Origin of the sequence: Aeromonas sp. 600276 (assembly GCF_049175815.1) — a bacterium.
In the GTDB taxonomy this organism is placed as follows: Bacteria; Pseudomonadota; Gammaproteobacteria; order Enterobacterales; family Aeromonadaceae; genus Aeromonas; species Aeromonas dhakensis.
Window position 1 is genome coordinate 1 of the sequence record NZ_JAAKVU010000002.1, and the last position, 227,876, is coordinate 227,876.

Sequence of the window (227,876 nt, forward strand, 5' to 3'; positions counted from 1 at the left end):
GTTTTGTTATCCGGTTTGAAGCCGTATGACCACTCCCTTTTGTGGGCAACTGTCAGGTGAATACCATCTCCATACACGCTGGATACTCTTACTGCTGCTGTTGCCGTTAGTCACATCCTGCCAAGCCGCCCCCTCCGCGCCCCACGATCTCGATTGGCGACATATGGTGGGCTCCAATGCGGATCAGATCTGGGTGACAGAGGTGCACTTTTATCGTCAGGGGGAGCTGGTAGATGCCTCAACCAATGGCGCAGCCAGCCGAGTGGATAACAAATCGCTGCGTGAAAAAGATTATCGCTGGCTGATCACGGCTGGCCGCCGTGATATTCACCCCGCCCCTGATCGGGTTGAGGTGGAATGGGTGTCGTACCACGACAAGAAACGCTATCGCATCAGCCTTGACTTACCCGCCGCGCAGTTGGAAAGGATGATAGCGCAGCGTTACCGGGTCAAAGTAGGCAAGGAATGGCGCGAAGAGCGCCGCGATAATATTGGGTTGGGCATGGCAACCGGGGGCTATGTCGAGGCGTTTTTGAGAGACCCTCGTGTCACCCCCGATATCTTGCTAGCCCGAGGGATCGCAAAAGAGGTGACGGATGATCCAGATGAAAAACGTTTCCCCCTCTCCAGCCAATATGAGAATCGTTGGGCTGACTTTGATGCAAAGCACAACCAAACCTATCAACAATACCCAGTTCCCAGTGGTATGGCCTGGGCCCCGATCATGGACGCTTACCGTGCCGCACAGCCCAAAACAGATATTGACCCGGTCCAATGATGACATCCATGCGCTGGATACTCTTATTGCTGCTGTTGCCGTTAGTCACATCCTGCCAGGCCGCCCCCACAGGCCCCAAACAACTGGACTGGCGCCATATGGTGGGCACCAATGCTGATGAATTATGGGTGACTGAGGTGCTTTTTTATCGTCAGGGCAAGTTGGTGGATGCCTCAACCAATGGAGCGCTACGCTCAGTTAGCTCCAAATCGTTAGAAGAGAAAGATTACCGCTGGAGCGTAGGTAAGGGCCGCCGTGATATTCACCCCGCTCCTGATAAGGTAGAGGTGGAGTGGATTTCATTCCACGATAAAAAGCGCTATCGCATTAGCCTGGCCTTGCCAGCAGAGCTGGAACGCATGATTGCACAACCTTATCGCATCAAGGTGAGGGATGAGTGGCGTGAAGTACGCCGAGATAACATTGGCTTAGGTATGGCCACCGGCGGCTATGTGGAAGCATTTTTAACCAACGCCAAAGTGAAGCCTGATATCTTGCTGGCCAGGGGGATTGCTAAGGAAATTCAAACCTCGCAAGACAAGGAAAATCCCGTCACCAAAGTTTACAAAGAGTGGTTTGACGATTTTGACAAAGCATACGGTAATGCCTACAAGCAATATCCTACCCCCAGTGGTATGGACTGGGCACCTATCATGGATGCCTATCGTACCGCCCAACCCAAGACGGATACCGACCCAGTAAGGTAATACTATGGAGCTTGAAAGTGTCGGTTAAGGGTGCCAAACCAACATCATCAGATATCTTCCCGCGACAGCTCACGCCAGAGGAAATTGAAGCTCTGCGCCAAGATATGCGCTGCCTGCACATTGATAATATGAAGGTGCTAGAAACCATGGACCTCTCCCATCTCGAGCAGGAAGTACCAACACAGAGATGAAATATATCGTCGCATTGTTGGGGTTCTATCTGTCATTGATGGCCTGTGCGGCACCCCAATCTCTGCCTAAATTTTCTTGGGATTATGGTACAGGCAGCAATATAGATCTTACTAAGAACACCAAGACCGAGTTCTATCTTGGAGGGAAGCAAGTTTATGCCGACCGTTTGGCAGGTGGCGGAGCTGGAGGTCTACTTGCCGATCGAATCAAGGCGCAACGTTACTATTGGGCGGGCGGTAGTGGTCTGCCTACCGACGGTGTTCCCATCCCCGATAAAGCGGTGATTGAGATGGTTTCCTTCCATGATCGCAAGCGCTACCGCATCAAGGTGGACTTACCTGCCAATCTGGAGCAGCAGATGCGTCAAGTCTACTCTGTTGAGGGTCGTTATGACCGCCGTAGCTGGCTCTATTTTGGCCTAGCGCCAGGCGGCTATTTTGAGGTGTTACTTAAGGGAGATAGGCTAAATGTTAAGCCAGATATTCTGCTTGCTCGTGGTATTGCCGAAGTTGTGATCGATGATTGGTATGATCAGAGAGTACCGATAGCGCGCCAATATGGAATGGATGATTTCGACAAGAAATATGGTGAGCTATTCAAGCAATACCCAGTTCCTAATGGGATGGATTGGGCTCCTATCATGGATGCCTACCGTGCAGCGCAGCCCAAAACAGATACCGACCCAGTAAGGTAATACCATGGAGGTTGAAAGTGCCGGCTAAGGGTACCAAGCCAACATCACCAGATATCTTCCCGCGACAGATCACGCCAGAGGAGATTGAAGCGCTTCGCCAAGACATGCGCCGCCGATATATTGACAATATGAAGGCGCTCGAGAGCATGAGTCTCTTCCATCTAGAGCAGGAAGTACCAACAAAAAGATGAAATATATCGTTGCATTGTTGTGGTTCTGCCTGTCATTGATGACCAATGCGGCGCCACAACCTTTGCCTAAATTTGCTTGGCGTTATGGTTCGGGCAGCAATATAGACCTTACTAAGAACACCAAGACCGAGTTCTATCTTGGAGGGAAACTGGTTTATGCCGACAGCTTGGCTGGAGGCGGGGCTGGAGGTTTATTTACCGACAGAATCAAGGGACAGCGTTATTATTGGGCGGGCGGTGGAGGCCTGCCTACCGACGGTGTTCCCATCCCCGATAAAGCTGTGATTGAGTTGGTTTCCTTCCATGATCGCAAGCGCTACCGCATCAAGGTGGATTTACCTACCGATCTAGAGCAAAAAATGCGTCAGGTGTATTTAGTCGAAGGACGTTACGATAGACGAAATCGCCTCTATTTTGGTTTGGCTCCTGGTGGTTATTTCGAAGTCATGTTAACCGGGGGGGGATTACAACTCAGCCCTGATCTACTGCTCGCCCGTGGTATTGCCGAAGTTGTGACCGATGATTGGTATGACCAGAAAGTACCGATAGCACGCCAATATGGTATGGATGATTTCGACAAGAAATATGGTGAGCTATTCAAGCAATACCCAGTTCCTAATGGAATGGATTGGGCTCCCATCATGGATGCCTACCGTGCAGCCCAACCCGTCACCGATGTGAATCCTGTGGCTGAATAACGATTCTGTTTCATCTTGGCCAGCGATAAAGGTGAGTTGAATTACTCAGTGGGCCAATATTTTTACACAGTGCAATACAGCCCTAATGCCCCCATCAGCTTATGCCGATGGGGGTTTTTGTTTGTCTTTCAATGGTGGCCGGGGATCAGCCCAATCAGATGCTGCAGGCTTTTCTGGCGGGGATGTCGGCGGGTGGCGAGGCTGATGCGGGTGGTGAGCGGTTCGGCGGCGATGGGGTGATAGCTGACGCCGTGGGGGTGCAGCTCGCTGACCGAGCGCGGGATGATGGCGACCCCGAAGCCGGCCTGCACCATGCCGACGGTAGAGATCACCTGCGGGCTCTGGCTGCCGAGGCGGGGGCTGAAGCCGGCCCGCTGGCAGCGCTGGGTGATGGCGTCGTGCAGCCCGGGTCCGAGCTCGCGGGGGAACAGGATGAAGGGATCCTGTGCCAGCGCCTCGATGGGGATGGCGCCACTGCCGGCCAGCGGATGGTGCAGGGGGAGGGCGATCAGCATCTCCTCCTCGTCGATGAGGTGGTGGGCCAGTGCCGAGCTGCTGCTGCAGGGCAGGCGCAGGATGGCGGCATCCAGCTCCTCGCTCACTAGGTCGCGCACCAGGTTGGGCATGCTGTTTTCGATGGGGTGCAGGCTGACCTCCGGCCAGGCCTGGCGAAAGTCGTGGATGAGTTGCAGCACGCTCGGGTGCAGCACGGTGGAGCCGGCAAAGCCGAGGCGCAGCGAGCCCAGCTGGCCGCGAGCGATGCGCCTGGCCTTCTGCATGGCCTGCTCGGTCTGCGCCAGTATCCCCTTGGCATCCTGATAGAGGCTCAGCCCCGCCTCGGTCAGCTCCACACTGCGGGTCAGCCGGTGAAACAGCGGCGTGCCCACTTCCTGTTCGAATTTGCGGATTTGCTGGCTGAGCGGCGGCTGGGCCATGCCCAGCGCCTCGGCGGCGCGGGTAAAGCTCTGTTTGTCTGCCACGGCCACCAGGTAGCGCAGGTAACGGAATTCCATATCTGGTACGTCTCGAAGCTGATGGGTTTGGATATTGGTATCAAACTGTGATCTTGGTCACTATTGAATCCTGATTTGCCAACCTAACAGGATTGGAGGTGAAATCCAAATGGAAACCAATTCATCATGTGACTGCGCCATCGAGATCAGCCAGCAGTTTGCTCGCTGGCAGGCTCGCCAGGGCGGCGGCGAGGTCTACCAGAGCTCCCTGATGAGCGCCCTGCTGGCGGGGGTGTACGAGGGGGAGACCACCATGGCCGATCTGCTGCGCCACGGTGACTTTGGCCTCGGGACCTTCAACCGGCTCGACGGCGAGCTGATTGCCTTCGAGCGTCAGATCCACCAGCTCAAGGCTGACGGCTCGGCCCGCCCGGCCCGCGCCGAGCAGAAGACCCCGTTTGCGGTGATGACCCACTTTCGCCCCTGCCTGCAGCGCCGCTTCGATCATCCCCTGAGCCGCGAGGAGATCCACCAGTGGGTGGACAGGTTGGTGGGCACCGACAACGTCTTCGTCGCCTTTCGGCTCGACGGTCTGTTCGAGCAGGCGCAGGTGCGCACCGTTCCCTGCCAGCATCCCCCCTACAAGCCCATGCTGGAGGCCATCGAGGCCCAGCCGCTGTTCTCGTTCAGCCAGCGGCGCGGCACCCTGGTCGGCTTTCGTTGCCCGCCCTTCGTGCAGGGGATCAACGTGGCCGGCTATCACGAGCACTTCATCACCGAGGATCGCCGGGGCGGCGGCCATATCCTCGACTACGCCATGGGCCACGGCCAGTTGCAGCTGTCGGTGGTGCAACACCTCAATATCGAGCTGCCCCGCAATTCGGCCTTTCAGCAGGCCGACCTCAATCCCGCCGATCTGGACCGCGCCATCCGCGCCGCCGAAGGCTGAGCCCTTCGCTTAACAAGGAGTGACATCATGGAAAATCAACACTGGGCCTGTGGGGCCGAACTGGTGGTGCGCCATCTGGAGGCGCAGGGGGTCAAGCAGGTATTCGGCATTCCCGGGGCCAAGATCGACAGGGTATTCGATGCGCTGGAGGACTCCCCCATCGAAACCATAGTGGTGCGTCACGAGGCGAATGCCGCCTTCATGGCCGCCGCCGTCGGCCGGCTGACCGGCAAGGCGGGGGTAGCACTGGTGACCTCGGGTCCGGGTTGCGCCAACCTTATCACTGGCCTTGCCACCGCCACCTCGGAAGGGGATGCCATGGTAGCGCTGGGCGGTGCCGTGCGGCGGGCCGACGGCCTCAAGCTGACCCACCAGAGCCTGGATACCGTCAGCCTGTGCCGGCCGGTCACCAAGTTCAGCGCCCAGGTGGGCACCGGCTCCGCCCTCTCCGAGGTGATGGCCAACGCCTTTCGCAGCGCCGAGCTGGGGCGGCCCGGGGCGGCCTTCGTCAGCCTGCCGATGGACATCATCAACGAGCCGACCGACGGCGCCATTCTGGTGCCGAGCGCCATCCCGGAGCCGGGGGCTGCCGACGAGAGCGGCATCGATCGGGCGCTGAGCCTGCTGGCGCGGGCTCGCAAGCCGGTGGTATTGCTCGGCCTGCTGGCCAGCCGGCCGGAGAACTCCCTCGCGGTGCGCGCCTTCCTCGACAAGAGCCGGTTGCCGGTGACGGGCACCTATCAGGCGGCCGGGGTGGTGGATACCCACCATTTCGATGACTTCGCCGGGCGGGTGGGGCTGTTCAACAACCAGCCGGGGGACAAGCTGCTGCAGGATGCGGATCTGGTGATCTGCATCGGCTACAGCCCCATCGAATACGATCCCGTGCTGTGGAACGGCACCGGTGAGCGCCAGCTGCTGCACATCGATGCGCTGCCGGCGGAGATCGACAGCAGCTACTGCCCGGCGGTGGAGCTGGTGGGCTCCATCAGCGCCAACCTGGCGCGGCTGACCCGGATGCTGCACCAGCCGCTGGCGCGAGATCCAGCCATTACCGCACTGCTCGGCGAGATCCGCGCCCAGCGCCATCAGCTCGCCGAACATGCCGGCCGGTTGGGAGGCACCCCCATCCATCCGCTGCGCATCGTCAAGGAGCTGCAGGACATCATCGGGCAGGACATGACCCTGTGTGTGGACATGGGCAGCTTCCACATCTGGATTGCCCGCTACCTCTACAGCTTCCGGGCCCGCCAGGTGCTCATCTCCAACGGTCAGCAGACCATGGGGGTGGCGCTGCCCTGGGCCATCGGGGCCGCCATGGTGCGCCCGGGGGAGAAGATCATCTCGGTGTCCGGTGACGGCAGCTTCATGCAGTCGAGCATGGAGCTGGAGACCGCGGTGCGGCTCAAGTCCAACATAGTGCACATCATCTGGGTCGATAACGGCTACAACATGGTGGCGATGCAGGAGGAGAAAAAGTACAGCCGCAGCTCAGGGGTGAGTTTCGGCCCCATCAACTTCAAGGCCTATGCCGAATCGTTCGGGGCGGCCGGTTTTGCCGTCACCTGCGCCGAGGATCTGCGGGCGACCCTGCGCGCCGCCATGGCGGTGAGCGGACCAGCGGTGGTGGCCATCCCGGTGGATTACAGCGACAACCACCTGCTGATGGAGCAGCTCAGGCCCGAAATGCTCAGTTGAGGCGGAGCTTAACCGGCAGACTGCTTGCAGTTCGCCTCAAAGCAGAGCGCCCCTTGCCAATTGGCAAGGGGCGCTCTGTCATTGCGAGAGGGCTATTTACTCAGGGCATGGGTGAGGAGGGGGGCAGCACCATGGGGCCGGCCACCGCACCGGCAGCCTCGTCACCGCGCAGCACCCGCACCAGCTCGAGGGCGAACTCGATGGCGGTGCCCGGCCCCTGGCTGGTGATGAGGTGATGAGCCTCATCGGTTACCACCCGCGCCGTACTGAGCTGCGCCGCAGGGAGGCGGGCCTGAAAACCGGGATGGCAGGTGGCGCGGGCTTCCCCCAGCAGATCGTGGTGCTGCAGCACCACGGCGGGGGCGGCGCAGATGGCTGCCCGCCAGCGCTGCGCTGCCGCCTGCGCCTTGAGCAGGGCAATGGCGCGCGGCGTATCGCGGATAACTTCGCTGCCGGGCAGGCCACCTGGCACCACAATGGCCTCGAACTCCTGAGCCGCCAGCTCGTCGAGGTGGCAATCCGCCACCAGTTGTACCCCGCGGGAGGCGCGGATCTGGCGCTGCCCGGCGGGGCAGCAGGAGGCGAGCACCACCTCGATGGCCCCGCGCACCAGGGTATCGACGATGGCGACCGTCTCGATCTCTTCCGACCCGGGGGCCACCAGTACCAGTACGCTCATCCTTTGCTCCTTGCGTTGGCGAGCCCTCGGGCTCACTGCTTCTCTTTGATGGCCTGATAGAGACCCTGATTGACCGGTACCGCAATGCCGTGGCAGGCGGCCCGGGCCAGCAGGAAGCCGGTGATGGCCTCAATCTCGGTCTCGCGCCCCTGCTCCATGTCCTGATACATGGAAGAGTAATTGTCGGCGGTGAGCTCCACCACCGTCATGACCCGGCGCAGCAGCTCGTCGCTGCCGGTGGGCTGGCCTTCGGCCTGCATCACGTCCGCCACTTCCACGCAGATCTGCTGCAGGGCATCGGCAAAGCGCGGACCGGCCAGCTCGCCATTCTTGAGTTTGTAGAGCGCGGTGAGCGGGTTGATGGCGCAGTTGACCGCCAGCTTCTGCCACTGGCGCGCCTGGATCTGCTCATCCCAGCCGGCCTGGCCGAGGGCGGCCGCCAGCTCGTCCGCCAGGGCGGCATGGGCTCTGGCCGCCTCGTTGACCGGGCCGAGCCAGGTTTCGCCCTTGCCGGTGTGGCGGAACACGAAGTGGCCGCTCTGCATGGCGCCGTGGCTGGTGACGCCGGCGATGACCGGATTGTGGGGGAACAGCGCGACCACCTGCTCGGCGATCCCCATGCCGTTGTGCAGCAGCACGATGGGCACGTCGGTTGCCAGCTGGCCCACCAGCGGGGTCAGCGCCTCGATGACCTGACCGGCCTTGGTCATCACCAGCAACCGCTGGATCTGACCCGGCTGGTCGACGAAGCCGCGCTCGATGTTGATGAGCTGGGTGTTGCCCTCCAGCGAGGTGAAGTCGATGCCGGGGTGCAGGGTGGCGCGGTGGCGCTCGCGCAGCAAGACGCGGGTGGACTGGCCGCTTTGAGTCAACAGGGAGGCAAACACACCGCCCAGGGCGCCGCAGCCCAGCAGGGTCCATTGGGGGGAGGGGGTGTGTCGACTGTGTGTCAGGTTGTAATCGCGTGATCCGCTTGGCATGGAGAGACTCAATCAAGGTAGGGGCTGCATTCCAGTCAACCACCTGCCGGGGATAAGTGAAGATGTCGCCTGGCGGACACCTGGAACGGGTTCATGATCTTGCTGCGAGGTCGTGATCAAGGCTTGTACGAGGCTTGCGCATGTGAAGCCGGAAGCCCATGTATTCATATACAAACGGGCTTCTGCGCTGCGCCTCACCTGGCTTTCGACCTCTCGCGACAGATACTGAACAGGTTCTAACGGGTCTCGCCATTCCTGTGCGCAGGGGATTCTAGCAGAGCAGTCCCATCGAAATCAGCAAATTTGCCGTAATTCTGGTAGATTTGCCCCCTTATAGCGCAACATGAGGAGCCCACTATGCCGTCATTCGATATTGTCTCTGAAGTCAAAATGAACGAGGTGTTGAACGCCGTCGACAACGCCAATCGTGAACTGGCGACCCGTTTCGATTTTCGTGGTGTTGAAGCCAGCTTCGAGTTGAACAAGGAAGAGGTCAAACTGGAGGCCGATGCCGATTTCCAGCTCAAGCAGATGGTCGAGATCCTGCGCGGTGCCCTGCTCAAGCGCAACATCGAGAACAGCTCCATGGACGTGGGTGACAGCGTTCACTCCGGCAAGCGCTTCCACCTGACCGTGAAGTTCAAGCAGGGGATCGACAAGGAAGTTGCCAAGAAGCTGGTGAAGCTGATCAAGGATTCCAAGATCAAGGTGCAGGCCGCCATTCAGGGCGACGAGGTGCGGGTCACCGGCAAGAAGCGCGACGATCTGCAGGAGACCATGGCGCTGGTGCGTGGTGCCGAGCTGGGTCAGCCGATGCAGTTCCAGAATTTCCGCGACTGATGGATGGCCGGGGAGGGCGTGGCTCTCCCTTATTAGCCGCCATCGAGCCATAAAAAAACCGGAGCAGCTGCTCCGGTTTTTTGTATCCCTGATACCCGTTCGATTAGAACTTGTAGGTAACGGAGAAGTAGTGGCTGAAGCCAGAGCTCTTCCACGGGGTACCGTCGTAGGCGGTGGAACCGTCTTTGGTGCCGTAGGCATCCATGAAGTACTTCAGGCCGTAACCGACGGCGTAGCGGTCGGAGTGCCAGTAGATACCGTGGAAGGTAGCCAGGTTGTCGCTGGTACGGTCAGCACGGTTGTGGGTGTCCAGGTCGAAAGCGTAGTCCAGGTAACCCTGATAGGAGACGAAGCTGCCGTTGCTGAAGGTGTAGAAAGGCTTGAACCAGTTCATGGCGAACCAGTAACCGTTCCACTCACCCTCTTCTTCGGTGAAGAACTGGTTTTCGGTGGCGTGACGAGCATACAGGTTCATGCCCACTTTGCCGAACCAAGGCACTTGTACATCAGCACCCAGACCGATCATGTTTTCCATCTGGTTGTCGCCGATGTTGTTCAGAGAGGCGATGTAAACCTCTTGCACCGGACCGAAGGAGAGATCTTTACCAGTCAGCGCATCCAGAGACATACGCGGCGCAAACTTCATGAACAGGTTCTGACCTTTGTGCTTGTCGCTGTGACGGGAGTCGAAGATATCGAAGACGTCGACGTAACCGTACAGGTCAAACAGGCCGGAACGACCACCGAATTCCATTTCGAAGTAGGTGTCGTTGTAATCTTCAGCACCTGCAGTGAAAGGACGTTGATCGATGGTGTGCATGACGTTGAACTGCATCCACTTGTAGTCATTCTTGTGGATGTCACCGCTGTAGTCAGCAGCGAAAGCCGGGGTAGCGGCGGCAGCCAGCAGACCGGCACCGATCAGAGTCTTGGTAAATTTGGCCATTTTATTGGTCTCTTGTGCGTTAGTTGAGGTTTTCCGTAGCCTGCCCACAAGGAGCGGAAGGGATTCTAGCCAAATAAATTCACCGGATAAACCAGCACCAGGGAACTTTATTCGGAAGTGTGAATCTAATCACCCCCAATTTTACGCAAACGCTTGCTATTTGTCCGATTGCGGTAACAAGGCACTTCCTCGTTTGGCAACCAACACGATCAGGATCAGCACCGGAATGCCGAGCAGGCTGGTGCTGATGAAGAAGCTGCTGTAGCCGAACTGCTCGACGAAGCGGCCGGAAAAGCCCGCCAGCAGCTTGGGCAGCAGCAGCATCACCGAGCTGAACAGGGCGTACTGGGTGGCGGAGAAGGCCACGTTGGTCAGGCTCGACAAAAAGGTGACGAAGGCTGCCGTGGCGATGCCGGCGCTGAGGTTGTCCAGCGAGATGATCAGGGTCAGCAGCTCGAGGTTGTGGCCCACTTCATTGAGCAGGGCAAACAGCAGGTTGGTGCTGGCGGTGAGCAGGGCGCCGAGGAACAGAATGCGCAAGGTGCCAAAACGCATCACCAGCACGCCGCCGAGGGCGGCCCCCACCAGCGTCATGATGACCCCGTACACCTTGGTGATGGTGGCCACCTCGGTCTTGCTGAACTGCATGTCCACATAGAAGCTGTTGGACATCACCCCCATCACCACGTCCGAGATGCGATAGCAGGCGATGAGCCCGAGGATCAGCAGGGCGGAGCCGCCGTAACGGCGAAAGAAATCGGCGAACGGACACCAGATGGCCTCGTAGCTCCAGGCACCGAGACCGGCCAGCCCCGCCGGCCAGCCGCGGGCGAGCAGCAGGCTCTTGCGGGCCGCCTGCTGCTGATTCTGGGCGGCGAGATCGATGACGGGTTCGTGGCAGAACAGGGTGGTGATGACGCCGAGGGACATCAGCCCCGCCATCAGCAGGTAAGTGAGCTGCCAGCCGCGATAGTTGTAGCCGTCGTTGCTGCCGAGCCAGGCGGCAAGCGCCAGTGCGCCGGCACCGGCCATGATCATCGCCAGCCGGTAACCAGTCATGTAGGAGGCCGCCATGGCCGCCTGCAGCCGCTCGGGGGCCGACTCGATGCGATAGGCATCGATGACGATGTCCTGGGTGGCGGAGGCGAAGGCCACCAGCAGGGCAAACAGGGCCAGCTGGGCGAGCTGGGTCTTGGGATCGCAGAAGGCCATGCCCACCAGCGAGGCGGCGATCAGCAGCTGGGAGAAGAGCATCCAGCTGCGGCGCCGGCCCAGCCAGCGGGAGAGCAGTGGCAGCGGCAGCCGATCCACCAGCGGTGACCACAACCACTTGAAACCATAGGCCAGCGCCACCCAGCTCATGTAGCCGATGTCGGTCAGGCTGACATCCGCTTCGCGCAGCCAGAACGAGAGGGTGCCGAACACCAGCAGCAGCGGCAGGCCGGAAGAGAACCCCATGGCAAACAGGATGAGAACCCGAGTCTCAAGGTAGACGGCGAGCGACGCGCGCCAGCTCGGTGTACGGACAGTGTTCAAATACCTGACTCCTCTGGGAAAATTGCGCCATTTTGTCAGGTTCGGGTTGGATAGCCAAGGCAAGCCGGGCAGGGGAGGGCACTATATTCAGGGGCGCAGGCCGATGCAGTGGCGCGGCAGCGGCCCGTCCGTGGTCAGAAAATTGGCGCACTCCATCAGCTGCAGACGCAGCCAGACGTCGGCGATGATCTGCTGTTCATCCCATTGATGCAGGCTGTGCAGCAGGTGCCAGAACACCCCCTCCAGCTCGGAGGCCGGGGTCTTGTCGGCGGGGACATGGGGCAGATCCTGCCAGTGGGACAACAGCTGCCAGCTCAGATCTTCCAGCTGCTGATAGGGGATCTCTCGTGCCAGAAAGTGACGAACCGTCTGGGCCAGCGGGATGGCGTGCTGGGCGATGTAGTCGTTGCAAGTCACCGGAACCTCCTTCTCCTCTCGTGGGCCTGGCCCCGGATATCGGGGCAAGGCCAGAGTATAGAAAGGGGCACCGGCGACCCGGACTGCGGGGATGACGGATTGTGATCCGCTCCGCGTTATTTGTCCGCCAGCAGGACCACCTTCTTCAGGATGATGGGGCTGGTAGGCACGTCGTTGGCACGCAGGATGGGGCTGTAACCGGTCTGCACCTGGGCCAGCTTGTCCAGCACCTCCATGCCCTGCACCACCTGGCCGAACACGGTGTAACCGGCGCCGGCATTGGCGTTGAGGTTGTTGTTGTCGACCAGGTTGAAGTAGAACTGGCGAGTGGCGCTGTCGACCGCCTGAGTGCGGGCCATGGCGATGCTGCCGCGCTTGTTGGGCAGGCCGCCCTTGGACTCGTTGACCACGGGGTCGAAGGTGGGCAGTTGCTGGAACTGCTGGTTGTAGCCGCCCCCCTGCACCACGAAGTCCTGGATCACCCGGTGGAAGAGGCTGCCGTCATAGCTGCCATCGGCCACGTAGCGCAGGAAGTTCTTTACCGTCTGCGGCGCCTGCTTGGAGGCCAGCTCCACCACTATGTTGCCGTGGTTGGTCTCCATCCTGACCTTGGGGCCGGCGAACGCCAGCGGGGCGATCAGCATGGCCAGTAACCAGAGTTTTTTCATCTATTCGCTCCTTGCTCAGCTCGGCTGACCCTTGAGATAACCGCGCAGGGCGGTGTCAGCCATGATCTGCTGCAGTACGCTGCCCAGCTGCTGGTTCAGGGTGGACTCCAGTTCGGCCATGCTCGGCTCGCCCGGGCCTTCCTTGCTGGAGGACATGTTGAACTGCTTGGTCAGCTTGCTGCCCTGGAAGTCGGCGATCACCTGCAGGCTGACGCGGGACTTGGTGACATAGGTGAAGGTCTTCTCTTCTACCGTGACCGCGGCAGTGGAGATGGCCAGAGTCAGGTTGGTGGTGCCGCTGTTGCCTACTTCCAGGCCCTGGCTGCGCAGCCCTTCGGCGAGCTTTTCCGCCAGCAGGCTGTTGAGGGGCTGGCTGCTGTTGACCAGTACCGCGGCCTTCTCTTTTTTCTTGATGGAGAAGACGTAGGCGGCTTCACGCTTGTCCACCCCTTCCAGGGTGATGCGGTTGCCCGAGTAGTACTGCTGGTTGGAGGGGATCACCTGCGGATTGAGCAGGGCGCTCTCCGGCCAGTGAGTCGCACAACCACCCAGCATCAGGGCGGCCAGCAGCAAGAGTGACTTTTTCATCATGGGTTTCCTTTCGCGTTTGATGGCGTTTAACGTTTGATGGCTTTCAAAATAACGAATTTGCTGTTCGACGCAACGACTTGTGCGTTGGCAAACAGGCGCTTGAGCTTGTTGTGATAGTCCAGATGGCGGTTGCCCACTATCCAGAGTTCCCCCCCTTTGGGCAACACCCGGTGGGCGTCGCTGAACATCTGCCAGGCGATGTGGTCTGTGATGGCCTGCAACTGATGGAACGGCGGGTTGCAGAGGATCCGATCCGCCGAACCGGCAGGCACGCCGTCGAGACAGTTGTTGACCATAAAGTGGGCGCGGGGCAGGGCCGCCGGCAGATTGTGCTCGACGTTGAGCCGGGCCGAGGCGACCGCCATGCGGGACTCGTCGACGAAGGTGACCTCCACCTCGCTGTCACGCGCCAGCAGGGAGAGCCCCAGCACGCCGTTGCCGCAGCCCAGATCGATCACCTTGCGGGCGCTGTGGATGGGCAGATTGTCCAGCATGAAGCGGGCGCCGATATCCAGACTGGTGCGCGAGAACACGTTGGCGTGGTTGTGGATGAGCAGGTCGGTGCCCTCCAGCGGCCAGACCGTGGGGAAGGGGTTGGCCAGCGCGGGACGCTCGGCGGGCGCTGCGGCCGGAGTGCAGTGAATGAGGCGCGCCTTCTTCCAGGCGAGTGACGTGCGGGTCGGCCCCAGGTATTTCTCAAACAGCGCCAGGGTGGAAGTGTGGATGTCCTTGGCCTTGCCGGCGGCGATGACGCGGGTGGCAGGGGTAACGACCCCGCGCAGGGCCAGCAGTTGCTGCTCCAGCAGCGCCTGATACTTGGAGACCTTGATCACCACCAGTGCGGGGGCATCGGGCAGGGGAGCCAGCGCATCCTGCAGGCGGATGGCCGCGGGATCCAGGCCGTTCTCTGCCAGGTTGGCCAGGGTAGCCCGCTCGCTGATGTGGGAGTCGGTGACGCAGACAGGAGCATGAGGGTGCAGACAGGCGGCCAACGCGCCGAAGCCGTCGTTCATGATGATCACGGGGCCATCCTGCTCGAGGGGCTCCTCGGCCAGGGTGTTGATCAGATACTCGTCGGCGGCATCCCAGGCCTGCAAGGGATCCTGCTGCTGACGTGGATAGCGATACAGGGTCAGGCGACAGTGGGCCGTGTCGAGAAGGGTTTGCATAGGCGAATTGTCCAGCTGAGTCACGTAACGGGCCCCGGCGGGGCGCAAAGTGGCGCTATTCTAGCGGGGGCGGAGAATTTCACCAGCCCGGCAGAGCTGCAAGCGGGATTTTCCCGCACCGCCCGATTTCGTCATCCGGCCAACCCTGGCTACAATGGCCGGACATCCATTTTGGGAGTTTTGCTCGTGACCATGCAACAACAGATCGAGGCCAAGCTGGCCGCCGCCTTGTCCCCCAGCCACCTGGAAGTGATCAACGAGAGCTACATGCACAGGGTGGCGCCGGGCTCGGAGAGCCACTTCAAGGTGGTGGTGGTGAGCCAGGCGTTTGAAGGGCAGCGCCTGCTGGGGCGCCATCGTCAGGTCAATGCGGTGCTGGCCGACGAGCTGGCGGGGGCCATTCATGCATTGGCGCTGCATACCTATACCGAGCAGGAGTGGCAACAACGGGAGCAGGCACCGAGCACCCCCAGCTGCGTCAGCAAAAACGGACTCTCTTAAGACTATTGACGAATTGATTACTCAATCTTCGACCAGTTAACAATTTCAAAACCTGTTTCGGCGACGTTTCGTACTCATGAGGGGAACGTCGCCCTCCCACCGCGCCATCAAGATTTCTAATCCTTTTTCGAACATAAAAATTATTACCCATTTTGGGGTAATGATGGCTAACTCGAGGCCCCGCCTGAGGTTTCACGAGAAAAAGCGACGCGATTAAATTGCGATGATTTTGTGATAGAGCGGGGATTTTCCCCATTTTGCATGGCAGGAAACTTGCCATAGGTGGTAAACTCAGGCGCTTTTGAATGACTCTGTATGTTGCTGATTTGTTTATTTCTTCGACATCTTGCCGCAACATCAACGGGCTCATTCAACAACTCGTCGTGATGTATTTCTCGGCGCTAACCAACCTGTCTTCCCTTAACGGTAGTGCAAGTGAGTATGATTACAATTAAAAGAGGACTGGACATCCCCGTGCTGGGTGCTCCGGAGCAAGTAATCTACGATGGCCCGGCCATCACCCGTGTTGCTACACTCGGCGAAGAGTTCGTGGGGATGCGTCCTACTATGTTTGTCAAAGTAGGTGATCGCGTCATTAAAGGTCAGGAGCTCTTCGAAGATAAGAAGAATCCCGGCGTTAAATTCACGGCCCCCGCCACCGGTGTGGTTTCAGAGATCAACCGTGGTGCCAAGCGCATTCTGCAATCCGTTGTCATCGATATCGATGGGTCCGACGAGCAGGTGACCTTCGAGCACTTTGCCTGTGCCGAGCTGCCTAAGCTCGAACGCAGCAAGGTGCAGGAGATCCTGGTCGCGTCCGGCCAATGGACTGCGTTGCGTACCCGCCCGTTCAGCAAGGTGCCGGCCGTGGGTTCCACCCCGCGCGCCATCTTCGTCACCGCCATGGACACCAACCCGCTGGCCGCCGATGCGGAGCTGATCATCAAGGAACAGTCCCAGGCGTTCCTCGACGGTCTGGCCGTGCTGACCCGCCTGACCGATGGTTCCGTCTATGTCTGCAAGGGCGAAGGCAGCCTGCCGCACGCTTCCCTGGCGCAAGTCAAGGAAGAGGTGTTCGTCGGTCCGCACCCTGCCGGCCTGCCCGGTACCCACATCCACTTCCTGGACCCCGTCGGTGCCAAGAAAGTGCAGTGGCACATCAACTATCAGGACGTGATCGCCTACGGCAAGCTGTTCACCACCGGTCAGATCCATACTGACAAGGTGATCGCCCTGGCCGGCCCGAACGTCATCAAGCCGCGTCTGCTGCGTACTCGCATGGGTGCCTGCATCAGCCAGCTCACCAACAACGAGCTGCGTGCGGACGAGAATCGTGTCATCTCCGGTTCCCTGCTGAGCGGTGCCAAGGCTGAAGGGGTCCATGACTACCTGGGTCGCTACCACAATCAGGTCAGCGTGCTGGGTGAAGGTCGCGAGAAAGAGTTCCTGGGTTGGGTCAATCCTAGCGCCAGCAAGTTCTCCATCACCCGTACCACCCTCTCTCACCTGGTGAAGGGCAAGCTCATCAACTTCACTACCACCACCAATGGTAGTGACCGCTCCATGGTGCCTATCGGCAACTATGAGCGCGTGATGCCGCTCGACATCCTGCCGACCCTGCTGCTGCGGGATCTGGTCTCCGGCGATACCGACAATGCGCAAGCGCTCGGCTGCCTGGAGCTGGATGAGGAAGATCTGGCGCTCTGTACCTTCGTCTGCCCCGGCAAGACCGAGTACGGCCCGATCTTGCGTGAGTGCCTGACCAAGATTGAACTGGAAGGTTAAGCGATGAGTTTCAAGCAACTTCTTGAAAATATGGAACATCACTTCGAGCCGGGTGGCAAGTACGCCAAGTACTATGCCCTGTTCGAAGCGGCGTACACTCTGTTTTATACCCCGGGTTCCGTGACCCGCAATGCCGCCCACGTCCGTGATGCGATCGATCTGAAGCGGATGATGATCATGGTGTGGCTGGCCGTGTTCCCGGCCATGTTCTGGGGCATGTACAACGTCGGCAACCAGTCCATCGCCGCGATTGCCCATCTGGGTACGGCCGCCGGTGCCGGCAGCTGGCAATATGCCCTGGCTACCCTGCTGGGTGCCTCCCTGGATCCGGCGGTGGCCGGCGTCGGCAGCAAGATGCTGATCGGTGCGGCCCACTTCTTCCCGATCTACATCACCGTCTTCATCGTCGGTGGTTTCTGGGAAGTGCTGTTCGCCATGGTGCGCAAGCACGAGATCAACGAAGGCTTCTTCGTGACCTCCATCCTGTTCGCGCTGATCGTGCCGCCCGAGCTGCCCCTGTGGCAAGCTGCCCTGGGTATCACCTTCGGTGTGGTGCTGGCCAAGGAAGTGTTCGGTGGTACCGGCAAGAACTTCCTGAACCCGGCGCTGGCGGGTCGTGCTTTCCTGTTCTTCGCCTACCCGGGTCAAATCTCCGGTGATGCGGTCTGGGTTGCCGTCGACGGCTACTCGGGCGCAACCGCGCTGAGCCAGTGGGCCCAGGGCGGCCAGATGGCGCTGATCAACGGTGCCACCGGCCAGAGCATCAGCTGGATGGACGCATTCCTTGGCAACCTGCCCGGTTCCATCGGTGAAGTCTCCACCCTGATGATCCTGCTGGGTGCGACCATGATCGTCTACATGCGTATCGCCTCCTGGCGCATCATCGCCGGCGTGATGATCGGCATGGTAGCTACCTCCCTGCTGTTCAACGTCATCGGTTCCGACACCAACCCCATGTTCAACATGCCGTGGCACTGGCACCTGGTGCTGGGTGGTTTCGCCTTCGGTATGGCCTTCATGGCGACCGACCCCGTCTCTGCTGCCTTTACCAACAAGGGCAAGTGGTGGTACGGCGCCCTGATCGGCGTGATGGTGGTGCTGATCCGGGTCGTGAACCCCGCCTTCCCGGAAGGCATGATGCTGGCCATTCTGTTTGCCAACCTGTTTGCCCCCTTGTTTGACCATTTCGTGGCACAGGCGAACATCAAGCGGAGGATCGCTCGTGGCGTTTAATAAAGACTCTACTACCGGCACTCTCGCCGTAGTGACCGGTCTGTGTCTGGTCTGCTCCATCGTGGTCTCCGTGGCCGCCGTGGGTCTGCGTCCGGCCCAGCTGGAAAACAAGGCGCTGGACAAGCAAAGCAACATCCTGTCCGTCGCCGGCGTCGACATCAGCGCCGTGGCCAAGCGTGACCTGGCCAAGCTGTATGGCGACAAGATTGAAGCGCGTCTGGTGGATCTGGCCACCGGTGAGTTCGTTGACGGCGATGCCGACAACTTCGACACCAAGGTCGCCGCCAAGGATCCTGCCCAGAACATTCGCCTGGCTCCGGCCGACGACAAGGCCGGCCTGCGTCAGATCTCCAAGCTGGTCCCGGTGTTCTTCGCCAAAGATGCCGAAGGCAAGGTCGACAACATCATCCTGCCGATCTACGGCCAGGGTCTGTGGTCTACCATGTATGCGTTCGTAGCGGTCGCGGCCGATGGCCAGACCATCAAGGGCATCACCTACTACGACCACGGTGAAACCCCGGGTCTGGGTGGCGAAGTCGAGAACCCGGCCTGGCGCGAGCTGTTCGTCGGCAAGAAGCTGTTCGACCAGAACGGTCAGCCTGCGCTGCGGGTGATCAAGGGTCATGCTCCGGCTGGTTCCGAGCATGAGATCGACGGCCTGTCCGGCGCAACCCTGACCGGTAACGGCGTACAGCATACCTTCGACTTCTGGATGGGTCCCAAGGGCTTCGGTCCTTTCCTGGCCAAGGTTCGTGCAGGAGAAATCAACAATGGCTGACAAGAGCGAAATGAAAAAGTTGCTGTTGACGCCTGTGCTCGGCAACAACCCCATCGCACTGCAGGTGCTGGGTGTCTGTTCCGCGCTGGCCGTTACCAGCCAGATGAAGACTGCGTTCGTGATGACGCTGGCCGTTACCGCGGTCACCGCCTTCTCCAACCTGTTCATCTCCCTGATCCGCAACCAGATCCCGAACAGCGTGCGGATCATCGCCCAGATGGCGGTGATTGCCTCGCTGGTTATCGTGGTTGACCAGGTGCTCAAGGCGTATGCCTACGACATCTCCAAGCAGCTGTCGGTGTTCGTCGGCCTCATCATCACCAACTGTATCGTGATGGGTCGTGCCGAAGCCTACGCCATGAAGAGTGCCCCGCTGCCCTCCTTCCTGGATGGTATCGGCAACGGTCTGGGTTATGGCGCCGTGCTGCTGACCGTGGCCACCGTGCGTGAAATCCTGGGCTCCGGCACCTGGTTCGGCATCGAACTGCTGCCGCTGGTGAACAATGGTGGCTGGTATGTGCCGAACGGCCTGCTGCTGCTGCCGCCGAGTGCGTTCTTCATCATTGGTCTGATCATCTGGGGCGTACGCACCAAGGATCCCAAGCAGGTGGAGGCGAAGGATTAAGGTATGGAACACTATATCAGTCTGTTGATTCGCTCGATCTTCATCGAGAACCTGGCGCTCTCCTTCTTCCTGGGGATGTGTACCTTCCTGGCGGTGTCCAAGAAGGTCAAGACCGCCATGGGCCTGGGTGTCGCCGTTATCGTGGTTCAGACCGTGGCCGTACCGGCCAACAACCTGATCTACAACTACGTGCTCAAAGACGGTGCCCTGGTGTCCGGTCTGGATCTCAGCTTCCTGAGCTTCATCACCTTCATCGGGGTGATCGCGGCCCTGGTGCAGATCCTGGAGATGGCGCTGGACAAGTACTTCCCGGCCCTCTACAACGCCCTCGGTATCTTCCTGCCGCTCATCACCGTGAACTGCGCCATCTTCGGTGGCGTCTCCTTCATGGTGCAGCGTGACTACAACTTCGTGGAGTCCGTGGTCTATGGCGTGGGTTCGGGTGCAGGCTGGATGCTGGCTATCGTTGCGATGGCAGGGATCCGCGAGAAGATGAAGTACTCCGATGTTCCGGAAGGCCTGCGCGGCCTCGGCATCACCTTCATCACCGCGGGTCTGATGGCGCTGGGCTTCATGTCCTTCTCTGGTATTTCCCTGTAATCGGAAAGGAAATATAGATGGAAATTATTCTGGGTGTGGTCATGTTCACCGTGATCCTGCTGGCCTTGGTGGCAGTCATTCTGTTCGCCAAGTCCAAGCTGGTAACCGCCGGTGACGTGACAATCAGCATCAACGGCGACCCGGCCAAGGCTGTGACCAGCCCGGCGGGTGGCAAGCTGCTCGGCGTGCTGGCCGGCAGCGGTATCTTCGTCTCCTCCGCCTGCGGCGGCGGCGGCTCCTGTGGTCAGTGCAAGGTACGGGTGAAATCCGGCGGCGGCGACATCCTGCCGACCGAGCTGGATCACATCAGCAAGGGCGAAGCCCGTCACGGCGAGCGTCTGGCCTGTCAGGTCACCGTCCGTTCCGACATGGACATCGAGCTGCCGGAAGAGATCTTCGGCGTGAAGAAGTGGGAATGTACCGTCATCTCCAATGACAACAAGGCCACCTTCATCAAGGAGCTCAAGCTGCAGATCCCCGATGGCGAGAGCGTGCCGTTCCGCGCCGGTGGTTATATCCAGATCGAAGCGCCTGCCCACCACGTGCAGTACAAGAACTTCGATATTCCTACCGAATATCGCGGTGACTGGGATCGCTTCAAGATCTTCGAACTGGAGTCCAAGGTCAACGAGCCGATCATCCGTGCCTACTCCATGGCCAACTATCCGGAAGAGTTCGGCATCATCATGCTGAACGTGCGGATCGCGACCCCGCCGCCGAGCAACTGGACTGCCCCTCCCGGCCAGATGTCCTCCTACATCTTCAGCCTGAAGGCGGGGGACAAGGTGACCATCTCCGGTCCGTTCGGCGAGTTCTTCGCCAAGGACACCGACGCGGAAATGGTGTTCATCGGTGGTGGTGCCGGTATGGCACCGATGCGTTCCCACATCTTCGATCAGCTGCGCCGTCTGAAGACCAAGCGCAAGATGAGCTTCTGGTACGGTGCCCGTTCCAAGCGCGAGATGTTCTATGTCGAAGACTTCGACATGCTGCAGGCCGAGAACGACAACTTCCAGTGGCATGTGGCCCTGTCCGATCCGCAACCGGAAGACAACTGGGACGGCTACACCGGCTTCATCCACAACGTGCTGTTCGAGAACTATCTCAAGAACCACGAGGCGCCGGAAGATTGCGAGTTCTACATGTGCGGTCCTCCCGTGATGAACGCTGCCGTCATCAACATGCTGAAAAACCTCGGCGTTGAAGACGAGAACATCCTGCTGGATGACTTTGGTGGTTAATCAATGCACAGTGTTGTAAAGACCTGGCTAGCCTTCGGGCTAGCCTTTTTCTTGACTGGGTGCGGTCAGGAACAAACGGTCCAATCGAAGCCGGAGATCCACATCACCGGCAGCACCATGGGTACCTACTACTCCATCAAGGTGGCGGACAACGTCATCACCGATCCCGCCAAGTTCCAGGCCGAAGTCGATGTACTGCTGGAGCGGGTGAACGATCAGATGTCGACCTACCGGCCGGATTCCGAGCTGTCGCGCTTCAACCAGCACCGCAGCTCGACGCCCGTGGTGGTTTCCCGCGATACCGCGCGGGTGGTGACCGAGGCCATTCACATTGGCCGTGAGAGCCGCGGGGCTCTGGACGTCACTGTCGGCCCCTTGGTCAATCTGTGGGGCTTCGGACCCGATGCGCGCCCGACCAAGACGCCGTCTGACGAGCTGATCACCCAGACCCGCCAGAAGACCGGGCTCGGCAATCTGCACGTGATCACTTCCGCCGATGCCGATACCCTGCAAAAGGACATCCCGGATCTCTACGTGGATCTCTCCGCCATCGCCAAGGGCTTTGGTGTCGACAAGGTGGCCGAGTATCTGGAGTCCCTGGGTTCGCGCAACTATCTGGTTGAGATCGGCGGCGAATTGCGGATCAATGGCGTCAACGGCAAGGGTCATCCCTGGCGCGTTGCCATCGAGAAACCGACTGCCAACGCCGGCTCGGTGCAGGAGGTGATAGTGGCGGGCGACAACGGGGTGGCTACCTCGGGCGAGTACCGCAACTATTACGAGCTGGACGGCAAGCGCTTCTCCCACACCATCGATCCCATGACCGGCAAGCCTATTCAGCACCGGATGGTGTCGGTGACCGTCATTCACCCCTCCTGCATGACCGCAGACGGGCTGGCGACCGTGTTCATGGTGCTCGGACCCGAGAAGAGCCTGGCCTACGCCAAGGAGCGGGGGCTGGCCATTTTCGTGATCACCAAGACGGATGAGGGTTTCGAGGAGTCTTACTCCGATGCCTTCAAACAGTATCTGGTTAGAAAATAAGGGGCGGTAACATGCAGATTTTTTTGATCACCTTCGGGGTGTTTCTGGTGGTGGTGGTGGCCATGGCCATCGGCTACATCTTCCAGAAGAAGACCATCTCCGGCTCCTGTGGCGGACTTGGCAGTATAGGTATCGAAAAAGAGTGTGATTGCCCGGAACCCTGCGACAACCGCAAGAAGAAGATGGCCAAGGAAGAGGCCCGTCGCAAGATGCTGGCCGAGAACCGGATCATCTGAGCGGGCAGGGGCTCTCGCACCCATGTCGAAAGCAAAACGGGCTGACCCTTGGGTCAGCCCGTCTTTTATGGCGAGCGCTCAGTAGTCGTAGCGCTGGCACTCCTTCTTGTTGAATTCGGCCCGCCAGCGTGCCAGCTCCTCCTGCGTACCCAGCTCGTCCCCCTGTTTGATGGCCTTCTCCAGCGCCTCGATGCGCTCGTGCAACCAGCTGCACTCGGCGGTCGGATTGTCCTTGCCATTGCTCTGCTGCAGCAGCAGCAGGCAGAGCCCCAGGGTCAACCCCGGCCAGACTCCCTTCATCTCATTCTCCTTGTGCGATGGATTATAAATGGTGCCTTAAGAGTCTATGTCGGCCCGTCATATCATGCCGATGGCAGAAATGGCAGGGCTGGGTTAGCATAGGCAGGTTACCTGTTTATTCGTACAGTGGTATGCGCAAGATCATTCACATCGATATGGACTGCTTCTATGCCGCGGTAGAGATGCGGGACAACCCGGCCCTGCGTGAGGTGCCGCTGGCCATCGGCGGCTCGGCGGACAGGCGCGGTGTCATTTCGACCTGCAACTATGTGGCGCGTCGCTTCGGGGTGCGCTCCGCCATGCCGAGCGCCCTGGCACGCAAGCTCTGCCCGCCGCTGGTGCTCATTCCCGGCCGGATGGCGGTCTACAAGGAGGTCTCCCGCCAGCTGCGGGCCATCTTTCTGCGCTACACCGAGCAGGTGGAGCCGCTATCCCTCGATGAGGCCTATCTCGACGTGACGATGAGCCCCTGCTGTGGCGGCAGTGCCACCCTGATGGCCCGCGAGATCCGCGCCGCGATCAATGCCGAACTGGGGCTGACCGCCTCGGCCGGGGTGGCGCCGAACAAGTTTCTGGCCAAGCTCGCCTCCGAGCAGCGCAAGCCGGATGGCCTGTTCGTGATCCGCCCGCAGGAGGTGGATGAGTTCGTGCGCCAGCTGCCCCTCGGCAAGCTGCCAGGTATCGGTCGCAAGACCGCGGATCGGCTGGAGTCGCTCGGCCTTTACTCCTGCGAGGATGCCCGCCAGCTCGGCAACGAGGAGCTGATCGCCCGGTTCGGCAAGCTCGGGGAGATGCTGGCCGGGCGGATCTGGGGCCACGACGAGCAGCCGGTGCAGGCCCAGCGGGTGCGCAAGACCATAGGGGTGGAGACCACCCTGGCCAGCGACGTGCTGGATGAGGCCGCCTGTTGGCAGGTGCTGAGCAGGCTCATTCCCGAGCTGGAGCAGCGATTCTCGGCCAGCCACGGCAAGGAGCAGTTGATGGGGCAGGGGATCAAGCTCAAGTTTGCCGATTTCCAGCAGACCACCGTCTACCGGCGCGGGGGTTACCAGCCGGAGCGGTTTCACGATCTGTTGCACGAAGGTTTGCTGCGGGCACAGGGCAAACCCATTCGGCTACTGGGATTGGTGGTCGGCCTGCCCGCGGTCGGCGAAGTGAACCAGCTTGCCCTGGATTTAGCGTGATAAGGTTAAGTTTTTGTTTCTAAAACCGATACACTGATCACATCAGTATGAAGCTAGGAAATGGTGGCATGAGTTCTCTTTCTGTTCAGGGGCGGATCACCCTGATCGCCGGTTGTTGTTTGTTGGCCAGTGCCGGTGCCCTGGTGGCCTCTTCTCTCTTCAGTGCTGCCAACATGCAGGATCAGGTGCTGACTTCTACCACGGCGGAAGCCCAGAGTGCGGCCGAAAACTGGATGAAGGCGATGGGCTCGGAGCAGGCGGCCAAGGTGACCAGTTATCTGGACGAGGCCTACTTCCGGGCAACCCTGCTGGGCCAGGGGATCCTGTTCCAGCGCAAGAATGCGGCCGACAATTTCGGCTCCTCCGAATCACTGCGTACCGCCGTCAACCAGCAACTGCATGACGCGGCCGCCTCCTCCGATCACCTGCTCGGCGTCTATGCGGTGTTCGAGCCGGACCAGCTCGACGGCGAAGACAGCAACTACCACGGCTCCAGCGCGCTGGGCTCCAACGATCAGGGGCGTTTCTCCACCTACTGGGCGCGGGTCGACGGCAAGATTGAACCCGAGGTGCAGGACGAATCCGTGCTGGCGGACGAGAGCCCGACCGCGGCCGGCGGGGTGGAGAACGAGTGGTATCGCTGCAGCATTCGCAGCAAGGCCCTCTGTCTGCTGGAGCCTTATCTGGACGATGTGGGGTCGCAAAAGGTATTGATGACCTCGGTGACAGTGCCTCTGCTGGAGCAAGACAAGCTGCTCGGCATGGTCGGGGTCGATATCTCGCTGACCGCGCTGCAGAGTCTGGTCAAGGAGATGGATCAGGAGCTCTATGAGGGGCAGGGCAAGGTGCTGCTGGTGAGCAGTCAGGGCCGTGTTGCCGGGGTGGACGGCTTCGACGTCACCCTGGGCAGTCCGCTCGGTCAGCAGTATCAGACCCTGACGGCCGCCTTGCAGGGCTGGCTGGGCCAGGGGCAGGTGGCCAGTCGCTGGAGTCCGGACGGCAACCTGCTGCAGACCTTCGTACCGGTCAAGATGCGCGGTACGGAACAGAAATGGGGCATCTACATCGAGCTGCCGCGCAGCGTGGTGCTCGCCTCGGCCCTTCAGCTGCAGGACGATCTCTCCGGCCAGGCCAGCCGCAGCGTGATGACCCAGCTGCTCATCGGTGGCCTCATCTCGGCGGTGGCGCTGATCTGCATCTGGCTGATGGCCCATCAGATAGTGGCCCCCATCCGCGCCGTGGTGGCCCGTCTCAAGGACATTGCCAGCGGCGAGGGGGATCTCACCCAGCGCATCGAGCTGCGCCGTGACGACGAGATTGGCGAGCTGGCCAAGTGGTTCAACAGCTTCTTGAACAAGCTGCAGAGTACCATCAGCCAGGTCATTGATACCGTTGCCGGCACCCGGGCCAGCGCGGAGCAGGCGGCCAGCGTCGCCGAGCGCACCAGTGCCGGCATGCAGGCTCAGTATCAGGAGGTGGACCTAGTGGCGACCGCGTTCGAGGAGTTGAGCGCTACCGCCCTGCAGGTGGCCAGCAACGCCAACTCGGCGGTGGCCGCTGCCAACGAGGCCGACACGGCGGCGCAGGAGGGCAAGTACGTGGTGGCCGACACCCAGGAGGCGATGCGCAAGCTGATGGCTGTGATCAGCGATGCCAAGCCGGTGGTGGAGCACCTGTCAGCCAACAGCGAGAACATCAACGACATCCTGGTGGTGATCCAGGGGATCGCCGAGCAGACCAACCTGCTGGCGCTCAACGCCGCCATCGAGGCGGCGCGGGCCGGCGAGCAGGGGCGCGGTTTTGCGGTGGTGGCGGACGAGGTGCGCAATCTGGCGGGCCGCACCCAGAACGCCATCGTCGAGATCCAGACCCTCATCGGCCAGCTGCAGTCCGGCACCGAGGCGGTGGTGAAGGCGATCATGACAGGCCACGGCCAGGCGGATCTGACGCTGACCAAGGTCGATCTGTCGGTCAGCGTGCTGGAGCAGATCATCCACGCGGTCGGCACCATACATCAGATGAACGAGCAGATCGCGAGGGCGGCGCAGGAGCAGAGCGGGGTGGCGGACGAGATCAATCGCAACGTCAGCAACATTCGCGATGTGAGCCACACCATCCGGGCCGAGGCGGCCAGCTCCGCCGAAAATGGTCGCGAGCTGTCGGCGCTGGCCGACAAGCAGCAGCAACTGGTGGGGCAGTTCAAGGTATAGGTATAAGAAAAAAGGCGCCTTCCAACCGGAGGCGCCAAACACATTCAGATGACAGACTGGGTTAAATCGGTCCGATTTAAGCCCCTCTTCCCGCAGAGGAAGAAACACAACACCACAATCGCACTCCAGAGACTCACAAAAATCACATGTAAACCAACATGGAAGAGAAAAAGTGAGCCATATGGCAACGGATTGCGAAGCGAATTATGTTTATTCACTGGTCGACCCGCAACCGACAAATTATAATGCGGCCCATTAGAAAAACTCATCGTCGGCTGGTCTCATGTCTCGTCGTTTACCCCCGCTCAACGCACTGAAAGCGTTTGAAGCCGCGGCTCGTCATTTAAGCTTCACCCGCGCTGCGGAGGAGCTGTTCGTGACCCAGGCCGCCATCAGTCACCAGATCAAGGCGCTGGAAGAGTACCTCGGTATCAAGCTGTTTCGCCGCAAGAACCGCTCTCTGTTGCTGACCGAGGAGGGGCAGGGCTACTTCCTCGACATCAAGGACATCTTCACCTCCATCTCGGAGGCAACCGACAAGTTGCTGGCCCGCAGCGCCAAGGGCGCGCTCACCGTTTCTCTGCAGCCGAGCTTCGCCATCCAGTGGCTGGTGCCGCGGCTGGTCAAGTTCAGCGAACGTCATCCCGACATCGACGTGCGGATCAAGGCGGTGGACATGGATGAGGGCTCGCTCACCGACGACGTGGACGTGGCCATCTACTACGGACGCGGCAACTGGCCCGGGCTGCGGGCCGACAAGCTGCACACCGAGTATCTGATCCCGGTCTGTTCACCGCTGCTGCTGACTGGTCCCAAGCCGCTGCGCACCCCGGACGATCTGACCCGCCACACCCTGCTGCACGACACCTCGCGTCGCGACTGGAAGGCCTGGTTTCGCCAGCTCGACATCGATGCCCCCAACGTCAACCAGGGGCCCATCTTCAGCCACTCCACCATGGTGATCCAGGCCGCCATTCACGGCCAGGGGGTGGCCCTTGGTCACAGCGTGCTGGCCCAGCCAGAGATAGAGGCAGGCCGCCTCATCTGCCCGTTTGAGCAGGTGCTGGTGAGCAAGAACGCCTTCTATCTGGTGTGCCAGGAGCAGCAGTCCGATCAGGGCAAGATAGTCGCCTTCCGCGACTGGATGCTGGAACTGGTGGAGCAGGAGGAGGCCCGTCGCCGGGCCCGGCTGGCCGATGCATGAGGTGATCCGGGAGGGGGCTGTTGATGCCCCCGTTCGCATTCTGTTGGCCCACGGCGCCGGGGCCGGCATGGAGCACGCCTTTCTGGCCGAGCTGTCACGGCTGCTGGCCGGGCCCGAGATCGAGGTGGTGCGTTTCAATTTTCCCTACATGAGCAAGCGCGCCCTGGATGGCAAGCGTCGTCCGCCGGACCGGCAGCCTGTCCTGCTCGACCACTGGCGCCAGATGATCGAGGCGTTTGCCCATCCCAGACTGTTTCTGGCGGGCAAATCCATGGGTGGGCGGATGGCGGCCGAACTCTATCAGGAGAGTGAGGACGAGATGAATGCTGCAGGATTGCTCATTCTCGGGTATCCTTTCCACCCCCCGGCCAACCCCGACCGCTGGCGGGGCGAGGTGCTCAAGCAGATCAAGACGCCAACCCTGCTGTTGCAAGGGGAGCGCGATACCTTCGGCACCCGTGCCGAACTGGCTGATTTCCCCTTCTCATCCGCCGTATCGGTCCATTGGCTGACCGATGGTGATCATGGTTTCAAGCCGCGCAAGAGCAGCGGTGCGAGCGAGCAGGGCAACCTGCGCCAGGCGGCCGAACGGATCAAGGATTTCATTGCGACCATCCCGGCGCGGGGTTGAGGCTGGCGCGGGACAACAAGGAGGCAAGGGATGCAATTTCATCGACATTGGCTGGTGCTGGCGGGCTTTTTCGGCCTGACGGCGACCATGCTGGGCGCCTATGGTGCCCACGGTCTGGCGGCCACCGGCATCGACCCTTCGCGTCTGGCGGCGTTCAATACCGCCGTGCAGTATCAGTTTTTTCACGCCCTGGCCCTGCTGGTGCTGGGGTGGTGCGGTGTGCGCAGCAAGGTGATCAACCTGGCTGGCTCCGCCTTTGTGCTGGGGATCCTGGGATTCTCCGGCAGTATTTACGCCATGGTGCTGCTTGGCAGCAAGGGCTTGGGGCTCATCACCCCGGCCGGTGGCCTCTGTTTTATGTTGGGATGGGCGGCCCTGATGTGGGCCGGCTGTCGTCTTGGAGGAAAGAATGAATAATCTGCTGCTTTATTGCCGCCCCGGTTTTGAGAAAGAGGCGGCGGCAGAGATCACCGAACGAGCCACTAACATGCAGTGTTATGGCTTTGCCCGGGTCAAGGACGACAGCGGCTACATCATCTTCGAATGCTACGGTGAGGAAGAGGCCGACCTGCTGGCGCGCAAGCTGCCCTTCAAGGAGCTCATCTTCATCCGCCAGATGCTGGTGGTGACCTGCGAGCTCAAGGAGCTGGATCTGGCGGATCGGATCACCCCGATCATCGAGGCGACCCGCGACTACGCCATCTGCGGCGATCTGCGGGTGGAGACGGCCGACACCAACGAGGCGAAGGAGCTCTCCGCCTTCTGCCGCAAATTCACCGTGCCGCTGCGCCAGGCGCTGCGCAGCAACGAGATCCTGACCAAGAAGGAGACCCCGAACCGTCCGGTGTTCCACGCCTTCTTCCTGGCCAACGACCACGTGTTGCTGGGTTACTCCTACTCCTTCAACAACTCCGCCTTCCACATGGGGATCCCGCGTCTGCGCTTCCCGGCCGATGCGCCGAGCCGCTCCAGCCTCAAGCTGGAAGAGGCCTTCTACGTGTTCGTACCGCGGGAAGAGTGGGACGTGCGGCTGCGCTCCGGCATGAAGGCGGTGGATCTCGGTGCCTGCCCGGGCGGCTGGACCTATCAGCTGGTACGTCGCGACATGATGGTGACCGCGGTGGACAACGGCATGATGGCGCAATCCCTGATGGATACCGGCCAGGTCAAGCACATCCGCGATGACGGCTTTGTCTGGCGTCCCAGCAAGAAGAACATCTACTGGCTGGTGTGTGACATGGTCGACAAGCCGGCACGGGTGACCCACATGATCGCCGACTGGTTCCGCGAGGGTGATTGCCAGGAAGCCATGTTCAATCTCAAGCTGCCGATGAAGAAGCGCTACGCCGAGGCGGTGCACAACATTCAGGTGTTGCGTGAACTGCTGGCGGAGATCGACGGCGGCTTCATCATTCAGGCCAAGCAGCTCTACCACGATCGCGAAGAGATCACGGTGCACGTCTTCAACAAGTACTGGGTCTCCAAGCTCTCCCCCCAGGAGTGAAGGCTGGCTGACATGGACTGACAAAAAGGCCGACAACCCCAAGGTTGTCGGCCTTTTTATTCGGCTTGCGTTCAGAAGCGATAGTCAAAACGCAGCGAGGATTCGCCATCGGTAAGCTTGAGCTCGATGTCGAGCGGTATGGTGCGATCGGTCGGGCTGAACTCCAGCTTGACGCCGTTGCTGCGCAGCTTGAGAGAGGTGTTCATGCCGGCTGTCTTGAACTTGATCCTGGGCTTGTGCTGCTCGAAGGAGAGGCTGACGCTCTTCTCGGCGGTCAGGTTGAGCTTCTGATAGGGAGTGACCTGACTGTTGCCATTGCTGTCGGTGACGACATCCATCCCGAAGGAGAGGGGTTTGGGAGCCTTGAGCAGGTCATTGGTATCCAGGGTGGATTGCCAGACCTGGCTGGCCGGCTGGCTGGATGCGGGCAGCTGGGGCCAGGCATTCTCGACCGGTCTGTCCATTGCCATGACATTGCTGCTGATGAGCAACAGGGTAACGATAGCGCGCATAATGGATCTCCTTATCCCTTATCTATTGAACATAGTAGCCAATCGACAAAGGGGGGAGCGCGCCGTGAGATAAAACAAAGGGAGCCGAAGCTCCCTTTTTAAATCAACAAGTTGGCACCAATTACAAACGATCGATGATGGATTGGGTGAACTCGCTGGTGGAGGCGCTGCCCCCCAGATCCCGGGTCACCCGGTCGCCGGATTCGATGGTGGCGCGCACCGCTTCGCGAATGCGCTCGGCCTTGTCCTGCATACCCAGATACTCCAGCATCTGGATGGAGGCGAGGATCACCGAGGTGGGGTTGGCGATGTTCTTGCCGGCAATGTCCGGGGCAGAGCCGTGCACCGCTTCGAAGATGGCGGCGCCATCACCGATGTTGGCGCCCGGCGCCATGCCGAGGCCGCCGACCAGACCGGCACACAGATCCGAGAGAATGTCGCCGAACAGGTTGGTGGTGACCATGACGTCGAAGCGCTCCGGGTACATCACCAGGTTCATGCAGGCGGCATCGACGATCATCTCTTCGCTCTGGATGTCCGGGTAGCGGCTGGCCACCTCACGGGCCACTTCCAGGAACAGACCGGAGGTGGACTTGAGGATGTTGGCCTTGTGGATGATGGTGACCTTTCTGCGCCCTTCCTGACGGGCCAGCTCGAAGGCGAACTTGACGATGCGCTTGGCCCCTTCGCGGGTGATGATGCTCATCGCCTCCGCGCTCTGGTTGTCATCGCTGCGCTTCTGACCGGCACCCGAGTACATGCCTTCGGTGTTTTCACGCACCGTGATGATGTCGATGTTGTCGTAACGGCTGCGGGTGCCCTTGAAGGAGAGCACGGGACGCACGTTGGCGTAGAGGTTGAACTTTTTGCGCAGGGAGACGTTGATGGAGGTGAAACCGCCACCGACCGGGGTGGTGAGGGGGCCCTTCAGGGTGACCTTGTTCTTCTCAATCAGGTCGAGTGTGGCCTGGGGCAGCAGCTCGCCGTGTTTCTCCAGCGCCACCAGACCGGCGTCGGCGTATTCGTATTCGAAGTCACAGCCGGCGTGGGTCAGGATCTGGATGGCGGATTCGATGATGCTGGGGCCGATGCCGTCGCCCGGGATGACGGTAATTTTTCTTTTTGACATGAGACGTATCCACTTCTAGGGAACAGAGGGGGAGGATTCGGCGGTTTTATACCATTTCTCCACCTAACCCTCCATGTTTCTTTACATTCTATCTGTTTTTGTCAACAGCGAGAGTGAGTCCGGTCATGCTTGGCGAGATAGCGTCATCAGGCATCCGGGGCGGGCGGATAACGGATCTCCCGCAGGTTGAAGCCAAGGGGGATGTCCCGCTGCAGCCGTACCAGTCGCTGGGCCAGCAGGGCCTCATCCTGGTGTTGGCGCAGCTTGAGCAAAGGCTTGGCGGCGTCCTCCTGCTGGCAGGCGGTCAGCATGGCAGCGAGATCGCCGTATTGCTGCAGCAGCTGGGTGGCGGTCTTGGGGCCGATGCCGGGCACCCCCTTGATGTTGGAGCCACCGATGCCGGTCAGGGCCCAGAAGTCCACCAGCTGGGCCGGGGTCACCCCGTATTGCTGCTCGACGAAGGCGGCATCCAGCCAGCGCTTGTTGAAGTAGTCGCGGATCCGGATCTGCGGGCAGATGAGCTGGCAGAAGCCCTTGTCGGTGGAGATGATGGTGGCGCTGGCACCGTGCTGGGCAATGCCGCTGGCCAGGGTGGCGATGAGATCGTCCGCTTCGTCGGTCTGGGAGAGCAGGGCATCGACGCCGCACTCCCAGAAGGCATCCTGCAGCTCGTTCAACCCTTCGCGCAGCTCGGCCGGCATGGGCGTGCGCCCCTCCTTGTAGGCGGGATAGACCTCCTTGCGCCAGCTGTGCACCTCGCCATCGAACACCGCGATGACGTGGGTCGGATCGCTGCCGGCCAGCAGTTTGCGGCAGGTATTGATGAGGTTGGCACGGGTGGCGATCAACGCCTGGGCCGGAGTCAGCGCCTGCTGAGCCTGCACTGCGTGCAGCCGGCGGATGAGGTTGAGGGCATCGATGATGAGCAGGTGTGGCCTTGGGTTTGACATGGGGCACTCTTGGCAGTCGGAACGTCCCATTGTAACAAACCAGCGGGCTCAATGGGGGATTGATGGCCGAAGGGCAGGCCGCAACAAAAAAGGGGCGCCATGCGCCCCTCGTTTCATCTGTGCTGCCCGTCAGCGCACGATTTCGTAGCAGGGCACATACTGGCTGCCCGGCAGCTTCATGCGCTGCTGTTTGACGAAGCTCTCCAGCAGCTTGTCCATCAGGTGCATCAGCTCCTTGTCACCATGGATCTTGAAAGGACCCTTCTTCTCGATGGCGCGGATACCCCCTTCCTTGACGTTGCCGGCGACGATGCCGGAGAAGGCACGGCGCAGGTTGGCCGCCAGCAGCTGGGGCGGCTGGTTGCGGTGCAGATCCAGGCTGGCCATGTTGGCGTGATCCGGTTCGAACGGCAGCTGGAATTCCGGCTCGATCTTGAGGGACCAATTGAAGGAGTAGGCATCCCCTACCGATTTGCGGTATTCGCGGATCTTCGGCATCGCCTCCTTCATCACCCGGGCCACCTCGGGGGCATCGCCGATGATGATGCGGTAGAGGCTGGTGGCCGCTTCCCCCAAGGTCGCCTTGACGAAGTCATCGATGGCGCGGAAGTAGTCGGCACTCTCTTTCGGTCCGGTCAGCACGATGGGCATGGGTTGCCGCTCGTTGGCCGGGTGCATCATGATGCCAAGCAGGTAGAGCAGCTCTTCGGCGGTGCCGACCCCGCCCGGGAAGATGATGATGCCGTGGCCGAGGCGCACGAAGGCCTCCAGCCGCTTCTCGATGTCCGGCAGGATCACCAGCTCGTTGACGATGGGGTTGGGCGGCTCTGCGGCGATGATGGAGGGTTCGGTGAGGCCGATGTAGCGGCCGTTGCGCACCCGCTGCTTGGCGTGGCCGACGGCGGCCCCCTTCATCGGGCCCTCCATGGCGCCCGGGCCACAGCCGGTACAGATGTTGAGCTCGCGCAGTCCCAGCTCGCTGCCGACCGCACGGGTGTACTGGTACTCGATCTCGTTGATGGAGTGGCCGCCCCAGCAGACCACCAGATTGGGGTCGGCGCCGGGCAGGATCGCCTTGGCGTTGCGCAGGATGGCGAACACCACGTTGGAGATGTGGGTGGAGCTGGTGAGGTTGACCAGCCGGTTCGACTCCAGCTGGGTCGACACATAGAGGATGTCGCGCAGCACGGAGAAGAGGTGTTCCTGAATGCCGCGAATGATCTCGCCATCGACGAAGGCGTGCTCGGGGGCGTTGAACAGTTCGAGCTTGACCCCGCGCTCGCGCCGGATCACATGAATATCAAAGGATTTGAAGCGCTCCAGTATCTCTTTGGAGCTGTCGGTATGGCTGCCGGAGTTGAGTACCGCCAGCGAGCAGTTGCGAAACAGTTGATAGATATCGCTGGAGGCGGTTTGCTTGAGGCGGTCCACCTCGAGCTGGGACAGCAAGTCCATGCTGCCGACTGGATTGATGTGCGTAATCATATGTTCCCCTTTCACTCTCTTGTTATCGTTGTGCTTTTCCCTGGGGAGAAAACGGGATGCCCTGTGGCATCCCTTGAATTTGATAGTAGTTGCAAGCGGTGGGGCAGGGGAATAGGGGGAAAGTGCGTTTGCTGCTTTTTTAGGCGCTCGTCAGGCCAGATTCACCTGATCCCGACCCGAGTGCTTGGAGCTGTAAAGCGCCTTGTCGGCCCGCTCGAATGCATCCGTGGTGTGGTCCCCCTCCCTGAACAGGGTGGCGCCGATGGAGATGGTGATCTCGACCCTGGCATCCCGAAAGCGGAACGGAATGCTCTTGATGGTCTGGCGCAAGGTTTCCAGCGGTTTCTGATACTTGTCCGGGTTGATGTTCGGCAGCAACACCACGAACTCCTCGCCGCCGAAGCGGGCGATGAAGTCGGTATCGCGCAGGGCCCCCTGCAGCGCCTTGGCCACTACCTTTAACGCCTTGTCGCCGGCCATGTGGCCGTAGTTGTCGTTGATGTTCTTGAAGTGGTCGATGTCGATGATGGCCAGGCACAGCGGGGTGCCGTAGCGCAGCCAGCGCTTGTATTCGAGCTCGAGCCGCTCGTCGAGTGCCGCCCGGTTGTGCACCTGGGTCAGGCTGTCGAGGAACAGCTTGTGTTTCTGGATGGTGAGCCGCTTCTTGTACTCGGCGGTCTCCTCCTTCATCAGTCGCAGCTTGGCCTCCATGGTGGAGAGGCGGGTCAGCAGGTGGCGCTCGCGGGCGGCCATGGCTTCCCTGTCCTGCAGCAGCAGGCTGATGGCGCCCATGTGACCGGAGATGGCCTCCTTGAGGTCGCCCAGGGTGTCATGGCTGGCCAGGGTATGGTCGATGGCTTTGAGCTCCTGGTCGATGGCCTTGCGGGTATCCAGGGTGGCACTTTGCAGGGCCCGCCCCTCGTCGAGGGATTCGGTGAAGCTGAAGTGGACGGCCGAGAGGCTCTCGTTGAGGGTGCTGAGAAACGCCTGGGAGGCTTTGCGCTCCTCGCGGGTGCCCTCGATGATGAGCTCGATCACCTGCAGGCAGATCTCGGCCAGCAGGGGAGGGGTGATGCCATTGAGTAACTGGCGGCGAATGTCCGCCAGGCTCTCGCCCACCGCACCGGCAAAGTCGAGCTCGGTGATGAGCCGCTGCAGCTCGTCGGCGATGTGGGCGTGGATCTTGACGTCAAAGGGGGCATCCGGCTCAGGGGCGGCCAGATCGGTGACCACCTCAGGCTGACTGCTCTGGGCCAGCAGGGGCTGGCTGGGCAGCAGCTGGATCTTGATGGCCTGCTGGTAGAACTCCAGCAGCCGGATCACCTTCTTCTGGTGATCGCCGATGCCATAGCCATCCGGGCTCGCCAGAAACTCCTTGAGGGATTTGCGGGTATCTTCCGGGAAGCCCTTGATGGCCTTGAGTTGCTTGGAGCCGAGTTCGATGGCGGACCTGGTCAGGGAGATGGACTCTTCCAGCGCGTTGCCGTGCTGCTGCAGCAGCTTCTCGATGACCGCGAGATCGGCGTCGAGGGAGGAGAGCGGCGGGTTGCCGTCGAGTTTCTGCTTGAGCTTGGCGAGTTTGTTGTCCAGCTCCCGGTCGTGACCGCGGCAGGCCTGCATCAGCTTGGCGATGAACTGGATGCTGCGGGCGCGCTCGGTATCGGAGAAGGAGACAATGCCGTCCAGCTCCAGCTGTTTTTGCTGAAGGGATTCCCTGAGTCTGGCCAGTTGTCCGGCTACGGCAGCGATATCATTCATTATTCAGGTCGCCCTGTTGTCATTATCGTTGTTGTGTTGGATAGCAACAGCGGTCGAACCCAGTTCCAGACCCAGTTGATTATCTATTCGTCACTGATCAACCGGCACTCTCTTCCGTGAAAGTTGAAGCCAATTAACCCATTGCTTTTCATGAGAAGAATTTACTTTTACCAGTCCCTTGTCAATTGCCATCAAGCAGCATTGCCACACATCCCCATTAAAAAATGCGGCCTGCTGGCAATCGATGGCAGCCAGCTCCAACCAGACGCTTTGCTGGGATTTTTCACTGAGCTGAATGGCTCCTGCCAGCGCCAGATAGCAGAGGTCGAACAGCCCGTGATGATCGAGGGCGGTGGCCGCCTTGGGCAGGAAGGGGTGGCTGACGATGCCGAGGCTGATGTGGCGATCGAGCGGATGCTGGCAAGGGAACTCGGCCAGTGCGGCGAGCAGCTCGCGGGCCAGCCGGTGCAGATCCTCCACATGACGCTGGGGCACCACATAGAGCAGATGACCTTCGCGAAGGTCGTAGATGCGGCCATCCTGCGGGGTGAGGCCGTTGACGTAGGCACCGAAGGCCTGCTCTATCTCGCGGCTCACCTGGTAGCCGTGCTGCTCCAGGCTGTTGACCAGGAAGGGGACCCGAAACAGCAGGTAGTGCAGCTTGTCGTCAAATTCGCTGCTGGGCAGCTCGCTCAGATACCAGCGCTCGGAGCGCTGCTGGCGCTTGGCCATCTCCCGTGGCCAGCGGCTCATCAGTCGCTGCCAGTTGGCCAGCCCGGTGCGCGGCTCGAGCAGCAGCGCCTCGCCCAGCTGCTTGCCCTGCAGGCGGGCGACCCGCAACTTGAGCCAGAGGGTGAAGAAGAGGTAGATGAACAGGGTCAGCAGCAGGCCGGTTATCACGCTCGACCAGAGGTAGCGATCCTGTTGATGCTTGCTGGTGCTGAGCTGCTGCTCCAGCTCCTTGATCTGCTGTTCACGCTCCACCTGGGCGTAGTTGTCGCGGATCGCCTCCTGCTCCAGATCGACCTGCTGCTGGCGGACCTGCTCGCTGCGCTGGTGGAAGTTTTTGTAGCTCTCCAGTGCCTGCTGCAGATAGCCCTTCTGCTCGTAGGCCGCCGAGAGCAGACGGAAGATCTCGAACTGGCGCTGGGTGTCGCCGATCTGGTTGGCCAGCGCCAGCGCGTTCTCCAGCTGCAGGATGGCGATGCCCGCCTCCTTCTGCTTGAGGTGCAGCTCGCCCAGCAGCAGCAGGGTGTCGATCAGCGGCTCCTTGTCATCCCCCAGCTCGTGGGACTGGCGGGCCGCGGTGAGGTAGTTGCGGGCCAGGGTCAGGTTGCCGGTTTCCAGATAGGTTTTGCCTATTTCGTACTTGAGGTTGGCGATGCGGGTGCGGTTGGTGCCCTCGTCCAGCAGATCCAGGGCGTTGAAGAAGTAGACCAGCGCCATGTTCATCTCTCCCTGCTCCCGGTTGAGGCGGGCCAGCACGATGAGGGCGTCGCTCAGCAGGGAGGGGTTGCCGAGGGCGTGGAAGTAGTTGGCGGCCTCATTGGCATACTGCAGCGCCTTCTGCGGCTCCTGCTCCTCTTCATAGAGGTTCACTATCTGGTTCGACAGCAGGCCGAGGAAGAGGGGATCCTGCAGGCCTCTGGCCTGCTGCTGGGCATCGATGTAGTCGCCCAGCGAGAGCTGCGGCTGCTTGAGGGCGTGGTAGAGATCGCCGCTCACCGCGCTGACCCAGGCGCTGGCCAGCGGGTTCTTGGTCTGATCCGCCCAGCGGCGGGCTTCGGCCAGCTGGCGCTTGGCCTCGTCGAACTGGTGCGCCTCTATGCTGGCATTGGTGCGCAGCAGCCGGCTGTAAACCTGCAGCTGGCTCTCTTTCAGGCTGGGGGTGCTGAGCAGGGTCTCCAGCTGACCAAGCAGGCCGCTGCTGGCACCGTGGGAGCGTTCCAGCAGGTTCTGGCTGCGGATCTTGAGGTAGAGGCCGTGGGCCTGCAGCTCCAGCTGCTGCTCCTTGGCCGCCATGGCGATGCCCTGATCGAGGGACTTCTGGGCGGCCTGGAACTGGCCCAGTTGCAGCAGGCACTCCCCCTTGAGCAGGTGGGCGCCGGTGGCCTGGGCGGCGGTGCCATAGCTCAACAGCGGCTCACGGTAGCCGTACTCTTGGCGATTGCTGATGATTTGCTTGGGATTATTGGCCGTGCGCGCAAGGAAGGCGGAGGTGATCTGCACGCATCTGGCAGGATCGGTCAGCACCAGGGTCTGGGCCTGTTGCAGATCGATGGACAACTGCTCCTTGGCCAGATCCAGATCAGGAGCGGACAGGGAGGACATCATCATTGCCAGAAAAAACAGTTGATTCATTGGATTAAGGGCAGCACGGGAGTGAGGGCATGTTATCCAAGCCCGCCCCCGTGCGTCCAGAGTTTACTGACAGATTGCGCGCCAGCCCCGTTATCCGGGCGCTGGCGGCGCAGAGCTGCGGGGGCAGGGCCTGCGAATTATTGCCGGATCAGGCGCAGGTTGGCCGGCACCACTTCCCAGTCGCTGCGAAACGGGTTGATGTCCAGGCCGCCGCGGCGGGTGTAGCGAGCGTAGACGGTCAGCTGGCTCGGTGCGCAGAAGTGCTTGAGATCGGTGAAGATCCGCTCGATGCACTGCTCGTGGAACTCGTTGTGCTGGCGAAACGAGATGAGGTAGCGCAGCAGTTTTTCCCGGTCCAGCTGCGGGCCGCGATAGTGGATCACCACGGAGCCCCAGTCCGGCTGGCTGGTCACCAGGCAGTTGGACTTGAGCAGATGGCTGTGCAGGGTCTCCTCCACCTCCTGGCTGCCGGCCGCACCTTGCAGCAGGTTGGCATCGAACTCGTAGCGGTCCACCTCGATATCCTGCTCGTCGATGCACTCGCCCGGCAGGGCGGCAATGTGGTGCGGAGCCTGGACCAGCGGGAACAGGGTGACGCTCACATCGCTGCCGGCACAGGCGCTCAAATCCTTGACCAGCATGGCCTGCACCGCTTCCAGCGAGTCGCAGCGGGTCTGGTTGAAGGAGTTGAGATAGAGCTTGAACGACTTGGATTCGATGAGGTTCGCGCTGGTGGCAGGCACCGAGACCTCGCCGACGGCGACCATGGGCTTGCCTTTGGCATTGAGCCAGGAGAGCTCGTACAGGGTCCAGACATCGCAGCCCTGGAATGGCAGCTCGCCGCCAAGACCGAGGTCGTCGCGGTTTAGGCTGCGGGGCACCGGCTGCAGCAGGGCCGGGGTGTACTGGCTGATGTAGGCCGATTGCTGGCCCAGGCTCAGCCCCTGCAGGGCGCTGGCGCCGGCGTATCTATCTTGTTTGCTCATCTGTGTGACTCGAACGTTGAATGGGCGATGGCAGAGGCATGGGCCCCGCTTGGGGTGGCAAGGCGGGGAGTGCCGGCTGGCGATCCGCGCTTCACCTTGTCTGCTCATGGCTTTGATGGTGCAATAGCGGACTTTGGCAGCAATTGTGGGGAATTTCGATGTCGGATCAAGTCTTGTCTGCCCTGGAACACTTTTTTTTGCGCTGGCAGCGCGACGGCGAGGCGAGGCGAGGGCTGCCCCTGTGCGAGTGGGAGGCGGACTGGCGCTCCCCCTGCGAGCTGGATGAACCTAAGGAAGGTCGGGTCGCCTGGCGCCCGCATCGGCGCACCGAGCCCGCCGATTTCACGGCGATGAACGAGGCGCTCGAGCTGACCCTGCACCCGGCCGCGCAGGCCCTGTTTGGTGGCTGGTTCAGCCGCCCTGTGCCCTGCCTCTACAAGGGGCTGCGGCTCGAGTTTGTGCTGCCTTGGAACGAGGCGGATCTCGACCTGCTCAAGGAAAACCTCATCGGCCACCTGCTGATGCTGCGCAAGTTGAAGCGCTCACCCTCTTTGTTCATCGCCACCACCCGCAACGAGATGACGCTGGTATCGCTTGACAACGAGAGTGGTCAGGTGTGGCTGGAGTGGCTCGACTCGGGCCGCCGATTGGTGCTGGCGCCTTCTTTGCCCGCGTTCCTGGAGCGGCTGGAGACCCTGCCGCAATAAGCGGCGTTAGCCACAATGAAAAACGCCTTGCCGACCGGCAAGGCGTTTTTGTTTGGTTCACCGCCGGGCTCAGTCCTTGAAATCCCAGGAGAGGTTGGCGACCAGCCGGCAGGGATCGCACTTGAAGTCGAAGATCTCGTGCAAGGGCTCGGCCAGCGCCCACTCGCCACCGCAGCCCGGACAGGGGCGGGCCTTCTCCTCGGCCGCACTGCGGCCACCTACCCGGTAGAGGTAGTAGTAGGTGGGGATGCCGGTCAGGGCTTCCAGCCGCTTGCCGAGATCGCTGCCACGGCGCTGGAGCCGGCTGCCCACCTCACCGATTTCGTGCAGCGCCGCATGTTCGGCGATGGAGCCGTTCATCTGCAGCTGATCGCACGCCTCCCAATCCTCCTGCCACTTGATGATCTGCTTGTGGTCGCCGTTGGCGACGGCCGGCAGCCGATAGAGCGGGATGGGGGCGAAGTGATCGCCGCAGCGCAGCGGCGAGCAGGTGTGCAGGAAGCTGGTATAGAGCAGCATCCAGCTGGGGCGCTCGCCATCATGGCCGCAGGGGTCGGTGCTGTCAGAGAGCAGGTCCGCCCCCTGCAGGTGGAGTTTGGGGGCGAGCAGCCCGGCCTGGTGCAGGCCCTGCTCCGCCAGCTTGACCTGTTCGCTCTGGTTGTCGGGGTGCAGGCTGTCCTGCTCCGGGCAGACCACCCGGCTGACGAAGTAGCCCTCGTGCATGCTGGTGGGGAACTCCCGGCCGAGGATCTGGCCCTGATAGCGCAGCATGTCGAGGTAGTTGACGATGGCTCGCTCGGCCTCGCCCAGCGAGGTGTCACGGTAGCACTCAAAGCAGAGTTCGAGGATGTACATGGTTCACGACTTCCCCTGCTGGAGCAGCAGTTCGGTCAGCCGATCCACTTTGCGTTCGATACGTTCGAGCCGTTCGGCAAGCTGCAGCAGGGTAGGCTCGGCGGCGGGAGCGGGGGCTTCCTGCGCCGGGCTTGCGACTTCCGGGGCGGCTGCGGGTTGCTGCTTCCACTGGCTCAGCACTTTGAGCAGCTCGGCCATGGGAACGGGCTGGCCGAGGCGGGCCTTGACCATGGCGGTGGTGGGGGCGATGCCCTTGGCCGCCAGTTCATTGGCGATGCGGATGATCTCTTGGGCTGACATGAGTGCTCCTGCACGGCATGGGGATATTGGGGCTGGACGGGGCACAGAGCTTAACCAAAGCGCGGGAGACTGAAAAGCGGGAAGCGGGTCAATCGTGCCGGCGCAGCAGTACGTCCAGCTCGTCGATGGTTTCCGACCAGTCCGAATCGTTCCACAGGGCATCGCGCAGAAAATTGGCCTGGGCGCTGGTCCAGAAGGGGGCTTCCGGCAGCAGGGTCTGGTTGTCGAGGCGGTGCTCGTGAATGAAGCGGTGCAGGCTCAGCTCGTCGTTGGCCAGCCCCAGCTGGGCAAACAGGGCGGCCAGATCGTGGGTCAGGAACTCCATCTCATCTCTCCGAAAAGACATTCCAGAACAGTATAGGCTCGCCCCGAGGCGGGAGATTTACAGGCTGGGTACCCGATGTGGCGGGAGGTCAACGCCGACCACCTGCAGCCCCTGCATGCGCAGTTGCCCCAGGTAGTGGCTCTCGCCATCGCTGGAAAATTCGAACTCGTAATAGGTGAGCAGGCGCAGCGGCTGGTGGGCCAGCGCCCGGTGGCTGCGTGCCAGCGACAGCAGTTGCAGGTCGTGATGCTGGCAGTAGCGGCGCATGTATTGCCAGGCGAGTTCGGCCTGGCGCCGCTGGTGCCAGAAGGCACCTGCACCCAGGGTCAGCAGCAAGATGGCGAGCACTTCACCCATCGCGGGCTCCTTTTGCGGTGTGTCCGTGTCGGGTGGCGCCCCGCCAGGGGGCGGGCGCCGCTATCATCAGGCCGAGGCGAACAGGCGGCCGATGGCCTGGCCCAGGGCGTCGCTGCGCTCGGGGTCGCGTAGTCTGGCCAGCATATCATTGCGCAGGGCCGGCAGGGTCACCAGTTCGGCAAATACCTGATTGAAGAACTGGGTCGGCTGCAGGGCCAGCTGCTCCAGGAACAGACTGAGCAGGGTGGCATCCTTCAGATCGGGCCAGAGCCGACCGGCGATGGCCAGCAGCAGGGCCGGGCTCGGCTGGGTTTGCAGCAGGGTCAGCAGCTTGTTGGTGCGCATGCTGCTGCCGTTGCAGGAGGCCAGCGCCCGACACAGGTAGGCCAGGGTCTCGGCGTTGGGCTCGGCGCACTCCTGCTCCTTGCCGATGCGCTCGAACAGGGCGCCCTGTACGGCCGGCGGCAGCGGGGCGTTCTCCAGGCTCTGGCAGAGGGCATAGAGCGGCTCTTGCGGCAGCTTCGGCAGTGCCTTGCACACCAGCGCCAGGTTGCGCTCATCCTGCAGCCGCTCCGCCAGATCGGCAAAGCCCTGTACGCCGAGGGTCTGCCACCCCTCGGGAGAGGGGGCGGACAGGTAGTGGCAGAGCCCGTCGTAATAGGCGGACGGGGCCTGCTCCAGCTGGCGGGCAAGCTTGGCGTGCAGGCTGGCCATCTTGGCTTCGGCCGGGCGGAAGGTGTAGGGATTCTCAGCCAGCCGCTGGGCCTTCTCCTCATCGAGCTCGCCGGTCAGCTTGTAGCCCAGGGTCTCCACCACCTGATCCATGAAGTGTTTGGGGCCGCTCGAGATGAGCAGACCGCGCTCGTCGAGGGCAAACTTGAGGAACCAGAGGTAGTGGCGCGATTCGGCCGGCTGGAAGAAGTGGACGCCGAGCCAGGCGTGCTGCTGCAGGGGCCAGGGATAGGGCTCCTGCTGCTGCTCGATGCGCACGAAGGTGTCGCTCGCCAGCGGCCGCACCTGGCGGCCCATGTCGAACAGCTGAAACTGGGTATCGGCCTGGGTCAGAAAGTCAGTCAGAGTATTGATGGTGGACATGAGGTGATCCGGCTAAGGGTGATGCGGGCCGATTATAAGGCGCTGGCACAAGATAGCCAGCGGGGAGGCGTGTTGCGGCCGGCGGCGACCCGTACGGATGGCCGCCGGGGGCATGGTAGAGAGCGGGGGAGAGGGTGTATAGTAGCGCCCTTTTTTGCAAAGCCCGGTTTGCTGTTGACTGAACCGCGAACCGGGGATGTGGTGATGAGGAAGAGAGCGCAATGAATCAATATCTGCTGGTAGCCGGCCTGCTGGGCGAACTGACCGCTGAACTGCAACGTCTGGAACGTTGGCAAGCGACCCATCCGGGGGAAGAGGCTCTGGCCAGCGAGCTGCCGTTTTGCGTCGATACCCTGAGCTTCGATCAGTGGCTGCAGTTCGTGCTGATCCCGCGCATGGAGCAGTTGGTGCTGCTGCAGGCGCCGCTGCCCAGCAGCGTCTCTCTCTATCCCATGGCCAGTGAAGTCTACAAGGAAGAGCTGGCCGAGGTCGAAGCCCTGCTGCGCCTGATCGCCCGCTTCGATCTGCTGCTCTCCGGCAAAGTGGTCGAACAATGATGAGCGAGCAGACCCAGGGCCATCAGAAGAAAACGCAGACGGGTGACGGCTCCTATGCTTGCACCACTCAAGACGACGGCGAGATGAAGCTGACCCTGCTCTACCAGGATGACTGGCTGGTGGCGGTCAACAAGCCCTCCGGTCTGTTGGTGCACCGCAGCTGGCTCGACAAGGCAGAAACCCGTTTTGCCATGCAGATGACCCGGGATCTCATCGGCGGTCGTCACGTCTATCCGGTACATCGGCTGGACAGACCCACTTCGGGGGTGCTGCTGTTTGCCCTCGATCCTGCCGTGGCCCGTACCCTGACCGAGGCCTTTGCCGCCCGTCAGGTCCACAAGGAGTATCTGGCGCTGGTGCGAGGCTGGGCTCCGGAGCAGGGGGTGATCGACTACCCCCTCAAGGAGCAACTGGACAAGATCGCCGATGCCATGAGCGATCCGGATCGTCCGGCCCAGGAGGCGGTGACCGCGTTTCGTCGCCTGCATCAGGTCGAGCTGCCCCATGCGGTTTCCAAGAAACACCCCACCAGTCGCTACAGCCTGGTTCGGCTGTTCCCCAAGACGGGTCGCAAGCATCAGCTGCGCCGCCATCTCGATCATCTGTTTCACCCCATCGTCGGTGACACCACCCACGGCGATGGCCGCCACAACCGCTTCTTTCGCGAGCACTATGGTTGCGATCGCCTGCTGCTGGTGGCCCGCACCCTCAGCTTTCAGCACCCGGTGCTGAAGGTGCCGATGCGCATCCAGGCCCCGTTGGGGCCACACGTGCTGCAGCTTTTTGCCGCACTGGGCTGGCCTGCCAGCGAGAGCGACTACTGAGGCGTTCGGGGTGTTGCCTGACTCCGCGCTGTGGCATGCTGGGCATCCATGTTGGTCAAAGGGGGTCGTGATGGTGCAGATAGATATAGTGGTGGGAACCGTGTACGGGGCTGCCATGCTGGTGGCCGAGACGCTGGCTGCGCGGCTGGAACAGGCGGGGCACGGCTGCCGGGTGTTCGAGGAGGCCGAGCTGGAAGATCTGGATGCGAGTCGATTCTTGCTGGTCATCACCGCCACCACCGGCCAGGGCGACATTCCGCCCAATCTGCAACCACTGGCTACTGCCCTGGCTGATCGAGCCCCCTATATGAAAGGGTGGCGTTATGCCCTCATCGCCATGGGTGACAGCAGCTATGAGCACTTCTGCGGCGCCGGTCGCCACCTCGATGGACTGCTGCAGGAGCTTGGCGCCAGCCCTCTGCTGCCCCGCCTGGAAATAGATGCCACCGTCGACGATGAGCCGGAAAAAGTGGCGCTGGCCTGGCTCAATGACTGGCTAAATAAACTCTAGCGACCACTCTTTTTCATCACTTATAGATCCCCGTTCAGTCCGTCTGGCGGGGATATTTATTTTGTGGGGCAGGCCAGTCTCAACTGGCCATATTTTCCCGCTATTTCTCCGGTTATTTTTCAAGCCGTTCCTTGTTTGCTCAGTGATTTATTTCGGCGCCAGCTGACATGCCGCAAATTTAAAAGTTCCCCATTGAAAGCGATTTCAGTCATGTTTTTGTCATCAATTTGAATGTTTATCACTTAATCTTCGAAGCGAATTAATTGTTGGTAGCGGTTTCATGGTGGATCTTTTTGCATTTCAACCATAGTGAATAGTGAGTTGTTGCATAAATTTACGGTTATCCATCCCATAAAACCCTCTGCGGCCAATGCTGGGCGATTTGTCGCCATTTTGTGAATCAGCTCATGTTTGTCCCGAAATTGGCTACCTATAATCGGCCTCGGTTATCACCCAAACGTTTTTACGGTGATAAGAACTTGGATATTCAGGATCACACTCCTCACAGCGGGAATAAGGAAAATGAAAATGAAAGCAAAGTGGCTCCCGATCGCTGCAGCAGTAACCGCAGCCCTGGCTTCCCAAGCCGCCTTCGCCGTTGATTTCCACGGCTACATGCGTTCCGGTGTCGGTACTTCCGATAACGGCGGCCTGCAAACCTATTCCAAGGCGAAAGTCGGTCGTCTGGGCAACGAAGCCGAGACCTACGGCGAAGTTCAACTGGGTCAAGAGGCTTACAACAAGGACGGCAAGTCCTTCTACGTAGACTCCATGTTTGCAATGGTGGCAGGTCAGCAGGGTCGTGACTGGGAAAGCACCAGCGGCAGCGATGCCGACTTTGCTCTGCGCCAATTCAACGTCCAGGCCAAGGGCGTGCTGGGCTTCGCACCGGAAGCTACCCTGTGGGCCGGTAAGCGTTACTATCAACGTCACGACATCCACATCTCCGACTTCTACTACTGGGATGTGTCTGGTGCCGGTGCTGGTGTAGAAAACATCCAGGCTGGTCCGGGCAAGCTCTCCTTTGCATGGCTGCGTAACGACCCGTGGGAAGATTACGATCAGTTTGTAGGTGGTGTTGGTGTCGACAAGCGTGTTGATACCGACGTACTGGACCTGCGTTATGCTGGTATCCCGCTGTGGCAAGACGGCTCCCTGGAGCTGGGCTATGACTACGCCCGCGGCAACCTGACCGATGAGCAGAAAGCGGCTCTGGGCAACAAGGATTACGAGAAAAACGGCCACATGCTGACCGCCGAGCTGACCCAATCCATGCTGGGTGGCTTCAACAAGACCGTGGTTCAGTATTTCGCCGACGGTTATGCCTCTCAGGCTGTTGACTACGGTAGCGGTTCTGGCAGCGGCCTGAGCCAATCTGCCGCCAAGGGCGATGGCTGGCGATTCATCAACTGGGGCGTGCTGCCGGTTGGCGACAAGGTCGAGTTTGGTCACCAGCTGGTTTACGGTACTGCCAGTGACCTCGAGAATGACAGCGTTGACAAAGACACCTTCTCCGTTGTCGTTCGCCCGATGTACAAGTGGAATGACACCATGAAGACCATCGCCGAGCTTGGCTATCACCATGACAGCTACAAGCCGAACAATGGCACCGAAACCAGCACCATCGGCAAGAAATACACCCTGGCTCAGGCCTGGTCCGCAGGTTCCAGCTTCTGGGCCCGTCCGGAAATCCGCGTCTATGCTTCTTACCTGGATTCTGACGGCCAGTTCCGCCCGGATGCCAATGGCGTGAAACAGGACGATTCCTGGAACTTCGGTGTTCAAGCTGAAGCTTGGTGGTAATCTGTTGACGTCATGACTGCAAGTGCCCCCGCATGACGGGGGCTCTTTTTTTACAACACGTTTCTTAGGGTCACGCGATGAGATATTCCAGATTAGCCTTGACTGTATTCTGTTCTGTTGTGCTGGGTGGGTGCGCCACGTTGGAAACGACGGTAGCGCCGACTCAGGAGTTCAAGTCCATCATGGGAAATCGCGACGTTGCGATGAGCCAATTGGCTACGGTTAGCAGCTGCTGTCGCGATGTCTCCAGTCTGCCGTTTCAGGACATACAACCGGGCGCAACCAAGCTTATCCCCATTGATGGCAGCTCCCCCGTTTACGCTTTCAGCGAAGGGAAAAGCCACTTCGCAGCCTTCCGCTTGCCGGTCAACTCCGGTGACCTGCGCATCACGGTTGATGGCTTGATCGACAAATCGCTGTTCAACCCGACCGTCTTGATGCTTGATTCCAAATTCAATGTGACCCGCAAGTTGGGCAGCGACGTGTTCAAGTACGAGCCTGCACGCATGCTGCAGGGGGATCGCATGGAAGCCGTGTTTACCGTGGATCGCTCCTATGTCGGTAACCCCAATAACGAAAGTTACATGGTGATCTACACAGACCAGAGTGGTCTGGACAAAACAACCACCATTCTGAGCCCTTCCAAGCTGATGACCAAGTCGCTGGGGGTGGTTGATTATGGCGAAAAAGACCCCGTCATTCCGCACTCCCCCTGGGGCGTGGTCAGCCTCTCTGTGGAGGACTTGAGTGGCGTCAAAACCGAGAGCAACTATTACAAGCCCGTCTATCAGGATGTGATTGATGCCAACACCCCGGTAGTCAACACGGCACCAAACAAGCTTGTCGTGCCCCTGGCGACCGCCGGCGCAGTCAAGAGCAGTGCCCCCATGCTGAGCGAAACCGAGGCCTTCTATCAATCCCAGATCGAGAACGCGGTGAAAGCCGGTGACATCGACAAGGCGATGAGACTGGTCAGCGAAGCGGAACGGGCAGGTTCGACCAAGGCGAAATCGGTCTTTGTGGATGCGGTTAAGCGTTCCCAGAAAGGCTGAATATCGTCCGGTCTTTAAAAGATAATATTTATTTGAGGCCTCCCTTGTTGGAGGCCTTTTTAATCGGTAGACTAAAATAGAAAAAACAGCAAATGGTTACATTAAGTTACATTGCGTTTCATGGTGTATTGTTTTGATTGGCTAAAATACAATGCGAAACAGCACTTTTCATATTTCTGGTTTAGCATGAAGATGCCGAAATATAGCTGTAATTAGCTGAAAATTCCCGCCGAAATTATCTTGTGATCTCCCCTCCAAATTTTTTATTCGCTTACCCCTGATGGAAGATATTTGCGATCTGCTGGGTTATATTCAGCTGGTCAAAATAAACAAACCCGCGTCGAATTCATGCCGATGAGAGATGATGTTCTTGGTCGTCTATAAATTGGACTGAAGCGTCTACGGTAAGACATTCCATTCAGGAGCGCACACATGTTAAAAAATGCTTTCTCTAATCTGCAAAAGGTCGGTAAGGCGCTGATGCTGCCAGTATCGGTCTTGCCCGTTGCAGGTATTCTGCTGGGGGTGGGTGCTGCCCACTTCAGCTGGTTGCCGGAAATTGTCTCCCAGCTGATGGAGCAGGCCGGTGGTTCCGTATTCGGTCAGATGGCCCTGCTGTTCGCCGTGGGCGTGGCACTCGGCTTTACCAATAACGACGGCGTATCCGGCCTGTCTGCCATCGTTGGCTACGGCATCATGAGCGCCACCCTGAAGGTGATGGCTCCCGTGATGGGCGTCGAGACCATCGAGACCGGCGTACTGGGTGGTATCCTCGCCGGTGGCGTGGCCGCCTGGGCGTTCAACCGCTTCTACAAGATCCAGCTGCCCGAGTACCTGGGCTTCTTCGCCGGCAAGCGCGCTGTGCCGATCATCACCGGTTTCGTCTCCATCGGTCTGGGCGTGATCCTGTCCGTGATTTGGCCGCCGGTAGGTGCCGCCATCGGTGCCTTCTCCGACTGGGCTGCCAACCAGAACCCGGTACTGGCCTTCGGTATCTACGGCGTGGTTGAACGCTCCCTGATCCCGTTCGGTCTGCACCACATCTGGAACGTGCCGTTCTTCTATCAGGCTGGTACCTGTGTCAACGCCGCTGGCGAAACCGTACACGGCATCATGACCTGCTTCCTGACTGCTGACGACGCCTCCCGCGCTGCCGGCAACGGCTTCGGTCAGCTGGCTGGTGGCTACCTGTTCAAGATGTTCGGTCTGCCTGCCGCCGCGTTTGCCATCGCGCACTCCGCCAAGCCGGAAAACCGCGCCAAGATCGTAGGTATCATGGCCTCTGCCGCCCTGACCTCTTTCCTGACCGGTATCACCGAGCCTATCGAGTTCTCCTTCCTGTTCATCGCCCCGGTACTGTACGCCATCCACGCCGTGCTGGCCGGTCTGGCCTACGTGCTGACCAACTCCCTGGGCGTGGTACACGGCCACACCTTCTCCAACGGCTTCATCGACTTCGTGGTGCAATCCCCGCGTGCCGATCACATGCTGCTGCTGGTGGGCCTGGGTCTGGTTTATGCCGTCATCTACTACGTGGTCTTCACCGTGGTCATCCGTGCCATGAACCTGAAGACCCCGGGTCGTGAAGACGAAACTGCTGAAGAGAGCGTTGGTCAGAGCAAGGACGAGATGTCTGCCGCACTGGTCACTGCCTTCGGTGGCAAGGAGAACATCGCTTCTCTGGACGCTTGCATCACCCGTCTGCGTGTCGGCGTGAAGGATGTGGCCAAGGTTGACCAGGCCGGGCTGAAGAAACTGGGCGCCGCCGGTGTGGTGGTTGCAGGTTCTGGCGTACAAGCCATCTTCGGTACCAAGTCCGACAACCTGAAAACCGACATGGACATCTGGATGAAGAGCAACTAATCCCTGCTTTCATTCCGAGTTCCGAAAAGGGAGGCGCAAGCCTCCCTTTTTGCTGGGCCGCGTTTGGGCGGCGGGGCATGTGCGGGGCTAGCCTGATGGCGCCTGTCTGGTGTGACCCAATGAAAAAGGCGCCCGTGGGCGCCTTTGCTGCATCAGACCGGTTTAGAGCTTTTCCAGATCCCGCTCGATTTCGCTGATCTTGTTCTGCACCACTTTTTCCAGGTGACGCAGGTCGCGCAAGATCTTCTGCTTGATGTCCGGGTCGGCCTGCACGTGCACGCCCTGGGTCAGGTTGTCGAGCTCGTCCACCACGTATTTCAGATTGGCGTTGATCTCGGTGACATCCTTGTACTCATGGGTGCCCGAATCGACCAGCATGGTCTTGCGCTGGCGCGGGTATTTGAACTTGACGCTCTTGGCGAAAAACTCGCCCTTCTGCTTCTTGAAGTAGATCTTGAGGATGTCGTGGTTGGCCTCCTGGCGCAGGGTATAGCTGTCGACGGAGGCGGGATCCTGGATCCCCAGGCTCTTCAGATTCTCGTACATCAGGCTTCCTCGGTTTGAAACGATCCTGTCACGTCTATCTTAACCGAGCCGGTGTGGCTTGCCTGTGACAGGGGCGCCAAAATCAAAAGGGCGCCATCAGGCGCCCTTTTAAATCACAACAAAACCGCTTACTCGTCGATGGAACGCAGCAGGGCGTTGATGCCGACCTTGGCGCGGGTCTTGGCATCCACCTTCTTGACGATGACGGCGGCGTAGAGGCTGTACTTGCCGCACTTGGAGGGCAGGGAGCCGGAGACGACCACCGAGCCAGCCGGCACGCGGCCGTAGTGGATCTCGCCGGTTTCACGGTCATAGATGCGAGTGGACTGGCCGATGAAGACGCCCATGGAGATGACGGAGCCTTCCTCGACGATCACCCCTTCCACCACTTCGGAGCGGGCACCGATGAAGCAGTTGTCCTCGATGATGGTCGGGTTGGCCTGCAGCGGCTCCAGCACGCCGCCGATGCCGACGCCGCCAGAGAGGTGAACGTTCTTGCCGATCTGGGCGCAGGAGCCCACGGTGGCCCAGGTGTCGACCATGGTGCCTTCATCGACGAAGGCGCCGATGTTGACGTAGGAGGGCATCAGCACGGTATTGGGCGCGATGAAGGAGCCTTTGCGGGCGGTAGCTGGCGGTACGACACGCACACCGGCGGCCTTGAACTGCTCGGCGCTGTAGTCGGAGAACTTGAGGGGAACCTTGTCGTAGTACTGGGCATCGTCGCCCTTGATGATGCCGTTGTCATTGATGCGGAAGTAGAGCAGCACCGCCTTCTTCAACCACTGGTGCACCACCCACTCGCCGGCAATCTTCTCGGCGACGCGGGCTTTGCCGGAATCCAGCAGGTCGATGGCTTGCAGGATGGCGGCCTTGGTGGCGGCATCGACGGAGCCGGGAGTGATGGAATCACGGCGCTCGAAGGCCGCTTCGATGATCTGTTGCAACTCGGTCATGACAGGTTTCCTTTAAAAAATTCCGTTTGTTGTATCACACTTTTCCAACTGTTTTTAAGGGCCCTGGCCGATTTCTTCACAAGAACGGCGATTTATTGTACTAGAGTGGCCCAACCACTTGTTCTGACTGAAAAATCAGGCTGATAAACGGGGTCTTGTGAGGCCGGTCCGGGGTGCCATGGGCCTAACGTTCAGCGCTCTCCACAGGGTTGAGCTGATTGACCAGCCGCTCCTCCAGCGCTTGCTGCTCGGTCTGGGTCAGGGGTTCGCCAGCCAGAGTGGTGAGGCTGAAGAAGTCCTCCACCCGCTCGCCGATGGTGGTGATCTTGGCGGCGTGCAGCGACAGGCCGCACTGCTGGAACACGGCGCCGATGCGGGCCAGCAGACCCGGGGTGTCGAGCGCGGTCAGCTCCAGCAGGGTGTGGCGGCTTTCCCCCTTGTGGGGCAGAAACACCACCCGGGTCGGTACGCTGAACTGGCGGTGGCGGCGCGACAGGGGCTTGCTGCGCAGCACCAGCTTGCCCGGCTCCTGCAGCGCCTTCTCCAGCGCCTTCTTGATGGTGGCGGTGCGGTTGGGGCTGATGGGCTCGCCGTTGGGCTCGAGCACCACGAAGGTATCGAGCACGTAGTCGCTGCGCGAATTCATGATCTGGGCGTCGTGGATGTTGAGGTTCTTCTGATCCAGCGCCGAGGCCACGGTGGCGAACAGATTCGGGGTGTCGCGACAGTAGATGAACACCTCGCTGCCGCCGCGGGTCGGGTGCTTGCCGATGATCACCAGCGGCGTCGGGTTGTCGCCGTGCTCGATGATCTTGCGGCAGTGCCAGGCGATCTGCTCCGGGGTGTGGCGCAGGAAATAGTCGGCCTTGAAATCGCTCCAGAGCTGGTTGATGGCCTCTTCCGGCACGTCGCGCTGGGCCAGGAACTGCTTGGCCTGGCGCTGGTTCTCGCGGATCTTGAGGCGCATGTCAGGCGGGTTCTCCAGCCCCTGGCGCAGGGCCTTCTGGGTGGCGAAGTAGAGCTCGCGCAGCAGGGTGCCCTTCCAGTCGTTCCAGAGGGTGTCGTTGGTGGCGCAGATATCTGCCACGGTCAGGCAGTAGAGCAGGTCGAGGTGCTGCTCGTCGCGCACCTTCTGGGCAAAGTCGGTGACCACGTCCGGGTCGTAGATGTCGCGGCGCTGGGCGGTGACCGACATCAGCAGGTGGTGGCGCACCAGCCAGGCGACCAGCCGGCTCTCGTAGCGATCCAGACCGTGCAACTGGCAGAACTCCAGCGCATCGACGGCGCCGAGCTCGGAGTGATCGCCGCGCCGCCCCTTGGCGATGTCGTGAAACAGGGCGGCGATGCTGAGCAGCTCCGGCTTGCGCAGCCGGGTGAACACCTCGTGGCAGAGCGGGTGAGTCTGGCGGCTGGCCGGGTTGGGAAACTGGTGGATGTTCTTGAGCAGCCGGTGGGTGTGCTCGTCCACCGTGTAGGCGTGGAACATGTCGAACTGCATCTGGCCGACGATAAGGTTCCACTGCGGCAGGTAGGCGGCCAGGATCCCGTATTTGTGCATCAGGCTGAGGGGTTGGCCGATGCCGTTGGGGTGGCGCAACAGCGCCATAAACAGGCGGCGGCACTCCGGCAGATCCTGCAGCCAGCAGTTGAGCTTGCGGCGCGCCTCGCGCAGCTGGCGCAAGGTGGCGGAGTGGATGCCGGCAATCTCCGGGTGCTGCGCAATCTGGTAGAAGAGGCGCAGGATGGCGGCGGGATCGCGGCCGAACAGCTCGCTATCCACCGCATCGATGAGGCGCCCGCGCAGCTGGAACTCGTCGGAGAGGCGGCGCACGTCCATGGCGGTGTTGCCGAGGATCGCCTCGTCAAACAGCTGCAGCAGCATCTCGTTGAGCTCGGAGACCCGTCGCACCGTCTGATAGAAGCGCTTCATCATCTGCTCGACCGGGGCGTTGCCTTCCCCCTCGAAGCCCAGCATCTGGGCCACGGTGCGCTGGCGATCGAACAGCAGCCGGTTGTCGCCCTTGTTGATGGCCATGTGCAGGGCGAAACGCACCTTCCAGAGGAAATTCTGGCAGTCGAGCAGTTCACGATACTCGGCCCGGTTGAGAAAACCGTGGCTAGTCATCTCGAACAGGGTGGTGGCGCCGAAGTGGCGGCGGGCCACCCAGGCCAGGGTCTGGATGTCGCGCAGCCCCCCCGGATTGCACTTGAGATCCGGTTCGAGCTTGTAGGCGGTGCCGAGAAACTGCTGGTGGCGCTGGGCCTGCTCTTCGCGCTTGGCCTTGAAGAACTGCTCGCTCGGCCAGAAGTGCTGGGGGCCGGTGGCCTCCTTGAGTTGCTGGAAGCCCGCCTCGCGGCCGGTGATGTAGCGCGCCTCGATGAGGTTGGTGGCGACCGTGATGTCGCCGCGCCCCTGCTCGATGCACTCGCGCACGTTGCGCACCGCCTGGCCCACCTCCAGCTTGAGATCCCACAGCAGGGTGATGAACTCGCCGATGCGCAGCCCCAGCACCTCGTCCAGCTCGTCCCCTTCGTAGAGGACCAGCAGATCGATGTCGGAGTGAGGGTGCAGCTCGCCGCGGCCATAGCCACCCACCGCGATCAGGGTGAGCTCCGTCTTGTCGAAGCCGAATTTCTGCCACAGCCGGGTCAGCAGCTGGTCCATGTATTCGGAGCGGGTGGCCACCAGTTCGATGATGTTGTCACCGGCGTCGAAGCGGGCGTGCAGCCAGCCGAGAAAACGGCTCAGGTACTCCTTGCAGTTCTCGCGGGTGAGCTGATCATCGGGCAGCAGGTGGGGGGAAAGCAGGCTGGCGTCCATGGCGTCTCACACTCTTGTCGCAGACCGCCGTGCGGGGCCTGCGGCTGATAAAAACAAAACCCCGGCGAGGGGCCGGGGTTTGATGTTAACCGTGTTTGATGAGACGGTCGATAGTGTCGTCCGGGCGCAGGGTCAGCACCTCGCAGCCATCCTCGGTCACCAGCAGGGTGTGCTCCCACTGGGCGGAGTCGCCGCCATCCTTGGTGGTCACGGTCCAGCCATCTTTCGGGTTGACCTTGCAGTGGTACTTCTTGCTGTTGACCATGGGCTCGATGGTGAAGCACATGCCAGGTTTGAGCTCCAGCTTGCCGCCGTTGCGGTAGTGCAGGATCTGCGGCTCTTCGTGGAACTCGGCCCCGATACCGTGACCGCAGTAGTCACGTACCACGGAGAAACCGGCCTTCTCGACGATGGGCTGGATCACGGCGCCGATCTCGGTGATGCACATGCCCGGACGCACCTGCTTGATGGCGGCGTAGAGGCTCTCCTGAGCCACCTTGCAGAGCTGGCGGCGCAGCGGGGTGGTCTCGCCCACGATGAACATGGCGGAGGTATCACCGTGGTAGCCATCCTTGATGACGGTGATATCGAGGTTGATGATGTCACCCTCGCGCAGCTTCTTGTGGTTCGGGATACCGTGGCAGATCACATCGTTCACCGAAGTGCAGATGGACTTGGGGAAGCCATGGTAGTTGAGCGGGGCAGGGATGGCCTGCTGCACGTCGACCATGTAGTTGTGGCAGATGGTGTTCAGTTCGTCGGTGGTGACGCCCGCCTTGACGTGGGGGGCGATCATGACCAGCACATCGGCGGCCAGTTGGCCGGCAACGCGCATCTTTTCAATCTCTTCCGGTGTCTTGATTTTAATGGACATGGGATCTCTCTTGGGACCTGACCGCGCATCCTGTGATGTCCGGCAATCAGGTAATGAAAAATAGATGCGTTTGCAATCAGGCCAAAATTTTATCCCCAACCCCCGTTTACTTCCAGTGTGATTGTCATCACAGCGTCAAATCGGTGCCGCAACCTGCTCGGCAGGGATCCATTTTTAGCGGTGCGGCTGGTGGTGTCCTGACCAAAGTTATGGTATAAAGCGCGCCGGAATGGGGAACTTGTCTCCCCGTACCATCACCCTTACTTAAACAACACACACACATCGACACATATGCCGGGGTGCCTTAACGGGTCGGTTATATGGGATGTGTGGAGGCCTAACCCCAATACAGAGGTATAAAATGGCTAAAGTTTCTATGCGCGACATGCTGCAAGCCGGCGTTCACTTCGGTCACCAGACTCGTTACTGGAACCCGAAAATGAAATCCTACATCTTCGGTGCCCGCAGCAAGGTTCACATCATCAACCTGGAAAAAACCGTTCCGATGTTTGACGATGCCATGAACTTCATCAGCTCCGTAGCTGCCAAGAAGGGCAAGGTACTGTTCGTAGGTACCAAGCGTGCCGCGTCTGAAGCCGTAAAAGAAGCCGCTGAGCGTTGCGACCAGTTCTATGTTAACCACCGCTGGCTGGGCGGCATGCTGACCAACTGGAAAACCGTTCGTCAGTCCATCAAGCGCCTGAAAGATCTGGAAACCCAGAGCCAAGACGGTACCTTCGACAAGCTGACCAAGAAAGAGGCGCTGATGCGTACTCGCGAAATGGAAAAGCTGGAGAAGAGCCTGGGTGGTATCAAGAACATGGGCGGCCTGCCTGACGTTCTGTTCGTTGTCGATGCCGACCACGAGCACATCGCTATCAAAGAAGCCAACAACCTGGGTATCCCGGTAGTTTCCATCGTTGATACCAACTCCAACCCGGACGGCGTTGACTATGTCATCCCGGGTAACGACGACGCTATCCGTGCCGTTCAGCTGTACCTGAATGCTGCTGCTGACACCGTACTGGAAGCTCGCGCTCAGGACATCGTTGTTCAAGCCGAACAAGATGGCTTCGTTGAAGCTGAGTAATTGATAAGGACTGCAAAGCCCTTATTAACCAAGCTGATGTAATTGGTTAGCAGGGGCCCTTGTGGCCCCTGTTTCTTGTCAATTCAAGACCGAGGATACTGGACATGGCAAACATTTCTGCCGCCCTGGTAAAAGAACTGCGCGAGCGCACCGCCGCTGGCATGATGGATTGCAAAAAAGCACTGGAAGAAGCCAACGGTGATATCGAACTGGCTATCGAAAACATGCGCAAATCCGGTCAGGCCAAAGCCGCCAAGAAAGCTGGCCGTATCGCCGCTGAAGGTGTGATCTTCGCCCGTACCGAAGGCAACGTTGCCGTCATGATCGAGCTGAACTGCGAGACTGACTTCGTTTCCAAGGATGCCGGCTTCCTGGCCATGGGTCAGAAAATCGTTGAGATCGCCGCTACCCAGAAGATTGCTGACGTTGACGCGCTGAAAGCCGCCGACTTCGGTAACGGTGAGTCCGTAGAGCTGACCATCACCAACCTGATCGCCAAGATCGGTGAGAACATGAACCTGCGTCGCGTGATGCTGGTTGAAGGTGACAACCTGGGCACCTACGTTCACGGTTCCCGCATCGGTGTTATCACCAAGCTGGTTGGCGGTACCGACGAGCTGGCCAAAGATCTGGCCATGCACGTTGCTGCCAACAGCCCGCAATTCGTCAAGCCGGAAGATGTGTCTGCCGACGTCGTTGCCAAAGAGCGCGAAATCCAGATCGACATCGCCATCAACTCCGGCAAGCCGAAAGAGATCGCCGAGAAGATGGTTGAAGGCCGCATGAAGAAGTTCACCGGTGAGGTTTCCCTGACTGGTCAGCCGTTCGTGAAGGATCCTTCCATGACCGTTGCCGAGCTGCTGAAGAAAGAAGGCGCTGACGTTGTTTCCTTCACCCGTTTCGAAGTGGGCGAAGGCATCGAGAAGCAAGAGACCGATTTCGCTGCAGAAGTAGCAGCTCAAATCGCGGCCGCTCAAAAGGCCTAATCGAACCGGTTTTTCCGTTTCCCCAGACCGCGACTTATGTCGCGGTCTTTATATGACCAGGAATCAGTGACATGAGTACCAATCCCAAGCCTGCATACAGACGTGTTCTTCTGAAGTTGAGTGGTGAAGCCCTGCAAGGATCCGAGGGTTTTGGCATTGATCCGGCGGTGCTGGATCGGATGGCCCAAGAGATCAAAGAACTGGTTGAGCTGGGTGTTCAGGTCGGTCTGGTCATCGGTGGCGGCAACCTGTTCCGTGGTGCCGGTCTTGCCAAGGCGGGCATGAACCGCGTGGTGGGCGACCACATGGGTATGCTGGCTACCGTGATGAACGGTCTGGCCATGCGTGATGCCCTGCATCGTGCTTATGTGAATGCCCGTCTGATGTCTGCCATCTCCCTGCAAGGCATCTGTGACTCCTATGTCTGGGCTGAAGCCATCAGCCAGCTGCGCGCCGGCAAGGTGGTGATCTTCTCCGCCGGTACCGGCAACCCCTTCTTTACTACCGATTCTGCGGCCTGTCTGCGCGGGATCGAGATCGAAGCTGACGTCGTGCTCAAGGCCACCAAGGTGGATGGCGTGTTCACGGATGATCCGGTCAAGAACCCGGATGCCGTGCTGTACCATGAACTGAGTTATGATGAAGTTCTTGAAAAAGAACTCAAAGTGATGGATCTTGCTGCTTTTACTCTGGCCCGCGACCACGATCTGCCGATCCGGGTGTTCAATATGAACAAGCCGGGTGCGCTGCGTCGGGTGATCATGGGTGAGCCGGAAGGTACCCTGATCCACCATGTCAACAAGTGAGACAAGCGTGAGCTCCGGCTCGTTTGTCCATGACGCCAGCAAATAAGATAGACACGGGCCGGTAGACGGCTCGTTCGCCAAAAGGAAAACCACTGTGATCAACGAGATTAAAAACGACGCCAAGGACCGCATGGGCAAGAGTGTCGAATCGCTCAAGACCCAGATGTCCAAGATCCGCACCGGCCGCGCTCACCCGAGCCTGCTCGACGGTATCCAGGTGGAGTATTACGGTGCCGCCACTCCTCTGAAACAGTTGGCCAACGTGGTGGCAGAAGATGCCCGCACCCTCTCCATCTCCATCTTCGATCGCTCCATGATCCAGGCGGTGGAAAAGGCCATCCTGACCTCCGATCTGGGCCTGAATCCGTCCAGCAACGGCCAGACCCTGCGCGTGCCGCTGCCGCCGCTGACCGAAGAGCGCCGTCGTGATCTGACCAAGATCGTGCGTGCCGAAGCAGAAGGTGCCCGGGTTGCCATTCGCAACATCCGTCGCGATGCCAACGCCGATCTGAAGGCCCTGCTCAAAGACAAAGAGATCTCCGAAGACGACGACCGTCGTGCCCAGGAAGAGATCCAGAAGTTGACCGATTCCTTCATCAAGCTGGTAGACGATGCGCTGGCCGTGAAGGAAAAGGAGCTAATGGAAATCTAAGCCTCTGACAGGTATATTACGAGCGCCGTGTAGTGCCCCTGCACGGCGCTTTTGTCTTTGTGGGAGAAATGAATGTCGCTTTTGGCAGCCGTAGGTGATTGTGCCAATTCGTCCTTGCCTCGTCACGTGGCCATCATCATGGATGGCAACGGACGCTGGGCCCAGAACCGTGGCAAGATGCGGGTCTATGGCCACAAGGCCGGCGTGAAGTCCGTTCGCGAGGCGGTAACCTTTGCCGCGCGTGCCAAGCTGGATGCGCTCACCCTGTTTGCGTTTTCCAGCGAGAACTGGCGCCGTCCGGAAGGGGAGGTCAGTGCCCTGATGGAGCTGTTCATGACGGTGCTGGGCCGCGAGGTGCAGAAGCTGCACAGCAACGGCATTCGGCTCAAGGTGATCGGTGATACCGCCCGCTTCAGCGAACGGCTGCAGGCCAAAATCGCCAAGGCGGAGGCGCTGACTGCCAACAACAGGGGGCTGACCCTCAACATCGCCGCCAATTACGGTGGCCAGTGGGACATCACCCAGGCGGCCCGCAAGCTGGCCACGGCAGTGGCGGCAGGTGAATTGTCGGCCGACCAGATTGATGAAACCCTGCTTGGTCGCGAGGTGTGCATGGCCGACCTGCCGCCGGTGGATCTGCTGATCCGTACCGGTGGCGATCATCGCATCAGCAACTTCGTGCTGTGGCAGCTCGCCTATGCCGAGCTCTATTTTACCCCGGTGCTGTGGCCCGACTTCGGCGAATCCGAGTTCAGCGAGGCCGTGGCCTCCTTCGTCTCCCGTGAGCGCCGTTTTGGCTGCACCGGTGAACAGATCCGGGAATTGATCGCCGAGCAACAGACCGGCTAACCCCCCTCCCAAGAGAGAGGCTTCTTTTGCTAAAACAACGAATTATTACCGCATTGCTACTGGTTCCCCTGGTGTTGGGAGCTCTCTTTTTTCTGCCGTTGAAATTCTTTGCCCTGTTGGCATCCCTGGTATTTCTGTTGGCCAGCCGCGAGTGGAGCGGTTTTGTCTCCGCCAAACCGCAACAGTGGCTGCCGCTGGTCTATTGCCTGCTGCTCGGCGCCAGCCTGTTCTGGCTGCCGGTGGAGCAGTTGTGGACTCCCCATCTGCATCCGCTGGTGATGGGCGTGCTCTGGACCGCCGTCAGCTGGTGGCTGCTGGGGCTGCTGCTGGTGCTGCGCTACCCCCAGAGCGCCAAGCTGTGGAAGGAGTCCATCTGGCTCAAATCCCTGTTCGGTCTGGTGACCCTGGTGCCCTTCTTCTGGTCCCTGGTGGCCATCCGTGGTTACAACTTCTATCACGACCCCATGATGGGAGCCTGGATCCTGCTGTTTGTGATGGGACTGGTCTGGGCGGCAGATTCTGGCGCGTATTTTTTCGGCAAGGCGTTCGGCAAACACAAGCTGGCGCCGGCCGTGAGCCCCGGTAAAACCATCGAAGGCATGTGTGGCGGCCTGTTTACCGCCAGCCTGCTGGCGGTGGGGGTGACCTGGTTCATGGGCTTCGTGCCCGCCAAGATGGCCATAGTGCTGTTCTGCTCCCTGCTGGCGGTGCTCGCCTCGGTACTCGGCGACCTGACCGAGAGCATGTTCAAGCGCGAGGCCGGCATCAAGGATTCAGGGACCCTGCTGCCCGGTCACGGCGGCATTCTCGACCGTATCGACAGCCTGACCGCCGCCCTGCCGGTGTTCCTGCTCAGCTACCTGCTGCTCAGCCAGGAGTTCTGATGGACTGCCCGATGATCCGGCAGGCCGCAGGTGCCATCCATTCGTCATACAGCGGGAGTTTTGATGCATAACCTGGTGATTCTGGGAGCCTCCGGCTCCATTGGTCAGAGTACGCTCAAGGTACTGCGGCACAATCCTGGGCGCTGGCAGGTGCTGGCGCTGACGGCGGCCCGCAGCGTGGATGCCATGCTGCGCGACTGCCTCGAGTTTTCCCCCCGTTTCGCCGTCATGGTGGACGAGGCGGCTGCCGCCGAGTTGGCCGGTCAACTCAAGACCCACGGCAGCGCCACCCGGGTGCTGTCCGGTCCGGCCGCCCTGTGTGACGTGGCCGCTCACCCCGATGCCCACAGCGTGATGGCGGCCATCGTCGGTGCCGCCGGCCTCGCCCCCACCATGGCCGCCGTGCGGGCCGGCAAGCGCATCCTGCTGGCCAACAAGGAGGCGCTGGTGATGTCCGGTGCCTTCTTCATGGAGGCGGTGCGCGAGCACGGTGCCGAGCTGCTGCCCATCGACAGCGAACACAACGCCATTTTCCAGTGCCTGCCCGAGGCCATTCAGCGCCAGCCGGGCTTTTGCGACCTGGCGGGGGCCGGGATCAGCAAGATCCTGCTGACCGGCTCCGGCGGCCCGTTCCGCTACACCGACATCGGCGAGCTGGTCCATGTCACCCCGGCCCAGGCCATCGCCCATCCCAACTGGTCCATGGGGGCCAAGATCTCGGTTGACTCCGCCACCATGATCAACAAGGGGCTGGAGTATATCGAGGCGCGCTGGCTGTTCAACGCGGCACCCGAGCAGATCCAGGTGGTGATCCATCCCCAGTCGGTCATCCACTCCATGGTGCAGTACAAGGACGGCTCCGTGCTGGCTCAGCTCGGCAACCCGGACATGTGTACCCCCATCGCCCACGCCCTGGCCTATCCGGCTCGGGTAGAGTCCGGTGTGGAACCTTTGGACTTCTTCAGTGTCGGAGAGTTCAGCTTTATCCGTCCCGACTATGAGCGCTATCCCTGCCTGGCGCTGGCCATGAGTGCCTGCCGGCAGGGGCAGGCCGCAACCACGGCCCTCAATGCCGCCAACGAGGAGGCCGTAGCGGCTTTCCTTGCAGAGCGGATCGGTTTTATGGATATTGCCAGAGTCAATGAGGTCACCATGCTCGCCCTGGGCGGCACGGATGTCGGCTCGCTGGACGATTTGATTGCGCTGGATGGGGCGGCCCGTGCCCGTGCTCACAATTTGATTGAGGAGCTTAGCTGATGAGAAGTATTTCGTGGCATTGTGCTGCCTTCACCCTGATTGTCGGAGACAGGACCATGCATGAATGCGAGGTGATGGGCTGATGGGCGGTGTGTTGTGGAACATTGGTGCCTTTATCGTCGCCCTCGGGCTGCTGGTTGCGGTACATGAATTCGGCCACTTCTGGGTGGCCCGCCGCTGCGGCGTCAAGGTCGAGCGCTTCTCCATCGGCTTTGGCAAGGCCATCTGGCGCCGGCTCGGCAAGGATGGCACCGAGTACGTGCTGGCCCTGATCCCCCTTGGCGGTTACGTCAAGATGCTGGATGGCCGGGTCGACGAGCTCAAGCCCGGTGACGAGCAATACGCCTTCAACCACAAGAGCGTCTGGGCGCGGATGGCCATCGTCGCAGCCGGCCCCATGGCCAACTTCGTGTTTGCCCTGTTCGCCCTCTGGCTGATGTTCATGATCGGCGTGCCTGCCGTCAAACCCGTGGTGGGCGAGGTGCGTCCCGCCTCCATCGTGGCGGCGGCCGGGGTGGAGCCCGGCATGGAGATCGTCGGCGTCGGCGGCGAGGAGACAGGTGACTGGGAGAGCGTGACCTATGCCCTCATCAGCCACCTTGGCGATGACTCGGTCCAGCTCAAGCTCAAGGCGGCCAACACCAGCTATGCAGTGGACAAGACCCTGCAGCTGGCCGGCTGGAAGTTTGATCCCGACAAGGAGTCTCCCGTCGGGAGCCTCGGGATAGTGCCGCTGGGCGGCAAGGTGCTGCCGGTGGTCGATGCGGTGGTGGCCGCGAGCGCCAGCGAGAAGGCCGGCCTCCAGGCTGGCGACCGCATCAAGCGGGTAGGGGGTGAGGCGATCACCGAGTGGGCCCAGTTTGTCCACCAGGTGCAGCAGTCACCCAGGCAGCCGCTTGAGGTGACCGTCGAGCGGGCGGGCAGCGAGCTGACCCTGACTCTGACCCCGGATGCCAAGAAGGTGCGGGGCCAGCTGGTCGGTTTCGTCGGCCTGTCGCCGCAACTGGTTCCATTACCGGATGAGTATCGGATTCTGTTACAGTATGGGCCTTTGCAAGCCCTGTGGCAGGGCGCCCAGAAGACCTGGAGCCTGACCACCCTGACCTTCGACATGATCGGCAAGCTGATCGGTGGCATCGTCTCGCTGGACAACCTGAGCGGCCCCATCTCCATTGCCAAGGGGGCGGGCAGCAGTGCCGACTATGGACTGGTCTATTTCCTCGGCTTCCTGGCGCTCATCAGCGTCAACCTGGGGATCATCAACCTGTTCCCCCTGCCGGTGCTGGACGGTGGCCATCTGGTCTACTTCCTCATCGAGGCGGTCACCGGCAAGCCGGTATCGGAAAAAATTCAGGAAGTGGGTTTCCGGATTGGCGCCGCCATTCTGATGTTACTGATGGGTATTGCGCTGTTTAATGATTTCGCTCGCCTCTGAGGCCAGAGCATCAACAAGGACACATAAGAACAAAATGGCTGTTAAAAAAGCATTGGTGTTGAGTTGCCTGCTGGGTGCCAGTTTCCTGGCCCAGGCGGCCCCTGCCTCTTTTGTGGTGCAAGATATTCAGGTTGAAGGTCTGCAGCGGGTGACCCTGGGTGCCGCCCTGTTGAACCTGCCGATCCGGGTTGGCGATTCCGTCGACTCCGTCGCGCTGGCCAACGCCATCAAGAAGCTCTATGCCTCCGGCAACTTCGAGGACGTCAAGGTCTACCGCGACGGCCAGGTACTGCAGGTGATGGTCAAGGAGCGGCCGACCATCTCCAGCATCGAATTCTCCGGCAACAAGGACATCAAGGAGGAGCAACTGACCCAGAGCCTGGAGTCCTCCGGCATCCGGGTGGGTGACCCCCTCGATCGCACCGTGCTGAGCTCCCTCGAGAAGGGGCTGGAAGATTTCTACTACGGCGTGGGCAAGTACTCCGCCAAGGTCAAGGCCATCGTCACCCCGCTGCCGCGCAACCGGGTCGACCTCAAGTTCACCTTCGTGGAAGGGGAAGCGGCCAAGATCCAGCAGATCAACATCGTCGGCAACAACGTCTTCCCGGAAGAGAAGCTGCTGGCCCAGCTCTCCCTCAAGGATGACGTGCCATGGTGGAACTTCACCGGCGACCAGCGCTACCAGAAACAGAAGCTGGCCGGCGACATCGAAACCCTGCGCTCCTACTACATGGACCGCGGCTACATCCGCTTCCAGCAGGAGTCCACCCAGGTCTCCATGACCCCGGACAAGAAGGGGGTCTACGTCACCCTCAACGTCAAGGAAGGGGATCAATACAAGGTCTCCGGCATCCAGCTCAAGGGCGATCTGATCGATCGCGGCGGCGAGATGAAGGGGCTCATCCCCATCGAGACCGGCAGCATCTACTCTGCCAGCCAGGTGACCCATACCGAAGAGGTGCTCTCCAAGTTCCTCGGTCGCTACGGCTACGCCTACCCGAAAGTGGTCACCTTCCCGCAGGTCAACGACCAGACCAAGGAAGTGGAGCTCATCGTCAACATCGAGCCGGGCCCGCGCGTCTACGTGCGCAACATCAACTTCAGCGGCAACGTCACCACCAAGGACGAAGTGCTGCGCCGCGAGATGCGTCAGATGGAGGGCACCTGGCTCTCCTCCGACAGCGTCGAGCAGTCCAAGACCCGTCTCAACCGCCTCGGCTTCTTCGAGAGTGCCGAAGTGGACACCAAGCGGGTGCCGGGCAGCGATGACCAGGTCGATCTGGACTTCAAGGTCAAGGAGCAGCCTGCCGGTTCCATCAACGCCGGCGTGGGCTACGGTACCGAGTCGGGCCTGAGCCTGCAGGCGGGTCTGCAGCAGGACAACTTCATGGGGACTGGCAAGAAGATCGGCATCTCCGCCAGTACCAACAAGTACTCCAAGAGCGTCGATCTCAGCTACAACGATCCCTACTTCACCGTGGACGGGGTCAGCCTGGGCGGTCGTCTCTACTACAACCAGTTCAGTGCGGCCGACGCCAACATCGTGGACTACGAGAACACCACCATCGGCTTCCGCCTCTCCAGTGGTTTCCCGGTCAACGAGAACAACCGTCTCGACTTCAGCCTCGGGGTCGAAAACAACAAACTGTCCCAGCCCAACCCCTATCTGCAGGTGGATGAGTTCTGGAAGGTGTACAGCAAGAACAAGGATGGCGACAACCGCATGGTGTTCAACACCGTCGACGTCACCGCCGGCTGGACCCGTTCCACCCTCAACAAGGGCCAGTTCCCGACCGCCGGCGATCGTCAGCGGGTCAACGCCAAGGTCACAGTACCGGGCATGGATCTGCAGTACTTCAAGCTCAACGCCGAAGACGCGCACTACTTCCCGTTCGATGCGGATCACAAGTGGGTGCTGATGGCCAAGGCGCGTGCCTCCTACGGCAACGGCTACGGCAGCAACGGCAACTATGATCACGTACTGCCGTTCTTCGAGAACTACTTCGCCGGTGGTTTCGACACCCTGCGCGGCTTCAAGAGCAACACGGTCGGTCCGAAGGCGCTCTACTACTACAACCTGAGCGGCAACGACGTCATCCAGGGCACCGACAGCTCGGTGGGCGGCAACGCCCTGGCGGTCGCCTCCCTCGAGATGATAGTGCCGACGCCGTTTGCGTCCGAGACCTATCAGCCGCAACTGCGGACCAGCTTCTTCATCGATGCCGGCTCCGTGTGGGATACCACCTTCGACTATGACCAGTACCGCAACCGTTGCTTCAGCGGCTGCAACTATCTGGCCGACTATTCGGATCCGACCAACTACCGCGCCTCGGCCGGTCTGTCGCTGCAGTGGCTCTCCCCGATGGGCCCGCTGGTGTTCGCGATTGCCCGTCCGCTCAAGCAGTACGAGGGCGACCGGACCGAGTTCTTCTCATTCAACATCGGCCGTACCTTCTAAGGACGGACCTTGCCCCCACCCAATGGTGGGGGTATTCAATGATGGGACGCGCAGCCTGCGTGCCTCACCAGGTAACAAGTCGGTCCGGGTACCACTTGCATAATCAGGTAAATCAGGTAGCCCTCACATGAGGGAACAAGGAGTAAGTGTGAATAAAGCGTTGAAAGTAGCTGGTTTGAGTTTTGCACTGATGGCTGCCGGCATGGGCTCCGCCTTGGCCGAGACCAAGATCGCCGTGGTCGACATGGGCGAAGTCTTCCAGAAGCTGCCCCAGCGTGAAGCCGTTTCCAAGAAGCTGAAAGGCGAATTCGAGCCGCGCATGCGCGAGCTGCAGAAGCTGGAAGCCGATGGTCAGAAACTGGTCGAGAAGTTCAAGAAGGATGAAGCCTTCATGAGCGCCGACCAGAAAAAACAAAGCCAGGAGAAGCTGGCCAAGCTGCAGATGGAGTTCAACCAGAAGCGTCAGGCGTTTGAACAGGACAACGGTCGCCGTCAGTCCGAAGAGCGCAACAAGATCCTGACCAAGGTGCAGGCAGCCATCGACTCCATCGCCAAGAGCAATGGTTACGATCTGGTGCTGGAGCGCAATGCCGCCCCGTACGCCGCCAGCAAGCTGGACATCTCTGCCCAGGTTATTTCTCAGGTAAGCAAGAGCAACTAATTGATGGCATTCACTCTCGCACAGCTGGCCCAGCAACTGGGGGCCCAGGTCCATGGCGACGGAACCCTGGAAATCCGCAAGGTAGCGACACTGGAAAAGGCCGGGGAGGGGGACATCACCTTCCTGTCCAATAAAAAGTACCGGCATTATCTGGAGCAGAGCAAGGCGACCGCCGTGCTCATCACAGAAGCGGATCTGCCATTTTGTCCCACCAATGCCCTGGTGCTCAAAGACCCCTACGTGGGCTTTGCAAGGGTTGCCCAACTGCTGGACACCACCCCGCAGCCGGCCACGGATATTCATCCGAGCGCCGTTATCGCGGCGGACGTGCAACTGGGCGAGAGAGTGGCCATCGGCGCCAATGCGGTGATCGAATCCGGCGTCGTGCTGGGTGACGATGTACGCATTGGCCCGGGCTGTTTCGTTGGCAAGAATACCCGACTGGGAGCTCGCTCCCGGTTGTGGGCCAACGTCACCCTCTATCACAACATCACCATGGGTACCGACTGTCTGGTTCAATCCGGCACAGTGATCGGGGCCGATGGGTTCGGTTATGCCAACGAGCGCGGCGAGTGGATCAAGATCCCCCAGCTCGGCGGCGTGACCATCGGCAACCGGGTCGAGATCGGTGCCTGCACCACCATCGACCGCGGCGCGCTGGAAGATACCCGCATCGCTGACAACGTCATCATCGACAACCAGTGCCAGATCGCCCACAACGTCGAGATCGGCTACGGCACCGCCGTGGCGGGCTCCACCGTGATGGCAGGTAGTCTCAAGGTCGGCAAATACTGTATCATTGGCGGCGCCTCCGTCTTTAACGGGCACATGGAGATCTGCGACCAGGCCACCGTTACCGGCATGGCCATGGTGATGCGACCCATTACCGAGCCCGGTGTCTACTCTTCCGGCATCCCCCTGCAAACCAATAAAGAGTGGCGCAAGACCGCCGCCCGGGTGATGCGTATCGAAGAGATGCACAAGCGGTTGAGCAAGCTTGAGAAGAAGCTGGACCAAGAATAATCACGATTGGTATAGGGTACTGTTTTGACTACTGAAAAGAAGAGCCTGGGTATCCAGGAAATAATGGATCTGCTGCCCCACCGTTATCCGTTCCTGATGGTGGACAAGGTGGAAAACTACGAGATCAGCGATGAGCGCAAGACCCTGCGCGCCATCAAGAACGTCTCCTTCAACGAGCCGATCTTCCAGGGGCACTTCCCGGCCAAGCCGGTGTTCCCCGGTGTGCTGATCCTGGAAGCCATGGCACAGGCCACCGGTATCCTGGCGTTTACCATGGTGGGCAAGCCGTCCCCCAACGAACTCTATTACTTTGCCTCAATCGACAACGCTCGTTTCAAGCGTCCGGTTGGCCCCGGCGATCAGCTGGTGCTCGACGTGGAGTTCCTGAAAGAGCGTCGCGGTATCGCCAAGTTCACCGGTGTGGCCACGGTCAACGGTGAAGTGGTCTGTACCGCCGAGCTGATGTGCGCCAAACGCGAGGTTTAACACACGTGATCGACCAGACTGCCATCATTCACGATACTGCCGTCGTCCATGAGTCTGCCGTCATCGGTAAAGGGGTTGAAATCGGCCCCTTTTCTGTCATCGGTGCCGAGGTGGAAATCGGCGACAACACCTGGGTCAGCTCCCATGTGGTGATCAAGGGCCCGACCAAGATTGGTCGTGGCAACAAGATCTTCCAGCACACCTCCATCGGTGAGGATTGCCAGGACAAGAAGTACGCCGGCGAGCGCACCTTCCTCGAGATCGGCGACAACAACGTCTTTCGCGAGAACTGCACCGTGCACCGCGGCACCATCCAGGATCAGTCCCTGACCCGGATCGGCAGCGGCAACCTGTTCATGGTCAACGTCCACGTTGCCCACGACTGCATCATCGGTGACAACTGCATCTTCGCCAACAACGCGACCCTGGCGGGCCACGTGGTGATCGGCGATTTCGTGATCTTCGGCGGTCTCTCCGCGATCCACCAGTTCGGCCGCGTCGGCTCCCATGCCTTCGTCGGTGGCTGCGCCGCCCTCAACAAGGACGTGCCGCCCTACGTGATGGCCGCCGGCAACTACGCCAAACCGTTCGGGGTCAACTCCGAAGGGCTGCGTCGCCGCGGTTACACGCCTGAGGCCATCTCCGCCGTCAAGCGCGCCTACAAGGAGATCTTCCGCTCCGGCAAGACCGTCGAAGAGGTGCTGCCTGTGCTGATCGAGATGGCGCAAGCCGAGCCGGCCGTCCAGCTCTATGTGGATTTCCTCAAAGACAACGAGCGCGGGATCATCCGTGCCTGATCCGGTTCGCATCGGTATCGTCGCCGGAGAGGTCTCCGGCGACATTCTGGCTGCCGGTCTGGTACGCGAGCTGCAGGCCCGCTACCCGGACGCGCAGTTCGAAGGGATCGCCGGGCCGCGCATGCAGGCCCTCGGCGTGAAGGCCCTGTTCGAGATGGAAGAGCTCTCCGTCATGGGGATCACCGAGGTGCTGGGCCGTCTGCCGCGCATCCTCAAGGTCCGCCGCGAACTGCTGCGCCACTTCATCGCCAATCCGCCCGATATCTTCATCGGGGTGGATGCACCGGATTTCAATATCGGGGTGGAGCTGAAACTGCGCCGCGCCGGTATCAAGACGGTTCACTATGTCAGCCCCTCGGTATGGGCCTGGCGCCAGAACCGCATTCACAAGATCAAGGCCGCCACCGACATGGTGCTCGCCTTCCTGCCGTTCGAGAAAGCCTTCTACGACCGCTTTGATGCCCCTTGCCGCTTCGTCGGCCACACCATGGCGGACGACATCCCGCTGGTGCCGGATCAGGCCGCGGTGCGCAGAACCCTCGGCATCGACGCCAACCGCCGCTGGTTGGCGGTGCTGCCGGGCAGCCGCACGGCGGAAGTGGGCTTCATGTCCCCCCTGTTTCTCGAGGCGTGCAAGCACCTGACGGTGCGCTACCCGGATCTCGGCTTCATCGTGCCGCTGGTCAACCAGAAGCGGCGCGAGCAGTTCATGGCCATCAAGGCCGACGTGGCGCCGGATCTCGACATGGTGCTGCTGGAAGGGCAGGGTCGCGAGGCGATGATCGCCGCCGACGTGGTGATGCTGGCCTCCGGCACCGCCGCCCTCGAAGCCATGCTGGTGAAAAAGCCCATGGTGGTAGGCTACAAGCTCAAGCCCTTCAGCTACTGGCTGGCCCAGCGGCTGGTGAAGACCGAATTCGTCTCCCTGCCCAACCTGTTGGCCGGCCGCATGCTGGTGCCCGAACTCATCCAGCACGAGTGCACCCCGGAGAACCTGGTGGTCGAGGTGAGCAAGTATTTCGAGCACGACAACAGTGCGCTGGTGAACACCTTCACCGAGCTCCATCAGCTCATTCGCTGCAATGCAGACCACCAGGCCGCCGAGGCGGTGGCCGAGCTGCTGGGCCGGTAGAGAACGGGCTGCCAGCGTGGCTGCGCCAACGCGACGCCAGGCCCTGCGGGGCCTGTTTTGATTCAAGGCTACAAGATGATGATCGATATTCCTGACGACAAGCTGGTTGCCGGTGTGGACGAAGTGGGCCGCGGCCCCCTGGTGGGAGACGTGGTCACCGCCGCCGTCATCCTCGACCCGGCCAACCCGATCGCCGGGCTCAACGACTCCAAGAAGCTCTCCGAGAAGAAGCGGCTCGCCCTGTTTGACGAGATCAAAGAGAAGGCGCTGGCCTTCGCCATCGGTCGCGCCAGCCCGGCGGAGATCGACGAGCTCAACATCCTGCACGCCACCATGCTGGCGATGCAGCGCGCCGTGGCGGGGCTCAAGGTCACTCCCGAGCTGGTCTTCATCGATGGCAACCGCTGCCCGGCTCTGCCGATGGAAGCCCGCGCCGTGGTCAAGGGCGACAGCCTAGTGGCCGCCATCAGTGCCGCCTCGATCCTCGCCAAGGTGACCCGCGATGCGGAGATGACCGAGCTGGACAGCCGCCATCCCGAGTACGGCTTTGCCCGCCACAAGGGCTATCCGACTGCGGAGCACCTCGCCATCCTGGCCGAACGCGGCCCGTTGCCGGAATATCGTCAAAGTTTCAAACCGGTGCGCCGCGCACTGGGAGTGGAATAACCCATGCTGATTTGTCTAAGCGATGGCTGCTTGCGTAATGAGAGGGCATGACGATGGCTGACCCCCGTTTCATTCACCTGCGGGTGCATACCGACTTCTCCATGGTGGATGGTCTGCAGAAGATCAACCCCATCGTCGGGGCCGCGGCGGCCGACAACATGCCGGCGCTGGCCCTGACCGACCAGATGAACATGTGCGGCCTAGTGCGCTTCTATGGCGCCGCCCACGGCAAGGGGATCAAGCCCCTGGTCGGTGCCGACTTCTGGGTGCAGAGCAGTGAACTCGGCGACGAGCAGTTTCGCCTCACTCTGCTCGCCATGGACAACGACGGCTACCAGAACATCACATTGCTCATCTCCCGTGGCTATCAGCGCGGTCATGTGCAGGGACGGCCGGTCATCGACAAGGAGTGGCTGGTCGAGCACGCCAAGGGGGTGATCGTGCTCTCCGGCGGGCGCGAGGGGGACGTGGGCAAGTTCCTGCTCAAGGGCAACCGCCAGATGACCGAGCAGTGCGTCGCCTTCTACCAGACCCACTTCCCTGACGCCTACTACCTGGAGCTGCTGCGTACCGGTCGCCCCGACGAGGAGGTCTACCTGCACATGGCGGTGAACCTCGCGAGCGAGTTCGCGCTGCCGGTGGTGGCCACCAACGAGGTGGTGTTCCTCACCGCCGATGACTTTGACGCCCACGAGATCCGGGTCGCCATCCACGACGGCTACACCCTGATGGACAAGCGTCGCCCGCGCCGCTACAGCCCGCAGCAGTACCTGCGCAGCCAGGACGAGATGTGCGAACTGTTCGCCGACATCCCGGAGGCGCTGGAGAACACGGTGGAGATCGCCAAGCGCTGCAACGTGACGGTGCGTCTGGGTGAATACTTCCTGCCCAACTTCCCCACCGGCGACATGACCACCGAAGACTTCCTGGTGGCCAAGTCGAAAGAGGGGCTGGAGGAGCGGCTCGAGTTCCTGTTCCCGGATCCGGCGGTGCGGGCCGAGCGTCGTCCCGAGTACGACGAGCGCCTCGACATCGAGCTCAAGGTGATCAACCAGATGGGCTTCCCGGGTTACTTCCTCATCGTGATGGAGTTTATCCAGTGGTCCAAGGACAACGGCATCCCGGTCGGCCCGGGCCGGGGTTCGGGTGCGGGTTCGCTGGTGGCCTACGCCCTCAAGATCACCGACCTGGATCCACTCGAATTTGACCTGCTGTTCGAACGTTTCCTGAACCCCGAGCGGGTCTCCATGCCCGACTTCGACGTCGACTTCTGCATGGACCGACGGGACGAGGTGATCGAGCACGTCTCCGAGATGTACGGCCGGGATGCGGTGTCCCAGATCATCACCTTCGGCAGCATGGCGGCCAAGGCGGTGGTGCGAGACGTGGGCCGGGTGTTGGGCCACGCCTACGGCTTCGTCGATCGCATCTCCAAGCTGATCCCGCCGGATCCCGGCATGACCCTGGCCAAGGCGTTCGAGGCCGAGCCCAAGCTGCCCGAGCTCTACGAGCAGGACGAAGAGGTCAAGGATCTCATCGACATGGCGCGCCGGCTGGAAGGGGTAGTGCGCAACGCCGGCAAACACGCCGGTGGCGTGGTGATCGCGCCCACCAAGATCACCGACTTTGCGCCGCTCTACTGCGATGACGAGGGCCATCACCCGGTCACCCAGTTCGACAAGAACGACGTGGAGTACGCCGGCCTGGTGAAGTTCGACTTCCTGGGTCTGCGCACGCTCACCATCATCGACTGGGCGCTCGGCATGATAAACCCGCGCCTTGCCAAAGAGGGCAAGCCGCCGGTCGACATCGCCGCCATCCCCATCGACGACAAGCGCTCGTTCGACCTGCTGCAACGCTACGAGACTACCGCGGTATTCCAGCTCGAATCCCGCGGCATGAAGGATCTCATCAAGCGGCTGCAGCCGGACTGTTTCGAAGACATGATCGCTCTGGTGGCCCTGTTCCGGCCGGGCCCGCTCCAGTCGGGCATGGTGGACAACTTCATCGACCGCAAACACGGCAATGAAGCCATCTCCTATCCGGACGAGAAGTGGCAGCACGAGAGTCTGCAACCGATCCTGGAGCCCACCTACGGCATCATCCTCTACCAGGAACAGGTGATGCAGATCGCCCAGACCCTGGCCGGGTACACGCTCGGTGGCGCGGATATGCTGCGCCGGGCCATGGGCAAGAAAAAACCCGAGGAGATGGCCAAGCAGCGGGCCGGTTTTGAAGAGGGCGCCATCAAGAACGGCGTCGACGGCGAGCTGGCGATGAAGATCTTCGACCTGGTGGAGAAGTTCGCGGGCTACGGCTTCAACAAGTCGCACTCCGCCGCCTATGCCCTGGTCTCCTACCAGACCCTCTGGCTCAAGACCCACTTCCCGGCCGAGTTCATGGCGGCGGTGATGACCGCCGACATGGACAACACCGACAAGATAGTGACGCTAGTGGACGAGTGTCAGCGGATGGGGCTGACGGTGATCCCGCCGGATGTGAACACCGGTCGCTACCGCTTCAGCGTCAACGAGGACGGTCATATCGTCTACGGCATCGGCGCGGTGAAGGGGGTGGGGGAAGGTCCCATCGATGCGATCCTGGAAGCACGGGATCGGGATGGCCCGTTCCGCGACCTGTTCGACTTCTGCAACCGGGTCGACATCAAGAAGCTCAACAAGCGGGTGATGGAGAAGCTTATCCTCTCCGGTGCCATGGACCGGCTCGGCCCTCACCGCGCCGCCCTGATGGCGACCCTGGAGGAGGCGATGCGTGCCGCCGAGCAGCACGCCAAGGCCCAGGCGGTGGGGCAGGTCGACATGTTCGGCGTGCTCACCGAGGAGATCGATGACGTCAAGAAGGCGTTCGCCAACGTGCCGCACTGGCCCGACAAGGTGTGGCTGGAAGGGGAGCGCGAGACCCTCGGGCTCTACCTGACCGGTCACCCCATCAACCAGTACAGCGGCGAGCTGCGTCGCTATACCTCGGGCCGGCTGTGCGATCTGCATCCCACCTCCCGCGATACCGTGACCACGGCGGCGGGGCTGGTGATCGCGGCGCGCAGCATGGTGACCAAGCGTGGCAACAAGATGGGGATCTTCACCCTGGACGACCGTTCCGGTCGCCTCGATGTGACCCTGTTCAGTGAAGCGCTGGAAAAATATGAAGAGTTGATGCAAAAAGACCGTATTTTGGTGGTTTCTGGACAGGTCAGCTTTGATGACTTCTCCGGTGGCCTTAAAATGTCGGCCCGTGAATTACTGGATATCAACGATGCGAGAGAGCGTTTTGCCAGGGCAATCCGCATCTCTCTCGATGAACAGCGAATCGATGATCGCTTTTTCCCGCGTTTGTGCGAGATTTTGGAGCCCGCCCGTGCCGGAGTCTGTCCGGTTCAGGTAAACTATCGTCGCCCCGGCTCCCGGGTGCGATTGACGCTCGGCACCGAGTGGCGGGTGACGCCCACCGATCAACTGATAGATGACTTGCGCGTCCTGCTGGGACGAGAGCGGGTTGAATTGGTTTTTGATTAGAGGATCTATAGTCCCTATGAGTCTTTTTCTGGATTTTGAACAGCCGATCGCCGAGTTGCAGGCACAGATCGATGAACTGCGCCATGTGAGCGAGCACAACAGTGCCGTGGATCTGAGCGAAGATATCCGTCGGCTGGAGAAGAAAAACGAAGAGCTGACCAAGAAGATCTTCGGCGATCTGGGCGCCTGGCAGGTGTCCCAGATGGCGCGTCATCCACAGCGCCCCTATACCCTCGACTACATCGAGCACATCTTCACCGATTTCGATGAGCTGGCCGGCGATCGCGCCTATGCCGATGACAAGGCCATCGTCGGCGGCATCGCCCGTCTGGACGGCGAGCCTGTGATGGTCATCGGCCACCAGAAGGGGCGCGAGACCAAGGAGAAGATCAAGCGCAACTTCGGCATGCCGCGCCCGGAAGGGTACCGCAAGGCCCTGCGCCTGATGGAGATGGCCGAGCGCTTCAAGATGCCGATCATCACCTTCATCGACACCCCGGGCGCCTACCCGGGCGTCGGTGCCGAGGAGCGTGGCCAGTCCGAAGCGATTGCCCGCAACCTGAAAGTGATGGCCGGTCTGACCGTGCCGGTGGTCTGCACCGTGATCGGTGAAGGCGGCTCGGGCGGCGCCCTGGCCATCGGTGTCGGCGATCGCGTCAACATGCTGCAGTACTCCACCTACTCCGTCATCTCGCCGGAAGGGTGCGCTTCCATCCTGTGGAAGAGCGCCGACAAGGCACCGGTGGCTGCCGATGCCATGGGCATCACGGCCCAGCGTCTGAAAGAGCTCAAGCTCATCGACAACATCGTTGAGGAGCCGCTCGGCGGCGCCCACCGCAATGTGGAGAAGATGGCCAAGCACCTGAAAGACCGCATCCAGCAGGATCTCAACGCCCTGCGTCCGCTCGACAACGAGCAGCTGCTGGAGCAGCGCTACCAGCGTCTGCTGGGCTACGGCTACTGCTGAGCCCGGTCGGGAACAAATGGATGATGAAAGGCCCTCGCACTGCGGGGGCCTTCTTTTTTATGGCGGCAGGGCTCCTGTCGGCAGGGAAAAATCCTGTCCATATGGATACCTGTTGGCATGATGTTTGCCAAAACCCCCTTGTTGGATCAATTCAGCGGCGATTTGTGGCCAAAAAAAGTGGGATCCCACTCCCGTTTTGCTTAAAGTGGCCCTTTCCGATCGACCCGATCGGCATGCCCGCAAGGACGCTCTGCGGACGTAAACAGGCCAGCCCGGCCTGACTCACAGGAATGTTCACCCTGCCGGCGGCACTGCCTTTTGCAGCGCCCTGCTGCCCGTTCAGCCGCCCGGTGTTACGTCACTCTCATCTTGCATCGTCTCCATCTGCAGCGAGTGAATCATGAGCGAATCGGTTTTTGAGATCCACGACTGGACCCTGAGCGTCGACGACAACATGCTCTGTCGCCCCGACCGCGAGGTCTACCTCGAGCCCCGGCTGGTCAATCTGTTGCGCTTCCTGGCGAGCAACGCCGGTACCGTGTTCGGGCGTGACTGCCTGATCAACGAGGTGTGGGACGGCGCCGAGGTGACCGATCAGGTGGTCACCCAATCCATCTTCGAGCTGCGCAAGATCCTCAAGGATGGCCGCAACGACGCCGCCGACTACATCGTCACCGTGCCCAAGCGCGGCTACAAGCTGGTGGCGCCGGTGCGGCCGCAGCAGGTGGTCTCGGTGGTGATGGCAGGCGAGCAGGAGAGCGTCAATGCCCTCCGGCCGCCGCTCGCGGTGCCAGCCATCGATGAAGAAGAGGAGCAGGCCAACGTCACCCCCTTCCCGGCCGGCCCGCTGACCCGCGCCGTCACCACCCATGCCAGGGAGGGGGGCAGCCGCTGGAAGCTGGTGGGGTTCGACATCTTCGTGGTGGCGATCCTGGTCACCCTGGTCAGCCTGCTCAGTTATCAGCACGCCAGCCCTCAGGTGCACTCCATGCTGGATCCCGAGCTGCTGGTGTTTCGCTTTCACTCCGGCATGGATGGCAGCAACGAGAACGTGCGCCTCGCCGACGGCATCACCCGCGCCCTGATGGGGGAGGTGGCCGCTGCCACGCCGCTGCGGGTGCAGTACGGCGCCAACACCCTGATGGGGGGCATCCTGCCCGGCAAGGAGTTGAGCGTGCGGGTCTCCCGCCAGCCGGGGGGTACCTATCTCGATCTGGAGTACCGCAACATCAACACCAACCGGGTGCTGTTCAGCCACCAGTACCAGCTCAGCCGCCACAACGTGCACGGGGTGCTGCAGGCGAGCAGCCGGGATCTGCTGAGCGCCCTCAATCAGCCGGACGCGCAGCCTGGCATGGGATGGCCCACCGATGACGGCGCCTTGATGGCCATGATGGAGGCGCACTACTACATCAACAGCCAGGATCCGGTGGCCCTCAAGCGTGGCGTCGAGCTGCTCGACAAGTCGCTGACCAGCCAGCCGGATCAGCCGCTGCTACTGGCGGAGCGCTATCTGGCCGGGGAGGCGCTGGCAACCCTGACGGGCACCCCCCAGAGCGACCGGTTGCAGCAGATCGGTGCTCACCTGGCCCGGGTGGTTCAGAGCCAGCCGTTGCAGCCGGCCCGGGTGTGGGAGGCGCTGACCCTGCAGGCCATTCTGGGCGGCCAGCAGCAGGAGGCCAACCGTCTGCTGGGTGAGGCTGGCAGCCGGGGTCGTTCTGTGCTCTATCACATATTGCGCGGCAAGCTGGCGGAGCTGGATGGCCACCCGGAAGCGGCGGGGGATGCCTACAGCCAGGCCTTCCTGATGGAGGCGACCGAGCAGACCTACCTGCTCTGCCAGCAGCTCGGTTTTTACAGCAATATGGAAACCCTCACCCCGGCCCTGTTCAATGCCCTTGGCCAGAGCAAGGTGAAGCTGTTCTGACTTCTTTCGGGGCCATCCTGGCCCTGTCGCCAAGGCGGCGCTCACCGCCGGTTGCCTGAGGGCCACCGGCGGGTGCGCCGTCTGACCTTCTCTCAGCCATATCCATCCCCATCCTAGGTAGGCATGAGCCATGGTTGCCGCCATCCTTGGCGCCAGCATCGAACTGTCTCTCTGTCTCCCCGCCGAACCAGCCGAGCTGGTGCCGGTGTGTACCGTGCTGCAGGCACTCAAGGTGCCCGATCTCAGCCTTGATATTGTCTTGAGTTGTCTTGAGCCAGGAGCGAGGCGCAGTTGTGGTCGCCAGCCGGTGCCAGTTGTGGCGGCCCAGCACTACCGGCCGAAGGCGAGAGCGTACCCACGGCCGAGGGAAGAGCAAAAACATCCAGCAAAAGGGGCCGTGCGAACCCGTCTGCCGGGCATGGCCAGACACTATGGGTCATGAATGACGCGCTTTATGCCGCTGCGCCCCTCAGAAAAATATCAAGGCGTGCCGACTGGCACTCATCGGCCGTATCAAGGAGGGCGGCGGATATCAAGGTTTTATCAAGGCGCTCGATGACGCATCAGTCAGCTGATTGTTTTTAAAGTGTTTTTATCGATTTTGTCCGTCCGGTCGAAAAAGTTCACTCATGTTTTTATCCCTTAGCTGGTCTTTATGTTTTCCGGGGCCGAGGAGCCTAGTCTGTGGCCATTGGTTGGCGGGAGGCTCCGCCAAGCGTGTGTTTGATGCCTTAATATCGACCCGGAGATTTTATGTCCCTAGATACGAGCAAGAAGATCGGCCTTGTCGCCTGTACAGGTGTGGTGGCCGGCAACATGATGGGGAGCGGTATTGCACTGCTGCCCTCGGCCTTGGCCACCATAGGTTCCATCTCTGTGTTCAGCTGGGCCATCTGCCTGGTCGGCGCCATGGGGCTGGCCTTCGTGTTCGCCCGCCTCGCCACCAAGAACCCGCAGGAGGGCGGCCCCATCGCCTACGCCGGCGAGATCTCTCCGGTGTTCGGCTTCCAGACCGGTGTGCTCTACTACCATGCCAACTGGATCGGCAACCTGGCCATCGCCATCACCGGCGTCTCCTACCTCTCCGTCTTCTTCCCGATCCTCAACAGCCCGATCCCGGCCGCCGCGGCCACCATCGCCGCCGTCTGGATCTTTACCCTGGTCAACCTGCTGGGCGGCAGTTGGGTGAGCCGGCTCTGTACCCTGGGGCTGGTGCTGATCCTGCTGCCGGTGGTGGGCACCGCCCTGGTGGGTTGGGGCCATTTTGATGCCGCCGTCTACAGCCAGAACTGGAACACCACCAGCGGCAGCGACCTGCATGCGGTCATCAGTGCCGTGCTGATCTGCCTCTGGTCCTTCGTGGGGGTAGAGTCTGCTGCCGTCTCCTCCGGCATGGTGAAGAATCCCAAGCGCACCGTACCGCTCGCCACCATGCTGGGCACAGGTATCGCTGGGGTCATCTACATCCTCTCCACCCAGGTGATCAGCGGCATGTTCCCGGCCGGTGAAGTGGCTGCCTCCGGCGCACCGTTTGCCATGGCCTCCTCCGTCATCTTCGGCAACTGGTCCGCACCGTTCGTCTCCGCCTTTACCGCCCTGGCCTGCTTCACCTCGCTGGGCTCCTGGATGATGCTGGTGGGCGAGGCGGGCAAGCGCGCCGCCCACGACGGCAACTTCCCGAAAATCTACGGTGAAGTGGACAAGAACGGCGTGGCCAAGAAGGGTCTGATCCTGGGCTCCCTCAAGATGACTGCGCTGATGATCGGCCTGACTGCCTTCACCTCCCAGTCCGCCCACGCGGCCGATCTCTTCAACGTGCTGACCACAGATGCGGTGCTGCTGACCATGCTGCCCTACTTCTACTCCAGCATTAACCTCATTCGCTTCGAGGGCATGACCTCCCGCAGCATCGGCGCCATGATCTTCTCCGGTGTGGCCTGCGTCTTCTGCCTGATTGCCCTGATGGGGGCCAAGGGTTCCAACCTCACAGCAACCTTCGTGGTGTCGCTCATCATCCTGATGTTCTACGCCAAAAAACTGGGCCTGCGTCAGCACGATGCCCTGCTGAGCGAACAGCCCAGCAACTGATTTCCCCTTTTATCTTCCGAGCGCTCTTCACTCACCATCCCTGATGGAGAGCGCCCTCTTACGTGTGGAGCATCAAGATGAACATCATTGCCATCCTCAACCACCTCGGCGTTTTCTTCAAAGAAGAACCCATTCGCCAGCTGCAAGCCTCCCTCGAGCGCAAGGGTTTCGAGGTCGTCTATCCGGTCGATGTGGCCGACTTGCTGAAACTCATCGAGAAGAACCCCCGCGTCTGCGGCGCCATCTTTGACTGGGACAAATATTCCCTGGGTCTGTGCAAGGAGATCCACGATCGCAACGAGAAGCTGCCGATCTTCGCCTTCGCCAACGACCAGTCCACCCTGGACATTCACCTGACCGACCTGCGCCTGAACGTGCACTTCTTCGAGTACCGTCTCGGCATGGCCGACGATATCGCCCTCAAGATGGGTCAGGCCACCCAGGAGTATCAGGACGCCATCCTGCCGCCGTTCACCAAGGCGCTGTTCAAGTACGTGGAAGAGGGCAAGTACACCTTCTGTACCCCGGGTCACATGGGCGGTACCGCCTTCCAGATGAGCCCGGCCGGCAGCATCTTCTATGATTTCTACGGCCCCAACGCCTTCAAGGCCGACGTCTCCATCTCCATGCCGGAGCTGGGTTCCCTGCTGGATCACTCCGGTCCGCACAAGGAAGCCGAGGAGTACATCGCCCGTACCTTCAACGCCGATCGCTCCTACATCGTCACCAACGGCACCTCCACCGCCAACAAGATCGTCGGCATGTACTCGGCGCCGGCTGGCAGCACCGTGCTGGTGGATCGCAACTGCCACAAGTCGCTCACTCACCTGATGATGATGAACGACGTGACTCCGATCTACTTCCGTCCGACCCGCAACGCCTACGGCATTCTGGGTGGCATCCCGCAGAGCGAATTCAGCCGCGACACCATCGCCGCCAAGGTGGCCGCCACCCCGGGTGCCCAGGCGCCGCGCTATGCCGTGATCACCAACTCCACCTATGACGGCCTGCTCTACAACACCGGCTTCATCAAGGAGGCGCTGGACACCCCCTACATCCACTTCGACAGTGCCTGGGTGCCCTACACCAACTTCAGCCCGATCTACGAAGGCAAGTGCGGCATGAGCGGCGAAGCCATGCCGGGCAAGGTGTTCTACGAAACCCAGTCCACCCACAAGCTGCTGGCGGCCTTCTCCCAGGCCTCGATGATCCACATCAAGGGTGACGTGGAGGAAGAGACCTTCAACGAAGCCTTCATGATGCACACCTCCACCTCGCCGCAGTACGGCATCGTGGCCTCCACCGAGATCTCCGCTGCCATGATGCGTGGCAACACCGGCAAGCGGCTGATCAAGGACTCCATCGATCGCGCCATCTCCTTCCGCAAAGAGATCAAGCGCCTGCGTGAGCAGAGCGAAGGCTGGTTCTTCGACGTATGGCAGCCGGACGACATCGACACCGTCGAGTGCTGGAAGCTGGATCCGAAGGATGACTGGCACGGCTTCAAGGACATCGATGACAACCACATGTACCTGGATCCCATCAAGGTGACCCTGCTGACCCCGGGCATGGGTCGCGATGGTCAGCTGCTGGAGAGCGGTATCCCGGCTTCCCTGGTCTCCAAGTTCCTGGACGAACGCGGCATCGTGGTAGAGAAGACCGGTCCCTACAACATGCTGTTCCTCTTCTCCATCGGTATCGACAAGTCCAAGGCGATGCAGTTGCTGCGCGCCCTGACCGAGTTCAAGCGCGGCTATGATCTGAATCTCACCATCAAGAGCATTCTGCCGAGCCTCTATCGTGAAGATCCGGCCTTCTATGAAGGTATGCGCATCCAGGATCTGGCCCAGCGTATCCACGATCTGACCCGCAAGTACCGTCTGCCGGAGCTGATGTTCAAGGCGTTCGACGTGCTGCCTGAGATGAAGATGACCCCGCACGCCGCCTGGCAGCAGGAGCTGGCCGGCAACGTGGAGGAAGTGCCCCTGCGTGACATGGTTGACCGTATCAGCGCCAACATGATCCTGCCCTACCCGCCGGGAGTGCCCCTGGTACTGCCGGGTGAGATGGTGACTACCGACTCCCTGCCGGTGCTCGAGTTCCTCGAGATGCTGTGCGAGATCGGTGCCCACTATCCGGGCTTTGAGACCGACATCCACGGCCTCTATCGCCAGGTCGACGGCAGCTACACCGTCAAGGTGCTGCGCTAATCACAGTGACAACAACGGGCCGCAAGGCCCGTTTTTCCCATTTTGATTCATCCATTTTTTGCGAGTCAGCATGAAGCGAGTTCTCTCCATCCAGTCCCACGTGGTGTTCGGCTGCGCCGGCAACAGCGCCGCCGTATTTCCTATGCGCCGCATGGGGCTGGAGGTGTGGCCCGTCAACACGGTGCAATTTTCCAACCATACCCAGTACAGCGCCGGCTGGCAGGGGATGGTGATGCCAAACGGCCATATCCGCCAGCTGATGGCGGGGCTGGCCGACATCGGCGTGCTGGGGCAGTGCGATGCGATCCTGAGCGGCTATCTCGGCTCGGCTGAGCAGGGGGAGGAGATCCTGGCGGCGGTGGCTCACCTCAAGGCGCTCAATCCGCATGCCCGCTATTTTTGCGACCCCGTGATGGGGCATCCCGACAAGGGGTGTATCGTCGCGCCCGGCGTCGCCGATTTTCTGAAAAACCGCGCGCTGGCCTGCGCCGACCTGCTGGCCCCCAATCTGCTGGAGCTGGAGCAGCTCACCGGCCGCGAGATCCACAACCTGAGCGAGGCACTGGCCGCCTGCCAGCAACTGCGTGAGGGGGGCGTCGAGCTGGTGATGGTCAAGCATCTGGGCCGCGCCGGCTTGAGCCTGGATCGGTTCGAAATGCTGCTGGTGTGCGAAGAGGGGGCGTTTCATATCTCGCGCCCCCTCTATGAGTTTCAGCGTCAGCCCATCGGAGTGGGGGATCTGCTGAGCGCGACCATGCTGGCCAACCTGCTGGCGGGCTTCACGCCGGTGGCGGCGTTCGAGCGCACCAATGCCAGCGTGGATGCGGTGCTGGCCCAGACCTGGCTGGCGGGCGCCTACGAGCTGCAGCTGGTGGCTGCCCAGCAGGCGCTGGTCGAGCCCGAGATCCGCACCTGCGCCAGCCGGCTGGGTTAGCCGCGCATCAGCCTGCGCGCCGTGCCAGCGTGACCTGCTGGCGGGCAAGCGCCTTGGGCGAGCGCCTGGTGTGCGGGGCGCAGGCCAGCTTGAGCAGGTGCCACTCGCGCCACAGCAACCAGCACAGTGGCAGGGTCAGCAGCAGCACAGTGGTGGGCTGGGCCAGCAGCACGCCGTCGCGGCCCCACCAGAGCGGCAGCATGAAGATCAGCGGCAGCAGCAGCAGGGTCTTGGCGATGGAGATGAACAGCGCCTGACGGGTGCGCGCCATGGATTGCAGCAACACGATGCCGAACATAATGATCCCCTCCAGCGGAATGGCGCCGAGATTGAGGGTCAGGCTGCTGATGGCGGCCGCGAGCAGCTCGCCATCCTGATCGCCGGTGTAGAGCATGGCTACCTGGCGCGGCAGCAGCTGGATCAGCAGCCAGACCGCCAGACCGTAGACGAGCGTGATCTTGAGCCCCATCTCCATCAGGAACTTCAGATCGCGATGGCGCTTGGCGCCGGCCGCCTGACTGACCAGCGGCTGGATGCCAAAGGCCAGCCCCTGCAGGATGACGATGAACACCGCCTCTGTGTAGCCGGCTACGGTGAAGCCCGCCAGATCCTTGACCGAGCCGTGCACCATCAGCTGGCTGTTGTGCAGCATCAGCAGCAGGCCAAGGTTGAATTGGGCGATAAGGCTCGGCAGGCCGGTGAACAGCAGGTTGGGCATGGCCGGCAAGCTGGGCAGCAGCTGGCGCCATTCCAGCCGCAATCTGGCGTGACGGGTAAAGAAGTAACCCAGGCCCAGCAGGCTGACCACCCCTTCCGAGATGAGGGTGGCCTGAGCCGTACCGATGAGTCCCAGCCCCAGCCGGCCCACCATGATGTAGTTGAGGATGATGTTGAGGATGGCGCCGCCGCTGACCAGCAGCATGGCGAGCCGCGGTCGGCCATCGTTGCGCAGCAGATAGGGCACCGCCAGGTTGCAGGCTAGCAGCAGGGTACCGCCGCCGATCCAGTAGAGGTAGTCGCTGGCCTGTTGCCAGGTGTCGGTGCCCTGCTCGATGCCCAGTGCCAGCAGGATGTCGATGTGCCAGTAGTGCAGCAGCAGCGGTGCCACCGTGCCCAGCCCCGCCAGCAGCCAGAGCGCATTGACCAGCGCCTGGCGGGCCAGCCCAGTGTTCCTGGCGCCCTGCTGGAAGGAGATGGCGGTGGCCGCCCCCATGCTGATCATGGCGGCAAGGCCGATCAGCACCATGATGACCGGGTAGACCAGGTTGATACCGGCGAGGCCGGCGGCCCCCACGTAGTGGCCGACGAAGATGCCATCGACCAGGTAGTAGGCGCCGGATACCAGCATGGCCATGACGGAGGGGAGGGCATAGCCCCAGAAACGGCGGGTCATCGCCCGCTGGCGCAGAGTGAAATAGGCAGACATATCTGTTCTCTTGGGGAGTTCGATTATCGAGCAGACAGTCTAGATTAATATTATTTTTGCGATAATCCGGGTTCTACTTGAAGGATTGATGAGTAATATTCAGTAATTGGTAGGTTGATAGTGGGCTTTCAGCATGTCGATGAGCGCTCGCAAACCGCTGCCCAGCTGATGCCGGCTGGGATAGAAGAGATAAAAACCGGCAAAGGTGGGGCACCAGGGCTCCAGCACGGTGAGCAGTTTCCCCTGGGCCACTTTTTGGCTCACCTCCTCTTCCAGACAGTAGGCCAGCCCCAGCCCCGCCTCGGCCGCCCCCAGATAGAGGGCCGGCGTGCTGGTGGTGAGCGGACCCGTCACCTCTATCTCCAGCAGGGATCCCTCCTCCCCGGCGAAGGCCCAGCGGTAGTGATGAGAGGGGGTGAGCCGGTAGCCGATGCAGGCGTGGCGCGACAGCTCGCGAGGGTGTTGCGGGGTGCCGTGTTCGGCCAGATAGGCGGGCGCCGCCACCACCAGATAGCGCTGGGGCGGCCCAAGCGGTACCCCGATCATCTCCTTGGGCAGCAGATCGCCGTAAAAGATAGCGGCGTCATAACCATCCTCGATGAGGCGCGGCATCAGCTCCTGTTCCACCACCTCCACCTGCATGCGTGGGTAGCGCACCAGGTAATCGATCAACACCGGGGCCAGCAGGTCGTCGATGGCCCCGCGCGGTGCGCAGATCTTCAGCCGTCCCACCGGCTCGTCGCTGTGACGGGTCAGCTCGCCCAGTGCGCTCTCCAGATGGTTCAGGGTCGGCAGCAGCTGGGTCAGCAGCCGCTGGCCCGCCTCGGTGGGCACCACGGCGCGGGTGCTGCGGTTGAGCAGCCGTACCCCCAGCCGGGTCTCCAGCCCTTTCAGGCTGTGGCTCAGGGCGGATGCCGAGACCCCAAGTTCGAGGGCGGCCTTGCTGAAGCTCTGGTGACGGGCGACGGCGGCAAACACCGCCAGTTCGGCGAGGTCGGTACGGGTGATGGCCATATTAATTCAGCGGAAAAATGTTGAACAACAGGGTACGCCAGGGCGGGGCAAGGCACAACGTGGCCAACAAACAGACACATGTAGCGAAATTGTTGTACCCATAAGGATATAGATACGGGTGAAACTACCGTTATTTGTTAACAGCTGTTCACAAAATTGGGCTCGAAACGTGATCTCTGACGCCAGAAAGGCGATTCCAATCAAACTTTGGTTGATTAATTCAAAAAAACACTGTGATCGCTAAGGGGATTTAATTAGAGTCAGCTCATCGAAACAAAGGCGTGTTAGTGAGTTGTAAAAACTGACGCGTTTGCGGCCCTCGGGCCCACTCCCCACCGGTCTGTTTGTTGCAATTTGGTTGTTACATGGAGTGATGACCAGTTTGCCGGAGCGATGGGAATGAGAATAAAACAGGGATGAACTGCAGGCGTTCCAGGGAAATGGGACAGGGCATTGCGCCCGGTTGACTAGATATTTTCTATTTTCCTTGATGACAGGAACACCCCTATGTCTGACATGAACATTGCAGTAGAAGGCAACTTAGCCAGTAATGCATCTTCCCGTGGCATCAACAAGGCCGATGTGGTCTGGATGCTGGGTCTGTACGGTACCGCCATCGGTGCCGGTGTGCTCTTCCTGCCGATCAACGCCGGTGTAGGTGGCCTGTGGCCGCTGGTTGCCATGCTGATCCTGGCCCTGCCGCTGACCTTCTTCGCCCACCGTGGCCTGACCCGCTTCGTGCTGTCCGGCTCCACCCGTGACGGCGACATCACCGAAGTAGTAGAAGAGCACTTCGGCAAGACCGCAGGCAAGTTCATCACCCTGCTCTACTTCTTTGCCATCTACCCGATCGTGCTGATGTACTCGGTCGCCATCACCAACACAGTCGAGAGCCTGATTGTTCACCAGCTGGGCATGACTGCACCTCCCCGTGCCGTCCTGTCACTGGCGCTGATCCTGGGTCTGATGGCGGTTGTTCGTCTGGGCGGCCAGGTCATCGTCAAGGCGATGAGCGTGCTGGTATTCCCGTTCGTGATCACCCTGATGGGCCTGGCGCTCTACCTGATCCCGCACTGGAATGGTGCCATCATCACCGAAGCCCCGGCGCTGGGTGATGCCTTCAACGGCGATTTCATCAAGACCCTGTGGCTGGCCATCCCGGTCATGGTGTTCTCCTTCAACCACTCCCCGATCATCTCCTCCTTCGCGGTGGACAACAAGGGTCGTTACGGTGAAGGTGCCGAGAAGAAGTGCAGCAACATCCTGCTGGGTGCCCACGTCATGATGGTGATGACCGTTATGTTCTTCGTGTTCAGCTGCGTACTGAGCCTCTCTCCGGCTGACCTGGCTGCTGCCAAGGAACAGAACATCTCCATCCTGTCCTACTTGGCCAACCACTTCGACAACCCGGTTATCGCCACCGTGGCTCCGCTGATCGCCATGGTTGCCATCAGCAAATCCTTCCTGGGTCACTACCTGGGTGCGCAAGAGGGCATGAACGGCCTGATGGCCAAGGCGCTGCGCGAGAAGGGCAAGAACGTTGACACCAAGCAACTGAACAAAGTCACTGCCGTGTTCATGATCCTGACCACTTGGGCCATCGCCACCATCAACCCGAGCATCCTCGGCATGATTGAAGACCTGGGCGGCCCCATCATTGCCATGCTGCTGTTCCTGATGCCGATGTACGCCATCACCAAGGTGCCGGCCATGCGCAAATACGCTGGCAACATCAGCAACGGCTTCGTGACCATCATCGGCCTGATCGCCATGTCCGGTATCATCTACAAGCTGATTGCCTGATAACACCGGTCACCCGCTTGAATGAAGACGCCGCCTCGCAAGAGGCGGCTTTTTTTATGGCCGCTGTCCTGGGCTACGGCCTTGCATAAAACCGGGCATATTCTCGCCGCCGCCCTTAACAAAGGGGCGGGGCAGGCCTAACATGGCGGGATGTTTTTCTAGACAGGACAAAAGGATATGTCTGGGTTGAAAAAGGATCTCGGGCTCTGGCAGGGGATGGGGCTGCTCGCCACCTCGCTGCTCGGCACCGGGATCTTCGTGGTACCGGCGACCGCTGCCTCGCTGGCGGGCGGGGCTTCGCTGTGGGCCTGGTTGCTGCTGATTGCGCTGGTGCTGCCCATCGCTTTTACCTTTGCCCGCCTCGGCCGCCGCTACCCCCACGCCGGCGGCGCGCCGCACCTCATTGGCCTCGCCTTTGGCAATGGCGCCGAACGCTTCTCCGCCTTCCTGTTTCTGGCTGTGCTGCCGGTGGGTCTGCCCGCCGCCCTGATGATCGCCGCCGGCTTCTGGCACGCCCTGTTCGATCTGGGGGAGTGGACCCTGTGGGGCATCCAGCTGCTCACCCTGCTGGGGGTATTTTTGCTGGGGGTGCGGGGGGCGCGCTCCTCCGGCAACCTGCAGCTGCTGATCGCGCTCGCCATTTTGGGGCTCACCCTGCTCATCTGGTTCAAGGGGGATATCAGCTGGCGCGATGCCGCCCGGCCGCTGCCGACGACAGACGAGTGGCCTGCCATGGCCACCGCGCTGGCGGTGATGTTCTGGTGTTTCGTCGGGCTCGAGGCCTTCGCCCACATGGGGGAGGAGTTCAAGCGACCGGAGCGGGATTACCCTATCGCCCTGCTCGGCGGGGTGCTGCTGGCGGGGCTCATCTACTGGGTGCACTCGCTGGTGGTGCTCAAATATGGCCTCTACGGCGATGAGGCGACCAACGCCACCGCCATTCCGGCCCTGCTCTCCCTGCTGTTCGGCCCCACCGCCAAGTGGCTGGTGGCGGTGCTTGGCTACCTCTCCTGCTTTGCCAGCATCAACATCTACATTCAGGGCTTTGCCCGGCTTATCTGGAGCATGGCGCGCGAAGGCAAGCTGCCCCCCTCGCTGGCGGTGCTTACCGCTCGCGGCGCGCCGCTGCGGGCGCTCGGTCTGGTACTGCTCATCTGCCTGCTCTGCATCACCCTCATCATCTGGTTGCGACTGCCCCTCGATGAGCTGATCCGCTACGCCAACGGCAACTTCGTGCTGGTCTACCTGCTCTGCATGGCGGCGGGCTGGCGTCTGCTCGGCGGGGTCGGCAAGGGGCTGGCGGGGATAAGCGTACTGCTCTGCGCCTTGGTGCTGGTGGCGCTCGCCTCCCAGGTGCTCTATGCCGTCGTGCTGAGTCTGGGGTATGGCTGCTTCTCGTGGTGGCGGCGCAGAGGTCGCCGCTCGGCGCCAGATGATCGTGTCTGCGCCATCAAGTAACCCGAAAAAAGCCCCGCAGTGCGGGGCTTTTTGCTTCCGTTCAGCGGCTGGCGGGCAGGTCGCTGCGCAAGATGGCGTAGTGGCGCAGGGAGATGAAACCGTCCCCCTTGCGTTCGCACTCCCGCGCCGTGCCCTCGTAGTGAAAGCCGGCCCGCTCCAGCAGGCGGGCGGAGGGGAGGTTGGGCTCCTCCACCACCGCCAGCAGCCGGTGCAGCTCGGTGCTGCGATAAGTGAGCGGCAGCCACAGTTGCAGCGCCGCGCTCATCACCCCCTTGCCCCAATGTTCGGGATAGAGCCAGTAGCCCAGCTCGGCCCGCCGGTGCTCAGGGTCTGCATCGTTGTAGCCAATGGCGCCGAGCGGCTCGCTGGTGCGCCGGTCGCGTACCAGGTGCCAGGCACCGCGACCGGTGCGGGTCAGCTCGGTATACCAGGCCATCTGGGCCTGGCACGCCGTCAGGCTGTCGTAGCTGACGCCGTAGTAGGCGACAACCCGCGGATCGGACAGGCCTCGGTAGATGTGGGGCAGGTCGGCGTCGCTGACGGGATCGAGCCGGATGTGGGGTTGTTGCGTTGATGTCATGGTGGCTCCTTGCGGCCAACCTGAGTTGGCCGCGTGAGTTGAGTGATAAAGGATGGATGATGCTGGCTGGCGTCAGGCAAAGCCGAGCAGGTCGGCAAGGCGCGCCAGCTCGTCACGCCACTGCTGTTGCAGGCGCGGGGTCTGGTGCCTGGGCTTGCGGGCCAGATCGGCGGCGAGCAGGGCATCGAGCTCATACCAGCGTGCCAGCAGTGCCTCTTCGTCATCCGTCGGGCCAGCCTGGGTCTGCGTGGTGGCGAGAAGTGTCAGGTTTGCACTGTCTGCTGCCGACAAGGGCGGGTTGCCCAGCAGCTCGGCATAGGCCCGCTCGGCGCTGTGAGCCTCCTGGATGCGCCCGTCCCTGATCAGCCAGAAGCGGTTGCAGCTGCGCTCGATCAGCTCCCGATCGTGGGAGACCAGCAGCACGCCCCCCGGGAAGGCGGCAATGGCGTCAGCCAGCTCCTCCTTGCCCGCCAGATCCAGGTGGTTGGTGGGCTCGTCGAGCCAGAGCATGTGGTGGCTGCCGAGGGACAAGGCGAGAAACAGCAGCCGTGCCCGCTCCCCCCCGCTCAGGGTGCGCACCTGCTGGCCATGGCGGACATAGGGGAAGCCCGCCCGGATCAGCGCCTGACGCCGAGCCCCTTCAGGAAGGGGGGCCAGCGGGTAGAGGGCATCGCTCAGGGTGGCGTCGTCAGCCAGCTGCTGCAGGGACTGATCGTAATAGGCGATGCTGGCGCCGGGGTGGCAGTACCAGCCCGCCTGCGGGCTCTGCGCGGCCAGTTCGCGCCAGCACTGGCGCAGCAGGGAGGACTTGCCGGTGCCGTTGGCACCGAGCAGGGCGATCCTGTCCCCCGCCCGCAGCCAGAGCCCTTCGGCGCGCAGCAGCGGCGGCAGTGTCGGCGCTGGCGCCACGTCGAGGGCCTCCAGCCGCAGCAGGGTGTCGGCGGGCAGGCTCAGCCCGCGCAGCTCGAGCCGCCAGGGGGCCGGCGCCGCGACCTGGCTTTGCTCCTCCTGCAGGCGGGCGATGCGTTTTTCCATGGACTTGGCCTGGCGTACCAGCTTCTCGTTGTCATGCTCCCGCCCCCAGATGGCGAGGCGCTTGCTACTGGCGCTCAGGCGGTCTATCTCTTTTTGCTCGTCGGCCCGGCGCAGGCGGGCCTGCTCATCCTCGGCGGCCAGCGCCGCCCGGGCCTGGCTGCAGGGCAGGGCGAAGCGGTGCAGCTGGCCACCCTGCAGGAGCAGGGTCTGATCCGTGACGCTGTCCAGCAGGCGAGCGTCGTGGGAGACCAGCACGAAGGCGCCGCGCCAGCCCAGCAGAAACTGCTCGAGCCAGAGCAGGGCGGGCAAGTCCAGGTGGTTGCTGGGCTCATCGAGCAGCAGCAGGTTGGGTTGACGCAGCAGGGCGCGCCCTATCTGCAGCCGGCTGTGCTGGCCACCACTCAGTGCACTGACCGGCAGCGCAGCCTGGGCTTCCAGCTGCAGTTCGGCCAGCAGCTTGTCTGCCTGCCACTCGGCGCTCGGGTCGTTGCCCAGTGCATCCAGCAGCACGGCGCGGGTGCTGAGGGTTGAAAGCCCGGCGGGCAGTTGCTGGGCCACGAACTCGCAGCGGCAGGCTGCGGCCTGCACGACCCGGCCAGCCTGGGGCGTGCGCTCGCCCGCCAGCAGCGCGAGCAATGTGCTCTTGCCGCAGCCGTTGGCGCCAATCAGGCCGAGTCGGTCGCCTGCGCGAATGCCGAGTTCGAGATGGTCAAATAACGGAAGGTGCCCCGCACTCATCTGCAGGGAATGGGTACTCATCAGGGTTGTCATGCTCTTGCTCTCTTAAATGGCGGGATCGGAAATCCCTGTCATCAGGAGCGCTGGCGACAACGGCAGAGTCGAGAAAGGTCTCGGTATGGAAGGGAGTCGGCTTTGCTCGAACCCGCTATCGCAGCGCGATGGTATGCAGGCAAGAGCAGGCGAATGTGCCGAACAGGCGAGCCGAGAACATCGGACACGCTTGGATAACCATTTTTTACCTCCTTGTGTTTCGTTATGGCACGGTGCGGCGATTATAAGCGCAGAAAAAATAACCGTCTATCCATGGCGGTGCCCTGTGGATGAGGCGGGAAGGCGCTTTGTCAGCGGCAGGGCAAAAAAACGCCCCGCTGGGCGGGGCGTGGTGATGGGGATGTCAGTCGCGGGGGGTCTTGAGCGCCTCAATCACATCGTCATTGGGGGCCAGCCCCTCCACGTGGTTGAAGCTCTCCACCCCCTCCTGCGGGTTGAGGGTGAAGGCGTCGGCGCTCAGGTAGCTGCCGCTGCCGGCACTCTCCACCACGACGATGAGCTCGGGCTGCTTGTCGCCGTTGAGATCCAGCAGCTTGAGCCCCTTGATGCTGCCATCGCGCGGCAGCACCTTGCCGTCGATGAACTGATCCAGCGGGAACTGGGGGTTGGCGCCGGAGTAGAGGCGCACGTCGTAGCTGCCGGTGGAGGCCGGTTCGCCGCGCCCTTCGCTGACGGTCACTACCTGGCCTGAGGGGAGCGTCAGCTGTTTGAAGAACCCGTCCGCCGCCTGGCTGGCGATGGGCAGGGTGAGCAGGCCGAGTGTCATGAGCAAGGCTTTCATCGGTTTGACCCTTGTTACTGCGGCGGCGGTTGCCCGCCACCTGTGTCACTGTGCGAACCGGTCGGGCAGTCCCCGCCGGTCCGCGTCATCCACCCCTCAGCGGGGTCGTCATTACCAGATCTTGACCCGTTTGGCCGGGTCCAGATAGAGCTTGTCACCCGGCTGGATGTTGAACGCCTCGTAGAAGGCGGGGATGTTCGGCACCACGCCGTTGACCCTGTATTCCGGTGGCGAATGGGGATCCGAGGCGAGCAGCATCTGCATCAGCTCGGGGCGATACATGCCTTTCCATACCTGAGCCCAGCCGAGGAAGAAGCGCTGCTCGCCGGTGAAGCCGTCCAGCACCGGGGCCTCCTTGCCATCTAGTGACAGCAGATAGGCCTTGTGGGCTATGGTGAGGCCGCCCAGATCGCCGATGTTCTCCCCCAGGGTGAACTGGCCGTTGACGAACTGCCCCGCGATGGGCTCGAAGCGGTTGTACTGGGCCACTAGCCGGCTGGTGCGGAAGCGAAACTCCTTGAGATCGGTCGGCGTCCACCAGTCGCGCATCACGCCGTCACCGTCGGATTTGGCCCCCTGATCATCAAAACCGTGACCCATCTCGTGACCGATCACCCCGCCGATGGCGCCGTAGTTGACCGCGTCATCCGCTTGCATGTCGAAGAAGGGGGGCTGCAGGATGGCGGCCGGGAAGACGATCTCGTTGTTGCTCGGGTTGTAGTAGGCGTTCACCGTCTGCGGTGACATGTGCCACTCGTCTCTGTCCACCGGCTTGCCGAGGCGCGCCAGGTTGTCGGCGTATTCGAAGGCGCGGGCGCGCTGCAGGTTGCCTACCAGATCGTCGGCGCGGATCGCGATGGCGCTGTAATCCTTCCACTTGTCCGGGTAGCCGATCTTTGGGCGGAACTTGGCGAGTTTCTCTTTGGCCTGGGCCTTGGTGGCTGGCGACATCCAGTCCAGCTCCTCGATGCTCTGGCCGTAGGCGGTGCGCAGGTTCTCCACCAGCTGCTCCATGCGGGCCTTGGCCTGGGGCGGGAAGTAGCGCTCCACGTAGAGCTTGCCCACCGCCTCGCCCAGATGATCGTCTAGCACGCCGAGCGCCCGCTCCCAGGGGGCCCGCTGCTTGGGCGTGCCGCTCAGGGTGGTGCCGAAGAAGGCGAAGTTCTGGGCATCGGTCTGGCTGTCGAGGTAGGGGGCGTAATCGGTGATGAGCTGCCACTTGAGGTAGGCTTGCCAGTCGCCGATCGGGGTCTGCTTCATCACCTCGTTCAGGGCCGCGAGATAGCTCGGCTGGCCGATGACCAGGCTCTGCTGGCCGGCGAGGCCGGCCTGGCTCAGGTAGGTGTCCCAGTCGATGGCGGGGGCGAGGCGTTTGAGCTCGCTCTGGGGCCCCTTGTTGTAGTTCTTCTCCCGATCCCGCAGGTTGACGTTGTCCCACTGGATCTTGGCGAGTTTGCTCTCGAGGGCCAGCACCCGCTTGGCCTTGGCGGCGGCATCCGGCTCGCCGAAGCGACCCAGCATGGTGGCGATGTGCTGCTCGTATTTCTTGAGCAGCGCCTGGCTGGCGGCATCCGTCTTGAGGTAGTAGTCCCGATCCGGCAGGCTGAGGCCGGCCTGGTAGAGGTAGACGGCATAGCTGTCCGGGGCCTTGGCGTCGGCGTCTATCCAGAAGCCGAAGGGGGCGCCGCCGCCGTTGCGACCGCTCTGGGCGAAGGCGCGGGCGAGATCCTGGCTGCTCTTGATCTGCTCGATCTCGCTCAGCATCGGCAGCAGGGGAGCAGTACCCTTGGCATCCCTGGTCGTCTGATCCAGATAGCTGTGGTAGAGATCGCGGATCTGCTGGGCCTGGGTGCCGGCGGCAGCCTTGCCATCCAGCCCTTCCACCAGCACCCGCACGTCCGCCAGGGACTTGTCCCGCAGCAGGTAGAAGGCGCCGTCGGCGGGCCTGTCGTCCGGGATCTTGGCGGTGGTCAGCCAGTGGCCGTTCACGTAGCGGAAGAAGTCATCGCCGGGTTTGACGCTGGTGTCCATGTTGGCCAGCGCGAGGCCGGAGTGCTTGTTGCTGGTATCCGGCGCCTGACTGCAGCCTGCCAGCAGGGCCAGCCCGATGAGGCCGGCCAGTATGCTTTTCTTATTGTTCATTTTTTGATTCCAATTCGGGTTATACGGCTTCCTTGCCCACGCAGGGAGCGATTCACTCTAGCAGTCGGGTTAGCGCTTGATAAGCCCGACTCTGCTAAGATCGGCCTGGTCGTATTGGGGAAGCCTATGATTTCTCGTATTTATTCTCGCTTTTGTCAGACTCTGCCTGCGCCCGAAGGTTCCCGCGGCCTGCTGGTGGCCTTCAGCGGCGGGCTCGACTCCACCGTGCTGCTGGTGCTGGCGGCCCGCTTCGCTCACGCCCACGGCCTTGCCCTGCGCGCCCTGCACGTCCATCACGGCCTGAGCCCACATGCCGACGAGTGGGTGGCCCACTGTGAAGGGGTGTGTCAGCAACTGGCGGTGCCGCTGCTGGTCGAGCGGGTGCAGTTGCAACGGGGCAGCGGCGACAGCCTGGAGGCGCAGGCGCGGGAGGCCCGCTATCAGGCCCTCGCCGCCCAGCTGGGGGAGGGGGAGTGGCTGCTCACCGCCCACCATCAGGACGATCAGCTGGAGACCCTGCTGCTGGCGCTCAAGCGCGGCGCCGGTCTGCGCGGGCTGGCGGGCATGGTGCCAAGCCAGCCCTTTGCGGGCGGCCTGCTGCTGCGCCCGCTGCTCGAGGTGAGTCGGGCCGAGCTGGCCGAGGTGGCGGCCGGCCTCCCCTATGGCTGGGTGGAGGATGAGAGCAACCTAGATGTGAGTTATGACCGCAACTTCCTGCGCCAGCAGCTCATTCCCCAGCTCAAGGCCCGCTGGCCCGCCATGGCCCAGACCGCGGCGCGCAGCATGGCGCTGTGCGCCGAACAGGAGGCGCTGCTGGAGGAGCTGGCCGAGGCCGACTGGCGGCTGGCGGCGGCAGGAGAGGCGCTGCAGATCACGCCGCTGCTAGCCCTGTCAGGCACCCGGCGCAACAACCTGCTGCGTTACTGGATCCGCCGCCAGGGAGGCGAGATGCCCTCCCGCGAGCAGCTCGGTCTGCTCTGGCAGGAGGTGGCGCTGGCGCGGGAAGACGCCAATCCCCAGCTCAACTGGGGGGAGCAGAGCTGCCGCCGCTTTCAGGGGCGTCTTCACCTGGTGAGACCCGGGTTGCAACCTCGTCACGAGCAGCTGGCGTTGAGGGTGGGGGAGACGCTGATCCTGCCGGACGGGCTCGGCGAGGTGCGACTGTTATCGCGGATGGAGGGCGAGGGGCTGCGGCTGCCACGGGCGGACGAGCCGCTGTCGGTACGCTTCGGGGTGGCCGCCGGCAGCATGCTCAAACCGGTGGGGCGCGGTGGTAGCCGGCGTCTCAAGAAGTTGCTGCAGGAGTATGGGGTGCCCTCCTGGCAGCGCGGCCGCATTCCCATCCTCTATTACGGAGAACAGGTGGTGGCGGTGGGCGAGCTGTTCCTCTGTGACGGATTCATGACGCAGGAGCCTGGCCTGGCCTGGCACTGGCTGCCGGCGGCGGCCTGTCAGCCCCCGTTGTAATCCGCTCTGCAGCAAACGGACAAGGCCGGCATATGCCGGCCTTGTCGTATTCAGCGGCTGGCCGGTTCAGTCCAGCAGGCCGGCCTTGCCCGCCTTCTTGCGGGCGTAGAGGTGGGCATCGGCCGCCTCGTACAGGCTGTGCACGTCCACTCCGGACTGCCAGCTGGCGGCTCCCAGGCTGCAGCCGACCGAGAAGGTACTGAGCTCCTTGTGAGTCAGCAACATGTGCTGCAGACGCAGCCAGACCGGGCGCCAGGCCTCGGGCTCGGCGGGTTGCAGCAGCAGGGCGAACTCGTCGCCACCGAGGCGAAACGCCTGATCCGTGCTGCGGATGCAGTGGGTCAGCAGCTGGGCGAAGCGGCTTAGCACCAGATCGCCCACCGGGTGGCCCCAGGTGTCATTGATCTGCTTGAAGCTGTCGAGATCCAGCAGCACCAGCACCAACCCGTGGGACTCCCGGCTGTGCTGCTCCACCGCGCGGCCGATGGCCTCGTCGAAGTAGGAGCGGTTGCCGAGCCCGGTCAGGTGATCGAGTCGCACCTGCAGCTCCAGCTGTGACAGGCGCAGATAGAGGGGCAGCGGCAGGCTGAGCAGCTGGTGATACTGCTGCAGTACCCGTTGTTGACTGCCGCTCAGGGCGTGTTCGAGGGTGTAGTGCAGCTGGCCCAGCAACTGGCCGTGTTGACCGCGCAGCTCGAACGGGTAGCTGTGCAGGGTCAGGCTGGCCTGGGGCGGATGTTGGATCAGGGTGTGCGGTTGGCCACAGTCGAAGTGCAGGCTGTGGATCCGGACAATTCTTGCCGCACGATCGGCAAAAGTTGCCAGCAGGCTGCCCAGATCGGTCTGCACCAGCAACTGCTCGAGCAGCTGGTTGCGATCCTGGCTTGCCAGCGGCGTGAGCCGCTCCATCTGGCGAACCCACTGCTCGATGCCATGTCCCAAACCGCTCAATGATGATGTGTTTTCCACGGTACAGCCCTCAAACAACCAACTTCCTGCTGCTTACCTGCAATACCTGTGCCCAAAATATGTTCGATGCGAACAAGGGCGGCTGGCTAGGCTTAAGTAGATAAAAAAGGAGGAAATATTGTACGCAGACGTATTGATCCTGCTGCTTGCCGCCGTCCTGCTGGTGGCGATTTTCCGGCGCCTGGGCCAGCCGGTGATCCTCGCCTACCTGCTCGCCGGGGTCGTGCTCGGCCCCCATGGCGCTGCCGTGATCACCGGCCAGTCGATCATGCAGACCATCGCCGAGCTCGGCATCGTCTTTCTGATGTTTTCGCTGGGGCTGGAGTTCTCGCTGCCCCGGCTCATCGCCATGCGCCGGCTGGTGATCGGGGTCGGTGGCCTGCAGGTGCTGCTCACCTCCCTGCTGTTCTTTGCCATCGCCTGGTGGTGGGGCCTGAGCCTGCCTCAGGCGCTGGTGGTGTCGGGCACTCTGGCGCTCTCCTCCACCGCCGTGGTGATCAAGCAGCTGGGGGATCAGAAGCAGCTGCATACCCGCCGTGCCCAGCTCGGGGTGAGCGTGCTGCTGTTTCAGGATCTGGCGGTGGTGCCGTTGTTGGTGATGATCCCCATTCTGGCCCGGCCGGAGATCCAGGGCAGCGCCCTGCTGGCGGAGATCGCCTGGGCCACCCTCAAGGGGCTGTTTGCCTTGCTGAGCCTGCTGGCGGTGGGCAAGTGGCTGCTGCCGCTGCTGTTTCACGAGGTAGCGCGGGCTCGCTCCGACGAACTGTTCGTGCTGAGCACCCTGCTGGTGGCGCTGCTGGCCGCCTCGCTGACCCAGTGGATGGGGCTCTCCATGGCGTTGGGGGCCTTTTTGGCAGGCATGATGCTGGGGGAATCCCACTACCGTCACCAGCTGGAGGTGGACATCCGGCCGTTTCGAGACGTGCTGATGGGGCTCTTCTTCATCACCATCGGCATGACCATGGACTGGCAGCGGGTGGCGCTGGACTGGTGGCTGGTGACGCTGAGCGTACCGGCCCTTATTCTGTTCAAGTCCCTGCTGGTGCTGCTGGCCGGCCGGCTGATGGGGGAGCGCAAGCGCGACGCCATGGCGGCGGGGATCATGCTGAGCCAGGTGGGGGAGTTCGGCTTCGTGCTGCTGGCACTGGCCAATCACCACGGTCTGCTCGATCACCGGCTGGTCTCTTTGCTCATCGGGAGCGGGGTCACCTCCATCGCCATGACCCCCTGGCTGGTGCAACAGGCTCACCAGCTGGCCCGCTCCCTCACCGATCCGGCCCTGCTCACCCGCTCCGAAGTGGCCCAGTCGGGCCTGAGCAAGAGCCAGCACGTGATCATCGCGGGCTTTGGCCGGGCCGGCCAGACCTGCGCCCGCTTTCTCAAGCAGGAGGAGATCCCCTTCCTGGCGCTGGATCTCGACCCAGAGCGGGTGAGCGAGGCCAAGTCGGCGGGGGAACAGGTGGCATTTGGCGATGCCAGCCGGCGCGACATCCTGCTGGCCGCAGGCCTGCTGCGGGCCCGGCTGGTGATCATCACCTTTGACGATCCCAAGCGGGTGGAGGCCATGCTGGCGCTGATCAGGGAGCTGGCGGGGGAGGTGAAGGTGCTGGTGCGGACCCGGGACGACAGCTTCCTGGAGGCGTTCAAGCGGGCGGGGGCCTTCGAGGTGATCCCCGAGTCCCAGGAGGGGGCCCTGATGCTGGTCTCCCACCTGCTGCTCAATTGCGACATCCCCATCGGCCGGGTGATCCGGCGTATGGAGCACGAGCGCAGCAACCAGTATCGCTTCCTGCACGGTTTCTACTGGGGAGATCAAAGCGCCGGCAACCTGGAGACGGATCAGCTGCTCGAGCGGCTGCACCCCGTGCTGCTGCACGAGCAGGCCTGGGCGGTGGGGCGCAGCGTGCAGGCGCTGGGGCTCGATGCAGTACGGATCAGGGAGGTGCAGCGGGGCGCACAGCGGCTGGAGCCCAAGCCTGAACTGGTGCTGGCGACAGGGGATAAGTTGGTGCTGTTCGGCAATGCGGTGGCGGTGGAGCAGGCGGAACAGCGCCTGCTGGAAGGGCATTGATCCCTGAGCCCATGTTGCACCAGCCCTGCTGCCAATGCCGTCCCCGCTTCCCTTGAATGCTCCGGCTCAGGCTTCGACCCGTACCGCCTCCTCTATCCCCAGAAACTGTTCGACCCGCTGGCGCTCGTTCAGAGTATCCAGGTAGCCCAGCTTGATCAGCTGCTGGCAGTAGCCGGGATAGAACATCAGGAAACTGGCCAGGCTGCTGGTCTCGTCCCCCGTCACCCCCAGCACCCGCAGCAGGCGGCGCAGATGCACCGGCAGCTTGCGCAGATAGGCCAGCGCCAGCAGGTCGAGATCCTGGCTTGGTTTGAGCACGCAGGTCTCCACCCGTTTGAGTTTCAACCGGTTGCGCTCCCGCTCCGGGATGAGATCCAGGGTCTGGTTGATGCGCCAAAGCCGCTCCAGATCCGAGTTGAGGGTGTCGGTGAAGACGGTGTCCAGCAGGTGGCTGGCGATGTTGGAGCTGGTCAGGTGGCCATGGTGGAAGGTAGGCGCCGTATGCGCCGGCGGATCCAGGGTGATCAGCAGGATCCGCTCCGCCCCCAGGTGGATGGCGGGACTGAGCGGGCTCAGCTGATGGATGGAGCCGTCGCCGTAGAACTTCTCGCCGATGTGGGTGGCCGGGAAGACGAACGGCAGCGCCGAGGAGGCGAGCAGGTGATCCGAGGTGAGCAGGGTGCGCAGCCCGCGCCGTCTGGCCCGCTCCCACGGCAGGTGCTCCGCTCGTCCCTGAAAGAAGGTGGTGGAGAGGCCATCGTCGTAGTCGGAGGCGGTGATGGCCAGCGCTTCCAGGCTGCCGTAGAGGATGTTGTCGTCGATGCGGTGATAGTCGATGAGCTGATCCAGCAGGCGGCGCAACGGCGCGTTGTCGAACAGGTGAAAGGCGTGGTTGGTGTGGGGATTGACGAGCCCCGCCGAGCCCTCATACATCAGTCGCCACAACAGGCGCCCCGGGTGAAAGTCGAAGATGTGGTGGGTCTCGAAGCGGCGCCAGACCCACTCCAGCTTGCGCACTCCCAGATGAAAGCAGGAGGCGTAGCAGGCCAGCGCGGTGACATTGATGGCGCCGGCCGAGGTGCCGCACAGGATGGGAAACGGTATGCCGAGATTGCGGGGATAGAACTCGGCGATCGCCTTGAGGGCGCCGACCTGGTAGGCGGCGCGGGCACCACCACCGGTCAACAGAAGAGCTGTGTTGGGTCTGGCCATGATACTGCGCCTTATGCATGCCACTGGGGGTGTTGCCACCGAGCAATTTAACTATAAGACGCTGTATCAAATATAAAAACAGGCCTGCCAACCATTTTTTGCAGGCCCTTTTTGAGGCTGTTCAGTGGTTGCTGCGGGCGGTACTCAGCTGATCGAAGGCGGCGAAGGCCGGGGCACTGGCGAGAATGCGGCCGTGGCCCAGACCGCGGGTGCTCACCAGCCGGGTGCGACCATCCTGGGTGGCGCGCAGGGAGTCGCCGTGCGGAGCGAAGCGATCCTCCTCGTCGTGCACTATGATGGCAGGCCCGCTGCGGCCGGCGAGCCGCCCCAGCGGATCGACCGTGCTCAAGGGGTGCTGGTACTCCTGCTCAATCTCCTTGACCACCGCATCGAACAGCCGGATGGAGTAGCCGGAGCGCGCCACCATGCCGTAGAGCTGGGGCACGTAGTCGAGCACCGGCGAGATGAGCAGCAGCGGCAGGGCATCCAGCTCGCGTCGGCGGCTGGAGAGGGTGACGGCGCCCCCCATGCTGTGGGCGATGACGCCCTGCAGCGGGCCGCACTCCGCCGTCATTTTCTCCACCAGTTCGTCGAAGGCGCGCACGAAGCGGGGCAGGTGGCCGGTATGGCCGGCGCTGTGGCCGTGGGCCGGGTGATCGTAGGCAATGGCCGTGAAGCCCTGGGCGGCGATGTGGCTCATCAGCGGGTAGAACTGGCTGGCGCTGCCTGACCAGCCGTGCATCAGCAGCCAGACCGGCCCCTGGCCGAGCCGGTAGCTCATCAGGGTGCCTTCGCTGGTGTGCAAGGCCTGTTTGACCAGTCCGGCTGGGACCTTGTCATCCCGCTGGTTGCGCTGGGGGGTGAGCAGCAGCTTGCTGGCGGTACGCTTGGCATGAGCGGGGGCCAGGGTGTGATGCAAGCGGGTGCCAAGGCCAAGCAACCATTTGCTCGGGCTGAAGCGGCGGGTGTTGAAGTAGATCTTGCTGCTCATGGTGATCCTGTGGTTTTTATGTGCGAACGGTCGTGCTTTTTTGTCGGTTTTAAAAAAGAGAGGTCAATCCATCAGCGCCAGCCATCCAGCAGTGTCTCCACTTCGGGCCAGAAGTGGCGGGCCGGATCCTGACACAGATCGAGGGCATTGAACACCTGATCCGCCAGATAGAGGCCGTAGAGGCGGTAGACGGCGCGCCAGGGATCCATGTCGCTGCGCCACTCGCCCTCGCTCTGTCCCTGCACCACCTGGCGGGCCAGGTAGTCGAGCCAGAAGCGCACCAGCTGGCGGGCGGCCTGCTGTACCTCACCCTCCTGGGCCGAGGTCCAGGCGTCGAGGAACATGCAGCGACCGGCGAAACACTGGTTCCAGGCCAGCCAGGCCTGCAGCAGGGCCGTCAGCTTCTCTCGCTGGCTGCCGTATTGCTGCTGGCGCACCGGCTGGATCACCCGCTCCCGGAACACCTCGGCGGCGTACTCCAGCACGGCGATCTGCAGGTTGTCGCGGGACTGGAAGTGGGCGAACAGGCCGCTTTTCGACATCTCGCAGGCGCTGGCAAGGGAGCCTATGGTGAGGCTCTCCAGCCCCTGCTGGCTCGCCTGCTCGAACGCAGTCTGCAAAATGTTGTCGCGGGTCAGCCGGCCCTTGCTCATCGCACTCTCCTTCATTGACCGGGGCAGCATAAAGTACGACCGTGCTATTTGTCGAGCGGCAGATGATATGCAGGCCTGCAGGGAGGGTTCAGCTCTCCTTGATATCCATCTGCTGTAGGGCGATAACCGCCTGGGTGCGGTTCTTGACGCCGGTTTTTCTGAAAGATGGGAATGAGGTGGATCTTGATGGTGGCAAGAGGCTCAGTCGTCCTTGATATCCATCTGCTGCAGGGCGATAACCGCCTGGGTACGGTTCTTGACGCCGAGCTTTCTGAAAATGGCGGTGATGTGGGCCTTGATGGTGGCCTCGGAGACGTTGAGCTCCCAGGCGATCTGCTTGTTGAGGCTGCCGTCGCGCAGCATCACCAGCACCTTGTACTGCTGGGGGGTGAGGCTGGCCAGCTTGCTGGCAAAATCGGCGCCCTCACAAGGCTCGGGATGGAGCGAAATGCCGGCCGGCACCCAGTTGTCACCCCCGATCACCGTATTGAGGGCGTTGACCAGCTCCTTCATCGGCGCCGACTTGGGGATGAAGCCGAGCGCGCCGAGCCGCAGCACCTGCTGGATGATGGCAGGCTCTTCCGAAGCCGACACCACCACGATGGGCAGGTCGGGATACTGGCCGCGCAGGTGGGCGAGACCGGAGAAACCGTTGGCCCCCGGCATCTTGAGATCGAGCAGCAGCAGGTCGACTTCCGGGTGTTCCCCCAGCAGGTGGGCCAGGCTGTCGATGGAGTCCGCTTCCAGCAGCTGGGCATCGTCGATGGCCATGTGCACCGCTTGATAGAGGGCGCCCCGAAACAGGGGGTGGTCATCTGCGATGACGATGGTAAATTGGCTGTCCATTGCTCACATTGTTGCTAACTGATTGTTTTGGAAAATCAAACTAGCACCGCTCCCGGAGAGGGTCAAACCTGCCGGCGCGCAAATGTGAAGCGACCGTCGGATGTCGTGCCATTGGGGCAGATGGGATGGTCATGAACAACCCATGCAGGAGGCAATAGATGGGATCTCTGGTATTGACGGTGGGCACTGGCTCCACCTGGGCGATGCGGGCTGCGCTGGTGCTGGCCATGAGCGGGCTGGAGTGGCAGGAGCAGGTGTTCGATCTGGAGGATGCCAAGGATCTGCAGCGGCTCAAACGGCTGGCCCCCGCCGGCCTGGTGCCCTGGCTCGATCACGATGGCGTGCGGGTACACGACTCGCTGGCCATCGCCGAGTACCTGCACGAGCTCTGCCCCGATCGCTGGCTCTACCCCGAAGCGCAAGCCGAGCGGGCGCTGGCCCGCAGCCTCTGCGCCGAGCTGCACGCCGGTTTTCGCCAGATCCGTACCCTGCTACCCTTCTTCCTCGGCGCCCCGACCCGCAGCGAACCGCCGGTGGAGGCCATCGGCGAGCTGGCCCGGCTGCAGACCATCTGGTCCCAGGCGCGGGGCCCCTTCTATTTTGGCGAGGCGGGGATCCTCGATGCCTTCTATGCGGTGATGGCCTACCGGCTGGCGAGCTATGGCATCCAGCTGCCCGGCCAGGCGGGCGCCTATCAGCAAGCGCTGCTGGCCTGGCCGCTGTGGCAGCAGACCCTGGTCAAGGCGCGTCTGCAGTGGCCGGCGGCAGCCCGTCAGCCGCAGTGAACCCGCGGACACAACCGTTGTAAACAGCTTGTCTGAACGACTGGTGTAAACAGAGAGGGGAGCCACTGGCTCCCCTCTCTGTTTGGGTTTGATTCCTTGGGCTGGATTACGGCTGGCGGCCGGCGAACACCACCACCACCTTGTCATCTCCCTTCTCCCGCACGAAGGCATAGGGGCTGTCGGCCAGTTTCTGGTGGCTGCCCGCCGCCACCGCCGGGTGGGCGGCGCGGAACTGGCCGAGCCGCTGCCAGTGCTTGACCAGCTCGGCCTTCTCGCCGCCGGCCAGCTCCTGCCAGTTCATGTCCGAGCGCAGCGCCTGATCGAACACGCCACCATCCTTGGCGAGCCCGCGGCCGGACTCATCGCCGTAGTAGATCTGGATGCCGCCCGGCAGCAGCATGAAGCTGCTGGCGACCCGGCGTTGCAACGGCACGTCCTGATAGTCGCCGAAGAACAGCTTGGTGTCGTGGGAGCTGATGTAGCTCAGCACGTTGAACTCGGGATCCTGATTGATGCGGCTGGCGTAGCCGGCATAGGTGGGCTCGGCGCTGGCCAGGCACTGGGCTTGGGGCAGGGCGAACTCGCGCTGATAGTCGAAGTTGATCAGCGAATCGAAGCCGTTTTGATACCAGAAATCCTTGGCCACCCCGTGATCCCACACCTCGCCCACCATGTAGAAGGGCAGCTCGTCGAGCTTCTTGGTCGGGTTGGCGGCTTTCCACTCCTTGAGGGCGGCGGTGCCAGCCTGCTTGAGGCGGGCCCAGACGGCGGGCTCCAGGTGTTTGACGGTGTCGGCTCTGAAGCCGTCGATGCCGAAGCGGCGCACCCAGTCGGTGTGCCAGGCAATCAGATAGTCGCTCACGGTGGCGTTGGGCAGCACCTTGGCCCTGGTGTCCTGTTTGGCTGCCAGCAGCGGCGGCAGCCCCACCGGCTTGGTTGATTCGGTGAGGAAGTCCGGCAGCCCCGCCACCGAGCCGGTGACGTCGTCGGTGCCAGGCTGCGGGTAGCCGGGCAGGCCGGCTCGCACCCAGTCACCGCTCCACCACTGGTCCCACTTCGGCGACTGGTAGTCGATGAATTGGTTGTAGCCATGCCAGTTGAGGCCGCCGCTCGGGCGCCACTGGTTCCAGCGGGCCGGCAGTTTACCGGTGTTCTGGGTGAGGTCGGTGAGCCCCAGATCTTGCAGGTCGGCGAGGGTGGCGTAGCCGGCGTGGTTCATCACCACGTCGAGGATGATGCGCATACCGCGCTTGTGCGCCTCGTCCACCAGGGTCTTGAGGCTCTCCTCGTCGCCGTAGTTGGGATCTATCTTGGTGAAGTCGAGTGCCCAGTAGCCGTGATAGGCGTAGAAGGGGAAGTTGCCCTGCTCGCCGCCGCCGATGAAGCCGTGTACCTGCTCCACCATGGGAGTGATCCAGATGGCGTTGATGCCAAGCTGCTTGATGTAGTCGAGCTTGGCAGTCAACCCCTTGAAGTCACCGCCGTGCCAGGTGGCCACTTCATCCTGACCGTCCTTTTGGCGCCCGAAGCTGTGGTCGTTGGCGGGATCGCCGTTGTTGAAGCGGTCGGTCAGCAGGAAATAGACGCTCGCCTGATCCCAGCTGAAGGGAACCGCTGTGGCCGCCTTGACCGGCTCGAGCAGCAGCAGGCCACCGCTCTCTTTACTGGGCGTCAGGGTCAGCTTGCCGCCCTTGACCACCCCTTGCTGGCCGGAGTAGGCGTCCCGCAGCTGGGTGCCGTCGGGCCAGACCCCTTTCAGGGATACCGTGACCGGGCCACCATCCCAGCTGATGCAGGGCTCCGCTGGCGGCTGGCGTTTGAACTCGCTCTTCTTGGTGGCTCGCAGCACTTTGAGGCTGGGGGTATCCGGGTTGAAGGTGAACTGATAATCCCCCGCCAGCATCACCCGCAGGTTGAAGTGCTGCCCCTTGCTGCACTTGTCCATGGGCTGGGCTGTGCCGAAGGGGAGCGGTTTGGCCTCGCTCGGGCCGAAGCTGGTGCCGCAGCTGTTGCCTGCGTCGCTGATACGGATCTGGTGGCTCCCCTTGGTGAGCGGATGGGTCATCTGCACCGCCCCCTTGTCCAGCGCCAGCGGCGCGCCGACCGGCTGGTCATCCACGTAGAGGCGCACCTCGGCGGCCATGGCCTGATGGAGGAAGAGGGGGCTGGCCAGCAGGGCGAGCCAGAGGGAAGAAACCGAGGGAGTGCGACGCATAAGCCATTCCTTGCTGGGGTTAAGCGGACCAGATTGCCGTCAATGGGGCTCATTCTAGGAGGCATGAGGGCGGGCTTGGACAGGCAAACCGTCGATTTGTGACATCAGTTCAAATGGTTACGTTTTCAAGAATGGAAAAGTGTGAGCGGGGTGTCGCGCCCATAAAAAAAGCCGGTCGATAGACCGGCTTGTTGCATTGTCACCTTCGTCACACGGTGAAGAACTTGAAGTTGACGAAGGCCACCGCGATGAAGGAGGCCACCATGCCGCTCAGGCAGAGCACGGCCGGGCGAATGGCCGGCCAGCGATGAGTCAACAGCACGATCGCCAGCATGGTCGGATAGAGGCCGAACATGTAGCGCGGCATGGCATTGAGCCCTGTCATCAGCGGAATGGTGCAGCAGATGAACATCAGGGTCGCCTCGGCCCAGCGCTTCTGGCTGAACAGATAGAGGTTCAGCGCCCAGCCGAACATCACCATGATGGAGAGGTAGGATTTGCGTCCGCCCAGCTCGAAGCCGCTCAGCCACCAGTCCAGCGGGCTGTCCATGTAACGGCCCCAGGCCACCTGGATGTGCTTGAACGCCAGCGCGTCACCGGTGAGGTGATAGAGATAGAACATGTAGGCGAACAGGCCGAGCGGGATCATCCAGAGGGTGAACACCACCTTGAAGGCGCGCTCGGTGAAGCGGAAGAACTCGCGCCAGCCGTAGGCCTGCAGCGCCAGGATCAGCACCGGGAACACCATCATCACCCCCAGGTTGCGGGTGGCGGAGATGAAGACGCCGAGCAGGGCCACCATCAGCCACTGCTGGCGATAGGCGAACAGGAACATGCTCAGCATCAGCGCCATGAACATCGACTCGGTATAGCCGGAGACGAAGTAGGCGGAGAAGGGGGAGAAGGCCAGCAGCCAGACACCGAAGCGGGCGGTGTCATCACCCAGCTTGAGTTGGCGCAGCACCAGCAGCATCAGCGGCAGGCTGATGAAGAACGCCAGGTTGGCCACCAGCATCAGGCCGATCAGGCTCTCGACGTTGAGCAGGTTGGAGAGGGTGCCGGAGATCATCGGGTAGAGCGGCATGAAGGCCCAGTTGGCTGCATTGCCCTTGCTCAGCCAGCGCGGATAAAGGTCGTAGCCGTTCTCAATGATGCGCTGGAACCAGACGCAGTCGAACTGGCAATAGGCCTGCAGCGGACCTATGTCGGTGGCGCCGTAGAGCTGGACGCCGAAGTAACCCATGCCGTACAGGGCGACCCGGCTCAGCACGAAGGCGGCGATGATCATCAGCCAGTCGCGACCGCTGATGCGAAGTGACGGGCGATAGGGAGCCACCTGGTCGGGGGCAATGGTGGTAGTCATGTCATTCATCAGGCAAATACCCAGATCCTGGAGAGGAGGTAGGTGAGCACGGTGACCGTCAGGGTGGCGATCACCACCGGCAACAGACCGGAAAGACCCGCAAACAGCAGACCGCTCAATATCAGGTTACGCACCGCCAGCGAGAAAAGGGCGACCAGCAGGAACTTGCTGGCGGCACCCTGCTTCTGGAAGGTGATGTAACGGTGACCGAAGAAGGAGAACCAGAACGCGATGGCAAAGGCCAGCGTCGTCACTAGGTGCTCCGAGATGGTGGGCCAGGTGTGAAACAGGGCGATGGAGGTGCCCAGATCGACGAGGGTGGCCCCCCCGCCGACAAACCCGAAACGTACCAGCCGCCAGAATTCCTCGCGGGAGATCATTGAGAAGCCTGCTCCTGCTGGTCATCAGCGGCTTTCGCGGCAGCAGCCTTCTTGCCGGCGCTCTTCTTGCTGCCGCTGGCGGCGTCTTGCTTGGGCTCTTCATCCTGCTTGGCATACTGGCCGTAGACCCCTTCGATGAGGTAGACGGGGCGCTGCTTCACTTCCACGAACATGCGGCCGATGTACTCGCCGATGATGCCGAGCGACAGCAGCTGGATGCCGCCGAGGAACAGCACCACCGACATAAGGGAGGCGTAACCCGGCACGTCGATGCCGAAGAAGACCACCTGGGTGACGATCTTGAGGATGTAGAGGAAGGCGACGAAGGAGACGCCGACGCCGACGTAGCTCCATACCCGCAGCGGCCAGCTGGAGAAGCTCATCAGACCGTCGAGGGCGAAGTTCCACAGCTTCCAGTAGTTGAACTTGGTCTCGCCGGCATGGCGGGCGGGGCGCTCGTAGGGCACACCGACGGCGCGGAAACCTGCCCAGGCGAACAGCCCCTTCATGAAGCGGTTGCGCTCCGGCAGCTGCTTGATCGCCTCGACCACCTTGCGGTCGATCAGGCGGAAGTCGCCGGCGTTCTCCGGCAGCTTGGTGCTGGTGGAGAGGGCGTTGAAGAAGCGGTAGAAGCCACCAGCGGTGAGGCGTTTCATCGGGGTGTCGGCGCTGCGATCCACCCGGATGCCGTAGACGGTGTCGTAGTCGCCGGTCTGCCACAACTTGACGAATTCGAGAATGAGCGCGGGCGGATCCTGCAGATCCACGTCCATCGGCACCACGGCATCACCCTTGGCGTGATGCAGGCCGGCGGTCATGGCTGCCTCCTTGCCGAAGTTGCGGGCCAGGTTGACCAGGGTGACGCGCGGGTCGCGGGCGATGGCCTGCTCGACCACCTCACGGGTGCGGTCGCGGCTGCCGTCGTTGACGAATACTATTTCCAGCTGATCCTTGAGCGGCGCCAGTTCGTTATCTATCGCGTTGATGAAGGCATCTATGCTCTCTTCCTCGTTGTAAACGGGAACGATCAGAGAGAGTCGAAAATCGGCATGCGACATGAAAACTTCCTTATTTGGAAAATTATTTTATAAAACAGCGTATTGGAGAATACGTCTTACTGGGCGACGGTCAAGCGCACCGACTGGACATTGAGCGGTGTCGGGGCGGAGAGCGCCAGAAAGTTGGGACGCTTGGGATCCGAGGTCAGCGACTCGCCCGGCAGGCTGAGACGGATCTCGTTGATGCCGGCCTTGGCCAGCTTGACGGTGGTGGTGAAATCGTGACCCAGCGCCACCTTGAGCAGAGCACCGGCCTGCGGGCTGTTGACCCGGGCCTGGATGGTCAGCTGTTCCGGCTGCGCCTGCTGCTTTGGCAGCACGAAATAGAGGCCACCCTGGCCGCTCAGTTCGGTGCCATCCGCGCTCGGTTTCTTGGCCCAGCCTTCGCTGGAGAGGAAGCGGCTCGGCTTGGTCAGATTGAGCTCGTTGCCGGGCTGATAGGTCATGCTGGAGTTGTGCTCCCAGAAGCGGGTCTTGCCTTCCAGGTAATAGAGCTTGTAGGCCAGGCTCACGTTGGGGTGGGCGGCCAGATAGAGGGTGTAGAGATAGAAACTACTCAGCGCCATGATGGCGGTCAGAAAACCAAACTTTTTGTACGTCATATCACTCTCTGCGCCTCACGGTTTGTAGGCTGATTTCGCGCATATGCTAATCCAATTGCAAAAAAAGCATAGTGGATCACAAAAATATATTTGGTCACATATTAACCCCTTTCTGATTGGTGTTCCAAATGTCGCTTCTCCCTCTTTTTAGCTAGCCCCCAGGCCCTGTTGTGGCGGGCTGGCCGGGCCCCTTTTCTGCTCGGGCGATGCCGCTTTTTCGGTGCCCCGATCATGGTCTGCATCCCTGTGGCAGGATCTGTCGCCATTTTGCCGAGGCCGATTTATGATGAGCTGATACGCCGTCAAGGATGACCCATGAAGCTGAAACTCTGCTGCTGGATGCTCTGGTTGCTGACACCGCTGGTATCGGCAAATGCGCTGTGCCCTGCTCCCTTGCGGATCGGTTATGACAACTGGCCGCCCTATCACTATTACCTCGAGGCCGCGGCCGGCAAGAAAGAGCTGCAGGGCTTTGCCATCGAGGCGCTCAACGCCATGCTCAAACGGCTGGATTGCAAGGCCAGCTACGTGGAGATGCCCTGGAAACGGGTGTTGCACGGTCTGGCGCTGGGGTCTGTCGACATTGCCATGGAGGCCTACTTCAACGAGGATCGTGCCCGTTATGCCTGGTTTTCCGATGCCTACAATCCGGGCCGCAGCGTGCTCTGGATCCGCAAGTCAGACTCCTATTCCGATACCGATCTGGCGAGCTGGTTGGCCGACGGGCATACCCTGGGGGTCACCAAGGACTACTACTACGGCGCCGAGATCAGCGAGCTGCTACGCCGTTATGCCGCCCAGGTGAGCGTCGTCAACGACGAGCAGAACTACGGCAAGCTGGTGTTGGGACGCATCGACGGTTTCCTCGGCGATGTGCTGGCCACCCCCTGGGGCTTGAAGAAGGAGGGGCTGAGCGATCTGATCGTCCCCCATGCCATGGCCGTATATGAAGCACCGACCTTTTTCATGTTCAGCAAGAAACGGCTGTCCCCCGAATTCGTGCGGGAGTTCAATCGCGAGCTGGCCAAGTTTAAAGCAACAAATGAGTATGACATTATCTGGCGGCGCTATGCGCCCGCCGGCTAGCAAAGTCGCGGGCATTCACGCATGATGAGCGCCTTGACCGCCGGGTCTGACGGATTGAAGTGAACCTATCTTGAGGTAAGCATGGGGAAGAAGTATTGGCTGGCATTGGCAAACCTGATCTGGCTGGGCTGCTGGCCAGCGGCCATGGCACAGGCCAGCGAAGGCCAGGTGGTGGTGAGCAATGCGGCGGAGCAGCATGACTGGTATCAGAACCGGACGGCGGAGCAGGCCAGGCAAGAGCTGGAGCAGCAACTGCAGGAGGCCGTGCTGGCCCAGCTGCACCCGGATTTCTATACGCTCTGGAAGAAGCTGCAGGCCAAGCCGGCGGATCAGCGTGGCGCCCTCTATGACGAGGCGTTCGGCAAGCTGGCCCGGTTCCAGCAGGCATGGCGCGCCATGGATCTGGTCTCCCGCGAGCAGATGCAGACCCTCAAACTCAATCTGAACAAGCCGCTGGCTCACGAGCCGGCCGGCGACAACCTGCTGGAACAGGTCAAGCAGCTCAGACCCCAGGTCGCGGAATACGAGGCGGTGCGCGAGGAAGTGCGCAAGCTGCTGGCGCTGCCCATGGCCAAGAAGTGGCCGACCCTGACCATGCCGACCCTGCGGGCCGGCGAGGTTTCCCCGGAGCTGGGCCAGATCCGCTCCATCCTCAACGAGCTGGGCGACACGGCCCCTCGCCATGACGACGCCACCTACGACGCCGACACCCTGCAGGCGGTCAAGCAGTTCCAGCGCCGCCACGGCCTGACCGCCGACGGCATCATAGGCCGGCAGACCCGCAGCTGGCTCAACACCGGGCCCGAGGTGCGTGCCAGCCTGCTGCTGCGCAACCTGTGGCGACGTGACCTGGTGGATCAGCTCTCCGGTGCCCGCTACGTGCTGGTCAACATCCCCGACTATCGGCTGAGCGTGGTGGAGTCCGGCAACGAGGTATTCACCAGCCGGGTGATCGTGGGCAAGGAGCAGCGGGCTACCCCGATCCTCGCCAGCGAGATCCGCTCCATCGTGCTCAACCCGGCCTGGCACGTACCGCGCTCCATCCTGAGCAAGGACATTCTGCCCAAGCTGGGGCGTGACCCCGCCTACCTCAATCGCGAGCAGTTCGAGGTGATCGACGGCGAAGGCAATCCGGTGCAGTTCACCGAAGAGGGCTGGCAGCAGGCACTGGCGTCCGGTTTCCCCTATCGTCTGCGGCAAAAGCCGGGCGATCACAATGCGCTGGGTCGCTACAAGTTCTATCTTCCCAACAACGAGGCGATCTACCTGCACTCCACCCCGCGCAAGGCGCTGTTCGAGCAGGGCGCGCGCGCCTTCAGTTCGGGTTGCATCCGGGTGGAACACGCCGACGATCTGGCCGAACTGCTGCTGGCGGACTCCCGCTACCAGCCCGACAAGGTGGCCAGCATTCTGAAGGAGAGCCAGACCAAGTGGCTGCCGCTGACCACTCCGATCCCGGTGTTCACCGTCTACTGGAGCAGCTGGATCGACGAGGAGGGTCGTCAGCAACTGCGCAACGACATCTATGGATTTGATCGAGTCAGCTACCAGAGTCGCCTGCTGTGATCCTCGCCACAGAGTGAAAAGCCCGGCCTGCGCCGGGCTTTTTCATGGCCCCTTGCGGTTTGACAGCGGCCGGCTCGGCGGGTAGTTTCAAGCGCCTGTATCAAATTCATTCAACGGTTTCACCTCAACATTGCGATGGACGGACAAGGGATGCTTGATCAAGAGATAAGCCGACGTCGCCTGCTGCTGGGTGCTGGTTGCCTGCTGGGGGGCTCGCTGTTGTCCTTCCCCGCCATGGCGAGTCGCAGTACGGCGGGACGTGAACTCAGCTTCTTCAATCTCAATACCGGCGAGCGGGTGCGCACCAGCTACTGGGAAGATGGCCGCTATCTGAAAGACGGGCTGGCCGAGCTCAACCACATCTTTCGCGACTACCGTCGCAACGAAGTGTTCAACATCGACAGGAAGCTGTTCGACCAGCTCTACCTGCTGCAGCACAAGCTGGGTCGCCACGGCGAAATCCAGCTCATCTCGGGCTATCGCTCCCCTGTGACCAATCGCCAGAAGCGCAGTCGCAGCCGCGGGGTAGCCAAGCACAGCTACCACACCCTGGGGCAGGCGGTGGACGTGCGGATCCCCGGGGTACAGCTGGCGCACCTGCGCAAGGCGGCGCTCCATCTCAAGGTGGGCGGCGTCGGTTACTACCCGAGCGACAACTTCGTGCATCTCGACACCGGGCCCGTGCGCAGCTGGTAACGGCGGTTTGCTGGCCGCATCGGCCCGGCGGGTGACTGGTCAGCGGGGTGGCCGAGCTGGTAGGCTCTGGACACCATGCAGAGGAGAACCAGATGAAACATATTTTGCTTGGCGGGCTGATTGCCCTGCTGCTGACCGGCTGTGGCAAGCTCAACCGCGAAAACTACGACAGGCTCAAGATGGGGATCAGCTACGCCGAGGCGAGCAGCATCCTCGGCAAGGCCGAGCGTTGTGACGATGCGCTGGGCACCACCAGCTGCATCTGGGGCGACGAGGGCAAGAACATCAAGATCCGTTTCATCGCCGATAAGGCGACATTCTTCAGCTCGGAAGGGATCAACTGAGGCAGTTGCAGCCCCCCTGCCCAACAAAAAAGCGCCTGACCGGCGCTTTTTTGTTGGCTGTGATCCGTACCGGCTCGCCAGAAGCTGGCGCGCTCAGTGCGCGGCGTACTGATAGTGAAAGGTGGGCAGCCCCCACTTGAAGCGCACCGCCAGCAGGCGCAGCACGAAGCCGATGCCGATGGCACCGAAGGCGGCCCAGTCGTTGGGCAGGCCCTGATCCAGCGCCAGGCAGTAGAGGGCGGCGGTCACCAGCGAGATGGCGGCATAGAGCTCGCGGCGAAACACCAGCGGAATGCGCTGGCAGAGCAGATCCCTGAGCACGCCGCCGAAGGCCCCCGTCACCACCGCCATGATGCAGGCGATGCCGGCGCCGTGACCCATCTCCAGCGCCCTGGCCGCACCGAAGATGGAGAAGACCACCAGCCCCAGGGCATCGAGTGCCATGAACAGCTTGCCGAGATAGCGCATCAGCGGTGCCGAGATGACGCCGGCCATGGCCGCGCCGGCGACCAGTAGCACATACTCCGGGTGTTCGACCCAAAGCAGGGGGTAATGGCCCAGCAGCACGTCGCGGATGGTGCCACCACCGATGGCCGTCGCCGAGGCGATGATCACCACGCCGAACAAGTCCATCCGTCGCCGGCCCGCGGCCAGCGCGCCTGTCATCCCTTCGGCCACCAGGCCCAGCAAGAAGAGTGCATGTAACATGAGATATCCCAGGGTGCGAGAAAGGCCCGCATCCTAACAATCTAGCGCTGGCGGGACAAGCAAACTCATATATGCATTAGATTAAGTAATGAAAAGGGGGCTTTCGCCCCCATTTTTCATCATGCTTGTCCGGGTCAGCGCTTGAGCTGTTCGCTGCGGTAGTGATCGACCCACATGGCGGTGGCGCCGCAGATGGCGACCGGCATCACGAACAGGTTCACCACCGGGATGGCGGAGAAGAGGGTGACCAGGGCGCCGAAGCTCAGGCACTTGCCGCGGCGCTGCTTGAGGGCGTCGCGCATGGTGATGAAGTCGATCTTGTGATTGTCGAACGGATAGTCGACATACTGGATTGCCATCATCCAGGCGCTGAACAGGAACCAGAGCACAGGCGCCAGGGTCTGGCCCACCACCGGAATGAGGAACAGGATCAGGCAGCCGATGGCCTTGGGCAGGTAGTATTTGAGCTTGATCCACTCGCGACCGAAGGTGCGTGGCACATCCTTGACGATGTCCAGCATGCCGGTGTCGTTGGCCGCCTCGCCGGTGAGCGTCTGCTCCACCTTCTCCGCCAGCAGGCCGTTGAAGGGGGCGGCTATCCAGTTGGCCACCGAGCTGAACAGGAAGGAGAAGACCACCAGTATGGTAATGAGGGCGATGGGCCAGAGTAGGTAGTCCAGCCAGTCGAGCCAGCTCGGGATCTGTTGGTGCAGCCAGGCGAACAGGCCATCCAGCTGCAGCAGCAGGGCGTAGAAGGCCCCGGCAAACAGCACGAAGTTGACCAGCAGGGGGATCAGCACGAAGGTGCGGATGCCGGGCTGGCGAATGAGGGAGAAGCCGCGCAGAAAGTAGTCTGCACCGCTGATCGAGTCTTTTACCATACGGGGGGAGTGGCTCATCGGAGCTCCATCTGTTCATGGGAAACTGCCAGCATATTACAAACAAGCTTTTGATTTGGTAAAGTCGCCTGCCCGCCTCCTCTTTATTTCGTTACCGACATAGGCCGCCATGCGTCTGAAATTGATCAAACTCGCCGGCTTCAAGTCGTTTGTCGAGCCGACCCGCATCGAACTCAACGCCGACATGACTGCCGTGGTGGGGCCCAATGGCTGCGGCAAATCCAACGTCATCGACGCCGTGCGCTGGGTGCTGGGGGAGAGCTCCGCCCGCCATCTGCGTGGCGAGAACATGACCGACGTCATCTTCAACGGCTCCATCAACCGCAGCGCCCACGGCCGCGCCTCGGTGGAGCTGGTGTTCGACAACCCCCACAACCGGGTACCCGGTGAGTTCGGCCGCTTTACCGAGATCTCGGTGCGCCGCGAAGTGCTGCGTGACGGTTCCAACCACTACCAGATCAATGGCCAGAAGTGCCGCCGCAAGGACGTGACCGACCTCTTCCTTGGCACCGGCCTTGGGCCGCGCAGCTACGCCATCATCGAACAGGGCACCGTCAGCCGGCTGGTGGAGTCTCGCCCCGCCGATCTCAAGCTGTTCATGGAAGAGGCCGCCGGGGTCTCCCGCTACAAGGAGCGGCGCCGCGAGACCGAGCAGCGTATCCGTCATACCCAGGAAAACCTGGAGCGCCTCGGCGACATCCGCGGCGAACTGGGGTCGCGCCTCGACCATCTTAAGGCCCAGGCTGAGACCGCCGAGCGCTACAAGCAGCTCAAGAGCCGCAGTCGCGCTGCCCGCGCCGAGCTGATCGGTTCTGAACTGTGGGCGTTGGAGACGCGTCTGGGCGAGGCCAAGACCGAACTTGCCCAGACCGAGCAGGCGCTGGCGGCCCTCGATGCCAAGCGCACCACCGATGAGGGGCGCCACGTCACCCTGTCGGTCGCCCGCCAGGAGGCGCAGGCCGAACAGGCAAGCCGTCAGCAACAGATTTTTCTCGGCGGCCAGGCCATCGCCCGCCTCGAGCAGCAGCAACTGCACCAAACCGAACTCGGTCGTGACTGGCAGGCGAGGCGGCAGGCCCTTGGCGAACGCATCGAGGGGCTCAAGACCCAGCTGGCCGACCAGCTGGAACAACTGGGCGAAAGCACTCTGCAGGGGGAGGTAGCGTCAGCGCGCCTCGAGCAGTGTGAGCAGTTGCTTACCGACCAGCAGAGTGTGCGTGCGGCGGCGGGCGAGCGGCTCGAGCAGGCGCGCCAGCGCCAGCAGCAGTGGCAGCAGCAGCTTGGCCAGTTGCAGGGGCGGCTCAACCAGACCCGCGCCGAGGTGAACGGCCTGCAGGAGCTGCAGGCCAAGACCCGGCTGGCCCGTCTCAAGCTGGAAGATGAACAGGCCGGCCCCCTCGGCGGGGAGGGGGAGAACCTGCAACCGGCGCTCGATGCGCTGGCGGCGACGCTCTCGCTCTCCCGCGCCCGCCATGAGGAAGCCGAAGCGGCCTGGCAGGCCGGCGTGGCCCGTCACGAAGAGCTCAAGGCAGCGCAGGGGCGCCAGCAGGGCTTGCTGCGCGAACTGGAGGCGCGCCTCGCTACCCTGGATCAGATCCTGGGGGAGCAGATGGCGGGCGCCACCCTGGCGGATCGGCTGCAGGTCCCCCCCGAGTGGGCCCGGGGGCTGGACAAGGTGCTCGGTCGCTGGTTAACCGCCACCCCGGCGGACGAGTGCAATCTGGCGCAATCCGGGCTCTGGATTGGTCCGGCCCGGCCGGCGGTCGCCGGCACCCTGGCGGCGCAACTGGGCGGTGAGCACATACCCGCCTTCCTCAACGCCATCTGGCTGGCAGAGAGCCGGGAGGAGGCGCAGGCCCGCCTGCACAGCCTCTCTGCCGGTGAGTCGCTGCTCACTCCAGCCGGCGACTGGTTCGGCCCCAACTGGGCGGATCTGGGGGAGGGCATGGCCCTCGGCACCCTGGCGCTGCTCGGCGAACGTGAGCGGTTGCACAGCGAGTTGGTCGCGGGCCGGGAGGCGCTGCGCCGACTCGATGAGCAGCTTGCCGCCGCCGATGAGGCGCGGGCCCAGCTGCACAGCGCCCATGAACTGGCCCAGCGAACCCTGCGCGAGCAGGAGCAGCAGTGGCAGCAACTGCGTGAGGCCTGGAGCCTGCGCGAAGGGCAGCGCCAGGCGCGGTTGCAGCGCCTCGGCCAGCTGGGAGAGGAGTTGATCTGGCTGGATAAGGAGCAGGCTGAGGAGGCGCAGCGGCTGGTGTCGGCTGGGGAGCGGCTTGAGCAGGATGAAGCGGCCCTTGGCGAGCTGCAGGAGCAGGGGGAGGCGCTGGCCGAGGCGCTGCTGCTCGCCCAGGAGCAGGCGAGCACGGCGGATCGCGCTGTGGAAGAGGCCCGCCTGCGTCGTGAGCAGCAGCAAGCCGCCTGCCAGCGGCTGCAACTGGAGCAGCAGAACCAGCGCCAGCTCATCACCCTGCGCGAGCAGGAGCTGGCCCGCCTCGGGCTGGAGCTGGCCGAACTCAAGGAGCCGGGGGCCACTTCGAGTCAGGATCTGTCGCCCCTGCTGGCCGAGCAGCGCAGCCTCGAGGAACAGCAACTTGCCTGTCATCAGCGGCTTGCAGAATTGGAGCGCCAGTTGACCGAGCTGGAGCAGGCCAGAAGCGCCGATCACAAGCAACTGGTGCAGATACAGGAGAAGCTGGCGACCCTGCGGCTCGAGCGCGAACGCAACCTCACCCGCCGGCAGGGGTTGCACGAGCAGTTCGAAGAGCTGGGGGTACGGCTGGTGGATCTCGATCAGGCGGTGCTGATAGCGGCTGATCGCGGCAAGCTGCGCCAGGAGATCCAGACCCTGGAGGCGCAAGTGGAGGCGCTTGGCGCCATCAACCTGGCGGCGCTGGAGGAGTATGAAGAGGCGAAAACCCGCGCAAGCTACCTGGAAAACCAGTGCCAGGATCTGGAACAGGCGCTGGAAACCTTGAGCCAAGCCATTAAAAGAATTGATAAAGAGACACAAATACGCTTCCGTGACACTTTCGATAAGGTCAACGAAGATTTAAAATCCCTGTTTCCAAAAGTGTTCGGTGGGGGCAGTGCCTGGCTTGAGCTCACCTCCGATGATCTTTTGGAGGCTGGAGTGAGCATCATGGCGAGACCTCCGGGTAAGAAGAATGCTACCATTGCCCTGCTTTCCGGGGGGGAGAAGGCGTTAACCGCTCTTGCGCTGGTTTTTGCCATCTTCAGACTCAATCCGGCACCTTTCTGTCTGCTGGATGAGGTGGATGCACCGCTCGATGAAGTGAACGTCGGTCGCTTCTGTTCTCTTGTCAAAGAGATGTCGAGCACAGTACAGTTCGTTTACATCAGTCATAATAAGGTCTCCATGGAGATGGCTGAGCAGCTGGTTGGCGTCACGATGCAAGAGCCCGGGGTTTCGCGCATAGTGTCGGTCGATATCGGTGAAGCCGTCGCTTTGGCTGAGCAAAACTAGAAAGAGAAGCAGCTAATGCAGGAATTGCGTTACATCTTGGTTGCCCTGGGCGGTATTGCCATCGCGGCATTGCTCATTCACGGGTTGTGGAGCAACAGAAAGAATCGTCAGGCACCGATCAAAGAGAAACCTCTGGGTCGGATGGAATCCAAATCACGGGATCGTGACAACGACGCCTTCGACAGCGATGGCATCGGTCAGGTGCGAGTGGTCAGCGGTGGCCGTCGTGCCGAGCCCAAGCTCCACCATGATGAACCCCGCCAGCCGGACGTCAGCCGTCGCGCCCCCGCGTCCGCCTTCGACGATGAAGAAGATGATGACGCCGATCTGCCGCCGCCCGTGGTACGCAAGCCTGCCGCTCGCCCCGTGCCCCCGCCTCCCGTCTATGAAGAGGAGGAGTATGAGGAGCCGGCCGCCGAGCCTGTGGAGGAAGTGCCTGCCGCGCCGGTGCGCAAGCCTGCCCAGGTGATCCGTCGTACCCCGGTCCACCGTTCCCGTCCCCAGCGTGAGCCGCTGCTGCAGCCGCTGGACGAAGAACTGCTGGTGGAGCCAGCCTACGCCACCGCACCCACCTTCGGTGCCCGTGAACAGGTCCAGGCCGCTGCGCCCGAATACAAGGCGCAGCCCCGTTACGCAGCCCCCGAGCCTGCCTACGAGGAGCCCGCCTATGAAGAGCCGGTGCAGGAGCCGCAGATTGAACGTCAGCCGGTCGAGAAGATCTGGCAGGATGTCTATGTCATCAACCTGATGGCGCGCCCCGGCCACGACCTGCAGGGGGCGACCCTGATCTCTTCCCTGCTGGCGCTGGGCTTCAAGTTTGGCGAGATGGACATCTTCCATCGCCACGAGGATCTCAACGGCAAGGGCGAAGTGCTCTTCTCCATGATCAACATGGTCAAGCCGGGTACCTTCAACCCGTACCGGATGGAGCAGTTCACCACTCCGGGTGTGTCGCTCTTCATGCAACTGCCGCTGCGCAGCAACGCAGCCTTTGCCTTCGAGCACATGCTGCAGTCTGCCGACCAGCTGGCCAGCGATCTCGATGCCATGCTGACTGACGTGGATCGCAGCCCGCTGAGTGACGAGACCATCGCCCGTTACCGGCACGAGCTGGCCGCCTACGAGGCCAGTCGCGACTAATACGCCAGGCGGGTCGAATGAATCAAAAGTGCGGTACCCAGGTGCCGCATTTTTATTGCTCCGCTGGCCGGTTTTTTCATCACACTTCGAGACTTTTTCATGAGCGATATCCTCTCCCGCCACCGTCAACTGTGTGAGCTGCTTACCGAATATGGGCATCAGTACTATGTGCTGGACAACCCCACAGTGCCGGATGCCGAATACGACCGCCTGATGCGCGAGCTGATCGCGCTGGAGGCCGACCATCCCGAGCTGAAAACCCCGGCCTCGCCGAGCGTGCGGGTGGGCGGTCAGCCGCTCACCGCCTTCAAGCAGGTGCGCCACGAGATCCCCATGCTGAGCCTGGACAACGTGTTCAGCAGCGAAGAGCTGCAGGCGTTTGAACAGCGCATGAGCGATCGCCTCAAGCGGGAGGTCAATTTCACCTTCTGCTGCGAGCCCAAGCTGGATGGCCTGGCGGTGAGCCTGCTCTATGTGGACGGCCAGCTGGTGCAGGCCGCCACCCGGGGCGATGGCACCACGGGTGAGGAGATCACCGAGAACGTGCGCACCATCAAGGCCATTCCCCTGACCCTGCGTGGCGAGGGGTGGCCGGCTCGGCTGGAAGTGCGCGGCGAGGTGTTCATGCCCAAGGCGGGGTTCGAGGCGATGAACGCCAGGGCGCTGGCCGCCGGCGAGAAGGTGTTCGTCAATCCGCGCAACGCCGCCGCCGGCAGCCTGCGCCAGCTCGATTCACGCATCACCGCCAGCCGTCCGCTCAGCTTCTACGCCTATGGGGTGGGGGTCGGTGGCGAGCTGCTGGGGGATTCCCACTACGGCCGCCTCACCCGGCTCAATGCCTGGGGGCTGCCGCTCAGCCCGGAGGTGAAACTCAAAGAGGGGGCTGCCGGTTGTCAGGCGTTCCATGACGACATCCTGACCCGTCGCGGTGCACTGCCCTACGAGATCGACGGCGTGGTCTACAAGGTGGATGCCATTCCCCTGCAAGAGGAGCTCGGCTTCGTGGCCCGTGCGCCGCGCTGGGCCACCGCCCACAAGTTCCCGGCCCAGGAGGAGATGACCCTGCTCGAAAACGTCGAGTTCCAGGTCGGTCGCACCGGCGCCGTGACCCCGGTGGCCAAGCTCAAACCCGTGTTCGTCGGCGGTGTCACCGTCTCCAACGCCACCTTGCACAATGCCGACGAGATCGAGCGCCTCGGCGTCATGATCGGCGACACCGTGATCGTGCGCCGGGCCGGGGATGTGATCCCGCAGATCGTGGCGGTGGTGGAGGCGCAGCGCCCAAGCGATGCCCGTGAAATCCTCTTCCCGACCGAGTGCCCGGTGTGCGGCTCGGCGGTAGAGCGGCTGGAAGGAGAGGCAGTGACCCGCTGCTCCGGCGGTCTGTTCTGCGAGGCGCAGCGCAAGGAGGCGATCAAGCACTTCGCCGCCCGCCGAGCCATGGACGTGGACGGCCTCGGCGACAAGATAGTCGAGCAGCTGGTGGACAAGGGGCTGGTGAAGACCCCGGCCGATCTGTTTGGCCTCAATGCCATCCAGCTGGCCGGGCTCGAGCGGATGGGGCAAAAGTCCGCCCTCAATCTGGTGGCGGCCATCGACGCGGCCCGCAGCACCACGCTGCCGCGCTTCCTGTTTGCGCTGGGGATCCGCGAAGTGGGGGAGGCGACCGCGCTGAACCTCGCCAATCACTTCCTCACCCTGGACGCCCTGCGTGCCGCCTCGGTGGAGCAGCTGCTGGAAGTGGCCGACGTGGGGGACGTGGTGGCCAAGCATGTCTACTACTTCCTGCGCCAGCCCCACAACATCGAGGTGCTGGAGGCGCTGCTGGCCGCCGGTATCCACTGGCCGGCCATCGAGAAGAAGGAGGCTGCACAGCAGCCCTTTGCCGGCAAGACCTTCGTGCTGACCGGCACCCTCACCACCTTGTCGCGCAACGACGCCAAGGCGGCGCTGCAGGCGCTCGGCGCCAAGGTGGCGGGCTCGGTGTCGGCCAAGACCGACGTGCTGGTGGCGGGGGAGGCGGCAGGCTCCAAGCTGGCCAAGGCCCAGGAGCTCGGCATCACCGTCTGGACCGAAGAGGAGTTGCAGCAGGCGCTGCAGGGCTGAGTCGCTGGCTCAACCAGATAAACGAAGAACCCGGCCATGCCGGGTTCTTTTTTCTAGAGGTTTAGGTGCTCAATCACGCCAGAGGATCTTGTAGCGCCACTTGTCGGGCAGGGTGAGCTGCCAGCGGGCCAGCTCGCTCTTGCTGAACACATACTCGCCGCGCAGGGCAGCCCGCGGCGCCAGGGTCTTGGGCTGGGCTCCCTCCAGAATGGCATTGACCAGCTCGGCCGCCTTGGCCCCCTGATCGTGCCCATCCAGCACCAGGCCGCCGATGGCCTTGCCCTTGCCCACCGTAAACTCCCAGAAGCAGAACAGCGGCACCGGACTGTGGGCACTGGTCCACTCCAGCACCTGGCGTTCATCCACGTGGCGGCCCTGCTCATCGATGAGGGTGTGGTAGAGGCCGATAAAGATCGCCTGATAGCCGTTTTGCCTGGCGTTGAGCACGGCCTCCTGCCACAGGTCGTAGTCGCCGAGCAGCTGGCTGTTGACCCGGGTCTGGCCGACCCGCAACTCGGTCTGGGTCTTGAACTCATCCTCGATGGCGGTCAGGGCCACGTTGCTCGAATCAAACAGCACCAGTGCCTTCTTGATCCCCCCCATCAGCTGGCTCATCTCGCTGATGTTGCGCTTGAGCAGGGGGCGCTCCAGCACGCCGGTGATCTTGGGGTGGCCGACCAGCCCCTTGTGGCGCGGGTTCTCGTTCATGCCGAGAAACGCGACCGGGGTGCCGAGGGAGGCGATGCTGGTGGCCAGGTAGTTGATGGCGTTGTCATCGCCAAGCACCACCAGATCCGGTTTCACCTGGTGGTAGTAGGCGAGCGCCCGTTCAGCGATCTGGTCGAACTCTTCGGCGGGGCGGCGCTTGGTATCCATGTAGAAGTGGCTGATGTGGTGCTCGCCCTTGAGGTTGGCCACCAGGCTGGCGTTGTAGCTCTGATCCCACAGGTACTCGGGATGGTAGCTGCTGATCACCAGGATCTCGGCCGCCCACAGCCGCAGCGACAGGGGGCACAGCAACAGTAGCAGCAACAAAGGCTTGGTCATATGGCTTCCCATCGGCACAGAGGTGTTGTCATTCATTATGTTCACTCCTGGGCCAGCCGGTGCCGGTCAATTACTGTCGGAGGGGAAATCTTTTTCTCGCTGGCCGGCATCGGGCGCTAGCCCGCACCAGGCTTGAAGGTGGTCTCGTGTGGTACCTTTTATGGCTGGTCGGGAACTGCGCCACTCGCCTCAAAACCTGTTCTGGATCAAGAAATACGACCCCGCTTTGGTGCCTAATAGACACCACATATAGGGCTGCATTCGTTTTTAATCCCTATATGTTGTGTTATTAAGCTGTGTAAAAGCTGTTCCCTTCTCATCGTCAGCCCAGGCTTGTCAAGCCTCGGCTGAATTTATTTGCGCCCAGGACGAGGCGTGGAGAAGGGGGCCAAACAAGGGTAAGCCGAGGGCGAGAGCCTGGCCTTTTTAACGGGGAAACTCCATGAAACCGGTTGTGATCAAACGTGATGGATGTCGCGCACCATTCAATGCCCAGCTGATTGCCGAGGCGGTGGGCCGAGCGGCGGAGGCGGTCAATCAGGCCAGTCCGGCGCTGGCAGAGCGCATTGCCGCCGCCGTCAGCCAGGAGCTGGAAGGGCGGGGAGAAGTGGACATCCACGAGATCCAGAACCGGGTCGAAAACCACCTGATGGCCTCCGACGACAAGGCCATCGCCCGTGCCTACATCGAATACCGTCACGACCGGGATCAGGCTCGCGAGGCCCGCGGCCGGCTGGCCCAGGAGATCCGCGGCCTGGTAGAGCAGACCAACGCAGCCCTGCTCAACGAGAACGCCAACAAGGATTCCAAGGTGATCCCGACCCAGCGCGACCTGCTGGCGGGCATCGTCGCCAAGCATTACGCCACCAGCCACATGCTGCCCCGCGATGTGGTGCAGGCTCACGAGAGCGGCGATCTGCACTTCCACGATCTCGACTACTCCCCCTTCTTCCCCATGTTCAACTGCATGTTGATCGACCTGAAGGGGATGCTGACCCACGGCTTCAAGATGGGTAACGCGGAGATCGACACTCCCAAGTCCATCAGCACCGCCACCGCGGTTACCGCCCAGATCATCGCCCAGGTGGCGAGCCACATCTATGGCGGCACCACCATCAACCGCATCGACGAAGTGCTGGCTCCCTACGTGACCATCAGCTGGGAGAAGCACCGGGAAGTGGCGGTGGAGTGGGGCATCGGCGATGTGGATGCCTACGCCATGGCCCGCACCGAGAAGGAGTGCTACGACGCCTTCCAGTCGCTGGAATATGAGGTGAACACCCTGCACACCGCCAACGGTCAGACCCCGTTCGTCACCTTCGGTTTTGGCCTCGGCGACAGCTGGCAGTCACGCCTGATCCAGCGCGCCATCTTGAGCAACCGTATCGCCGGCCTTGGCAAGAACAAGAAGACCGCCGTGTTCCCTAAACTGGTGTTCGCCATCAAGGATGGCCTCAACCATCGGCCGGGCGATCCCAACTACGACATCAAGCAGCTGGCGCTGGAGTGCGCCTCCAAACGGATGTACCCGGACATCCTCAACTACGACCAGGTGGTGAAGGTGACCGGCTCCTTCAAGACCCCCATGGGCTGCCGCTCCTTCCTCGGTGCCTACGAGGAGCAGGGCGAGCTGGTTCATGAAGGGCGCAACAACCTGGGGGTGGTGAGCCTCAACCTGCCGCGCATCGCCCTCAAATCCCGCGATGAAGCGGATTTTTGGGACAAGCTGGATGCCGCCCTGCGGGTGGCCAAGACAGCGCTGATGTACCGCATCAAGCGTCTGGACGGGGTCAAGGCCCGGGTCGCGCCCATCCTCTACATGGAAGGGGCCTGCGGGGTGCGCCTCAAGGCGGACGACAATGTCAGCGAGATCTTCAAGCACGGCCGCGCCTCCATCTCCCTTGGCTATATCGGGGTGCACGAAACCATCAACGCCCTGTTTGGCGAGCAGGTTCACCTGTTTGACAGTGCCGAACTGCAGCAGAAGGCCATCGCCATCGTCGAGCGCCTCAAGGCGGCCACCGACGAGTGGAAGGAGGAGACCGGCTACGGCTTCAGCCTCTACTCCACCCCGAGCGAGAACCTCTGCTCCCGCTTCTGCCGCATCGACGCCAAGGAGTTTGGCGTGGTGGCGGGGGTGACCGACAAGGGCTACTACACCAACAGCTTCCACCTCGATGTGGAAAAGCAGGTCAATCCGTACGACAAGCTGGACTTCGAGGCGCCCTATCCGCCCATCGCCAGCGGCGGTTTCATCTGCTACGGCGAGTACCCCAACATCCAGCACAACCTGGAGGCGCTGGAGAACGTCTGGGACTACAGCTATGACAAGGTGCCCTACTACGGCACCAACACCCCCATCGACGAATGCTACGAGTGCGGCTTCACCGGCGAGTTCGAGTGCACCTCCAAGGGCTTCACCTGCCCGCGCTGCGGCAACCACGATCCGGCCAAGGTGTCGGTGACCCGTCGTGTCTGCGGCTACCTCGGCAGCCCGGATGCGCGCCCCTTCAACGCGGGCAAGCAGGAAGAGGTCAAGCGCCGCGTCAAACATATGTAAGTGCGGTAACGATGAAGCGCTGGCCCCTGTTGCAAGGGGCCATTTTCATGGGTTGGCGACCGTTTGCACACCCATGAAAAAGGCAGGAAACAAGCGATGCACTACCACCAATACTACCCGGTCGATGTGATCAACGGCCCCGGTACCCGCGCCACCCTGTTCGTCTCGGGCTGCGAGCACCAGTGCCCCGGCTGCTACAACCAGAGCACCTGGCGGCTCGATGGCGGCAAGCCGTTCGATGAGGCGATGAGCGATCGCGTCATCGCGGATCTCAACGACACGCGCATCAAGCGGCGCGGACTGTCGCTCTCCGGCGGCGATCCGCTCCACCCCGCCAACGTGCCCCACGTGCTGGCGCTGGTGAAACGGGTGCGTGCCGAGTGCCCCGGCAAGGACATCTGGTGCTGGACCGGCTATCTGCTCGGCGAGCTCAGCCCGGCTCAGCGCGAGCTGGTGGCCTTGCTGGACGTGCTGGTGGACGGCAAGTTCGAGCAGGGGCTGGCAGACCCCGGTCTGCTCTGGCGTGGCAGCAGCAATCAGCAGATCCACTACCTCAACGCCTGGCGGGAAGGAGGGGAACGGATCCCCTGTCTGGTTTGCAGTTGAGGCCAGGGATGTTTATGGTTAGCCCATTCCAATCCCTGTGACATCGTTGACGAGGAAATCCGAGATGAACAATCTGCTCAAGATCCTGCTGGCCATCTTCCTGCCGCCGGTCTGCGCCTTTATCCAGGTGGGCTTCAGCCTGCATTTTCTGATCAACATAGTGCTGACCCTGCTCGGCGGTCTGCCCGGCATGGTCCATGCGCTCTGGCTGGTGGTCAGCGACAAGCGCGGCTGACGTTGAGCCTCTTTGCTAAAAGCCAACCCGATGGGGTTGGCTTTTTTTATGCTGCTCAAACGGGTTCCGATTGTTACAGTAATGGGCCGGCAATCCTGCCGGGGAGGGGTGACCCCTCTGATCTGACTCAACAAGGAGTGTTGAATGGGTTTGAAGGTCTTGCTGCTGGGCACTGTGCTCGGCCTGCTGGGGGGCTGTGCCAGCCCCAGTCCCACCGTGAAACTGAACCAGCCGCCGCTGGAGGTGACCATGGCGGAGCTTGGCAAATACTGGGTGCAGGATGGCGAAGTGCCCCCGTTTGAACCGGTGGGCGGCGCGCCAGCCAAGCGGCCCGTCAAGGGCTATGTGGAGATCCGTTATCTCATCGACTCCAATGGCAATCTGTTCAGCCCAGAGATCCTGGCCTCGGAGCCGCCCGGGGTGCTGGATCTGATCGCCCTGTCGGGGCTGGCCAAAACCCGCTATCGAGTGTCGGAGCAGAACCCGCAGGCCATTCCGGTGCGAGTGGTGGGTCGCTACGAGATTGAAGTGGAGTAAACAACAACCCCGGCCTGGCCGGGGTTGTTGTTTACTGCTGCTTGCAGTCGTTGTAGACGCTCTGCCACTCCCCGTCCTTGTCGCGCATCTCGACAAAACCCTCGTTGCCCTTGTTCCACCAGACGGCCTCGTGATCGTCGGTGTAGCGGGCGCCGGAGGCAGAGACGCTCTGCGGCAGGGTGTAGTCCTTGCCGTCCGGCAGCGCCAGCTTGACGAAGTTCAGGCTCTGATCGGAGAGGGCGAAGTAGCGCACCTGTACCCGTTGGCCCTGTTCGCACAGATAGGTGACGGGGTCGCCGCCGGTCACGCTCAGGGGGTCGGCGCCGCGTTCGCAGCCGCTCAGCAGGGTCAGGGCCGTGATGCCCAGCAGCAGAAGGTTGGCGTGCTTCATGTTGATTCTCCATCGGTGTCATCCGGGCGTGATCCTAACAGCTTGCCCAAGGGGCGCAATGCGCCTCGACCCGGCTTGCGTCGATATGCGTCCATGGGCGTCAAAAGAAGCACTAATGAGTATGGGCTCAATGCAGGCCTAGTCTGGCCTCGAAGGCGCGCACCAGCGCCTCGTAGGTGCCGTTGTTCTTGATCTTCTGCAGCCCCTCTTCGAAGCGACTGGCCATCTCCTCACCCCGGGGGTGGACGCGGGAGAAGGCGAGCCAGAAACCGTCGGTGGAGATCTTGCCCACCTTGACCACCTTCCCGCTCAGCTGTTTCTGCTGGATCTTGAGGTAGCCCGGCATCTCGTTCATCAGTATGTAGTCGACCCGGCCGCGCACCAGCATCTCGATGATCTGGGCGTCCGACTTGGCCTGGAAGCGGGTGATCCTGGGGTTTTCCATGAAATCGGTGGGGTAGGTGTAGCCGAGGGTGATGCCCACCGTCTTCTGTTCCAGCGAGGTGAGTTTGAGATCCCGGCGCGGTTCGCTGGCCAGGGCGAAGATGGCGAGATCCTCCTCGAACATGGGGGTCTCGTGCCAGAAGTACTGGTAACGGTTCTCCTCGGTAATGGTGGCATCGAAGCAGCCGAGCACCTTGTCGCTGCGTGCCTCGTACATGCAGCGGGCGAAGGGGATGGTGCGAAACTCCACCTCGACTCCCTCGGCGGCAAAGGCCGCCTTCACCAGCTCGGGGGCCAGCCCCTGCGGCTGGCCGCTCTCTTTGTCGAGGACGCAATAGGGCGCCCAGTCATCTTCCGCGGCGATCAGCACAGACTCGGCCCGGGCGTTTCCCACCATCAGCAGAAGACAGATAGCCAGCCAGTGAATGTGGGTTGCGTGTGTCATGGTCTCTCTCCCGTTGCCAACTGCCCTAGCAAGCATAGTTGCTGGGGCTGGCCGCAGGCGCTGCCAGATACAGGGCAAAAAAACGCCCCGGTAGGCATAGCGGGGCGAAAGGCGCACATCCTTGAGCTAACAACAGGGGGTCAATAACCGAACCGGGTGGCCTCGAAACGGTTAAGCAGTCGGTGGATGAGGTAACAGGCCAGCAGGGTGGCGACGATGGCAAACAAGATGCTGCTGACCCGGTAGAGGGCGCTGAACACCAGATCGTTGCCGGGCGTCAGGTACTGGCCGAACAGGATGCCGAGGGTGGTGAGGGCGCCGAAGCCGACCCCGGAACCGCTCGCCTCCTTCACGTGGGCATGACTGAACAGCATGGAGCCGAGCCAGAGCAGGGGGGCGACCAGGATCAGCAGCCCGGACCAGTCGTAGAGCACCAGTTGGCCGACCAGGCCGAAGCTCACCCCGAGCAGGGTGCCCATGGCCCGCTTGCGGGCATAGCTCAGGGCGCCGTCCCAGTGCATGGGGAAGAGCACCAGCAGCGTCGTGGCCTGGGCCGACATGGAGTCTCGCAGATCGAAGAGCTGGAACACCATGAAGGAGAGGGTGGCGATGCTGGCGCCAAGCAGCGCCTCGTGCCGCATCCGGTGTGGTGCCTTGGGGGAGGGGGCCGGCTTGGGGCGCTCCTCCACGTCAGGGATGAGCGCCGTCATCAGGTAGGCGATGAGCACCGACAGCACGCTGGCCCACAGGTTGCTGAAGATGAGGTCGTTGAGATCGGTCTGCGGGTAGCTGGCAAAGTGCAGCATGATGCTGAGGCTCAGCACCCCGTTGGCACCGAACAGAAACAGGCTGCCCCGCGACATGGCGGCGAAACGGTAGAGAAACAGCAGGAAGGCGATGGGGATCATCAGGCCGGGATGGCCGCCGAACAGCCCCCCCAGCAGCCCCACTTCCAGCCCGCAGACCACGGCGGCGGCGATCAGCTGGCGGGCGGCATGACCGTTCATCACCGGCACCATGCCCAGCAGCAGTACAGGCGTCACCGTGTAGAAGACGCCGTAGTTCCAGCCGAACAGCTTGCAGAGCAGAAAGCCGCTGGTGCTGCCAAAGGCGATGCGCAGGCATTGGCGCAGTTCATTGGCGGTGAGGGGTCTGTGCCACAGGTTCATTGCCGTCACCTCAGTAGATGTAGTGCAGCAGGCTGAGCAGGCGGATCTGGGCGCGGGCCAGCAGCCCGGTCAGGGCGTTGTCGGGCAGCAGCTGCACGGTGGCACGGGCACCGGCCGGCAGATGGGCGGGCAGCTGTTCCAGCGCCAGATGCAGGCGCAGACGCTGAGCGTCGCGCACCCAGCGATCCGACTCGGTGGGGCTGGCCAGCTGGCCGTTGGCATCGAACTGACCGGCGCTGACCCCGGCATCCAGGCTGGTGACCCGGGCGGGATAGAGGCGGCCCGGCTCGCCGTCGAAGGCGACCAGGGCCAGGCTGTCCTGATCAACGTGGCGCAGGCTCTTCTCGCGAAAATCGGCGATCACGTCCACCTGCTCGGAGACCAGCGCCAGCAGAGGGGCGCCCGCCGCGGCGAAGCTGCCGGGCTTGAGCTGCAGGTTGGTGATGATGCCGTCCTGGCTGGCGTGAACCCGGCTGTAGGCGAGGTTGAGCTCGGCCTGGGCGAGGCGGTTGCGAGCCTGGCGCAGCAGCAGGTTGTCGTCGCCGGGCAGGCCGCGGTTGACCCTGGCCTGGGTCATGCGCGCCTTGCTGGCCAGCAGGTTGGCCTGGGCGGTGCGAAACGCGCTGTCGGCGTCATCCTTCTGCTGCTCGGAGACCATGTGGCGGCGATAGAGGGCGTCGATACGCTCCGCTTCCCGCAACTTGAGGGCGGCCTGGGTCTGCAACGAGCTGAAATCGGCGCTGGCGGCGTTGAGGGTGGCATCGAGCTGGCGATTCTGCTGCTCGGCCTGGGCCAGGGCGAGGCGAGCCTGCTCTACCGCCAGCTCGAAGGGGGCCGGGTCGAGGGCAAACAGCAGATCCCCCTGCTTGACGTGCTGGTTGTTGGCGACAGCCACCTCCATCACCTTGCCGCTGACCTGGGGCGCCATCTTGGTGACGACGCGGGTTGCCATGGCTTGCGGGGTGAGCGGCATCTTGAGGTCGGCCAGCAGGAAATAGGCAAAGACCAGCACGAAGGCGCCCATGGCCCATTTGATCCAGCGTTGGAATTGTTGATCCGGGGTCATCTCATTCTCTCTCTTCACTCTGCGCACCTATCTTGCCGAGGGCATTGGCACAGATGCGGTGCACGATATCTTCAAACTGTTCCAGCTCCCGCTGGCTGATGCCGGCGAGCAGCTCCCGGCGTATCTCCATGATGCGATCTTCAATCTGGTCGAGCAGCGCCTTGCCGGCCGGGGTCAGGGTGACGATGCGGGCCCGCTTGTCCTGGCTGCAGCAGTGGCGCTCCACCAGCCCCTGCTCTTCCAGCTGGCCCAGGGTGCGCATCAGGGAGGGGAGTTCGATCTCCAGCGCCTCGGCCAGGGTCTTCTGGCTGAGGTGGCCGCCGAGCCGGCTCAGCTTCCACAGCGCCGTCCAGCGGGGATGAGTCAGGCCGAGGGGGGCCAGTTCGAGATCGGCCACGGTGCGCCACAGCCGATGCAGCCGGCCGACCCGCTCGGCGAGGGAGAGCTCGCGCAGCATTTCCAGATCCTTCATCATGAGATTCTCCTTTTACTTAGCTTGCTAAGCATTGTAGTTGTTTAGCAGGCTAAGTAAATAGTGTGATCGCTATCTTGTTTATAAAATTTGGAGGTGGGTCTCTGGTGGAGCTCAAACTGCATGGGTGAAGGGGTGAGTTGGGAGCAGCGGCACTTTTGAGTGAATCAGAAGGCTGGATATGGTCGGCAGGGCCCGACGAAATAAAGAGAGTCGTTTCTTGGGATGGCATGAAAATAGTCACAGCTTTTTATGTGCACCCTAATTAGACGATGCAAAAAAGTATTATATAAATGCGGCACTCTGTTTTTTATTCACTAATATTGATGAGTCAGCTAAACAGGGAGATGATAGCTGTGGAACGATATGAATCGGGTGACGCCCATCTCGCCATCGAGAGTCTGCTGGTGGACGTGGAATATGTGGTCGACGGCCATTATGGACTCAGCCTGGAAAATGCCGAAACCTGTCATGAATTTGACCCTGCCAATATTCCATTGTTATTAGCCGAATAGTCTTTCGGCTGGTGACATCCGCACGTCATATTGAGAGGGCAGCCTGTCACAGGGCCTGCCCTCGCTGTTTATCCTCTTGCTGCAAGCTGCCATTGCCAGCAGGAGTACCATGCTTGTAACAACCTCGGCGCTCGCTGTCGAGCTGTCATCGTCCTCCTTATTTCTCATCCGGCAGATCCTGGCAGGAGCGTTTTTGGTGATCAGGGGATCACCCTTGCCTTGTACCGGGTGATCATTCACCACTGCCAAACCTGACAGGCCATTATTGTTGGTTGCGACGCTGGTTATTTGATCGTTATTTTACAATGACCGCTTCAAGCGCCGCTTTAAAGTGCAAAAGAGCGCGCGTCGGGGGGATTTAATGACGACGACGGGGACCAAAATACCCCCATGTAAAATGGGTGACAACCTTGCCCGCAGGCCATAGCGTTTAAGAATTTAATGTTTTTATATGCTTTTGTTGGCGGGCTAACCGACAGAGGGAGCGGAGATCTCTAGAGTGGCGCCACACCACACGCTGGAGCATAACAATGAAAAACCTCTCTACCCCACACACCAGAACCGCCCTGTTCGGCGGTCGACAGATTGCCGGCATGCCCATGATGATCTTTCTGGGCCTCGCCACCTGCGTCCTCTTCTCGGGTTGGAACGGCTCGCTGCCGCTCGGCATGGTCGGCGCGCTGGCGCTGATGTTCGTGCTCGGCACCCTGCTGACCGAGCTCGGCGAGCGCATCACCCCCATCCGCGAATACCTGGGTGGTGGCACCATACTCGCCATCTTCGGCGGCGCCGCCCTGTTTGAATACCGGATCCTGCCCGTCGAGGCGGGTCAGGTGATCATCGGCTTCATGAAGGAGGGGGGCTTTCTCAACTTCTTCATCGCCAGCCTGGTGACCGGCTCTGTGTTTGGCATGAGCGGCGCCCTGCTGAAGAACGCCGCCATGCGCTACCTGCCGGTGATCCTGGGGGGCGTCGCACTGGCGCTGCTCAGCGTCGGTCTGGTGGGCGCCCTGATGGGGTATGGCTTCAAGAATGCGGTGCTGCTCATCGGTCTGCCCATCATGGGCGGCGGCATGGGGGCCGGCGCCGTGCCGCTGGTGGAGATCCTCTCCGGGCCGCTGCAGATGTCGAGCGCCGATCTGCTGTCGCGCATGGTGCCGGCAGTAGTGATCGCCAACACCCTGGCCATTCTGGTGGGTACCCTGCTGGCCCGTCTCGGTCGCCGCTACCCCTCCCTGACCGGCAACGGCAAGCTGATGATCAAAGATAGTGCCGATGGCGTGGCCGAGGAGAAGGCGCAAGCACCGACCCTGGAGAGTCTGGGCCTGGGGCTCTTCATCAGCTCCAGCATGTTCGTGCTGGGCTCATTGCTCGGCAACTTCATCCCCATGCACCCCTTTGCCCTGATGATCCTGGCTGTGGCCGTCATCAAGGTGAGCGGCCTGCTGCCCCGTCGCTACGAGCAGGCGGCGGCCGACTGGTACCAGTTCGTGGTCACCAACCTGACCCCCTCCCTGCTGGTGGGGATCGGAGTCGCCTACACCAGCATCCCCGAGCTCATCAGCGCCTTCTCCGTCAGTTATTTCGTGCTGGTGCTGGTGACCGTGCTCGGTGGCGCCCTCGGGGCGGCGCTGGTAGGGCGGATGATCGGCTTCTACCCCATCGAGGCGGCCATCACCGGTGGCCTGTGCATGGCCAACATGGGGGGCACGGGTGATGTGGCCGTGCTCTCGGCGGCCCAGCGCATGACGCTGATGCCATTCGCCCAGATCTCCTCTCGTCTCGGGGGCGCCGTCATGCTGATCCTGGCGACCCTGCTCATCTCGCTGCTGGCATAAGGAACAAGATAATGAACGACATCATGATGGGCACCAGTCTGCCCTATGCCGAACGCAAGCGTCAGGGATTGATGGGGCGCATGCCCCACAAGGAGGAGTCGCTGGCCCAGCAGCGGCGCCGCATCTACCGGCTGGTTTCGGCCATGCAGAGCCCGTTTGATCAGCATCTGCTGCTGCGCCAGTTGCAGGAGGACAACCCGGTGCTGTTCTACGAACTGGTGCGCCACCACCTGCCGGAGCTGTTGCCCATCATCTACACCCCTGTGGTGGGGGAGGCGTGCCAGCGCCACAGCGACCTCTATCTGCGCAGCCACGGCCTCTACCTCTCCTGGCACGACCGGGATGAGCTCGACCACATCTTCGCGGCGGTGGAGCAGGAGGTGGACGTCATCGTCATCTCCGACGGCGAGCGGGTGCTGGGGCTCGGCGATCTCGGCATCGGCGGCATGGGGATCTGCATCGGCAAGCTGGCGCTCTACTCCGCCGCCGGCGGCATCAACCCTTCGCGCACCCTGCCCCTGTGCGTGGACGTGGGCACCAACAACCCCGAGCTGCTGGAAGATGACTCCTACTTGGGCTGGCAGGCCCGGCGGGTGGATGGCGAGCCCTATTACCAGTTCATGGACAAGGTGGTGGCGGCCATTCGCAAACGCTGGCCCCAGGTAGTGCTGCAGTTCGAGGACTTCGCCGGCAAGCATGCCGCGAACCTCCTGGCCCGCTACCGCGACGATCTGTGCATGTTCAACGACGACATCCAGGGCACGGCGGCGGTGGCGTCGGCCTGCGTGCTGGCGGGCTTGCAGCAGGCGGGCAGCGCGCTGGCGGATACTCCGGTGCTGATCGTCGGCGCCGGCTCGGCCGGCTGCGGTATCGCCGCCATGCTGGCCCAGCTGGCGGGCAGCCCGGAGCGAGTGCAGCTGTTCGATCAGGACGGTCTGGTCTGCCTGGATCGGGCCGGGCTCACCCCGGCCCAGCAGCCGTTTGCCCGCCCGGCGGCGGAGGCGTGCAATTCCCTGCCTGCGCTTATCGAGCGGCTGCGCCCCGGGGTGCTGATCGGGGTGAGCGGTCAGGGCGGTCTGTTCGACGAGGCGGTGCTGACGGCCATGGGGGAGGTGTGCGAGCGGCCGGTGATCCTGCCGCTCTCCAACCCCACCCGCAGCGCCGAGGCAACCCCAACCCAGGTGTGGCAGGCCACCGGCGGGCGGGCCCTGCTCGCCACCGGCAGCCCCTTCCCGCCGGTGGAGGTGGACGGCGCGGCGCGGGTGGTCTCCCAGTGCAACAACGTCTATGTGTTCCCCGGCATTGGTTTGGGGGCCTGCGCGGTCAAGGCGCGGCGCATCAGCGACGGCATGCTGCGGGCGGCGGTGCAGGCGGTGGGCGCCTATCCGCTGGCCGAGGGGCGGTTGCTGCCCCCCATCGAGCAGGTGGGGGAGGTGGCCCGCGCCGTGGCGAGGGCGGTGGCACTCTGTGCCCGTGCCGAGGGGCTGGCCGATTTTGCCGGTGATCCCGCACCTTTGATTGACCAGACCTGGTGGCGCCCGCACTATTGGTCCGCGTCCTGATGTTGCAAGGCTAATCGATGAAACTGCGTCACCAACTGGTCACCCTCTCCCTGGGCCTGTCACTGCTCCTGATCGTCATTCTGGGCAGCCTGCTGGCGCTCTTCATCCGCCATTTGCTGGAGAGCAATCTGGAGGAGAAGGGAGGGGATCTGGCGCGGGTATTGGCGGGAGACAGCCGGGTGGTGCAGGCGCTGCAGTGGGGGAGCGATCCGGGCCTGCGCGACTATGTGCAGGGGATCTGCAGCCGCACCGATGCCGCCTACATGGTGGTGACCGACGAGCATGCCCGCCGGCTGAGCCACCCCTCTCCGGAGCTGGTGGGTGGCCTGTTTCGCGGCGAGGATATCTGGCCCTCCCTCAACGAGCGCAGCAGCTACTGCTCCAAGGACGTGGGCACCCTGGGGCCGGCCATCCGCTGCTTCGCCCCGGTGATCGGGCCTGACGGGCGCGCCATCGGTGCCGTGGTGGTGGGGTATCTGATGCAGACGGTGGAGAGCATCTACCTGGATCGGATCGCCCTGCTCATCAGCGCCATCGGCGCCGTGCTGGGCTGCGGTCTGCTGCTGGCGCTCTGGGTCCAGCATCGACTGCGGCGTACCCTGCTGGATCTGGAGCCGGAGACCATAGTCAACCGCTTCGTGCTGCAGGAGCTGGTGCTGGAGCACATCTCGGAGGGGGTGATCGCCCTCGACTCTCGCGGCCACATCCGCATGCTCAACAGCGCCGCGTTTTACCAGCTGCGCCTGCCCGGCACCGGCCGCCACGCCCTGCTCGGCCAGCCGCTCTCGGAGCTGTCGCCGCCGCTCGCTCCCGCCCTGACCCAGGTCGAGACCGAGCTCGGTTTCACCGTGCACGGCGAGTCGTTCGTCGGGCGCTGGCAGGCGGTGGAGGGCAAGATCCCCGGCCGGCTGCTGATCTTCAGCCGCCCCGAGGTGACCGGCAGTCTCGGCATGCAGGTGACCCACTTGCGCCAGTATGCCGAGATGCTGCGGATGCAGACCCACGAGTTCGCCAACAAGCTCAGCAGCCTCTCCGGATTGCTGCAGCTGGGCCACGTGGATCAGGCGGTGGAGCTCATCCAGCAGGAGAGCGAGGCGTGCCAGACCATGCTGCACGATCTGCTGCGGGCCATCGAGGACAAGCCGGTGGCCGGGCTCATCCTCGGCAAGTTCAGCCGGGCCCGCGAGCTCGGGGTGGAGCTGGTGCTGGATCCCGATTCGGCGCTGGGGGAGTACCCGGCGGCGGTGTCGGCGGATCTCATCACCCTCATCGGCAACCTGCTGGACAACGGCATCCGTGCCGCCTGGGCCCGGCGCAAGCAGTGCCCGCCGCGGGTGCTCATCTCCCTCAACGACTTCGGGCGCCGGCTGGTGATTGAGGTGGAGGACAGCGGCGAGGGGGTGGACGAGGCGCTGGCGGACCATCTGTTTGATTACGGCATCAGTCGCCAGACTGGCGATCACGGTGTCGGTCTGTTCCTGGTCAAGGAGACGGTGGCCAGGCGAGGGGGTGTGATAGAATGGCGCCGCACCGCCGAACAGACGACTCTGTTCGGTATCTACTTGAATAAAAACCAATTGGTGTGATCTATGGAGCCCATTTTCACGCTGGTGATCGAGGATGACGAACGGATAGGATCCATTCTGGCCGAGCTGGTCTCCTCCACCCCCGGATTTTCCCTGCTGGGTCGGGCCGAAAGCCTGACCCAGGCCGATCTCATGATGCGTGCGGCCCAGCCGCAACTGCTGCTGGTGGACATCTCGCTGCCCGACGGCTCCGGCCTGGAGTGGGTGAACCGGCTGCGCAGCCACAACCGCGAAGCCTACGTCATCATGGTGACCGCCTCCTGCGACGTGGAGACCATCCAGCAGGCCCTCAACCAGGGGGTGCAGGATTACATCATCAAGCCGCTGCGGCTGTTTCGCATCCAGCAGAGCCTGGACGAGATCCTCACCCTGCACCGGCGCATCTGCGAGCGCGGCTCCCTCGAGCAGAGCGATCTGGACCGGCTGATGGGCAAGGTGAGACCCCAGGGGCGTGACGTGCGCGACACCCCCAAGGGGATCGATGCCATCACCCTGCGCCAGGTGCTGGAGCTGCTGGCGGGGGAGCCGGACAGCGCCTTCTCCACCGATACGGTGGCGCTGCGCTTGTCCCTGAGCCGCACCACGGCGCGCCGCTATCTGGAGTATCTGGAGTCGGAGGACAGGGTGGACGTGGATCTCAACTACGGCCAGCGAGGCCGGCCCGAGCGCCGCTACCACTGGCGGCGGGGCAGCTGAGCCGTTTGCCGCACACAGATCCATACCAGCAAAAAGGGAGCCGAAGCTCCCTTTTTCAGGTCTATACGTTGGCACGAAAACCGGTACGACGGGCCGCTCAGGCCTCTTCCAGCAGGACGCGGCGGGCTCTTGGTTTGAACTGGGAGAGCATGACCCCGCTCAGGATGAGGCCGCCCCCCAGCAGGTGATAGCCGTGGATGGGCTCCCCCAGGCTGATGACGGCGATGAGGGCCGTGCACAGGGGCATCAGGTTCATGAAGACCGAGGTGCGCTCCGCCCCCAGGCTGGCGAGGCCGCGCATCCAGCAGTAGGCGGCGAAGATGGAGGAGGCGAGCCCGGCGAACAGCACCATGCTCCAGCCCTGGGCGGGAATGGCCAGGGAGTCGGCGGAGAGGGCCAGCGGGATGAGCAGCAGCACCGCCAGCAGGATCTGCAGGTAGAGGTTGAGCCAGGGGCCGAACGGCAGTTGCCAGCGGCGGATCAAGAGGCCATAGAGGGCATAGCTGGCCGCCCCCAGCAGCATCATGCCATCGCCTGGGTTGATCCCGCTGTGCAGCAGCGTCTGAGGGTTGCCCTGACCGAGCAGCCAGAGCACCCCGAACAGGGAGAGGCTCATGCCGAGCAGCGCCTGCTTGCCCGGCTTCTGGCCAAAGCAGCAGGCTCCTATCAGCAGGGTGAGCAGCGGCAGCAGGGAGCCGATGACCCCCATGTTGGTGGCCGAGGTGCTGTGGGCGGCATAGTAGGCGAGGCACTGGTAGAGCACCATGCCAAGCAGGGAGAGCACCAGCAGCTTGCCGAGCCAGGGGCGGAGATCGCGCCGGCGGCGCCACAGCTGCGGCAGGCAGAAGGGGGTCAGCGCCAGGGCGGCGATCACCCAGCGGTAAAACGAGATGGCGGCAGGATCCAGCACGCCGGCGGCGGCCTTGGAGACCACGGTATTGGCGGCCCAGATCAGGATGGCGAGCAGGGGAAAGAGAAAAGGCATAGGCACTCCTTGGTATGATGGGGAGAGTCTAGCCTTGTCTTGAACGATGCAAGTAGCGTAAATAAGACATGTCATAACCGCTTTGGGACAATCTGCATGGGCACCCTCACCCTGGCCGAGCAGGATCGCCTGCTGGCCGCCCCCAACCCCCTCTATTTTCGCTACAGCCAGATCCAGGGGGGCAACGCCTGTGCCGAGCATGCCCACCCCTGGGGCCAGCTCAGCCTCATCAGTCTCGGGGTCATGGTGGTGGAGGTCGGGGGGCAGCGGCTGGTGGCGCCGCCGGACTACCTCATCTGGGTGCCGGCGGATCAGCCCCACACCGCCTTCAACGAGCAGACCCTGGACTACACCTCCATCTACGTGAGCCACGCGCTGGCGCCGCGCCTGCCACGGGAACCCCAGTTGCTGGCGCTTACCCCCTTGCTGCGGGCCCTGCTGGAGGATTTCACCCAGCGCCGGGTCGGCCACATGGAGGACGAGTGGGATGCCCGTCAGGGTGAACTCTTCATCGAGAAGCTGGCCCGCACCCGTTGCCAGCCGAGCTACCTGCCCCAGAGCCGGGATCGCCTGCTGGCCCCCCTGCTGGCGGCGTTGCAGGCGGCGCCGGAGGACAACCGCACCCTGGCCCAGTGGGCCAAGGTGCTGCACAGCACGGAGCGCACCCTGGCGCGGCGCTGCCAGAAGGAGCTTGGCATGAGCCTCGGCCAGTGGCGCACCCGGCTGCGGCTGGTGAAGGCGCTGGACTGGCTGCGCGGCGAGATGCCGGTGCAGGAGATCGCCTGGCGCCTCGGTTACACCTCTACCTCGGCCTTTATCGCCATGTTCCAGCGCGAACAGGGTTGTGCCCCCCAGCGCTATCGCCAGCAGCTGGGGATCGGCGCCGGGCAGGCACAGCTCTGACCGCGACCGCACCAGCAATGAAAAGGGCGCCCGCAGGCGCCCTTGTGGATCAAGGGATGGGCTTAGAAGAAGCCGAGCGGGTTGATGTCGTGGCTCACCAGCAGGTTCTTGGTGTTCTGGTAGTGGTCCAGCATCATCTTGTGGGTCTCGCGACCGATCCCTGACTTCTTGTAGCCGCCGAAGGCCGCGTGGGCCGGGTAGGCGTGGTAGCAGTTGACCCAGACCCGGCCGGCCTGGATGCCGCGCCCCATGCGCCAGGCCAGGTTGCTGTCGCGGGTCCACAGGCCCGCCCCCAGGCCGTACTGGGTGTCGTTGGCAATGGCCAGCGCATCCGCCTCGTCCTTGAAGGTGGTGACCCCGAGCGCCGGCCCGAAGATCTCCTCCTGGAACACCCGCATCTTGTTCTGGCCGTGGAAGATGGTGGGCTGGATGTAGAAGCCCCCCTCCAGCCCGCTCACCTTGGCCGGGCCGCCGCCGATCAGCATTTTTGCCCCTTCGCCGCGGCCGATCTCCATGTAGCTCAGGATCTTGTCGAACTGCTCGCGGGACGCCTGGGCGCCGACCTGGGTGGTGGTGTCGAGGGGGTTGCCCTGCACTATGGTGCGGGCGCGGGCCAGCACCCGGTCCATGAAGTCGTCATAGATGCTCTCCTGCACCAGGGCGCGGGAGGGGCAGGTGCACACCTCGCCCTGGTTGAAGAAGGTCATCAGCATCCCTTCCACCGCCTTGTCGATGTAGCTGCTCTCGTGCTGCATCACGTCGGCGAAGTAGATGTTGGGGGACTTGCCACCCAGCTCCACGGTGGAGGGAATGAGCTTGTCGGCGGCGCAGCGCAGGATGTGGGCCCCCACCTCGGTGGAACCGGTGAAGGCGAGCTTCTGGATCCGGTCGCTGGTGGCGAGCGCCTGACCCGCCTCGGCGCCAAAGCCGTTGACCACGTTGACCACCCCGGGGGGCAGGATGTCCTTGATGAGATCCATCATCAGCATGATGGTGACCGGAGTCTGCTCGGCGGGCTTGAGCACGCTGCAGCAGCCGGCCGCCAGCACCGGGGCCAGCTTCCAGGCCGCCATCAGCAGCGGGAAGTTCCACGGGATGATCTGGCCGACCACCCCGATGGGCTCCTTGAAGTGGTAGCTGACGGTGTTCTGATCCAGCTCGGCGGCCGAGCCCTCCTGGGCGCGAATACAGCCGGCGAAGTAGCGGAAGTGATCCACCACCAACGGCAGGTCGGCGGCCAGGGTCTCGCGCACCGCCTTGCCGTTCTCCCAGGTCTCGGCGATGGCGAGCACCTCGATGTTCTGTTCGATGCGATCGGCGATGCGCAGCAGCAGGTTGCTGCGCTCGGTGACGCTGGTCTTGCTCCAGCTGGCGAATGCCTTGTGAGCGGCGTCCAGGGCGAGCTCGATGTCGGCGGCGTCGGAGCGGGCCACTTCGCAGAACACGCGGCCATCCACCGGCGAGATGTTTTCAAAGTAGCGGCCGGCGCGCGGCGCCACCCAGTCACCACCGATGAAGTTGTCGTAACGGGACTTGAAGCTGACCAGGGCACCTGCCTGACCGGGAGCGGTATAAATCATTTCATCATCCTTATGTGTGTGGTCCTGACCGGGCTGGTGAGCAGCCCGGTTGCTGCTGTGTATCGCAAGGGGCGTGCCAGAGGGTCTGACCAGCACCTCAAAAGTTACAAAAACGTTATCAAACGGGGTGCGGCAGCGTATCTTGGTTAACCAATGACCGCGGCGGTGGCGATACAACTGTGCCGTTTCTGGACAGTGGTCGCGACAGTCGTGCCGTTTGTGAACAGGAGGTGTGATGAGCGAGTTCCCTCAATCTGGTGCCAGCCCAATCCAGCGCTCCTGGCAGCGCTGCCTGCACCAGGGGTTGAGCCGTCAGCAGAGCGCCGAGCTGGACTTGCTGCCCCAGGGAGAGCTGTTGGCCCGTCAGGAGCAGCACAGGGTGCTGATCGCCAGCTTCCGGCGCTTCGTGCTGCCGCTATTTGACCAGCTGCTGGCGGGGCGCCCCTGTCGGTTGCTGCTGTGCGATGGCGAGGGTGCCATCCTGGCCGCCAGCGGTGATGACGGCTTCGCCCGCCACGCCGAACGGGTCTTTTTGCGCAGCGGTGCCCGCTGGGGGGAGGCGAGCAAGGGCACCAATGCCATCGGCACGGCGCTGGCCGAGCAGAGCGAGGTACAGGTGCTCGGCAATCAGCACTTCTTCGCCCAGCACAGCTTTCTCAGCTGCAGCGCCTGCCCGCTGCTCGGGCCGGACGGGCAAGTGATCGGGGTGCTCGACATCTCCACCGATGCGGCCCACCACGGCGGCGACATGCTGGGCACGGTACGGCTGCTGGCCATGACCCTCGAAAACGCGCTGCTGGCACGCCAGCCGGGCTGGCTGGTGGATCTCGAGCCCCAGAGTCTCTGGTCCGCCCGCCTGCTGCTGGGGGAGGAGGGCGAACTGCTCGGGGCCAACCGGGCCGGCCGGCTCTGGCTCGGCCAGCACCCCTTCGACGGCAAGCAGCTGCTGCGGGATAGGCGCGGCTTGCGGTTGATGCCGGAGGCCAGCTCAGTTGTGGCCCAGCCCGCCCTGCCGGCCGCGGCCGGTGGCTCGCACGGCCAGCAGGTGCCGCTCAAGATGCTGGAGCGCGGCATCTCGCTGCTTATCGAGGGGGAGACCGGCAGCGGCAAGGAGCATCTGGTGCGCGACCTCCATCGCCAGTCGAGCCGCCACGAGAAGCCCCTGGTGTGCGTCAACTGCGGCGCCCTGCCGGCGGAGCTGGTGGAGGCCGAGTTGTTCGGCTATGTCGGCGGGGCTTTCAGCGGGGCCCGCAGCCAGGGCAGCCAGGGTTATCTGCGCGCCGCCCACGGCGGCATCCTGATGCTGGACGAGATCGGCGAGCTGCCGCTCTTGGCCCAGACCCGCTTGCTGCGGGTATTGCAGGAGCGCGTCGTCACCCCGGTTGGCAGCCACAAGCCCGAAGCGGTGGATTTCTGGCTGGTCAGCGCCAGCCACCGGGATCTGGCGGCCATGGTGGCGGCCGGTACCTTTCGCGAGGATCTCTACTACCGCATCTGCGGCTGGCGCCAGCAACTGGCGCCGCTGCGCGATTGGCCGACCTCCGAGCGGCAGGCACTGGTCCAACGGTTGCTGGCCGAGATGGATCCTGCCCTGCACCTGACCGATGAGGCCGAGCGCCACTTGCTGGCCCACCCGCTGCCCGGCAACGTGCGCCAGCTCAAGCAGGCGCTGGAGGTGGCCTGCGTGCTGGCGGAGGGGCAGGGCTGGATTGAGCCTGCCCACCTGCATCTGCCGACCGTGGTTGTGGCGCCGGTCGTCACCACGGCGCTGGCGGGCAGCACATTGCGCCAGCAGAACCGGCAACGGGTGCAGCAGACCCTGACAGAGTGCGGCGGCAACGTGAGCGAGGCGGCGCGCCGGCTCGGTATCAGCCGCACCACCCTCTATCGGGCGCTGCGGGAGGCTGGCTGAGGTGTTTGTGACCCGAGCTTTTTCGTGGTTAAGATGGGCCCACAAGAGACCCTTTGATGATTCTTTTGCATGGCATGGAGTGCCTTATGACGCGTACCCGATTTGATTGGCAAGATCCCTTCTTTCTCGATGGCCAGCTCGGCGAAGAGGAGCGGCTCATCCGCGACGCCGCCCGCGACTACTGCCAGGCGCGGCTGATGCCGCGGGTGCTGGAGGCGAACCGGCGCGAGCAGTTTGACCGCACCATCATGAACGAGCTGGGGGAGCTGGGGCTGCTCGGCGCCACCCTGCCGGAGCAGTACGGCTGCGCCGGGGTCAATCACGTGGCCTACGGCCTCATCGCCCGGGAGGTAGAGCGGGTCGACAGCGGCTACCGTTCGGCCATGAGCGTGCAGTCGTCCCTGGTGATGCACCCGATCCACGCCTATGGCGACGAGGCCCAGCGCCAGCGCTGGTTGCCGGGGTTGGCCCGGGGCGAGCTGGTAGGCTGCTTTGGCCTCACCGAACCGGACGCGGGTTCGGATCCGGGGTCCATGAAGAGCCGGGCCGAGCGGGTCGAAGGCGGCTATCTGCTGACCGGCAACAAGATGTGGATCACCAACTCCCCCATCGCCGATCTGTTCGTGGTGTGGGCCAAGCTCGATGGCGAGATCACCGGCTTCGTGCTGGAGCAGGGGATGGCCGGGCTCTCTGCCCCCAAGATCGAGGGCAAGTTCTCCCTGCGCGCCTCCATCACCGGCGAGATAGTGATGGAGCGGGTCTTCGTGCCAGAAGCCAACCGGCTGGCCGGGGTGAGCGGCCTCAAGGGGCCGTTCGGCTGCCTCAACAAGGCGCGCTACGGCATCGCCTGGGGAGCGCTCGGCGCCGCCGAGTTCTGCTGGCACGCCGCCCGCCAGTATGGACTGGATCGCCAGCAGTTCGGCCGCCCGCTGGCCGCCACCCAGCTGTTCCAGCTCAAGCTGGCCAACATGCAGACCGAGATTGCCCTCGGCCTGCAGGGCTGTCTGCAGGCCGGGCGCCTGATGGACGAGGGGCGCTGCCCGGTGGAGCTGGTGTCGCTCATCAAGCGCAACAGCTGCGGCAAGGCGCTGGAGATCGCCCGCGTCGCCCGCGACATGCACGGCGGTAACGGCATCAGCGACGAGTTTCACGTCATCCGCCACGTGATGAACCTGGAGGCGGTCAACACCTACGAGGGAACCCACGACATCCACGCCCTGATCCTGGGGCGGGCCCAGACCGACCTGCAGGCGTTTGAGTGATGGGGCCCCTTGCCGGCGTGCGCGTGCTGGATCTCAGTCGTGTGCTGGCCGGCCCCTGGGCCGGCCAGCTGCTTGCCGATCTCGGCGCCGACGTGGTCAAGGTGGAGGCCCCCGGGCGCGGTGACGATACCCGCCACTGGGGCCCGCCCGAGCTGGTGGCGGGGGAGGCGGCCTACTTTCATGCCGCCAACCGGGGCAAGCGCTCCATCGCCCTGGATCTAGCGCGCGACAGAGACACACTGCTGGCCTTGGTGGACTGTGCCGACGTGGTGATCGAGAACTTCAAGGTGGGAGGACTGGCGCGCTTTGGCCTCGATTACCCCAGCCTCAAGGCCCGGCGCCCAGAGCTCATCTACTGCTCCATCACCGGCTTTGGCCAGGACGGGCCCTGGGCCCAGCGACCCGGTTACGATCTGCTGATCCAGGGGCTGGGCGGGTTGATGAGCATCACCGGTCAACCCGATGGGGTGCCCGGTGGCGGGCCGGTCAAGGTGGGGGTGGCGCTCGTCGACATCCTCACCGGCCTCTACGCCACCATCGGCATCCAGGCGGCCCTGCGCCATCGGGAGCGAACCGGGGAGGGGCAGCAGATCGATCTCGCCCTGCTCGACGTGTCGGTGGCGGTGCTGGCCAACCAGGCGATGAACTATCTCGCCACCGGTCAGGCGCCCGGGCGCCTTGGCAACGGTCATCCCAATATCGTCCCCTACGACGTCTATCCCACCAGCGATGGCCACCTCATCCTGGCGGTGGGCAACGATGGCCAGTTTGCCGCCCTGACGGCCCTGCTGGGGGCCCCCGGGTGGGCGCAGGACCCCGACTTTGCCACCAACGCCGCCCGGGTACGCCAGCGTCACCGGCTCAATGCCCTGATTACCGAGCGGCTGCTGGCGCGCAGCAGCGCCGAGTGGAGTGCCATGCTGGAGGCGGCCGGGGTGCCGGGCGGCCCCATCCTCACCCTGGATGCGCTGTTTGCCCTCGAGCAGGGGGCGGTGCGCGGCTGGGTGCAGCAGGTGCAGCGTGGCGAACAATCCTTGCCCACCCTGGCCAACCCGCTCCATCTGTCGGCCACCCCGGTGTGCTACGGGCGTGCCTCGCCGGCGCTGGATGGGGACCGGGATACGGTGCTGCGCGACTGGCTCGGACAGGAGTGAACCGGTTGCTTTAAGCGGGGAGATCGCGCCTGCCCGGCGCCATGCTCCTCTCTTCCATCCTCTGCCATCTCATCTGCCCCGGTGCTGGAGCCCGGGGCCGTCCCCCGTTATGATGCGCCCCGTCCATTCATCTGTTGAGGTACTTCCCATGGCACAACACATTGGCGCCCTGGCCCTGCTGGTGGCCGATTACGACCAGGCCATCACCTTCTTTACCCTGGGACTGGGGTTCGAGCTGCTGGAAGATACCCCCCTCGACGAGCCGGGCAAACCGGGCAAGCGCTGGGTGCGGGTTGCCCCCAAAGGAGCCCCCGGTTCCGCCCTGTTGCTGGCGCGGGCTGCCACCCCTGAGCAGCGGGCCGCCATCGGCCAGCAGGGGGGCGGCCGGGTCTTCCTGTTCCTCGAGACTGACGACTTCTGGGGCGACTACCAGCGCATGCAGGCGTACGGTGTCCATTTTTGTGAACAGCCGCGCACCGAGCCTTACGGCACCGTGGTGGTATTCGAGGACATCAGTGGCAATCGCTGGGATCTGCTGCAACTCACTGCTGCCAACTGAATCTGAAAACGTTTATCATCCCGCCTGTCATAAAGTCATAAAAGTGTCACAGAAAGTTCTAATAATTGGCGCACCCATCTTCACAGAGGAGAGAGAAGGGATATGGCTAAGCGAATTCTGGTGGTCGAGGACGAAGCACCGATCCGCGAAATGCTCTGCTTCGTGCTCGAGCAGAAGGGATATGAAACAGTAGAAGCTGAAGATTTTGCCGACGGATTGGCGAAGGTGCGCGAACCCTACCCCGAACTCATCGTGCTGGACTGGATGATGCCAGGCGGCAGCGGCATCCAGTTCATCAAGCAGCTCAAGCAGGATGAGGTAACCCGCCAGATCCCGGTGGTGATGCTGACCGCTCGCGGCGAGGAAGAGGACAAGGTGCGCGGGCTGGAGGCGGGGGCCGATGATTACATCACCAAGCCGTTCTCCCCCAAGGAGCTGACCGCCCGCCTGCATGCGGTGATGCGCCGCGTCTCTCCCACCTCGGTGGACGAGGTGATCGAGGTACAGGGGCTCAAGCTGGATCCTGTCTCCCACCGGGTCAGCGCCGAGGAGAAGGCCCTCGACATGGGGCCGACCGAATTCAAGCTGCTGCACTTCTTCATGACCCACCCGGAGCGGGTCTACAGCCGCGAACAGCTGCTCAACAACGTCTGGGGTACCAATGTGTACGTCGAGGACAGAACCGTGGATGTGCATATCCGTCGCCTGCGCAAGGCCATTGAAGAGACGGGGCACGATCGCTTGATCCAGACGGTGCGCGGCGCGGGCTATCGCTTCTCAACCCGTCTCTAAGAGGCACTTATGTTGCAACCATACGCCTGGCGGCGCCAGTTGTGGCGAATGGCATTCTTCTATGCGCCCTTCGTCTTGGTCGGCTGGCTGACGGAGAGTCTGGCCCTGTGTCTGTTGCTGGCTACCGTCATGCACCTGGGCTGGCACTACCGTTTCCAGAAGCGGCTGTCGGACTGGCTGTGGCACGATCGCAGCCTGGTGCCTCCCAACGGCAGCGGCAGCTGGGAGTACATCTTCAACGGCATCTACAAGCTGCAGCAGCGCCACCGGGCCCGCCGCCGCGAGCTGGCGGGTCTGATCCGCCGCTTTCGGGAAGGGGCCGAGGCACTGCCCGATGCGGCCGTGGTGTTTCGCACCGACGGCAGCATCCTTTGGTGCAACCGGCTGGCAGAGCAGCTGCTCGGCTTTCGCTGGCCGGAAGACGCCGGTCAGCACATCGGCAACCTGATTCGCAATCCCGCCTTCGGCGCCTACCTCGGCAAGGGGGAGTATGACGAACCGTTCGAGATGACCTCGCCCATCAACGAGGAGAAGTTTCTCGAGTTTCGCATCATGCCCTACGCCGAGGATCAGGCCATGCTGGTGGTGCGGGACGTGACCCGGCTGCGCAGCCTGGAGAAGACCCGCAAGCACTTCGTCTCCAACGTCTCCCACGAGCTGCGCACCCCGCTCACCGTGCTCAAGGGCTATCTGGAGATGACCGAGGAGCCGCCGCCGCCCGCCATGTGGGCCAAGGCGCACAGGGTGATGATGGAGCAGACCATCCGCATGGACAACCTGGTCAATCAGCTGCTCACCCTGTCGCGCATCGAGGCGGCGCCCACCGTGGATCTCTCCCATCTGGTGGACATGCCCGCCATGCTGGGGCTGCTGGAGCAGGAGGCGCGGGCGCTCTCCGGCGAGCGGGCCCACCAGATCGAGTTCATGGTGCAGCCCAATCTGCTGGTGCGCGGCGATCAGGATCAGCTGCGCAGCGCCGTCTCCAACCTGGTCTACAACGCCATCCACTACACCCCGGCGGGGCGCAAGATCACGGTGGAGTGGCGCAAGCAGGGGACGATGGCGCTGTTTGCGGTGCAGGACGAGGGGGAAGGGATCCCGCCCGAGCACCTGGCGCGGCTCACCGAGCGGTTCTACCGGGTCGACAAGGCGCGCTCGCGGCACACCGGCGGCTCCGGGCTCGGCCTTGCCATCGTCAAGCATGCCCTGAGTCACCACGACTGCCAGCTCGACATCGAGAGCAGGGTCGGCCTTGGCAGCCGTTTCAGCTTCCTCATCCCCGCTCGCATGGTGGTGTTGAAATAAGCTTTTCAAGCAATGGGTTAGCAATGAAAAGAGGGCGGCGATGGCGGCCCTTTTTTCATTTGGTCAAAAGCCTCGCCATGTCATTAAAGTGTCACATTAAATCCATAAATTTGTCACTGCCAGGTCAGATACTGGCGCCGTCTTGAGAACGGACCTGTGCCAGTGCGGCGCAGGGAGAGAATGAAACGCGACCGGCCGATCGCCCCACTCGGGATGCCATCACGTTTCGGCCTCAGATTGATGACTGCCTTCCACCGCCCCGGAGTCGGGCCAAAGAGGGCAGGGAATGACACTCAGCGCCCCGGTCGGATGACCAGCACTGAGCCAAGTTAACCCGTGTTTTGATGGACTGCGTTCTGCAACCTTGGAGAGATTGGATGAAACTCAACAAACTGGCTGGTGTAATCGGATTCACCGCAGCAACCCTGTTTTCCGTCAGCGCCCTGGCTGCCGGTGTGGATAAAAATCTGCCGGATTACACTCCGACCAGCGGCATCTCGGGCAACCTGTCCTCTGTCGGCTCGGATACCCTGGCCAACATGATGACCCTGTGGGCCGAAGAATTTAAGCGCATGTACCCCAACGTCAACGTGCAGATCCAGGCCGCCGGTTCTTCTACCGCGCCGACCGCGCTGACCGAAGGTGTCGCCCAGTTTGGCCCCATGAGCCGCGCCATGAAGTCCGGCGAGGAAGAGGCGTTCGAGAAGCGCTACGGTTACAAGCCGACCGCCATCCGCGTCGCGGTCGATGCTCTGGCGGTGTTCGTCAACAAGGACAACCCCATCAAGGGCCTGTCCATGCAGCAACTGGATGCCATCTTCTCCAGCACTCTCAAGTGCGGTGAAGCCAAGGCGGCCACCAAGTGGGCCGACCTGGGTCTGGACGGCTCCTGGTCCGGCAAGGATCTGCAACTGTTCGGTCGCAACTCCGTCTCCGGCACCTATGGCTACTTCAAAGAACACGCCCTGTGCAACGGCGACTTCAAGAGCGGCGTGAACGAGCAGCCGGGCTCTGCCTCCGTGGTGCAGTCGGTCTCCTCCTCCCTGAACGGCATCGGCTACTCCGGCATCGGTTACGTCACCTCCGGCGTGCGCGCAGTACCGCTCTCCAAGGATGGCAAGACCTTCATCGAAGCGACCTCCGACAACGCCATCACCGGCAAGTATCCGCTGTCGCGCTTCCTGTACGTTTACGTGAACAAGCACCCGAACAAGCCGCTCTCCCCGATGGAGCAAGAGTTCCTGAAGATGGTGCTCTCCAAGGCGGGTCAGAACATCGTCGCCAAAGATGGCTACGTACCGGTACCGGCCAAGGTGGTCGAAGCCGACCTGAAGAAACTGGGCATCATGTAAGCCGGTTCTCTCTGCCAGACGGGCCCCGCGGGGCCCGTTTTCTTTTTGGGGCCGGCTGTGACCGCTTTCGCCGGACCGGGTGATTTGTCGACTTGCACCGGACGCCCGCATTTCCGAAAATAGGGCATCTTTATGGTGAAGGACACCTCCATGACATCTCCCCTGTTCAAGCTTGGCCTGGCGGCACTCTGTACGACCCTGCTCGCCAGCTGTGCCCAGTCTCCCACCGGTCGCAGCCAGATGCTGCTCTTCTCGCCCCAGCAGATGAGCAAGCTGGGGGCTGACTCCTTTGAGCAGATGAAGAAGCAGGAGAAGGTGAGCAAGGATGCCAGAGTGAACGCCTATGTCTCCTGCGTCGCCAAGGCGGTGACCGCCCAGGTGCCTGCCAGCTACGGCATCACCAACTGGGAAGTGGTGGTGTTTGACTCCAAGCAAGTGAACGCCTTCGCCCTGCCCGGCGGCAAGATCGGGGTCTACACCGGCCTGCTCAAGGTGGCCAAGAATCAGGATCAGCTCGCCACCGTCATCGGCCATGAGCTGACCCACGTGCTGGCCCAGCACTCCAACGAGCGGCTCTCCCGCAGCCAGCTGACCGGCCTTGGGCTGGCGGCGGCTGATATCGCCATGGGCAGCAGCGAATACCGCGGCGCCACCATGGCGGCGTTGGGGCTCGGGGTCGAGGTCGGCGTCATGCTGCCCTATGGCCGCGAACAGGAGAGCGAGGCGGACCGGCTGGGGCTGGATCTGATGGCCCGCGCCGGTTTCAATCCGGCCGAAGCGATTCCGCTCTGGCAGAACATGAGCGCGGCCGCGGGCGGCAATGCGCCGCCCCAGCTGCTCTCCACCCACCCCAGTAACGAGAGCCGGATCGCCGAGCTGCAGGCCCAGCAGGCTGAGGCCGTGCCGCTCTATCAGCAGGCCCGCGCCTCCGGACTGGTGCCCCAATGCAAGGCATAAGCCTGCGCATGGCGCGGCCCGATGACGCTGCCGCCATGACGGTGATGCAGCGGGCCAGCTGGCTCGCCGCATATGGCGGTGTGCTCGGTACCGACATGCTGGCCCAGCTGGCGGTCACCGAGCACCTGCAGATCTGGCAGCGCCGGCTGGCGGAGACGGGCCCAAGGCCCATGCTGCTGTGCCAGGACGAGGTGGTCATCGGCCTGCTCTACTGGCAGCCGGAGCTGGCGGGGGAGTACCCCACCGCCTGGATCCGTGCCTTTTACCTGCATCCCGACCACTGGCGCCAGGGCCACGGCAAGCGGCTGTGGCAGGCGGTGGCGATGCAGATGCGGCGCGCCGGCTGTGAAGGCGTCAGATTGTGGCTGCTCGATGGCAACCACATCGGCGAGGGGTTCTATCTGCGCCGCGGCTTCGTCTTCGATGGCCAGGAGCGCATCCTGATGAGCCTCGGCCAGCCCTGCCTGCAGCGACAAATGTTTCGTTTGCTTTGATCTCTCTCCCGTTTTTCGCCCTCGGTCACTTTATTTTTTTTGCGAATTAATACAATGTCCCCCTCTGGACAGGCTGAGGTGAGGCGGCTCACCGACAAGGGAGTGTGGCATGTATTACGGCTTTGATATTGGTGGCACCAAGATAGCGTTTGCCGTCTATGACGGCGCCTTGAATCTCTGCCACGAGGAGCGCATGAGCACTCCCGGCAATGACTATCAGGGGCTGCAGCAACTCATTCGCGAGCGGGTCGAACAGGCGGATGCCCGTTTCGGCGCGCGCGGTGCGGTGGGCATCGGTTTTCCCGGCATTCTCAACCGGCACGACCACAGCATAGTGGCGGCCAATCTGCCCTCCATCAATGGTCGCCACCTGGGCGCCGATCTGGCCGAACTGCTGGGCAGACCGGTCAAGGTGGACAACGATGCCAACTGCTTCCTCTGGTCCGAGGTACATCAGGGGGCGGCGGCGGGTGCCGACAGCGCCCTCGGCGTCACCATAGGCACCGGCATCGGCGGCGCCGTCTATCTGGCGGGCAAGCTGATCCAGGGCCGCAACTGGCTGGCGGGGGAGATAGGCCACTACCCGCTGCCGGCCACCATGCTGATGAAGTACCCCGACCTGCCTCGTCCCCGTTGCGGCTGCGGTCGCCTGGTCTGTTTTGAAACCTATGCCTCCGGCACCGGGCTGGAGCGGCTCTATCACCACTTCCACGGCCAGCGTGCCAGCGGCCACCAGATAGTGGGGCGCTTCGAGGCGCACGAGCCCCATGCGGTGGCCGCGGTCGACTGCTGGCTCGAGATCATGGCCGCCGGGCTTGCCACCGCCATCTCGGTGGTCGACCCCGACGTGGTGGTGCTGGGGGGCGGCCTGAGCGGCCTGCCCGCGCTCTATGAGCAGTTGCCGCTGCGCCTGCCCGGTCACCTGCTGCCCGGGGTCGCCCTGCCCGAGATCCGCGAGGCCCGCTTCGGCGGCGCCGGCGGGGTGCGCGGGGCCGCCTTGCTCAATTTATGAGATCAGATCCGGGGTCTGATCTCCCCAATAAAGGAGTCCATCATGACCTCTCTTGAAATCTGTATCGACAACCTGGAATCCCTGTTCACCGCCCAGGCGGCCGGCGCCGATCGCATCGAGCTCTGCTCTGCGCTGGGGCTGGGCGGCCTGACCCCCTCCTATGGCTTCATGCAGCTGGCGGCGCGCCATGCCACCATTCCCGTCTACGCCATGATCCGGCCCCGGGCCGGCGACTTCTGCTTTGGCGAAGGGGAGTTCGAGATGATGCTGCAGGATATCGCGGCGGCCCGTGCCGCCGGCCTGCAAGGGGTGGTGGTCGGTCTGCTGGACGAGGAGGGACGGGTGCCTGCCGCCAGACTCGGCCAGCTGGTGGAGGCGGCGGGGCCCCTTGGCGTCACCTTCCACCGCGCCATCGACCTCTCCTCCGACTGGCGCCTCGACTTGGAGACCATAGTCGCCGCCGGCTGCGAGCGCATTCTGAGCTCGGGCCATGCGCCGACTGCGCTGGCGGGGCTCGAGACCCTGCAGGCGATGCAGCAGGCGCTGGCGGGGCGGGCCAGTCTGATGCCGGGTGCCGGGGTCAATGCCGACAACGTGCGTACCATCATCGAGTTTACCGGGGTAAACGAGGTGCACATGTCCGGCATGGGCTGGCGCGGCGGCATGGTGCCCCATGGCGTCAACATGGGCACCTCGGACGATGGTCGGGTCAATATCACCGACGGCGCCAAGGTCGTGGCGGTGCGGGCTCTGCTGGACAGGGCCTGATACTGGCCGCACGGCGGCATGGTGTCTCTTCATGGGCACCTCGGACGACGGTCGGGTCAATATCACCGACGGCGCCAAGGTAGCGGCGGTGCGGGCCCTGCTGGACAGGGTCTGATACGGCTTGAATGTGAGCAGGGGTGATGGTGCTCTGTTTTGCTCCCTTCTCCCCTGGCGGGAGAAGGGCCGGGGATGAGGGGCTGATGTGAGGCACCTCCCACCTGGGGGCAAAACCGGGGACAGGTCGGCAGCACCCGGCGCAAAAGTCTGATATTATCCCGTCTCTTTTACCCTCAGGACCCGGAGCAACTTCTCAATGTCCCAATACGACTCTATCGAACAGAAGGCCAGCTATGGCATCGGCCGCAACATGGGTGATCAACTGGCGCAGCAAGCCTTCGCCGGTCTGGATATCCCGGCCCTGCAGCAAGGTCTGGCAGATGCCCTGAATGGTCTGGAGTTCGCGGTCAGCCGTGACGATATCAACGATGCCTTCCAGGTCATCACCGCCCGTATGCAGGAAGAGCAGGAAGCCGTTGCCAAGGCTGCCGCCGCCGAAGGCGAAGCCTTCCTGGCCGACAACGCCAAGCGCGCCGAAGTGAAGACCACCGAGTCCGGTCTGCAGTACGAAGTGCTGGTGGAAGGCAACGGTGCCGTACCGGTAGCCGGTCAGTCCGTCCGCGTGCACTACCACGGTACCTTCACCCACGGTGGCGTGTTCGACAGCTCCGTCGCCCGCGGCCAGCCGGCCGAATTCCCGGTAACTGGCGTGATCGCCGGCTGGGTAGAAGCGCTGCAACTGATGCCGGTTGGCTCCAAGTGGAAGCTCTACATTCCGCAGGATCTGGCCTACGGCGCACGCGGTGCCGGTTCCATCCCGCCGTACTCCGCCCTGGTATTCGAAGTGGAGCTGCTGGACATCCTGTGATCCGGCTGGCTTGATTGATACAGACGGCGACCCTCGGGTCGCCGTCTGTTTTTTTGCGCCGCGCACGGCGGGGCATGGGCAGCGCCTGCGCTTTTGGATATAGTCATGGCTCCTGCTGGGAGAGCGCCCATGACTGCCATCATTGAAGTCGTCGATCTCGTCAAGCACTTCCCCGGCGTCAAGGCGGTGGATGGGCTCAGCTTTGCCATTCCCGCCGGCAGCTGTTTCGGCCTGCTCGGCCCGAACGGGGCGGGCAAGACCACCACCATAGAGCTGCTGGAGGGGATCCTTACCCCGGACAGCGGCCAGATCCTGTTTCACGGTGCCCCGCGCGGCCCCGACTACCGCTCCCGCATCGGCATCCAGTTCCAGCACACTGCGCTGCAGGATTTCCTGACGGTGCGCGATACCCTGCGCCTGTTCGCCAGCCTCTACCCGGCCCCCTTGCCCCAGGCCCAGCTCATCGAGCTGTGTGCGCTGGGAGAATTCATCGATCGGGACAGCCGCAAGCTCTCCGGCGGTCAACGGCAACGGCTGCTGCTGGCGTTGGCGCTGCTCGGCGACCCCGAACTGCTGTTTCTGGACGAGCCCACCACGGGGCTCGATCCCCAGGCCCGCCACCACTTCTGGCAGCGCATCGAGGCGATCAAGGCGCAGGGCAAGACGGTGGTGCTCACCACCCACTACATGGACGAGGCCCAGCAGCTGTGCGATCAGATTGCCATCGTCGATCACGGCCATCTGCTCAGCCTGGATACCCCGGTCGCCCTGCTGGCCCAGCATTTTGACGGCGTGCTGGTGCGCCTTGCGGCTCACCCGGCCCTCGCCAGTCTCGGCTATCCCCTGCGCCCGCTGGGCGAGCAGGTGGAGCTGAGCTGCCCCGACGTGGCGGACTTGCTACCACGGCTGCTGAGCCTGGGCGTGCCGCTGACCGGCATGCAGGTGCGCTCCCCCAATCTGGAGGATCTCTTCCTCCATCTGACCGGCCACAGCCTGCGGAGCGGCGCATGAACGCGGCCCCGTGGCACTCCGCAGCGGCGTCTGCCGGCATGCCGTCCCAGCCTGCCAGCTCAAGGAGCACCAGATGACCGGATCCCTCAAGCGCATCGGGGCGCTCTTCTATGCCCGCAACCTGGAGTTTGTGCGGGATCGGGCGGCGCTTGTCTGGAACCTGGCCTTTCCGCTGTTGCTGGTGCTGGGGTTTACCCTCATCTTCTCCGGCCCGCCCAAGCCGCTGGTGCAGATGGGGGTGGTGGGGGAGCTACCCGCGGCCTATGCCCCGCTGCGCGCCGTGCCGCTGCTCAAGATCATCCCCTATGACGAGGAGGAGAGGGGCCGGCTCAAGGTGCGCCACCATCAGCTGGATCTGCTGCTCTCGCCCGGCACGGGCCGTTACTGGATCAACCCGGATGCCCCCCAGGGCGCCATGGCCGAGTACCTGCTGCGCCAGGCCGTGCCGGTGCAGCTGGTGCGGGAGACCCTGAGCGGGCGTGCCATTCGCTACGGTGACTGGCTGCTGCCCGGGGTGATCGGCATGAATCTGATGTTCTCCGGCCTGTTCGGGGTGGGCTTCGTCATCGTCCGCTACCGCAAGAACGGAGTGCTCAAGCGGCTGCGGGCCACCCCGCTCTCGGCCGCCGAGTTTCTCTGCGCCCAGCTGCTGTCGCGCATCCTGATCACCCTGGTGGTGAGCCTGCTGGTGTTTTTGATGGCCTACTTTCTGCTCGGGGTGCCGTTGCTCGGCTCGGGCTGGCTGCTGCTGTTGATCGCCCTGCTGGGCGGGGCGGCCATGGCGTCCCTCGGCCTGCTGGTGGCGGCCCGCATCCAGAACGAGGAGCTGGCGAGCGGGCTGCTCAACGTCATCAGTATGCCGATGATGTTCCTCTCCGGCGTCTGGTTCTCGCTGGAAGGGGCTCCCGCCTGGCTGCAGCAGCTGGCGGCCTGGCTGCCGCTCAGCCAGATCATCGCGGCGGCCCGCGCCGTCATGCTGGAAGGGGCAGGCTGGGCCGAGGTGGCGGCGCCACTGGGCTGGGTCCTGTTGTTTACGCTCTGCTGCATCACCCTGGGCAGCGCCCTGTTCAAATGGAGTTACAGATGAAGCTATCGATGAAGCTATCGATGAAGTCACTGCCGCTGGTTGGCGGAACCCTGCTGGCCCTGCTGCTGAGTCTGCCGGCCAGTGCCGGCGCCATGCGCTGCAAGAATGCGCTGATCACCGAAGGGGACAGCACCGCCGAGATGCTGATCAAGTGCGGCGAGCCCATGTTGCGCGAGGAGCTGACCCGCAACGAGGAGAACCAGTTCGGCAACCTGGTGCAGGTGAAGTATGGGGAGCGCTGGACCTACAACTTCGGCAAGAACGAGTTCATGCGTTTCGTCACCGTGCGCAACGGGGTGGTCACCGACATCGAGAACGGCCCGCGCGGCAATTGATCCTGCCGACCGGATGCTGCGCGCCGAGTGCGGTGGTGTGGCTCCGGTCTCTTTCCAGCGTTTACGCCCCCGTACCCACCTTTCATCCCTCTCTTCCGGTTGCCCGGTATTGGTTCATGCCCCCCAATAACGGGCCCTGTTGTTGGCAAATCGCGCCCGATAAATGCGTTGTCAGCGCGCTTTTCTGCCCCAATCCGGTGCGCCCGATTTTTTGCGAAAAATAATCCTCACGTTATCGGGGGCTTGGAACCGTAGGCCATTTTGCGAATAAGGGTCTATTTTTAATTCTAAGAGTGCATATCGGCCCGTAGACCTATTTTGTGCTGCTGCACCAAGGTTGGGCCGGCTTGCACCGATTGACAGGTTTTTGAGCCGCTCGATAAGCTGTGAAAAAGCAGGGAAACGAAGGCATCTTGCCAGGTTCTGGTGCCTATTTGAATCAAACCACAGGGAAGCGTGAGATGAAGCAGATACACAAGGCAGGTATGGTGATGGTGCTGTCGCTGGTGGCAGCAAATGCATGGGCAGACGGCACCCTGAATGCCGTCAAGAAGAAGGGATTCGTGCAGTGCGGGGTGGGGGATGGCCTGCCGGGTTTCTCCAATCCGGATGCCAAGGGCATCTGGACCGGTCTGGACGTGGATGTGTGCCGCGCCGTGGCCGCGGCCGTGCTGGGGGATGCCGGCAAGGTGAAGTATGTCTCCCTCACCGCCAAGGAGCGTTTCACCGCCCTGCAGTCCGGCGAGGTGGATCTGCTGTCGCGCAACACCACCTGGACCCTGACCCGGGACGGGTCGCTGGGTCTGACCTTTGCCGGGGTGAACTACTACGATGGCCAGGGCTTCCTGGTCAAGCAGTCCCTCGGGGTGAAGAGTGCCAAGGAGCTTGACGGCGCCGCCGTCTGCATCCAGTCCGGCACCACCACAGAGCTCAACCTGGCGGACTATTTCCGCGCCAATGGCGGCATGAAATATACCCCTGTGGTGTTCGACACCTCGGATCAGACCGTCAAGGGCTTTGAGGCGGGCCGCTGTGACGTGCTGACCTCGGATCAATCCCAGCTCTATGCCCTCAAGATCAAGCTCAGCAAGCCGGCGGAGGCCATGGTGCTGCCTGAGGTGATCTCCAAGGAGCCGCTGGGGCCTGCCGTGCGCCAGGGTGACGAACAGTGGTTCAAGGTGGTGCGCTGGAGCCTCAACGCCATGCTCAACGCCGAGGAGGCCGGGGTCACCAGTGCCAACGTGGACGAGATGCTCAAGTCCACCAACCCGGATATCCGTCGTCTGCTGGGGCTGGAAGAGCCCAAGGGGTCGGTGCTGGGGCTGGATGACAAGTGGGCCTACAACATCGTCAAGCAGGTCGGCAACTATGGCGAATCCTTCGACCGCAACGTCGGTGCCGGCTCCCCCCTCAAGATCGAGCGCGGCATCAATGCGCTCTGGAACAAGGGTGGCCTGATGTACGCGCCGCCCATCCGCTGAGTCGACAACCATCGGGGGGCCGAGGCCCCCCATTTCCCCTGGCTTTGTCGGAGCCATCCTCATGGCGTTACACGCATCAAACCATAGGAAAGAACAGGGCCGCTGGTGGTATGACGCCAAGGTGCGGGCATTGATCTTCCAGTGTCTGGCCATCGCGGTCGTGGTCGGGTTCCTGTTCTACATCATCCACAATGCCCTGACCAATCTGGCCACCCGTGGCATCACCACAGGCTTCGATTTTCTGGGCAACACGGCGGGCTTTGGCATCCTGCAGAGCCTGATCCCCTATGACGAGACCTATACCTTCGGTCGTACCTTTCTGGTGGGGCTGCTCAATACCCTGCTGGTCTCCGTGCTCGGCATCCTGTTTGCCACCCTGCTCGGTTTCATGCTCGGGGTGGCGCGCCTGTCGCGCAACTGGCTGGTGGCCAAGATAGCGACCGTCTACATAGAGACGTTTCGCAACATCCCGCTGCTGCTGCAGATCTTCTTCTGGTACTTCTCGGTGCTGCGCACCCTGCCATCTCCGCGCCAGAGCGTGGATCTGGGGGGGCTCGCCTTCCTCAACGTGCGGGGCCTCTATCTGCCCAAGCCCCTGTTCGAAGAGGGATTCGGCTACGTGCTCTTGGCCCTGCTGATTGCCGTGGTGTTGAGCTGGGGGCTGAGCCGCTGGGCACGGCGCCGTCAGGCCCTGACTGGCAGGATATTCCCGTTCTGGCGCAGCGTGGCCGCTCTGGTCATTCTGCTCCCGGCCGCCGCCTTCCTGCTGGCGGGCAGCCCGCTCAGCTGGAGCGTGCCAGCCCTGCAGGGGTTCAACTTCCGGGGCGGGCTGACGGTCTTGCCCGAGCTCGCGGCCCTGCTGCTGGCGCTCACCATCTACACGGCGGCCTTTATCGCGGAGATAGTGCGCTCCGGCATCATGGCCATCAGCAAGGGGCAGACGGAGGCGGCCTCCGCCCTCGGGCTTTCACCCGCCAAGACGCTGCGACTGGTGATCATTCCCCAGGCGATGCGGGTCATCATTCCTCCCTTGACCAGCCAGTATCTGAACCTCACCAAGAACTCCTCGCTGGCCACGGCCATCGGCTATCCGGATCTGGTGTCTGTGTTCATGGGCACCACCCTCAACCAGACCGGGCAGGCCATCGAGGTCATCGCCATGACCATGGGGGTCTATCTCGTCATCAGTATCACCACCTCGCTGCTGATGAACATCTACAACCGCAGGATGACGCTGGTTGAGCGCTAGGGAGCTGTCATGTTCGTGAACGAATTGCAGGAGGCCCTGCCGCCTCCCAACCACCGTCGGGGGCCGCTCGCCTGGCTCAGGCAGAATCTGTTTCCCAACTGGTGGAACGGCCTGCTGACCCTGGTGCTGGCCTATCTGTTGCTGCCACTCATCTGGTCTGCACTGGACTGGGTGCTGTTCTCGGCCACCTGGCAGGGGAGCAGCCGCGAGGCCTGCGGCCAGGGCGGTGCCTGCTGGATCTTCATCGAGAGCCGGCTGGGGCAGTACCTCTATGGCTTCTACCCGGCCGATCAGTACTGGCGCATCAACCTGACCTTCGCCGGCCTGGCGGTGCTGCTGGCCCTGCTCATCTGGCCCAAAACCCCGCGCAAGGGGTGGCTGGCGCTGTTCACCCTGCTGGTGTTCCCTGTCATCGCCTTCTTCCTCATTCATGGCGGGGCGGGGCTGGATGTGGTGGAGACGAACCGCTGGGGCGGGCTGATGCTGACCCTGGTGCTGGCGGTGGTGGGCATAGTGGTGGCCCTGCCGTTCGGCATCCTGCTGGCGCTGGGGCGTCGCTCCCACATGCCGGTCATCTCCAGCCTCTGCACCGTCTACATCGAGTTCTGGCGGGCGGTGCCGCTCATCACCGTGCTCTTCATGGCGTCCGTCATGCTGCCGCTGTTCATGAGTACCGAAGTGGAGCTCGACAAGCTGCTGCGGGCGCTCATCGGCATCATCCTGTTCCAGGCGGCCTATGTGGCCGAGGTGGTGAGAGGCGGGTTGCAGGCGATCCCCAAGGGGCAGTACGAGGCGGGGGAGGCCCTGGGGCTCTCCTACTGGAAGGTGATGGGGCTCATCATCATGCCGCAGGCCCTCAAGATCACCATCCCCTCGCTGGTGAACACCTTTATCTCCCTGTTCAAGGACACCAGCCTGGTGCTGATCATCGGGCTGTTCGATCTGCTGGCCATCTCCAAGGTGGCGCTGGCGGATCCGGCCTGGCTGGGGTATTCCACCGAGGCGTATGTCTTTATCGCCATGATCTTCTGGATGTTCTGTTTTGGCATGTCCCGCTACTCCATCTATCTGGAGCGCAAACTCAACACGGGCCACAAGCATTAGGAGTAGTTTCGAGATGAAAACGGACGCTGTCGTCGAACTGAAAGCAGTCAACAAGTGGTACGGTGAATTTCACGTGCTGCGCAACATCAACCTGCAGGTGGGCAGAGGGGAGAAGATCGTCATCTGCGGGCCATCTGGCTCAGGCAAGTCCACCATGATCCGCTGCATCAACCGGCTGGAAGAGCACCAGAGCGGGGACATCCTGGTCAAGGGCACGGCCCTGACCTCGGATCTCAAGAACATCGAGGCGGTGCGCCGGGAGGTGGGCATGGTGTTCCAGCACTTCAACCTCTTCCCCCACCTGACCGTGCTGGAGAACTGCTGCCTGGCCCCCATCTGGGTCAAGCAGCTGCCGCGCAGGGAGGCCGAAGAGATCGCCATGAACTTCCTGCGCCGGGTGCGGATCCCGGAGCAGGCCCTGAAGTATCCGGGTCAGCTCTCCGGCGGCCAGCAGCAGCGAGTCGCCATCGCCCGCAGTCTCTGCATGAACCCGCAGGTGATGCTGTTTGACGAACCCACCTCGGCGCTGGATCCCGAGATGGTGCGTGAGGTGCTGGACGTCATGGTGGAGCTGGCCCACGAGGGGATGACCATGCTCTGCGTCACCCACGAGATGGGGTTTGCCAAGCAGGTGGCGGATCGGGTGATCTTCATGGACCGGGGGCAGATCATCGAGGAGAACGTGCCGGATCAGTTTTTCGACAACCCCCAGTCGGATCGGACCAAGCTGTTCCTCTCCCAGATCCTGCAACATTGAGCCGCATGGGGGATGTTGTCCATAAAAAAGCCCGCACTCTGGTGAGCGGCGGGCAAGTAGTAAAAGCATGGACGCAGACTACAAAACAGAAAGGACTATGGAAGTTACCCCAACAGCAGGGTGGTGTGGCGCAGGCCGCGAACCTCCAGATTGATCTGCCGGGCCAGACTCAGGGTCTGACGGCAGGTCAGGCTCTCCAGATTGATCTCGCCGCCGCTGAACTCGAATCGCCCGTGGGTCTCCACCATGAAGCTGCCGTGATGGAAGCTCTTGATGTAGCGGGCAATCTGGCGGGGAGACAAGTTCTTGAACACCTTCATCACAAAAACACCTGTTGCGTGGACAGGGCACACTATGGCCTCGCCAGGTGACACGGATGTGACAATTTATGGAGGTTTGTATGAATCCGGTTTGCCGTCGACGGCCGGCCGGGAGGGAATTGAAAAAAGGCTGCCATGACAAGCCGTTGCCCCGATATACTGCGGTCACTTGGATGAATCAGAAGGGTCTGCGTGTGGAGTGGGTGGATGTGGTGGATGGAGAGAACCGGGTGATCGGCGTGGCCGAGCGCGCCAAGGTGCGGCGAGAGAATCTCTGCCACCGCGCCAGCTATATTCTGGTGCTCGACGAGGCTGACCGGATCCTGGTGCAGCGGCGTACCCTCAGCAAGGATTTCTGCCCCGGCATGCTGGACGCCTGCGCCGGCGGTGTGGTCACCACGGGCGAGCAGATGGAACCCTCCGCCCGCCGCGAACTGGCCGAGGAGCTGGGCATCGAAGGGGTGCCGCTGCAGGGCTTTGGCACCTTCTATGCCGAAGGGGAGGGTTACCGGGTCTGGGGTGGCCTCTACAGCTGCCACTATCAGGGGCCGCTGCGGCTGCAGGCCGAAGAGGTGAGCGAGGTGTGCTGGATGAGCCAGGCAGAGATAGCCGCGCGGGCCGCCGAATTCACCCCCGACTCTTTGCTCGCAATCGCCACCTGGCAGGTGCGGCGCTGAGCGGTGTTGCATGCAGAACGGGCAGCCACTGGCTGCCCGTTCTGTTTCTGGATGGATGGAATCTCACACCAGCCTGAGCCGCCGGTTGGTGCGCCCGCAGGGGCTGGCACCGGCGAGCCAGTGGCCCTGCCACTCGGTCACCAGGCGCAGCAGCGGGTACTCCAGATCGAGCCGGGTCACCACCAGCTGGCCGACGGTGTCGCCGATGACCGGCTCGCCGCTGGCCAGATCGATGATTTCGACCAGACAGTTCTCGTTGACGATGAACCCCTGGCCGGGCTGGCTCTCGTAGGCTATCACCCCGGCATCCTGCAGCAGCAGGCAGTTGAGCGCGCGGATGCCGTGCACCGCCTGCAGCGGCCGGGTGTCGGGGTGGGACGATTCGCACAGCAGGGCGCAGCGCAGGCTGTCGCTCGGCACCTCGGCCCGCTCTGCCGCCTCCAGCAGGTCCAGCAGCACTGCCAGCGGTCCGACGAAGCCGGTCGGCTCAAAGCGCTGCAACGCCTCCAGCTGGCGCCGGGTATCGTGGGGGCCGCAGGGTACCACCGGGCTCCCCAGCTGACGGGCGCCGTTGTCGAAGATGAAGGCGGTGGGGCTGATGTGGTAGTCGTGGCCGTTGAGCAGCACCTCCCCGGCCTTGAAACCGGCGGCGAACAGGGCCCGCGCCGCGCCCCACCAGTCGGCCCCGGCATATTCGGGAATGGCCAGCTGGCCGGGGCAGGCAAACACCCGCAGCGCCTGGCTGGCGGGGCGGCCGGTGAGGCCGGCAAAGGGCGGGTGGGCCTGCTGGGCGGCGAACAGCTCGCCGGCATTGAGCAGGGGCAGGCTGGCCAACTCCCCCAGATCCTGCAGGCGGCGCTGGCGATAGGCGCTGGAGTAACCGGTACAATACTGGCCGACATGGGCAAGCAGGTGGTTGAGCTGATCCAGCTGCTGCTGCTCGCGCAGGGGGGAGGGGCGAATTTCCAGTCCATCGTAGTAGTGCTGCATGAGGCCTCCTTGGTCGGCTGATCCTGCTCAAGGTTAGTTCAAATGATCCCGGTAAAGGGGGGTCTGTGTCACAGCGCGGTCGTGGGGTAGACTGGGGCTCCTTCCCTCCACTTAAGGATGAGCACAATGATTGCGACGGGTCAGACCCTGCCTGCGGGCGAATTCACCTTCATCACCCCAGAGGGGAAACAGCAGCGGGATAGCCACAGCCTGTTTGCCGGCAAGCGGGTGGTGCTGTTTGCGGTGCCCGGCGCCTTTACCCCCACCTGTTCCAACGCCCATCTGCCGAGCTATGTGGTGATGGCGGACCAGTTCAAGGCCAAAGGGGTGGATGCCATCTGCTGCCTGTCGGTCAACGACGCCTTCGTGATGAAGGCGTGGCAGGATGCCCAGAACGCCGCTGCCATCACCATGTTGGCGGACGGTGACGGCAGCTGGACCCGGGCCCTGGGGCTGGCCAAGGAGACCGGCGCCTTTGGCGGCGTGCGCGCCCAGCGCTTTGCCCTCATCGCCAATGACGGCGTGGTGGAGCGGCTGTTCGTGGAGGCGCCGGGCAAGTTCGAGGTGTCGGATGCAGAGAGTCTGCTGGCGGCGCTGTGAAAGATTAATCGCCGTTTGATTTCATCTTGAAATAGCAAGGCGGCCCGTTACACTGTTGCCGCGTTTGGATGGAGCCAGGCAAGTTGCCTGGCTCTCGTGTTTGCCGTGGATGAGATAGAAAAATATGACCCTGGCTTTTGTTGCCCTGATTGCCGGACTGGCGTTGCTGGTCTGGAGTGCCGACAAGTTCGTGGACGGTGCCGCCGCCACTGCCCGTTATGCCGGTATGCCGCCGCTGCTCATCGGCATGGTGATCATCGGTTTTGGTACTTCGGCCCCTGAAATGGTGGTCTCCGCGCTGGCGGCCTCCCAGGGCAACCCCGGGCTGGCGCTCGGCAATGCCTATGGCTCCAACATCACCAATATCGCCCTTATTCTCGGCTTGACTGCCCTGATCAGCCCCATCGCCGTGGCTTCCCAGGTGGTGCGCAAGGAGATCCCCATCCTGCTCGGCATCACCCTGCTCTCCGGTGCCCTGTTGCTGGATGGTCGCCTGGATCGCACGGACGCCGCCATCCTCGGCGTGGTGTTCCTGGCGCTGATGGGCTGGTCTATCTGGGCCGGCATGCGCGGCAAGGGGGATGCGCTGGATGCGGAGACCGAGGAGAGCATCGACAGCGAGGGCATGTCCCTCAAGCTGGCCCTGTTCTGGCTGGTGGTCGGGCTGGTGCTGCTCATCGGTGCTTCCCGCCTGCTGGTGTGGGGGGCGGTGACCATAGCCCAGGGCTTTGGCATCAGCGATCTGGTGATTGGTCTCACCATAGTCGCCATCGGCACCTCGCTGCCGGAGCTGGCCTCTTCGCTTATCGCCATTCGCAAGAACGAGCATGATCTGGCCCTTGGCAACGTGCTCGGCTCCAACCTGTTCAACACCCTTGCGGTGGTCGGGATCGCGGCTGGCATCCACCCGCTGGACGTGGCGCCTGAGGTGCTCTCTCGCGACTGGAGCTTGATGATGGGGTTGACCCTGTTGCTGCTGGTGATGTGCCTGGGCAGCAAGGGGCAGGGGCGTATCAACCGGCTGGAGGGCGGCGTGCTGCTCGCCTGCTTCGTCGCCTACACTGGCTGGCTGCTGACCAGCCAGTTTATCTGACGATTCGCCAGACAATAAAAAGAAGGGGGAAGCATCGGCTTCCCCCTTCTGTTTTTTAGCGCAGGCCTGTCAGGCCACGGCAACCATCTTCTGCCCTTTCTGGCTGCTGTCCAGAATGAGGATGTTCGCCTTGGGGAAGAAGTTGAAGGTGGAGGCCGATGCCCAGGTGTAGGCCCCCATCACCCGGCCCACCACCAGCTCGCCGATGGCCAGATCCGGCAGCATGATGCCGTCGCGGATCACGTCCACACTGTCGCAGGTCGGGCCGGAGAGCACAGAGTTGTGCAGCTCGCCGCGAGCCAGCGGGGTGCTCACCGGGTAGGTGACGTGGTCATAGAGCTGGCCGTTGTAGCTGCCGTAGAGACCGTCATCCAGGTAGTACCAGATCTTGTCGCCGCGATGGGCCTTGCCCATCACGCTGGATACCGAGGTCATGGCCGGCGCGCTGATGAAGCGGCCCGGCTCGGCAATCTTCTGCACGGTGGCCGGCAGCTTGGCCAGTGCCTCGCGGATCGGCGCGCAGAAGCCGTCGATGTCGAACTCGCCGCCCTCATAATCCACCGGGAAGCCGCCGCCGATGTCCAGCACCCAGGGCTTGAGGCCGAGCTCCCAGGCCTGCTCCATGATCTCGCGGCAGGCGTCGATGGCCTGCACGTGTCGACGGGCATGGGGCACCTGGGAGCCGACGTGGAACGACAGTCCCATCACCTTGATCCCCTTGGCATGGGCCAGCTGCAGCAGTGGCAGCGCCTGCTCCGGAGTGCAGCCGAACTTCTTGGAAAGGTCGACCTTGGTCTCGGGATTGGGGAAGCTCACCCGCAGCAGCAGCTTCACCTCATCCTTGTAGGGGAGGAACTTCTCCAGCTCCAGCGGGTTGTCGTAGACAAACACGGTGCAGCCGTACTCCAGCGCATAGCGGATATCGCTGTCGCGCTTGATGGGATGGGTATGAATGCAGCGCCCCGGGCGGACACCCTGACTGCGCACCAGATCCACTTCGCCATTGGTGGCCAGATCGAAACAGGCCCCCTCTTCCTTCAAGACAGAGACCACTGCCTCGTGGGGCAGGGGTTTGAGTGCATAGTGCAATCGTACATCGGGCAGGGCGGCGGCCAGGGCCCGATACTGTTTGCGGACGGCTGCCTTGTCGAGCAGCAGCAGGGGGGAGCCGAATTGTTCAACCAGCTGACGGTAATCTTGTGCAACCAGGGTCTCGTTCATTCTCTTTTGGTCATCCTTAGGGGGCGTGATATGCCCAAGCCATATGCGATTGAACCGGCGACGGCCGGCTCAGGCGAGCGGTCCGGGGGGACCAACCAGGCACACTGCATAACTTCCTTGCGAAGTGCTTAGTTATGCGCGGGATTATCGGCTTATTGCGTTTGTGTGCAACCCTTTTGATTGGATATGTCGGCAAGTTTTTCTGGTCGAGACGAAAGATCATCTTGATATGGCCCATGTTTCGACTAGCAAGCGGCAGGCTGTTCAGGCAACCTTGTCTAACGTATTGATAGTTAACGAACAAATAACATTCGGCCCCAGCCTGGTCAGAACCGAAAAAAATCGGCGACGAGGGGGCGCGAGTGGGAGACAGCTCACACTTTTTGGATTACCATGCCCGCTTCCTAATCCAAACTAGTTCGGATGAAGGTAGCAGGAGAGCGATGGGCAACCATCCACCGAAGAAGTGAATCTTTCAGGTACCGGGCAACCGGTGTGGACTGCTACTGGACGATACTCTGGAGAGACCCGTTGAATCGGGCGCCGAAGGAGCAAGGCACCGTGATTGTATCGCAATCTGGCGCCGGAAACTCTCAGGCAAAAGGACAGAGGGGATGGGATGGTTGTACCTGAGCTTGAAACTGTTCACGGTCTGTAACGAGAGGTCGTCAGCAAGGTAAAGAGCAGCGCAGGAACCGGAGTGTATGTGAATACATGAGGCTTTCGAGCAGCGCATGAGCCTTGGTCACGACCTCGCAGCGAGAGTGTGAACACGTTTTTGGCCCGCATCCGATCGCCTCTGGCCGATCGCGACACCTATGGGAAGATCATCCTTCTCCTCCTTAATTTCTGTTTCTTAAGGAGGATGCATGTCATCAATTCAATCGGCGCTCGCCGCCATCGATAGCTTTATCTGGGGGCCACCCCTGCTGATCCTGCTGGTCGGGACCGGCGTCTACCTCACTCTGCGTCTGGGTCTGCTTCAGGTCATGCGTTTGCCGCTCGCCCTGCGACTGGTCTTTGGCCGCGATCAGGGTCAGGGCAAGCAGGGAGATGTCTCCAGCTTCGGCGCGCTCTGTACCGCCCTCTCCGCCACCATAGGCACCGGCAACATCGTCGGGGTCGCCACCGCCATTAAGCTCGGCGGCCCCGGCGCCCTGTTCTGGATGTGGATGGCCGCCCTGTTCGGCATGGCCACCAAGTACGCCGAGTGCCTGTTGGCGGTCAAATATCGCCAGCAGGACGCCAATGGCCAGATGGCGGGCGGCCCCATGTACTACCTGGAGAAGGGGCTCGGCTCCAAGCTGCTCGCCAAACTGTTCGCCCTGTTTGGCATCGGCGTCGCCTTCTTCGGCATCGGCACCTTCCCCCAGGTCAACGCCATCAGTGACGCCATGAGCCTCTCCTTCTCGGTGCCCCGGGAAGTGACCGCCGTGCTGCTGACCCTGATCGTGGCACTGGTGACCCTGGGGGGGATCAAGTCCATCTCCAGCGTGTCGAGCAAGGTGGTGCCCTTCATGGCCATCTTCTACATCGTCGCCTGTCTGGGCGTGCTGGTGAACAATGCCGCTGCCCTGCCGGAGGCGATCGCCCTGGTGATCGGGAGCGCCTTCACCGGCCATGCGGCTACCGGCGGCTTCGTCGGCGCCGGCATCATGCTGGCGATCCAGTCCGGGGTGGCGCGCGGGGTCTTCTCCAACGAGTCGGGACTGGGTTCTGCCCCCATCGCGGCGGCGGCGGCCAAGACCGATTCGTGTGTGGAGCAGGGGCTGGTCTCCATGACCGGCACCTTCATCGACACCATCATCATCTGCACCATGACCGGCCTGACCCTGGTAGTGACCGGGGTGTGGAGCGGCGATGCGAGCGGCGCGGCCATGACCAGTCTGGCCTTCGCCCAGGGGCTCGATGCCCATGTCGGCCAGTATCTGGTGAGCATCGGCCTGCTGTTTTTTGCCTTCACCACCATCCTTGGCTGGAACTACTACGGCGAGCGCTGCACCGAGTACCTGTTCGGGGTGAAGGCGATCAAGCCCTACCGCCTCATCTACCTGGTGCTGGTGGCGTGCGGCGCCTTCCTGCATCTGGACATGATTTGGCTGTTGGCCGACATCGTCAACGGCCTGATGGCGGTGCCCAACCTCATCGGCCTTATCGGCCTGCGCCACGTGGTTATCGCCGAGACCCGCGCCTACTTCAGCCGGGACAGCGATACGGAGTCCGAGCCCGAGCCGCAGACAGCCTGATGCCACGGCCATCCATTCAAAACGAAAAGCCACGACCCGAGTCGTGGCTTTTTCTATGGGCGCTTTTATGAGGGGTGCAGGCTGCTGTGCCCGGCAGCAGGGCGCTGTGCTCACTCCTTGCTCAGCAGCGCGGTGAGCCGGGCTTTCACCCTCTCTACCAGTTCGCCCTCGCGCCCTTGCCAAGCGATGGCTTGCGCGATGGTGGTGGAGGTGGCGGGGAGAAAGCGCAGCTCGCCGCCCGCCAGTTCGTAGAAGCGGCTCGCCATCCGGGTGCCCTCGTCCACGTTGCCGGCCACCAGCAGCATGGCCTGGGCCAGCACGGCGCCTTCATGATCCTGACCCGGCGCCAGCCAGCGCTGGGCGGTGCCGGTCACCTTGCGACCCCCGATCACCAGATTGTACTGGCCGTCGCAAAAGGAGCCGGGCACGAAGTCATAGCTGCCCTCAAGACCGTACTCCCCCAGCAGGGCGAGCAGCGGTGCCCCCAGCAGCCGGTAGTAGTGAGCCAGATCCGTGGTGGTGCGAGGCAGCATGAGCGACAGATTGAGGATGCCGGCGCCGTGGGGCACGGCGGTGCCGCCGCTGTCGCGCACATGCACGGGCCAACCCTCGGCAGCAAGCTGCTCGCAGGCGGCCTGGTAGCGGGGCAGGCGGGTGTCCTTGCGGGTGACGATGAGGCATTGGGGCGCCTGCCAGAGGTGGGCGCGGGGCTGGCGGTCATGGGCACACTCTCGCAGCCAGCGCTGCTCCTCGGCCAGGATCCGATCCGGGGTTTGGTTGCTGGGCAGAGGGGGAAGCAGGGTATAGGGCATGAAAGGCATCCTGAGCAGAGGCTGCCCAGCACACTACCCGTGGCGGCTGGCAAGGTAAAGCCCCGCATGGCGGGGCTTTGGTGCAAGGATGGCGGAGTGTCAGGCCTGTGCGGCGGCGCGCTTGGGCAGCAGCAGGTTCAGGACGATGGCGGTGAGGCCGCCGGTGGCGACGCCGTAGGAGAGCACGCTCTTGGCCAGATCCGGCAGGTGTTGCAGCACTTCCGGCACCTGGGCCACCCCGAGGCCCATCGCCAGCGACACCGCCAGGATCATCAGGGCGCGGCGGTCGAGCTCCTCGCGGGAGATGATGCGCACCCCGGCGGCGGCGATGGTGCCGAACATGACGATGGTGGCGCCCCCCAGCACGGGTTCGGGGATCTGCTGCACCAGGCTCGCCACCGCCGGGAACAGGCCGAGCAGGGCCAGCATGGCGGCGATGAACAGGCCGACGTGGCGGCTGGCCACCCCGGTCAGCTGGATGACGCCGTTGTTCTGGGCGAAGGTGGACATGGGAAAGGTGGAGAACACCGCCGCCAGCATGGAGTTGGCGCCATCGGCCAGCACGCCGCCCTTGATCCGCTCCATGTAGACAGGTCCTTCCAGCGGCTCGCCGGAGATGTCGGAGGTGGCGGTCATGTCGCCGATGGCCTCGAGCGCCGTCACCACGAAGATGATGGCGAGCGGCACGAACAGCTGCCAGTCAAAGCCGAGCCCGTAGTGGAGCGGAACAGGCACCATCAGCAGCGGGCCGTCAAAGGTGGGGGCGTTGACCTTGCCCAGCAGCAGCGCCACCGCATAGCCCACCAGCATGGCGATCATGATGGCGGAGAGGCGCAGCCAGGGGTTGCGGCTGCGCTGCAGCAGCACGATGAGGCCGAGCACCAGCAGGGAGAGGAAGAGGTTGGTGTGGCTGGCGAAGCTGCCGTCCGACAGGGCGCCGTAGCCGCCACCCATGCTGATGAGCCCCACCTTGATGAGGGTCAGGCCGATGAGCAGCACGACGATGCCGGTCACCAGCGGGGTGATGATCCGTTTGACCAGGTGCAGGAAGCGGCTCATCACCACTATGGTGAGGGCGGCCGCCAGCATGGTGCCGAACAGGGTGCCCAGCAGATCCTCGGTGGGCATGGCCGCCTGTTTGAGGGCGAGGCCGGAGGCGATGATGGGGCCGAGGAAGTTGAAGCTGGTGCCCTGCACCGAGAGCAGGCCGGAACCGAGGGGGCCGAAGCGGCGGGTCTGGATGAAGGAGGCGATGCCGGACATGACCAGCGACATGGAGACGATATAGCGGGTGTCGGCGGCAGGGAGGCCGAGGGCATTGGCGATGATGAGGGGCGGGGTGATGATGGCGACAAACATGGCGAGCATATGCTGCAGGGCGGCGAACAGGGTCTGGGGCAGGGGTGGGACATCCTCTATGCCGTAGACCAGTTCGCTGTGGGCTCGTCTGGGTGGATGGGCCTCTCGGGTTGCGCGTACGGCGGCAGCCTGTTCCATAAATACCTCGAATGTGTGGGGGAGGGGGGAGAAAATTGGGCGCTATTTTAGTGATTGAGAACGGGCTGACCAGCGCTAATTCGGCTGGAAACGGGTTTATTTTTCGATGGGTTGAAACGTTTGCGCGCGGCGATTATGATCCGCCGGTTTGTGTGACGGCGCTCGCCCGTAAATGGCCCAGGTTGCATAGGATTTTGCCGCCGCACGGCGTAGAATGAGGCCTCTGTTGCGATTTGGAGGCTCTGGATGCTGAAGCTGTCGGAGTTCTGGAGTGCCCGTGCCCACTCCGAAGATTTTACCCTGACCCGCATGGGCTTTATGACGGTGCGTCTTCGGCTGCTCACCTGTCTGTTGATGGTGGGCCTGCCCGCCTGGGCGGTGGTGGACTGGCTGACCTTGCCCGCCGCTCAGTTCGATGAACTGTTTCAGGCCCGGATCTTCTGCCTGCTCGCCCTCTCCCCGCTCATCCCCTTTTCCTACCTCATCCATTTCAAACGCGAACGCATGAAGCTGGCGCTCGGCTACCTGATGGCGGTGATGATGCTCTTCTCCCTCATCTGCCTGCACAGCTTCGGCGCGGATCAGGAGTTGCAGGCGGGCTACATGGCCTTCCCCTACCTGCTCATCAGCCTGTTCGCCATCTTCCCCATTCCGCTCTCCCTCGGCCTGCAGCTGGCGGGGGGCATTCTGGTCACCATGCTGGCCGGCAACTGGCTGCTGGTGGGGCAGCCGCTCTGGAGTGTGCAGACCCTCAACCAGATCTGGCTGCTGGGGCTGTTTGCCCTGGCCAGCAGCTGGGTGCAGTGCGGCCAGCTCAACATGCTGCTGCAGCTCTATCGGGAGTCCACCACCGACGAGCTGACCGGCATGATGAACCGCCGCCTGCTGATGAAGCAGCTGGAGAAGGCGAGGATGAACATGGTGCGCAAGCAGGTGCCGTTTGCGGTGCTGTTGCTGGATCTGGATCGTTTCAAGCGCATCAACGACACCTTCGGCCATCTGGCGGGGGATGCGGTGCTCAAGGAGGTGGCGGCGACCCTGGCGGAGCAGCTGGAGCCCGGCATGGTGCTGGGCCGCTACGGCGGCGAGGAGTTTGCCATCCTGCTGCCCAACTGCGCCGAGCTGGCCCAAGCCAAACGGGTGGCCGAACGGCTGCGGGTGGCGGTGGAGGCGCGGCTGGTGAAGAGCCCCACCTCCGACGAGCTGCTGGAGGTGACGGTGAGTATCGGCCTGACCCTGGCCCTGCGCGGCGAAGGGGTGGAGGAGCTGCTCAATCGGGCCGACGAGTGCCTCTACATGGCCAAGATGGCCGGGCGCAACTGCGTGGTGGGGGAGCCGGGCGGCAAGCCGGCACAGCCTGCCGCCATACAGACAGATGCCGCCTGAGGGCGGCATCTTGCTTGAGCGGGGTTGGGCGGGCTCAGCCCAGCTGGTACTTGCCGGAGAGCTGCTGGGCCAGCAGCTTGAACATGTTGAACACCGCCATGGTCTTGCCGGTCGGGGTGCCATCTTCGGCCAGGAAGAACTCCCCTTTGAACACCAGGATCTCCCCCTTCTGCTCCACCGAATCGGCACGCATGCCGTGGATGAAGTCTTCGTGTTCCTTGATGATCTTGTTGGCCATCTCCAGCAGGGCAGTCTCGGTGATCAGCTCTTTTTGTGGTTGCATGCTCGTCTCCTTAAACGACTACTGGGCAGGGGGCATAAGGGTCGGCCCTGCCTCTGATTGAAGAGGAGGCCAGCATACTGCAAAGCGGGATTTTCTGTCATTGATATGACCCCGCATTTTCCCGCTTTGCTCTCTTCCCTTATCCCAGCACCAGATTGCGCAGCCAGCGGCGCTGACGGATGCGGCGCTGCACCAGCAACACCTTGCTGAGCTCCTCCAGCAGGATCACCGCCACCACCCAGGAGAGGGGCCAGCCGAGCAGGTTGACCGCTCCCCAGGCGAGCGGCAGGCCGATGCACCACATGCCGACGATGTCGATGAAGATGCTGTAGTTCACATCCCCGCCCGAGCGCAATACCCCGACGATGCCCACCATGTTGAACACCTTGAGCAACATGCCCAGACACAGGATGGCGAGCACCTGGCCAGCCTCCGTCATCAGCTCGCCCGGCAGGTTGCCGACCCACTGCAGCAGGTGGGTCTGCAGCAGCCAGACCGCGATCCCCACCAGCAGGGCACCGATGGGGGCAAGCAGCAGGAAGAGCTGGGAGTGCTGCCAGGCGACCTCGTACTCCTCGGCCCCGAGCCGGTGGCCGAGCAGGGTGGAGCAGGCCACCGCCAACCCGAAGAAGAGGGAGATGAGGATGCTCTCGAGGGTGCCGAGGGTGGTCATGATGGCCAGCGAGTCGGTGCCGAGGTGGGCGTAAAGAAAGCCGTAGAGCAGCATGCCGAAGGCCCAGAGCCCGTCGTGCAGCAGCAGCGGCAGGGCGATCAGGGTGAAGCGCACCACCTCCTTGCGCTTGAAGGCGGCCAGCCAGTCTTGCTTACGCGGGATAAGACGGGGTTCGATGCGCCACACATAGCACAGCAGCAGCGCAGTCTGCAGCAGCCGCGAAATCGTGGTGCCCCAGGCCGAGCCGGCCACCCCCATCGCCTCGAAACCGAAATGGCCGAAGATGAGGGCGTAGTTGAGGATGACGTTGGCGATGATGGCGATGATGCCGATGCGCGTCGGGGCGGCGGCATTGCCGACCGAGCGCAGCGCCGACTCCAGCGGCACCACCACTGCGGTGCAGAGGATGGTGGCACCGGTGATCATCAAAAACTCGTCCGCCAGCTCGCGCAGCGCGGGCTCCTGGCTGGCAAAGCCGAGCACGCTGCCAGGTGAGAGCAGATAGACGAGGGCAAATGGCAGGCTCACCGCCAGGGCCCCCACCAGCGCCAGCGCCAGCGAGCGGCGCACCCCGGCCATCTCGCCGCGGCCGTAATATTGTGCCGCCAACACCGAGACCCCGCCAGAGAGCCCCGCTATCACCAGCAGATTGAAGAAGAAGACCCGGTTACCCAAGCCGACCGCCGCCACAGCCGTGGTGCCAAGCTGGCTCACCATCATGATGTCGATGAGACCGAGCAGGGAGAACATCATGGATTGCAGCGAGACCGGCAGGGCCAGCCGCCACAATCGGGTCATGAACTCGCGATCGGTGGTTTGTTTTAAAATCGCTTGCCAATAATTCATTTATGTTAACCGGGTAGATAAAAAGCAAGGTTTGTCATGGGTATGATAGGGGGAGTAGCGGGTGGCTTCACTGTGAGCCTCTCTCGGCTTTCTTGTGCAAAACTATCCTGTTGAGGTGCTATGCCGTTTGTCAGCGAGTGTCTGGAAATCGCCCCGGCCTGCGAGGAGCGAATGCTGGGGCGCGAAGGGCTGCCACTGCTCGGGGAGGCGGGCATCTTCCTGACCGGGCTGTCGCACATCCGCGATCACTACCTGATCCGCCGCAACCGGCCGGAGTTTCACATCCTGATGGTGAGCCACGACGAGGGGGGCGCCCTGCTCACCGATGACGGCGAGCAGCCCATCCCGGCCGGTTCGCTCATCTTCTTGCCGGCGGCAGTGCCGGGCGGCCTCAAGCTGGTGGGGGCGCAGTGGCGCACCAGCTGGATCCTGCTTGACGACGTGCCGCGCTGGCAGCACCTGCACCGGCTCGGTCACCGCATCTGGCAGGGGGAAGAGGGGGAGCCGCTCTATCATCTGCTCAGCCTGATGCAGGGGGAGGGGGTGCGTTCACCGCTGCAGCCCCAGCTGCTGAGCCTGCTGCTGGCGCTCCTGGAGCGCACCCTGCAGGGGGAGGTGCGCGGCACCCCCGAGATCCGGTTACAGGCGTTGTTTCGGCGGGTGGAGGCACGCCTCGACGAGCCCTGGAGTGTGGCCTTGCTGGCCGATCAGATGGCCTGCTCGGTGCCCCACCTGCACCGGCTCTGTCGGCAGGTGTTCGGCATGAGCCCCATGGCCTGGCTCACCGAGCTTCGTATGAACAAGGCGCGCCAGCTGCTGCTCTATACCAACTGGCCGCTGGGTGAGCTGGCCGGCCGGGTCGGTTACAGCGACGGCGCCAACTTTGCCAACCGCTTTCGCCGGCTCACTGGTCTGACCCCTGGCGCCTTTCGTCGCCTGGGTCGCAAACCTTTTGCAACGGATGTGCAAACTCTTTGAAATTAACGGCGCAAGCCCATAGGATCGGCGGACTCCTTCGTCCAGGTCATCGTTTAGGTACCCGATCCATGTTTGAAGATAATAACCAGAAACGTCCCCTCTATATTCCCTATGCCGGTCCGGCCCTGCTGGAGACCCCGCTGCTCAACAAGGGCAGCGCCTTCACCAGCGAAGAGCGCAGCAACTTCAACCTCGAAGGCCTGCTACCCCAGAATATCGAGACCATCGAAGAGCAGGCCGAGCGGGCCTACCGTCAGTTCATGGCGTTCGGCAACGACATGGACAAGCACATCTACCTGCGCAACATCCAGGACACCAACGAGACGCTGTTCTACCGGCTGCTGACCAACCACCTGACCGAGATGCTGCCGGTCATCTACACCCCGACCGTCGGCAAGGCGTGCGAGGAGTTCTCCAACATCTACCGCCGCGCCCGCGGCCTGTTCATCTCCTATCCGGACAAGGACAGGATCGATGACATGCTGCAAAACGCCACCAAGCAGAACGTCAAGGTGATCGTGGTCACCGACGGTGAGCGGATCCTGGGCCTCGGCGATCAGGGCATCGGCGGCATGGGCATTCCCATCGGCAAGCTGTCGCTCTACACCGCTTGCGGTGGCATCTCGCCGGCTTACTGCCTGCCGGTGGTGCTGGACGTGGGCACCAACAACCAGCAGTTGCTGAATGACCCCTTCTACATGGGCTGGCGCAATCCGCGCATCTCGGGCGAAGAGTATGCCGAGTTCGTCGACGCCTTCATTCAGGCGGTCAAGCGCCGCTGGCCCGACATCCTGCTGCAGTTCGAGGACTTCGCCCAGAACAACGCCATGCCGCTGCTCAATCGCTACAAGAACGAGCTCTGCTGCTTCAACGATGACATTCAGGGCACCGCCGCCGTGACCCTCGGCAGCCTCATCGCCGCCTGCAAGGCCTCCGGCGCCAAGCTCTCCGAGAAGCGGGTTGCCTTCCTCGGCGCGGGCAGCGCCGGTTGCGGCATCGCCGAGCAGATCGTGGCGCAGATGAAAGCCGAGGGGCTGACCGATGCCCAGGCTCGCAGCCGGGTCTTCATGGTGGACAGATTCGGTCTCATCACCGACAAGATCCCCAACCAGCTCGACTTCCAGCGCCGTCTCTCCCAGCCGGTGGAGCGCATCGCCGACTGGCCGGTGGGGGACAACATCTCCCTGCTGGAGGTGATGGAGCACGGTCGTCCTGACATCCTGATCGGGGTTTCCGGCCAGCCGGGGCTGTTCACCGAAGAGGTGGTCAAGACCATGCACAAGCACTGTGCCCGCCCCATCATCTTCCCGCTCTCCAACCCCACCTCCCGGGTGGAAGCCACCCCGGCCGACCTCATCCGCTGGACTGACGGTCAGGCGCTGGTGGCCACCGGCAGCCCGTTTGCACCGGTGGAGTACAAGGGCAAGCGCTACGTCATCGCCCAGTGCAATAACTCCTTCATCTTCCCGGGGATTGGCCTTGGCGTCATCGCCGCCGGCGCCACCCGGGTGACCGACGCCATGCTGATGTCGGCCAGCCGCGCGCTGGCGGAGTGCTCACCGCTGGTGAAGGGGGAGGAGGGCTCCTTGCTGCCGGATCTGGCGGACATTCATGAGGTTTCCCGCTACATCGCCAAGATGGTGGCCAAGACCGCCATGCTGCAGGGCAAGGCGGTGCAGACCCCGGACGAGGTGATCGATCAGGCCATCGAGGCGAACTTCTGGCGCCCAGAGTACCGTCGCTATCGCCGCACCTCCTTCTGACCCTGCGCAAAGGTGCAAAGCAAAAGGGATGCCTCGGCATCCCTTTTTTGTGCATGGCGTGGCGGGCTCGCTGGCCGGCGCGCAGTCATCTGCACCTCGTCACACGTCCGGTCCTCTGCTCGGCCTGGTTCACTGCTCTGCTGGTATCTCAGGTGCGGCGGGCTCGGCGCTCCCCTGGGTACCCGTGACCCGCACTTCCACCCGGCGATCCGGGGCCAGGCAGTCGATGAGGGCGGCTTTGGCCTTGATGGCATCACACTGGCTGCCGGTGACCGGGTTGCTCTCGCCATTGCCCTGGATACTCACCTTGTCGGCGGGCAACCCCTTGCCGATCAGGAAGTTGGCAACCGTGCTGGCGCGGGCCTCCGATAGCCTCTGGTTGTTGGCATCCGTGCCTATGCGGTCGGTGTAACCCATCACCACGGCGCTGCCATCCTTGGGCTGGACGTCGACGATCTGCTGGTAGAGCGAGTCGAGTGCCTGCATCCCCTCCGGCTTGAGATCCGCCTTGCCGAACGCAAACAGCACGTCCGAGCTCAGGTTGAAGGTCTGGTCCACCGGCTCGGGGGCGGGCGGTGGCGGGGGAACGACCATGGGCGCTGGGGCCGGCTCGACCGGTTTGCTGCGATTGGGGTGGATCACCAGCTCCAGGGTGGCGGTGCTGATGTCGCTGACCCAGCGCTGGGTACCGCTGCCAACCTTGTCGTTGTCGGGATCGTCGCCGACCCGGACCAGATAGCGGTAGCGGGCCTGGATGTCGACCCAGTCGTGCAGCTTGGCGGTGAGGCCGAGACCGGCCAGCGGAGCCAGGTTGTTGTCACCGCCGTTGACGGATTTGACGTGGTAGAGGTAACCACCGCCCTCGGCGAACACCGAGAAGATATCCCCCAGCGGCAGCCGCCCAATCACCGACAGGGTGGCGCCCTGGCTGCTGAAGTCATTGCCCTGCACATCCCAGTTGCCGGTCGACAGGTAACCCAGTTCACCTCCCAGGTTCTCGGTGAAGTTGTAGCCGCCGAACAGGGAGAGCGCGGTGGCGTCCTTGCTCGCATCCTTGCCAAAGTCACCCAGGTCGTGAGCGATGGCCCAGCCACCCCCCACCCCGGCGTACCAGTCGTTGTCCGGCGCCGCCTGGGCACCCGTGGCCGCCAATGCCAATGCAATCCAAACCGGTTTTACTTTTATGTTCATCGCGTATCCTCGTCGATGCTGGTGTAGTAGGGCACAAGCCCTGTTGAGTACAACCACCACTATTTATAGGTGATGCAGGGCGTTTAACCAGCTGACGGGGCAGGTTGGCAGGAAATGTGCACAGAAATGCGTACAAAAGCGGACCAGGATGACGGGCCTGGCGAGGGGAATAAAAAAGGAGGCCTGATGGCCTCCTTCATGGTCAGCGGGCTGACGACTTACTGTTGAACTTGCTGTACACCGGTGACGCGCACTTCAACGCGACGATCCGGCGCCAGGCAGGAGATCAGCTGAGCCTTGGCCTTGATGCCGTTGCACTGGGTACCGGTGACCGGGTTGGCCTTGCCTTGACCCTCGATGGAGACCTTGCCAGCCGGCAGACCCTTGCCGACCAGGAAGTCGGCCACGGTGCGGGCACGGGCTTCGGACAGCTTCAGGTTGTAGGCTTCGGAGCCGATGCGGTCGGTGTAACCGACGACCACGGCGCTGCCATCTTTGGGCTGAACGTCAACGATCTGCTGATACAGGGTGTTCAGGGCGGCCACACCTTCCGGCTTCAGAGTGGATTTGCCGAAGGCAAACAGCACGTCCGAGCTCAGGGAGAAGTTCTTGTCGACCATCACCGGCTCAGGAACGGGCTCGGGTGCCGGGGCGGGCACGGGGGCCACATAGGTGGTGCGGTTAGGGTGCATCACCAGCTCCAGGGTGGCCACGCTCATGTCGGTTTCCCAGGTCTTCTGCTCGTCACCCAGGTTCCACATGTAGCGGTAGCGGGCTTGCAGATCGAGCAGGTCGGAGAGCTTGGCGGTCACGCCCAGACCGGCCAGCGGGGCTGTACCGTTGTCGCTGCTGCCGTTGCCGTTGACGTGGTTGAAGTAGGCGCCGCCTTCTGCAAACACGGAGAAGATGTCGCCGAGCGGCAGACGGGCCAGACCGGACAGGGTCGCGCCCTGGGTCTTGAAGTCAACGCCGTCTACACCGCCTTTGCCGGCATAGAGGTAACCCAGCTCGGCGCCGAAGTTCTCGTTGAAGTTGTAGCCACCAAACAGGGAGAGCGCGGTGGCGTCCTTGTCTGCGTCTTTGCCGAAGTCGTCCAGGTCGTGACCATAAGCCCAACCTGCGCCCATACCTGTGTACCAGTCGTTGGAGGCTTGAGCGGTGGTGGTGCCCATGGCTGCAATGGCCAGAGCAATCAGGGTGGGTGCCATTTTCATTTTCATCGTTTTATCCTCGTTGAGTTTGCCGTGCTAGGGCGTACTGCGCACTCTTTCAGTTATACCGGCCGCAGATGACAGTCACGCTGCGACCTCCATGGTGAACCACGGTTGGTCTGAATGAAAAAAGAGATGGTTCCTGGATACTCACGAAGCCTTGGCTTCATGGACAACTAACCGGGCCGAATGCACTTTTAATAGTTCATCCAATACCTTACAAGCGGGTTTACTGTATTCTTTTGACTCGCACGGATCAAGTTTCTGTACAGATATCCAGCACTGGCGCGGCGCTGCGGTGATTATGGAGAAGGAAGCCGAGGGAAACGATTTGACAGGAAGTGACGCTAGTTGCTGTGTTTTTGCTCAAAAACAGGCGGCGGGCAAACAAAAGGGGATGCCGTGGCATCCCCTTTTCGCATTATCTGAACGGAGTCAGATTACTTCTGAACTTCTTGTACGCCAGATACGCGAACTTCTACGCGACGGTCCGGAGCCAGGCAGGAGATCAGCTGAGCTTTGGCTTTCACGCCATTGCACTTGGTGCCGGTAACCGGGTTGGCTTCGCCACGACCTTCGATGGCAACCTTGCTGGCAGCCATACCCTTGCTGACCAGGAAGTTGGCAACGGTGCGGGCACGGGCTTCAGACAGCTTCTGGTTGTAGGCGTCGGAACCGATACGGTCGGTGTAACCAACGACAACAGCGTTGCCATCTTTCGGCTGGAACTCAACGATCTGCTGGTACAGAGCGTTCAGGGCAGCAACGCCTTCCGGCTTCAGGCTGTCTTTGCCAAAGGCGAACAGCACGTCGGAGTTCAGGGCGAAGTTCTTCTCAACTACCTGCGGAGCCGGGGCCGGGGCTTCTTCAACAACCGGAGCCGGAGCCGGAGCTACGTAGGAAGTACGGAACGGGTGGTATACGGCTTCCAGGGTCGCAACGCTCTGGTTGGACTTGTAGCGTACGTCGTCCGGGGCGTCGCCTGCGTGCAGGTCAGCCACGTCCCACATGTAGCGGTAGCGAGCTTGCAGATCCAGCGCGTCGTTGACCTTGTAGGTCACGCCCAGGCCGGCCAGCGGGGATACTTTGGTGTCGCTGGTGCCCAGACCGTCGGTGTGAGCCCAGTAGGCGCCGCCTTCAGCGAAAGCGGAGAAGTCGCCGCCCAGCGGCAGACGAGCGATACCGGACAGGGTGGCACCCTGGTTCTCGTAACGCAGACCGTCGGTGTTGCCGCGGCCAGCGTACTGGTAACCGAATTCGGTACCGAAGTTTTCGGTGAAGTTGTAACCGACGAAGGCGTTGGCAGCAGCAGCGTCTTCAGTACCAGCGTAACCGCCACCACCGATCTTGTTCAGACCGTTGAAGTGGGCAGCACCGGCACCGGCACCGAAGTAGATGTCGTCAGCGGCGTGAGCGGCAGTTGCACCCATGGCAGCCATGGCGATGGCGATCAGGGAAGGAGCCATTTTCATCATAAAAAAATCCTCGTTGAGATGGCACGTTGTTCACGTGCTTCGCACTTTTTAATTTATGTAAGCTGCAGGCTCTGCCGAACAACAGCGTTGAGTCTGGCAGGGATCCCGGTTCCTTCCGGGAGGCACGCATTCCTGGTGCACTAGCGAGCGGGGGACATTGCCAAAACAATGGTTCACCCCTTCACGAACAGCCGGTGTCATTCCGATGACGTGGCGCACTCTATGCCGAATTCAAAACATGATCAAGCTCACACATAATCCATATGGCAGATTGTGTCGTGTGGGTAACTGGCTGTTTATCCAGATTAATTAGTGATCCAAATAGGATCTGTGCAGTCTCTTTTCGAGTTTCATATAGGCCTGAACCCAGTCAGATTGCGCCATGGCGGGAGATTCCCTCGCCTGGAACACCGCCAGATAATCGGCCTCGGTTGCTTCGCACAGTAAGGGTGTAAAACTGACCAAAAAATGCCGGGCCAGGTAGGGATCCAGGGGCCAGATATTGAGGATGGCCCGGGCCACAGGCTGTACTGCAGCTGAACAGCAAAAGTGGCGGTGGCCCGCCTCGAGCCAGTCGGCCATCTCGGCAAGCGCGTTGGTGGGGACCAGGCCGCCATCCCCTTTTGTGCTGGCCAGTGTCAGCTGCTGGCCATTGCCAAGCAGCAGGGTTCCCGCTTCCTGCATGACGCCGTCGTGGCTGCGCAGGGAAAGTCCGGCAACGGGCTGGTCGAGAAACAGGCTGCTCTTGTCATCCAGCGCAGCCAAAACTGCTGCCGCCTGATCGTTCAGGGCGGCAGGCAACCAGAAGGCTTCGGCGCGTGTCTGCTGGCCTTGCTGCAATTGGCGACTGAGTTCTGCGGGGGAGGATACCGGGTGTAAACAGGAGATTATGCCGGGAAGTGCCATGGGTTCTTACTCTTAAGGGATAGCCCGCGGATTATACGAGTAATTCCTGTGGCAACAATAAAGGTTTCTTTTCGAGACTGTTTACCTGAGGCGGTTGAGCGATTACCATCCCCGATGTTTGCAAGGGTTGTCGTCGAAAGACGCTGATTAAAGATAGAGACTCGACCATAACGAGTCCGTTCAAAACTGATACACTTGACTACGAGTCGTCGCGAAAAATAAAGGTGGAGTCAATCCGCCGTACGGAGTATGGAACAATATGAATTCAAATATCGTAACTGTTGGTAAGAAGATCCGTCAGATCCGTGAAGCAGTCGGCCTGAGCCGTCCCAAGTTTGCTGATCTGCTGGGCGTTCCCCCGACCACCCTGAAGAACTATGAGCTGGGTTATCGTGAAGTTGGTGGCGCCTTCCTGGTGGCCCTGGCTCACCACCCGGAACTGCACAAGTTCACCCTCTGGCTGCTGGCTGACAAGAAAGTCGCCGAGATCGGCCAGATCGGCCCGGACGATATTGCCAAGGCTTGAGCTGATTGAGCCCTGACAAAAATGCCGCCCTCGAGGCGGCATTTTTTATTCATCATATTTATTATTGATTTAATTAAATTTGGCTATTTGTGCTCTCACCAAGGCTTTTCACGAAAATACCTTGGCAAGCCGAATCAATCCTCAGAAAATTCCGACCGCTAAAATTAGCAGTACCCCTCGCATGATGCGCACAGTGAGACAAGCATGAGTCAAATCACCCCCAAGGCCAGAGATGGCTTTACCAGCAAATTCGGCGTCCTTGCCGCCACCCTGGGCTCAGCCGTCGGGCTGGGAAATATCTGGAAGTTTCCCTACCTGACGGGCGAAAACGGCGGTGCCGGTTTCTTGCTGGTCTATGTCATCGCCACCCTGCTGGTCGGCCTGCCGGTGATGATCTCGGAGATCATGCTGGGCCGCAAAGGCAAGTCCGATGCCGTCACCACCCTCAGCAAGCTGGCCCCCAAGGGGCAGCCCTGGTGGTTGATCGCCCTGATGGGGGTGCTGGCCGCCTTCCTTATCATGTCCTTCTACTCCGAAGTGGCGGCCTGGGTCTTTGCCTACATCTTCAAGGCCGTTGACGGCTCCATCCTGTCGACCGATCCCAAGGTGACCGGGGCGGCCTTCGGGGCGCTGATAAGCGACCCATTGCAGAGCCTGCTTTGGCAGTGGCTGGTGCTGATCCTGATGGGGGGCATCCTGCTGATGGGGGTCTCCAAGGGGATCGAGGCGGTCACCAAGAAGCTGATGCCGGTGCTCTTCATCCTGCTGCTGGTCATCGGCATCCGCAGCCTGACCCTGCCCGGGGCCAGTCAGGGGCTGCACTTTCTGTTTTCGCCGGATCTCTCCAAGATCACCGCCGGGGTGGTGCTGACCGCCATGGGGCTCGCCTTCTTCAAACTCTCCATCGGCATGGGCTGCATGATGACCTATGGCAGCTACTTTCGGGATGATCAGAATATCCCGCTGACCACCTTCCGGGTGATGTGCGCCGATCTGTTCGTCTCCATGCTGGCCGGCATCGCCATCTTCCCGGCGGTATTCGCCTTCGGCTTTGAGCCCACTGCCGGTCCCTCCCTGCTGTTCATCACCATACCGGCGGTGTTTGCCAGCATTCCGTTCGGCCACCTGTTCATGGTGCTGTTCTTCGTGCTCTCCGCCATTGCCGCCACCGGTGCCATGCTTTCCATCCTGGAAGTACCGGTCTCGGTGGTGTCAGAGCGATTTCGCATGAGCCGCCCCAAGGCGACCCTGCTCAATTTGCTGGTGCTGGGGGCGGTGGGGTCGACCTGCGCGCTTTCCAACAGCTCGCTGGCGGACGTTCATATCGCCGGCAAGACCTTCTTCGACCTGTTCGATTTCGTCTCCTCCAACGTATTGATGCCCCTTGGCGGCATCTTCCTCTGCCTGTTCGTGGGCTGGGTGTGGGGTTTCGAGCGGATGAAGGAGGCGCTGACCAACGGTGGCGAGCTGGAGTTGGCCATCCTCAAGCCGCTCTTCTTCATCATCCGTTACGTGTCGCCGCTGTTGATCCTGATCGTGATGCTCAAGGGGTTGGGGCTGTTCTAGCCAGCTGTGCTTGGCCACAGTTCCCATAGCAAAAGAGCGCCGCAAGGCGCTCTTTTTGTTGGTGATGCGGATCCGGTGAACCGTGCTAGATGAGGCCTAAGCGGGATAACTCTTCCTTGAGCTGATCGGCGTTGCGCTCGACGCAGGCTTCGCCTTCGTTGATGGCATCGCTGGCGCGGTGGAAATCCATGATGGAGAAGCTGCCAAGGCGCGGGCAGAGCTGGATCTCGGGCGGGTCGCCGGCCATCCTAGCGCGGGTGATGCGCTCCTGCATGATGTTGATGGAGCCGGTCATCACGCTCCACATGCCGGGTGTGTTGGGGCTGTCGCCCCGGTTGAACCACTGGCTGAAGCGGTTGCCGCCACTCGGTTCGTCCGGCTCGTCGGTCCAGGGTTGGTGCATGTCGGCGTTGAGGTTGACGGCGATCACCACCTCGGCCCCCATGGCGCGAGCCAGCGAGATGGGCACCGGGTTGACCACGGCGCCGTCCACCAGCCAGCGATCGTCGACCCGGGTCGGGGTCAGGATGCCGGGCATGCCGCAGGAGGCGCGCACGCACTGGCGCAGCGGCCCCTGCTGCAACCAGATCTCGCGGCCGGTGTCGAGTTCGGTGGCGACGCAGGCGAAGGGGAGCGGCAGGCTCTCGATGGCGGGATCCCCTAAGTGGTTGGCGGCGATGCCGAACACCTTTTCGCCGCGAAACAGGCCGCCGGAGAGGGCCGGATCGAGCAGGCTGACCACCTGCAAGCGGCTGAAGCCGCGCACCCAGCTCTCCAGCTTGTCCAGTTCACCGGCGGCATAGGCGGCGCCGACAAAGCTGCCGATGGAGCAGCCGGCCACCAGATCCGGTTTGACACCGAGCCGCTCCAGCGCCCGTATGATGCCGATGTGTGCCCATCCACGGGCTGCGCCGCTGCCAAGAGCCAGTCCCACACGGGGTTTTCGTGCCACTTTGTCTCTCCGAACATGAGTGAGGGGATCAGCTTACCCGCAGTTGCCGGCGCCGTCATCCTGCCAGGGTTCACTGCGATTGCGCCCGTTGGCCTTGGCCTGGTAGAGCGCCACGTCGGCCCGCCTGATGCCCTCCTGCAGCGGCGTCTCGGCGCTGCCGTGGTGATAGCCGAGGCTGATGGTGACAGCCAGCGCTGGCGCCAGCGCCTGCCAGGGGTGACTGGCGATGTGCTGGCGCAACCGTTCGGCCAGCTGGTCGAGTGGTTCGCCCCCTTTGGCAGCCAGCAGCAGAAACTCCTCGCCGCCCCAGCGGATCAAGGCATCTTCCCGCCGCAGGTGCTGCTGGCACAGGCGCACCAGCTGGATCAGTACCTGGTCGCCCACCTCGTGGCCAAAGCGGTCGTTGACCTGCTTGAAGTGATCGCAGTCGAACATGATCACCCCGACGCTGCCCCCGCGCTGTTGATGGCGGCGCTCGAACTCGTCGAAGTAGTGGCGGTTGAAGGCGCCGGTCAGGGCATCGTGACTGGAGAGGTAATCTAGCTGCCGGTTCAGACGGCGAGACTTGAGGTTGGCGAGCACGGCCCAGGCCATGAAGAAGAGGGCGATCAGGGTTGGTGCGGACTGACTGAGCAGGGCCCACAGCAGGGAAGGCAAAGGGACGCGGTGGAGCAGGGTGAGCTCGGTGTCAGGAATGGCGTGCTGGAACTGAAACGCCCCCTGGTGCCAGCGATAGCCAGCCTGCGTCGCCATCGGCTTTGGGCGCAGACCTGCCTCCTTCACGCTGCTGGCCAGGATCTGTTGATGCTGGTTGACCAGAAACAGGGTGCCTATACCGGGAGTAGACTCTCGCAGCAGCTGCTCGAGCCGGGAGAGCAGCACGTCGATGCTGATGACACCCACCAGCACCTGATCCTTCACGATGGGCTGTGACAGGGTGATCATCTGCCCCGCCCCGGCAAAGTCCTCGTAGGGGCGCGAGACGGTGGCGCGCAGGCTCTTCTCTTTCTGCTTCAGGGCATCCTGCCAGTAGGACTTGAGATAGATGCTGCGCTGAAAATGGAACTGGCTGGAGGGAACCCAGGGGTAGAGGTAGAGGAAGTCATCGACCCCGGTGAAGTAGATCCAGCCGACCTTGTCCCCCAGCAGCTTGCTGGCGGTGGAGAGCAGGGGGGAGAGGCTCAGCGCCAGGTGCAGTCTGGCGGCCCGCTCGCTGCCGGGGGCTGGCAGTGATCCCAGCCCGGTCAGGTTGCCGCTCAGTCCCTTGGGCAGGTCGGCTGGCACCCGATCCAGCGCAAAACCCTGGTCGCCATTCTCCCGCAGGGCGCCGTAGAGCTGGAGAGTGAGGGCGGATTGCGGGTTGCTGCGCAGCCGCTCTTCTGCCTGACCGCGCATGGCCTCGAGAAAGGTTTCCATCTGTTGAAACTGGGATTTCAGGCGGGAGGCGGTGCTGAGGGTGTCGCTCTGATAATGGTCGGTGACCTGGGTCAGGGTCAGCTTGAGAGTGATGGCAAGCAGCAGGGCGACGAAGGCGCAGAGCAGCCATTGCAGACGATAGGTAACAAAATGAGAGCTGGGTTCAGGCATAGGTGTTAGGCGGGATCCGGACAGGTTCGGAGCATCAGTTTAGGGCACAATCGTGAAGCCCGTCTTCTGCTACTGCTATTTCAATCAAATATCGCCGTTTCTGTTACGTTTTGTCACATTTATACATAGTCACGGCATAGTCAGGGGGTAACATGGTGACCATCATTGATGAAGTGCCCTCTTTTCTCTTAATTTCATGGATTGCTTGATGAAAATGCGTACTTGGCTGGTGCTTGCCTGCCTCTCTCTGCTGATTTCCGCCGGCTGGTATTACCGCCACTTTGCCCCTGCCGGCAAACCCCAGCCACGTCAGGTCAACATCAGGGCGCAGACGGTCAGCCAGAGCCTGGCCGAACCCTCCATCAAGCTGGTGAGCAAGCTGGCCGCCAACCGCTCCGTGGTGATCAGCCCCGAGGTGACCGGCCGCATCGTCAAGATAGCGGTGCGCTCCGGCCAGCAGGTCAAGCAGGGGGACGTGCTGATCGCCCTCGACGCCGGCAAGCAGCAGGCCGAGCTGGCCGAGCAGAGCGCCAGCGTGCGCGACGAGACCCGCAAGCTGCGGGACATGCGCCGGCTGGTGGCGCGCGGCGCCATCACCACCTCCGAGCTGGAGGGGCAGGAGGCCACGGTCGCCCAGGCTCAGGCCCGCGCCGATGCCGCCAAGTACGAGCTTTCCCTGCGCACCCTGCTGGCGCCGTTCGACGGCTCGGTCAGCCTCATCGATCTGAGCGAAGGGGCCCTGGTCAACAGCGGCGATACCCTGCTCCACCTGGACGAACTGGCCAAGCTGCGGCTCGATCTGGCGGTGCCCGAGCGCTACCTCTCCCTGCTGCGCCCCGGCATGGCGGTGACGGCGACCAGTTCGGCCTGGCCTGACCAATCTTTTCGCGGCGTGCTGGAGACGCTGGACAGCCGCGTCTCCAACGATACCCAGAACATCAAGGCGCGGGTGATCATCCCCAATCCCGACGGCCAGCTGCGCCCCGGCATGCTGCTCAACGTCGAACTCTCCCTACCGCCACAGAAGATGACCCTGATCCCGGCCCAGTCGGTGGAGTATGCCGGCGAGCAGCGCTTCGTCTATCGTCTCGAACCCAATGGCAAGGTCAAGCGGGTGCCCGTGGTGCTGGGGGATACCCATGGCGAAGAGGTGTGGGTGACCGAAGGGCTCAAGGTGGGCGATCGCATCGTGGTCGAGGGACTGGTCAACCTGCGTGACGGCGTCAGCGTGCACGATCTGGCGGAGGTCAAAGGCTGATGTGGCTCTCCGATATTTCCGTGCGCCGCCCGCTGGTGGCGGTGGTGCTGAGCGCGCTGCTCACCGTGTTCGGTCTGGTGGCGTTTTCCAAGCTGACGGTGCGGGAGATGCCGGACGTGCAGACCCCGTCCGTCTCCATCACCACCATGTACGAGGGGGCCGCCCCCGCCGTCATGGAGAGCCAGGTCACCAAGCCCATCGAGGATCAGCTCTCCGGCATCAGCGGCATCAAGAACATCAACTCGGTGACCCGCAAGGGACGCTCTGTCATCACGGTGGAGTTCAAGCTCGGCTGGAACATGGTGGAGGGGATCTCCGATGTGCGCGACGCCATCTCTCGCGCTCGCCCCAAGCTGCCGGACGAGGTGGATGAACCCCTGGTCACCAAGGACAACGGCAACGGCGACGTAGCGGTCTGGCTCAACTTCAGCAGCACCCAGATGGACCGCACCGCCATGACCGACTACGCCAACCGGGTGCTGGTGGATCCCCTGAGCCTGGTGGACGGGGTGAGCGAGGTGTCCCTCTCCGGCGATCTGACCCAGGTGATGTACGTGCGGCTGCGCCCGGCCGACATGGCGGCGCGTGGCGTCACGGTGGCGGACGTGCAGGACGCCCTCAAGCGCGAGAACATTGAGCTGCCGGGCGGCGAGATCCGCAACAACAGCATGACCATGGCGGTGCAGATTGCCCGGCTCTATCACACCGCCGCCGATTTCCAGGCGCTGCAGGTGCGCACCGCCGCCAACGGCCAGAGCATCTATCTGGCCGACATAGCCGATGTGGAGGTGGGGGCCAAGAACGAAGACAGCGCCTACCAGCGCAACGGCCGTGAGAGCCTAGGGATTGGCATCGTCGCCCAGTCCACCGCCAACCCGCTGGCGGTGGCGCAGGGGGTCGAGAAGAAGATGGCCGAGATGCAGCGCTTCCTGCCGGAGGGGGCGACCCTGGAGGTCGACTACGACTCCACCATCTTCATCAAGCAGGCCATCGACGAGGTGTACGAAACGCTGGCCATCTGCGCCGTGCTGGTGGTGGCCGTGCTCTACCTGTTCCTGGGACAGGGGCGCACCACCCTCATTCCGGCCATCACGGTGCCGGTCTCCCTCATCTCCGCCTTTATCGGCGCCTGGTATCTGGGCTTTTCCATCAACCTCATCACCCTGTTGGCGCTCATTCTTGCCATCGGTCTGGTGGTGGATGACGCCATCGTGGTGGTGGAGAACATTCACCACCATCTGCAGCGGGGCGAACCGCCCCTGCTGGCCGCCTGGCATGGCACCCGCGAGGTAGGCTTTGCGGTGATCGCCACCACCGCCGTGCTGGTGATGGTGTTCGTGCCCATCGCCTTCATGGATGGCATGGTGGGGCGGCTCTTTACCGAGTTCGCCATCCTGCTATCCCTGGCGGTGCTCTTTTCGTCGCTGATCGCGCTCACCCTGACCCCGGCCATGGGCTCCTGGCTGATGCGCTCGGTGGATAGACCCAACAGGCTGACGGCGGCGCTCGATCGCGGCCTCGGCTGGGTGGAGAAGCACTATCGAACTCTGCTTGGCGCCGTGCTGCGCCACTCGCGCTGGACTCCGCTGGTGCTGGTGCTCTGCCTGGGCGGCATCGGCGCCCTGTTTGCCCAACTGCCCACCAGCCTGACCCCGACCGAGGATCGGGGCGTGCTCTACGTCTTCGTCAAGGGGGCCGAGGGCACCAGCATAGAGCGGATGAAGCGCAACATGCAGCAGGTGGAGGCGGCCATCATGCCGCTGCTCGGCAAGGGGGTGGTGCAGGCCATGAGCTTCAGCACCCCGGCCTTCGGCCGCGGCGGCGATCAGACCGGCATGGCCATCATCCAGCTCACCGACTGGGCCGAGCGGGATGAGACCGCCACCGAGTTTGCCAAGTCCCTGAGCGGGCGGCTGGCCGGCATTCCGGACGTGATGATCCGTACCTTCCAGCCGGGCTTTCGCGGTGGCTCCACCGCGGCGGTGCAGTTCGTGCTGCAGGGCTCCGATTACGCCGAGCTCTATCAGCAGGGGTTGGCCCTGAAAGAGGCGGCAGCCCAGAGCGGTCTGATGGAGACGCCGGATCTCGACTATGCCGAGAAGACCCCGGAGCTGCAGGTGACCATAGAGCGGGATCGGGCCAACCAGCTCGGCATCCCGGTCTCCACCGTCGCGAGCTCCCTGCAGGCCCTGCTCGGCGGCATCAGCCAGACCACCTATGTGGACAGGGGGGAGGAGTACGACGTCTATCTGCGCGCCAACCAGCGCGACTTCAACGGCGTCTCCGACTTGAGCCGCATCTACCTCAAGGCGGCCAACGGCGAGATGGTGACCCTCTCGACCCTGGCCACCGTCAAGCAGGTGGCGAGCCCGCAGCGCCTCAACCACTACCAGCGCCAGAAGGCGGTGACCCTGACTGCGGATCTGGCGCCGGGCCACACCCTGGGTGAGGCGCTGGATTACCTCGACGGCTGGGCCAATGCCAACCTGCCAAACGGAATGACGGTGGATTATGCCGGCGAATCCAAGGACTATCGCGATAACCAGGGTGAGATGGTGATGGTGTTCGCTCTGGCCCTGCTGGTGGTCTATCTGGTGCTGGTGGCCCAGTTCGAGAGCATGCTGACCCCGGCGGTGGTGATGGTGACGGTGCCGCTCGGCATCTTCGGCGGCTTGCTCGGCCTCTGGCTGACGGGGCAGGAGATGAGCATCTACAGCCAGATCGGCATGATCATGCTGATCGGCATGGTGACCAAGAACGGCATCCTGATCGTCGAGTTCATCAACCAGCTGCGCCAGCGTGGCGAAGGGTTTGACGAGGCGATCGTCGCAGGCTCGGTGCGCCGCTTGCGCCCCATTCTGATGACCTCGCTCACCGCCATCATAGGGGCCGTGCCGCTGATGCTCTCCATGGGGGCAGGGTATGAAAGCCGGATGTCGGTGGGCACAGTGGTCTTCTTCGGTCTCTCTCTGGCGACCCTGGTGACCCTGCTGCTGGTGCCCGCCATCTACCATCTGCTGGCCAGACGGGCCGGCATGACTGGCGCGCGGGATCAACAGGTGGACGAGGCACTGGCCGCCAGCGAGGGCGCCTCGCAGCAGGACAAACCGGCCGCCTGATGCGGCCCCCCATATAGGGGCAGAGGCTGGCAAGCAAATGGCTGCGGGTTAATATGTAGCCAGTTTGATACTCGAGGTGAGTCATGTTGCCATCAGCCATTTATGAGCCGCTGCCCTTTGCCTACATGGGCAGCGGTTTGCTTTTGTTGGGGATTGCCGATCAGCCGGGGCTGTTGCTGGCCGGGTTGGCACTCTATCTGGCTGGTTCGCTGGCCTGGTTTCGGCGCGGCGCCTATCGCCGCCCAGACAAGCATCGGCTGATGCGAAAGCAGGGCTGGCCGCTGTGGCTCTACGAGAGCCGACCGTTTGCGCTGATCCTGCTGGGCCTGCTGATGTTGCGCCTGGCCACCCACCCGGTGTTCCTGGCGCCCGCCCTGGTCTGGTGCCTGCTGGGGGGTTATCAGCTGCTGCAGCGTCACTACAACCGTATCGTGCTGGCCCGCGCCCTGGCCTGAGCCGACCATTGACCCGCACTTTTCAGGCGAGCCCCGCTGGCTCGCCTTTTCCGCATCTATCGTAGGGGCAAAAAGCCGTCGCCCCCGCCTTGCTCTGCCGGTATAATGCGCGACCCGAATTGTTCCAGGTGGTCAAAATGCAGCCGGTTACCAACCTCTTCTCCTATCCCCGTTACTGGGCCGAGTGCTACGGCACGGCGCCCTTCCTGCCCATGTCCCGCGTGGAGATGGACAAGCTCGGCTGGGACAGCTGCGACATCGTGCTGGTGACAGGCGACGCCTACGTGGATCACCCGAGCTTCGGCATGGCGGTCATTGGCCGCATGCTCGAATCCCAGGGTTTTCGGGTCGGCATCATCGCCCAGCCGGACTGGTCATCGAAAGATGACTTCATGCGCCTGGGCAAGCCGAACCTCTTCTACGGGGTGACCGCGGGCAACATGGACTCCATGATCAACCGCTACACCGCCGACAAGAAACTGCGCCACGACGATGCCTATACCCCCGGTGATGTGGGCGGCAAGCGGCCGGACCGCGCCACCCTGGTCTACACCCAGCGCTGCAAAGAGGCCTATAAAGAGGTGCCGGTGGTCATCGGCGGCATCGAGGCGTCGCTGCGCCGTATCGCCCACTACGACTACTGGTCCGAGACCATCCGCCGCTCGATCCTCATCGACGCCAAGGCCGACATCCTCATCTACGGCAACGCCGAGCGGCCGCTGATCGAGGTGGCGCACCGCATCGCAGGCGGCGAGACCATCGACACCATGCAGGACATTCGCGGCACCGCCGTCATCCGCAAGGAGCCGCTGCCGGGCTGGCGCGGGGTGGATTCGAGCAAGCTCGACCAGATTGGCCGCATCGATCCCATCCCCAACCCCTATATGGAAGGGGCACCCTGCAGCGACGACGAGGGCACCGCGCCGGTGGAGCAGGAGGCCAAGCCCATCCTGGTGCAGCCCCCTAAGCAAAAACCCTGGGAGCTGACCTACGTCAAGCTGCCGGCGTTCGAGCGGGTGAAGGAGGACAAGGTGCTCTACGCCCATGCGTCGCGCATCCTGCACCACGAGACCAACCCGGGCTGCGCCCGCGCGCTCTCCCAGGCTCACGGCGATCGCATCATCTGGGTCAACCCGCCCGCCTTCCCGCTCGAAACCGACGAGATGGACGGGGTGTTCGGCCTGCCTTACCAGCGGGTGCCGCACCCGGCCTATGGCAACGAGAAGATCCCGGCCTACGACATGATCAAGACCTCGGTCAACATCATGCGCGGCTGCTTCGGCGGCTGCTCCTTCTGCTCCATCACCGAGCACGAGGGGCGCATCATCCAGAGCCGCTCGGAAGAGTCGATCTTGAAAGAAATCGAAGAGATCCGCGACAAGGTGCCGGGCTTTACCGGCGTCATCTCGGATCTGGGCGGCCCCACCGCCAACATGTACAAGCTCCGCTGCAAGAGCCCCAAGGCAGAGCAGACCTGTCGGCGCGCCTCCTGCGTCTGGCCGACCATCTGCCCGCACATGGACACGGACCACAGCCCGACCATCAACCTCTATCGCAAGGCGCGCGACCTCAAGGGCATCAAGAAGATCCTGATCGCCTCCGGGGTGCGTTACGACATCGCGGTGGAAGATCCGCGCTACATCAAGGAGCTGGCCAAGTACCACGTGGGCGGCTACCTCAAGATCGCGCCGGAACACACCGAGGAGGGCCCGCTCTCCAAGATGATGAAGCCGGGCATGGGCAGTTACTACAGCTTCAAGGAGCTGTTCGACAAGTATTCCAAAGAGGCGGGCAAGCAGCAGTACCTGATCCCCTACTTCATCTCCGCCCACCCGGGCACCACGGATGAAGACATGGTGAACATGGCGCTCTGGATCAAGTCCAACCGCTTCAAGCTCGATCAGGTGCAGAACTTCTACCCGTCGCCGCTCGCCAACGCCACCACCATGTATTACACCGAGAAAAACCCGCTCAACAAGGTGAGCCGCCAGGGCGGGGACGTGTTCGTGGTGAAAGGGGAGCGTCGCCGTCGCCTGCACAAGGCGCTGCTGCGCTACCACGATCCGGCCGGCTGGCCGATGATCCGCGAAGCCCTGCTGGAGATGGGCAAGGGCCACCTGATCGGCAACGGCCCCGACTGCCTGGTGCCGCCGGAAGGGCGTGGCGAAGCCAAGGCCGAACGCAGCCGCAGCAAGGGCTTGAAACCCGCGTTGACCCGCCACAGTGCCATCACCCACCAGCGCAGCAACGGGGCTGGCAACAAGGCCGCTCGCAGCGAGGCCGGTGCAGGCAATGCCCCGGCGGCCAGCCGAAATGGCGGCAAGACGGGCAATGGCAAACCGGTGGGGTCTCAGCTCCAGAAAGGCTCGGGCAACGGCAAGTCTGCCGCGCAGGGTGCTGGGCAGGGCACAAGTCAGGGTAAACCGGCAGGGCAGGGGAAACCCGTTCACAAAGGCAAGGCGCCGACCCGAGCAGGCTCCGCCAAGCCGGGTGCCAAACCCGCCGCTCAGGGCAGTAAGCCCGCGGCAAAAGGGAATGGCGCCAAGCGACCGGCTCGGTGATATTTGCTGATTAGCAGAGCGATTGAAATAAAAAGGCGACCGGATGGTCGCCTTTTTAAGAGAGTAATAATGGATACGCATATATTCAATATGCCAGTAATGTTATTGCTATGTTAGTAGGAGTAATAAAAATAGAGGTAAGGGGGGATTTTATATTCCTTCCCATCGTAGATTAGTGTGTCGACTCGTCGGTCTGTTTCAAATTCCTCATTAATACACTCCACGCTTCTTCCATTAAATTTATCGGTCGACTTGGTGTTAGTGGATATACTGGTCAGAAGAATATCCTTGTAACCAGAGGATGAGTCATTTTTTCGGACATGAAGCAATGATTTTCTGACGGCATATTCAGGACTGCATATCTGATTACTTTTTCCAAGCCGATAGTGGGAGTCAACAATCAATCCTTTTATAACCAAGGCAAGTGACCCATTATCTTTCGGCTGGAACAGGTTCAAGGTAGTAACAAGATGACTCTTTGTATCCCAGTTAATTCTTAAGCCGAACGCAAGATGTGAAGAGTTCAACTGATATGGTGCGGTATCAATAAACATGTCTCCATCGGAATAATCCTCATGTTCGAGGAGGTCGTGACGCACTGTTCTATATTTTATTCCCATATCATTGCTATCAATCACTACAATATCCAGGCTGGAGTACATCATTTGACCATGAGCGCGCAATGGAATAGCAATGATTACCATATTGTCATGCGCGGGCCATGTCTTGCACGTATAATTCTGAGTTGATCCCTGATACGTCTTTCCATCATGTACTATCTCGACATGGTCATTGAATTCTGCCGCTGCCAAAAGTGACCTCATGTATTGGTAACATGGGTCGGCAGATGCGTTGGCACTAGCAAAAATAAAGAATGAAAATAGCAACCTAAATGTCATGTCTCTTACCATTTAACCTATCTAAAAATAAAGTGGATATATAACTTACACCATAATGTTTACTTTTATTATCCCTGCTATATCCAATATTTATATATTAAATGCTATGAAATAATTAACCAAGGATAAATGGGCACTCAGCTTTTTGTTGCTGCGTTATCACGACCCAGCCAGCTGGCCGGTGATCCGCGAAGCCCTGCTGGAGATGGGTGAGGGCTACCTGATTGGCAACGGTCCCGACCCGCGCAGGCTGCTCTGCCAAGCCGGGTGCCAAACCCGCCACTCAGGGCGGCAAGTCTGCGGCGAAAGGGAATGGAGCCAAGCGACCGGTGAGGTGAGTTTTCCTGATTGGAAAGTGATAGAAAAAAAGGCGACCAGATGGTCGCCTTTTTATTTAAGGTTGTATTATATAATCATTCTTTCCATAGTAACGACCAACCCCATACACTTCATTATTAAGGTCTTTATCAATTTTGGAGGTCGTCATAATGAGCTGGTAACCACTTAACCCCGCTAAACTGGAAACAATCAATTTTTGTAAATTATGACTACGACCCTCATTAATATCGCCACATTCAAAATCCATAATAGAAAACCTTGGGTATCTACAACTGCTATCATGAATAGAAAATAAAAGTAATGCTAGATGTAATGCTGATTTTTTGACAACGTTAGAACTGTCAGAATAATTAACGCGTTCATTTAGTAGCCAGCGATCTTTTGCAAAATCTATTTCTGATGAGAGTTGAGTTGCAGTTTTGAACTTATCTTCATTACCTGAGTCGCCCTCTAATATTTTAGTAGATAGCTGAGATAGTCTAGAGTAAACAAGTTGTTTTCGTGTAATGTTACTTGCTTCAAGCTCATCTATTCTGGTCCGACAGTGTTCAATCTGCTTTGTGATATGTTCTCTTTTTTTCTTCAAGTCATCAACTTTCTTTGCAGACTCTATTTTTTCTTTTAGTAGATTGATTTCAATTAACTTTTCAGTTCTTTCTTCAATTAGTGATGTAATTAATAATTCTCGTTTGTTTGATACAAGACTTATTTCAAATAAACGATTGTGAAGTGCTTGCAAGATTTTATTTTTTGATAATAAATCAGATTCTAAACACTCAACATTGTCAGATAATGTAACTATGATCTTATCATTTTGCCGTTGTTGATATTGCAATTCGTTTAGTGTTTCAATATATTTCTCTTCAAGAGAATATAGCTTTTCATTCGACTTGCATAATGCACAGCCAGTTTCATTTTCTGCAGATGTTTGGATTGGAGCTAAGCAACAAGGGCAATATGCAAAAGATACTTCACCCAAGCTTATATATGTATCCTTGGATTCATGTAGTGCTTTTATTCTGTAGGTTAAATTTTTACCAAACAAAATACAATCTTGAATTTCAATTTTTAAAGATTGTAGGTCTATATTGGTGGAGTTTATTTCATATGTGAGGCTTTGTGTTTTTACTAAAATTTCATTTCGCTCTGTAGCGAGTTCATATTCATGATGATTCTCTAACAATTCTGTGGAATCCAATAGAGAGTCTTTCTTGTTATCAATAATTGTTAGTTCTTCATGCTTAATGGTTAATGATTCTTGAATGCTATCTACAGTTAAGCTGGCGTCCTCGCCAAGGAGGGAAAAATATGCTCTTAATTCTGCACTGCTATTATCAAAATCTCTCTCATGTTTTAATAGAGCTTGACGATATGAGTGTGTTTTTAGATCGTCAAGTCCAAGCAAAAATTCAGCTATTGCAATTCTTGTATTCTCATTGTCAGCTCGACTTTGCTCTTTCCTAAATATTCTATTTGAGTCTGATGATTGACTAAGATAGATTAGACGCATAATCTGATGCATTGTTAAGTTCTGATAATTATCAGATTTGAATTGCCCCCAATTAAATAACTCGAACATCATTTCTGAAAAACTTGATTTGTCGTCATTTCGTCTCGGGCCGTAATCTAACCACTCATCAGCATTTTTCATTGCATCATCATACAGCCCCTCATAGATTTTAATATGTGGAACTAGACCTGGCTCTATTGGTCTACTTATAGTAAATATTCGATTGTTAATAGTTATTTCAGCATTAACGGATGTACAAGTATCTGCTGGATACTTCCAATCATCCTTTTTTAATTCTCCACCTAAAACATAAAAAATCATATCAAGTATTGTAGATTTCCCTACAGAATGTTCTCCTCGGATAATATTTATTCCATCATGGAACTGTTCGTTATAAAGCCGTTTACCATCTTTTATGATAACTAGACGGTTCATTTTAAGATAGGCAGGGTTTTTAATCATAACGATATTCCATTAGATTTGTTCTGGCTTTTAGCCCTCGATTCCCTTTTATTTTCAACTTAGGGATTTCACTTGTAATTGTTATAAACTCAAAACTTTTTCTAAAAGCATCGCTTTCTAGAGTATCAATTAACTTAGATGGTAGCTTTTCCTCATGCAAGATCAAAAGGTCATCAGATAATGATAGAATTCCTTTTGAAAATAAATGAGCAAGAGTGTTTTTTCTTAAAAGTTTAAGTTCAAAGAAAATACGTCGAGGATTTTCAATTTGTTCATAATGAACGGTTGTATCACTTAATTTTTTTGCTAGCTTAGAGTTAGCACGTGGCCAGCCATTGATTTTATTCAGTTGTTCAGGAAACAAGTAATAGAAGTCCATGAAATTAATCTGGGATTCGTTTACTTTTATTTTACTCTTGTAAAGTAAGCTAATAATACGGTATGAACAATGGTTGGCATCTTTAAATGGGTGATAAATAATCATTGGCTAATCCAGCGTAAGTGACATTTACCAGTAAGGAAAAAGATCATCCCTCTTACTAAATCTATAGATATAGCAGCGCTAACCACAGACACTTCTTCATAAAGTGGCTCTACTATTTTCTCATATATGACTCTGTCAATTACCGCTGAGTGAGCTGGTATTTTAAATAACGGCTTAATATGATGTGAAAATGAAGAATTTATCTTGCTGAGACAATGGCAGTATATGATCTCTTCGGATATTGAAAATTGATGTTTTGTTACCCGTCTTGCAAATTTGTTTTCTAGGTATAAGGCGTCATCAAGAAGATCTAGTCTGTTTCCTTCCCTTAGCTTTTCTTCTAATCCTACAATTTTTCTGCCGGGCCTGTTGGTTAAATACTCTTCTAGTTCTTCAAGCATATAGCGATATTCTTGATCTGTTTCACATAACAGCTTGGAGCGCTCAAGTAGGTTTGCTAAAGCATTGCTTTTGGATCTTGTTTCATTAAAGCTAACATGTGTTCCAATGTTTAAGTCTCTACCTGCAGAATTACCCGTTATTTCCGTGTCATGAATGTGAACAGCGTCACTACTTCCCATTTTTAAACCCTTGCCCAATATTTAAGTCACCATTGGCTTCATTGTTAGATATAGTATTCCCACTCATATCACCTTCAGTCGTTATTGTAATGTTTTTTGCTTTGTTGCCTGTGACTCGGTTGTTATTAAATCCTTGCTGATTATCTTTACTTGTTTTTCTATCTTTATTTACTGTGTATATAACAGTTATGATAACTGCATTCACTGAGGCAAGGAAAATAAGAAGAGATATAATCGGGTTGTTAGATATAAATTCAATTTTTTCAAAAAGAGGTTTTGTTAATAGCAAAATGAAAACTGAAACTATGCTAAGTGAGGCATTGTACTTCAGAGCATTTTTGAAAAAGTCTATGTTCATAAATCACACTCCATAGTTTATTTAAGATGTTTTTAATTTAGTAAATTAGATGCTTTGAACTAATGTGAACTGAATAAATAATGCCATGTTTTATATTTGGTGAGCATTAGCTATCTACAGTGCTCTATATCAGCCAATAAAAAACACGCTACCGCCCGTGGATTACAGCTTCCAATATGCTCCATTGACACACGCTGGCAGCAACCCATCGCAGCTCAACAGGTTCTGGATGGCTATGGTAAGCCAAACGAAGCTGCCTGTGTGAGCCTTAAAATGATGTAACCATCAGAATCTCATCGTTTTTTGAACTGGATCAGCAAATGGATTTGAAAGGGGCATATGTGACTATTTTCATTCCCTCAAAAGATGGTTGTCCTCATCAGGGGAGGCTTTGTTATCTTGCCGGGTAGATCGGCAGGGGCGATAGGGCCCCTTTACCTCACTCCAACAGGAGCAATCAGATGGCAATAAAAACGCGATCCCGCAGGGAGAAGGTGGGCAGCGGCCTTGGGCTGCTGCTCGGGATCATCGGCTTCAATCTGCTGGTGCCTTTTTTGTTTGAAAAGCAGGCGGGTTTTGATGGCAGCCAGATGCTCTGGGCCGCCGTGACGGCGCTGGTCTGCTCCGAGCTGGGGGCCAGAGTGGGCAAGTGGCTGGATTGCCGGGAGCAATCTTGACGGGATCTCCCCGAGTCATCCAGCAAACGGCTGTCACATTGCCATGGGGCAGCAAAGCGTTCCGCTTTATCGCCCCTTATTGCCACACCTCCTGCCCCTTGGCATTGAGCAAGGTGTGAAACAGATAGTGATCGTCCCGATCGTAATAGACGGTAATGGTGTGGCGCTGGCTGTAATCCGCCGCCACGCCGGCCACCGTCATGGGTATCAGGATCAGCTCCCCCAGCCCCATTGTCACGGCGCTCGCCGTGGCCTGGCCATTGCCGTCACCGCGCTTGTGGATCTTGCCGAGCACGGTAAAGCGATCGCAGCCCTGCACCTTATCCTCGGTCAGAAAGGTGGCCTGCTGGCAGAGCTGGGGCTCGCCCAGTTCGGCGCGAATGGTCGTGCGGGTCTCCCCCGACACCAGGGTATTGCGAAAGCGTCCCGAGTAGTGATCGAGGGCGGCGGCGCAGCCGCTTAGCAGCCAGATCAGCAGCAGCGGCGTGAGCCGTAAACAGGTGCGCTTCATGGGCGGGCCTTGTCATCTGCCAGGGCAGCATCGCCCCGCCGCTCAGGTTCGCTGCGATGCAAGAAGGTGGTCAGGGTATCGCGCGGCGGCGTGATGCCGCACTGCACCAGAATGCGCCCGATGGCCCCCCTGTGATAGCCGCCGTGGGTTACCAGGTGCAGCAGCATCTCGGCGCGGCTCATCTGCCCCTGGTCACCATCCGTGAACTGAAACCGGATCTGGGTATTGCACGCCTGCGGGCTCAGGGTCGCCACATACTCCACCAGCCAGTTATCCAGTGCCGTGACCGCGCCGTGCAGCGCCGCCAGGGTCGGCGTCTCGGGGGTATTGGTGGCGGTAAAACCGTGGGGCTTCCCCAGCAGGTTGGCCTTGAAGATGGTATCGACCACATGGATATGGTTGAAGATGCGCAGGGCCGTGTGGTGAGCCTCGCCATATTGCGTGGCATCCAGGGTGGCGAGGGCCGCCAGCAGTTCGTCATCGGCCCAGCGCTTGTAATGAAAAAGGGATTGCAGCGTCTCGTTGTTCATCGGTTCCTTGCCCTCATCTGCTCCTTGAAAGGTGGGCATGGTAGCCAAGAAGAGACCGATATGAAACCTGTTCTGCGGCGGTATCGACAGCAGGTCGGTTGCTGCCAGTACGCGGTCAGCCGGGCTCCATGAGCCTGCCAGCCTATGATCCGCTCTCTCTCTGGCTGGTGAAACATAAGCTGATCAATCAGTTACATATGGATGACCATAAGGCCGTCATCCCCGGACGTCCCTGAAGGACGGGGGAGCCAGAGACACTCGTCCGAAGCCAGTGCCGCCGCCAGGTTTGCAGGGCAGAGAGAGGTGGCAAAAGGGCGGCCAGATGCCCTGAAATATCTGGTTACACTCTTCCCGCCCTGTTGATTGAATAGTGATTGAATAACGAGGGGCTGGGTGTGAAGATGCGCGCCACTCGCGACACGAGCCTGCTCGGCGAGAGATATCAAAACAAGCGACAGCGGTGATGGCGGCGGCGAGCGTCGCGGTCAACACCGCGGCAAAACCGGGCCGGGATGGCCCGCCATCTGTGAGTTCAGACCCCATGAAAAAACTGTTTCTGTTGTTGCCCGCGCTGGCGCTGACGGCCTGTGCCGGCAGCATGACCTCTGTTGACAAGACCAGCCCGCAAGGGCGCAAAGTGGTGGTGGGCCAGTTCCCGCCCAAACCGGAGAACTTGTGCACCCTCAAGCACAACGAAGAGCTCCCGATGAACCTGCTGGAGCGCTATAGCAGCGCAGGACTGCTCAACTCCTATCTGAACAACAACCAGGAGAGCGTCAAGGTGGCCGACGAGAAGCAGGCCAACTATGTCCACGTCTATATTCCCGCCCGTAAAATGCTGTTCGGGGTGATCGACCTTAACTACAACGACAAGCCGCGGGTCACCTACTACGACTGCCAGTCCCTCAAAGGGCTGTCACGGGGCTGATCCTCGCAGGCCGATCCGGCGTGTAATGCAGGCAACAGATGCAGAAACAGGGGCGACCGGCGGGTCGCCCCTGTTGCTTTTGGCGCCGCCGATGGAGGGGAGAGGAGGGGAGTGCTACTCTGTCCGCCAGTTTGCATTGGCCGGTTGGCGCAGGCGCTCGCCAGCGCTGACCCTGCCCACACGAGCCTGATAAAACAAGGAGTTGTCATGCGCATTGCCCTCGTAGGTCTTGGTGATATCGCCCAGAAAGCCTATCTGCCGCTGCTGGCCAGTGACGAGCGAGTCACCCCGCTGCTCTGCACCCGCAATTCGGCGGTATTGGACAAGCTGGCCCGCCAGTACCGGATCGCCGAGCGCTTCACCGAGCTGGGTGACCTGCTGGCAAGCCGCCCCGATGGGGTGATGATCCACGCCGCCACCGCGGTGCACCTTGAGCTGGCCGCCCAGTGCCTGCGCGCCGGCATCCCCACCTTTGTCGACAAGCCGCTGTGCGACACTCTTGCCGGGGTAGAGAGCCTCGCCAATCTTGCCATCGCCAAGAACTGCCCGCTGTTTGTCGGCTTCAACCGCCGCTATCTGCCCGCCATGAGTGAAGCCCGCGGCCAGCCGCTCACCGAGCTCAACTGGCAAAAGCACCGCCACGCCCTGGCGGGGACGCCGCGCTCGTTTCTGTTCGACGACTTTATCCATGTGCTCGACAGCCTCTGTTACTACGGCGGCACACCTGATGGGGATCTGCATGCGGTGCTGCGACGCTGTACCCGCCAACCCGAGTTGCTGGCCGGGGTGAGCGTGGCCTGGCAGAGCGGGCAGGTAGCGGTGAGTGGCAGCATGAATCGCAGCGCTGGCATTACCGAGGAGCGCATCGATGCCTATGGCGACAACCTCTCATTGCATATCGAGAACTGCACCCGGGGCACGATGGCCCGCGATAAAACCGTGCAGACCCTGGCCCCCGACGACTGGCAGTCGGTGCTGGCGAGCCGGGGCTTTGTCGCCATGCTGGCTCACTGGTATCGGCAGATTGAGGCGGGGCGGGCCGACGGAGCGCTGATTGAGAGCTACCTGCACAGCCACCGGCTGGCAGAGCGACTGGTGGCCCTGGCAGGGGAGTGAAGGTGAGCGCCGCGCCGGTTTGCTCGGACCATGGACAGAGGGGCGGGCGAAAAAATCGCCGGACCACTGTATGAGATGGCGCATCCCTGCGCAGTCGGCAGGGGAGGGCACCTGCTGGGCGAGCCAAGCGCTGGCTTGTTTGCTATCTTGGCGAGCAGAAACGGCCTTCAGAGCAGCAGCGAGTCTATGAGCATTATTTTGGGGATAGATCCGGGTTCACGCATCACCGGTTACGGGGTCATTCGCATCGTGGCGGGCAAGGCGGAGTACCTGGGCTCGGGCTGCATCCGTACCGACCTGGGGGAGCTGCCGTCGCGCCTCAAGCAGGTCTATGACGGGGTGAGCGAGATCATCACCCAGTTCAAGCCGGACGAGTTCGCCATCGAACGGGTCTTTATGGCGCGTAATGCCGATTCCGCTTTGAAGCTGGGGCAGGCGCGCGGCAGCGCCATCGTGGCGGCGGTCAATGCCCTGCTGCCGGTGAGCGAATACTCGGCGACCCAGATCAAGCAGGCGGTGGTGGGCACCGGCGGCGCCGCCAAGGAGCAGGTGCAGCACATGGTGACCCACCTACTCAAGCTCTCGGCCACCCCGCAGGCGGATGCGGCGGATGCCCTCGGGGTGGCGCTCTGCCACTTCCATACCCGCCAGATCCTGATCAAGATGGCCGGACGCAGCACGGGATCGGTGCGCGGTCGCTACCGCTGAGCCGCGCATGCCGCCGTGATAGCGGCGCTATCGGGCAACCGGCCATGCACCGGCGGGTTGCTTCCTCTGGCAGCGGCGACTGTCGGTAGAAGCCTCAAAAGGGTCACTTTCTGTCGCACCTCCTCTCCACCGAGAAGGGCAGCCTGATCGGTCGCTAACGACAATCCTCTCAGTTAATCAACGGCTTGTGATGCATGTCACGTTTTTAGGCCTTCATCGCTTCCCTTCGCATGCCCGATCCTGACTCCCATAATATGCGCCGGCCGCGTGGTGCGGCCCGGTGAGCCCTGGGCTCCCGCTTCATCCATCATTGGGAGAGTCGAGAAGTGAAACCTTTTGCAGCTGAATTCATGGGCACCTTCTGGCTGGTGCTGGGGGGCTGCGGCAGCGCCGTGCTGGCTGCCGCCTTTCCGAACGTCGGCATCGGCCTGCTCGGCGTGGCGCTGGCCTTCGGTCTGACCGTGCTGACCATGGCTTACGCCATCGGCCATATCTCGGGCTGTCACCTGAACCCGGCCGTGACCATCGGGCTCTGGGCCGGCGGTCGTTTTCCGGCCTCCGGCGTGCTGCCCTACATGGTCGCTCAGGTGCTGGGCGGGATTGCTGCAGCGGCGGTGCTCTATGTGATTGCCAGCGGTCAGGCCGGTTTTGACCTGGCGGCGGGCTTTGCCTCCAACGGCTATGGCGAGCACTCCCCGGGCGGCTACAGCATGCTGGCGGCGCTGGTGTGCGAAGTGGTGATGACAGCTTTCTTCCTGTTCGTCATCATGGGCGCCACCGACAGCCGGGCCCCGGCCGGGTTTGCCCCCATCGCCATCGGCTTGTGCCTGACCCTCATTCACCTCATCAGCATTCCAGTGACCAATACCTCGGTCAACCCGGCGCGCAGCACGGGCGTGGCCTTCTTCGTGGGGGACTGGGCTCTGGGCCAGCTGTGGCTGTTCTGGGTTGCGCCCATCGTCGGTGCCATTTTGGGTGCATTGGCCTATCGCGCGATCGCGACCAAAGCCTGATCCGTCAGGGCAACAAAGTGTGGTATCGACACGCCCCCGGGCGTGTTTTTTCGTTTCTGGCGGGTACGAAAACGGGCCGCAAGGGCCCGCAGGGGTGTTTGGTCGTCGGCAAGAGAGGAGGGGCTTACAACCCCTTGGCGCTCAGCATGTCTTTGTAGCGCTGGCGCAGCAGTTGTACCCGCTCCACATAGGCGCGGGTTTCTGCGTAAGGGGGTATGCCCCCATGCTTTTGCACCGCGCCGGCACCGGCGTTGTAGGCCGCGGTGGCCAGTGCCACGTTGCCACCATACTGCTTGAGCAGCCCCGCCAGGTATTTCACCCCGCCGAAGATGTTCTGCTCCGCCAGCATGGCATTGCCCACCCCCAGCTCCCGCGCCGTGGCGGGCATCAGCTGGGTCAGTCCCATGGCTCCCTTGCGGGATACGGCGAGGGGGTTGAAGGCGGACTCGGCGTGGATCAGTGCCCGGATGAGGGCCGGCTCCACCTGATAGGCCTTGGCCGCCGCCTGGATGGTGCTGGCGTAGTCATAGAGAAACAGGCCGGTGGTATGCCAGTTGACCTTGGAGTCGGGGTCGCAGGCGTAGCAGTCGTTGAACAACAGCAGCTCGTAGCGGCCCTGATCCGGCATCACGTCCGAGTAGCGCACCACGCCGTTTTTCTGCACCGACTTGTAGACCTGGATCTGGCGGGTACCGGGCGGCAGCGGGGGGCTGGCCGGCTCGGGGGGTGGCAGCACCCCCGGAGTGCGCATGGTGACGGGGGGCGCCGCGGGGGGCGGGGCCGGCGGCTCGGCGGTGAGGATCACCACCTCGGCCGGGGCGGGTGTCTGGCTCCAGCCGGGCGGGGAGAACAGCGGGATCAATCCCATCAACATCCATGCTTTCAACGGCTTGCTCCTTCAGCCTCGTTAGCCTTGTTGAGTAAAGCATCACGGCGCGGGCAGAACAAGCCCGCACAGGTCGAGGTGTGGCCGCGGTTCACCATTTTGTGTGCGCAATAAAAAAGCGAGGCCGCCCAGTGGCGGCCTCGCGCGGCAGTGGCCGGTTTACTCCTGCAGCCAGAGCCGGGCGCTGCGGGCGGGAATGGCAACACGCACCCACTGGCTCTGCACGTTGACCACGGCGCTCTGGTCGAGCACGTCCCGGTAGTTGCGATACCAGTTCATCTCGAACTTGGCGGTATCGAGCCAGTACTCCTGCTCGTAGTCACACTTGTTGATGCCGACCAGCCCCTGCTTGCCGCGCTTGAACAGCACGAAACAGTCACCGCTGCCGACCAGCTGCATGGGCTGGCCCTGCACCGCGTTGTGGAAGCGGATCATCCCCTTGATGTCACTGCGCAGGTAGTAGTCCTGCCAGCGCAGCCCGTCCTTGGCCTGGGTCTCGCCGTGATCCGAATAGACCAGCGGCGAGCCGCCGTCGCGACCAAGCAGGTAGGCGTAGGCCAGCTTCTCGTCGGTCGGGTTCAGGATCTGGTAGCGAAAACCGTCGTTGGTGGGAATGTCGTGGGTGATGGCGAAGGTGACCGCCCGGCTGCCCGGCAGGGCCTGGCCATAGGCACCGGGATCCGCCAGCAGGTTCATGCTGCCACCATAGCCGAGCGCCCCGCGCAGGGAGGCGAACAGCGGGAAGTCATAGGCACCCTGGCCGCTGCTGTCGAGGTAGGGCTTGAGGAAGCGCTCGTAGTCGTTGCTGCCGGCGCCGCCGGTGGTGATCACCTCGCCGAACACGTGCATCCCCTGCTTTATCTCCGGGGTGAACACGGCGTTGATCTGGTAATCGCTCATGTGCTTGACCGCATCGACCCGAAAGCCCTTGATGCCCATCCCCTTGAGCGCCTTGAGGTAGGCCTGCTGCTGGCTCACCACCCAGTTGTTTGGGTCGAGATCCGGCAGCCCCTTGTCGCCCGCGCCGCCGCACAGCCGCCAAAACTGCACGTTGCCCGGATCGTTCCAGTCGCTGATGCACCCTTCCGGATGGAAGTCCTGGCCGGCCAGGAAGTTCTGGCCCAGATCGCCAAACAGCTTCTGGCGCTCGAAGTAGCCGGGGTTGGCGGCATAGCTTTGCAGCAGTTCGCTGCCGGGGTAGTTGAGATCGCTGCGCTTCCAGCTCTCGTTGGCCATGTGGTTGAGCACCACGTCCGCGTAGACAGCGATGCCCCGTGCCTGCATGGCGGCGATCAGCTGCTCGAGATCCTGCTTGTTGCCAAGGGGGGTATCGATGAGGCGCAGATCCTGGGGTTGGTAGCGTGCCCACCACTCGTTGCCCGATGACTTGAGGGGCGGCGAGATGAGCACCTGTTTGTAGCCGGCAGCCTTGATGAGATCGGCCTTGGCGGTGACTTCACTGTATTTCCAGTTGAAGGCGTGCAGTATGACGTCGGCGTGTGCCAAAGGAGCGATCAGCATGCCTGCGATCGCCCAGATTCCCGCTGTGTGTTTCATTATTGTCAGTCCTTTTATTGGGTGCCCTGATGGGCACCCAGAGCCTCACACCAGCCTGGCTGGCCAGCAATCGCCTGACGGTGATTTTGTGAGCACTTTCAAAGCGGACTGTGCGGATCTGTGACGGCTTGCAAAAAACCGCACAGATCTCATCATTACTGATTTTTCAATCACTTATCAGATTGTATTGCAACTCAGTCGACCCCGTTGTTGTAGAGCGGCTGCCAGGCACAGTAGCGCTGGCCATTGCGCTGGTTGTAGAGCCAGAAGCGGTTGCAGTTGTCGTCGTAGTTGCTGGCGCCGACGTTGACGGCATAGCTGCTCAGCTTCTGCCCCTGCAGGGACTGGAACACCCCGTTGTAGAGCAGGGAGAAGTGCAGGTGCGGGCCGGTGGAGGAGCCGCCCTCGCACAGGGCCTCGTTGCGGTTGCTGGCATAGGTGCCGATGGGGGTGTCGGCGGCCACGTAGTCGCCGCTGCGCACCGAGATCCCGCTCATGTGGTAGTAGTTGGTGGCCCAGCCATTGGGGGCGGTGACTCGCACCTGGCAGCGGGAGAAGACGGTGACGGTGCCGCTGTTGGCGGCGGTGACCGTGTAGGTGGCACCGCCCCAGCCCGGCCAGTCGTAGGAGACGTCGATGGAGGAGTAGGGGTAGCCGGAGCCGGTATGGGAGTGGGCGCCGTTGGCCTTCCAGCTGTAGCCCTGGCGCCAGGGCAGCTGGAACTGACCGCCGGCCAGCGGTGCCGCGGGCGCGGCCGCGCCGCCCCCGGGGGAGGTCATGGCGTCCTGGCCGAACAGGGTCCGCCACTGCTCACCGAGCTGCTGCTGCACTGGCGCGCTCAGCAGGCTGGCGAGGGCGGCCTGGTGCGCGGCTTGCGGCGCCAGGGCGGGGGCGCGGCGCGGGGTGAGCTGCAGCTGGACGCGGGCCTGGTAGAAGCGCTCGGAGAGCTGGCGCGCCATCAGCTCCAGCTGGTTGTCAAAGCCCCTGGCTTTCACCAGCTTGGCGAATGGTGCCGCCATGGCCTGTTCGGAGGGGGCCGAGATGAGCTGGCTGCTCGCCTCCATCAGGGCCAGCAGCAGCTGGGGGTTGAGGCTGGTGATGCCGCTCCAGTGCAGGATCACCTCCTCCTTGGGTAGCAGGTGAGGCGCCTGTTGCAGCAGGAAATCGTGCAGATCGAACGCCATGGCCGCCTCGCCGAACACGAAGTGGGCCTCATCCAGGGGGAGTGCCGGGGCTTGGCCGGCGGCAAGCTGCTGCGCCGTGAAGTGATAGGGGGCAAGCGGGACATGGATGTCGCCGGCCCAGCTGGCGGCGGGCAGCAGGGCCAGCAGCAACAGGGAGGGGATCGGTCTGGACATGATAGCTCCTTGGCAAAGTGGTGAGGTGTCGGTGTGGGGATGACCCCACGCAGGCAACAACAGCGCGATGCTATGCCAAGGCTTCACCATAGGGCGAAACGGTGAAGTTGCTATTCGAATGGGGCTTTTTGTGTAGGGCGCTGACGAGAATGACTTGTTAATAAATGTTTACATGATCTGTTTGTAGAGCCAAATCAGTGAGTTGCGGGTCATCAAATGGCGAGCTGCCGTAAAGGGTCAGGAGAAGGGACAAACAGTGTCTGCCTCTGGTTTGCCGTGCTAGGATTGCGGTTTGCCGCCGCGCCGGCAGCATGTTAAAAAGTATGCAACTTGGTGTGGTTATTGGCTTTTTTGTTACTAAAAGCCGTGATATCTTCATGCTGGTCGGATCTCTTCGACCAACAATCAATATGCGAGGATCTGGCCGGGTGGCCAGGGATGAAACGAGTGTGATAGGCAAACGGGCGATGGAACTCACGTTCGAAGAGTACTGCGATGCGGATCTCTCCCTGATCAGGGACTACTACGAAACCACTTTCTCCCACTATGTGCCGGATCTGGCCGAGCGGATCTTCGTGGTACGCGACGCCCACTGGCTGGTGGGGGCCGTGCGCCTGCGCGACGAGCAGGATTACTATCACCTCTGCGGCTTTCGCCTGCTGCCCCATTACCAGTCGCTGGGGCTGGGTTCTCGTCTGTTGCAGCACGCCTGCAGCGATCTGCTGGACAAGCCGGTGATCTGCCAGGCCTTGCCGTTCGAAAAGCCCTTCTATCTCAAGGCCGGCTTTGCCGACCTGCCCCTGCACGAGCTGGAGGGGCCGCTCTTCTCCCTTTATGACCAGCAGCGCGAACAGGGTTACCAGATCGAGCTGCTGGTGCGTCAGGCCAAGGCCCCGGTCTACAACTGAACTGTCACTGGGGCTTGGTCAGCAGGTGGATCTTGCCCGGTGACAGCTCCAGCCCCAGCAGATTCTCCTTCAGCCAGGCCTGATTCGGATCCTTGGCATCGAGCCGGTAGACCGGTTGGGTCTCCAGCCGCTTCTCCATGCTCTGCAGCAGCATGCCGAGCATGAAGCCGAACTTCTGCTGCGCCGCCTCAGGCTCCAGCTTGTACTCAATCAACTTCATGTTGTCGAGGAACAGGGCGCTCTGTGCCTTGTCGTAGCGTGGCCTCGCCTCGTAGGCCATGTTCAGCCGGGCGTCGTATTCGGTGTTGTCCGGCAGGGCGATCTTGAGCTTGCCCTTGCCGTAAACCCGGGCGGTGTCCGGGCTCTGACGCCCGATCTGCACGTCGCTCTGCTCGAGCTGCACATGGGCCTTGATGATGCCGGGCAGCTCCAGCTGTTTGTTCACTTGCACCTGGGATTGCAGGTACTGGTTTATCTGTTGCTCATTGATGTCATATGAGCCTTGACCTAGCATGGCCAGACTGAGCAGCATAGATGACAGGATCATGCTAACGACCTGATTGAATGGGTGTGTCTTACAGCATACCATCCTGCTTTCGTGGGATCTGCCCACCGCTTTCACCCCTGTGTAAAAGGAGTTCTCGTGATCAACGGTCTGGAGCACGACATCCAACTGCTGTTTTCCCAGTTCCTGGGCTGGTTGCTGCTGCTGTTTCACACCGTGATCGTGGCGGGGGTCTCATTGCGGGTGGTGATGAAGCGACGCCCCATTGGGGTCTCGCTCGCCTGGCTCGCCCTCATCTATGCCATCCCGTTTGCCGGGGTCGGCTTCTACGTGCTGTTTGGCGAAATTCGCCTCGGCCGGCGGCGCGCCGAGCGGGCCCAGGCCATGTACCGCCCTTACGCCATCTGGATCCGCCAGCTGGCCCGCCTCTTCCCTCAGCACTGCTGCGAGGTGGGGGAGAAGGCCCAGCCGCTGCACGATCTGATCCAGGGGCGGTTGGCCATGCCCATGCTCTCCGGCAACCGGATGACGCTGCTCAGCAAGCCGGAAGCCATCCTGCGCGAGATAGTGCGCGACATCCGCCAATCCTCCCAGTCCTGCTACCTGGAGTTCTATATCTGGCACCCGGGCGGCGACACCGACGAGGTGTGTGAAGCCTTGATGGAAGTGGCGGCGCGCGGCGTGGATTGTCGCTTGCTGCTCGATTCCATGGGCAGCAAGACCTTCTTCCGCTCGCCCTGGCCTAAGAAGCTGCGCAAGGCGGGGGTCAAGCTGGTGGAGGTGCTGCCGGTCGGGGCCTGGCGCATCCCGTTCCAGCGCCAGGATTTGCGCATGCATCGCAAGCTGGTGGTGATCGACGACCGGGTCGGTTACACCGGCTCCATGAACATGGTGGATCCCCGCTTCTTCAAGCAGAACGCCGGGGTCGGCCAGTGGGTCGACATCATGATCCGGGTACAGGGCCCCATGGTGCCGCTGATGTGGTCCATCTTCGTCTGGGACTGGGAGATGGAGACCGGCGAGCGGCTGCTCGACAGCCTGCAGCACGAGCCGGAGGCCTGGCCCCAGAGCAACTACCGGGCCCAGCTCATCCCGTCCGGCCCCTTCGTCGGCGGCGACTGCATCCAGCAGAGCCTGCTGCTGGCCATCTACCAGGCCCGCCACCATCTGGTGCTGACTACGCCCTACTTCGTGCCGGACGATCCGCTGGCGGCGGCGCTCTCCTCGGCGGCGGCCCGCGGCGTGCAGGTGCAGCTGGTGCTGCCGGCGCGCAACGACTCCATCATGGCCAATTACGCCTGCAATGCCTTCATGGAGGAGTTGCTGGAGGCGGGGGTAGAGATCTACCGCTACGACGCCGGCCTGCTGCACACCAAGAGCGTGCTGGTGGATGACGACTTCGCCCTGGTGGGGACGGTCAACCTGGATCGGCGCAGTCTCTGGCTCAACTTCGAGGTGACCCTGCTCATCGACAATCCGGTGTTCGTCGCCGAGATGACCCAGCTGGTGCAGGGCTACATGGTGGAGGCGACGCCCATGTCGCTGGCCAAGTGGCGGGCACGCCCCTGGTACAAGAAGGCAATGGAGAACATGTTCTATCTGTTCAGCCCCTTGTTGTGACATCACTTAATTGTGGCCGGCGCCGAATTGCGCTTGCCTCCCCCCGAACTTGCCCCGTAGAGTGCGGCAATCACTCCCTGGAGAACGGAATAAAGATGAAGAAGCGAGTAGCGCTGGCCGTCACGGCGGCCTTGGTGGTGGGTGGGCTGGGTGCCTGCTGGTACACGGGCAACGCGTTCGACCGCATCATGGCCGAGCAGATCGCCAAGGTGAAGCAGGAGAGCGGCATCGAGTTGAGCTGGCAGCCGGGTTCGAGCAACCTGTTCACCCGCGACGGCGTACTGAAGATGGTGATCACCCCGCAGACCCTGGCCAGTCTGGATGGTCAGCTGGAGGGGAGCGAGCCGGTCGAGGTGCAGTTCATCGCCGACAGCCGCATCCTGCCGCTCTACATCAAGAGCAACATGCTGCTCGACACCAGGCAAGGTTCGCTGGCGCCCGTGTTCAGCGCCTTCAAGATGGAGCAGTGGCAGTTTGGTATCGAGTCGGTCAGCAGCCTGTGGACTTCCAGCAACAGCAGCCGCTTCTGGGCCAACGAGTTCAAGGTCAAGCAGGGGCTCGACGAGTTCAGCTTCCTGCCGATGAAGGGTGACTATCACGGTGATCTGGAAGGCAATGGCCACCTCACCTTCCACTGGCAGGGCATGACCCTGCACGAAGAGCAGAACAAGATGGACATGGTGCTGGCCGAGCTCAAGGGCAGCGCCGACATGGCCGAGATCCGCGGGATCTGGCTCTCTCCCCGCAGCGACATGACCCTCTCCGCGCTGTCGGTGCAGCTGCCGGACAACGTCAAGTTCTCCCTGCAGGGGCTGACCTCCGAGACCCAGCTGGCTGGGGATGATGCCCAGACCCTCTCCAGCAGCTACCAGATGAAGGTGGATACCCTCAATCTGGAGAACGAGGCCGACAACCTGGCGCTGACCCAGAGCAAGCTGGCCCTCAATCTGAAGGGGCTGGATCTGGAAGGCTATCAGGCGCTGCAGGCCTCCAGCGGCCAGGGCGTGGAAGAGGAAGCGATCCAGCAGGCGCTGGACAAGATGCTCAAGCGTGGTGCCACGCTGGAGCTGGTGGACTTGAGCTCTCACCTCAACGGCGAGCCGGTGGCCATGAAGGGCGACATCAAGCTGGCGGGCACCTCGCTCGAGCAGCTGTTCAACAGCGAAGAGGGGATGCACGCCCTCTCCGGCCTGCTGCACGCCAACCTGAGCGGCAAGCTGGGCAAGGCGGTGCCGCAGCTGGCACCCATGCTGGACCAGTTCGCCGCCATGGGGTATCTCAAGGCGGACAAGGAGCAGCTGACGGCCGAGATCAAGCTCGACAAGGGCGCCATGACCATCAACGATCTGCCGCTCTGATTGACGTCGCGTCAGTGCACATGGAACAAAGGCTCCCGCGGGAGCCTTTGTCGTTTTCAGTGGCTGGAGTTACTTGAACACCACCGTCTTGTTGCCGTAGACGAACACCCGCTCGTTCAGCACCAGCTCCAGCGCCCGGCTCAGCACGGACTTCTCCACGTCGCGGCCGGCCTTGGCCATGTCGTCGGCACTGAAGGTGTGATCGACGTGGATCACGTCCTGCTCGACGATGGGGCCCTCATCCAGATCGTCGGTGACGAAGTGGGCGGTGGCACCGATCAGCTTGACCCCGCGATCGAAGGCCTGGCGATAGGGGCGGGCACCGATGAAGGCGGGCAGGAAGGAGTGGTGGATGTTGATGATCTTGCGTGGATAGGCCTCGACGAAACTCGGGGTCAGCACCCGCATGTACTTGGCCAGCACCACGTAGTCGGGCTGGTAGCCGTCGATGATGGCGCGTACCTGCTCTTCATGCTCGGTGCGGCTCAGATCCTCGTGACTGACGGTGTGGAACGGAATGTCGAACTTGCCGGTCAACTCGGCGAGGGTGTCGTAGTTGCCGATCACCGCGACGATGTCCATGTCCAGCGCACCGGCGTAGTTCTTCATCAGGATGTCGCCGAGGCAGTGGGTCTCTTTGGTCACCAGGATGACGATGCGCTTCTTGCCGGCCTTGACCAGCCGGCGCTGGGCACCGGCGGGCAGGGCATCATCGAGGTCGGCCAGCAGAGTCTCGTCGTTGAAACGCCCCTCCAGCTCGGTGCGCATGAAGAAGCGGCCGTTTTCGTGATCCACGAACTCGTCGTTCTTGTTGATGTTGAGCTGGTGCTTGTAGCAGATGTTGGTGATCTTGGCGATGAGGCCCTTGGCGTCCGGGCAGTCCGTCAGCAGTATTTTCTTTTCCATCTCTGTCATGATTCCGTTGGTGTTGTTGGCGCCTGAGTCTGCGCAGGCCGCGCGTTTTTTCTGGCACTATGCCACAAACAAAATCAGAAAGGACAGCGCGCCGTGCATCCGGGCGATCCGTGACCCGGAGCAGGCATGCTATTCATCCTTGATGGGTTTTATGCTGGTATCCGGCGCCGTTTTTCTTTAGGCTGTCTGCGCTTATTCTCAGGGCGGGGTGAAATTCCCCACCGGCGGTATCCCGATCTGACTCGGGGAGCCCGCGAGCGCCCGACCCGGTATTGCACCGGGACGGGGTCAGCAGATCCGGTGAGATGCCGGAGCCGACGGTCACAGTCCGGATGAAAGAGGATAAGACAGACTATTGCAGGCAAGCCCCCCGCGGGCCGGCCGCTGCATGCCTATCTCTGTCTGCCTTTCCATGCCCTGATTCTGGTCCTTGTCTTGTTTAGGAGTCTTACCATGAATCAGTCTCTTCTCAGTGAATTTGGTGATCCCATTGCCCGTGTCGAAGCGGCGCTGGCAGCCCTGCGTGCCGGTCGCGGCGTGCTGGTGGCCGACGATGAAGATCGGGAGAACGAAGGGGATCTCATCTTCGCCGCCGAATCCATGACCAATGAACAGATGGCCATGATGATCCGCGAGTGCTCCGGCATCGTCTGCCTCTGCCTGACCGACGAGCGGGTACGCCAGCTCGAACTGCCGATGATGGTGGAGGCCAACTCCAGCCACTATCAGACCGCCTTCACCGTGACCATCGAGGCGGCGCAGGGGGTGACCACCGGCGTCTCGGCGGCCGATCGCATCACCACCATCCGGGCCGCCATCGCCGACGGTGCCAGACCCTCCGACCTGCACCGCCCGGGCCACGTCTTCCCGCTGCGGGCCCGCACTGGCGGGGTGTTGACCCGCCGCGGCCACACCGAAGCCACGGTCGATCTGATGCAGCTCGCCGGGCTCAAACCCTTCGGTGTGTTGTGCGAATTGACCAAGGAAGATGGCTCCATGGCCCGCTTGCCGGATCTGGTGGCATTTGGCCGCCGCCATGACATGCCGGTGCTGACCATCGAGGATCTGGTGCAATATCGTCAGTTGCTGTCAGAACGTTCAGCCTGAGCCTCATACGAAATTGTAATAAGCACAAAATTTGGTTACGCTTTGTGCGAACCTCATCCAGTGACCCTTATTTTTGACTGAACTTTGCACAAAAAGTGTACGTTTAAAAAAAAATGAGGGTTTTAATGCATTTATCTGTGATGGGGCCTATCCAAACTATGATTTTTTTGTGCCATAATCACGCCGCTTGCTAAACGTCTGGCGAGTTAAAGGGAGCTTTTAAAATGAAAAAAATGTTGTTGGTAGGTGTTGTTGGTCTGTCCGCTCTGCTGGGCGGTTGTGCAAACACCAGCGAACTGGAAACTTCCGTTCAGAATCTGTCTAACAAAGTTGACCAACTGGCTCAAGATGTTAGCGCTGTTCGTGCTGATCAGTCCAAGATCGCTGCTGATGTTGCAGAAGCCAAGCAAGAAGCTATGCGTGCTAACCAGCGCATCGACAACATGGCTACTTCCTACAAGAAGTAATCCATGCGAAAAAAATGGCGCAGTTATGCGCCATTTTTTTTTGCCTGAAATTCATCAAATTCCCGCATTTTCCTCGCTGATCCCCGCCTGACAAGGCAATGCCGATCGCTCGGCATCACCCCGTTGCTCATCTTCGTTTCAAGTCAGTAGAGCAGGCTGTAGAGCTTGCGACGGTAACCCTGCGCTGCCGGGTTGGATCCCATGGTGGTCAGGATGTCGAGATAGGTCTTCTTGGCATCGCCGAAGGCGAGATCCCGCTTGAGGATGGTGAACAGCAGCGCCAGCGCCTCTTCCTGGCGGCCGGCCTGGCTGTATTGCACCGCCAGCTCCTGGGCCAGGGCAAAGTTGTCAGGCTCCTGTTGGTGACGGGCTTCCAGCGCCCGCAGCTCCGGGCTGTCCGCGGCCTGTTGGGCCAGCGCCAGACGGGAGACAAGCGTCTGGTAGTGGTCATCCTGGGCGATCATCGGGATCTTGCCGAGCAGCTCCTGAGCCTCATCAAGCAGATTGAGATCGAGTGCCGCCTGGGTCAACCACAGACTGATGTCGTGGCGATCCGGCGCCAGCTGATGGGCCTTGCCGAAGTGGCCATAGGCCATGCTCGTCTGGCCGTCCGCCAGTGCCTGTTGCCCCTGTTCGAGCAGCAGCTCCTCCTCCTTGGGGGCGAAGGCGGCGAAATAGCCGCGCAGGGTGGCCTCGTCCTGCGGGCCTTCCAGAATGGCTTGCTCGTCAGGGCGGCCCTGATGGAACAGCACCAGCGCCGGCAGGGCGCGCAGACCGAGCTGACCGGCCAGCGGTTGCAGCTGCGGATCGTTCATGTCGACCTTGGCCAGGGTCACCTGGGGATTGGCCGGGCCGACCAGCGCCTCCACCTGCGGGGTCATGGCCTGACACTCCGGCATCTGGGGGGCGTGGAAATAGATGACGATCGGCTTTTTCATGGAAGCATCGATCAGGGCGGCTTGGAAATTCTGGGGATTGATGTCGACGATCATGAGGCTGACTCTTGGAAAATGGTGTGAGTTAACATGGGGTTGAATGGGCTGGAATTCAAGTTGCCATCGAGCAGCCAGCCATTGACGGTCAGGGTCGGCGCGGCCAGGCTGAGCCAACCCTGGCCGACGGCCCAATCCTGCATCCGGTAATCCTGCTCATCGAGCTGGTTGTCGAGCCGCCACGCTTCCTCTGGCACGAAGCGTACCTTGTCGAGGCCAGCGGCGATGCCGGCTCCATGGGCTTTCAGCACCGCCTCCTTGCGCGACCAGAGCCGATAGAAGGCCGACTCTTGCTCCGCTTCGGGCAGGGCGAGCAGCCACTCATACTCACTGCGTGCATAAAAGCGGCGCGCCAGCGGCAGAGTCTGGCGGCGGCGCTGACCCATCTCGATGTCGACCCCGAGCGGGCCGGCGGCGCAGAGGGCGATCACCAGCCAACCCCCGCTGTGACTGAGGTTGAACTGCCAGCGTCCGTCGCCCAGCACAGGTTTGCCGTGCGGGTTGCTGGCAAATTGCAGTGCATCGGGGTTGCACTGCAGCCGCTCGGCCAGCAGCCGTCGCAGCAGCCCGCGGCTGAGCAGGTACTCCTGGCGGCGCAGCGGCTGGCCAATCGCCTGCCATGCCTGCCGTTCGGCGGGGGAGAGCAGGGTTTGCAGCAGAGTCAGCTGCTCGGCGTCGACCTTTGCCGGTTTTAACAAATAGAGATCCACGGAGATCATAATTTTTCACTTTAAAAGAGCGGCGAAACAGCGATAAAAGTCAGTTTAATCCGGTCAGGACGGCCTCTTTCGAGATTGTATATTGTTTGGCCACGATCACATTAATCAGGAAAAATAATGCATTTCCTTGCAGAAATGTGAGGTCGATAGGGATTTTCGCTTGCCTCGATAGAATTCTTGGATATAGTCGGGTGCTGTTGCCTTATAAATTGCCCGTTCGGGCCGTATTTTAACAAGTTTTACTATTTTGCGGGGATAAAGGATTGCGCCACCTGATGCTACTGCTGGTCGCGCTCGGAATGGTGGGTTGTGCCTCGGCACCCCAGCCCGAGGTCGCGAGCAAGATCGAAGTTTCCATGATGGAACCCGTAATTGAACCGGAAGCTTCACAAACCCCAGATGTAAACGAAATCCTGACTGTATACAAAGAGTGGCGCGGCGTTCCTTACCGCATGGGAGGCAGCAGCCAGCGTGGCATCGATTGTTCCGCTTTTGCCCGTGAAGTGTTCCGCAACGCCGTCGGCATCGAACTTCCCCGTGATACCCGCTCCCAGGTTCATGAAGGCACCCGAGTTTCCAAGCAGGATTTGGTCGAAGGGGATTTGGTCTTCTTCAAAATCAATCGCCGCCTCAATCACGTCGGCATCTATGTGGGCAATGGCGAGTTCATCCACGCCTCCACCCGGGCTGGGGTAACCCGTTCCAAGCTCGACAGCTCTTACTGGCGCAGCAAGTTCTGGCAGGCACGCCGGATTGACATCTGAGTCAGGCTGGACAAACGGCTCGCAGTACGGACTGTTTTTCCAACCTCACTTGAACCGGGCTCCCGCAGCCCGGTTTTTTATGGCCGCGATTTAGACTTTCGGGTGCCGAATCACTATAGTGTGGGCCCGTTTTTTCCCCGGCAGGCCCAGCATGAAGACCCGTTCAGACCATAAATCCGGATTGCACCCGCGCAATCGCCATCAGGCTCCCTACGACTTTGCCGCGCTCTGCCTGCGCACTCCCGAGCTGCAGCCCTTCGTCTTCGTCAATCCCTACGGCGCCAGCACCATCGACTTTGCCGACCCCGCCGCCGTCAAGGCGCTGAACAAGGCCCTGCTGGCGCTGCATTACGGCATCCAGCACTGGGATCTGCCGGCCGGCTATCTCTGTCCGCCCATTCCCGGGCGGGTGGACTATCTGCACAGAGTGGCCGACCTGCTGGCCGAGAGCGCGGGCAAGGTGCCGACCGGCAAGGGCGTGCGGGTGCTGGATATCGGGGTGGGGGCGAACTGCATCTACCCCCTGCTGGGCGCCCGCGAATATGGCTGGCGCTTCGTCGGCTCCGACATCGATCCGGTGTCGGTCAAGGCTGCCTCTCTGCTGGCCAACAGCAACGGGCTGGGCAGCCAGATCGAGTGCCGCCTGCAGGGCAGGGCCGGCGACATCTTTCAGGGCATAGTGGCGCCGCGCGAGCGTTTTGCGCTGACCCTCTGCAACCCTCCCTTTCACGCATCGCTGGCGGAGGCGAGCAAGGGAACGGAGCGCAAGCTGCGCAATCTGGGCAAGGAGGTCAAGGACAAGCCGGTGCTCAACTTCGGCGGCCAGAAGGCCGAGCTCTGGTGCGAAGGGGGAGAGGCTGCCTTCCTGGCCGCGATGATCAACCAGAGCCTGGCCTTTGCCGAACAGTGCCTCTGGTTCAGCTCGCTGGTATCGAAAAAGGAGAATCTGCCGGCGGCGAAGAAGGCGCTGACCCGGGTCGGTGCTCGTCAGGTGCGGGTGCTCGAGATGGCGCAGGGCAACAAGGTGAGCCGGGTGCTGGCCTGGACCTTCTTCGATGAGGCAGGGTGCCGCGAGTGGTGGTCTGCAGCGCGCTGATCTCCACACAGGCCCATGACGGGCCTTTTTCATCTCAATGCCAACATGATCGGATAAAAAACAGGCAATCGTTTTCTTCGTTGGTTCATCATGCTGTTATGTAGCTATCCTGTAGTGATTTTTGCCTTGGTACAGCTGTACGCCGAGATTTTTTTGCACTTTCAGCTGTAACTTTAATAAAATAGGACTGGTTAGACCTCTTTACAGGCTTTGAATCGAATAGGGATCGGTACATGAAAGTTGTCGATTTTCTGAAGCGCAAGCGCGAAATTCTGGCGCAGCACCCCTTTGAGCTCAAGGATTGGCTCTCCCCGGCTATCCGCGACTACTGGCGTGAGTTTCAGCAAAAGGCACACCTCCACCCTCTGCTGGGGCGAGTGCTGGATTTGCAGAGCGACAGCCAGTCCATGCTGCAGCAGCAGGGCGCGGCCCAGGCCGTCAACGGCCAGCCCGTGCCACCGCAAGAGTCGATCATCGAACTCGACGGTGAGGCGGCGACCCTGTTTGCCACCTTGCAGGCGCGCATCGGTGAAGAGACCCACGTGGGCGAATGGCTGCATGTCAGCCAGCAGATGATCGATCAGTTTGCCGCCGTGACCGGGGATCATCAGTGGATCCACACCAACCCCGAGCGTGCCGCCGCCGAGTCGCCGTTCAAGACCACCATCGCTCACGGCTTCCTGACCCTGGCCCTGCTGCCGCAGCTGACCGGCTCGGTGGACGAGGCCAATCCGGAGTTTCCGACCGCCCGCATGGTGGTGAACTTCGGTCTGGATCAGGTTCGTTTCCCGTACCCCATCAAGGTGGACAGCAACATCCGCGCGCGCACCAAGCTGGCTCGGGTTACCCCCATCAAGGGCGGGTTGGAGCTGCTCAAGGAGATCAAGGTGGAGATCGAGGGTGTACGCCGCCCCGGCTGCGTCATCGAGTCTGTCACCCGACTCTACTTCTAGGCCGCGGCTCACCCCCAGCCTTGCAAAAAATCAGGCCCACCTAGGTGGGCCTGATTTTTTTGTGGCTGCTGGGTCATCTGTGATCGGCCTGGCTCAGAAACTGGCTCCCAGAGTGAGCAGGTGGCGCCACTCCTTGCTGCTTTTGAGCTCGAAGCCCGGCAAGTGGATACGATAGTCTTGCCAGTCGAGCTCGCTCGACCAGGAGAGGCGCAGGTGATCGTTGAAGTAGTAGCGTACTCCCAAGTTGCCTTGCACGGTCTGCTCCCGGGTGATGTAGGGTGAGGGCTGGTCCAGATAGCGCTTGTAGCCGCCCTTGCTGAACAACTCCAGCTTCTCCGACCAGAGGTCGACGGGTTGACGATAGTCCCAGCCAAGGCCCAGCAGGGGATAGTTGATGATCCTGTCGTTGAACAGGCTGATGATGAAGAGGGTGTTGAGGTCATCCGGCCTGGTGTATGAGCGCTCCAGCCCGGCCTGGCCGATCAGCTCCAGTCGCCGCCGCTTGTCGTTCCAGAACCGGTAGCCAGGGCCAGAGGAGTAGGCAAGGCTCATGTAGTCGGCTTCCAGCATGCGATATTCGAAGTCGACGGCTGAGCGCAGAAACCAGTTTTGGTCGAAGAAAAAGTCCAACATGGGTTGGAGCCGGTACTCATGGCTGTTGGTGACGTTGTTGGCGGTCTCGTAGATGTACTCCCCGTCCAACGTATAACGCCAGTCGAGGTTGGCCACCTCGGTGGATGCCTTCAGGTTGACGTTATTGGTCTTCTTGTCGTTGTGCTTGAGCTTGACGTTCAGATCGCCGCTGCCGCTCCACAGCCAAGCCTTCTTATCATCCGGCGTCAGGGCCAGCAGGGTAATGCCGCTCTTGACGGTCGGTTTCGGCTTGTCCTGCTTCTCGATGCGCCAGCGCTTGACCGCCTCGCGTTTGACGGTGACGGGCTCGCTGTAAGGGAGCGCGATGCGCACCTCCTCGTCACCTATCTCCTCTATGGTGCCGGTCAGCCGGTCACCGTTGTCCATCCAGAGGATGTCGGCCAGAGCCGCCGGGCTCAGCAGCAGGGCAAACAGGCAAAAAACGCGGTAGCTCATGAAGATCCTCGTGAACATGGTTGGCTATCAGCCGCTGACGGGACGGGGGATGCCGTTCTTGCTGTTGAGCGCGCTGGCGGCCTTGTCACCGTCGACTTCCGGCCTGGCGATGAAGGCCTGCGCCTCGGCGGAGAGGATCAGCGGGGCGCCCTGCTCCAGCTCCAGCTCGGTGCGGGAGAGGGGAGAGTGAACCTCCAGCCAGTGGCGGCCATCGGGCTCGATGGCGGTCTTGACCGGCTGGTTGATCACCCGCACCTGAGTGCCGACGGGGACAATCTTGAACAGGGCCTCGATGTCGTCAGGGCGCAGTCGAATGCAGCCGGCACTGACCCGCAGGCCGACGCCGAAATCCTTGTTGGTGCCGTGGATGAGATAGTCCCGCTTGCCATAGCCAAGGCGCATGGCGAACTTGCCGAGGGGGTTGTCGGGGCCGGGCGGCACGACCGCCGGCAGGGTGATCCCTTTTTGTTCCAGCCAGGATTTGCGCACCATGGGGCCAGGCACCCAGGTCGGATTGGGGTTCTTGGCAATGATGGTAGTGGTCATTTCGGGGGTCTCCCGACCTATGTCACCGATGCCGATGGGCAGCACCATCACCTCGTTTTTGCCCTTGGGGAAATAGTAGAGGCGCAGCTCCGGCAGATTGATCACTATGCCTTCGCGGGGCACGTCAGGCAGCAACATCTGGGTCGGCAGGGTCAGCCGGGTGCCCGGCTTGGGCAAATAGGGGTCGACTCCCGGATTGGCTTCCAGCAGCGCCAAAAAACCAATCTGGGTGTGCTTGCCGATGAGCTCGAGATGTTCATCTGGCTGGACTATGTAGTCCTCGAGCTCGCCGATCAGGCGGCTGCCTGCCGGGGGCAGCGGATAGGTGGTAGCCAGGGCCGGAGCCGTCAGCAGGCTGGCGGTCAGTGCCAGCAATGAGAGGGTTCGTGCGATGAACATGTACTTCCTGTCTGATTGGATAAGGGGCCGCGCCGCGACCTCCCGGAGGAAAAAGGGGGAAATTGTCAGTCAAAAGCGCGCCGATTGCCAGCCTGGCCGGCAAGGGCTACAGCCGGGTCCCTGCACGACAATCCGTCATGTTGACCCTGTCTTGCCTGTTTTTAATGCAAAGCCAAGCCATCTGCAATGAGCAGAGGAACGCTGACGGGAGAGGGGATGGCGGTTCAGCGCCATCGAATGCACGGGACGCAATGCTGGGGGCTGATCGCCCAGGATTGAGTACCAATACCGGGAACGACAAGCTCGGACGCCTGCTTGCCAGACATGCACTCACTTGCTGGTTTTGTGTGCAGTCGTTTGATCTTTAAAGAGATTCAAGTTGATTTCCAGAGGCGGCTCCGGTAACAATGAAGCCCCGTGGAGAGATGCCGGAGTGGCCGAACGGGATTGACTCGAAATCAATTGTGGCAGCAATGCCACCCAGGGTTCGAATCCCTGTCTCTCCGCCATCTTCAAGGCCCAACCTGTCTGACAGGTTGGGCCTTTCTCTTTTGCAACGCTTGCCGGCTTGTTACCAGGCAGGGCGTGTCAGGGCTGGCATGCCGGCGCGCTGGTGGCAGGGGCAGAGCGCCACTGCCAGGGTCTTGTCACGGCGTTACATGCTGGAGAAGACATTCATGATCACCCCGCCCGAGATGATCAGCGCCATCGCCAGAATGGCGGGCAGATCCGGCTTTTGCTTGTAGAGCAGCATCGAGCAGATGGTGACCCCGACGATGCCGAAGCCGCACCAGAGCGAATAGGCCACCCCGACCGGAATGGTGCTCATGGCACGGGTGAGGGCGAAGTAGCACAGGCTGTAGGCGCAGACGACCAGTATGGATGGCCCCAGTCTGCTGAAACCGTTGGTCTTCTTGATCATCGAGGTGCCGGTGATTTCAGAGCCGATAGAGAGCGCCAGCCATAAGAATCCGAAATTAAACATGGGTCATTCCTTTTGCGTCAGTTGGCGATGTTGTTGTTCATGGGGGGAGTGAGGGGCTCGGCGGAGGCATCGCTGCCCTCTTCGCTGCCCATCTTGGAGAACAGGTTCATGATGACGATGCCGCTGGCGATGACGGCCATGCCGATCATGGCGGCGGTGTCCGGGTGCTGGCCGTAAAACGCCATTCCCAGGGTGGAGACCACCAGAATGCCGGTTCCGGACCAGGTGGCGTAGGCAAGCCCAACGGGAATGTCTTTTACCGCGCGGGAGAGAGAGTAGTAGCAGGTGCAATAGAGCAGCACGAGCAGACCGAGCAGCAGCATCTTGGTGGTTCCTTCACTGCTGCCAAACATCTTGAGGGTGGAGGTGGCCGAGGTTTCGGACACGATCACCAGCAGCATCCATAGCCAACATTTTGTTTTTGAAGACATAAGTTAAACTCCGGGTTTGTTATTTAAGGTAAGGTTGTTTTTCTTTTCTTCTGCTTTTCAAAAAATCGATGGCGGCATCGGTCAGCTGGGCCTCGGCCGTCTGTGCCAGCGCCGGCTCCTTCTCAACATCGCTGACCGTGAGATAACGGCGCGCCGTGCCCGCCGGCACCGGGGCCGCGTCGTTCGCCGGTGCCAGCTTCTCCAGCAGCTCATTCATGGTGCACAGCACCACACCGCTCTCGCCCAGACGGCTGAGCGCCGCCTGCATGTGCCCGGCGTATGGCGCGCTCGGTTGTGCCCCCAGCAGCTGGTTCAGCTCGCTGGCGGGATCGCAGTGATAGCGCAGCGCCAGCACCGGCAAGCCGCTCAGCAGGGCATCGTGCAGCCGCCGGGCGACGGGGCTTTGCAGCGAGCCGCTCAGCAGATCCATCGCCAGCGGGTAGTCGAGAAAGGGCAGCACCAGCGCGCGATAGGGGGTGGGCGGCAGGGCCTGTTGCCAGATGCTGGCCGGCACTGTTTCTCCCAGCGGTTGCCACAGTGCGCCATCCTCGATCTCTGCTGCCAGCGCAAGCTGCAGGGGTAGTCCACAGCCGGCCAGACGATTTCGAATGGCCTGCCGATAGCCCTGGGCCGCGGTCACCATCACCAGCAGTGGCGGCTGCAGGCGCCTGAGCATCTGTTCGACCAGGCGTTCAATCTGTTCGTCGGTCATGGGGATCTCCGTTAGCCGAGCAGCCTGACCTGCGCGCCGTTTTTCAAGCCGGCGGCGTTGGCCTCTTCGGTATCGATGTGAAATTCCAGCGCGAAATCGTCGCGTACCCGCACCACCACCTCATCGAAGGTCAACTGGCGCTCGCCGTCGCTGCGCACACTCACCTTCTGGCCGTGGGTCACGTTCAGCTGGCGAGCGTCGTGTGGCGAGAGGTGGATATGGCGCCAGGCGCAGATCACCTGGGAGCGCAACTCCACGTGGCCGGCGGGGCCGATAAGCAGGGCGCTGCCGGTATTTTCCAGCTGGCCTGACTCACGGACCGGCGCCTTGATGCCGAGGGTGAAGCAGTCGGCGCGGGAGATCTCCAGCTGTGAAACCGGCCGGGTCGGGCCGAGTACCCGTACCCGGGTCAGCGAGCCCTTGGGGCCGACCACGGTGACGCACTCTTCGGCGGCAAACTGGCCCGGCTGGCGCAGCGGTTTGAGCGGCGTCAGGGTGTAGCCCTTGCCGAACAGGGCCTCTACATCCTGTTGTGCTAGGTGAACGTGGCGATTCGAGATGCCGACCGGGATCGCCGGGCTGACCAGGCTCAGACGGGCGGCGATCTTTTGATGCAGCTGGGGATCGATCATGCTTTTTTCCCTTTTCTTGCCGCGCCCTGTCGGTCTTCCGCCTGATCCGCGGCTGGCTGGCTGGCAGGTAGAGTGGCCGGTTCGGTATCGGCACTGCTTTCCGGTGACAGGGCCGGCACAGCGCTTGTTGCGGTAGTCATCTCTTTCTTGGTGCTGGCCGATGCGCGCGGCGGGTAGCCCTTGAGGTTGCTGAGCGCCGCTACCGCGCTTGGCTCCGGACGGGCAATCACTAGGGAATGGACCTGCTGGTCGATGGTGGCGGCCACCGCGACGCCACGCTCGATGGCGGTATGGATGGCGCTGATCTCCCCTTCGAAGCAGACACTCACCAGCCCAGAGCCCACCTTGCGATAGCCGATGCAGCTGACGCCTGCCGCTTTGCAGGCGGCGTCCACCGCCTGAATGGCGGCGACCCATCCTCGCGTTTCAATTACGCCCAAACTTTTCATCGTCGACTCCTGTTAATGGCGGACCAAGCGAATATCGAAATCAAATTGTGCAAAGAAGGCCTCCAGCCGATCCAATTCGTCCGGCGTGTAAGAGGGGTCCTGCGCAATCGGGTAGGGCATATCCAGCCGCTCATATTTCTTGCGGCCCAGCTGGTGGTACGGCAGCATGTCGATCCGCAGGATATTTCCCCGCTTTGCCAAGTTCTGCACATATTCGATGGCGCCGGTAATGGCATCCCATGAATCGTTATATCCACGGATGAGCGGCATGCGCACAATCACCTTGGCGCCGTAATCAACCAGCCATTCCAGATTGCGGCGAATACCTTCATTGCCGATACCCAGCATCGCTTTATGCTGTTCGCTGTTGATTTGCTTGATATCGAACAAAAAGGTATCGGTGACGGGCGCCAGCTGCTGGTAATTGGCAAGCGAGGTGGTGCCCTGGGTCTCGATGGCGGTATTGATCATCATCTTCTTGCATTCGCTGAACAGCGCGACGGCAAAGTCGGTCTGCAGGCTCATCTCGCCTCCGCCGATGGTGACGCCACCGCCGGAGGAGATGTAAAAGTCATAGTCCTGCATGATGATCTCCATCAGCTCGCTGACGGTGACATCCTTGCCCATGATGTCCAGCGCATGCTGGGTGCAGACCTCCTCGCATTTGCGGCAGCCGATGCAATCTTTATTGCGATCGACGAAGTGTTTCATGCTGCCGTTCTCTTCGGCCCGGTAATGGACTCCGGCCGGACAGACATTTACGCAGTCACCGCAGTTGATGCATTTGTCGTGGGAAAACATCACCTGAAATTGGCTGCTGAGCCCTTCAGGGTTGGCGCACCAGGGGCAGCAAAGGTTGCAGCCCTTGAAAAAAACCAGCGTGCGAATGCCATCGCCGTCATATATCGAATATTTCTGGATATTGAATATGCGGCCGGTTAATTCATTATTTGCGATCACGCTTGCCTCCTCTCCGGATGTGGCAGGCCGCAGTCGCATTATTTGCGACCTGCCATCACGGAGTACTTCCGGTTATTTTGGTGATTAAGAAAGACGGGTTATCAACGCATCGATCAGAACTTCTCAATCACGGTGCGGCTGATGATCTCGTCCTGCACCTCTTTGCACAGCTCGACGAAATAGGCGCTGTAGCCGGCGACGCGCACGATGAGGTCGCGGTACTTCTCCGGCTCCTGCTGCGCCTTTTTCAGCACTTCGTTGTCGACATAGCTGAACTGCATCTGGCCATTGCCGAGGATGGAGGCGGTGCGCAAGAGGGTGATGAGGCCATGGCGTCCCTCCTGGGTATCCAGCAGCCCCTTGAGAAACTTGAAGTTATGCACCATGCCGATGTTCATGGTTTCCACGTTCATCTTGCTGACGGACTTGATGATGGCCGTCGGCCCCTGCTTGTCTGCCCCCTGGGTCGGGCTGATGCCGTCGGAGAGCGGCATCCAGGCCAGGCGCCCGTTCGGCGTGGCGTTGGTAAGCTCGCCGATGGGGGTGTTGTTGGAGATGGAGAGAGTGCCGTGACTCATTCTGGAGTAGAGCATCTTGTACTTGCGACACTCCTTCTCCGTCCACTCGGTGATATCCAGTGCGTACTGGTCGACGTAGTTGTCGTCGTTGCCGTACTTGGGTGCATTGAGACAGTCGCGGCGCAGCGCTTCAAACCCTTCGAAGTTGGCCAGCAGCGCATCGCGAATTTGTTCGAGTGTGTATCTCTGCTCCTCGAACACCAGCTTGCGGATTGCCGCCATGGAGTCGACATAAGTTGCAAGGCCAGAAAAGATGAGTCCGGGCCCATAGTTGATCATTGCACCGCCAGCGGAGACATCTTTTCCGCTCTCCATGCACCCTTCCACCATGAGTGACATCAGCGGTTTCGGCGCCACATCGCGGTGTACGCGCTGGCTGATCACGGTGCCGACTGCTGACATGCGAACGATGTGGGCAATCTGCCGTTTGACCGCCGCATCGAACTGCTCGAAGGTGCGCAGCTCGCGCAGGTCGCCGGTATCGAGCCCCTGATGGCTGTCGAACAGCACCATGCGGCCACGGTTGAGCACGAACTCGATGGCGATCGGCCACTGGGTGTAACCGGTGGAGGTCCACTGATAGATGCGTCCCGATTTTTGCGGCTCGACACAGCCCATCAGGCAGTAGTCGCGGGCGTCTTCAAAGTCGAAGCCCTTGCGCAGCATCATCTTGATGTGGGAGTCATCGAAGTGGCAGGCCGGGAAACCCATCCCCGCCTTCACGACGTCGACGATCTTCTCCATGTATTTCTGCGGTGACTGGTTGTGAATGCGGCAGGCCAGCGACGGCTGGTAGACCTTCACGAACCGCACGGCATCCATGATGAGGTAGGTCAGATCGTTGCAGGCATCGCCGCCGCTGCGCTTCTGGCCACCCACGGTCAGGTTGATGAAGGGCTGATAGCCGGCGAAGTATTTCGCCCCCAGCTCGCTCGACATCCACATCAGCTCGGCACACTTGATGATGAAGGCCTGCATCAGCTCGAGTGCGCTTTCGTGGGTCAGACGACCCTCGCGGATATCCGCTTCGAACATGGGGTAGCAGTACTGGTCGACCCGACCGAGTGACAGACCGGTCTGGTTCTCTTCGATCTCGAACAGCGACTCCACCGTCCAGATGCTCTGCAGCGCTTCTTGCAGGGTCTTGGGCGGGTTGGCCGGCACGTTCTCGTTCACCTCGGCGATGGTCAGCAGTTCGGCGCGGCGCTGGGCATCCTGCTCTTTCGCCGCCAGTTCGCGGGCATGGGCTGCGATGCGGCGGGCGTAGTTGACCACCCCTTCGCAGGTTTCGATCGCTGCCTTGTAGTAGTAGATGCGATCGATGTCGTCCGGGTTCTCCATGCTCAGCTGGTCGAGATGGGCCTGGGCGTCGGCCTTGATGCCGTTCATCCCCTTGGTGAACAGCAGCACGTCGTAGCCCGGGCAGGTGTCGCCACCCCCGTTGATCTGGTGGTAGGAGAGGTCGCTGACGAAGGTCTCGCCGCTGAAGGCCCAGATGCCGGCTTCCCGGTACTGCGCTTCGCAAATCTCGTCCAGCGAGCGGCCTTCCCAGAACGGCACTATCTCTTCGCGGATGGTTTTCTTGTCCGCTTCGCTGATTTCAAAGGGATCTTGCGGGCGGGTGCTCATGGTATCGAGCTCGTCGCGTACCCAGCGCCAGGCAATGTCCGGCGAGAAGGCGCCGGCGCGCGGCTTGCCGCACGGGTGGCCGACGATCAGCTCGTCGTTCTGGATCAGGATGGGGGCGGTTTCACAGGCGTGACGGAACGCCTTGGCTCGCAGCAAGATGGTCGGCATGCCAGGGTTGGCCTTGACGACCTCGGTAAAGGCCAGTGCCCGGTAGATGGAGACGCTGGGGCGCACGGTCAGATAGTGGTTGCGCAGGCGCTGCAGGCGCGGTGTCAGTCCCTCCATCACCGGCGTATCGGTACAGGCGGCGAACGGGGCGGCAGAGACGTGCTGCACTGTGCGAAAGAGGCGAACCGGCAGCTTGAGGGCGCTCAGGTTTTGCTGGGCGCAGAGGAACATCTCGGAGAGCGGGTTGATGCTCGCCTGCTCCAGGCTGGCGCCGTGCAGCAGGGCATCAAACATGGGGTAGCCGTCGATGGCGCAGGTGGCGCGCACTTCGCTCAGCTCTGCCAGCTTGAACCACAGGCACTCGACGATCTCGTACGCCTGTTGCTCGGTCAGCGCGCCGTTGGCGATGTCGCGCTGGAAGTAGGGCAGCAGCGCCTTGTCGGCCCCTTCCGGGTTGACAGCATAGCTGCCGTTGTCGAGTTGAAGCGCCAGCTGGAACAGGTAGAACGACTGGCAGGCCTCTTTGAAGTTGCGCGCAGGATGGGCCGGTACATGATGCAAAATGGCGGCGCTGTCGCGCAGCTCGGCCTGGCGGAACGGGTTGGTTTCGGCGGCGGCCAGGGTTTCGGCGCTGTTGGCCAGGTTTTGCGCCAGTGCCATCAGGGCATCGCAGGCGTGGATGGCGGCGCGGCAGCCGTTGACCTCGTCCATGCCGCTGCGGCTGACGGCGCTGCCCAGCGCGCGGGTTTTCTCTTCCAGCTGCTGCTTGATGGCCAGCACGCCCTTCTCCACCACCAGCTTGTAGTCGGGGGAGTCGATGGCGCTGTTCAGATTCAGGAACTGGAAGGTGGACGGGCGCTGCCCGGCACTTTCGTCGTGGAAAATGGCGCCGTGCGGGGTGCGGGTCTGGTTGCCGACAATCAGCTCGTCGGCACTGATGGTCAGCGGCAGCTGGCGCATCAGCTCGTAAAAGCGGCGTGCCGGTTTGACGGCGGCGGGAATGCCCGCGATGTCGCCATCCAGCCCGCTCAAAATCGTGGCGTGTTCGCTGCACAGGGTGCTGGTGTGCGCCAGTAAACGTTCAGCCAGCACGTTGACGCGCGGCGTTAAGCTGTAGTGTGCCATGAGGTAGGTTCTCCAGTTCTTGTTCTTAGTGGCCGGCGGCGAGAGTGCCGCACCATGCCTTGCGATAGAGTTCGGTCAATGCCCGGGCATCCGGTGCGCGCGGGTTGGTCGGGGTGCAGTTGTCGCGCAGCGCCTGGCTGACCATCTCCGCCAGCCGCAAGTCGAAATCGGCTGCGAGGAGGCCGGTATCGCCAATGCCGGCCGGCATCTTCATCTCGTCTTTGAGCGCCTGGATGGCCACCAGCAGGCTGTTGACCCCCTCGCGCGGTGTCTGGGCGGGCAGGTCCAGCAGGTGGGCCAGGCGGGCATACTTGTGGGCGGCCTGGGTATCACACAGCCCGTCGTGGTCGGCGTTCCATGCCACGACCTGCGCCATCAGGAGCGCGTTGGCACGGCCGTGCGGGACGCGGAACACGCCGCCGAGGGCATGGGCCAGGCTGTGGGTGATGCCGAGCGAGGCGTTGGTGAAGGCCATGCCCGCCATGCAGGAGGCGTTGTGCATCTTCTCCCGCGCCAGCAGATCGTGGCCGTCGCGCCAGCAGGCGGGCAGGTAGCGAAAGACCTGCTGTACCACCTTCTCCGCCAATGCGTCGGAAAAGTCGCTGGCCGACCGGGAGACATAGGCCTCCAGCGCATGGCACAGCACGTCCATCCCGGTGTCGGCGGTGATGGCGGGCGGTACCGATGCCACCAGCGACGGATCGAGAATGGCGATATCCGGCAGCAATGACGGGTCGACCAGCACTAGCTTCTCGCTGCGGGCCTTGACCACCGAGAAGCTGGTCACTTCCGAACCGGTGCCGCTGGTGGTCGGGATAGCCACGAAGCAGGGGCGCTCGCGCCCCAGATTCGGGCGGGTTTGCGCCAGGGCGAACATGACCGCTTTGGCTGCATCAATCACCGAACCGCCGCCCAGCGCGATCACCAGATCCGGATAGCAGCTGTCCATGAGCTTCATGCCGCGCACGACCGTGGTGATGTCCGGATCGGCCACTACATCGTCCCAGCACTGGAACGGGGTGCCGCGCTGGCGCAGGATCTGCGTCACCCGGTCGGCCAGGCCAACCTTCACCATCATCTGATCGGTGACCAGCAGCGCCTGGTGGGCGGGCACTTCGGCCAGGGCGGACAGGGCGTCCTGACCGAAGCGGATCCGGGGTTTCAGCAAAAATTCACTCATTGGGTCATTCACTCCTCAAGCGTCCCGAAACACCTTCTCGACAATGGCGACCACCGACATGGCCTTGTAGCGGTCTCTGTTGAGCGCGAGGTACTCCTCGGCCAGTACGACGTCGTGCATGCCTGCGCCGACGCTGTCGACGGCGACCCAGGAGCGGTCTTTCATCGGTTGCTGCTGATCGTCCAGCTGGGTGATCAGCAGCAGGTTGCTGCCGCGCAGCTCATCGCACTTCTGGGTGGCGACGACATGTCCGGTTACCTTTGCGAGAATCATGGTTTTTATCGCCTTATCTAAATGGGTTACTTGCCAAGGCGCTCAAGCACCTGACGGATGACCCGCTCCACGTTCTGCTCGCTGATCTCACCGCCGACTTCGGCGCTGGCGCCGGCAAAGCGGTCGTCGGCGCTGTGGCAGGCCGGCGCCGGGGCGCTGAAGCGGGCATCGTCGAGGATGCTGCAGGGCTGGGGCGCGGCCGGGGCGGCGCTGGCGGGCTGCACTGCAACCGGCTGGATGGGGGCGCGCAGCTCTTCGATGGTGCGCACGCCGTAACCCACCTTGCGGATATTGAGCAGGTTCATCGGGCCGACGTTGTCGGAGCTGGAGCCGCCGCCGACGGCGCCGCAGCCGAGGGTTAGTGCCGGCGTGAGGTTGGTGGTGGCACCGATGCCGCCGAGGGCGGCCGGGGTGTTGATCAGGATCCGGTTGACCGGTTTTTCGAGGCTGAACTGGCGGATCACGTCCTGGTTGCGGGTATGGATCACCAGGGTGTGGCCCAGCCCTTCGTTGGTCAGCAGCTCAACCACCCGATGACAGGCGGCGCGCCACTCCTCTTCCACGTAGAGGCCGAGCACCGGGCAGAGCTTTTCACGGGAGTAGGGGTTGCTGTGGGAGACGGTGGTCTGCTCGGCCACCAGCACGCGGGTGCTGGGGGGGACGCTGAAACCGGCCAGCTGGCTGAGATGGAGCGCCGTCTTGCCCACCACTTTCGGGTTGATGGTGCCGTTCGGGCGCAGCAGCAGGGCGGCCATCTTGGCGGCTTCCTCTTCGTTCATGAAGTAGGCGCCCTGGGCCGCCAGCTCGCGATGAACCTCGTCGTAGATGCAGCGTTCGACGATGATCGACTGTTCGGAGGCGCAGATCACGCCGTTGTCGAAGGTCTTGCTGGTGATGATGTCCTTCACCGCCTGGTGAATGTCGGCGCTGCGCTCGATAAAGGCCGGGCCGTTGCCCGGGCCGCCGCTGATGGTCGGGGTGCCGGAGGCATAGGCCGCGCGCACCATGCCTTCGCCACCGGTTGCCAGGATCAGCGACACGTCCTTGCTGTGCATCAGCTCGGAGGTCGCCTCCAGGGTCAGCTGGGTGACGCCGTCCACTATGCCCGCCGGGGCTCCGGCGGCTTCGGCGGCGCGCTTGACGATTTCGATGGCTTTCCAGCTGCACTGGCGTGCGCCCGGGTGCGGCGAGAAGATGATGGCATTGCCCGCCTTGAGGGCGATCAGGGTTTTGTAGAAGATGGTGGAGGTCGGGTTGGTGGAGGGTACCAGCGCGCAGATCACGCCCAGCGGCACGCCCACGTCCATCACTTTTTTCGCCTGATCGTCATGAATGATCCCGACGGTCTTCATCTCTTTGATGGCATCGTAAACGTGCAGCGAAGCGAACCGGTTTTTCAGCACCTTGTCTTGCCAGTTGCCAAAACCGGTCTCTTCTGAGGCCATTTTCGCCAGCGTTTCGGCATGGCGCGCGGCTTCTTCGGCCACGTTCTTCACGATGGCGTCGATTTTCTGCTGCGAAAAGGTGGCCATAATCACCTGCGCCTGCTTGGCGTTGCGCACCAGTTCTCTCGCGTTCTGGCGGGAGAGCAAATCGGTATCGAGTTCAATCATGAATCTATCCTTCATCAGACTAAAAAAGTGCGGGCGGGGCGTGCCCTCTCAGGTCATGCCTTGTGCTGCGCCGCGATTTTTTCGATGTCGTTGTGCGGGCGTGCGATGACGCGAGAGGTGACCACTTCGCCAATGCGTTTCGCCGCTTCCACACCGGAATCCACCGCCGCATTGACCGCGCCGACGTCGCCTTTCACCATGGCGGTGACCAGGCCAGAGCCGACGTTCTCATAGCCGATCAGCTCGACGTTGGCGGCCTTGCACATGGCATCTGCCGCTTCGATGCAGGCCACCAGGCCTTTGGTCTCGATCAGACCAAGCGCTTCTTTCATCATGTTCTCTCCCGTTATTCGGCAATTTTGTAGTGGGCGACAATCTTGCTGATGTCGTTGTGCGGGCGGGCGATGACCAGCGAGGTCACCACTTCACCGATGCGCTGTGCGGATTCCACGCCGGAGTCCACCGCGGCTTTCACGGCTCCCACGTCGCCTTTCACCATGGCGGTGACCAGGCCAGAGCCGACGTTCTCATAGCCGATC

At 61.8% G+C, this 227,876-nt stretch carries 210 protein-coding genes, 1 tRNA gene, 1 pseudogene and 2 riboswitches (1 of these 214 running past the window's edge); of the genes and pseudogenes, 119 read left to right on the forward strand and 93 right to left on the reverse strand.

The window, feature by feature from the left end:
* Positions 1-25: 25 nt before the first annotated feature.
* The 4 genes from G5134_RS02115 to G5134_RS02130 all read left to right on the forward strand — a co-directional run bounded on the left by G5134_RS02115 (position 26) and on the right by G5134_RS02130 (position 3,260).
* Positions 26-778: a DUF2931 family protein gene (locus G5134_RS02115; protein WP_065018138.1), complete on the forward strand. Its 753-nt coding sequence runs from the start codon at positions 26-28 to the stop codon at positions 776-778.
* 8 nt (positions 779-786) lie between these two features.
* Entirely contained in the window at positions 787-1,485 is a 699-nt protein-coding gene (locus G5134_RS02120) for a DUF2931 family protein (RefSeq protein WP_065018139.1), read from the forward strand.
* Positions 1,486-1,672: 187 nt separating this feature from the next.
* The gene (locus G5134_RS02125) at positions 1,673-2,371 is read left to right on the forward strand and encodes a DUF2931 family protein (protein WP_065018140.1); all 699 of its coding nucleotides are present in this window, start codon (positions 1,673-1,675) and stop codon (positions 2,369-2,371) included.
* Positions 2,372-2,558: 187 nt separating this feature from the next.
* Positions 2,559-3,260 (forward strand): DUF2931 family protein, encoded by a 702-nt coding sequence (locus tag G5134_RS02130; RefSeq protein WP_065018141.1) that lies wholly within the window; start codon positions 2,559-2,561, stop codon positions 3,258-3,260.
* Positions 3,261-3,388: 128 nt separating this feature from the next.
* On the opposite strand, the gene G5134_RS02135 is transcribed toward G5134_RS02130, so the two are convergent.
* Positions 3,389-4,273, reverse strand: coding sequence for a LysR family transcriptional regulator (locus G5134_RS02135; protein ID WP_065018142.1), 885 nt, complete (start codon positions 4,271-4,273; stop codon positions 3,389-3,391).
* Between the two features lie 109 nt (positions 4,274-4,382).
* Here G5134_RS02135 and budA point away from each other — a divergent pair, with 109 nt between their 5' ends.
* Entirely contained in the window at positions 4,383-5,162 is a 780-nt protein-coding gene (budA, locus tag G5134_RS02140; protein ID WP_005303601.1) for an acetolactate decarboxylase, read from the forward strand.
* 27 nt (positions 5,163-5,189) lie between these two features.
* Entirely contained in the window at positions 5,190-6,860 is a 1,671-nt protein-coding gene (gene alsS, locus G5134_RS02145) for an acetolactate synthase AlsS (protein WP_017764087.1), read from the forward strand.
* Positions 6,861-6,960: 100 nt separating this feature from the next.
* On the opposite strand, the gene G5134_RS02150 is transcribed toward alsS, so the two are convergent.
* Positions 6,961-7,539 (reverse strand): DJ-1 family glyoxalase III, encoded by a 579-nt coding sequence (locus G5134_RS02150; protein WP_065018143.1) that lies wholly within the window; start codon positions 7,537-7,539, stop codon positions 6,961-6,963.
* Positions 7,540-7,571: 32 nt separating this feature from the next.
* A complete protein-coding gene (locus tag G5134_RS02155; RefSeq protein ID WP_042009230.1) occupies positions 7,572-8,519 on the reverse strand; it encodes a ketopantoate reductase family protein in 948 nt (315 codons plus the stop codon).
* Positions 8,520-8,876: 357 nt separating this feature from the next.
* On the opposite strand from G5134_RS02155, the gene G5134_RS02160 reads away from it, so the two are divergent.
* The gene (locus tag G5134_RS02160; protein WP_005303589.1) at positions 8,877-9,359 is read left to right on the forward strand and encodes a YajQ family cyclic di-GMP-binding protein; all 483 of its coding nucleotides are present in this window, start codon (positions 8,877-8,879) and stop codon (positions 9,357-9,359) included.
* Between the two features lie 103 nt (positions 9,360-9,462).
* Here the strand turns inward: G5134_RS02160 and G5134_RS02165 are convergent, their stop codons facing one another.
* The 6 genes from G5134_RS02165 to G5134_RS02190 all read right to left on the reverse strand — a co-directional run bounded on the left by G5134_RS02165 (position 9,463) and on the right by G5134_RS02190 (position 14,686).
* Positions 9,463-10,305, reverse strand: a complete 843-nt coding sequence (locus G5134_RS02165; protein WP_005303585.1) for an outer membrane protein OmpK — start codon at positions 10,303-10,305, stop codon at positions 9,463-9,465.
* 156 nt (positions 10,306-10,461) lie between these two features.
* Positions 10,462-11,841, reverse strand: a complete 1,380-nt coding sequence (locus G5134_RS02170; protein ID WP_211028252.1) for an AmpG family muropeptide MFS transporter — start codon at positions 11,839-11,841, stop codon at positions 10,462-10,464.
* A gap of 87 nt (positions 11,842-11,928) precedes the next feature.
* Complete coding sequence (locus tag G5134_RS02175) at positions 11,929-12,258, reverse strand: hypothetical protein (protein ID WP_421231844.1); 330 nt, start codon at positions 12,256-12,258, stop codon at positions 11,929-11,931.
* Positions 12,259-12,374: 116 nt separating this feature from the next.
* Positions 12,375-12,926, reverse strand: a complete 552-nt coding sequence (locus G5134_RS02180; RefSeq protein ID WP_421231845.1) for a peptidylprolyl isomerase — start codon at positions 12,924-12,926, stop codon at positions 12,375-12,377.
* 15 nt (positions 12,927-12,941) lie between these two features.
* Positions 12,942-13,514, reverse strand: coding sequence for a YajG family lipoprotein (locus G5134_RS02185; protein WP_010634807.1), 573 nt, complete (start codon positions 13,512-13,514; stop codon positions 12,942-12,944).
* Positions 13,515-13,543: 29 nt separating this feature from the next.
* Positions 13,544-14,686, reverse strand: a complete 1,143-nt coding sequence (locus tag G5134_RS02190; protein WP_065018145.1) for a methyltransferase — start codon at positions 14,684-14,686, stop codon at positions 13,544-13,546.
* Between the two features lie 192 nt (positions 14,687-14,878).
* Here G5134_RS02190 and G5134_RS02195 point away from each other — a divergent pair, with 192 nt between their 5' ends.
* From G5134_RS02195 to nqrM, 9 genes are all read left to right on the forward strand, one after another.
* Positions 14,879-15,187, forward strand: a complete 309-nt coding sequence (locus G5134_RS02195) for a BolA family protein (RefSeq protein WP_005303561.1) — start codon at positions 14,879-14,881, stop codon at positions 15,185-15,187.
* 441 nt (positions 15,188-15,628) lie between these two features.
* Entirely contained in the window at positions 15,629-16,972 is a 1,344-nt protein-coding gene (locus G5134_RS02200) for a Na(+)-translocating NADH-quinone reductase subunit A (protein WP_005303554.1), read from the forward strand.
* 3 nt (positions 16,973-16,975) lie between these two features.
* Positions 16,976-18,205 carry an NADH:ubiquinone reductase (Na(+)-transporting) subunit B gene (locus tag G5134_RS02205; protein ID WP_421231846.1) on the forward strand — a complete coding sequence of 410 codons (1,230 nt, stop codon included), beginning with the start codon at positions 16,976-16,978 and terminating at the stop codon, positions 18,203-18,205.
* A complete protein-coding gene (locus tag G5134_RS02210) occupies positions 18,195-18,983 on the forward strand; it encodes a Na(+)-translocating NADH-quinone reductase subunit C (RefSeq protein WP_005303548.1) in 789 nt (262 codons plus the stop codon). Before G5134_RS02205 ends, G5134_RS02210 begins: the two co-directional genes overlap by 11 nt.
* Positions 18,976-19,608, forward strand: coding sequence for an NADH:ubiquinone reductase (Na(+)-transporting) subunit D (locus G5134_RS02215; protein ID WP_005303545.1), 633 nt, complete (start codon positions 18,976-18,978; stop codon positions 19,606-19,608). Before G5134_RS02210 ends, G5134_RS02215 begins: the two co-directional genes overlap by 8 nt.
* 3 nt (positions 19,609-19,611) lie before the next feature.
* A complete protein-coding gene (gene nqrE, locus G5134_RS02220) occupies positions 19,612-20,208 on the forward strand; it encodes an NADH:ubiquinone reductase (Na(+)-transporting) subunit E (RefSeq protein WP_017764094.1) in 597 nt (198 codons plus the stop codon).
* A 17-nt stretch (positions 20,209-20,225) separates the two neighbouring features.
* On the forward strand, positions 20,226-21,449 hold the full coding sequence (gene nqrF, locus G5134_RS02225) for an NADH:ubiquinone reductase (Na(+)-transporting) subunit F (protein WP_005303535.1): 1,224 nt from the start codon (positions 20,226-20,228) through the stop codon (positions 21,447-21,449).
* A gap of 3 nt (positions 21,450-21,452) precedes the next feature.
* Positions 21,453-22,493, forward strand: a complete 1,041-nt coding sequence (locus tag G5134_RS02230; RefSeq protein ID WP_065018147.1) for an FAD:protein FMN transferase — start codon at positions 21,453-21,455, stop codon at positions 22,491-22,493.
* Between the two features lie 11 nt (positions 22,494-22,504).
* Positions 22,505-22,729 (forward strand): (Na+)-NQR maturation NqrM, encoded by a 225-nt coding sequence (nqrM, locus tag G5134_RS02235; RefSeq protein ID WP_005303529.1) that lies wholly within the window; start codon positions 22,505-22,507, stop codon positions 22,727-22,729.
* Between the two features lie 78 nt (positions 22,730-22,807).
* Here the strand turns inward: nqrM and G5134_RS02240 are convergent, their stop codons facing one another.
* Positions 22,808-23,029: a hypothetical protein gene (locus G5134_RS02240; RefSeq protein WP_421231847.1), complete on the reverse strand. Its 222-nt coding sequence runs from the start codon at positions 23,027-23,029 to the stop codon at positions 22,808-22,810.
* A 131-nt stretch (positions 23,030-23,160) separates the two neighbouring features.
* On the opposite strand from G5134_RS02240, the gene dinB reads away from it, so the two are divergent.
* The 6 genes from dinB (at position 23,161) to rlmM (ending at position 29,762) form a co-directional block, all read left to right on the forward strand.
* Complete coding sequence (gene dinB / locus G5134_RS02245) at positions 23,161-24,213, forward strand: DNA polymerase IV (RefSeq protein ID WP_065018148.1); 1,053 nt, start codon at positions 23,161-23,163, stop codon at positions 24,211-24,213.
* A 68-nt stretch (positions 24,214-24,281) separates the two neighbouring features.
* Positions 24,282-26,423, forward strand: coding sequence for a methyl-accepting chemotaxis protein (locus G5134_RS02250; RefSeq protein WP_017779835.1), 2,142 nt, complete (start codon positions 24,282-24,284; stop codon positions 26,421-26,423).
* Between the two features lie 283 nt (positions 26,424-26,706).
* Positions 26,707-27,627: a transcriptional regulator GcvA gene (locus G5134_RS02255; RefSeq protein ID WP_005303519.1), complete on the forward strand. Its 921-nt coding sequence runs from the start codon at positions 26,707-26,709 to the stop codon at positions 27,625-27,627.
* Entirely contained in the window at positions 27,620-28,258 is a 639-nt protein-coding gene (locus G5134_RS02260; RefSeq protein WP_065018149.1) for an alpha/beta fold hydrolase, read from the forward strand. Before G5134_RS02255 ends, G5134_RS02260 begins: the two co-directional genes overlap by 8 nt.
* A gap of 30 nt (positions 28,259-28,288) precedes the next feature.
* Positions 28,289-28,675: a DUF423 domain-containing protein gene (locus G5134_RS02265; protein ID WP_043171107.1), complete on the forward strand. Its 387-nt coding sequence runs from the start codon at positions 28,289-28,291 to the stop codon at positions 28,673-28,675.
* The gene (gene rlmM / locus G5134_RS02270; RefSeq protein ID WP_005303513.1) at positions 28,668-29,762 is read left to right on the forward strand and encodes a 23S rRNA (cytidine(2498)-2'-O)-methyltransferase RlmM; all 1,095 of its coding nucleotides are present in this window, start codon (positions 28,668-28,670) and stop codon (positions 29,760-29,762) included. Before G5134_RS02265 ends, rlmM begins: the two co-directional genes overlap by 8 nt.
* A gap of 71 nt (positions 29,763-29,833) precedes the next feature.
* Here the strand turns inward: rlmM and G5134_RS02275 are convergent, their stop codons facing one another.
* The 7 genes from G5134_RS02275 to queF all read right to left on the reverse strand — a co-directional run bounded on the left by G5134_RS02275 (position 29,834) and on the right by queF (position 38,943).
* Positions 29,834-30,274 (reverse strand): hypothetical protein, encoded by a 441-nt coding sequence (locus G5134_RS02275; RefSeq protein ID WP_065018150.1) that lies wholly within the window; start codon positions 30,272-30,274, stop codon positions 29,834-29,836.
* A 121-nt stretch (positions 30,275-30,395) separates the two neighbouring features.
* On the reverse strand, positions 30,396-31,403 hold the full coding sequence (locus G5134_RS02280; protein WP_421231848.1) for an isocitrate dehydrogenase: 1,008 nt from the start codon (positions 31,401-31,403) through the stop codon (positions 30,396-30,398).
* A 146-nt stretch (positions 31,404-31,549) separates the two neighbouring features.
* Positions 31,550-32,353 (reverse strand): flap endonuclease Xni, encoded by an 804-nt coding sequence (gene xni / locus G5134_RS02285; protein WP_373360308.1) that lies wholly within the window; start codon positions 32,351-32,353, stop codon positions 31,550-31,552.
* 129 nt (positions 32,354-32,482) lie between these two features.
* Entirely contained in the window at positions 32,483-33,838 is a 1,356-nt protein-coding gene (gene ppnN, locus G5134_RS02290; protein WP_005303505.1) for a nucleotide 5'-monophosphate nucleosidase PpnN, read from the reverse strand.
* Positions 33,839-33,988: 150 nt separating this feature from the next.
* Complete coding sequence (locus tag G5134_RS02295; RefSeq protein WP_206865672.1) at positions 33,989-35,596, reverse strand: GGDEF domain-containing protein; 1,608 nt, start codon at positions 35,594-35,596, stop codon at positions 33,989-33,991.
* A gap of 90 nt (positions 35,597-35,686) precedes the next feature.
* Positions 35,687-37,957 (reverse strand): hypothetical protein, encoded by a 2,271-nt coding sequence (locus tag G5134_RS02300; protein ID WP_043171957.1) that lies wholly within the window; start codon positions 37,955-37,957, stop codon positions 35,687-35,689.
* Between the two features lie 137 nt (positions 37,958-38,094).
* Positions 38,095-38,943 (reverse strand): NADPH-dependent 7-cyano-7-deazaguanine reductase QueF, encoded by an 849-nt coding sequence (gene queF / locus G5134_RS02305; protein ID WP_065018152.1) that lies wholly within the window; start codon positions 38,941-38,943, stop codon positions 38,095-38,097.
* Positions 38,944-39,101: 158 nt separating this feature from the next.
* On the opposite strand from queF, the gene syd reads away from it, so the two are divergent.
* The gene (syd, locus tag G5134_RS02310) at positions 39,102-39,650 is read left to right on the forward strand and encodes a SecY-interacting protein (protein ID WP_010634792.1); all 549 of its coding nucleotides are present in this window, start codon (positions 39,102-39,104) and stop codon (positions 39,648-39,650) included.
* A 69-nt stretch (positions 39,651-39,719) separates the two neighbouring features.
* Here the strand turns inward: syd and G5134_RS02315 are convergent, their stop codons facing one another.
* The 5 genes from G5134_RS02315 to G5134_RS02335 all read right to left on the reverse strand — a co-directional run bounded on the left by G5134_RS02315 (position 39,720) and on the right by G5134_RS02335 (position 42,582).
* Positions 39,720-40,505: a Zn-ribbon-containing protein gene (locus G5134_RS02315; RefSeq protein ID WP_042009249.1), complete on the reverse strand. Its 786-nt coding sequence runs from the start codon at positions 40,503-40,505 to the stop codon at positions 39,720-39,722.
* A gap of 3 nt (positions 40,506-40,508) precedes the next feature.
* Complete coding sequence (locus G5134_RS02320; RefSeq protein WP_017787787.1) at positions 40,509-40,805, reverse strand: DNA-binding protein; 297 nt, start codon at positions 40,803-40,805, stop codon at positions 40,509-40,511.
* A gap of 88 nt (positions 40,806-40,893) precedes the next feature.
* Positions 40,894-41,130, reverse strand: coding sequence for a DUF2789 domain-containing protein (locus G5134_RS02325; RefSeq protein WP_005303490.1), 237 nt, complete (start codon positions 41,128-41,130; stop codon positions 40,894-40,896).
* A gap of 57 nt (positions 41,131-41,187) precedes the next feature.
* The gene (locus tag G5134_RS02330) at positions 41,188-41,487 is read right to left on the reverse strand and encodes a DUF3301 domain-containing protein (protein WP_005303488.1); all 300 of its coding nucleotides are present in this window, start codon (positions 41,485-41,487) and stop codon (positions 41,188-41,190) included.
* A gap of 66 nt (positions 41,488-41,553) precedes the next feature.
* Positions 41,554-42,582, reverse strand: a complete 1,029-nt coding sequence (locus G5134_RS02335; RefSeq protein WP_065018153.1) for a DUF3549 family protein — start codon at positions 42,580-42,582, stop codon at positions 41,554-41,556.
* A 221-nt stretch (positions 42,583-42,803) separates the two neighbouring features.
* On the opposite strand from G5134_RS02335, the gene G5134_RS02340 reads away from it, so the two are divergent.
* The 6 genes from G5134_RS02340 to ptsG all read left to right on the forward strand — a co-directional run bounded on the left by G5134_RS02340 (position 42,804) and on the right by ptsG (position 49,192).
* Complete coding sequence (locus G5134_RS02340) at positions 42,804-43,139, forward strand: YqcC family protein (RefSeq protein ID WP_005303485.1); 336 nt, start codon at positions 42,804-42,806, stop codon at positions 43,137-43,139.
* Positions 43,136-43,963, forward strand: coding sequence for a tRNA pseudouridine(65) synthase TruC (gene truC / locus G5134_RS02345; RefSeq protein ID WP_197495623.1), 828 nt, complete (start codon positions 43,136-43,138; stop codon positions 43,961-43,963). The genes G5134_RS02340 and truC overlap by 4 nt, the downstream gene beginning before the upstream one ends.
* Positions 43,964-44,033: 70 nt before the next feature.
* Positions 44,034-44,474, forward strand: coding sequence for a flavodoxin (locus G5134_RS02350; protein WP_065018154.1), 441 nt, complete (start codon positions 44,034-44,036; stop codon positions 44,472-44,474).
* A 528-nt stretch (positions 44,475-45,002) separates the two neighbouring features.
* Positions 45,003-46,277, forward strand: a complete 1,275-nt coding sequence (locus G5134_RS02355; RefSeq protein WP_026140943.1) for a maltoporin — start codon at positions 45,003-45,005, stop codon at positions 46,275-46,277.
* A 182-nt stretch (positions 46,278-46,459) separates the two neighbouring features.
* Positions 46,460-47,329, forward strand: a complete 870-nt coding sequence (locus G5134_RS02360; protein ID WP_231939794.1) for a MalM family protein — start codon at positions 46,460-46,462, stop codon at positions 47,327-47,329.
* 432 nt (positions 47,330-47,761) lie between these two features.
* Positions 47,762-49,192: a PTS glucose transporter subunit IIBC gene (gene ptsG / locus G5134_RS02365; protein WP_005303477.1), complete on the forward strand. Its 1,431-nt coding sequence runs from the start codon at positions 47,762-47,764 to the stop codon at positions 49,190-49,192.
* 162 nt (positions 49,193-49,354) lie between these two features.
* Here the strand turns inward: ptsG and G5134_RS02370 are convergent, their stop codons facing one another.
* The 4 genes from G5134_RS02370 to map all read right to left on the reverse strand — a co-directional run bounded on the left by G5134_RS02370 (position 49,355) and on the right by map (position 54,389).
* Complete coding sequence (locus G5134_RS02370) at positions 49,355-49,738, reverse strand: DUF3461 family protein (protein WP_005303475.1); 384 nt, start codon at positions 49,736-49,738, stop codon at positions 49,355-49,357.
* A gap of 128 nt (positions 49,739-49,866) precedes the next feature.
* The gene (gene dapD / locus G5134_RS02375) at positions 49,867-50,694 is read right to left on the reverse strand and encodes a 2,3,4,5-tetrahydropyridine-2,6-dicarboxylate N-succinyltransferase (RefSeq protein ID WP_005303473.1); all 828 of its coding nucleotides are present in this window, start codon (positions 50,692-50,694) and stop codon (positions 49,867-49,869) included.
* Between the two features lie 184 nt (positions 50,695-50,878).
* Positions 50,879-53,515 (reverse strand): bifunctional uridylyltransferase/uridylyl-removing protein GlnD, encoded by a 2,637-nt coding sequence (gene glnD, locus G5134_RS02380; protein ID WP_065018156.1) that lies wholly within the window; start codon positions 53,513-53,515, stop codon positions 50,879-50,881.
* 85 nt (positions 53,516-53,600) lie between these two features.
* Complete coding sequence (gene map / locus G5134_RS02385) at positions 53,601-54,389, reverse strand: type I methionyl aminopeptidase (protein WP_005303471.1); 789 nt, start codon at positions 54,387-54,389, stop codon at positions 53,601-53,603.
* 361 nt (positions 54,390-54,750) lie between these two features.
* On the opposite strand from map, the gene rpsB reads away from it, so the two are divergent.
* The 21 genes from rpsB to pdxY all read left to right on the forward strand — a co-directional run bounded on the left by rpsB (position 54,751) and on the right by pdxY (position 81,230).
* Positions 54,751-55,479 (forward strand): 30S ribosomal protein S2, encoded by a 729-nt coding sequence (gene rpsB, locus G5134_RS02390; protein ID WP_005303470.1) that lies wholly within the window; start codon positions 54,751-54,753, stop codon positions 55,477-55,479.
* Positions 55,480-55,583: 104 nt separating this feature from the next.
* Positions 55,584-56,465, forward strand: coding sequence for a translation elongation factor Ts (tsf, locus tag G5134_RS02395; RefSeq protein WP_005303460.1), 882 nt, complete (start codon positions 55,584-55,586; stop codon positions 56,463-56,465).
* 71 nt (positions 56,466-56,536) lie between these two features.
* Positions 56,537-57,271: a UMP kinase gene (gene pyrH, locus G5134_RS02400; RefSeq protein WP_065018157.1), complete on the forward strand. Its 735-nt coding sequence runs from the start codon at positions 56,537-56,539 to the stop codon at positions 57,269-57,271.
* Positions 57,272-57,365: 94 nt separating this feature from the next.
* Positions 57,366-57,923 (forward strand): ribosome recycling factor, encoded by a 558-nt coding sequence (gene frr / locus G5134_RS02405; protein WP_010634784.1) that lies wholly within the window; start codon positions 57,366-57,368, stop codon positions 57,921-57,923.
* A 72-nt stretch (positions 57,924-57,995) separates the two neighbouring features.
* A complete protein-coding gene (uppS, locus tag G5134_RS02410; RefSeq protein ID WP_065018158.1) occupies positions 57,996-58,772 on the forward strand; it encodes a polyprenyl diphosphate synthase in 777 nt (258 codons plus the stop codon).
* Positions 58,773-58,798: 26 nt separating this feature from the next.
* Positions 58,799-59,656 (forward strand): phosphatidate cytidylyltransferase, encoded by an 858-nt coding sequence (locus G5134_RS02415; protein WP_005303453.1) that lies wholly within the window; start codon positions 58,799-58,801, stop codon positions 59,654-59,656.
* A gap of 63 nt (positions 59,657-59,719) precedes the next feature.
* Positions 59,720-60,913: a 1-deoxy-D-xylulose-5-phosphate reductoisomerase gene (gene ispC, locus G5134_RS02420; RefSeq protein WP_065018159.1), complete on the forward strand. Its 1,194-nt coding sequence runs from the start codon at positions 59,720-59,722 to the stop codon at positions 60,911-60,913.
* A gap of 82 nt (positions 60,914-60,995) precedes the next feature.
* Positions 60,996-62,348, forward strand: coding sequence for a sigma E protease regulator RseP (rseP, locus tag G5134_RS02425; RefSeq protein ID WP_065018160.1), 1,353 nt, complete (start codon positions 60,996-60,998; stop codon positions 62,346-62,348).
* Positions 62,349-62,382: 34 nt separating this feature from the next.
* Positions 62,383-64,806, forward strand: coding sequence for an outer membrane protein assembly factor BamA (gene bamA, locus G5134_RS02430; RefSeq protein ID WP_005303446.1), 2,424 nt, complete (start codon positions 62,383-62,385; stop codon positions 64,804-64,806).
* A gap of 148 nt (positions 64,807-64,954) precedes the next feature.
* Positions 64,955-65,467 (forward strand): OmpH family outer membrane protein, encoded by a 513-nt coding sequence (locus tag G5134_RS02435; protein ID WP_017764121.1) that lies wholly within the window; start codon positions 64,955-64,957, stop codon positions 65,465-65,467.
* Between the two features lie 3 nt (positions 65,468-65,470).
* Positions 65,471-66,490 carry a UDP-3-O-(3-hydroxymyristoyl)glucosamine N-acyltransferase gene (lpxD, locus tag G5134_RS02440; RefSeq protein WP_011705102.1) on the forward strand — a complete coding sequence of 340 codons (1,020 nt, stop codon included), beginning with the start codon at positions 65,471-65,473 and terminating at the stop codon, positions 66,488-66,490.
* Between the two features lie 24 nt (positions 66,491-66,514).
* The gene (fabZ, locus tag G5134_RS02445; RefSeq protein ID WP_010634777.1) at positions 66,515-66,976 is read left to right on the forward strand and encodes a 3-hydroxyacyl-ACP dehydratase FabZ; all 462 of its coding nucleotides are present in this window, start codon (positions 66,515-66,517) and stop codon (positions 66,974-66,976) included.
* 5 nt (positions 66,977-66,981) lie between these two features.
* A complete protein-coding gene (lpxA, locus tag G5134_RS02450) occupies positions 66,982-67,773 on the forward strand; it encodes an acyl-ACP--UDP-N-acetylglucosamine O-acyltransferase (protein ID WP_005303438.1) in 792 nt (263 codons plus the stop codon).
* On the forward strand, positions 67,766-68,905 hold the full coding sequence (lpxB, locus tag G5134_RS02455; RefSeq protein ID WP_005303436.1) for a lipid-A-disaccharide synthase: 1,140 nt from the start codon (positions 67,766-67,768) through the stop codon (positions 68,903-68,905). The genes lpxA and lpxB overlap by 8 nt, the downstream gene beginning before the upstream one ends.
* A gap of 75 nt (positions 68,906-68,980) precedes the next feature.
* The gene (gene rnhB, locus G5134_RS02460) at positions 68,981-69,571 is read left to right on the forward strand and encodes a ribonuclease HII (protein WP_421231849.1); all 591 of its coding nucleotides are present in this window, start codon (positions 68,981-68,983) and stop codon (positions 69,569-69,571) included.
* 53 nt (positions 69,572-69,624) lie between these two features.
* Complete coding sequence (gene dnaE / locus G5134_RS02465; protein ID WP_005303432.1) at positions 69,625-73,104, forward strand: DNA polymerase III subunit alpha; 3,480 nt, start codon at positions 69,625-69,627, stop codon at positions 73,102-73,104.
* A gap of 16 nt (positions 73,105-73,120) precedes the next feature.
* On the forward strand, positions 73,121-74,071 hold the full coding sequence (gene accA / locus G5134_RS02470) for an acetyl-CoA carboxylase carboxyl transferase subunit alpha (protein ID WP_005303428.1): 951 nt from the start codon (positions 73,121-73,123) through the stop codon (positions 74,069-74,071).
* Between the two features lie 400 nt (positions 74,072-74,471).
* Complete coding sequence (gene cadC, locus G5134_RS02475) at positions 74,472-75,998, forward strand: lysine decarboxylation/transport transcriptional activator CadC (RefSeq protein WP_421231850.1); 1,527 nt, start codon at positions 74,472-74,474, stop codon at positions 75,996-75,998.
* Positions 75,999-76,751: 753 nt separating this feature from the next.
* Positions 76,752-78,086, forward strand: coding sequence for a cadaverine/lysine antiporter (gene cadB / locus G5134_RS02480; protein WP_005303424.1), 1,335 nt, complete (start codon positions 76,752-76,754; stop codon positions 78,084-78,086).
* Positions 78,087-78,163: 77 nt separating this feature from the next.
* Positions 78,164-80,296 (forward strand): lysine decarboxylase CadA, encoded by a 2,133-nt coding sequence (locus G5134_RS02485; protein ID WP_421231851.1) that lies wholly within the window; start codon positions 78,164-78,166, stop codon positions 80,294-80,296.
* Positions 80,297-80,366: 70 nt separating this feature from the next.
* On the forward strand, positions 80,367-81,230 hold the full coding sequence (gene pdxY, locus G5134_RS02490; protein ID WP_421231852.1) for a pyridoxal kinase PdxY: 864 nt from the start codon (positions 80,367-80,369) through the stop codon (positions 81,228-81,230).
* 7 nt (positions 81,231-81,237) lie between these two features.
* Here the strand turns inward: pdxY and G5134_RS02495 are convergent, their stop codons facing one another.
* Both G5134_RS02495 and G5134_RS02500 read right to left on the reverse strand, forming a co-directional pair.
* The gene (locus G5134_RS02495; protein ID WP_421231853.1) at positions 81,238-82,656 is read right to left on the reverse strand and encodes an MATE family efflux transporter; all 1,419 of its coding nucleotides are present in this window, start codon (positions 82,654-82,656) and stop codon (positions 81,238-81,240) included.
* Positions 82,657-82,755: 99 nt separating this feature from the next.
* A complete protein-coding gene (locus G5134_RS02500) occupies positions 82,756-83,670 on the reverse strand; it encodes a LysR family transcriptional regulator (protein ID WP_017781890.1) in 915 nt (304 codons plus the stop codon).
* Positions 83,671-84,177: 507 nt separating this feature from the next.
* Between G5134_RS02500 and G5134_RS02505 the strand changes: the two genes are divergently transcribed.
* Positions 84,178-85,473 carry an HAAAP family serine/threonine permease gene (locus G5134_RS02505; RefSeq protein ID WP_005303413.1) on the forward strand — a complete coding sequence of 432 codons (1,296 nt, stop codon included), beginning with the start codon at positions 84,178-84,180 and terminating at the stop codon, positions 85,471-85,473.
* A gap of 177 nt (positions 85,474-85,650) precedes the next feature.
* Entirely contained in the window at positions 85,651-86,931 is a 1,281-nt protein-coding gene (gene yjeH / locus G5134_RS02510; RefSeq protein WP_017787804.1) for an L-methionine/branched-chain amino acid transporter, read from the forward strand.
* A gap of 40 nt (positions 86,932-86,971) precedes the next feature.
* On the opposite strand, the gene G5134_RS02515 is transcribed toward yjeH, so the two are convergent.
* From G5134_RS02515 to G5134_RS02530, 4 genes are all read right to left on the reverse strand, one after another.
* Positions 86,972-87,511: a GNAT family N-acetyltransferase gene (locus G5134_RS02515; protein WP_017787805.1), complete on the reverse strand. Its 540-nt coding sequence runs from the start codon at positions 87,509-87,511 to the stop codon at positions 86,972-86,974.
* A 72-nt stretch (positions 87,512-87,583) separates the two neighbouring features.
* On the reverse strand, positions 87,584-89,317 hold the full coding sequence (locus G5134_RS02520) for an ABC-F family ATP-binding cassette domain-containing protein (protein ID WP_408772058.1): 1,734 nt from the start codon (positions 89,315-89,317) through the stop codon (positions 87,584-87,586).
* Positions 89,318-89,681: 364 nt separating this feature from the next.
* Positions 89,682-90,119 (reverse strand): PliI family lysozyme inhibitor of I-type lysozyme, encoded by a 438-nt coding sequence (locus G5134_RS02525; RefSeq protein ID WP_408772055.1) that lies wholly within the window; start codon positions 90,117-90,119, stop codon positions 89,682-89,684.
* 111 nt (positions 90,120-90,230) lie between these two features.
* Positions 90,231-92,261 carry a M13 family metallopeptidase gene (locus tag G5134_RS02530; RefSeq protein WP_319906658.1) on the reverse strand — a complete coding sequence of 677 codons (2,031 nt, stop codon included), beginning with the start codon at positions 92,259-92,261 and terminating at the stop codon, positions 90,231-90,233.
* A 126-nt stretch (positions 92,262-92,387) separates the two neighbouring features.
* On the opposite strand from G5134_RS02530, the gene tilS reads away from it, so the two are divergent.
* On the forward strand, positions 92,388-93,728 hold the full coding sequence (gene tilS, locus G5134_RS02535; protein WP_260750779.1) for a tRNA lysidine(34) synthetase TilS: 1,341 nt from the start codon (positions 92,388-92,390) through the stop codon (positions 93,726-93,728).
* Positions 93,729-93,794: 66 nt separating this feature from the next.
* Here the strand turns inward: tilS and G5134_RS02540 are convergent, their stop codons facing one another.
* Positions 93,795-94,715, reverse strand: coding sequence for a GGDEF domain-containing protein (locus tag G5134_RS02540; RefSeq protein WP_005303398.1), 921 nt, complete (start codon positions 94,713-94,715; stop codon positions 93,795-93,797).
* 100 nt (positions 94,716-94,815) lie between these two features.
* Between G5134_RS02540 and G5134_RS02545 the strand changes: the two genes are divergently transcribed.
* Positions 94,816-96,768: a cation:proton antiporter gene (locus G5134_RS02545; RefSeq protein WP_065018173.1), complete on the forward strand. Its 1,953-nt coding sequence runs from the start codon at positions 94,816-94,818 to the stop codon at positions 96,766-96,768.
* Positions 96,769-96,834: 66 nt separating this feature from the next.
* Here the strand turns inward: G5134_RS02545 and G5134_RS02550 are convergent, their stop codons facing one another.
* The 4 genes from G5134_RS02550 to G5134_RS02565 form a co-directional block, all read right to left on the reverse strand.
* Complete coding sequence (locus G5134_RS02550) at positions 96,835-97,980, reverse strand: patatin-like phospholipase family protein (protein ID WP_010634760.1); 1,146 nt, start codon at positions 97,978-97,980, stop codon at positions 96,835-96,837.
* A gap of 121 nt (positions 97,981-98,101) precedes the next feature.
* The gene (locus G5134_RS02555) at positions 98,102-98,971 is read right to left on the reverse strand and encodes an alpha/beta hydrolase (protein ID WP_024941011.1); all 870 of its coding nucleotides are present in this window, start codon (positions 98,969-98,971) and stop codon (positions 98,102-98,104) included.
* Between the two features lie 71 nt (positions 98,972-99,042).
* On the reverse strand, positions 99,043-99,624 hold the full coding sequence (locus tag G5134_RS02560; protein WP_005303388.1) for a TetR/AcrR family transcriptional regulator: 582 nt from the start codon (positions 99,622-99,624) through the stop codon (positions 99,043-99,045).
* A gap of 201 nt (positions 99,625-99,825) precedes the next feature.
* Entirely contained in the window at positions 99,826-100,470 is a 645-nt protein-coding gene (locus G5134_RS02565; RefSeq protein WP_005303387.1) for a response regulator transcription factor, read from the reverse strand.
* Between the two features lie 158 nt (positions 100,471-100,628).
* Here G5134_RS02565 and G5134_RS02570 point away from each other — a divergent pair, with 158 nt between their 5' ends.
* Positions 100,629-101,255 (forward strand): glutathione S-transferase, encoded by a 627-nt coding sequence (locus G5134_RS02570; RefSeq protein ID WP_065018174.1) that lies wholly within the window; start codon positions 100,629-100,631, stop codon positions 101,253-101,255.
* Between the two features lie 106 nt (positions 101,256-101,361).
* Here G5134_RS02570 and G5134_RS02575 read toward each other — a convergent pair whose 3' ends face one another.
* The 5 genes from G5134_RS02575 to G5134_RS02595 form a co-directional block, all read right to left on the reverse strand.
* Positions 101,362-103,470, reverse strand: coding sequence for an alpha-amylase (locus G5134_RS02575; protein ID WP_065018175.1), 2,109 nt, complete (start codon positions 103,468-103,470; stop codon positions 101,362-101,364).
* Positions 103,471-103,678: 208 nt separating this feature from the next.
* Complete coding sequence (locus tag G5134_RS02580) at positions 103,679-104,842, reverse strand: hypothetical protein (RefSeq protein ID WP_065018176.1); 1,164 nt, start codon at positions 104,840-104,842, stop codon at positions 103,679-103,681.
* The gene (locus G5134_RS02585; RefSeq protein WP_005303379.1) at positions 104,842-105,213 is read right to left on the reverse strand and encodes a GtrA family protein; all 372 of its coding nucleotides are present in this window, start codon (positions 105,211-105,213) and stop codon (positions 104,842-104,844) included. The genes G5134_RS02580 and G5134_RS02585 overlap by 1 nt, the downstream gene beginning before the upstream one ends.
* Positions 105,210-106,271 carry a glycosyltransferase family 2 protein gene (locus tag G5134_RS02590; RefSeq protein WP_065018177.1) on the reverse strand — a complete coding sequence of 354 codons (1,062 nt, stop codon included), beginning with the start codon at positions 106,269-106,271 and terminating at the stop codon, positions 105,210-105,212. The genes G5134_RS02585 and G5134_RS02590 overlap by 4 nt, the downstream gene beginning before the upstream one ends.
* A 56-nt stretch (positions 106,272-106,327) precedes the next feature.
* Positions 106,328-106,873: a hypothetical protein gene (locus tag G5134_RS02595; RefSeq protein ID WP_065018178.1), complete on the reverse strand. Its 546-nt coding sequence runs from the start codon at positions 106,871-106,873 to the stop codon at positions 106,328-106,330.
* A gap of 315 nt (positions 106,874-107,188) precedes the next feature.
* Here G5134_RS02595 and G5134_RS02600 point away from each other — a divergent pair, with 315 nt between their 5' ends.
* The 4 genes from G5134_RS02600 to G5134_RS02615 all read left to right on the forward strand — a co-directional run bounded on the left by G5134_RS02600 (position 107,189) and on the right by G5134_RS02615 (position 110,565).
* On the forward strand, positions 107,189-107,959 hold the full coding sequence (locus G5134_RS02600; protein ID WP_065018179.1) for a substrate-binding periplasmic protein: 771 nt from the start codon (positions 107,189-107,191) through the stop codon (positions 107,957-107,959).
* 81 nt (positions 107,960-108,040) lie between these two features.
* Complete coding sequence (locus G5134_RS02605; protein WP_065018180.1) at positions 108,041-109,525, forward strand: L,D-transpeptidase family protein; 1,485 nt, start codon at positions 108,041-108,043, stop codon at positions 109,523-109,525.
* 150 nt (positions 109,526-109,675) lie between these two features.
* Positions 109,676-110,221: a DUF882 domain-containing protein gene (locus G5134_RS02610; protein WP_005303369.1), complete on the forward strand. Its 546-nt coding sequence runs from the start codon at positions 109,676-109,678 to the stop codon at positions 110,219-110,221.
* Positions 110,222-110,313: 92 nt separating this feature from the next.
* Entirely contained in the window at positions 110,314-110,565 is a 252-nt protein-coding gene (locus G5134_RS02615; RefSeq protein ID WP_060388785.1) for a hypothetical protein, read from the forward strand.
* A 93-nt stretch (positions 110,566-110,658) separates the two neighbouring features.
* Here G5134_RS02615 and G5134_RS02620 read toward each other — a convergent pair whose 3' ends face one another.
* Positions 110,659-111,273, reverse strand: a complete 615-nt coding sequence (locus G5134_RS02620; RefSeq protein ID WP_005303366.1) for a trimeric intracellular cation channel family protein — start codon at positions 111,271-111,273, stop codon at positions 110,659-110,661.
* A 134-nt stretch (positions 111,274-111,407) separates the two neighbouring features.
* A complete protein-coding gene (cysZ, locus tag G5134_RS02625) occupies positions 111,408-112,172 on the reverse strand; it encodes a sulfate transporter CysZ (RefSeq protein WP_065018181.1) in 765 nt (254 codons plus the stop codon).
* A 109-nt stretch (positions 112,173-112,281) separates the two neighbouring features.
* Between cysZ and G5134_RS02630 the strand changes: the two genes are divergently transcribed.
* From G5134_RS02630 to ligA, 3 genes are all read left to right on the forward strand, one after another.
* A complete protein-coding gene (locus G5134_RS02630; protein ID WP_065018182.1) occupies positions 112,282-115,656 on the forward strand; it encodes an AAA family ATPase in 3,375 nt (1,124 codons plus the stop codon).
* 15 nt (positions 115,657-115,671) lie between these two features.
* Positions 115,672-116,796: a cell division protein ZipA gene (gene zipA, locus G5134_RS02635; protein WP_065018183.1), complete on the forward strand. Its 1,125-nt coding sequence runs from the start codon at positions 115,672-115,674 to the stop codon at positions 116,794-116,796.
* 99 nt (positions 116,797-116,895) lie between these two features.
* Complete coding sequence (gene ligA, locus G5134_RS02640) at positions 116,896-118,902, forward strand: NAD-dependent DNA ligase LigA (protein ID WP_065018184.1); 2,007 nt, start codon at positions 116,896-116,898, stop codon at positions 118,900-118,902.
* 69 nt (positions 118,903-118,971) lie between these two features.
* Here ligA and G5134_RS02645 read toward each other — a convergent pair whose 3' ends face one another.
* Positions 118,972-119,949, reverse strand: coding sequence for an ABC transporter substrate-binding protein (locus G5134_RS02645; RefSeq protein WP_082970135.1), 978 nt, complete (start codon positions 119,947-119,949; stop codon positions 118,972-118,974).
* Between the two features lie 442 nt (positions 119,950-120,391).
* Between G5134_RS02645 and nrdD the strand changes: the two genes are divergently transcribed.
* The 4 genes from nrdD to G5134_RS02665 all read left to right on the forward strand — a co-directional run bounded on the left by nrdD (position 120,392) and on the right by G5134_RS02665 (position 123,887).
* Positions 120,392-122,509, forward strand: a complete 2,118-nt coding sequence (gene nrdD, locus G5134_RS02650; RefSeq protein WP_065018186.1) for an anaerobic ribonucleoside-triphosphate reductase — start codon at positions 120,392-120,394, stop codon at positions 122,507-122,509.
* Between the two features lie 96 nt (positions 122,510-122,605).
* Entirely contained in the window at positions 122,606-123,115 is a 510-nt protein-coding gene (gene nrdG, locus G5134_RS02655; protein ID WP_065018187.1) for an anaerobic ribonucleoside-triphosphate reductase-activating protein, read from the forward strand.
* Between the two features lie 64 nt (positions 123,116-123,179).
* The gene (locus G5134_RS02660) at positions 123,180-123,350 is read left to right on the forward strand and encodes a YqaE/Pmp3 family membrane protein (protein ID WP_005343870.1); all 171 of its coding nucleotides are present in this window, start codon (positions 123,180-123,182) and stop codon (positions 123,348-123,350) included.
* 144 nt (positions 123,351-123,494) lie between these two features.
* The gene (locus G5134_RS02665) at positions 123,495-123,887 is read left to right on the forward strand and encodes an energy transducer TonB (RefSeq protein WP_010634739.1); all 393 of its coding nucleotides are present in this window, start codon (positions 123,495-123,497) and stop codon (positions 123,885-123,887) included.
* A gap of 31 nt (positions 123,888-123,918) precedes the next feature.
* Here the strand turns inward: G5134_RS02665 and G5134_RS02670 are convergent, their stop codons facing one another.
* The 5 genes from G5134_RS02670 to slyA form a co-directional block, all read right to left on the reverse strand.
* Entirely contained in the window at positions 123,919-124,278 is a 360-nt protein-coding gene (locus G5134_RS02670; RefSeq protein WP_065018188.1) for an MliC family protein, read from the reverse strand.
* A gap of 127 nt (positions 124,279-124,405) precedes the next feature.
* Positions 124,406-125,167, reverse strand: a complete 762-nt coding sequence (locus tag G5134_RS02675; RefSeq protein WP_065018189.1) for a substrate-binding periplasmic protein — start codon at positions 125,165-125,167, stop codon at positions 124,406-124,408.
* A gap of 140 nt (positions 125,168-125,307) precedes the next feature.
* On the reverse strand, positions 125,308-126,336 hold the full coding sequence (locus G5134_RS02680; RefSeq protein WP_065018190.1) for a DUF2955 domain-containing protein: 1,029 nt from the start codon (positions 126,334-126,336) through the stop codon (positions 125,308-125,310).
* A 10-nt stretch (positions 126,337-126,346) separates the two neighbouring features.
* Positions 126,347-127,402 (reverse strand): HlyD family secretion protein, encoded by a 1,056-nt coding sequence (locus tag G5134_RS02685; RefSeq protein ID WP_005303344.1) that lies wholly within the window; start codon positions 127,400-127,402, stop codon positions 126,347-126,349.
* Between the two features lies 1 nt (position 127,403).
* Positions 127,404-127,877, reverse strand: coding sequence for a transcriptional regulator SlyA (gene slyA / locus G5134_RS02690; protein ID WP_010634735.1), 474 nt, complete (start codon positions 127,875-127,877; stop codon positions 127,404-127,406).
* A gap of 290 nt (positions 127,878-128,167) precedes the next feature.
* Between slyA and G5134_RS02695 the strand changes: the two genes are divergently transcribed.
* The 5 genes from G5134_RS02695 (at position 128,168) to G5134_RS02715 (ending at position 134,071) form a co-directional block, all read left to right on the forward strand.
* Positions 128,168-128,389: a hypothetical protein gene (locus G5134_RS02695; RefSeq protein WP_017787826.1), complete on the forward strand. Its 222-nt coding sequence runs from the start codon at positions 128,168-128,170 to the stop codon at positions 128,387-128,389.
* A gap of 530 nt (positions 128,390-128,919) precedes the next feature.
* Positions 128,920-130,227 (forward strand): 2-hydroxycarboxylate transporter family protein, encoded by a 1,308-nt coding sequence (locus tag G5134_RS02700; RefSeq protein WP_139725397.1) that lies wholly within the window; start codon positions 128,920-128,922, stop codon positions 130,225-130,227.
* 11 nt (positions 130,228-130,238) lie between these two features.
* A complete protein-coding gene (locus G5134_RS02705; RefSeq protein WP_421231854.1) occupies positions 130,239-131,789 on the forward strand; it encodes an NAD-dependent malic enzyme in 1,551 nt (516 codons plus the stop codon).
* Positions 131,790-131,806: 17 nt separating this feature from the next.
* Positions 131,807-133,375, forward strand: a complete 1,569-nt coding sequence (locus G5134_RS02710) for an ATP-binding protein (RefSeq protein ID WP_126881330.1) — start codon at positions 131,807-131,809, stop codon at positions 133,373-133,375.
* 3 nt (positions 133,376-133,378) lie between these two features.
* Positions 133,379-134,071, forward strand: coding sequence for a response regulator (locus tag G5134_RS02715; protein ID WP_005303332.1), 693 nt, complete (start codon positions 133,379-133,381; stop codon positions 134,069-134,071).
* 97 nt (positions 134,072-134,168) lie between these two features.
* Here G5134_RS02715 and G5134_RS02720 read toward each other — a convergent pair whose 3' ends face one another.
* The gene (locus tag G5134_RS02720; protein ID WP_042049751.1) at positions 134,169-135,056 is read right to left on the reverse strand and encodes a DMT family transporter; all 888 of its coding nucleotides are present in this window, start codon (positions 135,054-135,056) and stop codon (positions 134,169-134,171) included.
* A 96-nt stretch (positions 135,057-135,152) separates the two neighbouring features.
* On the opposite strand from G5134_RS02720, the gene G5134_RS02725 reads away from it, so the two are divergent.
* Positions 135,153-135,959: an AraC family transcriptional regulator gene (locus tag G5134_RS02725; protein WP_019839086.1), complete on the forward strand. Its 807-nt coding sequence runs from the start codon at positions 135,153-135,155 to the stop codon at positions 135,957-135,959.
* A 62-nt stretch (positions 135,960-136,021) separates the two neighbouring features.
* On the opposite strand, the gene G5134_RS02730 is transcribed toward G5134_RS02725, so the two are convergent.
* Positions 136,022-137,539 carry an aldehyde dehydrogenase family protein gene (locus G5134_RS02730; protein ID WP_268026939.1) on the reverse strand — a complete coding sequence of 506 codons (1,518 nt, stop codon included), beginning with the start codon at positions 137,537-137,539 and terminating at the stop codon, positions 136,022-136,024.
* 235 nt (positions 137,540-137,774) lie between these two features.
* Between G5134_RS02730 and G5134_RS02735 the strand changes: the two genes are divergently transcribed.
* The 19 genes from G5134_RS02735 to G5134_RS02825 all read left to right on the forward strand — a co-directional run bounded on the left by G5134_RS02735 (position 137,775) and on the right by G5134_RS02825 (position 157,055).
* A complete protein-coding gene (locus tag G5134_RS02735) occupies positions 137,775-139,451 on the forward strand; it encodes a sigma-54-dependent Fis family transcriptional regulator (RefSeq protein ID WP_065018196.1) in 1,677 nt (558 codons plus the stop codon).
* An 86-nt stretch (positions 139,452-139,537) separates the two neighbouring features.
* Positions 139,538-140,713: an acyl-CoA dehydrogenase gene (locus G5134_RS02740; RefSeq protein ID WP_017788549.1), complete on the forward strand. Its 1,176-nt coding sequence runs from the start codon at positions 139,538-139,540 to the stop codon at positions 140,711-140,713.
* Positions 140,713-141,867 carry a CaiB/BaiF CoA transferase family protein gene (locus G5134_RS02745; protein ID WP_065018197.1) on the forward strand — a complete coding sequence of 385 codons (1,155 nt, stop codon included), beginning with the start codon at positions 140,713-140,715 and terminating at the stop codon, positions 141,865-141,867. The genes G5134_RS02740 and G5134_RS02745 overlap by 1 nt, the downstream gene beginning before the upstream one ends.
* 148 nt (positions 141,868-142,015) lie before the next feature.
* Positions 142,016-142,426 (forward strand): VOC family protein, encoded by a 411-nt coding sequence (locus tag G5134_RS02750; protein WP_021467979.1) that lies wholly within the window; start codon positions 142,016-142,018, stop codon positions 142,424-142,426.
* Between the two features lie 102 nt (positions 142,427-142,528).
* Complete coding sequence (gene phoB / locus G5134_RS02755; RefSeq protein ID WP_005298527.1) at positions 142,529-143,218, forward strand: phosphate regulon transcriptional regulator PhoB; 690 nt, start codon at positions 142,529-142,531, stop codon at positions 143,216-143,218.
* Between the two features lie 9 nt (positions 143,219-143,227).
* The gene (gene phoR / locus G5134_RS02760; RefSeq protein ID WP_005298529.1) at positions 143,228-144,523 is read left to right on the forward strand and encodes a phosphate regulon sensor histidine kinase PhoR; all 1,296 of its coding nucleotides are present in this window, start codon (positions 143,228-143,230) and stop codon (positions 144,521-144,523) included.
* Positions 144,524-144,900: 377 nt separating this feature from the next.
* On the forward strand, positions 144,901-145,875 hold the full coding sequence (locus G5134_RS02765; protein WP_005298532.1) for a PstS family phosphate ABC transporter substrate-binding protein: 975 nt from the start codon (positions 144,901-144,903) through the stop codon (positions 145,873-145,875).
* Positions 145,876-146,025: 150 nt separating this feature from the next.
* On the forward strand, positions 146,026-146,832 hold the full coding sequence (locus tag G5134_RS02770) for a M48 family metallopeptidase (protein ID WP_017780627.1): 807 nt from the start codon (positions 146,026-146,028) through the stop codon (positions 146,830-146,832).
* Entirely contained in the window at positions 146,820-147,326 is a 507-nt protein-coding gene (locus tag G5134_RS02775) for a GNAT family N-acetyltransferase (RefSeq protein WP_024943231.1), read from the forward strand. The genes G5134_RS02770 and G5134_RS02775 overlap by 13 nt, the downstream gene beginning before the upstream one ends.
* Positions 147,327-147,435: 109 nt before the next feature.
* Entirely contained in the window at positions 147,436-148,338 is a 903-nt protein-coding gene (locus tag G5134_RS02780; protein WP_019839095.1) for an ROK family protein, read from the forward strand.
* Between the two features lie 42 nt (positions 148,339-148,380).
* Positions 148,381-149,106 (forward strand): copper homeostasis protein CutC, encoded by a 726-nt coding sequence (locus G5134_RS02785; RefSeq protein ID WP_065018198.1) that lies wholly within the window; start codon positions 148,381-148,383, stop codon positions 149,104-149,106.
* Positions 149,107-149,419: 313 nt separating this feature from the next.
* Positions 149,420-150,031, forward strand: a complete 612-nt coding sequence (locus G5134_RS02790) for an FKBP-type peptidyl-prolyl cis-trans isomerase (RefSeq protein ID WP_005298548.1) — start codon at positions 149,420-149,422, stop codon at positions 150,029-150,031.
* Positions 150,032-150,160: 129 nt separating this feature from the next.
* Positions 150,161-151,042 carry an ABC transporter ATP-binding protein gene (locus G5134_RS02795; RefSeq protein ID WP_024943234.1) on the forward strand — a complete coding sequence of 294 codons (882 nt, stop codon included), beginning with the start codon at positions 150,161-150,163 and terminating at the stop codon, positions 151,040-151,042.
* Between the two features lie 73 nt (positions 151,043-151,115).
* Positions 151,116-152,129, forward strand: a complete 1,014-nt coding sequence (locus G5134_RS02800; RefSeq protein ID WP_024943235.1) for an ABC transporter permease — start codon at positions 151,116-151,118, stop codon at positions 152,127-152,129.
* Between the two features lie 8 nt (positions 152,130-152,137).
* On the forward strand, positions 152,138-152,464 hold the full coding sequence (locus G5134_RS02805; protein ID WP_005298553.1) for a DUF2845 domain-containing protein: 327 nt from the start codon (positions 152,138-152,140) through the stop codon (positions 152,462-152,464).
* Between the two features lie 461 nt (positions 152,465-152,925).
* Positions 152,926-153,945, forward strand: coding sequence for an amino acid ABC transporter substrate-binding protein (locus G5134_RS02810; RefSeq protein WP_065018200.1), 1,020 nt, complete (start codon positions 152,926-152,928; stop codon positions 153,943-153,945).
* 61 nt (positions 153,946-154,006) lie between these two features.
* On the forward strand, positions 154,007-155,194 hold the full coding sequence (locus tag G5134_RS02815) for an amino acid ABC transporter permease (RefSeq protein ID WP_231939795.1): 1,188 nt from the start codon (positions 154,007-154,009) through the stop codon (positions 155,192-155,194).
* 9 nt (positions 155,195-155,203) lie between these two features.
* Positions 155,204-156,298, forward strand: coding sequence for an amino acid ABC transporter permease (locus G5134_RS02820; RefSeq protein ID WP_065018202.1), 1,095 nt, complete (start codon positions 155,204-155,206; stop codon positions 156,296-156,298).
* Positions 156,299-156,311: 13 nt separating this feature from the next.
* Complete coding sequence (locus G5134_RS02825) at positions 156,312-157,055, forward strand: amino acid ABC transporter ATP-binding protein (RefSeq protein ID WP_005298561.1); 744 nt, start codon at positions 156,312-156,314, stop codon at positions 157,053-157,055.
* Positions 157,056-157,159: 104 nt separating this feature from the next.
* Here the strand turns inward: G5134_RS02825 and G5134_RS02830 are convergent, their stop codons facing one another.
* The gene (locus tag G5134_RS02830) at positions 157,160-157,375 is read right to left on the reverse strand and encodes a DUF1107 domain-containing protein (RefSeq protein WP_005298562.1); all 216 of its coding nucleotides are present in this window, start codon (positions 157,373-157,375) and stop codon (positions 157,160-157,162) included.
* Between the two features lie 173 nt (positions 157,376-157,548).
* Here G5134_RS02830 and yfcD point away from each other — a divergent pair, with 173 nt between their 5' ends.
* Positions 157,549-158,052, forward strand: a complete 504-nt coding sequence (gene yfcD, locus G5134_RS02835) for an NUDIX hydrolase YfcD (RefSeq protein ID WP_065018203.1) — start codon at positions 157,549-157,551, stop codon at positions 158,050-158,052.
* Between the two features lie 63 nt (positions 158,053-158,115).
* Here yfcD and G5134_RS02840 read toward each other — a convergent pair whose 3' ends face one another.
* Positions 158,116-159,042, reverse strand: coding sequence for a phenylacetate--CoA ligase family protein (locus G5134_RS02840; RefSeq protein WP_005298566.1), 927 nt, complete (start codon positions 159,040-159,042; stop codon positions 158,116-158,118).
* 126 nt (positions 159,043-159,168) lie between these two features.
* Between G5134_RS02840 and G5134_RS02845 the strand changes: the two genes are divergently transcribed.
* Together G5134_RS02845 and G5134_RS02850 are read left to right on the forward strand one after the other, a co-directional pair.
* Positions 159,169-159,642: a peroxiredoxin gene (locus G5134_RS02845; protein ID WP_065018204.1), complete on the forward strand. Its 474-nt coding sequence runs from the start codon at positions 159,169-159,171 to the stop codon at positions 159,640-159,642.
* Positions 159,643-159,766: 124 nt separating this feature from the next.
* A complete protein-coding gene (locus tag G5134_RS02850) occupies positions 159,767-160,735 on the forward strand; it encodes a calcium/sodium antiporter (RefSeq protein WP_024943240.1) in 969 nt (322 codons plus the stop codon).
* A 69-nt stretch (positions 160,736-160,804) separates the two neighbouring features.
* Here the strand turns inward: G5134_RS02850 and G5134_RS02855 are convergent, their stop codons facing one another.
* Positions 160,805-161,956, reverse strand: coding sequence for a type III PLP-dependent enzyme (locus G5134_RS02855; RefSeq protein ID WP_005298572.1), 1,152 nt, complete (start codon positions 161,954-161,956; stop codon positions 160,805-160,807).
* A gap of 508 nt (positions 161,957-162,464) precedes the next feature.
* A riboswitch (glycine riboswitch) is annotated at positions 162,465-162,575 on the forward strand.
* A gap of 250 nt (positions 162,576-162,825) precedes the next feature.
* Between G5134_RS02855 and G5134_RS02860 the strand changes: the two genes are divergently transcribed.
* Positions 162,826-164,202, forward strand: a complete 1,377-nt coding sequence (locus tag G5134_RS02860; RefSeq protein ID WP_024943241.1) for an alanine/glycine:cation symporter family protein — start codon at positions 162,826-162,828, stop codon at positions 164,200-164,202.
* Positions 164,203-164,312: 110 nt separating this feature from the next.
* On the opposite strand, the gene G5134_RS02865 is transcribed toward G5134_RS02860, so the two are convergent.
* Positions 164,313-165,014, reverse strand: a complete 702-nt coding sequence (locus tag G5134_RS02865) for a lipoyl protein ligase domain-containing protein (protein WP_024943242.1) — start codon at positions 165,012-165,014, stop codon at positions 164,313-164,315.
* A gap of 99 nt (positions 165,015-165,113) precedes the next feature.
* A complete protein-coding gene (locus G5134_RS02870; RefSeq protein ID WP_024943243.1) occupies positions 165,114-166,511 on the reverse strand; it encodes a nucleobase:cation symporter-2 family protein in 1,398 nt (465 codons plus the stop codon).
* Between the two features lie 246 nt (positions 166,512-166,757).
* On the opposite strand from G5134_RS02870, the gene G5134_RS02875 reads away from it, so the two are divergent.
* Positions 166,758-167,897: a GGDEF domain-containing protein gene (locus G5134_RS02875; RefSeq protein ID WP_024943244.1), complete on the forward strand. Its 1,140-nt coding sequence runs from the start codon at positions 166,758-166,760 to the stop codon at positions 167,895-167,897.
* A gap of 34 nt (positions 167,898-167,931) precedes the next feature.
* On the opposite strand, the gene G5134_RS02880 is transcribed toward G5134_RS02875, so the two are convergent.
* Both G5134_RS02880 and G5134_RS02885 read right to left on the reverse strand, forming a co-directional pair.
* A complete protein-coding gene (locus G5134_RS02880; RefSeq protein ID WP_005298586.1) occupies positions 167,932-168,180 on the reverse strand; it encodes a YciN family protein in 249 nt (82 codons plus the stop codon).
* Positions 168,181-168,319: 139 nt separating this feature from the next.
* On the reverse strand, positions 168,320-169,699 hold the full coding sequence (locus G5134_RS02885) for an MATE family efflux transporter (protein ID WP_065018205.1): 1,380 nt from the start codon (positions 169,697-169,699) through the stop codon (positions 168,320-168,322).
* Between the two features lie 120 nt (positions 169,700-169,819).
* On the opposite strand from G5134_RS02885, the gene G5134_RS02890 reads away from it, so the two are divergent.
* Complete coding sequence (locus G5134_RS02890; RefSeq protein WP_065018206.1) at positions 169,820-170,677, forward strand: helix-turn-helix transcriptional regulator; 858 nt, start codon at positions 169,820-169,822, stop codon at positions 170,675-170,677.
* Between the two features lie 68 nt (positions 170,678-170,745).
* Positions 170,746-172,440 (forward strand): NAD-dependent malic enzyme, encoded by a 1,695-nt coding sequence (locus G5134_RS02895; protein ID WP_017765762.1) that lies wholly within the window; start codon positions 170,746-170,748, stop codon positions 172,438-172,440.
* A 129-nt stretch (positions 172,441-172,569) separates the two neighbouring features.
* On the opposite strand, the gene G5134_RS02900 is transcribed toward G5134_RS02895, so the two are convergent.
* The 4 genes from G5134_RS02900 to G5134_RS02915 form a co-directional block, all read right to left on the reverse strand.
* Positions 172,570-173,631, reverse strand: a complete 1,062-nt coding sequence (locus G5134_RS02900) for an OmpA family protein (protein ID WP_065018207.1) — start codon at positions 173,629-173,631, stop codon at positions 172,570-172,572.
* Between the two features lie 218 nt (positions 173,632-173,849).
* Positions 173,850-174,851 carry a porin OmpA gene (ompA, locus tag G5134_RS02905; protein WP_005298595.1) on the reverse strand — a complete coding sequence of 334 codons (1,002 nt, stop codon included), beginning with the start codon at positions 174,849-174,851 and terminating at the stop codon, positions 173,850-173,852.
* A gap of 431 nt (positions 174,852-175,282) precedes the next feature.
* The gene (locus G5134_RS02910) at positions 175,283-176,317 is read right to left on the reverse strand and encodes an OmpA family protein (protein ID WP_017766527.1); all 1,035 of its coding nucleotides are present in this window, start codon (positions 176,315-176,317) and stop codon (positions 175,283-175,285) included.
* A gap of 309 nt (positions 176,318-176,626) precedes the next feature.
* The gene (locus G5134_RS02915; protein WP_025202052.1) at positions 176,627-177,223 is read right to left on the reverse strand and encodes a hypothetical protein; all 597 of its coding nucleotides are present in this window, start codon (positions 177,221-177,223) and stop codon (positions 176,627-176,629) included.
* Positions 177,224-177,482: 259 nt separating this feature from the next.
* Between G5134_RS02915 and G5134_RS02920 the strand changes: the two genes are divergently transcribed.
* Both G5134_RS02920 and G5134_RS02925 read left to right on the forward strand, forming a co-directional pair.
* Positions 177,483-177,749, forward strand: coding sequence for a helix-turn-helix domain-containing protein (locus G5134_RS02920; protein ID WP_005298604.1), 267 nt, complete (start codon positions 177,483-177,485; stop codon positions 177,747-177,749).
* 204 nt (positions 177,750-177,953) lie between these two features.
* Positions 177,954-179,315 (forward strand): sodium-dependent transporter, encoded by a 1,362-nt coding sequence (locus G5134_RS02925; RefSeq protein ID WP_025202051.1) that lies wholly within the window; start codon positions 177,954-177,956, stop codon positions 179,313-179,315.
* Positions 179,316-179,400: 85 nt separating this feature from the next.
* Here the strand turns inward: G5134_RS02925 and G5134_RS02930 are convergent, their stop codons facing one another.
* Both G5134_RS02930 and G5134_RS02935 read right to left on the reverse strand, forming a co-directional pair.
* The gene (locus G5134_RS02930) at positions 179,401-180,267 is read right to left on the reverse strand and encodes a patatin-like phospholipase family protein (protein ID WP_005298608.1); all 867 of its coding nucleotides are present in this window, start codon (positions 180,265-180,267) and stop codon (positions 179,401-179,403) included.
* 33 nt (positions 180,268-180,300) lie between these two features.
* A complete protein-coding gene (locus G5134_RS02935; protein WP_065018208.1) occupies positions 180,301-181,854 on the reverse strand; it encodes a sensor domain-containing diguanylate cyclase in 1,554 nt (517 codons plus the stop codon).
* 208 nt (positions 181,855-182,062) lie between these two features.
* Here G5134_RS02935 and G5134_RS02940 point away from each other — a divergent pair, with 208 nt between their 5' ends.
* From G5134_RS02940 to G5134_RS02955, 4 genes are all read left to right on the forward strand, one after another.
* On the forward strand, positions 182,063-183,112 hold the full coding sequence (locus G5134_RS02940; RefSeq protein WP_019839117.1) for an efflux RND transporter periplasmic adaptor subunit: 1,050 nt from the start codon (positions 182,063-182,065) through the stop codon (positions 183,110-183,112).
* Entirely contained in the window at positions 183,112-186,231 is a 3,120-nt protein-coding gene (locus tag G5134_RS02945) for an efflux RND transporter permease subunit (RefSeq protein ID WP_065018209.1), read from the forward strand. Before G5134_RS02940 ends, G5134_RS02945 begins: the two co-directional genes overlap by 1 nt.
* 83 nt (positions 186,232-186,314) lie before the next feature.
* Complete coding sequence (locus G5134_RS02950) at positions 186,315-186,686, forward strand: hypothetical protein (protein WP_010634698.1); 372 nt, start codon at positions 186,315-186,317, stop codon at positions 186,684-186,686.
* 137 nt (positions 186,687-186,823) lie between these two features.
* Entirely contained in the window at positions 186,824-189,247 is a 2,424-nt protein-coding gene (locus G5134_RS02955; RefSeq protein WP_421231855.1) for a YgiQ family radical SAM protein, read from the forward strand.
* Between the two features lie 113 nt (positions 189,248-189,360).
* On the opposite strand, the gene G5134_RS02960 is transcribed toward G5134_RS02955, so the two are convergent.
* On the reverse strand, positions 189,361-190,146 hold the full coding sequence (locus G5134_RS02960) for a hypothetical protein (protein ID WP_408751236.1): 786 nt from the start codon (positions 190,144-190,146) through the stop codon (positions 189,361-189,363).
* A gap of 148 nt (positions 190,147-190,294) precedes the next feature.
* Between G5134_RS02960 and G5134_RS02965 the strand changes: the two are divergent.
* Positions 190,295-190,484, forward strand: a pseudogene (locus G5134_RS02965) (DUF3362 domain-containing protein); the annotation flags it as partial.
* Between the two features lie 56 nt (positions 190,485-190,540).
* On the opposite strand, the gene G5134_RS02970 reads toward G5134_RS02965, so the two are convergent.
* The 4 genes from G5134_RS02970 to G5134_RS02985 are packed head-to-tail and all read right to left on the reverse strand — an operon-like array spanning position 190,541 to position 193,880.
* Positions 190,541-192,457 carry a hypothetical protein gene (locus G5134_RS02970; RefSeq protein ID WP_421231856.1) on the reverse strand — a complete coding sequence of 639 codons (1,917 nt, stop codon included), beginning with the start codon at positions 192,455-192,457 and terminating at the stop codon, positions 190,541-190,543.
* Positions 192,450-192,941: an ABC-three component system middle component 5 gene (locus G5134_RS02975; RefSeq protein ID WP_421231857.1), complete on the reverse strand. Its 492-nt coding sequence runs from the start codon at positions 192,939-192,941 to the stop codon at positions 192,450-192,452. The genes G5134_RS02970 and G5134_RS02975 overlap by 8 nt, the downstream gene beginning before the upstream one ends.
* Positions 192,938-193,522: an ABC-three component system protein gene (locus G5134_RS02980; RefSeq protein ID WP_421231858.1), complete on the reverse strand. Its 585-nt coding sequence runs from the start codon at positions 193,520-193,522 to the stop codon at positions 192,938-192,940. Before G5134_RS02980 ends, G5134_RS02975 begins: the two co-directional genes overlap by 4 nt.
* Complete coding sequence (locus G5134_RS02985) at positions 193,512-193,880, reverse strand: hypothetical protein (RefSeq protein ID WP_362850961.1); 369 nt, start codon at positions 193,878-193,880, stop codon at positions 193,512-193,514. The genes G5134_RS02980 and G5134_RS02985 overlap by 11 nt, the downstream gene beginning before the upstream one ends.
* Positions 193,881-194,341: 461 nt before the next feature.
* Between G5134_RS02985 and G5134_RS02990 the strand changes: the two genes are divergently transcribed.
* Positions 194,342-194,557 carry a hypothetical protein gene (locus tag G5134_RS02990; protein WP_324005333.1) on the forward strand — a complete coding sequence of 72 codons (216 nt, stop codon included), beginning with the start codon at positions 194,342-194,344 and terminating at the stop codon, positions 194,555-194,557.
* A 76-nt stretch (positions 194,558-194,633) separates the two neighbouring features.
* Here the strand turns inward: G5134_RS02990 and G5134_RS02995 are convergent, their stop codons facing one another.
* Positions 194,634-195,068: a hypothetical protein gene (locus G5134_RS02995; RefSeq protein ID WP_421231859.1), complete on the reverse strand. Its 435-nt coding sequence runs from the start codon at positions 195,066-195,068 to the stop codon at positions 194,634-194,636.
* Positions 195,065-195,598: a DinB family protein gene (locus G5134_RS03000; protein WP_373341842.1), complete on the reverse strand. Its 534-nt coding sequence runs from the start codon at positions 195,596-195,598 to the stop codon at positions 195,065-195,067. Before G5134_RS03000 ends, G5134_RS02995 begins: the two co-directional genes overlap by 4 nt.
* A gap of 541 nt (positions 195,599-196,139) precedes the next feature.
* On the opposite strand from G5134_RS03000, the gene G5134_RS03005 reads away from it, so the two are divergent.
* From G5134_RS03005 to aqpZ, 4 genes are all read left to right on the forward strand, one after another.
* Positions 196,140-196,526, forward strand: a complete 387-nt coding sequence (locus G5134_RS03005) for a hypothetical protein (RefSeq protein WP_005298645.1) — start codon at positions 196,140-196,142, stop codon at positions 196,524-196,526.
* A 207-nt stretch (positions 196,527-196,733) separates the two neighbouring features.
* Complete coding sequence (locus tag G5134_RS03010) at positions 196,734-197,642, forward strand: Gfo/Idh/MocA family protein (RefSeq protein ID WP_421231860.1); 909 nt, start codon at positions 196,734-196,736, stop codon at positions 197,640-197,642.
* A 186-nt stretch (positions 197,643-197,828) separates the two neighbouring features.
* The gene (gene ruvC, locus G5134_RS03015) at positions 197,829-198,350 is read left to right on the forward strand and encodes a crossover junction endodeoxyribonuclease RuvC (RefSeq protein WP_005298649.1); all 522 of its coding nucleotides are present in this window, start codon (positions 197,829-197,831) and stop codon (positions 198,348-198,350) included.
* Positions 198,351-198,676: 326 nt separating this feature from the next.
* Positions 198,677-199,363, forward strand: coding sequence for an aquaporin Z (gene aqpZ, locus G5134_RS03020; RefSeq protein WP_017766545.1), 687 nt, complete (start codon positions 198,677-198,679; stop codon positions 199,361-199,363).
* A gap of 124 nt (positions 199,364-199,487) precedes the next feature.
* On the opposite strand, the gene G5134_RS03025 is transcribed toward aqpZ, so the two are convergent.
* The 3 genes from G5134_RS03025 to G5134_RS03035 form a co-directional block, all read right to left on the reverse strand.
* Positions 199,488-200,237: a lytic transglycosylase domain-containing protein gene (locus G5134_RS03025; protein WP_065018216.1), complete on the reverse strand. Its 750-nt coding sequence runs from the start codon at positions 200,235-200,237 to the stop codon at positions 199,488-199,490.
* Positions 200,238-200,408: 171 nt separating this feature from the next.
* Positions 200,409-201,806: an alpha-amylase family protein gene (locus G5134_RS03030; protein WP_005298654.1), complete on the reverse strand. Its 1,398-nt coding sequence runs from the start codon at positions 201,804-201,806 to the stop codon at positions 200,409-200,411.
* Positions 201,807-202,000: 194 nt separating this feature from the next.
* Positions 202,001-203,164 carry a M23 family metallopeptidase gene (locus G5134_RS03035; protein ID WP_065018218.1) on the reverse strand — a complete coding sequence of 388 codons (1,164 nt, stop codon included), beginning with the start codon at positions 203,162-203,164 and terminating at the stop codon, positions 202,001-202,003.
* 467 nt (positions 203,165-203,631) lie between these two features.
* On the opposite strand from G5134_RS03035, the gene G5134_RS03040 reads away from it, so the two are divergent.
* A complete protein-coding gene (locus G5134_RS03040; RefSeq protein ID WP_065018219.1) occupies positions 203,632-204,072 on the forward strand; it encodes a GNAT family N-acetyltransferase in 441 nt (146 codons plus the stop codon).
* Positions 204,073-204,076: 4 nt separating this feature from the next.
* Here G5134_RS03040 and G5134_RS03045 read toward each other — a convergent pair whose 3' ends face one another.
* On the reverse strand, positions 204,077-204,619 hold the full coding sequence (locus G5134_RS03045; RefSeq protein WP_005298658.1) for a DUF1439 domain-containing protein: 543 nt from the start codon (positions 204,617-204,619) through the stop codon (positions 204,077-204,079).
* A 96-nt stretch (positions 204,620-204,715) separates the two neighbouring features.
* On the opposite strand from G5134_RS03045, the gene cls reads away from it, so the two are divergent.
* The gene (cls, locus tag G5134_RS03050; RefSeq protein WP_005298659.1) at positions 204,716-206,197 is read left to right on the forward strand and encodes a cardiolipin synthase; all 1,482 of its coding nucleotides are present in this window, start codon (positions 204,716-204,718) and stop codon (positions 206,195-206,197) included.
* A 95-nt stretch (positions 206,198-206,292) separates the two neighbouring features.
* Positions 206,293-207,555 carry a DUF945 family protein gene (locus G5134_RS03055; RefSeq protein WP_421231861.1) on the forward strand — a complete coding sequence of 421 codons (1,263 nt, stop codon included), beginning with the start codon at positions 206,293-206,295 and terminating at the stop codon, positions 207,553-207,555.
* 69 nt (positions 207,556-207,624) lie between these two features.
* Here the strand turns inward: G5134_RS03055 and purU are convergent, their stop codons facing one another.
* A complete protein-coding gene (purU, locus tag G5134_RS03060; protein WP_011705222.1) occupies positions 207,625-208,461 on the reverse strand; it encodes a formyltetrahydrofolate deformylase in 837 nt (278 codons plus the stop codon).
* A gap of 199 nt (positions 208,462-208,660) precedes the next feature.
* A riboswitch (FMN riboswitch) is annotated at positions 208,661-208,818 on the forward strand.
* Between the two features lie 105 nt (positions 208,819-208,923).
* On the opposite strand from purU, the gene ribB reads away from it, so the two are divergent.
* Both ribB and G5134_RS03070 read left to right on the forward strand, forming a co-directional pair.
* Positions 208,924-209,577 (forward strand): 3,4-dihydroxy-2-butanone-4-phosphate synthase, encoded by a 654-nt coding sequence (ribB, locus tag G5134_RS03065; RefSeq protein ID WP_005298666.1) that lies wholly within the window; start codon positions 208,924-208,926, stop codon positions 209,575-209,577.
* A gap of 224 nt (positions 209,578-209,801) precedes the next feature.
* The gene (locus G5134_RS03070) at positions 209,802-210,044 is read left to right on the forward strand and encodes an Lpp/OprI family alanine-zipper lipoprotein (protein ID WP_010634682.1); all 243 of its coding nucleotides are present in this window, start codon (positions 209,802-209,804) and stop codon (positions 210,042-210,044) included.
* A 143-nt stretch (positions 210,045-210,187) separates the two neighbouring features.
* On the opposite strand, the gene G5134_RS03075 is transcribed toward G5134_RS03070, so the two are convergent.
* Positions 210,188-211,036, reverse strand: coding sequence for a tetratricopeptide repeat protein (locus tag G5134_RS03075; RefSeq protein ID WP_024943472.1), 849 nt, complete (start codon positions 211,034-211,036; stop codon positions 210,188-210,190).
* The gene (locus G5134_RS03080) at positions 211,033-211,755 is read right to left on the reverse strand and encodes a 4'-phosphopantetheinyl transferase family protein (RefSeq protein WP_010634680.1); all 723 of its coding nucleotides are present in this window, start codon (positions 211,753-211,755) and stop codon (positions 211,033-211,035) included. Before G5134_RS03080 ends, G5134_RS03075 begins: the two co-directional genes overlap by 4 nt.
* 275 nt (positions 211,756-212,030) lie before the next feature.
* Between G5134_RS03080 and G5134_RS03085 the strand changes: the two genes are divergently transcribed.
* From G5134_RS03085 to G5134_RS03095, 3 genes are all read left to right on the forward strand, one after another.
* Positions 212,031-212,519, forward strand: coding sequence for a C40 family peptidase (locus tag G5134_RS03085; RefSeq protein WP_005298673.1), 489 nt, complete (start codon positions 212,031-212,033; stop codon positions 212,517-212,519).
* Between the two features lie 151 nt (positions 212,520-212,670).
* Positions 212,671-213,615, forward strand: coding sequence for a 23S rRNA (adenine(1618)-N(6))-methyltransferase RlmF (rlmF, locus tag G5134_RS03090; RefSeq protein WP_065018222.1), 945 nt, complete (start codon positions 212,671-212,673; stop codon positions 213,613-213,615).
* Between the two features lie 233 nt (positions 213,616-213,848).
* A complete protein-coding gene (locus G5134_RS03095; protein WP_017783374.1) occupies positions 213,849-214,568 on the forward strand; it encodes a MaoC family dehydratase in 720 nt (239 codons plus the stop codon).
* 93 nt (positions 214,569-214,661) lie between these two features.
* Here G5134_RS03095 and G5134_RS03100 read toward each other — a convergent pair whose 3' ends face one another.
* Positions 214,662-215,657: a DUF481 domain-containing protein gene (locus tag G5134_RS03100; protein WP_065018223.1), complete on the reverse strand. Its 996-nt coding sequence runs from the start codon at positions 215,655-215,657 to the stop codon at positions 214,662-214,664.
* Between the two features lie 27 nt (positions 215,658-215,684).
* Positions 215,685-216,602 carry a L,D-transpeptidase family protein gene (locus G5134_RS03105; protein ID WP_005298681.1) on the reverse strand — a complete coding sequence of 306 codons (918 nt, stop codon included), beginning with the start codon at positions 216,600-216,602 and terminating at the stop codon, positions 215,685-215,687.
* A 419-nt stretch (positions 216,603-217,021) separates the two neighbouring features.
* Here G5134_RS03105 and G5134_RS03110 point away from each other — a divergent pair.
* Positions 217,022-217,111, forward strand: a tRNA-Ser gene (locus G5134_RS03110).
* Between the two features lie 146 nt (positions 217,112-217,257).
* Here G5134_RS03110 and G5134_RS03115 read toward each other — a convergent pair.
* The 12 genes from G5134_RS03115 to G5134_RS03170 form a co-directional block, all read right to left on the reverse strand.
* Positions 217,258-217,587 carry a DMT family transporter gene (locus G5134_RS03115; RefSeq protein WP_010634671.1) on the reverse strand — a complete coding sequence of 110 codons (330 nt, stop codon included), beginning with the start codon at positions 217,585-217,587 and terminating at the stop codon, positions 217,258-217,260.
* 17 nt (positions 217,588-217,604) lie between these two features.
* Positions 217,605-218,018 carry a DMT family transporter gene (locus G5134_RS03120; protein ID WP_016350021.1) on the reverse strand — a complete coding sequence of 138 codons (414 nt, stop codon included), beginning with the start codon at positions 218,016-218,018 and terminating at the stop codon, positions 217,605-217,607.
* A 19-nt stretch (positions 218,019-218,037) separates the two neighbouring features.
* Complete coding sequence (locus G5134_RS03125; RefSeq protein ID WP_024941073.1) at positions 218,038-218,730, reverse strand: hypothetical protein; 693 nt, start codon at positions 218,728-218,730, stop codon at positions 218,038-218,040.
* 11 nt (positions 218,731-218,741) lie between these two features.
* A complete protein-coding gene (locus G5134_RS03130) occupies positions 218,742-219,362 on the reverse strand; it encodes a phosphate propanoyltransferase (protein ID WP_024941072.1) in 621 nt (206 codons plus the stop codon).
* On the reverse strand, positions 219,359-219,811 hold the full coding sequence (locus G5134_RS03135; RefSeq protein WP_024941071.1) for a BMC domain-containing protein: 453 nt from the start codon (positions 219,809-219,811) through the stop codon (positions 219,359-219,361). The genes G5134_RS03130 and G5134_RS03135 overlap by 4 nt, the downstream gene beginning before the upstream one ends.
* A gap of 12 nt (positions 219,812-219,823) precedes the next feature.
* The gene (cutD, locus tag G5134_RS03140) at positions 219,824-220,771 is read right to left on the reverse strand and encodes a choline TMA-lyase-activating enzyme (RefSeq protein WP_024941070.1); all 948 of its coding nucleotides are present in this window, start codon (positions 220,769-220,771) and stop codon (positions 219,824-219,826) included.
* A gap of 113 nt (positions 220,772-220,884) precedes the next feature.
* Complete coding sequence (gene cutC / locus G5134_RS03145; RefSeq protein WP_392462934.1) at positions 220,885-224,271, reverse strand: choline trimethylamine-lyase; 3,387 nt, start codon at positions 224,269-224,271, stop codon at positions 220,885-220,887.
* Between the two features lie 25 nt (positions 224,272-224,296).
* Positions 224,297-225,451, reverse strand: a complete 1,155-nt coding sequence (locus tag G5134_RS03150) for a 1-propanol dehydrogenase PduQ (RefSeq protein ID WP_024941068.1) — start codon at positions 225,449-225,451, stop codon at positions 224,297-224,299.
* A gap of 15 nt (positions 225,452-225,466) precedes the next feature.
* Entirely contained in the window at positions 225,467-225,724 is a 258-nt protein-coding gene (locus G5134_RS03155; RefSeq protein ID WP_010634663.1) for a EutN/CcmL family microcompartment protein, read from the reverse strand.
* Positions 225,725-225,750: 26 nt separating this feature from the next.
* Positions 225,751-227,337 (reverse strand): acetaldehyde dehydrogenase (acetylating), encoded by a 1,587-nt coding sequence (locus G5134_RS03160; RefSeq protein WP_065018225.1) that lies wholly within the window; start codon positions 227,335-227,337, stop codon positions 225,751-225,753.
* A gap of 53 nt (positions 227,338-227,390) precedes the next feature.
* Complete coding sequence (locus tag G5134_RS03165; RefSeq protein ID WP_002442217.1) at positions 227,391-227,669, reverse strand: BMC domain-containing protein; 279 nt, start codon at positions 227,667-227,669, stop codon at positions 227,391-227,393.
* A 14-nt stretch (positions 227,670-227,683) separates the two neighbouring features.
* A protein-coding gene (locus G5134_RS03170) for a BMC domain-containing protein (RefSeq protein ID WP_011705244.1) crosses the window boundary here: on the reverse strand, positions 227,684-227,876 show its 3' portion. The gene runs 92 nt beyond the window's last position; only the last 193 of its 285 coding nucleotides appear in the window; the start codon falls outside the window, past its right edge; it ends in the stop codon at positions 227,684-227,686.

Bases quoted from the DNA above. Each gene is read 5' to 3' on its own strand.
- G5134_RS02115 (WP_065018138.1), top strand. From the start codon at position 26: ATGACCACTCCCTTTTGTGGGCAACTGTCAGGTGAATACCATCTCCAT.
- G5134_RS02120 (WP_065018139.1), top strand. From the start codon at position 787: ATGCGCTGGATACTCTTATTGCTGCTGTTGCCGTTAGTCACATCCTGC.
- G5134_RS02125 (WP_065018140.1), top strand. From the start codon at position 1,673: ATGAAATATATCGTCGCATTGTTGGGGTTCTATCTGTCATTGATGGCC.
- G5134_RS02130 (WP_065018141.1), top strand. From the start codon at position 2,559: ATGAAATATATCGTTGCATTGTTGTGGTTCTGCCTGTCATTGATGACC.
- G5134_RS02135 (WP_065018142.1), bottom strand. From the start codon at position 4,273: ATGGAATTCCGTTACCTGCGCTACCTGGTGGCCGTGGCAGACAAACAG.
- budA (WP_005303601.1), top strand. From the start codon at position 4,383: ATGGAAACCAATTCATCATGTGACTGCGCCATCGAGATCAGCCAGCAG.
- alsS (WP_017764087.1), top strand. From the start codon at position 5,190: ATGGAAAATCAACACTGGGCCTGTGGGGCCGAACTGGTGGTGCGCCAT.
- G5134_RS02150 (WP_065018143.1), bottom strand. From the start codon at position 7,539: ATGAGCGTACTGGTACTGGTGGCCCCCGGGTCGGAAGAGATCGAGACG.
- G5134_RS02155 (WP_042009230.1), bottom strand. From the start codon at position 8,519: ATGCCAAGCGGATCACGCGATTACAACCTGACACACAGTCGACACACC.
- G5134_RS02160 (WP_005303589.1), top strand. From the start codon at position 8,877: ATGCCGTCATTCGATATTGTCTCTGAAGTCAAAATGAACGAGGTGTTG.
- G5134_RS02165 (WP_005303585.1), bottom strand. From the start codon at position 10,305: ATGGCCAAATTTACCAAGACTCTGATCGGTGCCGGTCTGCTGGCTGCC.
- G5134_RS02180 (WP_421231845.1), bottom strand. From the start codon at position 12,926: ATGAAAAAACTCTGGTTACTGGCCATGCTGATCGCCCCGCTGGCGTTC.
- G5134_RS02185 (WP_010634807.1), bottom strand. From the start codon at position 13,514: ATGAAAAAGTCACTCTTGCTGCTGGCCGCCCTGATGCTGGGTGGTTGT.
- G5134_RS02190 (WP_065018145.1), bottom strand. From the start codon at position 14,686: ATGCAAACCCTTCTCGACACGGCCCACTGTCGCCTGACCCTGTATCGC.
- G5134_RS02195 (WP_005303561.1), top strand. From the start codon at position 14,879: ATGCAACAACAGATCGAGGCCAAGCTGGCCGCCGCCTTGTCCCCCAGC.
- G5134_RS02200 (WP_005303554.1), top strand. From the start codon at position 15,629: ATGATTACAATTAAAAGAGGACTGGACATCCCCGTGCTGGGTGCTCCG.
- G5134_RS02205 (WP_421231846.1), top strand. From the start codon at position 16,976: ATGAGTTTCAAGCAACTTCTTGAAAATATGGAACATCACTTCGAGCCG.
- G5134_RS02215 (WP_005303545.1), top strand. From the start codon at position 18,976: ATGGCTGACAAGAGCGAAATGAAAAAGTTGCTGTTGACGCCTGTGCTC.
- nqrE (WP_017764094.1), top strand. From the start codon at position 19,612: ATGGAACACTATATCAGTCTGTTGATTCGCTCGATCTTCATCGAGAAC.
- nqrF (WP_005303535.1), top strand. From the start codon at position 20,226: ATGGAAATTATTCTGGGTGTGGTCATGTTCACCGTGATCCTGCTGGCC.
- G5134_RS02230 (WP_065018147.1), top strand. From the start codon at position 21,453: ATGCACAGTGTTGTAAAGACCTGGCTAGCCTTCGGGCTAGCCTTTTTC.
- nqrM (WP_005303529.1), top strand. From the start codon at position 22,505: ATGCAGATTTTTTTGATCACCTTCGGGGTGTTTCTGGTGGTGGTGGTG.
- G5134_RS02240 (WP_421231847.1), bottom strand. From the start codon at position 23,029: ATGAAGGGAGTCTGGCCGGGGTTGACCCTGGGGCTCTGCCTGCTGCTG.
- dinB (WP_065018148.1), top strand. From the start codon at position 23,161: ATGCGCAAGATCATTCACATCGATATGGACTGCTTCTATGCCGCGGTA.
- G5134_RS02250 (WP_017779835.1), top strand. From the start codon at position 24,282: ATGAGTTCTCTTTCTGTTCAGGGGCGGATCACCCTGATCGCCGGTTGT.
- G5134_RS02255 (WP_005303519.1), top strand. From the start codon at position 26,707: ATGTCTCGTCGTTTACCCCCGCTCAACGCACTGAAAGCGTTTGAAGCC.
- G5134_RS02260 (WP_065018149.1), top strand. From the start codon at position 27,620: ATGCATGAGGTGATCCGGGAGGGGGCTGTTGATGCCCCCGTTCGCATT.
- G5134_RS02265 (WP_043171107.1), top strand. From the start codon at position 28,289: ATGCAATTTCATCGACATTGGCTGGTGCTGGCGGGCTTTTTCGGCCTG.
- rlmM (WP_005303513.1), top strand. From the start codon at position 28,668: ATGAATAATCTGCTGCTTTATTGCCGCCCCGGTTTTGAGAAAGAGGCG.
- G5134_RS02275 (WP_065018150.1), bottom strand. From the start codon at position 30,274: ATGCGCGCTATCGTTACCCTGTTGCTCATCAGCAGCAATGTCATGGCA.
- G5134_RS02280 (WP_421231848.1), bottom strand. From the start codon at position 31,403: ATGTCAAAAAGAAAAATTACCGTCATCCCGGGCGACGGCATCGGCCCC.
- xni (WP_373360308.1), bottom strand. From the start codon at position 32,353: ATGTCAAACCCAAGGCCACACCTGCTCATCATCGATGCCCTCAACCTC.
- ppnN (WP_005303505.1), bottom strand. From the start codon at position 33,838: ATGATTACGCACATCAATCCAGTCGGCAGCATGGACTTGCTGTCCCAG.
- G5134_RS02295 (WP_206865672.1), bottom strand. From the start codon at position 35,596: ATGAATGATATCGCTGCCGTAGCCGGACAACTGGCCAGACTCAGGGAA.
- G5134_RS02300 (WP_043171957.1), bottom strand. From the start codon at position 37,957: ATGAATCAACTGTTTTTTCTGGCAATGATGATGTCCTCCCTGTCCGCT.
- queF (WP_065018152.1), bottom strand. From the start codon at position 38,943: ATGAGCAAACAAGATAGATACGCCGGCGCCAGCGCCCTGCAGGGGCTG.
- syd (WP_010634792.1), top strand. From the start codon at position 39,102: ATGTCGGATCAAGTCTTGTCTGCCCTGGAACACTTTTTTTTGCGCTGG.
- G5134_RS02315 (WP_042009249.1), bottom strand. From the start codon at position 40,505: ATGTACATCCTCGAACTCTGCTTTGAGTGCTACCGTGACACCTCGCTG.
- G5134_RS02320 (WP_017787787.1), bottom strand. From the start codon at position 40,805: ATGTCAGCCCAAGAGATCATCCGCATCGCCAATGAACTGGCGGCCAAG.
- G5134_RS02325 (WP_005303490.1), bottom strand. From the start codon at position 41,130: ATGGAGTTCCTGACCCACGATCTGGCCGCCCTGTTTGCCCAGCTGGGG.
- G5134_RS02330 (WP_005303488.1), bottom strand. From the start codon at position 41,487: ATGGGTGAAGTGCTCGCCATCTTGCTGCTGACCCTGGGTGCAGGTGCC.
- G5134_RS02335 (WP_065018153.1), bottom strand. From the start codon at position 42,582: ATGTCCACCATCAATACTCTGACTGACTTTCTGACCCAGGCCGATACC.
- G5134_RS02340 (WP_005303485.1), top strand. From the start codon at position 42,804: ATGAATCAATATCTGCTGGTAGCCGGCCTGCTGGGCGAACTGACCGCT.
- truC (WP_197495623.1), top strand. From the start codon at position 43,136: ATGATGAGCGAGCAGACCCAGGGCCATCAGAAGAAAACGCAGACGGGT.
- G5134_RS02350 (WP_065018154.1), top strand. From the start codon at position 44,034: ATGGTGCAGATAGATATAGTGGTGGGAACCGTGTACGGGGCTGCCATG.
- G5134_RS02355 (WP_026140943.1), top strand. From the start codon at position 45,003: ATGAAAGCAAAGTGGCTCCCGATCGCTGCAGCAGTAACCGCAGCCCTG.
- G5134_RS02360 (WP_231939794.1), top strand. From the start codon at position 46,460: ATGGGAAATCGCGACGTTGCGATGAGCCAATTGGCTACGGTTAGCAGC.
- ptsG (WP_005303477.1), top strand. From the start codon at position 47,762: ATGTTAAAAAATGCTTTCTCTAATCTGCAAAAGGTCGGTAAGGCGCTG.
- G5134_RS02370 (WP_005303475.1), bottom strand. From the start codon at position 49,738: ATGTACGAGAATCTGAAGAGCCTGGGGATCCAGGATCCCGCCTCCGTC.
- dapD (WP_005303473.1), bottom strand. From the start codon at position 50,694: ATGACCGAGTTGCAACAGATCATCGAAGCGGCCTTCGAGCGCCGTGAT.
- glnD (WP_065018156.1), bottom strand. From the start codon at position 53,515: ATGGACGCCAGCCTGCTTTCCCCCCACCTGCTGCCCGATGATCAGCTC.
- map (WP_005303471.1), bottom strand. From the start codon at position 54,389: ATGTCCATTAAAATCAAGACACCGGAAGAGATTGAAAAGATGCGCGTT.
- rpsB (WP_005303470.1), top strand. From the start codon at position 54,751: ATGGCTAAAGTTTCTATGCGCGACATGCTGCAAGCCGGCGTTCACTTC.
- tsf (WP_005303460.1), top strand. From the start codon at position 55,584: ATGGCAAACATTTCTGCCGCCCTGGTAAAAGAACTGCGCGAGCGCACC.
- pyrH (WP_065018157.1), top strand. From the start codon at position 56,537: ATGAGTACCAATCCCAAGCCTGCATACAGACGTGTTCTTCTGAAGTTG.
- uppS (WP_065018158.1), top strand. From the start codon at position 57,996: ATGTCGCTTTTGGCAGCCGTAGGTGATTGTGCCAATTCGTCCTTGCCT.
- ispC (WP_065018159.1), top strand. From the start codon at position 59,720: ATGCATAACCTGGTGATTCTGGGAGCCTCCGGCTCCATTGGTCAGAGT.
- rseP (WP_065018160.1), top strand. From the start codon at position 60,996: ATGGGCGGTGTGTTGTGGAACATTGGTGCCTTTATCGTCGCCCTCGGG.
- bamA (WP_005303446.1), top strand. From the start codon at position 62,383: ATGGCTGTTAAAAAAGCATTGGTGTTGAGTTGCCTGCTGGGTGCCAGT.
- lpxD (WP_011705102.1), top strand. From the start codon at position 65,471: ATGGCATTCACTCTCGCACAGCTGGCCCAGCAACTGGGGGCCCAGGTC.
- rnhB (WP_421231849.1), top strand. From the start codon at position 68,981: ATGATGATCGATATTCCTGACGACAAGCTGGTTGCCGGTGTGGACGAA.
- dnaE (WP_005303432.1), top strand. From the start codon at position 69,625: ATGGCTGACCCCCGTTTCATTCACCTGCGGGTGCATACCGACTTCTCC.
- accA (WP_005303428.1), top strand. From the start codon at position 73,121: ATGAGTCTTTTTCTGGATTTTGAACAGCCGATCGCCGAGTTGCAGGCA.
- cadC (WP_421231850.1), top strand. From the start codon at position 74,472: ATGAGCGAATCGGTTTTTGAGATCCACGACTGGACCCTGAGCGTCGAC.
- cadB (WP_005303424.1), top strand. From the start codon at position 76,752: ATGTCCCTAGATACGAGCAAGAAGATCGGCCTTGTCGCCTGTACAGGT.
- G5134_RS02485 (WP_421231851.1), top strand. From the start codon at position 78,164: ATGAACATCATTGCCATCCTCAACCACCTCGGCGTTTTCTTCAAAGAA.
- pdxY (WP_421231852.1), top strand. From the start codon at position 80,367: ATGAAGCGAGTTCTCTCCATCCAGTCCCACGTGGTGTTCGGCTGCGCC.
- G5134_RS02495 (WP_421231853.1), bottom strand. From the start codon at position 82,656: ATGTCTGCCTATTTCACTCTGCGCCAGCGGGCGATGACCCGCCGTTTC.
- G5134_RS02500 (WP_017781890.1), bottom strand. From the start codon at position 83,670: ATGGCCATCACCCGTACCGACCTCGCCGAACTGGCGGTGTTTGCCGCC.
- G5134_RS02505 (WP_005303413.1), top strand. From the start codon at position 84,178: ATGTCTGACATGAACATTGCAGTAGAAGGCAACTTAGCCAGTAATGCA.
- yjeH (WP_017787804.1), top strand. From the start codon at position 85,651: ATGTCTGGGTTGAAAAAGGATCTCGGGCTCTGGCAGGGGATGGGGCTG.
- G5134_RS02515 (WP_017787805.1), bottom strand. From the start codon at position 87,511: ATGACATCAACGCAACAACCCCACATCCGGCTCGATCCCGTCAGCGAC.
- G5134_RS02520 (WP_408772058.1), bottom strand. From the start codon at position 89,317: ATGACAACCCTGATGAGTACCCATTCCCTGCAGATGAGTGCGGGGCAC.
- G5134_RS02525 (WP_408772055.1), bottom strand. From the start codon at position 90,119: ATGAAAGCCTTGCTCATGACACTCGGCCTGCTCACCCTGCCCATCGCC.
- G5134_RS02530 (WP_319906658.1), bottom strand. From the start codon at position 92,261: ATGAACAATAAGAAAAGCATACTGGCCGGCCTCATCGGGCTGGCCCTG.
- tilS (WP_260750779.1), top strand. From the start codon at position 92,388: ATGATTTCTCGTATTTATTCTCGCTTTTGTCAGACTCTGCCTGCGCCC.
- G5134_RS02550 (WP_010634760.1), bottom strand. From the start codon at position 97,980: ATGGCCAGACCCAACACAGCTCTTCTGTTGACCGGTGGTGGTGCCCGC.
- G5134_RS02555 (WP_024941011.1), bottom strand. From the start codon at position 98,971: ATGAGCAGCAAGATCTACTTCAACACCCGCCGCTTCAGCCCGAGCAAA.
- G5134_RS02560 (WP_005303388.1), bottom strand. From the start codon at position 99,624: ATGAGCAAGGGCCGGCTGACCCGCGACAACATTTTGCAGACTGCGTTC.
- G5134_RS02565 (WP_005303387.1), bottom strand. From the start codon at position 100,470: ATGGACAGCCAATTTACCATCGTCATCGCAGATGACCACCCCCTGTTT.
- G5134_RS02570 (WP_065018174.1), top strand. From the start codon at position 100,629: ATGGGATCTCTGGTATTGACGGTGGGCACTGGCTCCACCTGGGCGATG.
- G5134_RS02575 (WP_065018175.1), bottom strand. From the start codon at position 103,470: ATGCGTCGCACTCCCTCGGTTTCTTCCCTCTGGCTCGCCCTGCTGGCC.
- G5134_RS02580 (WP_065018176.1), bottom strand. From the start codon at position 104,842: ATGAATGACATGACTACCACCATTGCCCCCGACCAGGTGGCTCCCTAT.
- G5134_RS02585 (WP_005303379.1), bottom strand. From the start codon at position 105,213: ATGATCTCCCGCGAGGAATTCTGGCGGCTGGTACGTTTCGGGTTTGTC.
- G5134_RS02590 (WP_065018177.1), bottom strand. From the start codon at position 106,271: ATGTCGCATGCCGATTTTCGACTCTCTCTGATCGTTCCCGTTTACAAC.
- G5134_RS02595 (WP_065018178.1), bottom strand. From the start codon at position 106,873: ATGACGTACAAAAAGTTTGGTTTTCTGACCGCCATCATGGCGCTGAGT.
- G5134_RS02600 (WP_065018179.1), top strand. From the start codon at position 107,189: ATGAAGCTGAAACTCTGCTGCTGGATGCTCTGGTTGCTGACACCGCTG.
- G5134_RS02605 (WP_065018180.1), top strand. From the start codon at position 108,041: ATGGGGAAGAAGTATTGGCTGGCATTGGCAAACCTGATCTGGCTGGGC.
- G5134_RS02610 (WP_005303369.1), top strand. From the start codon at position 109,676: ATGCTTGATCAAGAGATAAGCCGACGTCGCCTGCTGCTGGGTGCTGGT.
- G5134_RS02615 (WP_060388785.1), top strand. From the start codon at position 110,314: ATGAAACATATTTTGCTTGGCGGGCTGATTGCCCTGCTGCTGACCGGC.
- G5134_RS02620 (WP_005303366.1), bottom strand. From the start codon at position 111,273: ATGTTACATGCACTCTTCTTGCTGGGCCTGGTGGCCGAAGGGATGACA.
- cysZ (WP_065018181.1), bottom strand. From the start codon at position 112,172: ATGAGCCACTCCCCCCGTATGGTAAAAGACTCGATCAGCGGTGCAGAC.
- G5134_RS02630 (WP_065018182.1), top strand. From the start codon at position 112,282: ATGCGTCTGAAATTGATCAAACTCGCCGGCTTCAAGTCGTTTGTCGAG.
- zipA (WP_065018183.1), top strand. From the start codon at position 115,672: ATGCAGGAATTGCGTTACATCTTGGTTGCCCTGGGCGGTATTGCCATC.
- ligA (WP_065018184.1), top strand. From the start codon at position 116,896: ATGAGCGATATCCTCTCCCGCCACCGTCAACTGTGTGAGCTGCTTACC.
- G5134_RS02645 (WP_082970135.1), bottom strand. From the start codon at position 119,949: ATGACCAAGCCTTTGTTGCTGCTACTGTTGCTGTGCCCCCTGTCGCTG.
- nrdD (WP_065018186.1), top strand. From the start codon at position 120,392: ATGAAACCGGTTGTGATCAAACGTGATGGATGTCGCGCACCATTCAAT.
- nrdG (WP_065018187.1), top strand. From the start codon at position 122,606: ATGCACTACCACCAATACTACCCGGTCGATGTGATCAACGGCCCCGGT.
- G5134_RS02660 (WP_005343870.1), top strand. From the start codon at position 123,180: ATGAACAATCTGCTCAAGATCCTGCTGGCCATCTTCCTGCCGCCGGTC.
- G5134_RS02665 (WP_010634739.1), top strand. From the start codon at position 123,495: ATGGGTTTGAAGGTCTTGCTGCTGGGCACTGTGCTCGGCCTGCTGGGG.
- G5134_RS02670 (WP_065018188.1), bottom strand. From the start codon at position 124,278: ATGAAGCACGCCAACCTTCTGCTGCTGGGCATCACGGCCCTGACCCTG.
- G5134_RS02675 (WP_065018189.1), bottom strand. From the start codon at position 125,167: ATGACACACGCAACCCACATTCACTGGCTGGCTATCTGTCTTCTGCTG.
- G5134_RS02680 (WP_065018190.1), bottom strand. From the start codon at position 126,336: ATGAACCTGTGGCACAGACCCCTCACCGCCAATGAACTGCGCCAATGC.
- G5134_RS02685 (WP_005303344.1), bottom strand. From the start codon at position 127,402: ATGACCCCGGATCAACAATTCCAACGCTGGATCAAATGGGCCATGGGC.
- slyA (WP_010634735.1), bottom strand. From the start codon at position 127,877: ATGATGAAGGATCTGGAAATGCTGCGCGAGCTCTCCCTCGCCGAGCGG.
- G5134_RS02695 (WP_017787826.1), top strand. From the start codon at position 128,168: ATGCGGCACTCTGTTTTTTATTCACTAATATTGATGAGTCAGCTAAAC.
- G5134_RS02700 (WP_139725397.1), top strand. From the start codon at position 128,920: ATGAAAAACCTCTCTACCCCACACACCAGAACCGCCCTGTTCGGCGGT.
- G5134_RS02705 (WP_421231854.1), top strand. From the start codon at position 130,239: ATGAACGACATCATGATGGGCACCAGTCTGCCCTATGCCGAACGCAAG.
- G5134_RS02710 (WP_126881330.1), top strand. From the start codon at position 131,807: ATGAAACTGCGTCACCAACTGGTCACCCTCTCCCTGGGCCTGTCACTG.
- G5134_RS02715 (WP_005303332.1), top strand. From the start codon at position 133,379: ATGGAGCCCATTTTCACGCTGGTGATCGAGGATGACGAACGGATAGGA.
- G5134_RS02720 (WP_042049751.1), bottom strand. From the start codon at position 135,056: ATGCCTTTTCTCTTTCCCCTGCTCGCCATCCTGATCTGGGCCGCCAAT.
- G5134_RS02725 (WP_019839086.1), top strand. From the start codon at position 135,153: ATGGGCACCCTCACCCTGGCCGAGCAGGATCGCCTGCTGGCCGCCCCC.
- G5134_RS02730 (WP_268026939.1), bottom strand. From the start codon at position 137,539: ATGATTTATACCGCTCCCGGTCAGGCAGGTGCCCTGGTCAGCTTCAAG.
- G5134_RS02735 (WP_065018196.1), top strand. From the start codon at position 137,775: ATGAGCGAGTTCCCTCAATCTGGTGCCAGCCCAATCCAGCGCTCCTGG.
- G5134_RS02740 (WP_017788549.1), top strand. From the start codon at position 139,538: ATGACGCGTACCCGATTTGATTGGCAAGATCCCTTCTTTCTCGATGGC.
- G5134_RS02745 (WP_065018197.1), top strand. From the start codon at position 140,713: ATGGGGCCCCTTGCCGGCGTGCGCGTGCTGGATCTCAGTCGTGTGCTG.
- G5134_RS02750 (WP_021467979.1), top strand. From the start codon at position 142,016: ATGGCACAACACATTGGCGCCCTGGCCCTGCTGGTGGCCGATTACGAC.
- phoB (WP_005298527.1), top strand. From the start codon at position 142,529: ATGGCTAAGCGAATTCTGGTGGTCGAGGACGAAGCACCGATCCGCGAA.
- phoR (WP_005298529.1), top strand. From the start codon at position 143,228: ATGTTGCAACCATACGCCTGGCGGCGCCAGTTGTGGCGAATGGCATTC.
- G5134_RS02765 (WP_005298532.1), top strand. From the start codon at position 144,901: ATGAAACTCAACAAACTGGCTGGTGTAATCGGATTCACCGCAGCAACC.
- G5134_RS02770 (WP_017780627.1), top strand. From the start codon at position 146,026: ATGACATCTCCCCTGTTCAAGCTTGGCCTGGCGGCACTCTGTACGACC.
- G5134_RS02775 (WP_024943231.1), top strand. From the start codon at position 146,820: ATGCAAGGCATAAGCCTGCGCATGGCGCGGCCCGATGACGCTGCCGCC.
- G5134_RS02780 (WP_019839095.1), top strand. From the start codon at position 147,436: ATGTATTACGGCTTTGATATTGGTGGCACCAAGATAGCGTTTGCCGTC.
- G5134_RS02785 (WP_065018198.1), top strand. From the start codon at position 148,381: ATGACCTCTCTTGAAATCTGTATCGACAACCTGGAATCCCTGTTCACC.
- G5134_RS02790 (WP_005298548.1), top strand. From the start codon at position 149,420: ATGTCCCAATACGACTCTATCGAACAGAAGGCCAGCTATGGCATCGGC.
- G5134_RS02795 (WP_024943234.1), top strand. From the start codon at position 150,161: ATGACTGCCATCATTGAAGTCGTCGATCTCGTCAAGCACTTCCCCGGC.
- G5134_RS02800 (WP_024943235.1), top strand. From the start codon at position 151,116: ATGACCGGATCCCTCAAGCGCATCGGGGCGCTCTTCTATGCCCGCAAC.
- G5134_RS02805 (WP_005298553.1), top strand. From the start codon at position 152,138: ATGAAGCTATCGATGAAGTCACTGCCGCTGGTTGGCGGAACCCTGCTG.
- G5134_RS02810 (WP_065018200.1), top strand. From the start codon at position 152,926: ATGAAGCAGATACACAAGGCAGGTATGGTGATGGTGCTGTCGCTGGTG.
- G5134_RS02815 (WP_231939795.1), top strand. From the start codon at position 154,007: ATGGCGTTACACGCATCAAACCATAGGAAAGAACAGGGCCGCTGGTGG.
- G5134_RS02820 (WP_065018202.1), top strand. From the start codon at position 155,204: ATGTTCGTGAACGAATTGCAGGAGGCCCTGCCGCCTCCCAACCACCGT.
- G5134_RS02825 (WP_005298561.1), top strand. From the start codon at position 156,312: ATGAAAACGGACGCTGTCGTCGAACTGAAAGCAGTCAACAAGTGGTAC.
- G5134_RS02830 (WP_005298562.1), bottom strand. From the start codon at position 157,375: ATGAAGGTGTTCAAGAACTTGTCTCCCCGCCAGATTGCCCGCTACATC.
- yfcD (WP_065018203.1), top strand. From the start codon at position 157,549: ATGAATCAGAAGGGTCTGCGTGTGGAGTGGGTGGATGTGGTGGATGGA.
- G5134_RS02840 (WP_005298566.1), bottom strand. From the start codon at position 159,042: ATGCAGCACTACTACGATGGACTGGAAATTCGCCCCTCCCCCCTGCGC.
- G5134_RS02845 (WP_065018204.1), top strand. From the start codon at position 159,169: ATGATTGCGACGGGTCAGACCCTGCCTGCGGGCGAATTCACCTTCATC.
- G5134_RS02850 (WP_024943240.1), top strand. From the start codon at position 159,767: ATGACCCTGGCTTTTGTTGCCCTGATTGCCGGACTGGCGTTGCTGGTC.
- G5134_RS02855 (WP_005298572.1), bottom strand. From the start codon at position 161,956: ATGAACGAGACCCTGGTTGCACAAGATTACCGTCAGCTGGTTGAACAA.
- G5134_RS02860 (WP_024943241.1), top strand. From the start codon at position 162,826: ATGTCATCAATTCAATCGGCGCTCGCCGCCATCGATAGCTTTATCTGG.
- G5134_RS02865 (WP_024943242.1), bottom strand. From the start codon at position 165,014: ATGCCCTATACCCTGCTTCCCCCTCTGCCCAGCAACCAAACCCCGGAT.
- G5134_RS02870 (WP_024943243.1), bottom strand. From the start codon at position 166,511: ATGGAACAGGCTGCCGCCGTACGCGCAACCCGAGAGGCCCATCCACCC.
- G5134_RS02875 (WP_024943244.1), top strand. From the start codon at position 166,758: ATGCTGAAGCTGTCGGAGTTCTGGAGTGCCCGTGCCCACTCCGAAGAT.
- G5134_RS02880 (WP_005298586.1), bottom strand. From the start codon at position 168,180: ATGCAACCACAAAAAGAGCTGATCACCGAGACTGCCCTGCTGGAGATG.
- G5134_RS02885 (WP_065018205.1), bottom strand. From the start codon at position 169,699: ATGAATTATTGGCAAGCGATTTTAAAACAAACCACCGATCGCGAGTTC.
- G5134_RS02890 (WP_065018206.1), top strand. From the start codon at position 169,820: ATGCCGTTTGTCAGCGAGTGTCTGGAAATCGCCCCGGCCTGCGAGGAG.
- G5134_RS02895 (WP_017765762.1), top strand. From the start codon at position 170,746: ATGTTTGAAGATAATAACCAGAAACGTCCCCTCTATATTCCCTATGCC.
- G5134_RS02900 (WP_065018207.1), bottom strand. From the start codon at position 173,631: ATGAACATAAAAGTAAAACCGGTTTGGATTGCATTGGCATTGGCGGCC.
- ompA (WP_005298595.1), bottom strand. From the start codon at position 174,851: ATGAAAATGAAAATGGCACCCACCCTGATTGCTCTGGCCATTGCAGCC.
- G5134_RS02910 (WP_017766527.1), bottom strand. From the start codon at position 176,317: ATGATGAAAATGGCTCCTTCCCTGATCGCCATCGCCATGGCTGCCATG.
- G5134_RS02915 (WP_025202052.1), bottom strand. From the start codon at position 177,223: ATGGCACTTCCCGGCATAATCTCCTGTTTACACCCGGTATCCTCCCCC.
- G5134_RS02920 (WP_005298604.1), top strand. From the start codon at position 177,483: ATGAATTCAAATATCGTAACTGTTGGTAAGAAGATCCGTCAGATCCGT.
- G5134_RS02925 (WP_025202051.1), top strand. From the start codon at position 177,954: ATGAGTCAAATCACCCCCAAGGCCAGAGATGGCTTTACCAGCAAATTC.
- G5134_RS02935 (WP_065018208.1), bottom strand. From the start codon at position 181,854: ATGCCTGAACCCAGCTCTCATTTTGTTACCTATCGTCTGCAATGGCTG.
- G5134_RS02940 (WP_019839117.1), top strand. From the start codon at position 182,063: ATGAAAATGCGTACTTGGCTGGTGCTTGCCTGCCTCTCTCTGCTGATT.
- G5134_RS02945 (WP_065018209.1), top strand. From the start codon at position 183,112: ATGTGGCTCTCCGATATTTCCGTGCGCCGCCCGCTGGTGGCGGTGGTG.
- G5134_RS02950 (WP_010634698.1), top strand. From the start codon at position 186,315: ATGTTGCCATCAGCCATTTATGAGCCGCTGCCCTTTGCCTACATGGGC.
- G5134_RS02955 (WP_421231855.1), top strand. From the start codon at position 186,824: ATGCAGCCGGTTACCAACCTCTTCTCCTATCCCCGTTACTGGGCCGAG.
- G5134_RS02960 (WP_408751236.1), bottom strand. From the start codon at position 190,146: ATGACATTTAGGTTGCTATTTTCATTCTTTATTTTTGCTAGTGCCAAC.
- G5134_RS02970 (WP_421231856.1), bottom strand. From the start codon at position 192,457: ATGATTAAAAACCCTGCCTATCTTAAAATGAACCGTCTAGTTATCATA.
- G5134_RS02975 (WP_421231857.1), bottom strand. From the start codon at position 192,941: ATGATTATTTATCACCCATTTAAAGATGCCAACCATTGTTCATACCGT.
- G5134_RS02980 (WP_421231858.1), bottom strand. From the start codon at position 193,522: ATGGGAAGTAGTGACGCTGTTCACATTCATGACACGGAAATAACGGGT.
- G5134_RS02985 (WP_362850961.1), bottom strand. From the start codon at position 193,880: ATGAACATAGACTTTTTCAAAAATGCTCTGAAGTACAATGCCTCACTT.
- G5134_RS02990 (WP_324005333.1), top strand. From the start codon at position 194,342: ATGGCAATAAAAACGCGATCCCGCAGGGAGAAGGTGGGCAGCGGCCTT.
- G5134_RS02995 (WP_421231859.1), bottom strand. From the start codon at position 195,068: ATGAAGCGCACCTGTTTACGGCTCACGCCGCTGCTGCTGATCTGGCTG.
- G5134_RS03000 (WP_373341842.1), bottom strand. From the start codon at position 195,598: ATGAACAACGAGACGCTGCAATCCCTTTTTCATTACAAGCGCTGGGCC.
- G5134_RS03005 (WP_005298645.1), top strand. From the start codon at position 196,140: ATGAAAAAACTGTTTCTGTTGTTGCCCGCGCTGGCGCTGACGGCCTGT.
- G5134_RS03010 (WP_421231860.1), top strand. From the start codon at position 196,734: ATGCGCATTGCCCTCGTAGGTCTTGGTGATATCGCCCAGAAAGCCTAT.
- ruvC (WP_005298649.1), top strand. From the start codon at position 197,829: ATGAGCATTATTTTGGGGATAGATCCGGGTTCACGCATCACCGGTTAC.
- G5134_RS03025 (WP_065018216.1), bottom strand. From the start codon at position 200,237: ATGTTGATGGGATTGATCCCGCTGTTCTCCCCGCCCGGCTGGAGCCAG.
- G5134_RS03030 (WP_005298654.1), bottom strand. From the start codon at position 201,806: ATGAAACACACAGCGGGAATCTGGGCGATCGCAGGCATGCTGATCGCT.
- G5134_RS03035 (WP_065018218.1), bottom strand. From the start codon at position 203,164: ATGTCCAGACCGATCCCCTCCCTGTTGCTGCTGGCCCTGCTGCCCGCC.
- G5134_RS03040 (WP_065018219.1), top strand. From the start codon at position 203,632: ATGGAACTCACGTTCGAAGAGTACTGCGATGCGGATCTCTCCCTGATC.
- G5134_RS03045 (WP_005298658.1), bottom strand. From the start codon at position 204,619: ATGATCCTGTCATCTATGCTGCTCAGTCTGGCCATGCTAGGTCAAGGC.
- G5134_RS03055 (WP_421231861.1), top strand. From the start codon at position 206,293: ATGAAGAAGCGAGTAGCGCTGGCCGTCACGGCGGCCTTGGTGGTGGGT.
- purU (WP_011705222.1), bottom strand. From the start codon at position 208,461: ATGGAAAAGAAAATACTGCTGACGGACTGCCCGGACGCCAAGGGCCTC.
- ribB (WP_005298666.1), top strand. From the start codon at position 208,924: ATGAATCAGTCTCTTCTCAGTGAATTTGGTGATCCCATTGCCCGTGTC.
- G5134_RS03070 (WP_010634682.1), top strand. From the start codon at position 209,802: ATGAAAAAAATGTTGTTGGTAGGTGTTGTTGGTCTGTCCGCTCTGCTG.
- G5134_RS03075 (WP_024943472.1), bottom strand. From the start codon at position 211,036: ATGATCGTCGACATCAATCCCCAGAATTTCCAAGCCGCCCTGATCGAT.
- G5134_RS03080 (WP_010634680.1), bottom strand. From the start codon at position 211,755: ATGATCTCCGTGGATCTCTATTTGTTAAAACCGGCAAAGGTCGACGCC.
- G5134_RS03085 (WP_005298673.1), top strand. From the start codon at position 212,031: ATGCTACTGCTGGTCGCGCTCGGAATGGTGGGTTGTGCCTCGGCACCC.
- rlmF (WP_065018222.1), top strand. From the start codon at position 212,671: ATGAAGACCCGTTCAGACCATAAATCCGGATTGCACCCGCGCAATCGC.
- G5134_RS03095 (WP_017783374.1), top strand. From the start codon at position 213,849: ATGAAAGTTGTCGATTTTCTGAAGCGCAAGCGCGAAATTCTGGCGCAG.
- G5134_RS03100 (WP_065018223.1), bottom strand. From the start codon at position 215,657: ATGAGCTACCGCGTTTTTTGCCTGTTTGCCCTGCTGCTGAGCCCGGCG.
- G5134_RS03105 (WP_005298681.1), bottom strand. From the start codon at position 216,602: ATGTTCATCGCACGAACCCTCTCATTGCTGGCACTGACCGCCAGCCTG.
- G5134_RS03115 (WP_010634671.1), bottom strand. From the start codon at position 217,587: ATGTTTAATTTCGGATTCTTATGGCTGGCGCTCTCTATCGGCTCTGAA.
- G5134_RS03120 (WP_016350021.1), bottom strand. From the start codon at position 218,018: ATGTCTTCAAAAACAAAATGTTGGCTATGGATGCTGCTGGTGATCGTG.
- G5134_RS03125 (WP_024941073.1), bottom strand. From the start codon at position 218,730: ATGACCGACGAACAGATTGAACGCCTGGTCGAACAGATGCTCAGGCGC.
- G5134_RS03130 (WP_024941072.1), bottom strand. From the start codon at position 219,362: ATGATCGATCCCCAGCTGCATCAAAAGATCGCCGCCCGTCTGAGCCTG.
- G5134_RS03135 (WP_024941071.1), bottom strand. From the start codon at position 219,811: ATGAAAAGTTTGGGCGTAATTGAAACGCGAGGATGGGTCGCCGCCATT.
- cutC (WP_392462934.1), bottom strand. From the start codon at position 224,271: ATGGCACACTACAGCTTAACGCCGCGCGTCAACGTGCTGGCTGAACGT.
- G5134_RS03150 (WP_024941068.1), bottom strand. From the start codon at position 225,451: ATGAGTGAATTTTTGCTGAAACCCCGGATCCGCTTCGGTCAGGACGCC.
- G5134_RS03155 (WP_010634663.1), bottom strand. From the start codon at position 225,724: ATGATTCTCGCAAAGGTAACCGGACATGTCGTCGCCACCCAGAAGTGC.
- G5134_RS03160 (WP_065018225.1), bottom strand. From the start codon at position 227,337: ATGATTGAACTCGATACCGATTTGCTCTCCCGCCAGAACGCGAGAGAA.
- G5134_RS03165 (WP_002442217.1), bottom strand. From the start codon at position 227,669: ATGAAAGAAGCGCTTGGTCTGATCGAGACCAAAGGCCTGGTGGCCTGC.